The organism is Cyanobium gracile UHCC 0139 (genome assembly GCF_034931325.1).
In the GTDB taxonomy this organism is placed as follows: domain Bacteria; phylum Cyanobacteriota; class Cyanobacteriia; order PCC-6307; family Cyanobiaceae; genus Cyanobium; species Cyanobium gracile_B.
On the sequence record NZ_JAYGHX010000001.1, the window covers coordinates 164,831 to 388,354 of the forward strand.

212 protein-coding genes and 1 pseudogene (1 of these 213 running past the window's edge) are annotated in these 223,524 nt (G+C 69.7%); 91 read left to right on the top strand and 122 right to left on the bottom strand.

Annotated features, from left to right (window positions below; genetic code table 11):
* Together VB738_RS00830 and VB738_RS00835 are read left to right on the top strand one after the other, a co-directional pair.
* A protein-coding gene (locus VB738_RS00830; RefSeq protein WP_323303927.1) for a DUF3488 and transglutaminase-like domain-containing protein crosses the window boundary here: on the top strand, positions 1-703 show its 3' end. It extends 1,169 nt beyond the left edge of the window; only the last 703 of its 1,872 coding nucleotides appear in the window; the start codon falls outside the window, past its left edge; it ends in the stop codon at positions 701-703.
* A 10-nt stretch (positions 704-713) separates the two neighbouring features.
* Positions 714-1,553: a pentapeptide repeat-containing protein gene (locus VB738_RS00835; RefSeq protein WP_323303928.1), complete on the top strand. Its 840-nt coding sequence runs from the start codon at positions 714-716 to the stop codon at positions 1,551-1,553.
* 18 nt (positions 1,554-1,571) lie between these two features.
* Here the strand turns inward: VB738_RS00835 and VB738_RS00840 are convergent, their stop codons facing one another.
* From VB738_RS00840 to VB738_RS00865, 6 genes are all read right to left on the bottom strand, one after another.
* Entirely contained in the window at positions 1,572-3,863 is a 2,292-nt protein-coding gene (locus VB738_RS00840) for a hypothetical protein (protein WP_323303929.1), read from the bottom strand.
* 83 nt (positions 3,864-3,946) lie between these two features.
* Positions 3,947-4,720 carry a hypothetical protein gene (locus VB738_RS00845; RefSeq protein WP_323303930.1) on the bottom strand — a complete coding sequence of 258 codons (774 nt, stop codon included), beginning with the start codon at positions 4,718-4,720 and terminating at the stop codon, positions 3,947-3,949.
* Positions 4,717-5,427: a PilN domain-containing protein gene (locus tag VB738_RS00850; protein WP_323303931.1), complete on the bottom strand. Its 711-nt coding sequence runs from the start codon at positions 5,425-5,427 to the stop codon at positions 4,717-4,719. Before VB738_RS00850 ends, VB738_RS00845 begins: the two co-directional genes overlap by 4 nt.
* Positions 5,424-6,302 (bottom strand): hypothetical protein, encoded by an 879-nt coding sequence (locus VB738_RS00855; RefSeq protein ID WP_323303932.1) that lies wholly within the window; start codon positions 6,300-6,302, stop codon positions 5,424-5,426. The genes VB738_RS00850 and VB738_RS00855 overlap by 4 nt, the downstream gene beginning before the upstream one ends.
* 57 nt (positions 6,303-6,359) lie before the next feature.
* On the bottom strand, positions 6,360-7,547 hold the full coding sequence (locus VB738_RS00860; protein WP_323303933.1) for a quinone-dependent dihydroorotate dehydrogenase: 1,188 nt from the start codon (positions 7,545-7,547) through the stop codon (positions 6,360-6,362).
* A 10-nt stretch (positions 7,548-7,557) separates the two neighbouring features.
* The gene (locus VB738_RS00865; RefSeq protein WP_323303934.1) at positions 7,558-8,313 is read right to left on the bottom strand and encodes a ribonuclease H; all 756 of its coding nucleotides are present in this window, start codon (positions 8,311-8,313) and stop codon (positions 7,558-7,560) included.
* Positions 8,314-8,386: 73 nt separating this feature from the next.
* Here VB738_RS00865 and VB738_RS00870 point away from each other — a divergent pair, with 73 nt between their 5' ends.
* A complete protein-coding gene (locus tag VB738_RS00870; RefSeq protein ID WP_323303935.1) occupies positions 8,387-9,133 on the top strand; it encodes a DUF3747 domain-containing protein in 747 nt (248 codons plus the stop codon).
* 287 nt (positions 9,134-9,420) lie between these two features.
* On the opposite strand, the gene rplL is transcribed toward VB738_RS00870, so the two are convergent.
* The 9 genes from rplL to gloA form a co-directional block, all read right to left on the bottom strand.
* Positions 9,421-9,807, bottom strand: a complete 387-nt coding sequence (rplL, locus tag VB738_RS00875; protein ID WP_323243375.1) for a 50S ribosomal protein L7/L12 — start codon at positions 9,805-9,807, stop codon at positions 9,421-9,423.
* Between the two features lie 62 nt (positions 9,808-9,869).
* Positions 9,870-10,397 carry a 50S ribosomal protein L10 gene (rplJ, locus tag VB738_RS00880; RefSeq protein ID WP_323303936.1) on the bottom strand — a complete coding sequence of 176 codons (528 nt, stop codon included), beginning with the start codon at positions 10,395-10,397 and terminating at the stop codon, positions 9,870-9,872.
* A 259-nt stretch (positions 10,398-10,656) separates the two neighbouring features.
* Positions 10,657-11,301, bottom strand: coding sequence for a GDSL-type esterase/lipase family protein (locus tag VB738_RS00885; RefSeq protein ID WP_323303937.1), 645 nt, complete (start codon positions 11,299-11,301; stop codon positions 10,657-10,659).
* Between the two features lie 9 nt (positions 11,302-11,310).
* On the bottom strand, positions 11,311-12,018 hold the full coding sequence (rplA, locus tag VB738_RS00890) for a 50S ribosomal protein L1 (protein WP_323303938.1): 708 nt from the start codon (positions 12,016-12,018) through the stop codon (positions 11,311-11,313).
* Between the two features lie 90 nt (positions 12,019-12,108).
* On the bottom strand, positions 12,109-12,534 hold the full coding sequence (gene rplK, locus VB738_RS00895; RefSeq protein WP_323303939.1) for a 50S ribosomal protein L11: 426 nt from the start codon (positions 12,532-12,534) through the stop codon (positions 12,109-12,111).
* Between the two features lie 159 nt (positions 12,535-12,693).
* Positions 12,694-13,308 (bottom strand): transcription termination/antitermination protein NusG, encoded by a 615-nt coding sequence (gene nusG / locus VB738_RS00900; RefSeq protein ID WP_323304389.1) that lies wholly within the window; start codon positions 13,306-13,308, stop codon positions 12,694-12,696.
* Positions 13,309-13,403: 95 nt separating this feature from the next.
* Complete coding sequence (secE, locus tag VB738_RS00905; protein WP_323303940.1) at positions 13,404-13,736, bottom strand: preprotein translocase subunit SecE; 333 nt, start codon at positions 13,734-13,736, stop codon at positions 13,404-13,406.
* Positions 13,737-13,746: 10 nt separating this feature from the next.
* Positions 13,747-16,653, bottom strand: a complete 2,907-nt coding sequence (locus VB738_RS00910; RefSeq protein WP_323303941.1) for an ATP-dependent Clp protease ATP-binding subunit — start codon at positions 16,651-16,653, stop codon at positions 13,747-13,749.
* Positions 16,643-17,044, bottom strand: a complete 402-nt coding sequence (gene gloA, locus VB738_RS00915) for a lactoylglutathione lyase (protein WP_323303942.1) — start codon at positions 17,042-17,044, stop codon at positions 16,643-16,645. Before gloA ends, VB738_RS00910 begins: the two co-directional genes overlap by 11 nt.
* 102 nt (positions 17,045-17,146) lie before the next feature.
* On the opposite strand from gloA, the gene eno reads away from it, so the two are divergent.
* Positions 17,147-18,442 (top strand): phosphopyruvate hydratase, encoded by a 1,296-nt coding sequence (gene eno, locus VB738_RS00920; protein WP_323303943.1) that lies wholly within the window; start codon positions 17,147-17,149, stop codon positions 18,440-18,442.
* 22 nt (positions 18,443-18,464) lie between these two features.
* Positions 18,465-19,487, top strand: a complete 1,023-nt coding sequence (locus VB738_RS00925) for a hypothetical protein (protein ID WP_323303944.1) — start codon at positions 18,465-18,467, stop codon at positions 19,485-19,487.
* 218 nt (positions 19,488-19,705) lie between these two features.
* Here VB738_RS00925 and VB738_RS00930 read toward each other — a convergent pair whose 3' ends face one another.
* From VB738_RS00930 to VB738_RS00960, 7 genes are all read right to left on the bottom strand, one after another.
* Positions 19,706-20,626, bottom strand: a complete 921-nt coding sequence (locus VB738_RS00930; protein ID WP_323303945.1) for a mechanosensitive ion channel family protein — start codon at positions 20,624-20,626, stop codon at positions 19,706-19,708.
* 62 nt (positions 20,627-20,688) lie between these two features.
* Positions 20,689-22,386, bottom strand: coding sequence for an AarF/ABC1/UbiB kinase family protein (locus VB738_RS00935; protein ID WP_323303946.1), 1,698 nt, complete (start codon positions 22,384-22,386; stop codon positions 20,689-20,691).
* Entirely contained in the window at positions 22,386-22,727 is a 342-nt protein-coding gene (locus VB738_RS00940; RefSeq protein ID WP_323303947.1) for a hypothetical protein, read from the bottom strand. Before VB738_RS00940 ends, VB738_RS00935 begins: the two co-directional genes overlap by 1 nt.
* Positions 22,728-22,761: 34 nt before the next feature.
* Positions 22,762-23,343 carry a hypothetical protein gene (locus VB738_RS00945; protein ID WP_323303948.1) on the bottom strand — a complete coding sequence of 194 codons (582 nt, stop codon included), beginning with the start codon at positions 23,341-23,343 and terminating at the stop codon, positions 22,762-22,764.
* A gap of 122 nt (positions 23,344-23,465) precedes the next feature.
* Complete coding sequence (locus VB738_RS00950) at positions 23,466-23,888, bottom strand: hypothetical protein (RefSeq protein ID WP_323303949.1); 423 nt, start codon at positions 23,886-23,888, stop codon at positions 23,466-23,468.
* Between the two features lie 120 nt (positions 23,889-24,008).
* Positions 24,009-25,244 carry a bifunctional glutamate N-acetyltransferase/amino-acid acetyltransferase ArgJ gene (gene argJ, locus VB738_RS00955; protein ID WP_323303950.1) on the bottom strand — a complete coding sequence of 412 codons (1,236 nt, stop codon included), beginning with the start codon at positions 25,242-25,244 and terminating at the stop codon, positions 24,009-24,011.
* Positions 25,245-25,248: 4 nt separating this feature from the next.
* Positions 25,249-27,963 carry a cyclic nucleotide-binding domain-containing protein gene (locus VB738_RS00960; protein ID WP_323303951.1) on the bottom strand — a complete coding sequence of 905 codons (2,715 nt, stop codon included), beginning with the start codon at positions 27,961-27,963 and terminating at the stop codon, positions 25,249-25,251.
* Positions 27,964-28,094: 131 nt separating this feature from the next.
* Here VB738_RS00960 and coaE point away from each other — a divergent pair, with 131 nt between their 5' ends.
* Entirely contained in the window at positions 28,095-28,739 is a 645-nt protein-coding gene (gene coaE, locus VB738_RS00965) for a dephospho-CoA kinase (protein ID WP_323303952.1), read from the top strand.
* Here the strand turns inward: coaE and VB738_RS00970 are convergent.
* Entirely contained in the window at positions 28,693-29,244 is a 552-nt protein-coding gene (locus VB738_RS00970) for a Uma2 family endonuclease (RefSeq protein ID WP_323303953.1), read from the bottom strand. The genes coaE and VB738_RS00970 overlap by 47 nt on opposite strands.
* Positions 29,245-29,275: 31 nt before the next feature.
* The gene (gene gatB, locus VB738_RS00975) at positions 29,276-30,757 is read right to left on the bottom strand and encodes an Asp-tRNA(Asn)/Glu-tRNA(Gln) amidotransferase subunit GatB (protein WP_323303954.1); all 1,482 of its coding nucleotides are present in this window, start codon (positions 30,755-30,757) and stop codon (positions 29,276-29,278) included.
* 110 nt (positions 30,758-30,867) lie between these two features.
* Here gatB and VB738_RS00980 point away from each other — a divergent pair, with 110 nt between their 5' ends.
* Positions 30,868-32,016 carry an FAD-dependent oxidoreductase gene (locus tag VB738_RS00980; RefSeq protein WP_323303955.1) on the top strand — a complete coding sequence of 383 codons (1,149 nt, stop codon included), beginning with the start codon at positions 30,868-30,870 and terminating at the stop codon, positions 32,014-32,016.
* Here VB738_RS00980 and VB738_RS00985 read toward each other — a convergent pair.
* The 3 genes from VB738_RS00985 to ndk form a co-directional block, all read right to left on the bottom strand.
* A complete protein-coding gene (locus VB738_RS00985; protein ID WP_323303956.1) occupies positions 32,013-33,854 on the bottom strand; it encodes an adenylate/guanylate cyclase domain-containing protein in 1,842 nt (613 codons plus the stop codon). The genes VB738_RS00980 and VB738_RS00985 overlap by 4 nt on opposite strands.
* On the bottom strand, positions 33,854-34,513 hold the full coding sequence (locus VB738_RS00990) for a FecR family protein (RefSeq protein WP_323303957.1): 660 nt from the start codon (positions 34,511-34,513) through the stop codon (positions 33,854-33,856). Before VB738_RS00990 ends, VB738_RS00985 begins: the two co-directional genes overlap by 1 nt.
* 79 nt (positions 34,514-34,592) lie before the next feature.
* Positions 34,593-35,051 carry a nucleoside-diphosphate kinase gene (gene ndk / locus VB738_RS00995; protein ID WP_323303958.1) on the bottom strand — a complete coding sequence of 153 codons (459 nt, stop codon included), beginning with the start codon at positions 35,049-35,051 and terminating at the stop codon, positions 34,593-34,595.
* Positions 35,052-35,260: 209 nt separating this feature from the next.
* Between ndk and speA the strand changes: the two genes are divergently transcribed.
* Positions 35,261-37,270 (top strand): biosynthetic arginine decarboxylase, encoded by a 2,010-nt coding sequence (gene speA, locus VB738_RS01000; protein ID WP_323303959.1) that lies wholly within the window; start codon positions 35,261-35,263, stop codon positions 37,268-37,270.
* 2 nt (positions 37,271-37,272) lie between these two features.
* Here the strand turns inward: speA and VB738_RS01005 are convergent, their stop codons facing one another.
* The 4 genes from VB738_RS01005 to VB738_RS01020 form a co-directional block, all read right to left on the bottom strand.
* Positions 37,273-39,156: an adenylate/guanylate cyclase domain-containing protein gene (locus VB738_RS01005; protein ID WP_323303960.1), complete on the bottom strand. Its 1,884-nt coding sequence runs from the start codon at positions 39,154-39,156 to the stop codon at positions 37,273-37,275.
* The gene (locus VB738_RS01010) at positions 39,153-40,238 is read right to left on the bottom strand and encodes a hypothetical protein (RefSeq protein WP_323303961.1); all 1,086 of its coding nucleotides are present in this window, start codon (positions 40,236-40,238) and stop codon (positions 39,153-39,155) included. The genes VB738_RS01005 and VB738_RS01010 overlap by 4 nt, the downstream gene beginning before the upstream one ends.
* Positions 40,239-40,242: 4 nt before the next feature.
* The gene (locus tag VB738_RS01015; RefSeq protein ID WP_106219455.1) at positions 40,243-40,962 is read right to left on the bottom strand and encodes a FecR domain-containing protein; all 720 of its coding nucleotides are present in this window, start codon (positions 40,960-40,962) and stop codon (positions 40,243-40,245) included.
* A 75-nt stretch (positions 40,963-41,037) separates the two neighbouring features.
* The gene (locus VB738_RS01020) at positions 41,038-41,742 is read right to left on the bottom strand and encodes an SIMPL domain-containing protein (protein ID WP_323303962.1); all 705 of its coding nucleotides are present in this window, start codon (positions 41,740-41,742) and stop codon (positions 41,038-41,040) included.
* On the opposite strand from VB738_RS01020, the gene VB738_RS01025 reads away from it, so the two are divergent.
* Both VB738_RS01025 and VB738_RS01030 read left to right on the top strand, forming a co-directional pair.
* The gene (locus tag VB738_RS01025) at positions 41,741-43,312 is read left to right on the top strand and encodes a mechanosensitive ion channel family protein (RefSeq protein ID WP_323303963.1); all 1,572 of its coding nucleotides are present in this window, start codon (positions 41,741-41,743) and stop codon (positions 43,310-43,312) included. The genes VB738_RS01020 and VB738_RS01025 overlap by 2 nt on opposite strands.
* A complete protein-coding gene (locus VB738_RS01030; protein ID WP_323303964.1) occupies positions 43,312-45,264 on the top strand; it encodes a CHASE2 domain-containing protein in 1,953 nt (650 codons plus the stop codon). The genes VB738_RS01025 and VB738_RS01030 overlap by 1 nt, the downstream gene beginning before the upstream one ends.
* Here the strand turns inward: VB738_RS01030 and VB738_RS01035 are convergent.
* From VB738_RS01035 to VB738_RS01045, 3 genes are all read right to left on the bottom strand, one after another.
* Positions 45,218-45,913, bottom strand: coding sequence for a hypothetical protein (locus VB738_RS01035; protein WP_323303965.1), 696 nt, complete (start codon positions 45,911-45,913; stop codon positions 45,218-45,220). The genes VB738_RS01030 and VB738_RS01035 overlap by 47 nt on opposite strands.
* A 22-nt stretch (positions 45,914-45,935) precedes the next feature.
* Complete coding sequence (locus tag VB738_RS01040) at positions 45,936-46,295, bottom strand: DUF3307 domain-containing protein (protein ID WP_323303966.1); 360 nt, start codon at positions 46,293-46,295, stop codon at positions 45,936-45,938.
* A gap of 84 nt (positions 46,296-46,379) precedes the next feature.
* A complete protein-coding gene (locus tag VB738_RS01045) occupies positions 46,380-50,498 on the bottom strand; it encodes a CHAT domain-containing protein (protein WP_323303967.1) in 4,119 nt (1,372 codons plus the stop codon).
* Positions 50,499-50,765: 267 nt separating this feature from the next.
* Between VB738_RS01045 and VB738_RS01050 the strand changes: the two genes are divergently transcribed.
* Entirely contained in the window at positions 50,766-52,481 is a 1,716-nt protein-coding gene (locus VB738_RS01050) for a ShlB/FhaC/HecB family hemolysin secretion/activation protein (RefSeq protein WP_323303968.1), read from the top strand.
* Between the two features lie 17 nt (positions 52,482-52,498).
* Here VB738_RS01050 and alaS read toward each other — a convergent pair whose 3' ends face one another.
* From alaS to VB738_RS01065, 3 genes are all read right to left on the bottom strand, one after another.
* On the bottom strand, positions 52,499-55,180 hold the full coding sequence (alaS, locus tag VB738_RS01055) for an alanine--tRNA ligase (protein WP_323303969.1): 2,682 nt from the start codon (positions 55,178-55,180) through the stop codon (positions 52,499-52,501).
* A gap of 65 nt (positions 55,181-55,245) precedes the next feature.
* Entirely contained in the window at positions 55,246-57,099 is a 1,854-nt protein-coding gene (gene glsA, locus VB738_RS01060; RefSeq protein WP_323303970.1) for a glutaminase A, read from the bottom strand.
* Positions 57,092-58,912, bottom strand: a complete 1,821-nt coding sequence (locus tag VB738_RS01065) for an HD domain-containing phosphohydrolase (protein WP_323303971.1) — start codon at positions 58,910-58,912, stop codon at positions 57,092-57,094. The genes glsA and VB738_RS01065 overlap by 8 nt, the downstream gene beginning before the upstream one ends.
* Positions 58,913-59,152: 240 nt before the next feature.
* Between VB738_RS01065 and VB738_RS01070 the strand changes: the two genes are divergently transcribed.
* Together VB738_RS01070 and VB738_RS01075 are read left to right on the top strand one after the other, a co-directional pair.
* On the top strand, positions 59,153-59,602 hold the full coding sequence (locus tag VB738_RS01070) for a hypothetical protein (protein WP_323303972.1): 450 nt from the start codon (positions 59,153-59,155) through the stop codon (positions 59,600-59,602).
* On the top strand, positions 59,599-62,697 hold the full coding sequence (locus VB738_RS01075; protein ID WP_323303973.1) for a DEAD/DEAH box helicase: 3,099 nt from the start codon (positions 59,599-59,601) through the stop codon (positions 62,695-62,697). The genes VB738_RS01070 and VB738_RS01075 overlap by 4 nt, the downstream gene beginning before the upstream one ends.
* 22 nt (positions 62,698-62,719) lie before the next feature.
* Here VB738_RS01075 and VB738_RS01080 read toward each other — a convergent pair whose 3' ends face one another.
* Complete coding sequence (locus tag VB738_RS01080) at positions 62,720-63,871, bottom strand: acyl-CoA desaturase (protein ID WP_323303974.1); 1,152 nt, start codon at positions 63,869-63,871, stop codon at positions 62,720-62,722.
* A gap of 79 nt (positions 63,872-63,950) precedes the next feature.
* Here VB738_RS01080 and VB738_RS01085 point away from each other — a divergent pair, with 79 nt between their 5' ends.
* The 5 genes from VB738_RS01085 (at position 63,951) to VB738_RS01105 (ending at position 68,020) form a co-directional block, all read left to right on the top strand.
* Positions 63,951-64,817 (top strand): SWIM zinc finger family protein, encoded by an 867-nt coding sequence (locus tag VB738_RS01085; RefSeq protein WP_323303975.1) that lies wholly within the window; start codon positions 63,951-63,953, stop codon positions 64,815-64,817.
* Positions 64,818-64,997: 180 nt separating this feature from the next.
* Positions 64,998-65,897 (top strand): DUF1194 domain-containing protein, encoded by a 900-nt coding sequence (locus tag VB738_RS01090; RefSeq protein WP_323303976.1) that lies wholly within the window; start codon positions 64,998-65,000, stop codon positions 65,895-65,897.
* Between the two features lie 128 nt (positions 65,898-66,025).
* Positions 66,026-66,889, top strand: a complete 864-nt coding sequence (locus VB738_RS01095) for a hypothetical protein (protein WP_323303977.1) — start codon at positions 66,026-66,028, stop codon at positions 66,887-66,889.
* A 73-nt stretch (positions 66,890-66,962) separates the two neighbouring features.
* On the top strand, positions 66,963-67,421 hold the full coding sequence (locus tag VB738_RS01100) for an MEKHLA domain-containing protein (protein ID WP_323304390.1): 459 nt from the start codon (positions 66,963-66,965) through the stop codon (positions 67,419-67,421).
* 137 nt (positions 67,422-67,558) lie between these two features.
* Entirely contained in the window at positions 67,559-68,020 is a 462-nt protein-coding gene (locus VB738_RS01105) for an Hsp20/alpha crystallin family protein (RefSeq protein ID WP_323303978.1), read from the top strand.
* Positions 68,021-68,025: 5 nt separating this feature from the next.
* On the opposite strand, the gene VB738_RS01110 is transcribed toward VB738_RS01105, so the two are convergent.
* Positions 68,026-68,391 carry a PilZ domain-containing protein gene (locus tag VB738_RS01110; protein WP_323303979.1) on the bottom strand — a complete coding sequence of 122 codons (366 nt, stop codon included), beginning with the start codon at positions 68,389-68,391 and terminating at the stop codon, positions 68,026-68,028.
* A 131-nt stretch (positions 68,392-68,522) separates the two neighbouring features.
* Here VB738_RS01110 and VB738_RS01115 point away from each other — a divergent pair, with 131 nt between their 5' ends.
* On the top strand, positions 68,523-70,310 hold the full coding sequence (locus tag VB738_RS01115; protein ID WP_323303980.1) for a diflavin flavoprotein: 1,788 nt from the start codon (positions 68,523-68,525) through the stop codon (positions 70,308-70,310).
* A complete protein-coding gene (locus VB738_RS01120) occupies positions 70,310-72,127 on the top strand; it encodes a diflavin flavoprotein (protein WP_323303981.1) in 1,818 nt (605 codons plus the stop codon). The genes VB738_RS01115 and VB738_RS01120 overlap by 1 nt, the downstream gene beginning before the upstream one ends.
* Before the next feature lie 8 nt (positions 72,128-72,135).
* Here the strand turns inward: VB738_RS01120 and VB738_RS01125 are convergent, their stop codons facing one another.
* The 4 genes from VB738_RS01125 to VB738_RS01140 form a co-directional block, all read right to left on the bottom strand.
* Positions 72,136-72,324, bottom strand: a complete 189-nt coding sequence (locus VB738_RS01125; RefSeq protein WP_323303982.1) for a hypothetical protein — start codon at positions 72,322-72,324, stop codon at positions 72,136-72,138.
* Between the two features lie 131 nt (positions 72,325-72,455).
* On the bottom strand, positions 72,456-75,347 hold the full coding sequence (gene gcvP, locus VB738_RS01130; RefSeq protein ID WP_416233146.1) for an aminomethyl-transferring glycine dehydrogenase: 2,892 nt from the start codon (positions 75,345-75,347) through the stop codon (positions 72,456-72,458).
* A 95-nt stretch (positions 75,348-75,442) separates the two neighbouring features.
* A complete protein-coding gene (gene gcvH, locus VB738_RS01135) occupies positions 75,443-75,832 on the bottom strand; it encodes a glycine cleavage system protein GcvH (protein WP_323303984.1) in 390 nt (129 codons plus the stop codon).
* 27 nt (positions 75,833-75,859) lie between these two features.
* Positions 75,860-77,182, bottom strand: a complete 1,323-nt coding sequence (locus tag VB738_RS01140) for an aminotransferase class I/II-fold pyridoxal phosphate-dependent enzyme (RefSeq protein WP_323303985.1) — start codon at positions 77,180-77,182, stop codon at positions 75,860-75,862.
* A 206-nt stretch (positions 77,183-77,388) separates the two neighbouring features.
* On the opposite strand from VB738_RS01140, the gene VB738_RS01145 reads away from it, so the two are divergent.
* Complete coding sequence (locus VB738_RS01145; RefSeq protein ID WP_323304391.1) at positions 77,389-78,261, top strand: acyl-CoA desaturase; 873 nt, start codon at positions 77,389-77,391, stop codon at positions 78,259-78,261.
* A 9-nt stretch (positions 78,262-78,270) separates the two neighbouring features.
* On the opposite strand, the gene VB738_RS01150 is transcribed toward VB738_RS01145, so the two are convergent.
* On the bottom strand, positions 78,271-79,086 hold the full coding sequence (locus tag VB738_RS01150; RefSeq protein WP_323303986.1) for a hypothetical protein: 816 nt from the start codon (positions 79,084-79,086) through the stop codon (positions 78,271-78,273).
* A gap of 56 nt (positions 79,087-79,142) precedes the next feature.
* On the opposite strand from VB738_RS01150, the gene VB738_RS01155 reads away from it, so the two are divergent.
* The 4 genes from VB738_RS01155 to VB738_RS01170 all read left to right on the top strand — a co-directional run bounded on the left by VB738_RS01155 (position 79,143) and on the right by VB738_RS01170 (position 83,021).
* Positions 79,143-80,159 (top strand): acyl-CoA desaturase, encoded by a 1,017-nt coding sequence (locus VB738_RS01155; protein WP_323303987.1) that lies wholly within the window; start codon positions 79,143-79,145, stop codon positions 80,157-80,159.
* A 42-nt stretch (positions 80,160-80,201) separates the two neighbouring features.
* Entirely contained in the window at positions 80,202-80,663 is a 462-nt protein-coding gene (rplI, locus tag VB738_RS01160; protein WP_106219480.1) for a 50S ribosomal protein L9, read from the top strand.
* A 118-nt stretch (positions 80,664-80,781) separates the two neighbouring features.
* Entirely contained in the window at positions 80,782-82,191 is a 1,410-nt protein-coding gene (gene dnaB, locus VB738_RS01165; protein ID WP_323303988.1) for a replicative DNA helicase, read from the top strand.
* Between the two features lie 110 nt (positions 82,192-82,301).
* Entirely contained in the window at positions 82,302-83,021 is a 720-nt protein-coding gene (locus VB738_RS01170) for a sterol desaturase family protein (protein ID WP_323303989.1), read from the top strand.
* A 6-nt stretch (positions 83,022-83,027) separates the two neighbouring features.
* Here the strand turns inward: VB738_RS01170 and VB738_RS01175 are convergent, their stop codons facing one another.
* Positions 83,028-83,594 carry an isochorismatase family cysteine hydrolase gene (locus tag VB738_RS01175; protein WP_323303990.1) on the bottom strand — a complete coding sequence of 189 codons (567 nt, stop codon included), beginning with the start codon at positions 83,592-83,594 and terminating at the stop codon, positions 83,028-83,030.
* 90 nt (positions 83,595-83,684) lie between these two features.
* Here VB738_RS01175 and mnmG point away from each other — a divergent pair, with 90 nt between their 5' ends.
* From mnmG to VB738_RS01195, 4 genes are all read left to right on the top strand, one after another.
* Positions 83,685-85,649 (top strand): tRNA uridine-5-carboxymethylaminomethyl(34) synthesis enzyme MnmG, encoded by a 1,965-nt coding sequence (gene mnmG / locus VB738_RS01180; protein ID WP_323303991.1) that lies wholly within the window; start codon positions 83,685-83,687, stop codon positions 85,647-85,649.
* A gap of 26 nt (positions 85,650-85,675) precedes the next feature.
* Positions 85,676-86,524 carry a hypothetical protein gene (locus VB738_RS01185; protein ID WP_323303992.1) on the top strand — a complete coding sequence of 283 codons (849 nt, stop codon included), beginning with the start codon at positions 85,676-85,678 and terminating at the stop codon, positions 86,522-86,524.
* Positions 86,525-86,542: 18 nt separating this feature from the next.
* Positions 86,543-87,160: a chorismate lyase gene (locus VB738_RS01190; RefSeq protein ID WP_323303993.1), complete on the top strand. Its 618-nt coding sequence runs from the start codon at positions 86,543-86,545 to the stop codon at positions 87,158-87,160.
* A gap of 77 nt (positions 87,161-87,237) precedes the next feature.
* Entirely contained in the window at positions 87,238-87,756 is a 519-nt protein-coding gene (locus VB738_RS01195; RefSeq protein WP_323303994.1) for a hypothetical protein, read from the top strand.
* Here VB738_RS01195 and VB738_RS01200 read toward each other — a convergent pair.
* From VB738_RS01200 to VB738_RS01210, 3 genes are all read right to left on the bottom strand, one after another.
* Positions 87,677-88,198 (bottom strand): DUF1269 domain-containing protein, encoded by a 522-nt coding sequence (locus VB738_RS01200; RefSeq protein WP_323303995.1) that lies wholly within the window; start codon positions 88,196-88,198, stop codon positions 87,677-87,679. The two genes, VB738_RS01195 and VB738_RS01200, sit on opposite strands and share 80 nt — an antisense overlap.
* 68 nt (positions 88,199-88,266) lie before the next feature.
* Entirely contained in the window at positions 88,267-88,944 is a 678-nt protein-coding gene (locus tag VB738_RS01205) for an RNA helicase (RefSeq protein ID WP_323303996.1), read from the bottom strand.
* A gap of 129 nt (positions 88,945-89,073) precedes the next feature.
* Positions 89,074-89,616 carry a SprT family zinc-dependent metalloprotease gene (locus VB738_RS01210; RefSeq protein ID WP_323303997.1) on the bottom strand — a complete coding sequence of 181 codons (543 nt, stop codon included), beginning with the start codon at positions 89,614-89,616 and terminating at the stop codon, positions 89,074-89,076.
* A gap of 61 nt (positions 89,617-89,677) precedes the next feature.
* On the opposite strand from VB738_RS01210, the gene VB738_RS01215 reads away from it, so the two are divergent.
* The 8 genes from VB738_RS01215 (at position 89,678) to VB738_RS01250 (ending at position 101,941) form a co-directional block, all read left to right on the top strand.
* Positions 89,678-90,100, top strand: coding sequence for a hypothetical protein (locus VB738_RS01215; RefSeq protein WP_254946742.1), 423 nt, complete (start codon positions 89,678-89,680; stop codon positions 90,098-90,100).
* 3 nt (positions 90,101-90,103) lie between these two features.
* Positions 90,104-92,191 (top strand): NAD-dependent DNA ligase LigA, encoded by a 2,088-nt coding sequence (gene ligA / locus VB738_RS01220; RefSeq protein ID WP_323303998.1) that lies wholly within the window; start codon positions 90,104-90,106, stop codon positions 92,189-92,191.
* Positions 92,192-92,265: 74 nt separating this feature from the next.
* Positions 92,266-93,336, top strand: a complete 1,071-nt coding sequence (locus VB738_RS01225; RefSeq protein ID WP_323303999.1) for an endo-1,4-beta-xylanase — start codon at positions 92,266-92,268, stop codon at positions 93,334-93,336.
* Between the two features lie 123 nt (positions 93,337-93,459).
* Positions 93,460-94,746 (top strand): HlyD family secretion protein, encoded by a 1,287-nt coding sequence (locus VB738_RS01230; protein ID WP_323304000.1) that lies wholly within the window; start codon positions 93,460-93,462, stop codon positions 94,744-94,746.
* Positions 94,743-96,929: a glycosyltransferase gene (locus VB738_RS01235; protein ID WP_323304001.1), complete on the top strand. Its 2,187-nt coding sequence runs from the start codon at positions 94,743-94,745 to the stop codon at positions 96,927-96,929. The genes VB738_RS01230 and VB738_RS01235 overlap by 4 nt, the downstream gene beginning before the upstream one ends.
* Before the next feature lie 76 nt (positions 96,930-97,005).
* Complete coding sequence (locus VB738_RS01240; protein WP_323304002.1) at positions 97,006-97,821, top strand: peptidylprolyl isomerase; 816 nt, start codon at positions 97,006-97,008, stop codon at positions 97,819-97,821.
* Positions 97,818-100,772: a peptidase domain-containing ABC transporter gene (locus VB738_RS01245; RefSeq protein WP_323304003.1), complete on the top strand. Its 2,955-nt coding sequence runs from the start codon at positions 97,818-97,820 to the stop codon at positions 100,770-100,772. Before VB738_RS01240 ends, VB738_RS01245 begins: the two co-directional genes overlap by 4 nt.
* A complete protein-coding gene (locus VB738_RS01250) occupies positions 100,772-101,941 on the top strand; it encodes an HlyD family secretion protein (protein WP_323304004.1) in 1,170 nt (389 codons plus the stop codon). The genes VB738_RS01245 and VB738_RS01250 overlap by 1 nt, the downstream gene beginning before the upstream one ends.
* Here VB738_RS01250 and VB738_RS01255 read toward each other — a convergent pair.
* Together VB738_RS01255 and VB738_RS01260 are read right to left on the bottom strand one after the other, a co-directional pair.
* Positions 101,907-102,803, bottom strand: a complete 897-nt coding sequence (locus VB738_RS01255; protein WP_323304005.1) for a class I SAM-dependent methyltransferase — start codon at positions 102,801-102,803, stop codon at positions 101,907-101,909. The genes VB738_RS01250 and VB738_RS01255 overlap by 35 nt on opposite strands.
* Positions 102,804-102,843: 40 nt before the next feature.
* Positions 102,844-103,443 (bottom strand): annotated as a pseudogene (locus tag VB738_RS01260) (TVP38/TMEM64 family protein); the annotation flags it as partial.
* A 51-nt stretch (positions 103,444-103,494) separates the two neighbouring features.
* Here VB738_RS01260 and VB738_RS01265 point away from each other — a divergent pair.
* From VB738_RS01265 to VB738_RS01310, 10 genes are all read left to right on the top strand, one after another.
* On the top strand, positions 103,495-105,039 hold the full coding sequence (locus VB738_RS01265; RefSeq protein ID WP_323304006.1) for a jacalin-like lectin: 1,545 nt from the start codon (positions 103,495-103,497) through the stop codon (positions 105,037-105,039).
* A 27-nt stretch (positions 105,040-105,066) separates the two neighbouring features.
* On the top strand, positions 105,067-105,924 hold the full coding sequence (locus VB738_RS01270) for an NAD(P)-dependent oxidoreductase (protein ID WP_323304007.1): 858 nt from the start codon (positions 105,067-105,069) through the stop codon (positions 105,922-105,924).
* Positions 105,925-106,187: 263 nt separating this feature from the next.
* Positions 106,188-107,156, top strand: a complete 969-nt coding sequence (locus VB738_RS01275; RefSeq protein ID WP_323304008.1) for a COG2958 family protein — start codon at positions 106,188-106,190, stop codon at positions 107,154-107,156.
* Between the two features lie 159 nt (positions 107,157-107,315).
* On the top strand, positions 107,316-107,555 hold the full coding sequence (locus VB738_RS01280; RefSeq protein ID WP_323304009.1) for a DUF4160 domain-containing protein: 240 nt from the start codon (positions 107,316-107,318) through the stop codon (positions 107,553-107,555).
* The gene (locus tag VB738_RS01285; RefSeq protein WP_323304010.1) at positions 107,527-107,823 is read left to right on the top strand and encodes a DUF2442 domain-containing protein; all 297 of its coding nucleotides are present in this window, start codon (positions 107,527-107,529) and stop codon (positions 107,821-107,823) included. The genes VB738_RS01280 and VB738_RS01285 overlap by 29 nt, the downstream gene beginning before the upstream one ends.
* 145 nt (positions 107,824-107,968) lie before the next feature.
* Positions 107,969-108,613: a hypothetical protein gene (locus VB738_RS01290; protein ID WP_323304011.1), complete on the top strand. Its 645-nt coding sequence runs from the start codon at positions 107,969-107,971 to the stop codon at positions 108,611-108,613.
* A gap of 308 nt (positions 108,614-108,921) precedes the next feature.
* Positions 108,922-109,695 carry a hypothetical protein gene (locus tag VB738_RS01295; RefSeq protein ID WP_323304012.1) on the top strand — a complete coding sequence of 258 codons (774 nt, stop codon included), beginning with the start codon at positions 108,922-108,924 and terminating at the stop codon, positions 109,693-109,695.
* Positions 109,696-109,788: 93 nt separating this feature from the next.
* Positions 109,789-110,454: a hypothetical protein gene (locus VB738_RS01300; protein ID WP_323304013.1), complete on the top strand. Its 666-nt coding sequence runs from the start codon at positions 109,789-109,791 to the stop codon at positions 110,452-110,454.
* Between the two features lie 90 nt (positions 110,455-110,544).
* Positions 110,545-110,958, top strand: coding sequence for a hypothetical protein (locus VB738_RS01305; protein ID WP_323304014.1), 414 nt, complete (start codon positions 110,545-110,547; stop codon positions 110,956-110,958).
* Between the two features lie 24 nt (positions 110,959-110,982).
* On the top strand, positions 110,983-112,173 hold the full coding sequence (locus VB738_RS01310) for a hypothetical protein (protein WP_323304015.1): 1,191 nt from the start codon (positions 110,983-110,985) through the stop codon (positions 112,171-112,173).
* A gap of 33 nt (positions 112,174-112,206) precedes the next feature.
* Here VB738_RS01310 and VB738_RS01315 read toward each other — a convergent pair whose 3' ends face one another.
* Positions 112,207-115,026 (bottom strand): valine--tRNA ligase, encoded by a 2,820-nt coding sequence (locus VB738_RS01315; protein ID WP_323304016.1) that lies wholly within the window; start codon positions 115,024-115,026, stop codon positions 112,207-112,209.
* Between the two features lie 48 nt (positions 115,027-115,074).
* Positions 115,075-117,297, bottom strand: coding sequence for a PAS domain S-box protein (locus tag VB738_RS01320; RefSeq protein WP_323304017.1), 2,223 nt, complete (start codon positions 117,295-117,297; stop codon positions 115,075-115,077).
* A 120-nt stretch (positions 117,298-117,417) separates the two neighbouring features.
* On the opposite strand from VB738_RS01320, the gene VB738_RS01325 reads away from it, so the two are divergent.
* Both VB738_RS01325 and VB738_RS01330 read left to right on the top strand, forming a co-directional pair.
* Positions 117,418-118,581, top strand: coding sequence for a DUF2157 domain-containing protein (locus VB738_RS01325; protein WP_323304018.1), 1,164 nt, complete (start codon positions 117,418-117,420; stop codon positions 118,579-118,581).
* A complete protein-coding gene (locus VB738_RS01330) occupies positions 118,578-119,087 on the top strand; it encodes a hypothetical protein (RefSeq protein ID WP_323304019.1) in 510 nt (169 codons plus the stop codon). Before VB738_RS01325 ends, VB738_RS01330 begins: the two co-directional genes overlap by 4 nt.
* Here VB738_RS01330 and VB738_RS01335 read toward each other — a convergent pair.
* Positions 119,065-120,441: an anion permease gene (locus VB738_RS01335; protein ID WP_323304020.1), complete on the bottom strand. Its 1,377-nt coding sequence runs from the start codon at positions 120,439-120,441 to the stop codon at positions 119,065-119,067. The two genes, VB738_RS01330 and VB738_RS01335, sit on opposite strands and share 23 nt — an antisense overlap.
* A gap of 15 nt (positions 120,442-120,456) precedes the next feature.
* The gene (locus tag VB738_RS01340; protein ID WP_323304021.1) at positions 120,457-121,119 is read right to left on the bottom strand and encodes a DUF47 domain-containing protein; all 663 of its coding nucleotides are present in this window, start codon (positions 121,117-121,119) and stop codon (positions 120,457-120,459) included.
* A gap of 147 nt (positions 121,120-121,266) precedes the next feature.
* Between VB738_RS01340 and VB738_RS01345 the strand changes: the two genes are divergently transcribed.
* A complete protein-coding gene (locus VB738_RS01345; RefSeq protein WP_323304022.1) occupies positions 121,267-122,643 on the top strand; it encodes a 1-acyl-sn-glycerol-3-phosphate acyltransferase in 1,377 nt (458 codons plus the stop codon).
* 16 nt (positions 122,644-122,659) lie between these two features.
* Here the strand turns inward: VB738_RS01345 and VB738_RS01350 are convergent, their stop codons facing one another.
* A complete protein-coding gene (locus VB738_RS01350; protein WP_323304023.1) occupies positions 122,660-123,322 on the bottom strand; it encodes a 2OG-Fe(II) oxygenase in 663 nt (220 codons plus the stop codon).
* Between the two features lie 133 nt (positions 123,323-123,455).
* Between VB738_RS01350 and VB738_RS01355 the strand changes: the two genes are divergently transcribed.
* Complete coding sequence (locus tag VB738_RS01355) at positions 123,456-124,772, top strand: ScyD/ScyE family protein (protein ID WP_323304024.1); 1,317 nt, start codon at positions 123,456-123,458, stop codon at positions 124,770-124,772.
* Here VB738_RS01355 and VB738_RS01360 read toward each other — a convergent pair.
* Complete coding sequence (locus VB738_RS01360) at positions 124,696-125,166, bottom strand: protein phosphatase (protein ID WP_323304025.1); 471 nt, start codon at positions 125,164-125,166, stop codon at positions 124,696-124,698. The two genes, VB738_RS01355 and VB738_RS01360, sit on opposite strands and share 77 nt — an antisense overlap.
* 62 nt (positions 125,167-125,228) lie before the next feature.
* Here VB738_RS01360 and VB738_RS01365 point away from each other — a divergent pair, with 62 nt between their 5' ends.
* From VB738_RS01365 to VB738_RS01390, 6 genes are all read left to right on the top strand, one after another.
* Entirely contained in the window at positions 125,229-125,483 is a 255-nt protein-coding gene (locus tag VB738_RS01365; RefSeq protein ID WP_015110195.1) for a hypothetical protein, read from the top strand.
* A gap of 46 nt (positions 125,484-125,529) precedes the next feature.
* A complete protein-coding gene (locus VB738_RS01370) occupies positions 125,530-126,834 on the top strand; it encodes an ABC transporter substrate-binding protein (protein WP_323304026.1) in 1,305 nt (434 codons plus the stop codon).
* Positions 126,831-128,063, top strand: a complete 1,233-nt coding sequence (locus VB738_RS01375; protein WP_323304027.1) for a mechanosensitive ion channel family protein — start codon at positions 126,831-126,833, stop codon at positions 128,061-128,063. The genes VB738_RS01370 and VB738_RS01375 overlap by 4 nt, the downstream gene beginning before the upstream one ends.
* A gap of 68 nt (positions 128,064-128,131) precedes the next feature.
* On the top strand, positions 128,132-128,500 hold the full coding sequence (locus VB738_RS01380) for an AbrB family transcriptional regulator (protein ID WP_015110192.1): 369 nt from the start codon (positions 128,132-128,134) through the stop codon (positions 128,498-128,500).
* A gap of 249 nt (positions 128,501-128,749) precedes the next feature.
* On the top strand, positions 128,750-128,962 hold the full coding sequence (locus VB738_RS01385; RefSeq protein ID WP_323304028.1) for a hypothetical protein: 213 nt from the start codon (positions 128,750-128,752) through the stop codon (positions 128,960-128,962).
* 264 nt (positions 128,963-129,226) lie between these two features.
* Positions 129,227-130,063, top strand: coding sequence for a metal ABC transporter permease (locus tag VB738_RS01390; protein ID WP_323304029.1), 837 nt, complete (start codon positions 129,227-129,229; stop codon positions 130,061-130,063).
* A gap of 22 nt (positions 130,064-130,085) precedes the next feature.
* On the opposite strand, the gene VB738_RS01395 is transcribed toward VB738_RS01390, so the two are convergent.
* The 4 genes from VB738_RS01395 to VB738_RS01410 are packed head-to-tail and all read right to left on the bottom strand — an operon-like array spanning position 130,086 to position 133,101.
* Positions 130,086-130,784: a cupin domain-containing protein gene (locus VB738_RS01395; RefSeq protein ID WP_323304030.1), complete on the bottom strand. Its 699-nt coding sequence runs from the start codon at positions 130,782-130,784 to the stop codon at positions 130,086-130,088.
* 3 nt (positions 130,785-130,787) lie between these two features.
* A complete protein-coding gene (locus VB738_RS01400; RefSeq protein ID WP_323304031.1) occupies positions 130,788-131,489 on the bottom strand; it encodes an anti-sigma factor domain-containing protein in 702 nt (233 codons plus the stop codon).
* A complete protein-coding gene (locus VB738_RS01405; RefSeq protein WP_323304032.1) occupies positions 131,486-132,067 on the bottom strand; it encodes a sigma-70 family RNA polymerase sigma factor in 582 nt (193 codons plus the stop codon). Before VB738_RS01405 ends, VB738_RS01400 begins: the two co-directional genes overlap by 4 nt.
* Positions 132,064-133,101 (bottom strand): DMT family transporter, encoded by a 1,038-nt coding sequence (locus VB738_RS01410; protein ID WP_323304033.1) that lies wholly within the window; start codon positions 133,099-133,101, stop codon positions 132,064-132,066. The genes VB738_RS01405 and VB738_RS01410 overlap by 4 nt, the downstream gene beginning before the upstream one ends.
* A 74-nt stretch (positions 133,102-133,175) precedes the next feature.
* On the opposite strand from VB738_RS01410, the gene VB738_RS01415 reads away from it, so the two are divergent.
* Both VB738_RS01415 and VB738_RS01420 read left to right on the top strand, forming a co-directional pair.
* Positions 133,176-133,688: a DM13 domain-containing protein gene (locus VB738_RS01415; protein ID WP_323304034.1), complete on the top strand. Its 513-nt coding sequence runs from the start codon at positions 133,176-133,178 to the stop codon at positions 133,686-133,688.
* 137 nt (positions 133,689-133,825) lie between these two features.
* A complete protein-coding gene (locus tag VB738_RS01420; protein WP_323304035.1) occupies positions 133,826-135,127 on the top strand; it encodes a 2Fe-2S iron-sulfur cluster-binding protein in 1,302 nt (433 codons plus the stop codon).
* 8 nt (positions 135,128-135,135) lie between these two features.
* On the opposite strand, the gene VB738_RS01425 is transcribed toward VB738_RS01420, so the two are convergent.
* Positions 135,136-135,864 (bottom strand): anti-sigma factor, encoded by a 729-nt coding sequence (locus VB738_RS01425; protein ID WP_323304036.1) that lies wholly within the window; start codon positions 135,862-135,864, stop codon positions 135,136-135,138.
* Between the two features lie 275 nt (positions 135,865-136,139).
* On the opposite strand from VB738_RS01425, the gene VB738_RS01430 reads away from it, so the two are divergent.
* The 3 genes from VB738_RS01430 (at position 136,140) to VB738_RS01440 (ending at position 138,834) form a co-directional block, all read left to right on the top strand.
* Entirely contained in the window at positions 136,140-136,940 is an 801-nt protein-coding gene (locus VB738_RS01430; protein WP_323304037.1) for a hypothetical protein, read from the top strand.
* Between the two features lie 68 nt (positions 136,941-137,008).
* Positions 137,009-137,521, top strand: coding sequence for a DM13 domain-containing protein (locus VB738_RS01435; protein ID WP_323304038.1), 513 nt, complete (start codon positions 137,009-137,011; stop codon positions 137,519-137,521).
* Between the two features lie 65 nt (positions 137,522-137,586).
* Positions 137,587-138,834, top strand: a complete 1,248-nt coding sequence (locus VB738_RS01440) for a cytochrome c biogenesis protein DipZ (protein ID WP_323304039.1) — start codon at positions 137,587-137,589, stop codon at positions 138,832-138,834.
* Between the two features lie 15 nt (positions 138,835-138,849).
* Here the strand turns inward: VB738_RS01440 and VB738_RS01445 are convergent, their stop codons facing one another.
* Together VB738_RS01445 and VB738_RS01450 are read right to left on the bottom strand one after the other, a co-directional pair.
* Positions 138,850-139,560 carry a molybdopterin-dependent oxidoreductase gene (locus tag VB738_RS01445; RefSeq protein WP_323304040.1) on the bottom strand — a complete coding sequence of 237 codons (711 nt, stop codon included), beginning with the start codon at positions 139,558-139,560 and terminating at the stop codon, positions 138,850-138,852.
* Positions 139,561-139,590: 30 nt separating this feature from the next.
* Positions 139,591-140,211, bottom strand: a complete 621-nt coding sequence (locus VB738_RS01450; RefSeq protein WP_323304041.1) for a cytochrome b/b6 domain-containing protein — start codon at positions 140,209-140,211, stop codon at positions 139,591-139,593.
* A 231-nt stretch (positions 140,212-140,442) separates the two neighbouring features.
* Between VB738_RS01450 and VB738_RS01455 the strand changes: the two genes are divergently transcribed.
* The gene (locus tag VB738_RS01455) at positions 140,443-140,940 is read left to right on the top strand and encodes an HPP family protein (protein WP_323304042.1); all 498 of its coding nucleotides are present in this window, start codon (positions 140,443-140,445) and stop codon (positions 140,938-140,940) included.
* Positions 140,941-140,948: 8 nt separating this feature from the next.
* Here the strand turns inward: VB738_RS01455 and VB738_RS01460 are convergent, their stop codons facing one another.
* Positions 140,949-141,293, bottom strand: coding sequence for a metalloregulator ArsR/SmtB family transcription factor (locus tag VB738_RS01460; protein ID WP_323304043.1), 345 nt, complete (start codon positions 141,291-141,293; stop codon positions 140,949-140,951).
* A 183-nt stretch (positions 141,294-141,476) separates the two neighbouring features.
* Here VB738_RS01460 and VB738_RS01465 point away from each other — a divergent pair, with 183 nt between their 5' ends.
* The 3 genes from VB738_RS01465 to VB738_RS01475 are packed head-to-tail and all read left to right on the top strand — an operon-like array spanning position 141,477 to position 143,232.
* Positions 141,477-142,316: a sulfite exporter TauE/SafE family protein gene (locus VB738_RS01465; RefSeq protein ID WP_323304044.1), complete on the top strand. Its 840-nt coding sequence runs from the start codon at positions 141,477-141,479 to the stop codon at positions 142,314-142,316.
* Positions 142,313-142,750: a hypothetical protein gene (locus tag VB738_RS01470; RefSeq protein ID WP_323304045.1), complete on the top strand. Its 438-nt coding sequence runs from the start codon at positions 142,313-142,315 to the stop codon at positions 142,748-142,750. Before VB738_RS01465 ends, VB738_RS01470 begins: the two co-directional genes overlap by 4 nt.
* Positions 142,747-143,232, top strand: coding sequence for a GNAT family N-acetyltransferase (locus VB738_RS01475; RefSeq protein WP_323304046.1), 486 nt, complete (start codon positions 142,747-142,749; stop codon positions 143,230-143,232). Before VB738_RS01470 ends, VB738_RS01475 begins: the two co-directional genes overlap by 4 nt.
* Positions 143,233-143,234: 2 nt before the next feature.
* On the opposite strand, the gene VB738_RS01480 is transcribed toward VB738_RS01475, so the two are convergent.
* The 17 genes from VB738_RS01480 to VB738_RS01560 form a co-directional block, all read right to left on the bottom strand.
* Complete coding sequence (locus VB738_RS01480) at positions 143,235-143,711, bottom strand: hypothetical protein (protein ID WP_323304047.1); 477 nt, start codon at positions 143,709-143,711, stop codon at positions 143,235-143,237.
* Positions 143,711-143,962 (bottom strand): hypothetical protein, encoded by a 252-nt coding sequence (locus tag VB738_RS01485; protein ID WP_416233138.1) that lies wholly within the window; start codon positions 143,960-143,962, stop codon positions 143,711-143,713. Before VB738_RS01485 ends, VB738_RS01480 begins: the two co-directional genes overlap by 1 nt.
* A 91-nt stretch (positions 143,963-144,053) precedes the next feature.
* Positions 144,054-144,929 carry a bile acid:sodium symporter family protein gene (locus tag VB738_RS01490; protein ID WP_323304048.1) on the bottom strand — a complete coding sequence of 292 codons (876 nt, stop codon included), beginning with the start codon at positions 144,927-144,929 and terminating at the stop codon, positions 144,054-144,056.
* A complete protein-coding gene (locus VB738_RS01495; RefSeq protein WP_323304049.1) occupies positions 144,929-145,444 on the bottom strand; it encodes an SDR family NAD(P)-dependent oxidoreductase in 516 nt (171 codons plus the stop codon). The genes VB738_RS01490 and VB738_RS01495 overlap by 1 nt, the downstream gene beginning before the upstream one ends.
* The gene (locus VB738_RS01500) at positions 145,372-145,734 is read right to left on the bottom strand and encodes an SDR family NAD(P)-dependent oxidoreductase (protein ID WP_323304050.1); all 363 of its coding nucleotides are present in this window, start codon (positions 145,732-145,734) and stop codon (positions 145,372-145,374) included. The genes VB738_RS01495 and VB738_RS01500 overlap by 73 nt, the downstream gene beginning before the upstream one ends.
* 44 nt (positions 145,735-145,778) lie before the next feature.
* The gene (locus tag VB738_RS01505; protein ID WP_323304051.1) at positions 145,779-145,940 is read right to left on the bottom strand and encodes a hypothetical protein; all 162 of its coding nucleotides are present in this window, start codon (positions 145,938-145,940) and stop codon (positions 145,779-145,781) included.
* 41 nt (positions 145,941-145,981) lie between these two features.
* Positions 145,982-146,542, bottom strand: coding sequence for a TetR/AcrR family transcriptional regulator (locus VB738_RS01510; RefSeq protein WP_323304052.1), 561 nt, complete (start codon positions 146,540-146,542; stop codon positions 145,982-145,984).
* A gap of 59 nt (positions 146,543-146,601) precedes the next feature.
* Positions 146,602-146,976: a VOC family protein gene (locus VB738_RS01515; protein WP_323304053.1), complete on the bottom strand. Its 375-nt coding sequence runs from the start codon at positions 146,974-146,976 to the stop codon at positions 146,602-146,604.
* Between the two features lie 39 nt (positions 146,977-147,015).
* A complete protein-coding gene (locus tag VB738_RS01520; RefSeq protein ID WP_323304054.1) occupies positions 147,016-147,258 on the bottom strand; it encodes a hypothetical protein in 243 nt (80 codons plus the stop codon).
* A gap of 51 nt (positions 147,259-147,309) precedes the next feature.
* Complete coding sequence (locus VB738_RS01525; protein ID WP_323304055.1) at positions 147,310-147,723, bottom strand: hypothetical protein; 414 nt, start codon at positions 147,721-147,723, stop codon at positions 147,310-147,312.
* Positions 147,720-147,983 carry a hypothetical protein gene (locus VB738_RS01530; RefSeq protein ID WP_323304056.1) on the bottom strand — a complete coding sequence of 88 codons (264 nt, stop codon included), beginning with the start codon at positions 147,981-147,983 and terminating at the stop codon, positions 147,720-147,722. Before VB738_RS01530 ends, VB738_RS01525 begins: the two co-directional genes overlap by 4 nt.
* 18 nt (positions 147,984-148,001) lie before the next feature.
* Positions 148,002-148,514 (bottom strand): DUF4269 domain-containing protein, encoded by a 513-nt coding sequence (locus VB738_RS01535; protein ID WP_323304057.1) that lies wholly within the window; start codon positions 148,512-148,514, stop codon positions 148,002-148,004.
* A gap of 69 nt (positions 148,515-148,583) precedes the next feature.
* On the bottom strand, positions 148,584-148,796 hold the full coding sequence (locus VB738_RS01540; protein WP_323304058.1) for a hypothetical protein: 213 nt from the start codon (positions 148,794-148,796) through the stop codon (positions 148,584-148,586).
* A 120-nt stretch (positions 148,797-148,916) separates the two neighbouring features.
* Positions 148,917-149,552: an alpha/beta hydrolase gene (locus VB738_RS01545; RefSeq protein WP_323304059.1), complete on the bottom strand. Its 636-nt coding sequence runs from the start codon at positions 149,550-149,552 to the stop codon at positions 148,917-148,919.
* 192 nt (positions 149,553-149,744) lie between these two features.
* Positions 149,745-150,431, bottom strand: a complete 687-nt coding sequence (locus tag VB738_RS01550) for an SAM-dependent methyltransferase (RefSeq protein WP_323304060.1) — start codon at positions 150,429-150,431, stop codon at positions 149,745-149,747.
* Between the two features lie 87 nt (positions 150,432-150,518).
* Positions 150,519-150,911 carry a VOC family protein gene (locus tag VB738_RS01555; RefSeq protein WP_323304061.1) on the bottom strand — a complete coding sequence of 131 codons (393 nt, stop codon included), beginning with the start codon at positions 150,909-150,911 and terminating at the stop codon, positions 150,519-150,521.
* A gap of 456 nt (positions 150,912-151,367) precedes the next feature.
* Positions 151,368-152,300 (bottom strand): AraC family transcriptional regulator, encoded by a 933-nt coding sequence (locus VB738_RS01560; protein WP_323304062.1) that lies wholly within the window; start codon positions 152,298-152,300, stop codon positions 151,368-151,370.
* A 166-nt stretch (positions 152,301-152,466) separates the two neighbouring features.
* Here VB738_RS01560 and VB738_RS01565 point away from each other — a divergent pair, with 166 nt between their 5' ends.
* Positions 152,467-153,201, top strand: a complete 735-nt coding sequence (locus VB738_RS01565; RefSeq protein ID WP_323304063.1) for an SDR family oxidoreductase — start codon at positions 152,467-152,469, stop codon at positions 153,199-153,201.
* 35 nt (positions 153,202-153,236) lie between these two features.
* Here the strand turns inward: VB738_RS01565 and VB738_RS01570 are convergent, their stop codons facing one another.
* The gene (locus tag VB738_RS01570; RefSeq protein ID WP_323304064.1) at positions 153,237-153,398 is read right to left on the bottom strand and encodes a phage integrase N-terminal SAM-like domain-containing protein; all 162 of its coding nucleotides are present in this window, start codon (positions 153,396-153,398) and stop codon (positions 153,237-153,239) included.
* Positions 153,399-153,482: 84 nt separating this feature from the next.
* Positions 153,483-154,391: an MBL fold metallo-hydrolase gene (locus VB738_RS01575; RefSeq protein ID WP_323304065.1), complete on the bottom strand. Its 909-nt coding sequence runs from the start codon at positions 154,389-154,391 to the stop codon at positions 153,483-153,485.
* A gap of 35 nt (positions 154,392-154,426) precedes the next feature.
* Between VB738_RS01575 and VB738_RS01580 the strand changes: the two genes are divergently transcribed.
* Together VB738_RS01580 and VB738_RS01585 are read left to right on the top strand one after the other, a co-directional pair.
* Complete coding sequence (locus tag VB738_RS01580) at positions 154,427-155,731, top strand: diacylglycerol kinase family protein (protein WP_323304066.1); 1,305 nt, start codon at positions 154,427-154,429, stop codon at positions 155,729-155,731.
* 10 nt (positions 155,732-155,741) lie between these two features.
* Positions 155,742-157,280 carry a metallophosphoesterase gene (locus VB738_RS01585; protein WP_323304067.1) on the top strand — a complete coding sequence of 513 codons (1,539 nt, stop codon included), beginning with the start codon at positions 155,742-155,744 and terminating at the stop codon, positions 157,278-157,280.
* Positions 157,281-157,320: 40 nt separating this feature from the next.
* On the opposite strand, the gene VB738_RS01590 is transcribed toward VB738_RS01585, so the two are convergent.
* Complete coding sequence (locus VB738_RS01590; protein WP_323304068.1) at positions 157,321-157,968, bottom strand: NAD(P)H-dependent oxidoreductase; 648 nt, start codon at positions 157,966-157,968, stop codon at positions 157,321-157,323.
* Between the two features lie 144 nt (positions 157,969-158,112).
* Here VB738_RS01590 and VB738_RS01595 point away from each other — a divergent pair, with 144 nt between their 5' ends.
* The gene (locus VB738_RS01595) at positions 158,113-159,126 is read left to right on the top strand and encodes a methyltransferase (RefSeq protein WP_323304069.1); all 1,014 of its coding nucleotides are present in this window, start codon (positions 158,113-158,115) and stop codon (positions 159,124-159,126) included.
* 14 nt (positions 159,127-159,140) lie between these two features.
* Here the strand turns inward: VB738_RS01595 and VB738_RS01600 are convergent, their stop codons facing one another.
* A complete protein-coding gene (locus tag VB738_RS01600) occupies positions 159,141-159,335 on the bottom strand; it encodes a hypothetical protein (RefSeq protein WP_323304070.1) in 195 nt (64 codons plus the stop codon).
* Between the two features lie 94 nt (positions 159,336-159,429).
* On the opposite strand from VB738_RS01600, the gene moaB reads away from it, so the two are divergent.
* Positions 159,430-159,945, top strand: coding sequence for a molybdenum cofactor biosynthesis protein B (gene moaB / locus VB738_RS01605; RefSeq protein ID WP_323304071.1), 516 nt, complete (start codon positions 159,430-159,432; stop codon positions 159,943-159,945).
* Positions 159,942-161,678: a mechanosensitive ion channel family protein gene (locus VB738_RS01610; protein ID WP_323304072.1), complete on the top strand. Its 1,737-nt coding sequence runs from the start codon at positions 159,942-159,944 to the stop codon at positions 161,676-161,678. The genes moaB and VB738_RS01610 overlap by 4 nt, the downstream gene beginning before the upstream one ends.
* On the opposite strand, the gene VB738_RS01615 is transcribed toward VB738_RS01610, so the two are convergent.
* The gene (locus tag VB738_RS01615; RefSeq protein ID WP_323304073.1) at positions 161,679-162,116 is read right to left on the bottom strand and encodes a DUF6970 domain-containing protein; all 438 of its coding nucleotides are present in this window, start codon (positions 162,114-162,116) and stop codon (positions 161,679-161,681) included.
* A gap of 78 nt (positions 162,117-162,194) precedes the next feature.
* Between VB738_RS01615 and VB738_RS01620 the strand changes: the two genes are divergently transcribed.
* Entirely contained in the window at positions 162,195-162,686 is a 492-nt protein-coding gene (locus tag VB738_RS01620) for a nucleoside deaminase (protein WP_323304074.1), read from the top strand.
* 29 nt (positions 162,687-162,715) lie between these two features.
* Here VB738_RS01620 and VB738_RS01625 read toward each other — a convergent pair whose 3' ends face one another.
* From VB738_RS01625 to VB738_RS01635, 3 genes are all read right to left on the bottom strand, one after another.
* Positions 162,716-163,378, bottom strand: coding sequence for a hypothetical protein (locus tag VB738_RS01625; RefSeq protein ID WP_323304075.1), 663 nt, complete (start codon positions 163,376-163,378; stop codon positions 162,716-162,718).
* Between the two features lie 94 nt (positions 163,379-163,472).
* Positions 163,473-165,017 carry a phosphonate ABC transporter gene (locus VB738_RS01630; RefSeq protein ID WP_323304076.1) on the bottom strand — a complete coding sequence of 515 codons (1,545 nt, stop codon included), beginning with the start codon at positions 165,015-165,017 and terminating at the stop codon, positions 163,473-163,475.
* Complete coding sequence (locus VB738_RS01635; protein ID WP_323304077.1) at positions 165,014-165,784, bottom strand: ATP-binding cassette domain-containing protein; 771 nt, start codon at positions 165,782-165,784, stop codon at positions 165,014-165,016. Before VB738_RS01635 ends, VB738_RS01630 begins: the two co-directional genes overlap by 4 nt.
* Before the next feature lie 125 nt (positions 165,785-165,909).
* Between VB738_RS01635 and VB738_RS01640 the strand changes: the two genes are divergently transcribed.
* The 3 genes from VB738_RS01640 (at position 165,910) to VB738_RS01650 (ending at position 167,991) form a co-directional block, all read left to right on the top strand.
* Complete coding sequence (locus VB738_RS01640; protein ID WP_323304078.1) at positions 165,910-166,281, top strand: DoxX family protein; 372 nt, start codon at positions 165,910-165,912, stop codon at positions 166,279-166,281.
* 91 nt (positions 166,282-166,372) lie between these two features.
* Positions 166,373-167,281 carry a cation diffusion facilitator family transporter gene (locus VB738_RS01645; protein ID WP_323304079.1) on the top strand — a complete coding sequence of 303 codons (909 nt, stop codon included), beginning with the start codon at positions 166,373-166,375 and terminating at the stop codon, positions 167,279-167,281.
* Positions 167,282-167,325: 44 nt separating this feature from the next.
* Entirely contained in the window at positions 167,326-167,991 is a 666-nt protein-coding gene (locus VB738_RS01650; protein WP_323304080.1) for an SDR family oxidoreductase, read from the top strand.
* Between the two features lie 38 nt (positions 167,992-168,029).
* On the opposite strand, the gene VB738_RS01655 is transcribed toward VB738_RS01650, so the two are convergent.
* Entirely contained in the window at positions 168,030-168,608 is a 579-nt protein-coding gene (locus VB738_RS01655; protein WP_323304081.1) for a dihydrofolate reductase family protein, read from the bottom strand.
* Between the two features lie 194 nt (positions 168,609-168,802).
* Between VB738_RS01655 and VB738_RS01660 the strand changes: the two genes are divergently transcribed.
* Positions 168,803-169,144: a 4a-hydroxytetrahydrobiopterin dehydratase gene (locus VB738_RS01660; protein WP_323304082.1), complete on the top strand. Its 342-nt coding sequence runs from the start codon at positions 168,803-168,805 to the stop codon at positions 169,142-169,144.
* 107 nt (positions 169,145-169,251) lie between these two features.
* On the opposite strand, the gene VB738_RS01665 is transcribed toward VB738_RS01660, so the two are convergent.
* Positions 169,252-170,319: a ChaN family lipoprotein gene (locus VB738_RS01665; RefSeq protein ID WP_323304083.1), complete on the bottom strand. Its 1,068-nt coding sequence runs from the start codon at positions 170,317-170,319 to the stop codon at positions 169,252-169,254.
* 113 nt (positions 170,320-170,432) lie between these two features.
* Positions 170,433-171,380, bottom strand: a complete 948-nt coding sequence (locus VB738_RS01670; protein WP_323304084.1) for a putative selenate ABC transporter substrate-binding protein — start codon at positions 171,378-171,380, stop codon at positions 170,433-170,435.
* A 106-nt stretch (positions 171,381-171,486) separates the two neighbouring features.
* On the opposite strand from VB738_RS01670, the gene mnmH reads away from it, so the two are divergent.
* On the top strand, positions 171,487-172,527 hold the full coding sequence (gene mnmH, locus VB738_RS01675; RefSeq protein ID WP_323304085.1) for a tRNA 2-selenouridine(34) synthase MnmH: 1,041 nt from the start codon (positions 171,487-171,489) through the stop codon (positions 172,525-172,527).
* Here the strand turns inward: mnmH and selD are convergent.
* The 5 genes from selD to VB738_RS01700 are packed head-to-tail and all read right to left on the bottom strand — an operon-like array spanning position 172,484 to position 179,943.
* The gene (gene selD / locus VB738_RS01680) at positions 172,484-174,619 is read right to left on the bottom strand and encodes a selenide, water dikinase SelD (RefSeq protein ID WP_323304086.1); all 2,136 of its coding nucleotides are present in this window, start codon (positions 174,617-174,619) and stop codon (positions 172,484-172,486) included. The genes mnmH and selD overlap by 44 nt on opposite strands.
* Positions 174,616-176,328, bottom strand: a complete 1,713-nt coding sequence (gene sulP / locus VB738_RS01685) for a sulfate permease (protein WP_323304087.1) — start codon at positions 176,326-176,328, stop codon at positions 174,616-174,618. Before sulP ends, selD begins: the two co-directional genes overlap by 4 nt.
* A 19-nt stretch (positions 176,329-176,347) precedes the next feature.
* Positions 176,348-176,683 carry a hypothetical protein gene (locus VB738_RS01690; RefSeq protein WP_323304088.1) on the bottom strand — a complete coding sequence of 112 codons (336 nt, stop codon included), beginning with the start codon at positions 176,681-176,683 and terminating at the stop codon, positions 176,348-176,350.
* Positions 176,684-176,704: 21 nt separating this feature from the next.
* A complete protein-coding gene (locus VB738_RS01695) occupies positions 176,705-178,540 on the bottom strand; it encodes a glycoside hydrolase family protein (RefSeq protein WP_323304089.1) in 1,836 nt (611 codons plus the stop codon).
* A complete protein-coding gene (locus tag VB738_RS01700) occupies positions 178,540-179,943 on the bottom strand; it encodes a hypothetical protein (protein ID WP_323304090.1) in 1,404 nt (467 codons plus the stop codon). Before VB738_RS01700 ends, VB738_RS01695 begins: the two co-directional genes overlap by 1 nt.
* Positions 179,944-180,193: 250 nt before the next feature.
* On the opposite strand from VB738_RS01700, the gene katG reads away from it, so the two are divergent.
* Both katG and VB738_RS01710 read left to right on the top strand, forming a co-directional pair.
* Positions 180,194-182,416, top strand: coding sequence for a catalase/peroxidase HPI (gene katG / locus VB738_RS01705; RefSeq protein ID WP_323304091.1), 2,223 nt, complete (start codon positions 180,194-180,196; stop codon positions 182,414-182,416).
* A 5-nt stretch (positions 182,417-182,421) separates the two neighbouring features.
* On the top strand, positions 182,422-183,393 hold the full coding sequence (locus tag VB738_RS01710; RefSeq protein ID WP_323304092.1) for a hypothetical protein: 972 nt from the start codon (positions 182,422-182,424) through the stop codon (positions 183,391-183,393).
* Here the strand turns inward: VB738_RS01710 and VB738_RS01715 are convergent.
* From VB738_RS01715 to VB738_RS01730, 4 genes are all read right to left on the bottom strand, one after another.
* On the bottom strand, positions 183,381-183,695 hold the full coding sequence (locus VB738_RS01715; RefSeq protein ID WP_323304093.1) for a DUF1971 domain-containing protein: 315 nt from the start codon (positions 183,693-183,695) through the stop codon (positions 183,381-183,383). The two genes, VB738_RS01710 and VB738_RS01715, sit on opposite strands and share 13 nt — an antisense overlap.
* 99 nt (positions 183,696-183,794) lie before the next feature.
* Positions 183,795-185,264: a S1C family serine protease gene (locus VB738_RS01720; protein WP_323304094.1), complete on the bottom strand. Its 1,470-nt coding sequence runs from the start codon at positions 185,262-185,264 to the stop codon at positions 183,795-183,797.
* A gap of 65 nt (positions 185,265-185,329) precedes the next feature.
* Positions 185,330-186,565: an RNA polymerase sigma factor gene (locus VB738_RS01725; RefSeq protein WP_323304095.1), complete on the bottom strand. Its 1,236-nt coding sequence runs from the start codon at positions 186,563-186,565 to the stop codon at positions 185,330-185,332.
* Position 186,566: 1 nt separating this feature from the next.
* Positions 186,567-186,908, bottom strand: a complete 342-nt coding sequence (locus tag VB738_RS01730) for a YciI family protein (protein ID WP_323304096.1) — start codon at positions 186,906-186,908, stop codon at positions 186,567-186,569.
* A gap of 122 nt (positions 186,909-187,030) precedes the next feature.
* Here VB738_RS01730 and grxC point away from each other — a divergent pair, with 122 nt between their 5' ends.
* Positions 187,031-187,297, top strand: a complete 267-nt coding sequence (grxC, locus tag VB738_RS01735; RefSeq protein WP_106219572.1) for a glutaredoxin 3 — start codon at positions 187,031-187,033, stop codon at positions 187,295-187,297.
* Here grxC and VB738_RS01740 read toward each other — a convergent pair.
* Positions 187,294-187,743: a VOC family protein gene (locus VB738_RS01740; RefSeq protein WP_323304097.1), complete on the bottom strand. Its 450-nt coding sequence runs from the start codon at positions 187,741-187,743 to the stop codon at positions 187,294-187,296. The two genes, grxC and VB738_RS01740, sit on opposite strands and share 4 nt — an antisense overlap.
* Positions 187,744-187,866: 123 nt before the next feature.
* On the opposite strand from VB738_RS01740, the gene VB738_RS01745 reads away from it, so the two are divergent.
* Both VB738_RS01745 and VB738_RS01750 read left to right on the top strand, forming a co-directional pair.
* Positions 187,867-190,134 carry an FdhF/YdeP family oxidoreductase gene (locus tag VB738_RS01745; protein ID WP_323304098.1) on the top strand — a complete coding sequence of 756 codons (2,268 nt, stop codon included), beginning with the start codon at positions 187,867-187,869 and terminating at the stop codon, positions 190,132-190,134.
* Positions 190,124-192,940, top strand: a complete 2,817-nt coding sequence (locus VB738_RS01750; protein WP_323304099.1) for an MGH1-like glycoside hydrolase domain-containing protein — start codon at positions 190,124-190,126, stop codon at positions 192,938-192,940. Before VB738_RS01745 ends, VB738_RS01750 begins: the two co-directional genes overlap by 11 nt.
* Here the strand turns inward: VB738_RS01750 and VB738_RS01755 are convergent.
* The 4 genes from VB738_RS01755 to VB738_RS01770 are packed head-to-tail and all read right to left on the bottom strand — an operon-like array spanning position 192,925 to position 196,017.
* Complete coding sequence (locus VB738_RS01755) at positions 192,925-194,001, bottom strand: GTP 3',8-cyclase MoaA (protein WP_323304100.1); 1,077 nt, start codon at positions 193,999-194,001, stop codon at positions 192,925-192,927. The genes VB738_RS01750 and VB738_RS01755 overlap by 16 nt on opposite strands.
* Positions 194,002-194,011: 10 nt before the next feature.
* The gene (locus VB738_RS01760; RefSeq protein ID WP_323304101.1) at positions 194,012-194,620 is read right to left on the bottom strand and encodes a molybdenum cofactor guanylyltransferase; all 609 of its coding nucleotides are present in this window, start codon (positions 194,618-194,620) and stop codon (positions 194,012-194,014) included.
* Complete coding sequence (locus VB738_RS01765; protein WP_323304102.1) at positions 194,617-195,078, bottom strand: nitrate reductase associated protein; 462 nt, start codon at positions 195,076-195,078, stop codon at positions 194,617-194,619. The genes VB738_RS01760 and VB738_RS01765 overlap by 4 nt, the downstream gene beginning before the upstream one ends.
* 57 nt (positions 195,079-195,135) lie before the next feature.
* Complete coding sequence (locus VB738_RS01770; RefSeq protein WP_323304103.1) at positions 195,136-196,017, bottom strand: CsgG/HfaB family protein; 882 nt, start codon at positions 196,015-196,017, stop codon at positions 195,136-195,138.
* A 302-nt stretch (positions 196,018-196,319) separates the two neighbouring features.
* Here VB738_RS01770 and VB738_RS01775 point away from each other — a divergent pair, with 302 nt between their 5' ends.
* Positions 196,320-196,796 (top strand): hypothetical protein, encoded by a 477-nt coding sequence (locus VB738_RS01775; protein WP_015110109.1) that lies wholly within the window; start codon positions 196,320-196,322, stop codon positions 196,794-196,796.
* A gap of 11 nt (positions 196,797-196,807) precedes the next feature.
* Here VB738_RS01775 and VB738_RS01780 read toward each other — a convergent pair whose 3' ends face one another.
* From VB738_RS01780 to VB738_RS01805, 6 genes are all read right to left on the bottom strand, one after another.
* Positions 196,808-198,943 (bottom strand): putative bifunctional diguanylate cyclase/phosphodiesterase, encoded by a 2,136-nt coding sequence (locus VB738_RS01780; protein WP_323304104.1) that lies wholly within the window; start codon positions 198,941-198,943, stop codon positions 196,808-196,810.
* A gap of 199 nt (positions 198,944-199,142) precedes the next feature.
* Entirely contained in the window at positions 199,143-201,257 is a 2,115-nt protein-coding gene (locus tag VB738_RS01785) for a transglutaminase family protein (RefSeq protein ID WP_323304105.1), read from the bottom strand.
* A 30-nt stretch (positions 201,258-201,287) separates the two neighbouring features.
* A complete protein-coding gene (locus tag VB738_RS01790; protein WP_323304106.1) occupies positions 201,288-203,714 on the bottom strand; it encodes a glycogen/starch/alpha-glucan phosphorylase in 2,427 nt (808 codons plus the stop codon).
* Between the two features lie 104 nt (positions 203,715-203,818).
* Positions 203,819-204,718 carry a transglutaminase family protein gene (locus VB738_RS01795; protein ID WP_323304107.1) on the bottom strand — a complete coding sequence of 300 codons (900 nt, stop codon included), beginning with the start codon at positions 204,716-204,718 and terminating at the stop codon, positions 203,819-203,821.
* On the bottom strand, positions 204,703-205,680 hold the full coding sequence (locus tag VB738_RS01800; protein ID WP_323304108.1) for an alpha-E domain-containing protein: 978 nt from the start codon (positions 205,678-205,680) through the stop codon (positions 204,703-204,705). Before VB738_RS01800 ends, VB738_RS01795 begins: the two co-directional genes overlap by 16 nt.
* Positions 205,674-207,113, bottom strand: a complete 1,440-nt coding sequence (locus VB738_RS01805) for a circularly permuted type 2 ATP-grasp protein (protein ID WP_323304109.1) — start codon at positions 207,111-207,113, stop codon at positions 205,674-205,676. Before VB738_RS01805 ends, VB738_RS01800 begins: the two co-directional genes overlap by 7 nt.
* A gap of 213 nt (positions 207,114-207,326) precedes the next feature.
* On the opposite strand from VB738_RS01805, the gene VB738_RS01810 reads away from it, so the two are divergent.
* Positions 207,327-207,830, top strand: a complete 504-nt coding sequence (locus tag VB738_RS01810) for a PilZ domain-containing protein (RefSeq protein WP_323304110.1) — start codon at positions 207,327-207,329, stop codon at positions 207,828-207,830.
* A 215-nt stretch (positions 207,831-208,045) separates the two neighbouring features.
* Here the strand turns inward: VB738_RS01810 and ureC are convergent, their stop codons facing one another.
* From ureC to VB738_RS01850, 8 genes are all read right to left on the bottom strand, one after another.
* A complete protein-coding gene (gene ureC, locus VB738_RS01815; protein ID WP_323304111.1) occupies positions 208,046-209,770 on the bottom strand; it encodes an urease subunit alpha in 1,725 nt (574 codons plus the stop codon).
* A 7-nt stretch (positions 209,771-209,777) separates the two neighbouring features.
* Complete coding sequence (locus VB738_RS01820) at positions 209,778-210,095, bottom strand: urease subunit beta (protein ID WP_323304112.1); 318 nt, start codon at positions 210,093-210,095, stop codon at positions 209,778-209,780.
* A 14-nt stretch (positions 210,096-210,109) separates the two neighbouring features.
* Positions 210,110-210,412 carry an urease subunit gamma gene (locus VB738_RS01825; protein ID WP_015110097.1) on the bottom strand — a complete coding sequence of 101 codons (303 nt, stop codon included), beginning with the start codon at positions 210,410-210,412 and terminating at the stop codon, positions 210,110-210,112.
* 78 nt (positions 210,413-210,490) lie between these two features.
* Positions 210,491-212,071 (bottom strand): serine hydrolase, encoded by a 1,581-nt coding sequence (locus VB738_RS01830; RefSeq protein WP_323304113.1) that lies wholly within the window; start codon positions 212,069-212,071, stop codon positions 210,491-210,493.
* Between the two features lie 55 nt (positions 212,072-212,126).
* Positions 212,127-213,926, bottom strand: a complete 1,800-nt coding sequence (locus VB738_RS01835) for a DUF2207 domain-containing protein (protein ID WP_323304114.1) — start codon at positions 213,924-213,926, stop codon at positions 212,127-212,129.
* Positions 213,919-214,470 carry a LemA family protein gene (locus VB738_RS01840; RefSeq protein ID WP_323304115.1) on the bottom strand — a complete coding sequence of 184 codons (552 nt, stop codon included), beginning with the start codon at positions 214,468-214,470 and terminating at the stop codon, positions 213,919-213,921. The genes VB738_RS01835 and VB738_RS01840 overlap by 8 nt, the downstream gene beginning before the upstream one ends.
* Positions 214,471-214,498: 28 nt before the next feature.
* Positions 214,499-215,200, bottom strand: a complete 702-nt coding sequence (locus VB738_RS01845; protein ID WP_323304116.1) for a Coq4 family protein — start codon at positions 215,198-215,200, stop codon at positions 214,499-214,501.
* 53 nt (positions 215,201-215,253) lie between these two features.
* Complete coding sequence (locus VB738_RS01850; protein WP_323304117.1) at positions 215,254-216,168, bottom strand: urease accessory protein UreD; 915 nt, start codon at positions 216,166-216,168, stop codon at positions 215,254-215,256.
* A gap of 109 nt (positions 216,169-216,277) precedes the next feature.
* On the opposite strand from VB738_RS01850, the gene ureE reads away from it, so the two are divergent.
* Genes ureE through VB738_RS01865 form a run of 3 tightly spaced genes read left to right on the top strand, consistent with a single transcriptional unit; the run spans position 216,278 to position 218,504 of the window.
* Complete coding sequence (gene ureE, locus VB738_RS01855) at positions 216,278-216,811, top strand: urease accessory protein UreE (protein WP_323304118.1); 534 nt, start codon at positions 216,278-216,280, stop codon at positions 216,809-216,811.
* Positions 216,808-217,491 carry an urease accessory protein UreF gene (locus VB738_RS01860; RefSeq protein ID WP_323304119.1) on the top strand — a complete coding sequence of 228 codons (684 nt, stop codon included), beginning with the start codon at positions 216,808-216,810 and terminating at the stop codon, positions 217,489-217,491. Before ureE ends, VB738_RS01860 begins: the two co-directional genes overlap by 4 nt.
* A complete protein-coding gene (locus VB738_RS01865) occupies positions 217,491-218,504 on the top strand; it encodes an ABC transporter substrate-binding protein (RefSeq protein WP_323304120.1) in 1,014 nt (337 codons plus the stop codon). The genes VB738_RS01860 and VB738_RS01865 overlap by 1 nt, the downstream gene beginning before the upstream one ends.
* 24 nt (positions 218,505-218,528) lie before the next feature.
* On the opposite strand, the gene VB738_RS01870 is transcribed toward VB738_RS01865, so the two are convergent.
* Positions 218,529-219,428, bottom strand: coding sequence for an MlaD family protein (locus VB738_RS01870; protein WP_323304121.1), 900 nt, complete (start codon positions 219,426-219,428; stop codon positions 218,529-218,531).
* Between the two features lie 2 nt (positions 219,429-219,430).
* A complete protein-coding gene (locus tag VB738_RS01875; protein ID WP_323304122.1) occupies positions 219,431-220,087 on the bottom strand; it encodes a hypothetical protein in 657 nt (218 codons plus the stop codon).
* Positions 220,088-220,101: 14 nt separating this feature from the next.
* Between VB738_RS01875 and ureG the strand changes: the two genes are divergently transcribed.
* The 3 genes from ureG to VB738_RS01890 all read left to right on the top strand — a co-directional run bounded on the left by ureG (position 220,102) and on the right by VB738_RS01890 (position 223,522).
* Complete coding sequence (ureG, locus tag VB738_RS01880) at positions 220,102-220,716, top strand: urease accessory protein UreG (protein WP_323304123.1); 615 nt, start codon at positions 220,102-220,104, stop codon at positions 220,714-220,716.
* 213 nt (positions 220,717-220,929) lie between these two features.
* Positions 220,930-222,225 carry an urea ABC transporter substrate-binding protein gene (gene urtA / locus VB738_RS01885; RefSeq protein ID WP_094585309.1) on the top strand — a complete coding sequence of 432 codons (1,296 nt, stop codon included), beginning with the start codon at positions 220,930-220,932 and terminating at the stop codon, positions 222,223-222,225.
* A gap of 139 nt (positions 222,226-222,364) precedes the next feature.
* Positions 222,365-223,522, top strand: a complete 1,158-nt coding sequence (locus tag VB738_RS01890) for an urea ABC transporter permease subunit UrtB (RefSeq protein WP_323304124.1) — start codon at positions 222,365-222,367, stop codon at positions 223,520-223,522.
* Positions 223,523-223,524: the final 2 nt, after the last annotated feature.

Consider the following 223,524-nt stretch of genomic DNA (forward strand, 5'->3'; position numbering starts at 1 on the left):
GAGCGGCTACCGCGGCGGCCAGTGGGTGCAGCCGGTGGGCGGCACCGGCTACGTGGACCTGCGCCAGGCGGATGCCCACGCCTGGAGCGAGGTGTGGCTGGCCGGCGAAGGCTGGCGGCGCGTCGATCCCACCGCCTGGGCGGCGGGGGATCCCCTGGCGCGCTCAGGGGCAGCGGGCAGCGTGAGCCGGGCCGGCGGCGGACCGCTGGACTGGGTCCAGCAGCAGTGGTGGGGCCTCGACATCGCCTGGGCCCGCTGGTGGCTGGGGTACGACGGCGAGCAGCAGCAGGCCCTGGTGGAGCGGCTGCTGGGCGAGCAGCGCCACCTGCTGGGGGTGGTGGTGCTGCTGGCGGTGGCCGTCAGTCTGGTCGCCGGCCTGGGGAGCCTCGGCTGGCTGGGCCGGCGCCACCGCGGCGATCCCCTGCGCCTGGAGCTGGAGCGCACCCTGCGGGCCTTCGCCCGGCAGGGGATGGCACCGGCGGCGGGGGAAACCCTGGGCGGCTTCGCACGCCGCCTGAGCCAGCGCTGGCCGTCCCTGGCCGATCCCCTGGAGGCCTTCGTGGCGAGCTACCAGCAGCAGCGCTTCGCCAGCGCCCCCAGCCGAACGGGACGACGGCAGGCCCAGCGGCTGGGACGGGTGCTGCGCCGTTCCCTGCGGACCGGCAACCGCCCGGCGGAAGCGGTACAACGGAACCACCCCTGAACAGGCGACCATGACCACGCTCCAAGGGTCAGGCCAAGGGTCCGCCCGCCAGGCCTTGAGGGGGCTGCTGTTCAACGGCCCGGCGCTGCTGGTGCTGCTGCTGGCCGGTCCTGGGTGGGCGGGGAGTGACGCCGATCTGATGCGGCTGCTGAGTCAGCGCGACTGCCCCCGCTGCAAGCTGCAGGATGCCGACCTGGTCCACGCCGACCTGCGCGACGCGGACCTACGCAGCGCCAAACTCCAGCGCGCCAACCTGGGCCAGGCCCGGCTGGATGGGGCCAACCTCCAAGGGGCGGACCTCCGCTTCACCAGTCTTCAGGGGGCCTCTCTGCGGGGGGCGGATCTGCGCGGGGCCAATCTGGAGGGCACCGACCTGCGCCAAAGCGATCTCAGCGGCGCCCAGATCGATCCCGGCGGGCTCGCCCGCAGCCATTGGCAGGACGCCAGGGGCGTGGCCCCCACGGTGTTGAGCTACCCGGAGCTGCACAACGCCGGGGTCACCGCCGCCCTGGAGGGCCGCCATCCCCAGGCGGAGCAGCTGTTCTCCGAGGCGATCCGGCTACAGCCGGACGCGGCGATCAGCTGGGTGGCCCGGGGACTGAGCCGCACCGAACAGGGCAAGACCGACCTGGCGGCCGCGGACCTGAACTACGCCGCCGTCCTCTATGGCCAGGCCGGCGAGGAGGCCCAGGCCAAGCAGCTCACCGAGGTGGCCACCGCCCTGCTCAAACCCGGCAAGAAGGCCAACCAGGGCAGCGGGATGGGCGGCCAGATGCTCTCCGGCGCCGCCTCCTTCGCCTCGGCCGTGGCCCCGCTGGCGATGAAGTTCCTGCTGCCCCTGGCCTTCTGAATCAGGGGGCGTCCCCGATCAGGGGGTCATGGACGGCTGGGGCTCGCCGCCGAGGAAGGCACGGGAAGCGGGAGTGGAGGGCTGATAGCCATAGCCGAAGGTGCCCCCCTCGGTGTCATTGATGATCCGCGGCGTCACCATGATCACCAGCTCCCTCTTCTCGCGATTGTTCGAGGAGGCGCGGAAGAACTGGCCGATGATGGGGATGTCGCCAAGGATGGGCCATTTCGACACCAGGGCCCGATCGAAATCGGAGATCACTCCCGTGAGGATGAGGGTCTGGCCATCGCGGACGCGCACCACCCCCGTATCCAGTCGACGAATCCGCAGGATGCTGATGGGTGGGCATTGATTTCCGGCGCTGACTTCCCGCTCCACAGCGGAGATGCTTGGGGATAGGGAGAAGGTGACGAATCCGTTGTCGTCGATCTTCTGGACGCGTGCACCCAGGACAAGACCCGCCGTGGAGAGCTCGCTGATGGTGCAGCTGACCGTGGCAGATGTTCCCGTGACGTTGGAGGTGACGTTGGTGGGCACATTGATCCCCACCCTCACAACGCCTTCGTTACCCCGCTTACGGCCGATCGGAGCGTCGATGTTGTCGAAGGACGAGGAGAAGAGACTGGATCCGGCCGTGTCGCCACCACCGCCGGAGGCGCCACCAGTGGCATCATCCCTCAGGACGGAAGGATCCTCCTGAAGGATCAAGGTGGGGTTGGCCAGCACCTTGGAGTTGTCGGCAAGGATGCGTGCCTGGAAGAAATCGAAGAAGTTGTTGTTGGGGTAGAGCGGCTGTCCTGTCGCCCCCACGGCGGCGCCGGGATTGGTTTGTCCGACGAAGCCCGCAAGCGGCTGCCCAGGAAGAAGTGGCGCATCCAGGGTTCTCTGGAAGGAAGATCCACCAAGAACACCACCGAAATTGGCTGCCAGAGTGCCGTTATCGTTGACGATAAAGTTGTTGCCCCAGCGGAAGGCGAAACTGTTATTGAGATCAGTGTCATTCTGAAGGTTCACATCCAGGATCTTCACCGACAGTGCCACCTGGCGCTGGCGCAGATCGAGCTGTTTGAGGTACTGCTCGGCGATGCTCACCAGGCGTGGGGCGCCCACCAGGGTGATGGTGCCGAGGCGCGTGTCGGTGGTGGCCCGCAGGCCGATGAGGGGGCCGTTGGTGGCCCCGAAGGACTCCACCGTGGTGGTGGTGCTGGCTGTGGTGGTGGAGGCCGTGGGGCTGCCGGCGGGCGCGGCGGTGGCGGCGACGCCCTCGGACACCGCCGTGGTGATCGTGTTGGTCTTGGTGACCTGGGCCCCGAGGTTGGCCAGGTAGTCGGCGGCGGAGTTGGCGGGTACCTGGTTCAGGCGGTACACCTTGGAGAGCTGGGCGCCGAAGCTCTTGGCCAGCACATTGGGGCCGGCGAAGATCGTGTTGCCGTCACGCTTGCCCTGCAGCCCCGCCGCCAGAAGGGCGGAGTTGATCGCCCGGCCGTAGTTCTCACGGCGGAAGGAGATCGAGATGGGGCGCATGTCCGCCGGCGTGCCGGCAGGCGTCGGAGCCGGAGTGGAACCCGCCGCGGGGGAATCGCCCACGTAGACGAACCCATAACCGCCGAGCTGGCTCAGCGCCATCAGCACATCCTTCGCCGGGGCATTGCGGAGCGTCATCGTCACCGGCGGCCCGCTGACATTGACGTAGCTGGGGTTGCTGATGGTCATGGTCCCCACGGCCATGTCCCCCAGCGGCGGGGCCACCGCGCGCGGCTGGAGGGGCGGGATGAAGCCTGGCTGGGGCACCCGTCCCGGTGTGGTGACGTTGGGGGTCAGGGTCTGGAGGGTGTTCAGAGCCGGGGCATTGAACGTCAGGATCAGGCTGCGGCCGTCGGCGCTCACCACGGGCCGGCCCACGGGGAATCCGGGGGTGGGGGACACCCTCAGCTCGAAGAGGTTGCCGGAACCCTCAAAGCTGATGCTCTGCAGCCCCGCCTCGGGGAGGGAGAGCTGCACCGGGCCGCGGCGCAGGGCCATGGGCTGGGCCGTCTGCAGCCGGCCCAGCCAGACGGCTCCCTGGGTGGTCTGCTGGAGGACGGGTGAAGGGCCGGTCCCCTCGATCATCACCTCAACGGAATCCGGCAGGCGCCGGAGCTTGATGTCGAGGGTGCCGCCCGCCTGGGCGATGTCCGAGCGCCGGGGGCCAGACGCACCCCCTGCCGGGGAGGGGCCGATGGCGGCCTGCGCGCTGGACACACCCGTGCCCTGCAGGATCACCACGCCGAGAGAAGCAGAGAGAACGCGCCGCCACTGACGTTTTGCCACGTTCTGTTGATCTCCGAATCGGCTGAATGGTATCGGCGATTGTGCGAAACGGCCACTTACCGGGTCGCGGTGCATCGGCATGGTCAGCTGGATGGTGCGGGGGCGGGTGCTGGAGCTGGAGCTGGAGTCGCTGGGGGGGCGGCTTGGGCGGGTGTGCGGCTGTAGAGGCCGAGGGTGAGCTTCATGACCACGGGCCGGGGGCCGCGGGTGGCCGTGGCCCCGTCGGTGGGGCCATCGTCGGGGAGGGTGAGATTGAGATCGCTCTGCACCACCAGCACATTCAGGGCTTCCAGGCGACGCAGAAAGGCCAGCAATGAAGGGAAGGCGCCTTTGGCGGAAACCAGCAGGGTGCGCAGGGTCAGTCCCTGCAACGCCAGGGGGTCCTTCGCCGCGGCGCCTTGGGCAGGAGGTGCGGCGCCTGGGGCCCCCGGCGCAGGGGCGGGCGGCGGCGGGGCATTGGGGGCGGTGGTGGCGGCGGGGGCTGCCGCCTGGGTGGGCTCGAACAGGGTCAGCTCCACGCCCGAGGCGGCGGCCTCGCGGTCGAGCATGGCCAGGAAGGTGGACAGGTCACCGTTGCCCGTGATCAGCCGCTCGATCTTGGCCTTGCTGGCCATGGCGGTCTCGGTGCTTTCCTGGGTGGTCACCAGCTGCCCCCGCATCAGGGTCACCTGATCCCGCAGCTGCTCCAACTCCTGGAGGCGCTGACTGTCGCGCTGCAGGCTGGCCCAGAGGGGCACCAGACCCGCCAGGATCACCAGCAGCCCAAGGCCTCCCAGCACGCCTGCCGGCAGGAGCAGCCAGATCAGGCGCAGGCTGGCCACCGGAAGTCGCTTGGAGCCCTGCTGAAGGTTGGTCATGGGATGAGGCCCTCCGCCTGGAGAAGCTGAAGACGACGCACCATGCCCTCCGATCCCAGCTGCCGCATGACGCTCAGCTGACGGGCGGGAGGAAGGGTGGCGAACGGACCGGACAACTCGAAGCGAACCGTCGGGGGGGGGGCGCTCCCCGCCTGTCCGGCCGGCTGTTCGGCGGGAGGAACCCGCTCCAGCTTGACGAGCGCCACCCCCTTGCCCTGCAGCAAGGGGGAGCGGGAGAGTTCCAGCTGCAAGGCGTTGATGCGGGCGAAGGCCAGGGGATCGAGGGCCTGTCCCTTGAGGACCAGGTTCGTGCCCTCAGCCTCGGCGCTCTGGAGCTGGATCCCCTCGGGGGTGCGCAGTTGCAGGTCGGCCAGGAGGGCGGAGGAGGTGCGCAGCGTGGTGAGGCCCTCGGTCAGGCTGCGGTTGGTGGCCGCCAACTGATCGAGCTTGGCCCGGCTGGCCGCCATCTCCGCCTGGATCTGAGTCGACTCGGCTTCAAACCGGGCAAGCTGGGCTGCCTGCATCCGGACGTACTGGAAGCGGAGGAACACCAGGGCGGTGGCGCCCACGGACGCCCCAAGGACAATCGCACCGACCAGGGCACCCCGCAACAGCAGCGGCCGTCGATCGAGCAGGGCCGAAACCATGCTCTCCTGGCCGAGTTCCTTTCGCCGCTCCCGAAGCAGATCGAGGATCGGTGCGCTCATCGGGCCGACTCCACCATCGCCAGGCCCTGGAGCACCAGGGACCCGAAGGGTTCGGGGGTGAGGATCTCGGCCCGCACGCCCAGGGCGTCCTGCAGGTTGTCCTGGCTGGAGAGGGGCGCGCTGAGCAACAGCCTGAGCCGACGAATGGAGGAATCCCGTCGACGGTAGAAGGTCACGCAGCGGCTGACCTCCCTGACCAGGGCGTCATCGTCCTCGGGCAACGGCCAGTCGAAAACCGGCTCCGTGCGACGAAGGAGCAACAGCCGGGCCCCGGCCGGCAGGGGATGGATCAATACGGCCAGCTCGTCCTCCGGCGCCGCTTCCAGCAGGGAGGCAACGGCCGCCAGCCGGCAGGATTCGGCCGGAGCCAGCCGCTCGAGCTGAACGCCGGCCAGATTGAAGACATCGATCCAGTCGTCCACCAGCTTTCGAGGGGTCACGGCCATCAGCAGCCGGGGGGTGGAACCTGGCAGGGGGCGCAGATCGATCGTGGCTTCCGACAGGGGGACCGCGAGGTTCAGGGGCGGGTCGATGGTGCGCAGCGCCTGGATGGGGTCATCGGGGATGGCTTCGAAAGGCCACTCCAGGACCCGCCATTGGGCCGCCCCCTCCGGAAGGGAGGCCAGGACGACGGCATCAAGCAGGCCGTCGCGCACCAGAAGATCGCCAATCAGGTCGCCGAGGGGCTCCTTTTCCAGGGGCTGGCCATCGAGGCAGGTGAGGGGCGGCAGGGGCAGATCGATGCTCACGGCCTCCGGACCCGATCCCCTGAGCACCTGGCCCTTCAGGGAATCGTCCTGAAGTTCCAGCAGCAGCTGGCGGGGGAACAGCTGAGCGCGGATGGGCCTCAGTCGATCCTCCAGATCATCCTTCAAGCCGACCAGGCCAGAAAAAACCAAGGCTCCGATCCGATGCCTGCGAAAGTTACCGAATCAGGGACGCCAGGGCATCCCCGAACCTACAACTTCGGAAAGCGTCCGGCATCCATGGGCGTCGAGCTGGCGCGACAATCCCTCCAGAATCGACGGGACAAGTACGGGGCCTTCGTAGATCCAACCGGTGTAGATCTGGATCAGCGAGGCTCCCGCGCTGATCCGCTCCCAGGCGGTCTCGGCCGAATCGATGCCCCCCACACCGATCAGCGGCAGGGCCGGACCGGCGGTCGCCCGCAGCCGACGCAGCACCTCGACCGCCCGCCGCCGCAGGGGCCGGCCGCTCAGCCCTCCGGTCTCCTCGGCCAGGGTGCGACCCGTGGCCACCAGCCGGCGTCCGTCCAGTCCGAGCCGGTGAACCGAGGTGTTCACGGCGATCACGCCGGCCAGCCCCTCCTCATAGGCCAGCCGGGCGATGGTGTCGATGGCGTCGTCCTCCAGGTCGGGGGCGATCTTGACCAGCAGGGGCGGGCAGGCCGGCAGGCGCCGCAACCGCTCCACCAGTCGGCGGAGCTGGGCCTCCTCCTGCAGATCCCTCAGCCCCGGGGTGTTGGGGGAGCTGACGTTGACGACGGCGTAGTCGGCCAGGGGGGCCAGCAGCTCCAGGGAGGCCGCGTAATCGTCCGGGGCCATCTCGAGCGACACCGCCTTGGATTTGCCGAGGTTGATGCCCAGCACCGCGGGCCGCTGCCCGGGGGGTGGAAGCTCCTGGCGTTCCAGGGTCCGGCGCACGCCCCGGGCCCCGTCGTTGTTGAAGCCCATGCGGTTGAGCGCCGCCCGTTCCTCCGCCAGCCTGAACAGCCGCGGCCGGGGATTGCCCTGCTGGGGCTGCCAGGTGATGGTGCCCAGTTCGGCAAATCCGAAGCCGAAGCGGTGCCAGATGGCGGCTGCCACCCCGTTCTTGTCGAAACCCGCCGCCAGCCCCACGGGATTGGCGAAGCGACAGCCGAACAGGGTCTGCTCCAGCCGGGGGTCCCGCCGCTGCAGTTCCGCCCCGAGGCCCTCCAGGCTGCCGCTCACCAGCGGCCAGCGCCGCCGCAGGGCTGCCTGGCCCAGGGCCAGGAGGGTGAGGCGGCTCAGCTGCTCCGCATCGGCGCCGTCATCACGACGCAGCAGGGGCTCGACGAACCGGGCATAGAGGGCGCCGGTCCCCACCTGGCCGCCGCTGGTCGATGGCTCCTGCGGCATCCCTGTCTCCTCACTGCGGCCTCTCCAATCCTCCCGCGCCGCGCTCCAGGCGCCAGCACCCGTTGCCCAGGGGCCTGACGAGCCAGTCGCGCCAATGCCAGGGCTCCGACTTTCCTTCCAGCCCGGCCGTGGGAACTTCGAGCAGCCGGGCGAGCTCCACGGCCCGCAGGCTGTAGCCGCCCGCCGCCAGCCGGTCGGCCAGCTCCAGGCGGGTGAGCAGCTGCTGCAGGGACGCCGGGGCCGGATCGGGGGAATCCGCCACCACCGGGGCCTCGCTCGTCGCCGCCTGGGCCTCGCTCGCCAGGGCCGGGGACTGGCCGCGGGAGAAGGCGACCGCGATCGCATCGCAGCGGTCGTTGTCCGGGTCCCCGCTGTGGCCGCGCACATGGCGCAGGGCCAGCCCGGGCACCCGGGCGGCATCCAGCTGCTCCCAGAGATCACGGTTGAGCACCGCCCCGCCGGAGGCCGTGCGCCATCCCTTGCGCTTCCAGCCGGCCATCCATTTCTCGAAGCCGTCGATCAGATAGCGGCTGTCGGTGCGGAGCACCAGATCGGGATGGCGCGGCAGCTCCCGCACGGCCTCCAGCACCGCCAGGGCGGCGGTGAGCTCCATCCGGTTGTTGGTGGTGGCCGGTGCCGCCCCCCCCAGCTCCCTGACGGAGCCGTCCTCGAAGCGCAGCAAGGCGCCCCAGCCCCCCGGACCGGGGTTGCCGCTGCAGGCCCCGTCACAGGCGGCAGCCACTACCCGCACCGGTCGATCGCCCATGGAGTCGTCTTGACAGGATCGCTTGAATGGGGCCCTCTCTCCCGGAGAACGCCCGGGCCCTGGAGGTGTTCCCATGCAGCGAACCTACCTGGCCCTGGCGGGCCTGGCCCTGGCCGGAACCGGCCTGCCGATGGTCCAGCCCCGGCTGGCCATGGCGGCCGGCCTCTTCCAGAGCGTGGACGTCGACGCCGAGCGCTTCGCGGTGCTGGCCCGCCCGGTGGGCGACAACGACTGGACCCTCCTGGTGCTGGAGCAGCTGACGCCCCAGCCCGCCTGCTGGCAGACCCGCCCGGACGGCCTGGTGGATCCGACCCTGAACCGGTTCGATTACACCGGCATCTGCAACCGCTACCTCGACAGCAACGGCTATTCCCTGCGGGTCGCGGAGCAGGACATCGGCACCACCTACCGGCTGAGGGTGCAACAGGTGGGATCCCGCCTCGAGCTCCAGGCCATCTCGCCCGGCACCTCGGCCATCCTCGTGGTGGGCAGGGCCGACATCCCCCTGCGGGATCGCGACGGGTTTGTGGCCCTCAGCCTCGAACCGGGCTGGGATCTGAAACGCCGCACCTACGGGGAACGGGCCCTGAGCCACCTCTACTTCGCCAGTCCCACCCCGCTTGAGCAGCTGATCGCCAGCGCCGGCGGCGCCCCCACCTGGCGCCGGCCCCTCGGCCCCGGTCGGGCCCAACCTCCAGCCCTGTCCACCCCCGAGACGGCCGCTGGCCAGGGCGAGGACAGCATGTCGGTGGGCCGCTCCGGCCGGGCCGTCGCCCTCCAGGTGATTCCCTACAGCGGCAGCAGCGGCGAAGGGCTCTGAGCCGTGGCGAGGCCGGGGCTGTGGCCAGTTGAATCTCCGGTCCTCCCTGCTGCCATCCCCCTTTCGCCCCGTTTAACTTGATGGCGTGAGGAGTGAAGGACGCTCTTCCAGGGTCGAAACGAGGACAGACTCCCGGAATCGTTCCATCTCCAGAGCCCTGCCTTCGGCGGGGCTCTTTTTTCTGTCTGGATCGTGCCCGTCCTCGAATGGCCCATGAAAAAGCCGGCCCCGAAGGACCGGCTGAGATCAGAGGCGGTTGCCGGACCCGAAGGCCTGGCGACGACGGGTCACTTGATGGAGACCTTGCCACCCACTTCTTCGATGCTCTTCTTGAGAGCTTCGGCATCGGCCTTGGAAATGCCTTCCTTGACAGCCTTGGGAGCGGCTTCGACAAGGGCCTTGGCTTCGCCCAGACCGAGGCCGGTGGCCTCGCGGACGGCCTTGAGCACCTTGATCTTGGCGGCCGGATCGAAGCCATCGAGGATGACGTCGAATTCGGTCTGCTCCTCGACGGCCTCGGCGGCAGCGCCGGGGGCGGCGGCGGCCATGACGACGCCGGCAGAGGCGGCGGCGGACACGCCGAAGGCCTCTTCGATCTGCTTGACGAGCTCGGAAGCCTCAAGCAGGGAGAGGGTTTTCAGTTGTTCGAGAATCTGGTCGGTGGTAGCGGACATGGGGGGGAATCAGCAACAGAACGGGAGGATCGGTGGAGCCCAGGGGTTCGCGGGGTGCGAACTCAACCTTCGCCGGATTCGGCGTGCTGCTTGAGCGCCCTGGCGAGACCGGACGAAACCTCGTTGATGCCCACAGCCAGCTTGGTGGCCAGGCCATTGATCGCACCGGCGATCTGGGCCATGAGCACCTCCTTGGAGGGCAGATCCCCGATGGCCTGGATGTCGGAGGGGGACAGGAGCTTGCCTTCGAAAAGGCCTCCTTTCACATCCGACTTCTTGGTGTCCTTCTGGAAGGACTGCAGGGCCTTCACCGCACCGCCGACATCGCCCTTGACCAGGACGAAGGCGTTGGTACCGGTGAGCAGGGAATCGAGATCCGACCAGGCGCTGTCACCATCGATGGCACGGCGCATCAAGGTGTTTTTGGTCACCTTGCACACACCGTTGCTGGCCTGCAGACGGGTCCGCAGATCAGTCATCTCCTTGATGGTCAGGCCCTTGTAATCAAGGACCAGCGCCATTTCGGCTTCACCGAGGAGCCCCTTGAGCTCTTCGACGATCTGTTGCTTGTTCTCCAGCGTGCGGCCCATAGGAGGTGGATCGGATCGGGGGAACAAGCAGGGAACGCGGTCCGGACGGCCTCCCCTTGCGGGGGGCTTCGAGGCCGCTCTTCGCTCCGCTCCGATCTGAAGGACTCCATTGGAGACCCCAGCCCAGGCAAAAACCAATCGCGTGAACCTCGGCAGGGCTTACGGCAGTGAACGACCGACCGAAATCGGCAACTCTGACGACCTGCTGTCTTGGGTGGGGCGCGTGCCCTTCTGGACGAATCCAGTTCTTGAACTTACATCACGGCAGGCCCAGCTCCCGCAGCTGTGCTGTCCAGCGGGCATAACCGGCGGCATTCAGATGCACGCCATCCACCGTGTAGGCACGCCTGAGACCGTCGCCGTCCGCCATCACCGGAGTCAGATCGACGAAGTCGCGCGGGGGAGTCTGACGGGCAAGCAACGCATTGAGCTCGGCCACCCGGCGGACTCCGTCGGCACCGCAGCGGAAGCTGGCGCAGGGAATCGTGGACTGGATGATCACCCTGGCCCCCGTGCCGATCTGGAGGCCGGTCCGCAGCCACTGGATCCGGCCGGCGATCCGGCCGGGGTCATAGCCCCAGACGATGTCGTTGATGCCCACCATCACCAGGTAGGTGCCGGCGTCGGTCCGGCGGATCTGCGGCAGGCGGGCCATCAGCTGAAAGCTGGTGTCACCGCTGACGCCCTGGTTGTACACCACGCGATCGGGGAAGGCCGCCTGCCAGTCGCCCTGGGCCGTGAGGGAATCGCCGACGAAGGTGACCGGAGCGTCGCGACGGGGGGCCGGTGCCGGGGATGCCTTGGAGGTGGACGGGGGCCTGGAGAGCAGGCCCCACCCCAGCGCCAGCAGCGTGAGCGGCACCGCCACCCAGCCGCCGATCCGCACCCAGGACGAGGCAGGCACGGCGGGCGCTCAGCTCTCCTGCTTGATGTCCTGGAGAGCGGCGAAGTCGACCTGCACCGAGGGGCCCATGGTGGAGGCGACGTAAAGGCTCCTCCAGTAGCGACCCTTGGCACCGCTGGGCTTGTTGCGGTCGATGGTTTCCTGCAGGGCCTTGAGGTTCTCCAGCAGCTTGGCGGTGTCGAAGCTGGCCTTGCCGAAACGCACATGGACGATGCCGGCCCGATCGGCCCGGAACTCCAGCTTGCCGGCCTTGAACTCGCTGATGGCGCCGCCCAGATCGGTGGTGACGGTGCCGGCCTTGGGGTTCGGCATCAGGCCGCGGGGACCGAGCACCCGGCCGAGCTTCGCCACCTTCGGCATCATGTCGGGGGTGGCGATCAGCAGATCAAAGTCGATCGCGCCACCGGCGATCTGATCCACCAACTCATCGTCGCCAGCCAGGTCGGCACCGGCGGCCTTGGCTTCGGCCACCTTCTCACCCCGGGCGATCACGGCGATGCGGATGGTCTGGCCGGTGCCGTGGGGCAGGGCCACGGTGGTGCGCAGCTGCTGGTCGGTGTACTTGGGATCGATGCCCAGGCGCACATGGGCTTCGACGGTCTCGTCGAAGCGGGCGGTGGCGGTGTCCTTGACCAGCTCGAGGGCCTCGAGCGGTTCGTAGGCGCGGTCCTCGACCTTGGCGGCGAGGGCGGTGAAGCGTTTGGAGACTTTTGTCATGGCGTTAAGGGGTGCGGACGACCGTGATCGGTCTCCCCCAGAAAGGTGAAGCGGAGAGGTGAACGGGTGTGGAACGACGATCGTTGCCGATCAGTCCTTGACGGCGACGCCCATGTTGCGGGCGGTGCCTTCGATGATGCGCATGGCCGACTCGACGCTGGTGCAGTTGAGGTCGGGCAGCTTGGTCTTGGCGATCTCCTCGAGCTGGGCGCGGCTGATGGCACCCACCGCTCCCTTGGCGGAGGTGGCGGCACCCTTATCGATGCCGGCGGCCTTGGAGATCAGCACCGAAGCGGGCGGGGTCTTGGTGATGAAGGTGAAGCTGCGGTCTTCGAAGACCGAGATCTCCACCGGGATCACGTACCCGGCCTTCTCCTGGGTGCGGGCGTTGTACTCCTTGCAGAACGCCATGATGTTGACCCCGTGCTGACCGAGGGCAGGGCCCACCGGTGGTGCGGGGTTCGCTTTGCCGGCCTGGAGGGCCAGCTTGATCACAGCTACGACTTTCTTGGCCATCGGCTGGGCTAGGGGGCGAAACTCCCTTGCGGGAGTGCGGGACTGAACTCCCTCGCGGGAGGCTTGCGGATCGCCGGGGCGGTGGCCGGCCCGGCGGGATGGCGGCCCTCAAGGGGACCACCCGGGGCCGCCCTCCGCAGGGAGGCGGCCGCCGCTCGATCAGCTCTGTTTGCTGATCTGGGAGAACTCGAGTTCCACCGGGGTCTCCCTGCCGAAGATCGACAGGAGGGCCTTCAGCTTGCTGCGTTCGCCGGAAACCTCGATGACCTCGCCCTGGAAGTCCTTGAACGGACCGGCCGTGACGAGGATCTGATCCCCTTCGGTGAGGTCGACCTTGAGGACGGGCTTCTTCTCGGCGGCACGCTTGAAGATGCGGTCGACCTCCTGGCGGCTGAGGGGTCTGGGCCGGATGTGGCCGCGGGCCTTGCCGGTGGCGCGGCGCTCCTCCTGGCCCACGAAGTTGATGACGTTGGGGGTGCTGCGCACCGCCATCATCGTGTCCTCATCGAGGACCATGCGAACCAGCACGTAGCCGGGGAACACCTTCTCTTCGATCGACTGGCGGCTGCCGTCCTTCTTCAGCTTCACGCCGGGTGTCTGGGGGATCTCGATCTCCAGGATCCGGTTGCTCACCCCCAGGGTGACGGCCCGCTGCTCGAGGGTGGCCTTCACCTTCTTCTCGCAGCTGGAGGCCACCTGGACGGCGAACCAGCGGGCCACCTGGGGCTTGGCGGCTTCGGCCGCTTCGGCACTGCCCTCGGCGGCAGGGTCCATGCCCTCCACAGCGGGGTCGATGCCCCCGGCGGGGAGCTCCAGCACCTCGGGGGCGTCCGGTTCGATCTCAGGCACGGCAGACAGGGGAAGGGTCATCAACGGAAGATCTGGGTCGATCCCCAGTGATAGAAGCGGTCGATCGCGGCGATCGCCGCGGCCGAAAGGCTCACCATCAGGATCACCGCCACCGACTCGCTGAACAGCTGCTGACGGCTCGGCCAGACGACCTTGCGCAGCTCCGCGAGGGTGACCGCCACGAACCCGGTGGGCTCGCTCTCCTCGGAGGGGAAGCCGTCCGGCCCGTCGTCGGGTTCAGACGCGCCATTCCTCCGGGCCAGGGGGCCGTCGGGACTGCTCGTGGTGGTGGTGGCGGGGGGAATGGGGTCCACGGTGTGGATTCCGATGGCTGCCCTGGTGTCGGCAGACATCGACAAACGATCACCCTACCGGACGTCCTTCCCTGGTGTCCGCCAGGGGCACGAAGCGGAAGCCCGCCTCCCCGGGGCCGGCGAGCTCGAGCCGCACCCCCCTGGCCGCCGTGAAGTGATCCTCGAGCAGTTCGGTGGCCAGGGGGTTCTCGATGCGACGCCGCAGCACCCGGCGCAGGGGCCGGGCCCCGTACTCCGGCTCGTAACCCTGGGCGGCCAGGGCCACCACGACGGCCTCGTCGACCTCCAGCTCCAGATGCTGCTCCCGCAGCAGCAGGGCCAGCTCCGCCAGCTGCAGCCGCACGATGCGCTCGAGGTCGGGCCTGGCGAGGGGACGGAAACGGATCACCTCGTCGATGCGGTTGAGGAACTCGGGCCGGAACTGGCGTGAGAGGGCCTCCTCCACCGCCCGATCAAGGCTCCGGTCCCGGGCCTGCTCCCCCTCGTCGGGGCGGGGATCCCCCGGCTCGCCGGGGGAGGGGACGGCGCGGGCCCGCTCGAGGATGGCGCGGCTGGCCAGGTTGCTGGTCATGATCACCACCGTGTGGCGGAAGTCGACCGTGCGGCCCTGGGAATCGGTGAGGCGGCCGTCGTCCAGCACCTGCAGCAGCAGGTTGAAGACATCGGGGTGGGCCTTCTCCACCTCGTCGAGCAGCAGCACCGCGTAGGGGCGGCGGCGCACGGCCTCGGTGAGCTGGCCGCCCTCCTCGTAGCCCACGTAGCCGGGGGGGGCCCCTACCAGGCGGGCGACGGCGTTGCGCTCCATGAATTCGCTCATGTCGAGCCGCACCAGCGCCTCCTCCTCATCAAAGAGGGCGGCCGCCAGGGCCTTGGCCAGTTCCGTCTTGCCCACCCCCGTGGGCCCCAGGAACAGGAACGACCCCACCGGCCGGGTGGGGGCCTGCATGCCGGCGCGGGAGCGGCGGATCGAGGCCGCCACCGCCGCCACCGCCTCGGGCTGGCCGATCACCCGCTCGCCGAGGCGCTGCTCCAGCTCCAGCAGCTTCTGGCGTTCACCGGCCAGCAGCCGCTGGATGGGGATGCCGGTCGAGCGGGCCACCACATCGGCGATGTCCCCCTCCTCCACCTGCTCCCTCAGCATCGGATCGCTCTGCAGTTCCGCCTCCAGGGCCGCCCGGCGCTGCTGCACCCCGTGCAGCTGGTCGTACTGGAGCCGGGCCGCCTCCTCCAGGTCCCCGTCCCGCTCGGCCTCGGCAATGGCATGGCGCAGGTCCTCGTCCTGCTGCAGCAGCTCGCGCAGCTCGGCCAGACGCTCCCGTTCCCCCGCCCAGCGCCGCTGCAGGCGGTCGAGCTGCTCGTGGGCGAGGCGCCGCTGCTCCTGCAGCTGTACCCGCTCCTCCAGGGGCGCCGCCTCGGCGGCCAGCAGCGCCAGTTCCACCCGCCGCAGTTCCGCCTCGGCCGCCTCCACCACCTGAGGCTTGGAGGTGGCCTCCATGCGCAGGTTGGCGGCGGCCTCATCGATCAGGTCGATGGCCGAATCCGGCAGGCAGCGGTCGCTGATGTAACGGGAGGCCAGCCGGGAGGCCGCCACCAGGGCCCCATCGGTGATGGTGACGCCATGGTGGAGCTCATAGCGCTCCTTCAGGCCCCGCAGGATCTCGAGGCAGGTGGGGCCATCGGGTTCGCGGATCACCACCTGCTGGAAGCGACGCTCCAGGGCCGGGTCCTTTTCGATGCTGCGCCGGTAGTCCTCGGGGGTGGTGGCGCCGATGCAGCGCAGGTCGCCGCGGGCCAGCACCGGCTTGAGGATGCTGGCCGCATCGGCGCCGGAGCGGTCGCTGCCCACGACGGTGTGCAGTTCGTCGATGAACAGCACCACCCCGCCGGCCCTGCAGCCTTCCCCGTCCTCGCCGCGTACTCCGTCGTTGTCGCGGACCTCGGACAGCACGCTGCGCAGGCGCTCCTCGAACTGGCCGCGGAACTTGGCCCCGGCGATCAGGGCGCCCAGATCCAGGGCCACCAGCCGCAGGCCCCGCAGGGCATCGGGCACCTCACCGGCCACGATCCGCTGGGCCAGGGATTCGGCCACAGCCGTCTTGCCGACACCGGGCTCCCCGATCAGCACCGGATTGTTCTTGCTGCGCCGGGAGAGCACCTGGATCAGCCGGCGGATCTCGGTGTCGCGCCCCACCACCGGATCGAGTTCGCCGGCCCGGGCGGCGGCGGTGAGGTCGCGGCCGTAGCGGTCGAGGGCGCCGGGTTCGGGCTCCCCCTCCCGCTGCAGGGTCATGGCGGGCTCCGGCGCCGAAGGTGGCCGCGGTGGGGCGGGGGGGGCGGCCGCTCGCAGGGGGCCCGCCGGCGGCGGCGCCGGGGCCGGCCGGGCCGGGGCCGGGGTCGGCGCCGGCGAAGGGGCGGGGGCGGCCGACGCCACGCCGGCCCCGGCGGCCCCGGCGGAAGCGGCCTCGCCCGCGGCCGGCAGGGGACGCCACTGGCGCAGCAGCAGGTCCTCGCTCAGCCCCTCCTCCGCCAGCAGCGACGCCCCGATGCGGGGTTCCGCCAGCAGGGCCAGCAGCAGGTGGGGCACATCCAGCAGGCGCGATCCCCAGGCGGCGCGGCGGCGGTCGGCCTCCTCCAGGAGATCCTCGAGGGCATCGCCGATGTAGAGGGTGCCACCGCCCCCGTCCGGCTGCTCGGCGCAGAAGGTTTCAAGCCGGTCCAGCAGCCGGTCCTCGTCGAGGGGAAGGGGGTCCACCCAGGTGGCGAAGCGCCGGTTCAGCAGCAGGGTGAGCAGCAGGTGCTCCACGTCCATGGCGCCGTGGCGCCAGCGCCGGGCCTGATCCTGGGTGGCGATCAGCAGATCCCAGGCGGCGTCGCTGAAGCGGTCGGGATCGCCGGTGAGGCTGGCCGGAGCGGCCGCCGGCCCCCGGTCGTCCCGCGGGCGGGGGTCAGTGCGCATCGGTCCGGGACGACGTCTGGATCAGTTCCACCTTGTAGCCATCCGGATCCTCCACGAAGGCGAGCACCGTGGTGCCGTGCTGCTTCGGACCGGGTTCGCGCACCACACGCCCGCCCTTGGCGGTGATCGCCGCGCAGGTGGCGTAGACGTCATCGACACCGATGGCCAGATGGCCGAACCCCGTGCCGATCTCGTAGGCGCTGGTGTCCCAGTTGTGGGTGAGCTCCAGCACGGTGGTGTCCGTCTCGTCGCCGTAACCGACGAAGGCCAGGGTGTAGGCGCCGCCGGGATAGTCCTTGCGGCGCAGCAGCTTCATGCCCAGCACCTCGGTGTAGAAGCGCAGGGAGCGCTCCAGATCACCCACCCGGAGCATGGTGTGGAGGAGTCTCATCGGCGGTGCACCAGTGGGGCCATTCTGACGAGAGGGGTGGCGCAGGGAACACAGGCAGGGGCATGGGGCCCCCCATAGGATTCGCCCACCAGCACACCCCCTGTGTACGACTCCCTCGACCTCGTCATCGACTCCATCGTTGCCCGCGAAGTGCTCGACTCCCGCGGCACCCCCACGGTGGAGGCGGAGGTGTATCTGGAGGGCGGCGCCAGCGGCCGCGCCATCGTGCCCAGCGGCGCCAGCACCGGCGCCCATGAGGCCCACGAACTGCGGGACGGCGAGAAGGCCTACTTCGGCAAGGGCGTCAGCAAGGCGGTGGAGAACATCGAGGAGCGCATCGCTCCGGCCCTCTGCGGCCTGAGCGCCCTCGACCAGGGCGCCGTCGACGAGGCCATGAACGAACTCGACGGCAGCGACAACAAATCCGCCCTCGGCGCCAACGCCATCCTGGCCGTGAGCCTGGCCACGGCCCACGCCGCCGCCAAGGCCCTCGGCCTGCCCCTCTACCGCTACCTGGGCGGCCCGATGGCCACCCTGCTGCCGGTGCCGCTGATGAACGTCATCAACGGCGGCGCCCACGCCTCCAACAACCTGGACTTCCAGGAGTTCATGCTGGTGCCCCACGGCGCCGGCAGCTTCCGCGAAGCCCTGCGCATGGGCGCCGAGGTGTTCCACACCCTCAAGGGGCTGCTCAAGGATCAGGGCCTCTCCACCGCGGTGGGCGACGAGGGTGGCTTCGCCCCCGACCTGGCCGGCAACGACGCCGCCGGGGAGCTGCTGATGCAGGCGATCGAGAAGGCCGGCTACCGGCCCGGCGACCAGATCTCCCTGGCCCTCGACGTGGCCAGCACCGAGTTCTACGCCGATGGCCGGTACGCCTTCGGCGGCGGCAGCTTCACCAGCGCCGAGATGGTCGACCAGCTGGCGGCCCTGGCGGGCCGCTTCCCGATCGTCTCGATCGAGGACGGCCTGGCCGAGGACGACTGGGAGGGCTGGCGCCTGCTGACCGAGCGCCTGGGGGGCACCGTGCAGCTGGTGGGCGACGACCTGTTCGTGACCAACACCACCCGCCTGCAGCAGGGCATCGAGCAGGGGATCGCCAACTCGATCCTGATCAAGGTGAACCAGATCGGCTCGCTGACCGAAACCCTCCAGGCCATCGACATGGCCACCCGGGCCGGCTACACCAGCGTGATCAGCCACCGCAGCGGCGAGACGGAGGATGTGACCATCGCCGACCTGGCGGTGGCCACCCGGGCCGGCCAGATCAAGACCGGCTCCCTCAGCCGCAGCGACCGGGTCGCCAAGTACAACCAGCTGCTGCGCATCGAGGATGAACTGGGCAGCCAGGCGGTGTATGCCGGCGTGGAGGACCGGGGACCGCGGGGCAAGGCCTGAGCCCCCGGGGGCCGCGGCCAGCATGCTGATCCTCAGCGTTGCAGCGCCTCGCACCGGATCCTCCCGGTTCGGCCAGCTGCTGCAATCGATGCAGTCTGAATTCGTCTGCGAGCCCTTCCACCCGCAGGCCTCTATCCATTGCGCCGAGGGCCCGAGCGGCCTGCGCTTCTATGACAAGAAACCCTACATTCTGAGTGATTTCGGCAGAGAAATGGCAGCAGATCCCCTGATCAAGGGGCTCCTGCCCAGCCGGGTTCTTCGCATGCAAGCCGCACCCCGCCGCTCGGCAAGCTATCTCCATCAGATCAGTCATCGACTCAAGAAAAAGGAGAGCCTGAGGCCTGCTCGGCTTCTCTCCGTCCTTCTGGAGAAAGCCGGCGCAGCGATCGGACCGGCCTACAACCTCTTCCGTGAACCCAGAATCGCCAGACGCGTCTGTGAGCTCCTCGACGCCAGGGAAGACACCTACACGCTTGAACTCTTTCCGAACCATCTTGCACCGGAATGCCATGACGACCTCTGCAGAACCTACCCCTTCATTCTTCATCAGCGGGCCCTGATTGACAGCTATATATCATTGATCAAGACCGACTCGCGACGCTGGAACCGTGTCAATACGACCGGTTACAGCGTGAGGATATGTCCCGAATCCTTCGTGACCTACTGCCGGTCCATCTCCGACTACTACCTGCGCAGTCTCCAGGCAGGAAGCGATCCAGGGAAACCCTGCGCGGCGGCGACCCAGGCGAGCCCGCCCAGGCGTTGCGTCATCAACTACGAGGACTGGTGCGACCATCCCAATCACGAGCAGGGTGGCCGGGTTCATCAACTCCTGGAGCAGAAAGGTTTCGCTCACGTCTATCAGAAACCGGAGGCAGCCGGATCCTCCGATGCCCTGAACCGCCAGGACCAGGCCAGCGACTGGTCCGACAAGGTGACGAACGCGGCCGAGGTGATCGACGCGCTGGAGCAGCGCTCCCTACAGGGGTTGCTGGGTGCCCGTCCCCTGGACATTCCGGCCCTGGGAGTGCCGCTGCAACCCTGAGCGCATCGTCCCCAGGACCCGACCGGACCTCCGGACCGCACAGAGGCCGCCCGGCGGGAGCGCTCGCTGAACAGTCCGGCGGGGCCGTTGCCGCAGGCGGTCATGAGGGGCAACAGCTAAGGACCGGCGCTGGGGATCAAGCCAAAACCCTGATCGGGGCTACGGCCCACCCCCTCACGTGTGAAGCGGGCCCGCATCACACGTGGCTTTGCCCTGCCTCATCCCTCTGGACCCCTGACGCGTACCCGGAATTCAGGCGCCTCCACAAGGTGAACCGTGGTGGAGGCGATCTCCACGCGCTGCTCAGCCGTGAGGAACTCATCGAGGATCCTCGTGTAGAGCCGATCCTTGGTGAGACGGCGGATCTTGTAGTCCACCACGTAGCGGATGGTGAACTCCATCCAGTTGTCCGTGATCACCAGGGTGACCGCCGGATCCACCCTGGCATTCTCGACCAGGTACTTGCTCACCATCCCCTTCCAGGCCCTGATGGCCTTTTCCGTCGTCTCATTGGAGACCACCTCCTGCACCACACGCTCCAGGATCCGGCGGGCGAGACGGTGGTCGCTGCCGTATTTCACGGGGACCTTGATCTCGTCCCAGAGGAAGGGGAAATCGCCGGAATAGTTGAAGACGGGCGCCTTGAAGACGAAGCTGTTGGCGATCCGCACGATCCTGCCCGTGTAGAGATCCGACTCCACCCATTCGCCAAGCTCCATGAGGGTGGTGCGCAAGATGCCGATGTCGATGATGTCCCCTCGGATGCCGCCGAGCTGCACCCGGTCACCCGTTTCGTAGAAGCCACCGAAGGAGATGGCGATCCAGCCCGCCACGCTGGCGATCACCTCCTGCAGGGCGAAGGCGATGCCGGCACTGGCCACGCCAATGGCGACAGAAAGGCCCCCCAGGCTGTCACGGAAGACAGAGGCGACCAGGATCAGGGAACCGAAGTAGCCCAGGAAGGTGATGATCTTCCTGGCGTAGTAGCGGCTGTCAGAACCCGGCAGATAGCGGGGTAGCGACCGCTTGGCCAGACGCGAAACAATCGAGATGATCCCCACTCCCGCGATGGCCAGCCCAAGACTCCTCACGTGGGGATTGGCCAGCCATTGCCCGATCCAGCGGGACAGATCCTCCATGGATGTTCAGGCGAGAGGGCAGTGGCAGAACTGGGAGCAGGAGGCCTGACCGCAGGCTCTGCTCACTGCTTTCCGGCCGGCGTCGCCACCCCGGGCAGCTGGTCGAGGCGGCCATCGCGCCGGAGCCTGGCCTGCAGCTTCAGCCAGGAGAGGCCGACGGGCACCGCCAGCACCAGGGGCACGGCGGTGAGCGCCGGGCGGCCGCTCACCGCCAGCACCGCGGCCGCCACCGCCAGGGCGCCGAGCAGGAACGACTGGCCGGCGCTCTGCTGGGCCAGGGCCAGGCGCCGCAGCAGGCGATCGGTTTCGCCGGCGCGGATCAGCACCTGAAGATCACCCTGTTCGATGCGGGCCAGGCTCTCGTCCAGCCGCCGGGGGATCCCGAAAGCCCGGCTGCCCACCTCCGCCGCCTGTCGGGAGAGCTCGCTGAACAGTTCGTTGGGGCCGTTGCCGCTGGCGGTCATGAGGGGCAACAGGTAGGGACGGGCGATGGCGATCAGGCTAAAGCCCGGATCGAGGCTGCGGCCCACCCCCTCGAAGGTGGAGAGGGCCCGCATCACGAAGATCAGTTCGGGCGGCAGCCGGAACGGCTGGCCGTAGACGAGTTCGTAGAGGTCACCGGAGAGCTTGTCGATGACGTTGGCGCTGAAGGGTGGCGTGAGGGCTTCGGTGAGCATCACCCGCACCAGCCGCCGCACCGGCCCTTGGTCGATGCCGGCGGCGATCAGCCCGGCCTGTTGCAGCTCGTCCACCAGGGAAGCGGCATCCCGGGCCGCCGCGGCCCGGACCATCCGCCCGAGCCGGCTGCGCAGCCGCTCGGAGATCTGGCCCATCATGCCGAAGTCGTAGTAGATCAGCGCCCCGTCGCTGGCGACCGCGAGGTTGCCGGGATGGGGGTCGGCATGGAAGAAACCGAAGCGGACCAGCTGCTGCAGGTAGCTGGCCGCCCCCTTCTCGGCGATGGCCGCCGGATCGATGCCGGCGCGTACCAGGGCCTCCCGGTCGTTGATCTTGATGCCGGGGACGTAGTCGAGGCAGAGCACCCGCCGGGAGCTCAGCTCCCAGACCACCGCCGGGATGCGGATACCCGGGTCGTCGAGGAACTGCTGGCGGAACCGGGCCGCATGCTCGGCCTCGAGGCGGAAATCCAGCTCGCGCAGCAGCACCCGGCGGCACTCCTTGGCGATGCCCACCCAGTCACGGCCGGCCCCCCAGCGGGGATGGCGCTGCACCGCGGCCGCCACCTGCTGGAGCACCTCCAGATCGAGGCGGAACAGGCGCTCCAGCCCCGGCCGCTGCACCTTGAACACCACCTGGCGTCCGCTGCGCAGGCTGGCCCGGTGCACCTGGGCCAGGCTGGCCGAGCCCAGCGGCACGATCTCCAGATCGATGATCTCCGCCCGCCGCTCCCCCAGCTCCTGCTCCAGCAGGGACTCCACCACGGGGAAGGGGAAGGCCGGCACCCGGTCCTGCAGATGGGCCAGTTCCTCCACCACGTCGGCGGGGAGGACGTCGGGGCGGGCCGAGAGCAGCTGGCCGAGCTTGATGAAGGCGGAACCGAGCTCAAGGAACTGGGCCGTGAGCCAGCGGGCCCGGCGGCGCTGGCGGTCGGCCTGGCGTTCGGGGGTGCGCCCGCCCGGGTAGGTCCAGGGCCGGGCATCCCACCAGAGGCCGGCCAGCAGCTGGAGCACGAGGCGCCAGATGCGCAGCGAACGCCAGAGGCGGGACAGCAGGATCCCGGGGGTGGAGAGGGCCGCCATCAGGGCTGCCCCGGCGACCGCGGCGGACCATCGGGGGCGGCGGGCATCCGGTCGAGGCGCCGCGAGAGTTCGGCCACCTTCGCGCGCAGGGCATCGATGCGCTCCTGGGGATCCTCGGCGGCGCCGCCCCGGGACGCGGGAGCTCCGGTGTCGCGGTCGTTCTCGATCCGTTCGGCCTCCATCGCCACTTCCTCCCAGAACAGACTCAGCTCCTGCTGCACCCGGGCGGGAGCCTCCTGGGCGAGGGCCGCCAGGGTGGCGGCCACATCGGCCAGGCCGCTGCCCAGGCGGGCGGCCAGGCGGTTCATGGCCGCCTTGGCGAGGAACTGCGGCGCGCTCATGACCTGACCGGAAGAGTCACCGAACTGTGGCAGATCAGGGCTGGCTTGCGGGGGCCGGTGGGGCGCTCACCGGCGGCGGGGCGATCGGCGCAGGGCCGGCCTCCTCCCGCTCGCGGGCCGGTGGCGTGCGCGGCGGCGGCAGGGCAGGGGCGGCCGGGAGTTCGGCCTCGGGGGCTCCGGGGGCGCCCGGCTGGTCGCTCTGGGGGGACTCCCCGTCCGGTTCGAGCAGGCGCTGGCGCTCCTGGGCCTCCCGATCCTCCATCTGGCGGCGCCGCTCCTCGATCGCGGCCGCCTCCTGCTTCTGCTCCTGCTCCAGCTCGAGCAGATCGAGATCACCGCGGATCTCACGGGCGTCGCCGCCAAAGCGCTGGCGCAGGGAATCAAGCGTTGTGCCCGGAGCGGGCTGAACGTCGAAGCGCTGGCTGGCGCCCTCCTGCTCCGGGCCGCCGAGGCTCAGCAGGCGCAGGCTGACGGCGTAGCCAACCCCGAAGCAGAGCCCCACGATGGCCCACAGCCGCCAGTCCCAGGCGCGGCTGGACGTTGAACGCTCACGGGTTCCCCCGGGGGGCGCACCCCGGGGGGGTGTGGAGGGCCTGGCCGCAACCATCGACGTCATCGCGATCGCCACCATTTTGCCCAGCCATGGACTCAGCACCTCGTCGGCACCGGGCTGAACAAGGGGAGAGAGGTCATCGGTCGGCCGGGAATAACGCGGTCTGGTTGGATCCTTCTGCCGATCTAGTCGAGAAAGAAATAGGTGATGTGGATACCCTTCCCCACATACTCATGCTTGTAACCGCCTTCGTAGCTGGTGCCCCTGTAGAAGGCAGGAATCACCCCAGAAGCACCCTGCGAAGTGATGATTTTGGCATGACAGGTACGCACGCTCTCAGAGGTCTGCTTGCACGTTGTCTCATTTCTGAGAACCTCATAGACCGTGTGATCCGCAAAGGTGATCTTCTCGACGATCTGTTTCTCGCTGGTGGCCCCTGAGATCGGCGTCATCGCACAGAACTCCTTGACGCCATTGCGCTGACAGTTGGGTGAATACTGAGCGCTGGCGGGGTCTCCCAGGCCCCGAAGCAGGGGCAGAAGCAGGGGCAGAAGCAGCACCGCAGCCACCCGTGCACCCAGAGTTGTCCTCTTGACCGGTGGTGTCATGGAAGTGTCGAGGATTTGATGACGCGTTGGGCTCCATTGCTGAAAAGCCTCTGCCCACAACCGCTCTAGCGGCGTTCTCCCGCACCGACAAGCGGTGCCCGGGATCCTGACCGTGGGCACCTACGTCGTGTAGTCCGCGTTGATGTGCACGTACTGGTCCGAGAGGTCGCAGCCCCAGGCCAGGCCGCTGCCCGGGCCGTCCCCCACCAGCAACCGGATCGCCACCGTGTCGTCGGCCAGGTAGGCGCCGGCGGCGCGGGCCTTGAGGTAGGCCGACGCCGCCGGACGGTCGAAGGCCAGGGGCTGGCCCGCCGCCATCAGCTGGTGCCCCCCCAGCCACAGGGCCACGGCCTGCGGGTCGAAGGCCACCCCGGCCCGGCCGGCGGCGGCCACGATCCGGCCCCAGTTGGGGTCGCGGCCGTGGACGGCGCACTTCACCAGCGACGAGCCGGCCACGGTGCGGGCGATGGCGCGGGCGCCGGCGTCATCAGCGGCGCCCTCCACCCTCACCTCGATCAGGCAGGTGGCGCCCTCGCCGTCGCGGGCGATCGCCCGGGCCAGGTGCTGCGACACCGCCGTCAGGCCGGCCTCCAGCGCCGCAAAGTGCTCCGGGCCCAGGGGCTCACCGGCGGCAAAGGCCAGGTAGGTGTCGTTGGTGCTGGTGTCGCCATCCACCGTGATGGCGTTGAAGGAGCAATTCACCGCCCGTTTCACCATGTCCTGCCAGACATCGGCCGGCACGCCGGCATCACACGTGAGGTAGCCCAGCATCGTGGCCATGTCCGGGTGGATCATCCCCGAGCCCTTGGCCATGCCGCCGATCCGCACCCTGCGGCCGCCCAGCTGGGCCTCCAGGGCGATCTCCTTGGCCACCAGATCCGTGGTGAGGATCGCCTCGGCCGCCGCGCCGCCGCCATCGGGGGCCAGGGCGGCCACCAGGGGATCGAGGCCCGCCACGAGCACCTCCATCGGGATCGGCACGCCGATCACGCCGGTGGAGCAGATCAGCACCTCATCGGGCGCCAGGTCCAGGCGAGCGGCCAGCTCGGCGGTGGCCCGCAGGCTGTCGGCCAGGCCGCGCTCGCCGGTGCAGGCGTTGGCCTGGCCGGAGTTGGTGAGCACCGCCCTGGCGTGGCCGCCGCCGGCCGCCAGGCGCTCGGCGCAGAGGTCGACGCAGGCGGCCCGCACCAGCGAGGTGGTGAAGGTGCCAGCGCACGCGGCGCCGGGCGGGGAGAGCAGAAGGGAGAGATCCGGCCGGCCGGAGGCCTTCAGGCCGGCGGTGACGGCGGCGGCCAGGAAGCCCTCCGGAGCCGTGACGCCTCCGGGGATCGGCAGCCACGGAGAGGGAGGGGTCACGGACTCAGCGGGGCGCGTTGGTGGTGCCCAGCTTGCCGTAGGAGTTCTCGAGCCTCAGGGCGAGGATGTGCAGCAGGCCGCGGTTGAACTCGGAGGACTGCTGCAGCAACTGCTCGAACTCCGAACTCTCGAACACCAGCACCGTGGCGGGTCCGTCGATGGCCCGCACCGCGGCGCGGCGGGGATGGTCCACGAGGAAGGACACCTCTCCGATCGGTTCGCCGCTGTGGATCCGGGCCATCACCTCGAGCCCGCCGTCGCTGGCCGAGGGGCGCCGCACCTCGCAGCGGCCCTCCAGCAGGATCGCCACGGTGTCGGGAGTATCGCCGACCGAGAACAGCACCTCGCCGTTCTGCAGCTGCCGCTCCTCGCCCCAGTGCAGCATGTTGATCAAGGCCGCCGGCGACAGTCCCGCCATCAGCGGCACCTCGAGGAGCCGGCGGAGGCGCCCGCCCAGGGCGAGCCCTTCCCCGGACCGCAGCCGGTCGAGGGCCGCGCTGCTGGGCAGACCCACCCTCGGCTCCCGCCGCAGGGCCGCCGCCCGCGCCGGATCCCGCTGATCCTGCACCCAAAGGGTCCACAGGGCGGTGTCCGGATCGGGGTCCCGCCACAGTCCATCGAGCACCTCGGCCGGATCGGGGAGCGGATCGAGGGGGGCGGGGACCCCTGCGCTGGCCGGGGCCCACCGTTCCCGGTCCTGGCGCCGCAGCTGGGTGAGCACCCCTTCCGGGACATGGGGGAGCAGCCCATGGAAGCGCTCCACCAGGGGGTCTTCGGCGGCGAAGGGCTGCAGGGAGGGCGCAACGGTGACGAACAGGCTGACCAGCTCGCGGTCGATCACCGGCAGCAGCGGCCGCAGCAGGGCTTCGCCGGCGGCGGCCTGGGCCAGGGCCTGGCGGGCCGCGAGCCGATCCCGGACCTGCTGCAGCTGCTCCTCGGCCCGCTCGCGGGCGAAGCTGGAGGCGGGACCGAAGGAGGCCAGCAGCTCCGACCAGCTGGCCTCATCGAGCGCGTACTCCTGGCGGATCCGCTCCAGCCGATCGCTGTGGTCACCGTCGGCCAGGGCCGCGCTCAGGTCGCCGAGGCCGGTGGTCTCGAGCAGATCCTCGATCGCTTCAGCGGCGGCCTCCTGGCGCAGGCTGCGGATCTCCCGCTGGCGATGGTCGAGCTGCAGGATGCGGGGGTCGCTTACCGAAAGCTCGCGCACGGCAGCGTGGTGGTCCTCCTCCTTGAGGTTGAGGGACTGGCGCAGCTCCTCCAGCTGCACCAGGGAGGCGGCGCGGTCGAGCCTGCCGCTGCCGAACAGGTCGGAGAGCACCTCGCGGTAGATCCCGCGCTTGGTCTGGCTGATCTGGCTGGGCAGCACCTTGGCGAGGGTGAACACCTCCCCCGGGCTGAGCTCCGCCAGGGAGCGCCCGTCCAGCAGATCCCCCATTTCGGGAACCAGCTTCTCCAGCTGCTTGCGCAGGCTGGCGCTGGTGCTCTCGCGGGTGTAGGTGGCCTTGTCGCGGGACCAGCCCCGGTAGAGCCACATGCCGCTGACGACCAGCACCAGCGAGCGGATCAGCTGCCCGCCCCTCGGGCCGAGGAGGCCCAGCGAGGGATCGGCGAACCAGAAGAAGATGTTCACCGCCAGGAACGTCGCTGCCAGGCGGGTGCGATGGCCCGCCACGGCCGCGGCCCGCTCGGCCGGCAGCCCGGCAAGGCCGGATCGCAGCCAGCGCTCCAGAGCCCCGAACAGGGCCACCGAAAGGACACCGCCCAGCACCAGCAGAGCGGGCATCGTGAACCAGCGGGGCAGCAGGGTGTTCCAGCCGCCCAGCACCAGGGGCTGGGCGATCTGATCGATGGCGCGGGCGTCGTAGGCCCAGAGGCCGCTGCGCAGATAGTCGATGCCGCCGGGCCCCGCGGCGCGGATCAGCAGAAAGAAGGCCAGCACCAGGCCGGGATAGGAGGCCCAGGCCCAGGCCAGCCCCTTCTTGCCGCTGAAGGTCTGCCAGTAGGCCCGCTCGGAGTCGATGTCGATGCAGGGGGCCTGGCAGGCCACGCAGGCGCTCTGCAGCTTGCCCTGCTCACCGATGGTGCGGCACATCGACTGGGTGATGCGGGAGGTGGTCTCCAGGTGGGCGGGGCTGCCCAGCAGGCTGCGGGGGCCGGTGACCACGGCCTGCACCGGCGCCATCGGGCAGAAGTACTGGCACCAGGCCTTGCCGCCGTAGGCCCAGCCCACCGCCAGGGCCGCCGCCACCGTGAGCGCCAGGAACAGGCCCAGCCCAAAGGGGCTGCTGTTCACCACCAGCAGCCGCAGGCTGAGGCCGGCGATGAACAGGCTCCACTGCAGTTGCACGTGGTGCTGTCCGAGCCAGGAGTCCGCCTCGATCTTCACCACCTCGCGGCGGCCGCCCTTGCCGGGAACGGTGCGCTGCCAGTGGAGGGCGCGGAACAGCTGGGAGACGAAGGCCAGCGGGCAGATGCGGCGCCAGACCTCATGGCTGAGCGCCACCAGGATCAGCAGACCGCTGGGGACCACCAGGCCCCAGAAGATCTGGTTGCCTTCCCGGGCATGGCACTCCAGCAGGGGACCGCAGCGATCCAGGTCGAACGGCCAGGGATCGACGCCGGGAAGCAACAGGCTGACGATCAGCCCCAGCCAGCCCAGCAGCAGCGCCCAGCGGGTGAGGTGGGCCTGACGCTCGGACCAGGAGCTGAAGACTTGCATCGCGCCGGCGGGGGACGGGCCAGCCGTTAGCTTGCGGCGCACCGGCCGATCTGTCCGCCGACCGAAGGGAACGCTCACGTTCCGGCGTACCGGCGGCGACGCCCCAGCCACCGCTTCCTCCCCACCGTTCCATGGCCCAGCGCCGCATCGGCCTCACCGGCGGCATCGCCAGCGGCAAGAGCACGGTGGGGCGCCTGCTGGCCGAGCGCGGTCTGCCGGTGCTGGATGCGGATGTCTATGCCCGCGAGGCGCTGGCGCCGGGCAGCTCCGGCGCCCGGGCCGTGGCGAAGCGCTACGGCGAGCAAGTGTTGGCGGAGGGAGCGGGTGAGCCCTGTGAGCCGCTGCCGGCCCTGGACCGGGCCGCCCTCGGCCGGATCGTGTTCAGCGACGCCGCCGAGCTCCGCTGGCTGGAGCAGCTGGTGCATCCACTGGTGCGCCAGCGCTTCGCCGCCGAACTGGAGCGGCTGCGGGAGGCGCCGGTGGTGGTGCTGATGATCCCGCTGCTGTTCGAGGCGGGGCTGGACACGCTCTGCAGCGAGATCTGGCTGGTGGACTGCGACGAGGACCAGCAGCTGCAGCGCTTGATGGGGCGTGATGGGCTCAGCGCTGACGACGCCCGCGCCCGGCTGGCGGCCCAGTGGCCCCTGGCGCGCAAGCGGGCCCTGGCCACGGTGGTGCTCGACAACCGAGGCGGGCCGGAGGCGCTGGCCCCACAGGTGGAGAGTGCGCTCAGGGCCGGGGCAGCTCCCGCAGCACCGTCTCCACCGCCCGCCTGAGCGCCGCCAGGACGGCGGCATCGAGGCCGGTGCTCTGCTCACGCACCACGTGCAGGCGGGGCGTCTGCACATCGATCACCCAGTAGTGGGGAATGCCGGCCGCGCCATAGAGGCGCGCCTTGGCCTCCAGGTCGAAGGCCAGGCTGCTGTCCGCCACCTCGATCACCAGGGCGGTGTCGGCGGCGGTGGGATGGGCGTCCCAGTAGTCGTCGTTGCGGCGGGCCACCAGGGCCAGATCCGGCTCGGGCTCATCGGCCGGGCCCAGGTCGAGCGGGGCCTCCACCCGCAACTGCAGGGGCACCGGGGGAGAAGCCGCCAGGCAGGCCTGGATGGCGGCGATCAGCCGATGAACCACCGCCGTGTGGCGTGTCCCCTTGGCGATCACCTGCAGCACCTCCCCATCGATCAGTTCCAACCGCTGCTCGGGCACCGCATCGCACAGCCGGTGGAACTGATCCACCGTGAAACGCGCGTGGCGTCTGACAGCTGCGGGGGCCGAGGTCATGGCCCAACGCTAGTCAGCGCTGAGCGATCCCTCAGCCCTTCAGCTGCTCGCTGAGGATGCGGTTGGCCAGCTTGGGGTCGGCGCGGCCGCCGGTGCGCTTCATCAGCTGCCCGACGAAGAAGCCCTGCAGCTTGGTCTTGCCGCCGCGGAAAGCCTCCACCTCCTCCGGGTGGGCGGCCAGCAGCTCGGCCACGATGGCGGCGATCGCCGCCGGGTCGGAGATCATGCCCAGGCCGCGGGACTCGACGATCGCCGCCACCGAGCCGCCCGTCTCGAGCAGTTCGGGCAGCAGGTCCTTGGCGATCTTGCCGCTGATGGTGCCCGCCTCGATCAGCTGCACCATCTCGGCCAGCTGCTCGGGTTTCAGCGGCAGCTCGGCGATCGACAGCCGGTTGGCGTTCACGTGGGCGGCGATGTCGCCGGTCACCCAGTTGGCCACGGCCTTGGGGTCGCCCCCGGCCGCCACCGCCGCCTCGAAGTATTCGGCCATCGAACGCTCATCGGTGAGCACCCGGGCGTCATAGATCGAGAGGCCCAGGCTTTCGGCGTAGCGGTGGCGCTTGGCCGCCGGCAGTTCGGGCAGCTCGGCGCGCCAGCTTTCCCGCTGCGCGCGACTCACCTCGATCGGCCCCAGGTCCGGGTCCGGGAAGTAGCGGTAGTCGGAGGCCCCCTCCTTGCTGCGCATGCTCTTGGTGAGCTGCTTGGCCTCGTCCCAGAGGCGCGTTTCCTGCACCACCGGCTCACCGGCCTCATAGGCCTTGATCTGGCGGGCGATCTCGAAATCGATCGCCTTCTGGATCGCCGAGAAGGAGTTCATGTTCTTGATCTCCACCTTCACGCCGAAGGGGGCGTCCGGGCCCCGGCGCACGGAGATGTTGACGTCGCAGCGCAGGGAACCCTCCTGCATGTTGCCGTCGCTGACGCCCAGATAGCGCATGATGCGGCGGATCTCCGAGGCGTACTCGGCCGCCTCCCGGCCCGTGCGCAGATCCGGCTTGGAGACGATCTCGGCCAGGGCGACGCCAGCCCGGTTGTAGTCCACCAGCGAGTGGGTGGAGCCGGCCAGGCGGTCGCTGCCGGCGTGGACGAGCTTGCCGGCGTCCTCCTCCATGTGCAGCCGCTCGATGCCCACTTTCTTCAGGTAGGTCTCCTTGCCCTTCTCGGCCACCTCCACCTCGATCCAGCCGTCCTCGGCGATCGGCTGGTCGTACTGGGAGATCTGGTAGTTCTTGGGGAGGTCGGGATAGAAGTACTGCTTGCGGTCGAACTTGCTGTGCTCGGCCACCTGCAGATTCAGGGCCAGGGACGCCTTGACCGCGTACTCCAGCACCTTCTGATTCAGCACCGGCAGGGTGCCGGGCAGGCCGCACACCACCGGGTCGATGTGGGTGTTGGGATCGTCGCCGAAGCTGGTGGAGGCGGCGGTGAAGATCTTGCTGGCGGTGCCCAGCTGCACGTGGGTCTCCAGGCCGATCACGGCCTCCCAGGCCCCCTGTTCCTTTGCTTCAGCCATGGTCGCGAGTCCTGCCGGCGCTGTCGGCCCCCCGCGCTCGGCCGGAGGCACTGGGGGCGATCCTAGGCAGCGGCAGGTGGCCGCTTGAATGGGGGTCTTCCGAGCTGGAGATGAGCGTCCTGGCTGGCCCCCCTCCCGACGCCGAACCGGTCCTGATCCTCGGCGGTGGCCTGATGGGCCTGGCCATCGCCCACCAGCTGGCCCGTCTCGGCCGCTCCGCCACCGTGCTCAGCCGCCGCCGCAGCGAGGCGGCCGGCTTCGTGGCCGCCGGCATGCTGGCCCCCCACGCCGAGGGGCTCAGCGGGCCGATGCTGGCTCTGGGCCAGGCCAGCCTGGAGCGCATTCCGGCCTGGGTGGCCCGCATCGAGGCCGACAGCGGCCTCCCCTGCGGCCTGCGCCCCTGCGGCATCGTCGTCCCCTTCACCGGCGCCGCCGAGCGGGACGCCTACGCCACGGCCCCCTTCGGCGAGCCCCTCGACCGGGCGGGGCTGGAGCGGCAGGTGCCGGGGATCGGACCCGCCTGGCGGGCGGGGCTGCTGTTCGCCCAGGACGGGCAGATCGACAACCGCCGCCGCCTGATGCGCGCCCTGGAACGGGCCTGTGTGGCCCTGGGGGTGCGCTTCGAGGAGGGCACCGAGGTGCTGGAGCTGCTCACCGAAGGCGGCGGACGCCTGCGGGGGGTGCGGCTGCGCCGGGCCGAGGGGGGCGAGCACGCCATCGCCGCCGGCACGGCGGTGCTCGCCTGCGGCGCCTGGAGCGGCCGGCTGCTGCCCGCGCTGCCGGTGCGCCCGGTGAAGGGGCAGATGCTGTCGCTGCAGGGCCCGAGGGCCAGCCTGGAGCGGGTCGTGTTCGGACCCGGCACCTACCTGGTGCCGCGGCAGGACGGCCTGCTGGTGGTGGGCGCCACCAGCGAACCGCAGGCCGGCTTCGACGACGGCCTCACCCCCGAGGGCCAGAAGCAGCTGCAGGCCGGCATCGCCGCCCTGCTGCCGGAGGCAGCCCTGTGGCCACCGATGGAGCGCTGGTGGGGCTTCCGGCCCGGCACCCCCGACGACGCTCCGCTGCTGGGCCCCGGACCGATCGAGGGGCTCTGGCTGGCCACGGGCCACCACCGCAACGGCGTGCTGCTGGCGGCGATCACGGCGGAGCGGATCGCCGCAGCGATCACCACAGCCGGCAACGGCTACGGAGCGGGCGGGGCGGGCGACGCCCTGCTGGCGCCCTTCCACTGGAGCCGGCCGTTCCCGGCGGCGTCCTAGCCAGGCGCGGCTTCGCCTGGCCGCAGCCCCTGGAGGGCGTACACCTCCAGGGGCACGGGCCAGCCCTTGATCCGGTGGCTCCCCAGCGGCAGCACCTCCAGCTCCCCCGGCAGCAGCGCCAGCAGGTCGCCGCTGACCAGGATTGGGTGCTCGGGGAACAGGCGCGTCAGCCCCTCCAGGCGGCTGGTCACGTTGACGCTGGCCCCCACGACGGTGAACTCCAGGCGCTGGGAGGAGCCCAGGTTGCCGGCGATCACCTCGCCGAAGTGAAGCCCGATCCCATGCCGCAGCGGTGGGGTGCCCGCCGCGGCCAGCTCAAGGTTGAGGGCCTCCAGCCGCTCCTGCATCGCCAGGGCGGCCCGCACCGCTGAGCGGGCCTCTTCGGCATCCCCCCGGCTGCGGGGCACCCCGAACTCCGCCATCACCGCATCGCCGATGAACTTGTCGAGCAGGCCCTCCTGCTCCAGCACCGCCCCGGCCATGGCCTCGAAGTAGCGGTTGAGCAGGGCGAACAGCTCGGCGGGCTCCAGCACGGCACTCAGGGGCGTGAACCCCACCAGGTCGCTGAACAGCACGGCACAGCGGGCCCGGCTGCCCACCGCCTGGTTCCACAGCGGCCCGGGGCTGCGCAGGATGTCGCGCAGCAGGGTGGGGGAGACGCGCCGGCTCAGCACCTGGTGCAGATAGGCCCGCTCCCGGCTTTCCGCCAGCCCCTGGCCCACGGCCCGCACCCCGCCCCCGGCCACCGGGGCCAGCAGCAGGGCCGCCAGGGGCAGGCGCATCCATGCCCCGGCCCATGCCGCCCAGCCGGCGAGCAGGACAGCGCCCGCCAGGGCCAGCGCCAGCCGCAGGGTGCCGCCGGCGCTGGCGGGGCGCCGCAGCTGCAGCCCCGCCAGGGCGCCCCAGCCCAGCAGCAGCAGCCCGTCCCCCGCCAGGGGCAGCCGCCCCAGCCCCCGGCCCTGGAGCACGTTGGCGAGGGCCACCGCCTGGATCTCGGTGCCGGCCATGGGGCCGAAGGGCGTCTCCTGCAAGTCCCCCAGGCCCGGGGCCGTGACGCCGATCAGCACCGTGCGGCCCCGCCAGGTGGACGGCGGCGCCTCCAGCAGCTTCCAGGCCGGCACGCGGGGCATGGTGCCGGCGGGACCGGGAAAGTCGAGCCCCATCGGCGCCGGCGGCGGCGCCGCCGGGCGCACCAGGAAGGCCATCGGCCGCGGCAGGGGCGGCGGGAAATCGCCCAGCCGGGCCTGAATCCAGTCCTGGCCCGGCACCGCCTCCACCACCCCCCGGGGGGACTGGAGCAGGGTGGTGAGGCCGGGGGCACCCAGCGGGTGGATGGGCAGCCGCAGCCGGCTCTGCACCAGCCCTCCCTCCTCCTGCACGGCGTACACCGCCGCCAGGTGCACCCGCTCGCGCCAGGGGGCCAGGGTCGCGGCAAAGGCCCGATCGTCGGCGGGGCCGAAGCGGCTGGGCTGGCTGAACTCGATGTTGAACAGCACCCGCGCCGCCCCCTGCTCGAGCACATGGGCGGCCAGCCGGGCCTGCAGGGCCCGCGTCCAGGGCCAGGGCCCCATCTGCCGCCACAGGGGCGACGCCTGACGCTCGCCCGGGGCCAGCAGTTCCCCCAGCTCCAGGGAGTCGGCGTCGATGGCCAGGATCACCGGGTCGGCCGGGGCGGGGCGGGCCCCCCGCAGCTGGAAGAAGGTCTGGACGAGCTGGTCGTCGAGCAGCCGCGGCCCCTGGCCCAGGGGCGTGAGGGGCGCCCGGTCGAGGCCCGCCAGCAGGGGGGCGGCCAGGGCCAGCCACCAGAGCCGGCGCCCCAGCCCAGGCCAGGGGGGCATCAGGGGGTGAGTCCGAGTTCGCGCTCAAGCACCGGCAGTGTCTCCATCGGCGCCCCGAAACCGTTCAGCAGCTCGCTGTTGCGCCGCCGCAGCCTCGCCTCGGTGGCGTCGATCCGGCGCGGGCCCTTCCAGCCTTCGGGGGTGGCCTCCAGGCGCTGGCCGCCGGTCAGCTGGTACACGGTGCCGTCATCGGCGCGCACCTCCACCTCCCCCTCCCAGCTCAGGAACAGCACGGAATCGGCGGTGTCCTCGATGAAGACCGTGGTGCCCTGGATCGAGGCCGTGCCCACCCGGGTGCGGACCCGCAGCGGTGTGGATTCCTTCGATCCGGGAGCGATCCAGGCGATGATCCGGCCGCGCACCAGATCGAGCAGCGTCGGCTCGATCCGCAGCAGGGCGTTGCCCCCGAGCCGGAAGCTGCGGCCATCGGCCAGCAGGATCTGAAGGCGGCCGGGATTCTCGGTGCGCAGCACGGTGGACGGACGCAGCACCTGCCCCACCAGGGCCGGCCGCTCCGGCGCCGCCGGTGGCATGACATAGGCCGGCCGGGAGGGCACATCCACCACCCGGGGGACCCTGGAAGCCGCCGTGGCCCCGGCGAGGGGGCCGGCGGCGGGCAGGATCAGGGCCAGGCCGGCGATCAGGACGGTCACAGCCACCGGTATCAGCGGCCTGGGAGGCCGGAGGCTCCTGCGCAGCACCATGGCCCGGGGACCCGAGGGTTCCCAGGATGGCCGCTCAGGGCTCGACCCGCCACACCTGGTCGGCCGGCGTCCACTCGCAGAGCTCGGAGGGCTGGAACCAGAGGCCGATCTCGAAGTCCGCCGTTTCCGGCGCATCGGAGCCGTGGATGACGTTGCGGCCGATGTTCACCGCCAGGTCGCCGCGGATGGTGCCGGGTTCAGCCTCCAGGGGCTTGGTGGCGCCGATCAGCTTGCGGGCGCTGGCGATGACGCCGTCGCCCTCCCAGACCATGGCCACCACCGGCCCGCTGGTGATGAACGCCACCAGGCCGGCGAAGAAGGGGCGCTCCCGGTGCACGCCGTAATGGCTCTCGGCCAGTTCCCGGCTGGGCACCAGCTGCTTGAGGCCCACCAGCTTGAAGCCCTTGCGCTCGAAGCGGCCGAGGATCTCGCCCACCAGGCCCCGCTGCACCCCGTCGGGCTTGATGGCGAGGAAGGTGCGTTCGGTGGCCATGGGGAAGGGAGAGGTGTTCGGGCCATCGTCCGCGCTGGGGCTGCCGCTTGGCAAGCAACCCCGGCGCGACGCCGAACCTGTACGGGCTGTACAGGTTCGTGGATCAGCTCCCGCCGGTGAGCCGGAGGTCCCGCAACGTCCAGGCCAGGGCGGCCGCCACAAGGCCCCGCCTAGATTCGCTCCGACCGGCTTCCCTCCTTCCAGGCGCCATGGTGCTCGCCGACCCGTCCAGCCCGCCGGGCGCGCCCGCCGCTCCTGCCGGGCGATCCGACGCCTGGAGCGCCGCCGACGGGGCGGCCCTCTACGGGCTCGACCGCTGGGGTGAGCCCTACTTCGGGGTGGGCGCCCGGGGCCAGGTGATCGTGCAGCCCCGCGGCGACCGCGGCGGCTCGCTCGATCTGGTGGAACTGGTGCGGGAGCTGCAGGGCCGCGACCTGACCCTGCCGCTGCTGATCCGCTTCGACGACATCCTCGAGGACCGGCTCGAGCGTCTCCACGGCGCCTTCGAGCGGGCCATCGCCCAGTACGGCTACAACGGCCGCTACCAGGGGGTCTTCCCGGTGAAGTGCAACCAGCAGCGCCACGTGGTGGAGCAACTGGTGGAGAGCGGCCGCCGCTGGCACTTCGGCCTGGAGGCGGGCAGCAAGGCCGAGCTGCTGATCGCCCTGTCCCTGCTCGACGATCCCGACGCCCTGCTGATCTGCAACGGCTACAAGGATCGGCGCTACATCGAGACGGCGATCCTGGCCCGGCGCCTGGGGCGCCAGCCGGTGGTGGTGATCGAGCAGGCCGATGAGGTGGAGCGGATCATCGCCGCCAGCAGCGCCCTTGGCGGGGCCCCGTTCATCGGCATCCGCGCCAAGCTCTCGGCCCGCAGCACCGGCCGCTGGGGCAGCTCGGTGGGCGAGCGGGCCAAGTTCGGCCTCTCGATCCCCGACGTGCTCACCACGGTGGAGCGACTGCGGGAGGCGGGCCTGCTCGACGACCTGCGCCTGCTGCACTTCCACATCGGCAGCCAGATCAACGACATCGCCGTCCTCAAGGACGCCCTGCAGGAGGCCGGACAGATCTATGCCGAGCTCACCCGTCTGGGGGCGCCGATGGGCTTCCTGGATGTGGGCGGCGGCCTGGGCATCGACTACGACGGCAGCCGCACCGCCACCGCCGCCTCCACCAACTACTCGCTGCAGAACTACGCCAACGACGTCGTCGCCACGATCCGGGAGTGCTGCGAGCCCCACGACATCCGCCCTCCCACCCTGGTGAGCGAGAGCGGCCGGGCCCTGGCCAGCCACTTCAGCGTGCTGGTGTTCGACGTGCTGGGAGCCGGCGGCCACAGCGAAACGGTGCCGCCGCCGGCCGAGGGGGAGGCGCTGATCCTGCGCAACCTGCGCGACACCCACGCGCTGATCACGGCGATCGCCGCCGGAGACCTCGAGGTGGACGCCGCCGGTGAGCGGGCGGTGGTGGAGCGGCTGCAGGAGGCCTGGAACGATGCCCTCAAGTTCAAGGAGGACGCCCTCACCGCCTTCCGGCTCGGCTACCTGAGCCTGCCGGAGCGGGCCACGGCCGAGCGCCTCACCTGGGCCAGCTGCCAGGCGATCGCCCGCCAGCTCGAAGGCCTGCCCGCTGGCACCGTCATCCCCCAGGAGCTCCAGGCCCTGCCGGCGGCGCTGGCCGGCACCTACTACGGCAACCTCTCGGTGTTCCGCTCGGCGCCGGACACCTGGGCGATCGACCAGCTGTTCCCGGTGCTGCCGATCCACCGGCTCGACGAGCGCCCCACCCGGCTGGGCAGCTTCGCCGACCTCACCTGCGATTCCGACGGCAAGATCGCCCGCTTCATCGACCGGGGACAGGTCAAGCCGTTGCTGGAACTCCACGGCCTGCGGCCCGGCGAGCCCTACTGGATCGGGCTGTTCCTGGGCGGCGCCTACCAGGAGGTGATGGGCAACCTGCACAACCTGTTCGGCAGCACCAACGCGGTGCACATCCGGCTGGCGGCCGGCGGCGGCTACCGGGTCGACCACGTGGTGCGGGGCAACACCAACGCCGAGGTGCTCGAGGCGATGGAGCACGACCCCGACCTGCTGCTGGAGCGGCTGCGGCTGGCCAGCGAGCAGGCGATCGGCCGCGGCGACCTGGCCATCAGCGATGCCCGCCGCCTGATGGCCCACCTGAAGGCCAGCCTGGAGCAGACGACGTACCTGGAGGCCTGAACTTACCTGGAGGCCTGATCCGCCAGGGCGACGGTGAAGATCTCCACCTCCCCGAGGCTCTTCACCACCTGGGGGCCCAAGGAGCGGGCCGCCAGACCGGGGTCGGCCGCGATCAGGCTGGCGGTGTGGGCGTCACACACCACCGCCGCGTCCACATTCCGGGTGGCCGATTCGAGCCGGGCCGACAGGTTCACCGTGTCGCCGATCACGGTGAACTCCATCCGCCTGGGGCTGCCGATCTGGCCCACCATCACCTGGCCGCTGGCCAGGCCGATGCCGTTGTCGAGGGTGGCGATGCCCCGCCGCGCCCAGTCCTCGTTGAGGCCCGCCAGGGCCGCCCGCATGGCCAGGGCGCAGCGCACCGCCTGGCTGGCCTCCTCGGCCACACCCCGACTCACCGGTGAGCCGAAGACCGCCATCACCGCATCGCCGATGAACTTGTCGACGGTGCCGCCATGGGCCATCACCACCTCCACCATGGCGCCGAGGTACTCGTTGAGCTGGCGCACGTGCAGCTCGCTCTGGCCCTCGCCGCTGCGCTGCTTGGTGAGCACCGTGAAGCCCTTGATGTCGGTCATCAGCACGGTCACCTCCAGCAGGCGGCCCCGCAGGATGCCCTGGGCCGATTCCGGGTCGGAGAGGATCTCCGCCACCACCCCGGGCGCCACGTAGCGCTCGAAGGTGCGGCGCAGCCGCCGCCGCTCCTGCCCCTCCCGGAGGTAGGCGTCACCCCCGTAGAGCAGGCCCAGCAGGATGAGGCCCGAGGAGGGTGCCAGCAGCGGCAGCCAGCGGTGGGCCTGCTGCAGCGCCACGACGACAAGCCCCCCCTGGAGGACCAGTACCAGAACCACCAGGGCGAGCCGCCAGCGCAGGTCGCTCCAGCGGCGGGCCGCCGCCAGGACGAGCAGCAGCGGCAGCAGGGCCAGCAGGGCCCGTCCCGGCGCACGCCGGGGCCAGGGCTGCAGCCCGTCCCCCTGCAGCGAGTTGGCGGTGGCGGTGGCCAGCACCTCCAGCCCCGACAGGGTGCCGAAGGGGGTGGGGTAGCCATCGGTCCCCTGGGCCACCACCGGGCCGAGCAGCACCAGCGCCCCCATCACGTCCTTGCGCAGGGGATGGGTCTTCCAGCGCTCGGGGTCGAGCACCTCCCAGGCCGGGAGGCGGCGGAAGCTCCCCTCCGGGCCATAGAAGTTGAGGGCGCTGTGGCGGTCCTCCTGGCGACTGCGCTGGCCCCCCAGCCGCAGCAGGGTGGAGGAGAGGGCGCGGTAGCCCTCGGCACCACGGGCGGGGAGCACGCCGCCGGCATAGGCCTCGGGGTGGCGGCTCGCCTCGCTGGAGGTGGCGGAGAGGATGTTGGTGAGCCCCAGGGCCCCGGTGCCGCCGATGGCCGCCAGGAAACGCTCCGGCCGCACGAAGGTGAGGGCTCCGGCCCCCTGGGTGTCGCTGGATTCGAGCATCTCCGCCGCCAGGGCGACCCGGCCGGGGTAGCGCCGCAGCCGCAGCTCCAGGGCATCGTCATCGGCCGGCCCCTTGCCGCTGGGCCCCTCGAAGACCACATTCACCGCCACAGCCCTGGCGCCGGCCTGCAGCAGCTTCTCCGCCACCATCCCGTAGGTGGCCCGGGGCCAGGGCAGGCTGCCGACGCCCTTGGCCCATTCCGGGATCCTGCCTTCCTCCTCGAACCAGTCCCCCTGCTGCAGGGTGGCGTCATCGACCGTGACCAGCACCACCTTCGGCGGTGGTCGGCGGGGGCCGCGCAGGAGCAGCAGCTGCTGCTCCACGCCCCGCTCCCAGACCCGCATCCGGGGCCCCGGCCAGCCGGCGCTGACCCCCACCCAGGCCAGCACGGCCACCACCAGGACCCTGAAGGTGCGGCGTCGCGCCGTCATCGCGGCAGCGGGCTCCAGAGGGTGCAGATGGCGACGGCCCGGCCGGAGCGCTCCAGGCGCACGCAGTCGATGGCCTGGGCCTTCGGACGGTTGATCAGGATCTGGGTGTGGAAGGGGGAACCCATCCAGCGCGACACGATCACCTCCGGGTTCCAGGCGGCGGCCGGCATCGGACAGGCGATCACCTCACTGGTGGGCATCAGCGGGCCTGAGGCGGCCATGCGGTTCTGGAACTCCCCCCAGCGGGAACGGTCGTGGTCGCAGTCACGGCTGACCAGCAACCCCTCCAGCACCGGCGCCAGGTAGGCGGCGTTCCGGGCCGCCAGGTCCGCCGGCAGGGATTGCAGGGCGGGGCGGCCGGCCTGGGCCCGGTAGCGGTTGATGGTCTCCACCAGGGGGTCACGGCTGAGCGACGGCCTGGGCGGGGCGGCGCTCACCCCGGGGAAACGGCGCTGCACGAAGGCCTCCAGCGCCGCCATGCCCGGCAAGGGGGCCGTGAACCCCTCGAAGAGAGGTCCCCGCAGGATGGCGGCGTAGTCGTCCGCCGTCAGCGGTCGCTGCCCGAGCAGGGCCCCCTGGCTGGAGAGCCGCACCCGGGTGCCCCCCGCCACGAGGATCGGCGCCCCAGGCAGGGGCCGTCCATTGGCGAGGGGCTGGAGCTCCACCGAGCCCTCCAGCACCGTGATCTCCTGCTCGCCGCCGTCGAGAAGGGTGATCACGTAGTTGGTCCCCCGGGTGCTGAGTCGGGAGGAGCGGGTGCAGCCGTTCTGCTGGCCGGACACCAGGATCTGGCCGCTGCTGAGCAGGAAGCAGGTGCTGCCGAGGCGCAGCTGGGTGAAGCGGTTGAGGCGGCCGGCGGCACCACCGGCAAAGCCCAGCTGGCCGCGGCTCTTCTGGGTGCGGACCAGCTCGGGGGTGAACGCCCGCTCCTGCACCTGGGCCTGGCGGCGTTCGATGTACAGCTCCCGACCATCAAGGATCTCCTGCACGACCGCCGATCCCGCAGGGCTGGCCTCGCTGCCGCTGGGCCAGACCAGGGCCGCCGCCAGGGCCGTCAACAGAAGCCGGTGGGGTCGGATCACCGGCTCAGAAGAAGCGCGGCAGGCCGAAGGGCAGCGACGGCGGACTGATCGGCACCGGCAGGTTGACCCCCGGCACCCGGGAGCGGATGTAGCTCTCCAGGGAGCCGTAGGCGGGCAGCGGCACCCTGAAACCCTGGAACAGGGGGCCGCCCAGGATGCTGTTGTAGTCGGTGACGCTCAGCCCCAGGATCGCCAGCACCACCCCGGCGGGGGAGAGGCGCAACTTCTGGCCCGCTTCCACGGTGGTGGCCGGCTTGCCGGTGGGCTCGCCATCGGCAAGGGGTTCCACCTCCACCGACCCCTCCAGCACGGAGATCTCCGCCTCCCCCGACTCATTGACGTCGAGGAGGTAGTTGGTGCCCCGCACGCTGAGGCGGGCGGAGCGGGTGCAGCCGCTCTGCTTGCCCGACACCAGGATCTGGCCCTTCTCGATCAGGAAGCAGCCCTGGCCCAGCTTGAGCAGGGCGAAGCGGTTGAGGCGGCCGGCGGCGCCGCTGTCGAAGCGGATCTGGCCCCGGCTGTTCTGGGTGCTGACCTTCTGGGGGGCGACGGCCTTCTGCTTCACCTTGGCCGTCTTGCCGTCGATGAACAGCTCGTTGCCATCGAGGATCTCCTGCACCACGGCGCTTTCGGAGGCCCGCACGGGCAGGGGACCAAGGGCCGGACCGACCAGGAGCACCAGGATCGGCACCATCGAGAGGCTCGGCAGGTGGCGGCGGCGCATGGGCTCAGGGCTCCGGTGCGGATGGCCCATTCTGCTCAACCGGGCCGGAAACGCATCGACGCCGCCGGAATCGTCTCAGCGGGCGCAGAACCGCACCATCAGCCCGAGGCGGTTTCTGGGCTGGGCCAGTTCGGCCGGATCGAAGGGCGGCGCCGCTTCAGCGGCGGCCGCGCGCATCATCACCGGGCGGAAATCGTTGCCCTCCAGCTGCACCTCCAAGGGGGCCAGCCGGCTGAGGCCCACGGCTGCGGCCACCTCGCGGGCCTGGTCAAGGGCGTCCTGGTAGGCCGCCCGCAGCAGCTGGCGCCGCACCGCCGCGTCCTGGGCGCGATCGGCCTCGGTCCCCACCGGCGCCAGCCGCACCCCGGGGAGCGCCCCCACCTCCCGGATCAGGGGCTGCAGCCGCTGGGGCAGCAGCCGCCCACTCACCTGCAGGTTGGCGGTCACCGCCGCCGGCCGGCGGCGATCAGCCCCGCGCTGCCAGGTGCTCGGCGAGGTGACCCGCAGCTCCTCCACCTGGAGCTGCTGCAGGGCCTGACGCACCGCCGCCAGTCGCTCCTGCAGGCTTTGGAGGGCCCCGTCGGCCGTGGGGGCCTCCGCCTCCAGGGTTAAGGAGAAGGACAGCCGTCGCGTGGGCCGTTCCTGCTCGGCGCTGCCCCTGGCCTCCAGCAGGGTGCCCTCACAGCGCAGCTGCACCTGGGCGATGGCGGCAACGGGCCCGCTGCCAAGCGCCGCCAGGCCCAACAGGACAGCAAGGGGACGCAGGACGATCGGGCGCATGGCAGGGGAAACGGCTGGGGCCAGCCTGCTCGCCCACGGGGCCGAACGCCAGGATCGGCGGCAGGATGGGGCGATCGAAGCGCGCGCCTTGGCCCTGCTGCAGATCTGGATCGGCGCCCTGGCCGCCACGGCCGGGCTGCTGGTGCTGGCCCGCCTCTGCCGCCACCGGGCCCTTCCGTCCGTGCCGCTGCGGCTGCCGCTGCTGGCCATCGCCGCCTGGGCCCTGCTGAGTTCGCTGCCGCTGCAGGGACTGCCCCCGACCTACCGGGTGTGGGTGCTGCTCACCGATGACCTGCTGCTCACCTACGCCGCCATCCTCCTGGCGCTGTGGGCGACGCTGCAGGTGCCCGCCCACCTGGGGCTGTGGCGCCCGCCCCCGCAGTTGCTGCTGCAGCTGCTCACCCTTGGCAGCGGCGCCCTGGCCACGGTGGTGCTGGTGCGCCAGTCGGCGCGGCTGGATCTGGTGGGTCTGGTGACCACCTCCGCCGTGCTCACCGCCGTGATCGGCCTGGCCGCCCAGGAGTCCCTCAAGGACCTGTTCGCGGGCCTGGAGCTGCAGCTGGGGGACGACTTCACCGAAGGCGACTTCCTGGAGCTGGAGCAGGGGGTGCGCGGGGTGGTGGTGCAGGTGAGCTGGCGGGACACCATGCTCCGCAACATGGACGGTCAGCTGGTGGTCGTCCCCAACAGCCTCGTCACCGAGGGGGTGCTGCGCAACCTGGGCCGCTCCGGGGCCGTCAGCAACCGCTTCAGCGTCGGCCTTGACTACGACCTGCCGCCCGCCCAGGCCAGGGCCCTGCTGGAGAAGGTGGTGCTGCAGCATCCCCGGGTGCTGCGGGAGCCCTCCCCCCGCATCCGCGTCAAGGAGTTCCAGGACAGCGCCATCGCCTACGAGCTCCAGGTGTGGCAGCGGGAGCTGGGGGACGGCGCCATCGGCGACCTGCGCAGCGACCTGCTCGAGCAGATCTGGTACGCCCTGGCCCGGGAAGGCCAGAGCATCCCCTTCCCGGTGCGGGAGCTGCAGCCGCGCCGCTCCCGGGAGCGGCTGCAGCTCCCCGCCCGGCCCTCCCCCCAGCTGTGCTGCCAGACCCTCGGCAGCGCGGGCATCTTCACCGACCTGAGCGCCGAGCAGCTCGAGACCCTGGTGGACGGCAGCCATCTGGTGGCCTATGGCCCCGGCGAGGCGGTGGTGCAGGAGGGGGCCGAAGGGCGCTCGATGTTCCACGTGCTGCGGGGGACCGTGGAAATCCTCAAGGAGCTGGAGCCCGGCCACACCGTGGCCGTACGCCGGCTGGGGCCGGGGGAGGTGTTCGGCGAAATGACGCTCTTCCTCGACGCCCCGCGCAGCGCCACGGTGCGGGCCACAGAGGAATGCCTGCTGCTGGAGGTGGATCGCGACAGCATCAGTGGCCTGCTGGAGGAGAATCCCGACCTGCTGGAGCGCTTCGCCGCCATGGTCCAGGAGCGCCAGGCGGAACTGAGAAGCCTCGACCGCGAACAGCACACGGAACGCTCCAATGCGTTGCTGGACACCATGAAGCGGCTCTTCTTCGCCTTCAAGGGCAGCTGATGAATCGCGGAACCCCGCCCGGCTCCAAGGCGACGCGATGGCTGGCGCGGCTGAGGGCGCTCCATCTGGCCGATGGCCTGCGCTCGCTCGTCCCCTACGCCGCCGCCGGCCTGCTGCTGCTGGCGCTGCAGCGCAGCCCCGTCAACGAAACCCTCAACCTGCTGCTCTACGACCTGATCACCAGCCTCCGTCCCGCTCCGCCCGGCACGGACAAGCCGATCACGATCATCGGCATCGACGAATCGGACCTCGCCGCCTACGGCTTTCCCATCGACGACCGGGTGCTGTGCGAGGCGATCGACCGGCTGATCGCCGGAGGGGCGGTGGCGATCGGCCTCGACATCTACCGCGACCAGGGGGTAGGCCCCGACCAGGCCTGCCTGCGCGAAAGGTTCCGCACCGATCCACGCCTCGTCTCGATCTTCAACGTGGCCGAGGCCATCGGCCCGGTGCCGGGCACCCCGGCCGATCGGCGCGGGTTCAACGATCTGGTGCTCGATGCGGACGGGGTGATCCGCCGCGATCTGGTGCATGTGGCGGGGCAGGACGAAGCCACCGTCTCCCTGCCCCTGCGCCTGCTGGAGGTGGGCAAGGGCCAGCGCAGCCTGCGGCAGCGGCTCGAGAAGGGGAGTGAACCGGGACCCTGGCTGGAGCCGGCGTCGGGGGGCTACGACCAGCTCGATGCCGCCGGCTTCCAGCAGATGCTGTCGTTCCACCGGATCGGCAGCTTCCACCTCTGGAACCTCCAGGATGTGCTCGGCCGCCGGCTGATCCCCGCCGACCAGATCCGCGGCCACATCGTGCTGATCGGCAGCACGGCGCCGAGCCTGCGGGACCTGTTCCCGGTGCCCCACACCCGCTCCGCCCTCGGGGCGAAGCAGTTGCTGGTGCCTGGGGTGGAGATCCACGCCCACCGCCTGGCCGGCCTGATGGATCGAACTGTGGCCGGCGACCCGCGGCGGCTGCGCACGCTGCCCGGCTGGATGGAGCGGCTCGCCGAAATGGTGGCGGTGGCGCTGGGGGTCGCGCTGGGGGAAGCCTTCGTGCTCTTGCGCCGCAGCGTGATCGTGGTGGGGCTCGTGGCGGTGCTGATGGTCGGTGGCGCGGTGCTGCTTCTCTACAACTTCGTCTGGGTCGGGCTGAGCCTGCCCCTCACCGGTCTGATCGCCATGGCCGGTGCGGCCTGGGTGCGCCGGGGCGCCTCCAGCCAGAAGCAGCGCCAGCAGATCGAGCGGCTGCTGGGCCAGACCACCTCCCCGGCCGTGGCGCGCCAGCTCTGGAACCAGCGCGATGGGCTGCTCAGCGACGGACGCTTCGAGGGGCGACAGCTGCCGGTCACGGTGCTGATGTCGGACACCTGCCAGTTCACCAGCGTCTCGGAGCAGCTCACCCCCGGGCAGCTGCTCGACTGGCTGAACCGGGGCATGGCCCTGTTCGTGCCCGCGATCACGCGGCGGGGCGGGATGGTCAACAAGTTCACCGGCGACGGTCTGCTGGCGGTCTTCGGGGCCCCTCTGAGCAGCGGCGAGGAGGCCGATGCCAAGGCCGCCATCGACGCCGCCCTGGCCATCCAGCGCGCCGTCGCCAGCCTCAACGAGGAGCTCCAGAAGGAGGGGCTGCCGGCGATGGGGCTGCGCATCGGCGTCCATTCCGGGGCCGTTCTGGCTGGATCGATGGGCAGCAGCGAACGGCTGGAGTACGCCGTGATCGGTGATGCCGTGAACTGCGCCGCCCGATTGGAGAGCCTCGACAAGGAACGTCAGACGAATCTCTGCCGGGTGCTGGTGTCCTCCAGCACGGTCGATCTGCTGCCCAAGGGCCTGCCCCTGGAGTGGCTCGACTGGGGGGCGATCAACGTCAAGGGGCGCACCGAACCCCTGCGCATCTGGGAGCTCCGGGGTGGCCTCAGACGGGACAGCGCACTGGAATCCGCTCGGGCCACTGGGCCGTGATCAGATCCGACAGTCCGAAAGCGGTGCCGACCTCCTCGCGGGGCACGCTGGAGCCACAGGAGCGATGGAGCTTCGCCAGGGACGCCTGCACGGCCCCATCCTCCTTGGAGGCATCGGACACCAGCAGGCTGAGGGCCGGCGGTGATTCGGCGGCCACGAAGTTGAGCGGATCGGCGGAGGTGGCGGTCGCCGCGGCCCCAGGGCAGAGGTAACTCGACTCCCACATCGTCGGCACCTTCACCGAGGGCAGGCTGATCAGGGTGATGCCGGGGCCGGAAGCCGGCAGCACCCGGCGCTGGCCGGAGGCCATCGAACCGTCGGCGGTGCCGCGGCCGCTCAGCGGGCGGAAGGTGATCTCCAGCGGACTGGGGGAGGCGCTGGGGCCTTCCAGCAGGCCCAGAAAGCGGTCCTTGCCGGGGGCGAAGACGCTGCTGGCCGGCACCAGGTGGGCCAGCAGGCGGCTGGAACAGTCACCGCGGGTGCCTCCGCCGACCCGGCGCCCCGGGAAGCTCTTGCGCAGATCGCTCTGGGCCTGCGCCTGGAGCGGCTCCAGTGCCACCAATGGGGCCAGGGCCAGGAGCCCGGCCGCCAGGGCCATGCCAGCGGTCCATCGCTTCATGACCACTTTCAGCGAGAACACGGTCTTCATGATCACAGATGACGTCAACGATTCATGACAACCAGAAACCTGGCGATGCCTGACGGATCGCCAGCCAGGCCCAGAGGAGCTTGGTGATGATGTGTAACGCCTGATCAAACGACAGGCTCCAAAGACGCCGGCATTTGCCGAAGTCAATCAACAGATGCACGCCCCACTCTGCCACACCCAAAAGAGGGGACTGGGTGATCACTCCCACCAGACATCCATGGATGGCGGCATGGGAGGTGAGCCACCAACCCCAGCCGAGGGTCACACCGCAGCCAGGGCATTTCTCCCGGGCCATGCGATCGCTCTGGAGTCCAAAATCCCCGACGAAATGGGCCATCGCCAGCATCAGAAAGACGTTGAGGACAGCAGGAAGATCAGGCACTGAATCAAAAACCGGGATGACCGGAGGGGCTTGTCAGGGGAGGCAGGGTGAAGGACCCGGGTCACGGCAGCCGTTGGCCTTGGCTCACCATGGAGTCCCGATCAATTGAACCCCGGCCCAGAAGTAGGGATGGATCACGCCTGCCGCAATCCGACGCCGCTGGGATGGACTCAGCGCCGTGAGAAGGGGAACGCCATCGGATCCAATGACCTTATCGCCTTCCAGCCGCACCTTGCCAGTGGCCATGGCCTGGCGCGTGGCCCGCAGGGCTTCGGCTTTCTGCATCCCCTGGTCGAGATAGCGATAGAGCTGCAGAAAATAGGCGGAGGTGGCGACATCATCGACGTACCAGAGCGTGCCGATGGCACTGCGGGATCCCGCCTGCAGGGCCAGGCCGGCGAATCCGAGCTCGCTGTCGCTGTCACCCAGGGCCGTGCGGCAGGCGCTGAGCACGAACAGTTCCAGCGGGCTGCCGCTGCGCTGCTGGCGAAGGCGGGCGAACTCCTGCAGGCTCACCGAGCCGGTGCCGGTGTAGATGCGGGCCTGGGAGGGGCCACCGGGCATGAATTCGGCATGGGTGGCCACGTGCAGGCGCTCGTAGCGCGGGTCAGCCGCCCGGCTCAGCAGCACCTCCGGGGAAAAGCTCCTGTTCAGGAAACGGTCGACTCCCACCCCTTCCGGGATGCCGGCCAGTTCCTCGGGCACCAGGGGCAGGGGGCTGAGTGCCTCGAACTCTGAGGCGCCCGCCGCCAGCACCCGCCCGCGGGTCTGGCGCGGAGGACCGAAGGAGGTGAGGTTGAGGGACGGGGTGATCGAGAAGCCGTAGCGATCTCCGAAATAGCTGGTGCCGTCGTGGAGCGCCGCGAAGGGAAGACCCTGGAGGCCCCGGTCGGCGACGATCACCAGGGTGGTGATGCCCTTGGCCCGGAGTTCGGCGGCGATGGGCTCGATCACGGCCCGGTGGATCTGCCGGGACGGTGCGTCAGGGTTGTCCACCTGGAGGGGCTCCAGGCGGGCCAGCTGTCGGTAGAGCGCCCGCAGCTGGTCCCCGAACCGTTCCCTCGAGAGCTCGACGCGCTTGCCGACGGGGGCCCCCCTGCGGCTGAGCAGGATCAGATCGAGGAACGAGTTGGCCGGCTTCGACCCGGCGGTGGCGGCCTCGGGTTCCTGGCCTGCGGCTGGTTTCGGATCCTGGCCGGACGCCTGCTTCTCTTCGGTGAAGGACACCATCAGCACGGCCGGATTGAAGCGATCGTCCTCCCTGTCCCCCTTCTGGGAGGCCTTGCTGAGCAGCTGCTGCAGTTCCTCAAGACGCAGGGTGCCGCCGGAGTCCCCCGCCATTCCCACGTCCCCCAGGGTGCGGCGCACGTCCTCGGTGCGCTGCTGATCGCCGTCGGTGATCGCCGCGGCCACCAGGGCCGGGGCCAGGGTGGTGGTGGTGGCCGTGAGGGGGCCGGGCACCGGCACCGGCCCGCCGGGGAGACTGAAATCGGCCTCCGAGAGGTTCACCGCCAGGGCTTCGGAACCCACCCCGCTTCGACTGCTGCTGAGGGTGGAGCCGAAGGGGGTCGTCTGGGTCGAAGGGAAGAGGCGATAACCGAGATCGGGCACGAGGAACGACGGGCTCGACGGGGAGAGCGGTGAAGGGACGTCCGGGGCCGTGACCGACCGGGCGGAAGCCGGGGTGAGCGGCGAAATGGGGGGGACGGGCGGGGTGGGGGTGACGGGGGTGACCGGGGGGCGGGGGGTGATCGGGGGATCGGGCGGTGCGGGGGGTGGCGGCGGCGTCGCCGCCAGATTGCCGCCGAAGCTGACCGGCAGCAGCGGATCGCCGGTCATGACGATGCCCCCGAGGGTGAAGCCGGTTGCCAGGGAAATCTGTCCGGGGTCGAAGGCGCCGGTGAGGCTGCGGGCCCGGATCAGGTCGAAGGGGGTGATGACCCCCACGACCGGCGGCGACACCACTTCCAGCGCCCCGCCGAGCAGGGTGTCACCGAAGACGGAGAGCTGGTCGGCGGTGGAGAGATCGAACAGGAGCCGGCTGTTGGGCTCCAGCGTGAGGGTGCGGGCGCGAAGCTGCAGCGATCCGACCGGATCGAGCGATGCCACCGGTGCCCCCGGCAGCAGGGCGGTTCCGTTGCTGAACGTCCCCAGGCCGCTGCCCACCTCGATCAGGCCGGATCCCTGGATGGTTCCTTCATTCCGAAAGGTGGCGCCATTGATGCGCAGGCGCGACGAACCGTTGCCCTGCAGGTCGATCGAGGCACCGGGCGCGACGGCCGCGCTCTGCAGGTCGAGGCTGGAGCCGGGGGCGATCACGATCGATCCGGCGTTGTCGAGGACCGCCAGCCGATTGGCCCCCGTCAGCTGAAGCTGGGCCCCGCTCTGCACGGCCAGATTCGGGCCATCGACTGTGGCCTGGTTGAGCGCGAGGGTCGCCCCCGTGGCGACATTGATCCGGGTGGTCTTGACGGGGGTGGAATCGGTGACCGTGCCGCGGTCAATGCCGCTGCTCCGGGCCGAAGGACCGATCTGCAGCAGCGCCGTCGAGAAGGCCGTGACATTGCGGCCGGGCCCTTGGAAGTAACGCCTGGAGACATCCAGAACGGCCCCCCTGGAATCATTCAGGAGTGACAGTTGGATGGCGCCAAAACTTGTGGGGCTCCAGAAGAATTCTCCGGTGCGAACGGTGCCCGAACGAAGCATGAACGGCTCGAAGGCTCCCGTCAGCTCGATGTTGCCGTCGATCCGCGATGCCCCCTGGAGGATCCGCAGGGTTCCGGTGTTGATGTCCACCGCGCCCTTCTGCCAGCTGATGGCTCCCACGGGGAGGGAGGGATCGGCCCCTTTCTGATACCAGAGATTGACATCCAGCCTCCCGGTCGCGGAGGTGTTCGAGAAGGCTGCGGGATCCGCGCCAGGAACATGGATCAGAATGTTGCCATCGGCACGCAACTCCAGGGTGGCGTTCGCCCCGGCCGTCTTCTCGACCGGGGCCAGAAGGGAGATGGTCCCCGACTGGGTCCCGGCGGGATCGGTCGTGTCCACGATCACCGTCTGGCCGCCGTTGAGGGCGGTGTTGATCAGCCCCACATCGATCGGCGACGCGGAGCCCGGCAGTCCGCCACCGGAACCGCCGGGAGGGGAGCCGCCGCCGGATCCGGTGGGAACGATGTCGATGTCGCGGGGGTCGATCAGCCAGGTGCCGCCCCGCCCCCGCGCCGCCGACAGATCCGGGGCGGTGGAGAGCGCCAGGCTGCTGGCCGAGGTTTCGACGAAGCCGCCATCGCCGCCCTGGGGACCGCCCCTGGCGCTGATGACGCCCTGGACATCGGCCCGCTGCTTGCCCAGAATCTCAATCCTCCCGCCCGGGCCCGTGCCGTTGGCATCGGCCCGCAGGCTGGAGCCAGCCATGGCGACCCGTTCCCCGGACAGCCGGATGCTGCCGCCGGCCGGACCGGACACCTCCACCGTGCTGTCCTGAAGCGAGACCCCCTGCCCCTGCAGGGCCACGGTCCCCCCGGGCGCCTGCAGCCGGGCTCCCCCCAGCAGCACATGGCCACCCTGGGCATCCAGCAGCAGGCCGCCATCGACGGTGAGCAGGCCGCCGTCGATGGCCAGATCCCCCTGGGCGGAAAGACCCAGCTGAGCCAGGGTGGCCGGATCGGTTCCGAGGCCGGCCGCACCCAGGGCCGGGGGCCCCGCCAGGGAGGCGGCCCCGGCGGCCGTGGTGCCGAGCACGTCGAAGCGCCCCTCGCCCACCCGCAGGCTGGTGGCGGTCGTCAGGTTGAGTTGCTGGACATGGCTGAACGTGCCCGCTCCACTGAGCCGGATGCCCCCCGGGGAGAGCCAGACCAGATTGGCCCGTTCGCTCAGGGTGACGGCCTTGTCGATGAAGCTGCCCAGGGGGTGGGTGACCCCCACCATCACGTTGCGGTGCCCAGCCACATCCAACGTGACGCCCGTGATGCCGCCGCGGGTGTCGAAGGCGGAGAAACGGTGATAGAGGTTGGCCCCGGCGGACGTGCCCCCCCGGACCGCACAGGCACCGCTGAAGCAGCTGCCGCCGAGTTGGCCATTCACCACACTGCCGAGTCCGAGGATCCCACCCGTGGCGGTGATTTCACCGGCGGCGGCCGGGGAGGCCAGCAGACCCAGCACAACCGTGAGCCCCAGCGGCGCAAGCCGCCGCCGCCGTTGCATCAGCCATGGGGGACAAAAAGAGCGAAACCCACCCAACTCGCCGATGAGAAAGTAGTCGTTGTTACTCAAAATTGGACCCACTCTCCGCCGTGGCGGGTAAGTTCCCTAGGCGTCGATGGCCGAACCACTTGCAGGGTCACTTGCGGAGTCATCATTCACGCCTCGGGGCGCGTCAGGTGTTGCGTCAGCTGTTATTTAGCCTGATCTCACCGATCCATCAGCAAGCTACCAGCCTGTCTTTCTGAGCGGGAACTCGGCCCACCCTGAATGCTCCTCCTTCTCGCCCAGCTGGTGGCCCCGCCGCTGCAGGATGGCCCGATCCGCCTTCCGGGCCCGCCCCGCCAGCTCGAGCGGCCCGCTCCCGCCGAGACCCAGCCGGCCCCTCCGGTCGACCTTCGCCCCCTGGGGACCCCCGCCCCCCAGCCCGGCGGCGGCACTGGTCCCGCCGCCCCGGAACCGGCCCCCCAGCCCCCCACCCCCCAGGCACCGGCCGCCCTGCCGGAGATCCGCGGGCTGACGCTCTACAGCCCCGAGCAGGTGGGCACGATCCTGGCCGAATGCAGCCGCATCGCCGCCCCCAGCGAGCGGCTCAAGGCCTGCGCGGTGGCCCTGAGCACCCGGCTCGTCTTCGACGGGTACGTCAGCAGCCGGGTCTATGTGGTGAGCGACCCGGCGCCGGGCTATCTCGATGTGGTGGAGGGGCGTGTGGTCGGCATCCAGGTGTCCGGCAGCGATGCCTGGCTGAACCGACGCGTCGAGAGGTTGTTGCGCCCCCTGCGGGGCCAGATCCTGCGCCTGTCGACGGTGGAGCTTCAGTTGCAGTTGCTCAAGCGGCAGCCGGGCATCGAGAGCGTGCGGGGGACGCTGGCGCGGCTGGGCAGCGATCCCTCCGAAGGGGTGTTCCGCGTCGCCGTGGAGCCCTCGGCGGAGCCCTGGCAGGGGGATCTGGCGCTGCGCAACGACGGCACCAGCGGTTCGGGGGAGTTCCGCGCCGTGGCCACACTGCTGAAGCCGAGCCTGCTGCGGCGCGGGGACACCCTGCTGGTCTACGGCGAGCTCGATGCCACCGACACCCCCGAACTGGGCGCGGCCATCGCCTCCCTCAGCTACACCTACCCCCTGGGCGACAGCGTCAGCCTCACCGGGGGCCTCGGCTTCAGCCGCCGCAACCTGGTGGAACTGCCGGCCCCCGCCGACGGGTTCTCCACCAGCCAGTACCAGGCCCTGGCCCAGTTCGAGTGGGTGTTTCGCGAATCCCTCAGCCAGCGCTGGAGCCTCTTCGCCGGCTACAGCAACAGCCGCAGCAACATCTACGAGCAGGGCAGCGCCCTGCCGGCCTCCGTGCCCGCCAGCATCCGCGCCCCCGCCGGCGGTTATCTGCGCCTCGGGGTCAACGGAGCCGGCGGCGGACGCCACAGCAGCTGGAGCGGCAGCGCCTACCTGCTGCAGGGGGTCGCCGCGGCGACCCCGACCGTCCAGCGCCAGGAACTGGCCGAAGCGGGCATCGCCGCGGGCCGGGCCACCGCCATCGGCGGCCTCCTCTCCGGCTCCTGGACGGTCTCGCCCCGCTGGCAGGTCAACCTGCGCACCGCCGCCCAGCTGGCCTTCGCCCCGCTGACCTCGTCGATGCAGTTCACCCTCGGCTCCGATGTGGGGCTGCGCGGGCTGCCCGGCCAGCTGATCAGCGGCGACAGCGGCTGGCTGGCCAGCACCGAAGCGGTCTGGACCTTCTGGGACAGCAAGACCAGCGCCCTCCAGCTCGTCCCCTTCATCGGGGCCGGCGGCATCCGCACCAGCTTCAGCGGTGGCACCTTCGGCGACACGGTGGGCTCCGGCGGGCTGCTGCTGCGCTGGCTGGCCAGCAACCACTGGTCGGTGGAGCTGGGCTGGGCCGTGCCCTTCTCCACCACCGACAACCTGGGCCCCTGGAACGACTGGCTGCTGGGCCAGGGGCTCTACACCCGGGTGAACTACCGCTTCTGAGCCTGAGCCAGCGAGCGTCAGCCCCCAGCCAGCTGGACCGCCAGCTGACGGCGGGCCTCCGCCAGGGCCCCATCGAGGGCGGCGCCGTCCCGTCCCCCCGCCTGGGCCAGCTGGGGCCGGCCACCGCCGCCGCCGCCGCAGAGCCGGGCGATGCCGCCGATGAACGCCCCCGCCTTGGCTCCGGCGGCCACCACCGTGCCGCCAAAGGCCGCCACCAGGATCACCTTGCCCAGCTCCGCCGGGTCCGGCAGGCCGCCGAGCACCACGGCCGCCCCCTCCCCGAGCTGCTGCTGCAGGCGCTGGGCCGCCTCCTGGAGGCCGGCGCCATCGACACCATCGAGGCGCTCCACCAGCAGTCGATGGGAGCCGAGGGCTTCGGCCCGCTCCGCCAGGGCGCTGGCCTTGGCCGCCGCCAGGGCCCCCCGCGTCGCCGCCAGCTCCTTGAGGGTCGCCCGCAGCTCCTCGGCCTGAAGGGCCACCCGCTCGAGGATCTCGCCGGGCTGGGCCTTGAAGCGGTCGGCCAGCTCGCGCACCACCCGGTCGCGCTCCCGCAGATAGGGGAGCAGGGCGGGCCCCGCCACCGCCTCGATGCGGCGGATGCCCGCCGCCACCCCCGTCTCGGCGACGATCCGGAACAGGCCGATCTCGGCGGTGTTGGCCACGTGGGTGCCGCCGCAGAGCTCCATGGAGACGCCGGGCACGTCCACCACCCGCACCACCTCGCCGTACTTCTCACCGAACATGGCCACGGCGCCGGCGGCACGGGCCCGTTCCAGGGCCATCTCGGCCACCTCCAGGGGGTGGGCCTCGGCGATCCAGCCGTTGACCAGGTCCTCGATCTGCTCCAGCTCGTCCGGGGTCAGGGCCCGGGGGCAGTGGAAGTCGAAGCGCAGCCGGTCGAAGTCCACCAGGGAACCCGCCTGGGAGACGCCGTCATCCACGACCTGCTTCAGGGCCGCCTGCAGCAGGTGGGTGGCGGTGTGGTGGGCCTGGGCGCGGCGGCGGCAGCTGCGATCCACCCGGGCCTGCACCACGTCGCCCACCGCCAGACGGCCGCGCTCGATCCGGCCGCTGTGCACGAACACGCTGCGGTTGCGACTCACCGCCTCGATGGCCACGATCAGGCCCGCCCCGACCCCGCCGGCCCCTTCCCCGGCCAGCAGCATGCCCCGGTCGCCCACCTGGCCGCCCGATTCGCCGTAGAAGGGGGTGCTGTCGAGCACGATCTGAACCGCATCGCCGGCGGCGGCGGCGGTGGCCGGTTCTCCGTTCACCACCAGGGCCAGCACGCAGGCCGCCTGGTCGAGGGCCTCGTAACCGCGGAAGTCGGTGGGCTCAAGGGCGCCGGCCACCTGCTCGATCGCCCCCTGCAGGGTGAGGTCGATGCTCACAGCCGCCGCCTTGGCCCGCTGCCGCTGGCGCTCCATCGCCGCCTCGAAGCCATCCAGATCCACCGTCAGGCCGTGCTCCTCGGCGATTTCCTGGGTGAGTTCCAGGGGAAAGCCGTAGGTGTCGTAGAGCTCGAAGGCCGCATCGCCGCCGATGCGCTCCGGCCGGGCCGCGAGCACCTCGGCCAGCAGCTTCTCGCCGCGCTCCAGGGTGTCGAGGAAGCGGGCCTCCTCGCGCACCAGCTCGGCCAGAATCACCGTGCGGCGCTCCGGCAGCTGGGGATGGGCCGCGGCCATCAGCTCGATCGCCGCCTCCCCCATGGCCGCCAGGAAGGGGCGATCGATGCCCAGCAACCGGCCATGGCGCACCACCCGACGCAGCAGGCGGCGCAGCACGTAGCCCCGGCCCAGGTTGGAGGCGGTGACGCCGTCGGCGATCAGCTGGGTGATGGCCCGGCTGTGGTCGCCAATCACCTTGAGGGAGGTCTGGGCGCGGCTGTCGAGGGCGCGGTAATCAACTCCCGCCAGGGCGGCGGCGGCTTCCACCAGCGGATAGATCAGATCGGTCTCGTAGTTGTTCGGCACCTGCTGCAGGATCTGGGCCATGCGCTCCAGACCCATGCCGGTGTCGATGCTGCGCCGGGCCAGGGGCGTGAGGGTGCCGGCCGCGTCGCGGTTGTACTGCATGAACACCAGGTTGTAGAACTCGATGAAACGGCTGTCGTCCTCCAGGTCGATGCCGTCGTCACCCCGTTCCGGGTGGAAGTCGTAGTAGATCTCCGAGCAGGGGCCGCAGGGACCGGTGGGGCCGGAGGCCCAGAAATTGTCGGCCTCGTCCATGCGGATGATCCGCTTCGGATCCACCCCCACGGCGTCACGCCAGAGGGCGGCCGCCTCGTCGTCCTCCCGGAAGACGCTGACCACCAGATGGGCGGGGTCGAGGCCGAACACTTCGGTGGTGAGCTCCCAGGCCCAGGCGATCGCCTCCTCCTTGAAGTAATCGCCGAAGGAGAAGTTGCCCAGCATCTCGAAGAAGGTGTGGTGCCGGGCTGTGCGGCCCACGTTCTCGATGTCGTTGGTGCGGATGCACTTCTGGCTGCTGGTGGCCCGGGGCGCCGGTGGTGGGGCCTGGCCGAGGAACACCGGCTTGAACGGCAGCATGCCGGCGATGGTGAGCAGCACCGTGGGGTCGTCGGGCACCAGGGAGGCGCTGGCCATCCGCCGGTGCCCCCGCGCCTCGTAGAACGCCAGGAAGGCCTCCCGGATCTCGGCTCCGCTGCGGGGCCTGGGGCGGGTGGGATCGGCAGCCATCACGACAACGCAGGGAGAGGTCCTGGGACAGGCATGATCGCCCAGCGCGGGGGCCCGGCGGGAGCTCAGTAGTGCTCCATCAGCGTGAGCTGGACGCTCGTCTGGCTGAGCTTGGCGCCGATGTCGCAGGTGAGCGCCTTCAACAGGGCGATCACCACGTCGGGATGGCTGGCGCTGAGCTCCTCGAAGGCGTCGCGGTGCAGCACCCAGCACGCGCCGGGCTGGGTGGCGGTGATGTCGGCGGTGCGGGGCGTCTGGGCCACGAAGCCGATCTCGCCGAAGCAGAGCCCCGGACCGAAGGTGGCCAGGCGGGTGGAATGGCTGAGCCCGTCGCCGGTCCTGATGTCGAGGGCGATGTCGAAGGAGCCGGAACGCACCAGGAACAGCTCGTCGCCGGGATCCCCCCGGCGGATCACGACATCCCCGGCGGCGAAGGACCGCCTGACCATGCGATCCACCAGGATCCGCCGATGCTCCTCGCTCAGGGCGGCCAGGACACCCTGCTCCGTCAGGCCATCTGCGGCGCCGTTCTCCGCATCGACCACCGGGGCGTACCAGCTCAGCAACAGGTTCTCGGCCGCCTCGAGGGCCGAATCCAGGTGCGCGTAGGCATCGATCCGATCGCTGATGGTCCAGTCGGATCTGGTCACCAGGGGCAGCCGGCCGGCCCGCGACAGCAGAATCTCCACCCCCTGATCCTCCAGGGCACAGAGCTGGCGATCCAGCAGCCCCGAGGACTCCATCGGGCACTCGGTCACGTGGGCCAGATCGAGGATGAGCACGCGCACGTCGCCGCTGAGCCGCACCAGCTCGGCGGCCAGCTGCTCGATGCCGCCGAAATCGAGCACCCCCTGCACATGGATGATGCGCACCTCATCACGATGGGGCGCCAGGATCTCCAGCTCCCGCTCGCTGCGCCAGCGGCGCGATTTCCGCTGGGAGCCGTGATACGACCGCCGGATGGTGGCATCGGCCTGGAAATACTGGTTGAACAGGCTCAGTCCCACCCCCGCCGAGAGCTGGCGGCAGACCGCCACCCCCCGCACGCTGTTGCCGAAGTTGTCGAGGGGCGGTGAATAGGTGGCGATGCCGAGCCGTCCCGGGATCACCGCCAGGACCCCGCCGGCGACCCCGCTCTTGGCGGGGATGCCGACGTCATGGAGCCACTGGCCGGCGAAGTCGTACATGCCGCACGTGCCCATCAGCGCCAGCACCCGCACGGTGATGTCGTGGGAGAGGGGCTGGCCGCCGGTGAAGGGATTGCGGCCCTGGCAGGCCAGGGTCGCGGCCATGACAGCCAGGTCACGGCAGGTGACGCCGATGGCGCACTGGCGGAAGTAGAGATCGAGGGCCGGCTCCGGATCCGACTCGATGATGTTGAAGTTGCGCAGCAGGTGGCCGATGGCGCGGTTGCGGTGGCCCGTCTCCTTTTCCGAGCGATAGACGGCCTCATGGATGGACAGGCGCCGGCCGGCCAGCTCGGCGAAGTAGTCCAGCAGCAGATCGACGGCGCCACTGGGGTCGGCGTCGCAGATCTGGGCGGAGGCCGCGATCGCCCCGGCGTTGATCATCGGGTTGCGGGGCTTGCCCGAATCCGGATCCAGGCTGATGGCGTTGAAGGCTTCCCCGGACGGCTCCACGTCGATCTTGCTGGCCATGAAGTCGAAGGAGAGCGTCTTCAGGGCCAGGGCATAGATGAAGGGCTTGGAGATCGACTGGATCGTGAACTCCTTCCTGGTGTCGCCGATCTCGTAGATCCGCCCGCCCGAGGTGGCGATGACGATGCCGAAGTCGTCGGGACAGGCCTTGGCCAGCTCGGGGATGTAGTCGGCCACCCGCCCCTCCCGGACCCCGGAGAAGGAGGCGTGCAGCTCGCCGAGCAGCTCCTGGATGACGTTGGCGTGGGGTTGGTCAGGCATTGGGCCCCAGCAGGGCGTCCAGATCGACCGCATCGATCTGGTCGGCAGCCATGAAGCGCTGCGCGTAGGTGCGGTACACCCCGGATCGCAGGAAGAGGTCGAACAGGTCCGCATCGATGCGGCCCCGATCCCGCAGAGCGGCCAGGATCGCCAGGGACTGGGACAGGGGCATGCCTCGTTTGTAGGGCCGATCGGCGGCGGTGAGGGCCTCGAAGATGTCGGCGATGGCCAGAATCCGGGCCGGGATCGACAACTGCTCCGCCCCCAGCCCCCGAGGGTAGCCGCGGCCGTCGAGGGTTTCGTGGTGCCCCCCCGCGATCTCCGCGACGCGGGCCAGGGAGGGGGGGAAGGCCATGCTCTCCAGCATCACGATCGTGTGGATCATGTGCTCGCGGATCTTGTAGATCTCCTCGGGGGTGAGGGTGCCCCTGGCCACCGTGAGGTTGTAGAGCTCGCCGCGGTTGTACAACAGCTCCGGCACCGCCAGGTTGAACCCCCAGCGGGCCTCCGGCACCTGCTCGGGCGGCCGGGGGATGCGGTGGTGGGGGGCGTCGCTGAGCAGGGATTCGCGGACGGGCAGGGGCGGCGGCGGCCCGCCGTACCGGGTCTGCTCCTCCCAGCCCAGGCCGATCCGGTCGTCGAAATGGCGCCACCAGGTGCGCTCCGCCAGCCGCCGGAGCTGGGCGAGATCCTCCGGATCGGTGCCTTCACTGCCGAGGTTGCAGCGGGCCACGCAGGCGAAATCGTTCTGCAGCTCCTGCTCCAGCCGGGCGTAGTCCTGCTGGAGGGCGTCCGGATCACCGCCGGCCAGCAGACCCTCGAGCATGGCGATGCGTCCATCCCGGAGCAGCACCTCGAAGCGGGTGCGGATCTCGTGGAGCCGGTTGACGGGGGCGTCGAGCTTGGTGGCCTTCTCCACCACCGCCTCGGGGGTCACGATCTTGCCGCAGTCGTGCAGCCAGGCCGCGGTGCGGAACTCCCGGCGCTCCGCGTCTCCCTTGAAACGGAAGGGGGCCAGCGGCCCCTCCTGGGTGGCCTCGGCCGCTTCCGCCAGCAGCAGCGCCAGCTCCGGCACCCGGGAACAGTGGCGGCCGGTGTGGGAACTGCGGGCATCGATCGCTCCTGCCAGCAGGGCGATCATCGAATCGATCTGCCGCTGCTGCCCCTCCAGGGCCTGGGTGCGCTCGACGCACACGGCCGCCAGGGCCGCCAGGGCCTCGATCAGCTGCTGATCCCCGGCGTCGTAAGGGCGCACCAGCGAGGGGGCCGTTTCAGGAGTGAGCAGCGAGGAGGGCTCCCGCTTCCTGTTGATCAGCTGCATCACCCCCACCACATCCCCGGCCATGGTCCGCAGCGGCACCACCAGCATCGAGACGGCCCGATAGCCCATGCGGCGGTCCAGTTCGGCGTCGAAGCGGTAGGGACGGTCCGCGGGAATCGCGTAGACATCGGGCAGGTTGAGCGGCTCGCCGTGGAGGGCCGTCCAGCCCACCAGCCGCTCGGGGGTGATCGGGAAGCGCACATCCAGCAGGCTGGCGTCGATGCCGGCGTCGCCCGCGGCCAGGGAGCTGTTCTGGAAGGCGGTGAACCAGAGCCGCTTCTCCCCCTTCTCCTCCTCCACCAGGTAGATGCTGCCGGCGTCGCTGAGGGTGAGATCCCTGGAGCTGGAAAGGATCTGCCGCAGCAGGGCCGGCAGGTTGACCGCTCCGCTGATGGCGGTGGCGATCTGGAGCATCTCCGGCAGCGCGCGCCGTGCCTGGTGGGCATCGGAGGCGTGCGGTGGCGGATGGGCGGCGCTCAAGGGGGTGGCCAACCGTGGTGGGGGTCCGTTTCCTGCCCGGAGGCCGTGAAACGGGACTGGGGGAAGGGAAACACCGGAAGGCCGTCACCGCAACAGCGGCCTCCGACCATGACGAAGCAATTGGGGCGGATCGTCGTTCTGACGGGCGAGGCTGTGCGTTGGAAAGCCGCTCTGCGCGCTGACACGCTGCACTGGCCTCTGTCACTGAATAATGTAAGCCTGCCGGTGGCCAGGCATGATCGGGCCATCGCCATGGCCTTGCCGTTGACCCAGGCGTCCGACGATTCCCGTGCCCGTCTGCGGCTGCAGTCCCTGTCGTGGGCGCTGCTGGGCGGACTCGCCGCTGCCCTGATCGGACTGCCGGCCGGCCTGGAGAGTGGGCTGCGGTCCGGGGGCTGCGGCTTTTTCTACGGCCTGCTGGCCTTCCACCTCCAGCGGGTCGATCCGGATGACGATCACCTGGCCGCCGGTCTGGTGGGGGCGGTCTGCGGCATCCGCAGCCTCGGAGGGCCCGTGGCGACCACCTCCCTGGCCCTGCCGGTCCCGGCGATCCATTCCCTTCTGCACCAGCCCCTGGCCAGAGAGGCGGTCAGCGGGATTCTCGAGCTGCTGCGCGGCTGGCTGCCGCTCTGGCTGCCCCTGATCGGCAGCGCCCTGGTGCTGCAGGCCGCCCAGCGCCTCCTGCCGGCCCTGCGGCCATGAGCCTGCTGCATGCCACCTGGCTGTTTCCGCCGGAAGGGGCCGGGGGCCGGCTGCTGCTCTGGGCCGACACCTGGAGGGTCGCAACTCCGGTGGCGCCGCTGCGCACCGTTGCCGACCATCCCCTCTCCCTCAGCGTCGACGATCTGGGCGCCTGGCTGGATGACCATGGCCTCTGGTCGGAGGCCTTCCGGCCGGCGGAGGCCCAGCTGACCCTGCCGAGCCGCAGCCAGGGGGCCCGGGGCCGCCGCAAGGCGGCCAGCGAGGGCCTGGCGGCCTGGAGCGGTCTGCCGCTGCAGGCGGGCGAACCGATCCCCAAGGAGGTGCAGTGGTGGCCCTGGCGGGTGGAGGGCCTGGCCCTCGATCCTGCGGGGGCGGGCGAATGGCTCGCCGGCCTGCCCCTCTCCGGCGACGATCCAGGACTGGCTGACGATCTGCGCTGGTGGAGCCATCTGGAGCGCTGGGCCCTGAGCCTGATCGCCCGCGGTCGCTGGCTGCCCCAGGTGGAGGAGGACCGGGCCCGCTGGCTGCCCCTGCTCAACCGGGAGGGGGACAGGCGACGGCTCGAGGAACTGGCCATCCGGTTGCCCCAGGTGGCCACCTGCGCCATGGCCCCCGGGGCGCCGGGGGAGGGGGGGCTGGCCTGCCGTCGACCCGGCAGCGGCCGGCTGCGGGTGGCCAGCCTGCTGGAGGCACTGCTCGACGGCCAGCTGCGCGCCGGCTTCCGCCCCCCCGCCGAGGGGCTCGATCCCCTGCTGGGGGCCTGGCAGAAGGCCCTCGGCCCCGGCCCCGGCCGGCTCGAACTGGACGAGGAGGAGCGGGAGCGGCTGGCGGTGGCCACCCACCACTGGCGCGAAGCGGTGGCAGGACGGGTCGCCCCGGCCCGGGCCTGTCTGGAACTGTTCACCCCCGAGGAGGGCGAGGAGCTCTGGGAGCTGCGCTTCTCCCTGCAGGCGGAGGCCGATCCCAGCCTGCGGATGCCGGCACGAACGGTCTGGAATGCAGGCGACGGCAGGCTCCAGCTGGGTGAAGTGGACGTGGCCGAACCGGGCCAGCTGCTGCTGGAGGGCCTGGGCCGGGCCCTGCAGGTCTTCGAACCGATCGGGCGGGGCCTTGATGCGGCGGCCCCGGAAACCATGCAGCTCACCCCGGCCGAGGCCTTCGTGCTGGTGCGCACCGCCGCCGCCCAGCTGCGCGACGTGGGGGTGGGTGTGGTGCTGCCCGCCAGCCTCAGCGGGGGCCTGGCCAGCCGGCTGGGGCTCGCGATCGAGGCGGAGCTGCCGGAGCGCTCCCGTGGCTTCTCCCTGGGGGAAAGCCTGCAGTGGTCGTGGGAGCTGATGATCGGCGGGGTCACGCTGACCCTGAAGGACCTGGAGCGCCTCTCCTCCAAGCGCAGTCCGCTGGTGCAGCACAAGGGGGCCTGGATCGAGCTGCGGCCCAGCGATCTGAGGAACGCCGAGCGCTTCTGCGCCGCCGATCCCAACCTCAGCCTCGACGATGCCCTGCGGCTGACGGCCAGTGACGGCGACACCCTGATGCGGCTGCCGGTGCATCGCTTCATTCCCGGGCCCCGGCTGAGCGCCGTCCTGGAGCAATACCACCAGCAGAAGGCCCCCGATCCCCTGCCGGCTCCGGAAGGCTTCGCCGGCCAGCTGCGGCCCTACCAGGAGCGGGGCCTGGGCTGGCTGGCCTTCCTGCACCGCTTCGACCAGGGGGCCTGTCTGGCCGACGACATGGGCCTGGGCAAGACCGTCCAGCTGCTGGCTTTCCTGCAGCACCTCAAGGTGGAGCAGGAACTGAAGCGCCCCGTCCTGCTGGTGGCCCCCACCTCGGTGCTCACCAACTGGAAGCGAGAGGCGGCGGGGTTCACGCCGGATCTGGAGGTGCGCGAGCACTACGGTCCCCGCCGGCCCTCCACCCCCGACAAGCTGGCCAAGGCCCTGGAAGGGGTGGATCTGGTCCTCACCAGCTATGGGCTGCTGCAGCGCGACAGCGAACTGCTGGAGAGCATCGACTGGCAGGGCGTGGTGATCGACGAAGCCCAGGCGATCAAGAACCCGGCGGCCAAGCAGAGCCAGGCGGCCCGCGACCTGGGCCGTCCCGGCAAGCAGGGCCGCTTCCGCATCGCCCTCACCGGCACCCCGGTCGAGAACCGGGTGAGCGAACTCTGGGCCCTGATGGACTTCCTCAATCCGCGGGTGCTGGGGGAGGAGGGCTTCTTCCGCCAGCGCTACCGGCTACCGATCGAACGCTACGGCGACATGAGTTCCCTGCGGGATCTCAAGGCCCGGGTGGGACCCTTCATCCTGCGGCGCCTCAAGACCGACCGCTCGATCATCTCCGACCTGCCGGAGAAGGTGGAGCTGCGCGAATGGGTGGGCCTGTCGGCGGAGCAGACGAAGCTCTACCGCAAAACCGTGGACGAGAGCCTCGAGGCCATCGCCCGCGCTCCCCTCGGCCAGCGTCACGGCCAGGTGCTGGCCCTGCTCACCCGGCTCAAGCAGATCTGCAACCACCCGGCCCTGGCCCTCAAGGAGAGCGCGGTGGACAACGGCTTCGCCGGCCGCAGCGGCAAGCTGCTGCGGCTGGAGGAGATCCTCGAGGAGGTGATCGAGGCGGGCGACCGGGCCCTGCTGTTCACCCAGTTCGCCGAATGGGGCCACCTGCTCAAGGTCTACCTGGAGCAGCGCTGGCGCCAGGACGTGCCCTTCCTGCACGGCGGCAGCAGCAAGACCGACCGCCAGGCGATGGTGGACCGCTTCCAGGAGGATCCCCGCGGCCCCCAGCTGTTCCTGCTCTCGCTCAAGGCCGGGGGGGTGGGTCTCAACCTGACCAGGGCCAGCCATGTGTTCCACATCGACCGCTGGTGGAACCCCGCCGTGGAGAACCAGGCCACCGACCGGGCCTACCGGATCGGCCAGACCAACCGCGTGCTGGTGCACAAGTTCATCACCAGCGGCTCGGTGGAGGAGAAGATCGACCGGATGATCGAGGAGAAATCCAGGCTCGCCGCCGACATCGTCGGCAGCGGTGAGGAATGGCTCGGTGGCCTGGAGGTGGGCCAGCTGCGGGACCTGGTGGCCCTCGAGGAGAGCTGAGCGATCGGCGCGGCGTGGGGCCTCAGCGGCGGGCGAGGGTCACGTCGCCGGGCTGGGGGAGCTCCGTCGTCTTCCCCATCACCGGCAGCAGCAGGGGCAGGGCGGCGACCGAGGGAGGCTGGCCCATGCGGCGCAGCCAGCGGTAGTGGGAAGCCACGCCAGCCAGGAAGGACGGGTGGGTGCGGAAGGGAACCTGGCAGTCGCGGCAGGTCTGCTCGACGATGGCGGAGATCTGGGGGTAGTGGATGTGGCAGATCTGGGGGAACAGGTGATGTTCCACCTGGTAGTTCAGGCCCCCCAGCAACCAGCTCAGCAGGCCGTTGGAGCGGCTGAAGTCCACGGTGGTGGCCAGCTGATGGTCGGCCCAGGGCCCCATGGCCCGGCTGGCGGGGTCGGCCATGGGGAAGTCGGCCTCCTCCACGCAGTGGGCGAGCTGGAACACCACGCTCAGGACGATGCCCTGCACCATCGCCGTCACCACGTAGCAGGCGATCACCGCGCCAGCGGGATGGAATTGCAGGGGCACGACGAACGCCAGGGAGAAGAAGATCGCCTTGCCGGCCAGGAACACCACCCAGTCGGCGGGGCCCAGGCGCGGCAGGGAGCGGTCACCGCGGCCGCGGCCGGCCAGATCGGCGAAGTCGTCGAAGAACTGCCACTTGATGGGCAGCATCCCGTACAGCGGCCAGAGGTACAGGTGCTGCCAGCGGTGCCACCAGCGGTGGGGCTGGTGGGGGGAGAGCCGACCGATCAGCCCGAGGTTGATGTCGTCATCGTGGCCGGCGATGTTGGTGAAGGTGTGATGCAGCCCGTTGTGTTTGTGGGCCCAGATCAGGGAACTGCCGCCGAGCAGATCGAGGGTCATGGCGGCGGCCCGGTTGATCCAGCGGTGGCGGGAGTAAGCACCGTGGCCGCCGTCGTGCTGGATGTTGAAGCCGATGGCAGCGATCGCCAGGCCAAGAACGGCCGAGAGGGCGATGGCCCCCGGGGCATTGTCGACCCGGAAGACCAGCAGCCAGTAGGTGAGGGCGAACCAGGTCAGGATCACGGCCGATTTGGTCACCATGGCCGGCACATCACGCCGTTCCTGCCCGGTGGCCTCGAAGTAGTCCTGAACCCTTGCCCTCAGAAGACTGTGAAAACCTTCGCCGGCGCCGAACGTGATGCGATTCAAGGACTCCACGCCCTGCGTCGGGACAACCTAGGCCAGTGGGCCCGGCGGGCGTCAGGATGGGCGGCGTGAGGCCGGCGGCATGACCAGCTCCTTCCCCGGCGCCTCCGGCGCCATCACCACCCAGCTGGGCCAGCAGGGCCTGGGGCAGCAGCCCTGGTGGGTGGAACAGTGGATGGAGCTGATCCATTCCTACCGGTTCAAGAAGCGCCTGGAGCGTGCCTGGACCTATGCCCGCGAGGGGAACGTCGTCTCGATCCGCTTCGAGGGCCGGCGGGTTCACGCGCGGGTGCAGGGCACCGACCCGGATCCCTACAAGGTGAAGCTCTGGCTCGACGTGCTCAACGACGAGGACTGGGGCTACGTGCTGGAAGCCCTGAGCCAGAAGGCCCGCTGGTCGGCCCAGCTGCTGGCGGGGATCATGCCCGCCGACATCGAGAGGGCCTTCGCCGCCAGCGGCAAGCGGCTGTTCCCCTTCAAGTTGCAGGAGGTGCGCAGCGAGTGCAGCTGTCCCGACAAGGCCAACCCCTGCAAACACATCAGCGCCGTCTACTACCTGATGGGGGACCGCTTCAGCGAGGACCCCTTCGTTCTCTTCCAGCTGCGGGGCCGCACCCGCAGCCAGCTGCTGGGCGACCTGGCCAAGCGCCGCCGCGAGGGGGTGGCCGCCCCGCTGGAGCACGCCCCCCATCCGACCCATCCCGCCATCGTCGACCCGGCCCGCTGGTGGCGCTACGACGCTCCCCTCGACCCCGATCTGGTGGTGATCACCCCGGCGATGGAGGGGGAATCGGGCCTCGATGGCGCCGGACCCCTGCCCCTGGCGGAGGAGCCCCGCTTCCCGGAGGCCAACCGGCTCTTCCTTGAACGACTCAAGGCCCACGGGACGGCCATGGCCCAGCAGGCGATGGTGCGGGCGATGGCCACCGGCAACGACACCGATGCCTGAGGGACCGAGGGGGCCGGTTTAAGGCATTGTTAAGTTCATGGGGATGGGGTGAATGCCTTATCACCTCCTGCTAAGTTTTCGGGCGTTGGTCGCTCACCTCCTCGGAGGCCCTGTGCACTGCCTGTGTTCAGGCAGGTTCCTTCCCCCGGAACACCACACTGTCCCCCCAACCCTTCCACCATGAGAACCACTCTCAAGCCCCTGCTCCGAGGAGGAGCGGCCGCTGCGGCGATCGCCATCGGCCTCTTCGGCACCTCCCAGCCGGCCCACGCCGTCACCGACGTCTTCCAGGAACTGTTCCTGTCGCTGGACGCCTCCGGCAGCATCGACAACAACGAATTCACGCTCTACAGAAACGGCTACGTCAACGCGTTCAAGGACGCCGCCGTCCAGGCGAGCATCGCCGAAACCTTCGCCTTTGGACGTGGCGGCCTTGCCATTGCCGTTGGCCAGTGGGCCACAACTGCTGCCCCGACCCTCGCGATCGACTGGAAGCACATCACGGACCTCACCACGGACGGTGTCAATGGCGGCACCTCCCTGAACAGCTTCATCACCGCCCTTGAGGGCATGGGCCGTCAGGGCGGCATTGGCACAGCGACCTGCATTGATTGCGGCATGTTCGCCGCCATCACGGCGATCGATACCAACGCCTTCACCACCACCCGTGCTAACGGTCGGGTGATCGACATCTCCACCGATGGGGTGGGGAACCGCGACCTGGATACCTGCCCCACCCAGGGCAACTACGCTCAGTGCGCCAAGGATCAACGGGCCAGTGCCGAGGCCAAGAACATCATCATCAATGGTCTGGGGGTCGGTGAGAGCGCCAGCGGCTTCCTGACGGCCAATGTGGCGACTGGCCCCAACGGAGGCACCAAAGCTGGCTTCGTCGAGACCGCTAGCGACTTCGACGACTTCCAAGCCGCCATCACCACCAAGCTGGTCCGCGAAGTGGGACCCAGTCCCGAGGATTCGGTGCCCGGCCCCGTGCCCGTACTGGGCGCCGCCGCCGCCTTCGGGTTCTCCCGCAAGCTGCGCCGCCGCATCCACAACACCGCCAACCTGCATCAGGGCTGATTCGCCGTCGCCGGCCGATCTCCCTCCAGCCCGGCCTTGCGCCGGGCTTTTTCATGGCTGGTCCTGGCCATCCTGACGCCCATCGAACAACCTGACTCCAGCCAAGCCTGATGTCCGAGCCGCCGCCCATGACCCCCCAGAGCGACCCCCAGCCCCCGGCCGATCGCGGTCCGGAAGCCCACGACCGGCCCAGCTCCGAGAACTACCCCGAAGAGGTCGCCATGGCCCTCCAATGGGGGGCCATCCTCCTGTTCGTCCTGTTCCTGGTGGGGCTGGCCGCCGCCGCCTGGCCCGTGAAGCTGATTGATCCCCTCTGGCTCCAGGCCGTGGGCGACAAGCTGCTCGCATCGGGGGCCATCGCCATGGTGGGCGCGGTGCTGATGCTGCTCGCCAGGCTCATCGATCCCCACGCGACGACAATCGAGGGGCGGGTGGTGCTGCTGCGGCGCCTCAGCTTCTGGGTCGCCTTCGGCTTCCTGCTGCTGGTTCCCGTGCAGATCTACAGCGGCATCAGCCTGCTGCGCCAGTTCAGGGCCAACGACAACCGGGAGCTGAACGCCTACATCGCCACCACCCGGGCCATCGAGGCCGCCCGCTCCTATGACGACATCCTCCGGGCCATGCGGCTGCTGCCCGGCCAGGCCCCGAACCTTCCCCCCTCCATCGACCTGCCCCTGGACGCCGTCAAGACCCGGCTCAGCAACGACCTCAATCCCTTCATCAAGCGCTACCAGAACAGCGCCGATGCCCTGGGCATGAAGCGGCTCAACGACTGGTTCGTCCAGCTGGCCAGAAACGTGCTCGCCGCCGTGCTGCTCTTCTGCAGTTTCGCCGCGATCGGCAAGCGCTTCGCCGCCCAGCCCACCCTGCTCCAGAACGTGCTCTCCGGCCGGTTGCTCTCCTCCTTCGCAAGCCGGCGGCATCAGGCGCCGCCGGAACTGGACGCGGCCATGCGGATGATGATGCCCGACGATCACGAGTCCCGCCGCTGAGGCCCGAGCCATCCCTCCGCCGGAACCACCCCCCTGGCTGAGCCAGGAGGCCATCGCCACCGCCGGGCACCTGATCGAGGGCCACCGGCTGGCCTTCGGCCGCCCCCTCCTCGCCGGCATTTCGGGAGACCGTTCACCGCTGCAGGCGGCGCAGGAACTGTTCGTGGCCACCACCGTCGTGCTCGCCCACGACGGTGGCGCCGATCCACGGCTGATCTACGCCAATCGGGCCGCCCTGGTGCTGTGGCGCCGCTCCTGGGGCGCCATGGTAGGCCTGCCCTCACGGCTCACGGCGGAGCCGGCCGAACGGCAGAGCCGGGCCCTCGCCCTGGAGCGGGCCCGCCAGGTCGAGGCCCTCGAGGGCTACGGCGGCATCCGCATCGACAGCGGCGGACGCCGCTTCCGGATCGAGAACGCCCGGCTGTGGACCCTGCGGGATTCCGGCGGCGTGCCCTGCGGCCAGACGGCCGCCTTCGGCCGCTGGTGGTGGCTGGAGCCACCCCGTTCCGGTTCTCCGCCCCCGCTGGCGTAGGGGCCGAACCCTGGCGGGGGGACCGAACCTGGGCCGTCGGTTCTCCCCCTCGAAGTCCACAGGCATGGCGGGCACATTGATCAGGCGGGTGGTTCCTCACCCGACCACACCCCACGCTCCCATCGGAAGCACCAACCATGCGCACGCTTCATCCCTCCCCCTTCGATCTGTTCGACCGGCTGGAGCAACAGCTGCAGACGGCCGAGCGTGTTCCCGCCGCCGAGATCCACGAAACCGAGGACAGTTACACCATTGCCCTCGAGCTCCCCGGCGTCGACCGCGCCTCCATCGACGTCAAGGCCACGGACCGGTCCCTGATCATCAGTGCCGAGCGCCGCTGCCAGCCGTCGGCCACCCCCACCGCGGCCGCCACCGCCACCACCCCTGAGGGCGGCAATGGCGAGACCACGGCCGCAGAAGGCCGGCGCCGCGCCCCGCTGCTGAGCGAGTTCCGCTACGGCACCTGGAGCCGCAGCTTCCGCTTCCCCGGGGGCATCCAGCGGGACGCCCTTGAAGCCCATTACCGCGATGGACTGCTGACGGTGACGGCGCCCAAGGCCCAGTCCCTGACGACGGTCAGCGTGAAGGTGGCCGACTGAGGCCCTCAGGCCTCAAGGCGCTGGGCGGAATCAAGGGAGAGGCCGATCACCGAGATGTAGCTGGTGGCTTCGATCCACCGGATCGTGCCCCTCAGGTCGTAGGTCTCTCCCTCCCCATAACCCACCACCACGTTGCAGGGCTGGCCGACGGCGTGCTTGTGGCCAGCCTCGATGGCGATCTTCAGTCCATCGGCGCTCAGGTCCAGCACCTCAGCGAACACCCCTTCGGTGGGTTGCATCGATTCGAGATGGAGCCGGGCCGTGGCCAGGCCGGTCGGAGGTTTGTAACGATGGGAACGCGAGGCCTCCTCAAGGCGCTTCTCCAGCCGTCGAAAGGCCTCCCGAAACCGTTCCAGGTCTCCGGTGGCCACCTATCCCCTCGACCGCGGAATGTTCCTGACCATTTTTCCAGGGTTCTGCGGGATACCCGCGCTTGGTCTAACAGACCGAAAAGCCTGCTGCCCTGCCTACAGTCTCACGTCTGCGGAAGGAGTCTGACCCCATGAGCAGCAGCACCGCCAGCGCCCCGACCACGCTGCCGTCCCCGGCGGAGGCCGCGGCCTCCCGGCTCAGCCTGCAGTGCGAGCCGATCGCCGCCGACACCACGGCGATCCGTTCCCTCGACTGGGACCGCAGTCGCTTCGACATTGAGTTCGGCCTGCGCAACGGCACCACCTACAACGCCTTCCTGGTGCGCGGCGAGCGCACGGCCCTGGTCGACACCAGCCACGCCAAGTTCCGCGACACCTGGATCCCCCTTCTGGAGGGTCTGATCGAACCCACGGCGATTGATCACCTGATCGTCTCCCACACCGAACCGGACCACTCCGGCCTGATCGGTGATCTGATCGACCGCCACCCGGACATCGAGATCGTCGGCTCCAAGGTGGCGATCCAGTTCCTCCAGGACCAGGTGCACCGGCCCTTCCGCAGCCGGGCGGTCAAGAGCGGCGACGAACTCGACCTGGGCGTCCATCCCGACAGCGGCGTGGGCCATCGCTTCAGCTTCCTCAGTGCCCCCAACCTGCACTGGCCCGACACGATCTTCTCCTTCGACCACGGCACCGGCATCCTCTACACCTGTGATGCCTTCGGCCTCCACTACTGCTCCGACGACCTGTTCGATGTCGACCCCGGCGCCATCGCGCCGGACTTCCGCTTCTACTACGACTGTCTGATGGCGCCCAACGCCCGCAGCGTGCTGCAGGCGCTCAAGCGCATGGACGGGCTGCCGGAGATCAACACGATCGCCGTGGGCCACGGACCCCTGCTGCGGGAGCACCTGCCGCTCTGGGTGGGCGACTACCGCGACTGGAGCGGCCAGCGCAGTGCCGGCGAGGCTTATGCGGCCATCTGTTACCTCAGCCAGTACGGCTTCTGCGACCGGCTCAGCCAGGCCATCGCCCGCGGCGTCGGCAAGGCCTCCGGCCAGGTGCAGCTCGTCGACCTGCGCGCCACTGATCCCCAGGAGCTTGCCGCCCTGATCGGTGAGGCCAGCGCCGTGGTGGTTCCCACCTGGCCCGCCTCCCCCGACGCCGACCTGCAGACGGCCATCGGCACCCTGCTGGCCGCCCTCCATCCCAAGCAGTGGGTGGGCTGCTACGACGCCTTCGGCGGCAACGACGAACCGATCGACACCCTGGTCGGCCAGCTGCGCAACCTGGGTCAGAAATGGGCGTTCGAGCCCCTGCGCATCCGCCAGGTTCCCGGCGGCGCCGACTACCAGCGCTGCGAGGAGGCCGGCACCGACCTGGGCCAGCTGCTCACCAAGGAGAAGACCATCGCCGCTATGAAGGCCCTCGACGGTGACCTGGACAAGGCCCTGGGACGCCTCAGCGGCGGCCTCTACATCGTCACGGCCCGGCAGGACGACGAGGCCGGCAGCCGCAGCGGCGCCATGGTGGCCAGCTGGGTGAGCCAGGCGAGTTTCGATCCGCCGGGACTCACGGTGGCGGTCGCCAAGGACCGGGCCATCGAGGCCCTGATGCAGGTGGACGACCGCTTCGTGCTCAACGTCCTGCGGGAGGACAACCACCAGCCCCTGCTGCGCCACTTCCTGCGCCGCTTCCCACCGGGGGCCGACCGCTTCGCCGGCGTGAATGTGCTCGAGGGCGTGGCCGCCGGCGGTCCCGTCCTGGGGGATGCCCTGGCCTACCTGGGCTGCCGGGTGACCCAGCGCATGGAAGGCCCTGACCACTGGATCATCTATGCGGTGGTGGAGGAGGGCAACGTGGCCGACACCACCGCCGCCACGGCCGTGCATCACCGCAAGGTGGGCAACCACTACTGATGACCACCACCCCATCCGCGTCCGATCGGCGCGTCATCACCCTGCCGGTCGAACCCGGCCTGCTCTGCCTGCGCGGCCTCAGCCCCAGGCGCCTGCGTTTCGAAGTCGAATACGGCCTCGAGCGGGGCACCACCGCCAACAGCTTCCTCTTCCAGCAGGGCGCCTCCGGTGGCGCCCCGGTGCTGGTGCACCCGCCGGGAGCCTCCTTCGCCGCCCCCTTCCTGGAACAGCTGGCCCTGCTGGTGCCGGCCGACGCGCCCCTCAAGGTGGTCGTGAGCCACGTCAACCCCAACCGGGTCGCCCTGCTGAAGCAGCTCGCGACGGGCTGGCCGGCCACGGTGCTGGTCGCCTCCAATCCAGGCGCCCAGGTGCTCGCCGAACTCTGGGAGCAGCAGCGGCCCGGGCCGGGGGGGGAGGGTGCCGCCCCCACCGACGCCGTGCCCCTGCCGACGATCGAGGTGGTCAAGCAGGAGACGAGCCGCACCCTCGCCGACGGCCATGTCCTCACCCTGCTGCCCACCCCCACCCCCCGCTGGCCCGGCGGCCTGATCGCCTTCGAGGCCACCACGGGGCTGCTGATGAGCGGCAAGTTCTTCGCTGCCCACCTCTGCACCGAGGACTTCGCCGAGGCGAACCGCACCAGCACCGAGGAGGACCGCCGGTACTACTACGACTGCCTGATGGCGCCGATGGCCCGCCAGGTGGAGACGGTGGTCGACCGTCTCGACGAACTGCCGATCCGCACGATCGCGCCGGGCCACGGCCCCGCCATCGCCCAGAGCTGGCGCAGCCTGCTGGCCGACTACCGCCGCTGGGGGGAGAGCCAGGAGCGGGCCAGCCTGTCGGTGGCCCTGCTGTACGCGAGCGCCTACGGCAACACCGCCGCCATCGCCGACGCCCTCTCCCAGGGGGTGGCGCGCAGTGGCGTGCGTGTCGAGAGCATCAACTGCGAATTCGCGCCTTCCGAGCAGCTGCTGGAGGCGATCCACTCCTGCGACGCCCTGCTGATCGGCTCACCCACCCTCGGGGGCCATGCCCCCACGCCAATCGTCTCGGCCCTCGGCACCGTGCTGGCCGAGGGCGACCGGGCCAAGCCGGTGGGGGTGTTCGGCAGCTTCGGCTGGAGCGGCGAAGCCATCGATCTGCTTGAAGCCAAGCTCCGCGACGGCGGCTTCCAGTTCGCCTTCGATCCGATCCGGGTGAAGTTCAGCCCGGATCTGGCCACCCTGCGGACCCTGGAGGAAACCGGCACCGCCCTGGGCCGCCGCCTGCGTCAACAGCATCGCCAGGCCCAGCGGCGCAGCACCGGCGGTGGTCTCACCGAAAGCCGCACCAACCCGGCGATCCAGGCCCTCGGCCGGGTGGTGGGGTCCCTGTGCGTGGTACTGGCCCGCAAGGGAGACGGCCCCGAGGCCATCGGTGGGGCGATGGTGGCCAGTTGGGTGAGCCAGGCCAGCTTCAGCCCACCCGGCTTCACCGTGGCCGTGGCCAAGGACCGGGCGATCGAGAGCCTGCTGCACGTGGGCGACGCCTTCTCCCTCAACGTGCTGGCGTCCGGCCGCGAAAGCGGCCCGATGAAGCGGTTCCTGCAGCCCTTCACCCCCGGGGCCGATCGCCTGGCGGGACTGGACCTGGACACCAGTCCCAGCGGCCAGCCCCTGCTGCCGGAGGCCCTGGCCTGGCTGGAGGCCCGGGTGAGCCAGCGGATGGAATGCGGCGACCACTGGCTGCTGTATGCCGAGGCCCTCAGCGGCGACCTGCTGGATCCGGCCGCCACGACGGCCGTGCACCAGCGCCGCAGCGGCGCCGCCTACTGAGTGCAGGCCTAGGCCGCGTGCGGCGGCGTGGGCGAGCCGCCACCGCCGGCCTGGAAGGGAAGCACGAGGGTGGCCCAGTGGTCGGGTCGTTCGGGACGGCGGCGCCGGGCCCGGCGCACCCCGAAGGGCACCCGCACCACGTTGGTGCCCTCCTCCCGCTGGCTGGCCTCGGGCAGATCCGGGGAAAGGATTCCCATGCCCGGCTCACCGCCTGAACTGTCGTTGCCGTTCATGAACCCCATGACAATGAAAGGCGGTTGCCATCGCCGTGTGGGGATGGCACAGCAATGATGCGCCATCCCGGGGAGAAAAGGTACCGCCGGAACACTCAGGCGGCCAGTTCGGGGATTGCCACTTCCTCGACGCTCGGGCAGGTGCAGACGAGGTTCCGATCCCCGAAGGCGTTGTCGATGCGGGCGACGGCGGGCCAGAACTTGGCCTGCCGCTGGCTCTCCCCGGCGGGGAAGGCCGCCTCGCTGCGGCTGTAGGCGCGATCCCAGTGGTCGGCGGTGACGGCCGCCAGGGTGTGGGGCGCCTGTTTGAGCGGGTTGTCGAGGGGGTCGGCGGCGCCGGTCTCGATGGCCCAGGCCTCGCGGCGGATCCCTTCCATGGCCGCGCAGAAGCGGTCGATCTCCGGCAGCGACTCGCTCTCGGTGGGCTCCACCATCACCGTGCCGGCCACGGGCCAACTGACGGTGGGGGCATGGAAGCCGTAGTCCATCAGCCGCTTGGCCAGATCATCCACCTCCAGGCCGCAGCTGCGCTTGAGGGGCCGCAGGTCGAGGATGCACTCGTGGGCCACCCGCCCGCCCCGACCCCGGTAGAGCACCGGGAAGTGGGGCTCAAGGCGCTCGGCGATCAGGTTGGCCGCCAGCAGGGCCACCTGGCTGGCGGTGCGCAGGCCCGAGCCCCCCATCATGCGGATGTACATCCAGCTGATCGGCAGGATGCCGGCACTGCCCAGGGGCGCCGCCGACACCGGGCCGATGGCCTGACCTGCCGCCCCCCCGGCGCTCGCGGCGGCCAGGGGGTGGGAGGGCAGGAACGGCACCAGGTGGGCCGCCACGCCGATCGGCCCCACCCCGGGGCCGCCACCGCCATGGGGGATGCAGAAGGTCTTGTGGAGGTTGAGGTGGCAGACGTCGGCGCCGTAGAGACCGGGTTTGCAGAGGCCCACCTGGGCGTTGAGGTTGGCGCCGTCCAGGTACACCTGGCCGCCGTGGTCATGCACCACCTGGCAGATGCGGCGGATGCCGGTCTCGAACACCCCATGGGTGGAGGGGTAGGTGACCATCAGGGCCGCCAGGTCGGCGGCGTGGGTGGCGGCCTTGGCCTCCAGATCGGCGATGTCGATGTTGCCCTGGGCGTCGCAGGCCACCGCCACCACCCGCATGCCCGCCATCACGGCGCTGGCCGGATTGGTGCCGTGGGCGCTGGTGGGGATCAGGCACACCTGGCGGTGGCCCTCGCCCCGGCTGCGGTGCCAGGCCCGGATCACCATCAGGCCGGCGTACTCGCCCTGGGAACCGGCATTCGGCTGCAGGGACACCCCCGCAAAGCCGGTGATCGCCCCCAGCCAGGCCTCCAGGTCGGCCACCAGGGCGGCGTAGCCGGCGGTCTGGTCGGCGGGGGCGAAGGGATGGATCTGGGCGAAGGCCGGCCAGCTCACCGGTGCCAGTTCGGCCGCGGCATTGAGCTTCATGGTGCAGCTGCCCAGGGGGATCATCCCGTGCACGAGGGACAGGTCCTTGCTCACCAGGCGCTGGATGTAGCGCAGCAGTTCCGTCTCGCTGCGATAGCGGTGGAACACCTCCTGGCGCAGCCAGGGGCGCTGGCGCAGGGGCACGCCGTCAAGCAGTTCCGCCAGGGGGCGGGCCTCCAGGGTGGACAGGCCAGCCCGCAGGGCCGCCTGGGCCGCTGCGGCGGCGGCGGCATCCGGCGCCAGGGCGGTGAGCAGGGCGGCCAGCTCCTCCGGCGTGGAGAGTTCATCGAGGCTGATGGCCAGGGCGGCTTCGCCGTCGTCGCCCCGGACCCCGCAGCGGAGGTTGAAGCCAGCGGCCACGGCCCGCTGGCGCAGGGCGGGGGCCGCGGCGGTGCGCACCACCACGGTGTCGAAGGCGGGCCCCGGATCGGCCGGCAGGCCAAGGGCGTCCAGCGCGAGCACCAGGCCGTGGCGCAGGACAGGCAGGCGACGGGCGATGGCCTCGAGGCCATCGGGACCGTGGTGGACGGCATAGAAGCTCGCCATCACGGCGAGCAGCACCTGGGCGGTGCAGATGTTGCTGGTGGCCTTGTCCCGCCGGATGTGCTGCTCCCGGGTCTGGAGGGCCAGCCGCAGCGCCGGGTTCCCCTCCGCATCCTTCGACTGCCCCACCAGGCGGCCGGGGATCTGGCGCTTGAAGTCCTCCCGGGTGGCGAAGAAGGCGGCGTGGGGCCCCCCGAACCCCATCGGCACGCCGTAGCGCTGCAGGCTGCCGACGGCGATGTCGGCACCCAGCGAACCCACCGGAGCCAGGAGCGCCTGGGCCAGGGGATCCACGGCCACCGTGGAGATCACGGCGCCGGAGCGGGCCGCCGCCAGCAGTGGCGAGGGATCCCAGAGCCGCCCCTCGACGCCGGGCAGCTGCAGCAGCAGGCCGAAGACGTCCTCGCCCAGGGCCCCCTCCGGGCTGTTGGTGGCGGCTTCGGCGTCGAAGGTCTCGATGACGATCCCCAGGGGCTCGGCCCGGGTGTGGAGCACGGCGAGGGTCTGGGGCAGGACGGCCCGGTCGACCAGGAAGCGGCGGGCGCTGTGGCGGGTCGTGACCGCCGCCGCCATCGCCATCGCCTCGGCGGCGGCGGTGGCCTCATCCAGCAGGGAGGCGTTGGCGATCGGCAGCCCCGTCAGCTCGCTGACCAGGGTCTGGAAATTGAGCAGGGCCTCCAGCCGCCCCTGGGCGATCTCCGCCTGGTAGGGGGTGTAAGCGGTGTACCAGCAGGGGTTTTCCAGCACATGGCGTTGGATCAGGGCCGGCGTCGCCGTGCCGTGGTAGCCGAGGCCGATGAGACTGCGCAGCACCTGGTTGCGGGAGGCCAGAGCCCCGAGTTCCTTCAGAGCCTGGGCCTCCGGGCAGGGGAGCGGCAGGCCGATCTCGGCCTCGTCCGGCGTCAGCAGGATGTCGGCGGGAACGACCTCGGCCGCCAGCTGATCAAGGGAACCGAGGCCGAGTTCCGCCAGCATCCGCTGCTGATCCTCGGGATCCGGACCCAGATGCCGGACCAGGAAGGAGGCGGACACAGGCGTTCGGGATGGAGGTGGCGGGATCCTAAGGACAATCAGCCCGCCTGCACCTTGGCTCCGTAGGTGGCGGCATCCATCAGGTCGTCGAGCTCGCCCGGGGCCCCGAGTCGCACCAGCAGCAGCCAACCCTCGCCGTAGGGATCGTTCTGGAGCTCCTCGGGGCTGGCCAGGACCGCCTCGTTGCGAGCCTCCACCGTGCCGCTCACGGGGGCCATCAGATCCTCCACCGCCTTCACCGATTCGACGCTGCCGAAGCTCGTGCCCCGCGCCAGGGCGGCCCCCACCGCCGGCAACTCGACGAAGACGATGTCCCCCAGCTGATCGACGGCGAAGGAACTGATGCCGAGCCGCACCAGGTCACCCTCCGGACGCACGTATTCGTGGCTCTCGGAGTAGCGGCAGTCGTCGGGGAAGGTGTGCGCCAAGGCCGGTGCGATGCGGAGAAGCGGCCCTCAGTCTGACCGAGCGGCGCAGACCGGAGCCGCCCCGATGTCACCAAGAGACGCCAGGGCGGCCAGAGCACGCTCGAGGGCCAGGGCCACGTGACCGTGGTGGGTGCCGCCCTGGGCATAGAGCACCCAGGGCTCCCGCAGCGGCGCGTCGGCGGAGAACTCGCTGGTGCTGCCGTCGATGAAGGTCCCGCCCGCCATCACCAGATCGCTGGCGTAGCCGGGCATCGGGGCCGGGACCGGATCCAGGTAGGCCCCCACCGGGGAGCAGCGCTGGAACGCCCGGCAGACGGCGATCAGCCGGTCGGGGTCGCCGAGCCGCACCGCCTGGATCACGTCGCTGCGCTCGGCCCCGGCGGAGGGGTTCACCGGGTAGCCCAGGCCGGCGAACACCTCGGCCACCAGATCGGCGCCGATCAGGGCCTCCGCCACCATCTGGGGGGCCAGGAACAGCCCCTGGAACAGCAGGCGGTACTGGTCGAAGCCGGTGCCGCCCTCGCTGCCGATGCCCGGGGCGGTGAGCCGGCAGCAGGCCATCTCCACCAGCTCCCGCCGGCCGGCCACGTAGCCGCCTGTTGGGGCGATGGTGCCGCCGAGGTTCTTGATCAGGGAGCCGGCGATCAGGTCGGCCCCCACGGCGGTGGGTTCCAGGTCCTGCACCAGTTCCCCGTAGCAGTTGTCGACGAAGCAGACGCACTCCGGCCGCAGCGCCCTGACCCGCTCGCAGAGGCGCCCGATCGTGGCCACCGAGAGCGAGGGGCGCCAGCTGTAGCCGCAACTGCGCTGGATCAGCACCATCCGCGTCTCAGGCGCCAGCGCATCCTCCAGGCCCGCCTCGTCCACCAGGCCGTCGGCCGTCAGGGGCAGCTCGTCGTAGGTGATGCCGAACTCGGCCAGGGACCCCTGGCCCGAGCCCCGCAGCCCGATCACCTCCTCGAGGGTGTCGTAGGGGCGGCCGGTGATCGCCAGCAGCCGGTCCCCGGGGCGCAGCACGCCGAACAGGGCGGCGGTGATGGCGTGGGTGCCGCTGACGAACTGGAGCCGCACGGCGGCGGCTTCGGCCTGCAGCACTCTCGCGAAGACCCGGTCCAGCACCTCCCGGCCCAGGTCGCCGTGGCCGTAGCCGCTGACCGAGGCGAAGTGATGCACGCCGAGGCGTTCGGCGGCGAAGGCGTCCAGCACCCGCGCCAGCCGGGGCCGGACGGCGGCGGTGCGGGCGGCGGCCACCGGGGCCAGCCGCTCGAGGGCGGCGGCGATGGTGTCGGCCGGGTCCGCCGTGTCAGTGGGGCCGGTGGGGCCGGTGGGGCCGGGACAGACCTGCTCCAAAGCCCTGGGGCCAGCAGGGGTCACTCTGCCATCGCTGCCGTGGGTCAGGATGGGAGGCCGAGCCCCAGACCACCCCCGCCCTTCCACCGGAGAACCGCTTGGTCGCACGATCCGAAGCCTCCCGATCAGGCCAGAGCGCCCGGACCGTGCGCGTGCCCCTGCAGGACGCCAGCCATTCCCGCAAGAAGGCCCAGCTGCTGGCGGCCATGGAGCGGCCCCGGCCGCCCCTGCCGGCGAACCAGCGCAAGTTCAAGACCGGCACCACCGGCTTTATGCTGGCCATCCACGTGGGGGCGGTCTTCGCCCTGTTGCCGCGCTTCTGGAGCCTCCAGGGGGTGATCGTGCTGGCGGTCCTCTACTGGGCCACGGTGCTGGGGGTGACCCTCGGGCTGCACCGGCTGGTGGCGCATCGGGGCTTCGAGGCGCCCCGCTGGGTGGAGCGGCTGCTGGTGCTGATGGGCACCCTGGCCTGCCAGAGCGGACCGATCGAATGGGTGGGCCTGCACCGGCACCACCACCTCTTCTCCGACCAGCCCAACGACCACCACGACGCCGCCCGCGGCCTCTGGTGGGCCCACAGCGAGTGGATGCTGCACAAGATCCCGGCCCTCACCGAGATCCACCGCTTCACCGGCGACATGGAGAAGGATCCCTTCTACCGCTGGCTGGACCGCTGGTTCCTGCTGCTGCAGTTGCCCCTGGGCGCCGCCCTCTACTGGTACGGCAACTGGGCGGGCGTCCATGGCGGCGGCCTGGGGCTGGTGCTCTGGGGCATCCCCCTGCGTCTGGTGCTCGTGTATCACGTCACCTGGCTGGTGAACTCCGCCACCCACGCCTTCGGCTACCGCAACTTCGACTGCCCCGATCGCTCCCGCAACTGCTGGTGGGTGGCCCTGCTCACCTTCGGCGAGGGCTGGCACAACAACCACCACGCCTACCCCCACTCGGCCCGCCACGGGCTGCGCTGGTTCGAGTTCGACATCACCTGGCAGCACATCCGCGCCCTGCGGGCCCTGGGCCTGGCCAGGAAGGTGCGCATCGCCCCGATCTTCGGCCGCCGCGCCGACGCGGCCGCCTGAATCCCTGAATCAGAGCTCGACCGGCTCCGCCGTCGCCGGAATCGCCGTGCCGATCTCGCGGCGGATGGCGGCCGCCAGATCGTCCGGGGCCTGGACGGCGCCGTCCCCCTGAAGTCGGCGGGCCCGCTGCCGCAGCAGCTCCAGGAAGCGGTCCGGGCCCAGCTCCTCCTCCCCCGCCGCCCCAAGGGCCGCCAGGGTGCGGCGCAGCTCGGGCAGCTCGGCGTCCAGTTCCACCGCCGTGTAGTCGCGCTGGCCGGCGATCACCTCGGCGAAGCGCTCCCGGCGCTGACGCTTGGCCACCGGATAGGCCGCCATCAGCCGGTCGCGGCAGTCCCGCCAGGGGCGGCCGGCGGTGAGCAGCTGGGCCAGGGCGGCGCTGAGCCCGGCGGCCTCCGCCTCCCCGATACGGAGGTCGAAGCTGGCCGGCGGCTGGCGGAAGCCCACGAACACCTCGAGCAGGGCCCCGGGCCCCAGCACCCGCTGCTGCTCGTCGCGCACCGGCAGGGCCGAACTGCAGAGGGCCTCCATGAGTTCGGGGTGGGCCGCCAGCAGGGTGCGCGCCGCCAGCGGCTCCAGCCGGCCCCCGGGGGCCTGGGCATCGAGCCACAGGTTGACGCCCCCCAGGGCCAGGAACACCTCCGGACCGGGGGAGGCCAGCTTGCCGTTGCGCAGCATCGAGAGCTGGGAGTTGTGCACCCGGCCCAGATCGAGGGCCTCGGCCAGCATCGGCAGAACCCGGTGAGACCAGCCGTTGCGCTCGTGCCAGACGCGGATCAGGTGGGCGAAGGCGACGCGACCAGATACGAGTTCGTCTCGATACCCCACTCGATCAGGATTCGTATTGCTACCATTGTAATCACTCAACAGGAGCCCGGTCCTTCATGGCCGTCACCCCCCTCTCCCGCCCCGGCATCCAGCCAGGTGCCCCAGCCGGCAACCGCCGCGATGCCGGCACCAAGGCCCGCCACACCCGCCGCCCCGCCACGATCAACCAGGGGGCCGACGCCCTGGTCCGGGCGCGGGCCCTGCACGACCCGCGCCGCGGCGAACCCCGAGGCGTCTCCCCCAAGGGCACCCGCTGGGGCACGATCGGCTTCATGGTCCTGATCCACGTCCTGGCGGTGGTGGCCCTGCTGCCCCGCTTCTGGAGCGTGGAGGCCGTGGCCGCCCTGCTGGTGATGTACTGGGTCACCGCCTGCCTGGGCGTCACGATCGGCTACCACCGGCTGCTGAGCCACCGCTCCTTCCGTGTTCCCCAGTGGCTGGAGCGCTTCTTCGCCACCTGCGGCGCCCTCAGCTGCCAGCACGGCCCCATCGACTGGGTCGGCCTGCACCGCCACCACCACAAGTTTTCCGATACGGAAGCGGATCACCACGACAGCAACAAGGGCTTCTGGTGGTCCCACATGGCCTGGATGTTCGAGGAGATTCCGGCGATGGCCGCCGTGCCCCGGCTCACGGGTGACCTGGCCACCGACCCCTACTACCGCTGGCTGAACAAGGGCTTCCTGCTGCTCCAGGTGCCCCTGGGCCTGCTGCTCTTCTGGATCGGCACCGTCACCGGTGCCGGCGGCTGGGCCCTGGTCCTGTGGGGCATCCCCCTGCGCCTGGTGATCGTCTATCAGTGCACCTGGCTGGTGAATTCGGCCACCCACATGTGGGGCGAGGCCGTCCACGACAGCGGCGACAAGTCGAAGAACAACCCCTGGGTGGCCGCCCTGACCTTCGGTGAGGGCTGGCACAACAACCACCACGCCTACCCCCATTCCGCCCGCCACGGCTTCGGCCCCCGCCAGTTCGACCTCACCTGGCAGCACATCCGCCTGATGCGCGCCCTGGGCCTGGCCACCCGGGTCCGCCTGCCCCGGGCGGCGGCCCCCACCGGCTCCATGTCGTAGGCTGGCCGATCGGATTTCAGATGGCTCAGCCGGGGCGTTGTCATGGTCAAGAAGCGTGTGCAGGTGGTCCTGAGCGAGGACATCCTTTCCCTGGGCAAAGACGGGGATCTGGTGGATGTCGCGCCCGGCTACGCCCGTAACTACCTCCTGCCCACCGGCAAGGCCCTGGCCGTCACGGCCGCGGTGCTGCGTCAGGTGGAGCACCGCCGGGCCAAGGAGGCGGAACGCCAGGCGGCCCTGAAGGCCGAGGCGATCGCCTTCCGCACCGCCCTCGACACCATCGGCCGCTTCACCGTCAAGAAGCAGACCGGCGGCGATGACGTCCTGTTCGGCACCGTCACCAACGGCGATGTGGCCGAAGCCATCGAGGCGGCCACCAAGAAGGAGGTCGACCGCCGCGTCATCACCGTCCCCGAGATCCATCGCACCGGTTCCTACAAAGTGCAGGTCAAGCTGCACCCCGAGGTCGTCGCCGACGTCAATCTGGAAGTGGTCAGCTACTGATCGGCCAACCGCGAACCGATCGTTTCCGCTCCAGGCGCCAGAGTGATCGTTCTCACCGGCGCCCGATCCCGACCGATCCGGCCATCTGTTCCGTGAGTCGCGTTCTGGAGTCCCGTCCATGGTGAGCGTGCCCCTGGCTGGTTCCGACCCATCCCGGCCCGATGGTCCGAGGTCGTCGGGCCGGCGCGACGAGCAGGCCGGCTTCGAGGCCCTGCCCGATTCGGTCCCGCCCCAGAACCTGGAGGCGGAGGAATCCGTCCTGGGCGGCATCCTCCTCGATCCCGATGCCATCGGCCGGGTCGCGGATGTGCTGCGCCCCGAGGCCTTCTATCTCGGTGCCCACCGCGAGATCTACCGCACCGCCCTGATGCTGCACAGCCAGGGCAAGCCCACCGACCTCACGGCCATGGCCGCCTGGCTCGCCGACACCGGCCAGCTGGAGAAGGTGGGCGGCAGCTCCCGGCTGGTGGAGCTGGTGGAGCGCACCCTCTCCACCGCCTCCATCGACCAGGTGGCCCGCCTGGTGATGGACAAGCACCTGCGGCGCCAGCTGATCCGCTCCGCCAACGAGGTGATCCGGCTCGGCTTCGACCAGAGCCTGCCCATGGAGCAGGTGCTCGATGAGGCTGAGCAGAAGATCTTCGCCATCAGCCAGGAGAAGCCCACCGCCGGCCTCACCCCCACCGCGGAGATCCTCACCAGCACCTTCAACGAGATCGAGAGCCGCTCCCTCGGCACCGCCGTCGCCGGCATCCCGGTCAACTTCTACGACCTGGACGCCATCACCCAGGGCCTGCAGCGCAGCGACCTGATCATCGTCGCCGGACGGCCCGCCATGGGCAAGACCTCGATCGTGCTCAACATCGCCAAGAACGTCGCCCAGCTGCACCAGCTGCCGGTGTGCGTGTTCAGCCTGGAGATGAGCAAGGAACAGCTCACCTACCGCCTGCTCTCGATGGAGGTGGGCATCGAAAGTGGCCGCCTGCGCACCGGCCGTCTGCAGCAGGAAGAATGGCCCCTGCTCGGCCAGGGCATCAACAGCCTCGGCCAGCTGCCCCTGTTCATCGACGACAAGCCCAATTCCGGCGTGCTCGAGATGCGCTCCCTCTGCCGGCGCCTGATGGCCGAAACCGGCAAGGAGCTGGGCCTGATCGTGATCGATTACCTGCAGCTGATGGAGGGAAGCACCCCCGACAACCGCGTCCAGGAACTCTCCCGCATCACCCGGGGCCTCAAGGGCATGGCCCGCGAACTGCACGTGCCCGTGATCGCCCTGTCCCAGCTCAGCCGCGGTGTCGAGTCCCGCACCAACAAACGCCCCATGCTCAGCGACCTGCGGGAATCGGGCTCGATCGAGCAGGACGCCGATCTGGTGCTGATGATCTACCGCGACGAGTACTACAACCCCGAAACCGCCGACCGCGGTATCACCGAAGTCATCGTCACCAAGCACCGCAACGGACCCGTCGGCACCGTGAAATTGCTGTTCGAACCGCAGTTCACCCGCTTCCGCAATCTGGCTGCATAGATTCCGCTGCATTGCGGCGCTGCATAGGGATATCCGCCGTATCCCTCCAGCGCAAGGCCTCCTAGGGTTGAGGGGGATGATCTGGTGGAGATGATCGAGTGGAGATATCTGTGCAGCATCATTCCTTCTGGTTTTATGTTATTGTCTTCTTCGCCATCATCCTGGCGCGCTATCTCGCCATGGCCGGTTTTGCCCACTGGCTTCTGTATCAGCGCCAGGAGGCCAGGGTCTCCGTCCTCAATGACATCCAGCTGTCCGTCATCTCCGCCGCCATCTTCTCCCTGGCCACCGCCCTGCTGATGACGTTGCAGGAGCAGGGCCTGACCCGTCTGCACAGCCAGATCCATGCCGAGAGCTGGTGGACCCTGCCCCTCAGCTACGTGGCCGTACTGGTACTGCAGGATGCCTACTTCTACGCCACCCACCGGCTGTTCCACCAGCCAAAACTGTTCCCCTGGTTTCACCGTGGCCACCACCGATCACGACAGCCCACACCCTGGACCTCCTTCGCCTTCGACCCCCTCGAAGCCGTTGTTCAGGCCCTGTTCCTGATCGGCATCGTGATGCTGATTCCCCTGCATTTCGCCACCCTGCTGGCGGTGCTCACCACGATGACGGTGTGGGCCGTGGTCAATCACCTGGGCCTGGAGGTGCTGCCGCTGAGCTTTCCCCACCACTGGCTGGGGCGTTGGCTGATCGGCCCAGCTCACCATTCCCTGCACCACCGGCGCCACGGCCAGCACTTCGGGCTCTATTTCACCTTCTGGGATCGGGTCTTCGGCACCGAGGATCCCGCCTACGCCGCCTCGCTGCAGCCACCGGTGCCCTGAGCGCGATCAGGCCAGATCGGCGGCCAGCACCACGGCGGCCAGGCGGGAGAGCTGCCCGATGGATTGATCGTGCTCCTGCGGGCTCGCCGCGGCGCAGGCGTCCTCCACCAGCACCACCCGGAAGTCCCGGTCATGGGCCTCCCGGACTGCCGCCTGCAGGGCCCAGGCGGTGCCGACACCCCCCAGCAGCAGCCGCTCGATCCCCGCAGCCCGCAGCAGCGTCGCCAGGGCGGTGCCGTGGAAGGGGCTCAGCCGGTGCTTCACCAGCACCGGGTCGCCAGGCTGCACCGCCAGATCGGCGTGGAATTCCGTGCCCCACTGGCCCAGCCGCAGGCCCCCCAGCTCCCGGGCCCGGCCCAGGAACGGGGCGTGGGCGGGCAGCTCCGGATAGCCGGCTCGGAAGGCCACCTTCACCAGGAGCGTGGGCCAGCCCCGGGCGCGGGCCCGCTCCAGCGCCTGGTTGGCCGCCGTCAGCACCCCGCGCCGCTGCACTTCGGCGGCGTACGTGGACATCGCCCCGTCGGGGTGGATCAGGTCGTTGATCAGATCGATCAGCACCAGGGCGGTACGCATGGGGGGTGCCTCGGGCGCAGGGCCCCATCATCGGCCGCCCGACCGTGTCCCCCAGCCCCACCGGCCCCGACAACGCCATACATTCAAAGGATGGCCCTGAGCGCAGACCCCACCGAACGCTTCGACCTGATCGTGGTCGGCGGCGGCCATGCCGGCTGCGAGGCGGCCCTCACCGCCGCCCGGCTCGGAGTGTCCACGGCCCTGTTCACACTCAACCTCGACCGCATCGCCTGGCAGCCCTGCAACCCGGCCGTGGGCGGCCCGGCCAAGAGCCAGCTGGTCCATGAGGTGGATGCCCTCGGTGGGGTGATCGGCCGGCTGGCGGATGCCACCGCCCTGCAGAAACGGCTGCTCAACGCCAGCCGCGGCCCGGCGGTGTGGGCGCTGCGGGCCCAGACCGACAAACGCCTCTACGCCCGCCAGATGCTGCAACTGCTGCAGCACACCCCCAACCTGGCCCTGCGCGAAGCGATGGTGACCGGTCTGGAGCTGGAGGGCGATCCCACCGGAGCCACCGATCCATCCGGCCCGCCGGCCCGGGTGATCGGGGTGCGCACCTACTTCGGCAGCGTCTACGGCGCCGGGGCCGTGATCCTCACCACCGGCACCTTCCTGGGGGGCCGCATCTGGGTGGGCAACCGCTCGATGGCAGCGGGCCGGGCGGGCGAGCAGCCCGCCGAAGGCCTCACCGAAGCCCTGCAGGCGCTGGGGTTCCGCACCGACCGGCTCAAGACCGGCACCCCCGCCCGCGTCGACCGGCGCAGCGTGGCCCTCGACCAACTGGAGGAGCAGCCCAGCGACGCCGCCGACCGCTTCTTCAGCTTCGATCCCACCGCCCGGGTGAGCGGCGAGCAGATGGCCTGCCACATCACCCGCACCACGGCGCCCACCCACCAGCTGATCCGCGACAACCTGCACCTGACGCCGATCTACGGCGGCTTCATCGACAGCAAGGGGCCCCGCTACTGCCCCTCGATCGAGGACAAGATCGTCCGCTTCGCCGATAAGGACAGCCACCAGATCTTCCTGGAGCCGGAGGGGCGCGACACGCCCGAGCTGTACGTCCAGGGTTTCTCCACCGGCCTGCCCGAGTCCCTGCAGCTGGCCCTGCTGCGGACGCTTCCTGGTCTGGAGGCCTGCGTGATGCTGCGCCCCGCCTACGCCGTCGACTACGACATCCTGCCGGCCACCCAGCTGCAGCCCTCCCTGGAGACCAAACGGGTACGGGGCCTGTTCTCGGCGGGCCAGCTCAACGGCACCACCGGCTACGAGGAGGCCGCCGCCCAGGGGCTGGTGGCCGGCCTGAACGCCGCCCGGCTGCTGGGGGGCCAGGACCCGGTGCATTTCCCCCGGGAGGGGAGCTACATCGGCACCCTGGTGGACGACCTGGTCACCCAGGACCTCAAGGAGCCCTATCGGGTGCTGACCAGCCGCAGCGAGTACCGCCTGGTGCTGCGCGGCGACAACGCCGACCGGCGGCTCACGCCCCTCGGCCGCCGGCTGGGCCTGATCGACGAACGGCGCTGGCGCCTGTTCGAGCAGAAGCAGGCCGCCATCGACGCCGAGAAACAGCGGCTGGAAACGGTGCGGCTCAAGGCCTCCGATCCCGCCGCCGCCGCCGTGGCCGACGCCACCGGCGGCGGCATCAACGGCTCGATCACCCTGGCCGATCTGCTCCGCCGGCCGGGCCTGCACAGCGAGGATCTGGTGCGGCTGGGTCTGGCCGATCCGGATCTGCCGATCGACGTGCGCGACGGCGCCGAGATCGACATCAAGTACAGCGGCTATCTGGCCCGCCAGGAACAGCAGATCGCGCGGGTGCGGCGCCAACACGAGCGGGCCATCCCCGCCGGTGTCGACTACGCCGCCATCGGCACCCTTTCGGCGGAGGCCCGCGAGAAGCTGGCGGCCATCCAGCCCCACAGCCTGGGCCAGGCCTCCAGGATTCCCGGCGTCAGCCCCGCCGATGTCAACGCCCTGTTGCTCTGGCTGGAACTGCAGCGGCGCCGGGAGCAGTCGGGCCCTCGTCAGACCGTGGAAGCATCGTTACAGTGACGCACGCCTGACGCCGAGGACTGCAGATGAGCCCCTCCCCTCGGCGTCCCCTGCGCGGCATCCCCACCTCCCGCGCCTACTGGGAGCTGAAGGCCGAGCAGATGATGAACCGGGTCTTCGACCCGGAGGCCACCATCGATCTCGACGTGGCCTCCCAGGCCGATGTTCCCCCGCCCCTGCCCCTGGCCCCGCCGGTGCGGCGGCTGCGGGGTCGGCCCGCCACCCCGGCCCCGGCCCCATCGCGGGCCGACCGCAACACCCTGCTGCTCACGGCCATGGGCGGGGTCTGCATGGTCAGCGTCGCCAGTTCGGTGCTGTACCTCACCCACTCCAGCCGCATGCAGCAGGCCCTCAGCCAGGAACGCAGCCTGCTTCTGGTGGAGCGGCTGCGCAGCCTCGGCCCGGCCAACCCGGCCCCGCTCGGAGCTGGTGTCGGAGCCAGCCTGGCCGGCGGCCCGTCCGTCCTGCCGCTCGCCGGCGACCAGCTGCCGCCGCCCCCGGAGGAACCCTGGATCGAGCAGCTCTCCCAGCTGCCCCAGCCGGAGGGCTCGAGGGCCCCTGTGCTGCGGGTGCCGGTGAGCCCGAAACTGGCCGCCGCCGCGCCCCCCGCCACCGGTAGCGGTGGTGGTGGCAACGGCTACGGCGAACGCAGCGCCACCCCAGCCAGCGGGCCCGTGCCCGAACTGGTGGGGGTGGTGGGGTCGGCGGGACGGCCGGCGTCGGCGATCTTCCAGATGGGGGGCAGCTCCACCAGCGTCAGCGTCGGCGAGGCGATCGGCTCCAGCGGCTGGCGGCTTCGCTCCGCCGACGGCGACACCGCCATGATCGAACGGGGTGGTGAGGTGCGGCGCATCTCGATCAGCAACGGCTACTGATCTGCCCCCCGGCCCGCCATGAACCAAGTCACCGGCGGCCTGCTGCCGTCCCCCACGAGCCTGTGGCAGGCCAGTGCCGCCGAGCGACCGCAGCCGCCGGTCGGCGGCGAGCTTGAGCTCAGCGGCCCCTGGACGCTGCTGCTGCTCGGGGACGGCAGCCCGACACGCCATCTGCAGCTGCTCACCGGCCATCCCGTGGAGGTGGAGCTGATCGCCATGGCCTCCGAAGCGGCGGTCTCCGCCGGGGCGCCGACGGAGGTGGCCCAGCTGGCCGAGCCCCTGCTGCGGCGCCAGGTGTGGCTCACCTGCGGGCCCCAGACCCTGGGCTGGGCCGAGAGCTGGTGGAACCAGGCCGAAGCGGAGGCCCATCTGCAGGATCGCCGGCTGCCGATCTGGCGCAGCCTCTCGGCGGGACGGGCGGAGCTGTACCGCGAGGTGGATGGCCTCGGCCAGGTGCAGGAGCCCTGGCTGGCGGAGCGTTTCGGCTGCGAGGGCCCCTTCTGGAGCCGGCATTACCGCTTCTTTCGCCACGGGCGGGCGCTCACCGTGATCCGGGAGGTGTTCTCCCCGGCGCTGGAGCGCTGGCTGGGACCGGCCCAGGCGGGATCTGATCGTAAAGACTCATCAATTCAGTAACGCCGTGTGGCGGTTTGCTGTTGACGAATTGACGCTCCAGGCTCCCTGGCCAGGATTCGGTCATTCGAAACCGGACCATGGCCACCCGCCACAGCGCCCAGACCCCGCCGGGGGGGGACTGGCTCACCCTCACCGAACTGGGCCGCCGCTACGGCGTTTCCGCCGTCCACACCGGAAAGCTGCTGGTGGCCTCCGGGCTGCGCCGCAGCAGCGGCGAACCGACCGCCGAAGCCCTGGCGGCCGGCCTGGCCATGCGTCCCCAGCCGGGCCATCACCACTCCAGCCTCTGGCTCCACCAGGGCTGTGCCCCCCATCTTGAGCGGCTGGGGCTGGTGCCCCAGGCCCAGCGCACCATGGTGAGCCTGTGGGCCGATCTGCTCAGCGCGCTCCAGAACGGCTCCCCGTCGATCAGCATCTCCGCCGAGGAGATGGCCGTGGATGTTCCCCGCGACCTGGTGAAGCCGGTCAACAGGGAACTGCGTCAGCGAGGCTGCAGCTTCCGGGTCAACCCGAAGCTCAGGACAGCCGCAGGGCCTGGGCCTGCTTGCTCGCCTGCTCGAGCATCTGACGCAGCCGGTCCTCGTCGGTATGGCTGAGGTTGGTGCGCAGCAGCTTGGCGTGGGGCGCATGAACCCGCAGCCGCTCGATCAGCCGGTCGGGGGTGGCGTCGCGCAGCAGCAGGCAGAGGGCTGCACTGCCGGGGGGAAGGGTCTGGCCGACCTCCCGCATGAAGTTGTCGTTGATGCCCAGATCCGAGAGGGAGCCTGAAGCGGCCCCCAGACCGGCACCGACGGCGGCCCCGAGCAGGGGATTGAGGAACAGCAGGCCGACGAGGGTGCCCCAGAAGCCACCCCCGAGGGCACCGGCCTTGGTGAGGTTGAGCGACTGGTGCAGGCGCACCTTGCCGTCCGGCTCGGCCTCGACGACGACCGCATCCTCGAGGGCGATCAGTTCCTCCTTCTGGATCTCCACCAGCTGACGCCGCACCTGGTCGGCCTCTTCAACGGACGGAAACCCAACCACCACCAGGCTGCTCATGGCCGACATCCCTTCAGGTACGACGTCAGTCCTAACCCACGACCTGCCGACATGGAGGTGTCGGCGGCTCAGGCACGACGGCGGCTGGAGCGGGGCAGCGGCCGGCCGGAGGGCGCAGGGGGGAAAGCCGTGTCCGGCTCGTCGGAACCTTCGGGGCGCTGCCAGCGGGGCAGGGTGAAGCTGTCGTCATCGGGCCAGTCATCGTCGGCGATGGGGGGACGGGACGGCGGAGCAGGGCGGCCGCGCCGGGACACCGCCTCGAGCATCGGTCGTCGGGACCGGAGGGGAGCCGGTGGCGGCTCCGGGGCCCCGGGGGCGCCGCGGTCGCTCTCCTGCCAGGGTTCCCTCCAGTCGTCGCTGTCGTCGAGCAGCCAGTCGAGGCGGCCCTCCACCCAGCGGCCGAGGTCGTCGATACGGGGCCGCAGCGGAGGGCGACGCTCGCCCCCCCGCCCGGCGGGACGGCCACCGGGCCGGGACCCCGCCACCCCCTCGACGAACTGGCGACCGGCCGTCACCCAGCGATCCACGCGCTGATCGAGGGGATCGCCGCCGCCACGGGGCCGCCGGGGCCCTTCACGCTCCCGTCCATCGCGCGGCTGCAGGTCGCGATCACGCCATTCCCGTTCTCGGGGGTCACGATCACGGGATTCGCGTTCTGGGGGTTCGCGTTCTGGGGGTTCGCGGTCGGTGGGATCGCGGTCCCAGGGATCCCGTTCGCGGCCGTCGCCCTGATCCATCGGATGCATCAGGCCAATTTAGCGGCGCCGGCCGGACAGCCAGTGCTCCCGCCCCATCCCCACCAGGGCAATGGTGAAACCGCCCCATTCCAGGGTCCACAGAAACGTCGCCATCGGCCCCAACACCTGCGCCAGAACCTAGGCGGTGTTGGGCTCGAACACCAGCAGGCAGCTCGCATCCCAGCGTCCACCATGAAGACGCTCACAGCAGTGGCGGCAGGCCAGACCCTGCCGGCGGCGCTGGTAGGGCGTGCGGCTGTCGCAGCGCGGGCAGCGGGCGATCCAGCGGCTGGCCGCCACCGGCAGGGGATAGCGGTGCCGCAGGCTCACCTGAAAGTCGTCCTGGGCCCGGTTGATCTGCTCCATCCGGGTTCGGAAGCGGGGGCCATGGACCTCCTGCTCCGCCAGCACCCGATCCACCCAGGCGTGGATCATCTCGTGGCAAAGGGTGCCCAGGGTGGCCTGCCGCGGCAGCGGCTCCAGCAGGGGGCGGGAGAGGACGATCTCGCAGAGGTCACGCCCGTCGGCCAGACGTCCCCGCCGGTAGAGCCCGGCGGTGCGGGTGAGGCGGCCGTCGCTCCAGCGGACGTCCACCAGGGGCCGGTTCTCCCGGGTGAGCTGGCCGTCGAAGTGCTCGCGGTTGAGCCGGTGGAACAGGGGCAGCAGCGGTTCCAGGGGCATCGGCCCATTCTGGTGGGGTCGTCCGTCAGACTCTGGAACGCTGCGAACGGATGGGATCACCATGGACTGGGGACTGGCCCGCGACATCGGCACCAAGCTCCTGCTCGCGGGGGCCGGGGGTCTGCTGCTCTATTGGACCGTCTCGGCGGTGCGGCTGGTGCTCAGCGCCCGGGGTATCAATCCGCTGATCAAGCAGTTCTTCACCCAGGTGGCCTCCGGCCAGGTGGACGGCGCCTACCTGCTCACCACCCGCAACTACCGCTCCCACGTCAACCGCCAGCAGTTCATCCGCTTCCTGGCCGGGCTGCAGCTCAACAAATACCGCAACCTCAAGTCCGGCCGGCCCCGGCTGCAGGAGGGCCAGGTGATCCTCACGGTGAAGCTCAAGAGCGACGGCAAGGAGGAGCTGCCCCTCGATTTCACCTTCGTGAAGGTGGAGGAGACCTGGCGGGTGGATCGCATCACCAAGCTGGCGGCCGCCTGAGCCGTGGCCCAAGCCCGGGCGGAGGAACTGCGACGGCTGCTCAACCGCGCCGCCCACGCCTACTACGTGCTCGATGCTCCCGTGATGGAGGACCCGGTCTATGACCGGCTCTACCGGGAGCTCGTGGCGCTGGAGGAGGCCGATCCGGCGCTGATCCGGCCCGACAGCCCCACCCGCCGGGTGGGCGGTGCGCCGGCCGAGGGGTTCACCAGCGTGGCCCACCGGATCCCCCTGCTGAGCCTCGACAACGCCTTCTCCCACGACGACCTCGACGTCTGGTACACCCGGCTGCTGCGGGTGCTCGACCGGGAACCGCCGGCCGGGTCGCCCGCTCCGGCCCTGCCGTTGGTGGGCGAACTCAAGATCGACGGCAACGCCCTGGCCCTCAGCTACGAGCAGGGGGTTCTGGTGCGGGCCGCCACCCGGGGGGACGGGGAGCGGGGCGAGGAGATCACCGCCAACGTGCGCACGATCCGCAGCGTGCCCCTGCGGCTCGACTTGGCGCAGCCCCCGGCCTGGGTGGAGGTGCGCGGTGAGGCCTTCATCCCCGAGTCCACCTTCGCCGCCATCAACGCCGAGCGCGCCGAACGGGGCGAGGCCCCCTTCGCCAACCCGCGCAACGCCTGTGCGGGCACCCTGCGGCAGCTGGATCCAAAGGTGGTGGCCTCCCGCGGGCTGTCGTTCTTCGCCTACACGCTGCACCTGCCCGAGGGCTGGCAGGCCGGGCCCCGCAGCCAGTGGCAGGCCCTGGCCTGGCTCCAGGCGGCCGGGTTCCGCGTCAATCCCCATTGCGCCCTCTGCCCCGATCTGGCGGCGGTGAAGGCCTTCTGCGACCGCTGGGAGCAGGAGCGCCGCGGCCTGCCCTACGCCACCGATGGGGTGGTGGTGAAACTCGACGACCTGCGCCTGCAGGAGGAGGCGGGCTTCACCCAGAAGGCGCCCCGCTGGGCCATCGCCCTCAAGTACGCCGCCGAGGAGGCCCCCAGCCGCCTGCTGCGTCTCACCTGCCAGGTGGGCCGCACGGGCGTGGTCACGCCGGTGGCGGAGTTCGAGCCGGTGCCCCTGGCCGGCACCACCGTGAGCCGCGCCACCCTCCACAACGCCGATCGCCTGGCGGAGCTGGATCTCTGCGCCGGCGACACGATCGTGGTGCGCAAGGCCGGCGAGATCATCCCCGAGGTGGTGCGGGTGCTGGTGGAGCTGCGCCCGGAGGGGGCCAGGCGGCTGGAGCTGCCGCCCTCCTGCCCGGAGTGCGGTTCGGCGCTGGTGCGGGAGGAGGGGGAGGCCGCCACCCGCTGCGTCAACAACGGCTGCCCCGCCATCCTGCGGGGCTCCCTGCGCCACTGGGTGAGCAAGGGGGCCCTTGATGTGGACGGCCTGGGCATCAAGCTGATCGAGCAGCTGGTCGATCGGGGCCTGGTGGCCTCGATCCCCGACCTCTACGGGCTCGATGCCGCCCTGCTGGCCAGCCTGGAGCGGATGGGGGAAACCTCCGCCACCAAGCTGGTGGCCGCCCTGGAGGCCTCGAAGCAACAGCCCTGGCACCGCCAGCTCTACGGCCTCGGCATCCACCACGTGGGGGAGGTGAATGCCAAGGCCCTGGCCCGGGCCTTCCCCAGCGCCGCCGAGCTGGAGGCCGCCGCCCTGGGCGGCGAAGCAAACGAAGCCGACGAGGGCCCCGATCCGCTCACGGCGGTCTTTGGCATCGGCCCCGAGATCGCCCAGTCCCTGCGGCAGTGGTTCGCCACGCCGGCCAACCGGTTGTTGCTGGAGCAACTGGGTAAGTTGGGCTTCTCCCTGGCCGCCGTGGCGGAGCCGGATGGCAGCGGCGATGGGGGGCCGCCGGCGGCGACGCCCCTGGCGGGACTCACCTTCGTGCTCACCGGCACCCTTCCCTCCCTGAGCCGCTCCGCGGCCCAGGCCCTGATCGAGGCGGCCGGGGGGAAGGTGAGCGGTTCGGTGAGCCGGAAGACCAGCTACGTGGTAGCCGGCGAGGAAGCCGGCGGCAAGCTCAGCAAGGCCCAGGACCTGGGGGTGAGCGTGCTGGACGAGGACGGCCTGCGGGCGTTGCTGGCGGCGGATCCGGCCTGAGCCTCCCGTTGTTGTCGTTTGGATGACGGCGCCGGGACGGCCGGCCAGAGTGATGGGGCACCCCTCCCCGGTCCATGCGCCGTCGGCAACTGATCCTGATCGCCGTGGTGGCCGTCCTGGGCTGGAGCGTGGCGCGGGCCCTGCCCCCGGGAGCGGCACCGACCCTGCAGGGGCTGGCGGCGGCGCGCGGGCTGCGCTGGGGCACCGCCGTCACCAATGACCAGCTGCGGGATCCGGGCCTGCGCCGCCTGGTGAGCGAGCAGAGCGGCCTGATCGTGCCCGAATCGGAGCTGAAGTGGGATGGGGTGGAGGCCACGCCCGGGAGCTTCGATTTCAGTGCGCCGGACCGGCTGCTGGGCTTCGCCCGCGAGCAGGGCCTGGCGATGCGGGGCCACACCCTGGTGTGGCACGAACAGCTGCCGGCCTGGGTGAAGGCCCTGCCGCCGGCGGAGCTGGATCGGGCCATGGCGACCTACATCCGCACCGTGGTGGGTCACTACCGCGGCCAGCTGCCGTCGTGGGACGTGGTGAACGAACCGATCGCGGACGACGGCACGGGCCTGCGCCGCAACCTCTGGCTGGAGCGGCTGGGCCCCGACTACATCGCCCGGGCGCTGACCCTGGCGCACCAGGCCGATCCGAAGGCGGCCCTGGTGATCAACGAGTACGGGCTGGAGGGCGATGACCCCAAGACGCTGCGCAAACGGCAGGCCTTCCTGAAGCTCCTTCGGCAGTTGCGGGAGCAGGGCGTCCCGCTGAACGCCGTGGGCCTGCAGGCCCATCTCTACGCCAACGGCAGCGGACCGACCACCTTCCGCACCCTGCCGGCTTTCCTGCGGGAGCTGGCCGCCCTGGACCTGGACATCCTCGTGACCGAGCTGGACGTCAACGACCGGGAACTGCCGGCGGCCATCCCGGAGCGGGATCGGGCCGTGGCGGCGGTGTACGGGGACTTCCTGGCGGCGGTCCTGCCGGAACCGCGGCTGAAACTGATCACCACCTGGGGATTGAGTGATCGCACCACCTGGCTGAATGGGTTCATGCCCCGGGCGGATGGCCTGCCGCAGCGGCCCCTGCCCTTCGATGCAGACAACCGACCCAAACCAGCGACCGCCACGATTCAGGCGGCCCTCGACAAGCGCTGAAGGGCTCAGATGGGCGGCCCCAGGAGAGCTGGATGATGACAGATTCACGACCCGTCGATAGGTCTTACCCCGGCAAAAAAATCCGGAACTGTTAGAATGGAATCCTCTTCATCCAATGTCGGGATGCCCCCATCCGCCGTGGGCGCCAGTGAGCCTGAATCCGCCGGGTCAGCCGGCCAGATCCTGGATGTCGCCGCCCCTGACATCGCCGCGACGGATGACGACGACGCGATCCCCAGCTCGCGCAGGGCCGATCTCACCATCCTGCTGATTTCGGCGGGCCTGCTGATCACGGCCCTGGCGATCGTGATCAACTTCTTCACCGCCCGCTCCCGCGACGCGGTCATCAATGCCACCCCGATCGTGCTGAGGAGTCCGGTCACCGGCACCCTGGAGAGCCTCAACGTCGGAACGGGCGTGGAGGTCCGCCCCGGCCAGACCCTGGCGATCATCGTCAACCCCAGGGCCTCCCGGGATACCCTCTCGGCCCTCGAGACCGAGCTGGAGACGGCCCGGGGCCGGCTGCAGGAACTGCGCACCCGCAGCGATCTGCGCCGGAAACTCGTCGAGCGGCTCAGCCAGGACGCCCGCCAGCAGCGCAACCTGGAGGTGGCCCGCGACCAGGGCGACCGTGACAGCCTCGGTTTCGCCCTCGATCGCGCCCGCAAGGAACTGGCCTTCGCCCAAAGGGAGACCAAGCGCCAGGAGGAGCTGTTCCAGGCCGGTGCCGTGGCCGCCAACGTGGTCGACCGGGCCCGCACCACCGAGCTGCAGCGGGCCCGGGAGGTGCGGGGCCTGGAAGCCCAGCTGGCCGGCCAGGCGGCGGTGCTGGAGGCCTCCCGCAACGAACTGACCCTGCGCAACAACCGCAGCAACTCCGATCCGGTGGTGCGGCTGCAGGAGGCCACCATCGCCCTGGAGAACGCCGAAGGGGATGTGCGCACCCAGGCGTTCCAGGTGAGCGGTCTGGAGCAGCAGGTGGCCGTGGCCCGGAAGGAATGGCAAGAGCGCAGCAGCGCCCGCCTGGTCAGTCCCCGCAAGGCGGTGATCTGGCAGCTGGGGGCCCAGCGGGGCGACTCCGTCGATGCGATGCAGTCGCTGATCCAGATGATCGACTGCAGCCAGCGCTGGCTCACCACCACGGTGGCGGAGAACGACCTCAACCGGATCCGCCTGGGCAGCAAGGCCAGGATCGAGCTGGTGGGCAACCGGGACAAGCTGCGCGGTGAGGTGGTGGGGATCCGCTCCGGCATCGGCCGCACCCAGCTGGGCGAGGAGGCCCCCACGCCGGTGCCGATCAACCTGGCCCGGGAAAGCGAGGTGAAGATCCGCATCCTCAATGACTTTCCGGCGCCGCCGGGGGAGTTCTGCTACGTGGGGTTCACGGCGAAGGTCAGCTTCCAGCGATGAAGTTCCTGCATGCGTTCTCGGATTCCCAGGGCCGCTCGCGGATCTCGCCCTGGGTCTGGATGGTGCTGCTGCTTTCGGCGGGGTGCCTGGTGCTGGCGGTGCTGCTGGCCAACCTGCAGGTGTCCGTGGTGGCGGTCGGGCTGCTCAATCCGCTGAGTTTCCGGGTGCTGCCCGAGCTCTGGCAGGTGCGGGATGTGTGGGTCGACGTGCTGCTGCCCCTGGCCCTGGCCATGGGGATCTGCCTGGGGGTGAACCTGCTGCCCCGTCGTCCCTCAAGCTATCTGCTGGTGAACGTGCTGCTGTCGTTGTTCACGATCCGCTACTTCATCTGGCGCGCCACCACCATCAACACGGTCCACCCGGTCAGCCTGTTCTTCAGCCTCGTCTTCTTCCTCTGCGAGGTCACCTACCTGCTGACATCGGCGCTGCAGTTCTACCCCTCCCTCCGATACAGGCCCCAGCAACGGCGACGCCAGGCGGACCAACTGCTGGCCTGGGCAAAGGAACAGCAGCCCAGTGTGGACCTGTGGATTCCCACCTACAACGAATCCGAGCGCCTGATCCGGCGTTGCGTCATGGCCTGCCGCAACATCCAGTACGCCAACAAGACCATCTACGTCCTGGATGATGGCCACCGCCCCGCCATTGCCGCCCTGGCTGCCGAGCTGGGCGTGCAGTACCTGAGCCGGCCCGACAATCTGCACCGCAAGGCCGGCAATCTCAACTACGCCCTGGCCCATTCGAAAGGCGAACTGATCGCCGTCTTCGATTGCGATTTCATCCCCTTCAGCCGCTTCCTGGACCGCACGGTGGGTTTCTTCCAGGATCCCAAGGTTGCTCTGGTGCAGACGCCGCAGCACTACTTCAACTCCGATTTCCATAATCGCAACCTCGGGCTGGATGTGCTGGTGCCGGACGACATGGACTATTTCTTCCATTACGTCCAGGTGATCCGCGATCCGTTCAATGCCGTGGTCTGCTGCGGCACCTCCTACCTGGCCCGGCGATCGGCCCTGGAGGCCATCGGCGGCTATGTCACCCACTGCATCGTCGAAGACAGCCAGACCGGCACCCGCCTGCTCACCCGCGGCTGGCGCATGATCTACCTCGATGAGGTGCTGAGCCTGGGCGAAGTGCCCCGCACCTTCCGCGATTACCTCGAGCAGCGGCTGCGCTGGATGCAGGGCAACGTGCAGATCTTCACCTCCCCGAAGCAACTGCCGATCTGGAAGACGCTGGATTTCTGGCAGAAGGTCTTTTATCTGAACCTCCTGCTCAGCCTGCTGACGCCCCTGTTTCGCGCCGTCTACATCATTTTTCCGCTGTTGTCGATGCTGATCGGCTTCACCCTGATCGCCGCTCCGCCGGTGGAGTATCTGGCCTACGGCCTGCCGTTCGTGATCATGCTCTACTTCCTGCCCTCCTGGCAGACCAACGGCCACTACTTCCACTTCTGGACGGAAGTCTATGAAGCGCTGTTCTGCTTTCCGGCCCTGAGGCGGCTGTCGCAGATTCTGTTCCGGCCGTTCCGATCCGTGGGCAGCCTGGTGACCAACAAGGACGTCACCAGCCAGAAACAGACCCTGGATCTGCGTTTCGCCTGGCCCTTCCTCACCTACCTGTTCCTGTTCGTGGGTGTGCTGGTGCTGAACTACGGCCTGCCCCTGCTGGACATCCGCTGGTCCCGATCGGTCTTCGAGGGGGAAGGCCTGATGGTGGGCTGGAACCTCTACAACGGCCTGCTGATGTTCATCTGTCTGCTGGCCTGCATCGACAAGCCGGTGCGCCGCCAGGCCGACCGCTTCCCCCTGGAACTGGCGGCCTGCCTGGAGCTGGGGGGCAAGGAGTACTGGGGCACCACCAACGACGTGTCCGAGCAGGGGGCGAGCCTGGTGCTCAACACCGCCGCCCCCACGGGCACGGAGACGGAGGGGCTGCTGCGGGTGCCCCAGTACAAGCTGGAGCTGCCGGTGCGTCTGATGCGCTCCGGCCGCCGGCGCCAGCTGCCGCTGCTGGGGCTCAGCTTCCAGATGCCGGCCCAGGAAACGGAGGCCGCATTGATTCAGCTGATCTACGGCGAGAATGCCTGGTTCCAGAAAGTGACGCGGGTGGGCAGCATCGAAGCCCTGTTCCTGCTCCTGGGCAGTGTGGTGCGCGCCGAGCCGATCGTGCGGCGCTCCTGACCCCCGATCCGTCGAACCGCGTCGGTTCCACCTGCCGATACATCTTGATTCGGCGGTTCAGCCCCAGAATGGCCGGATGTCAGCCGATCCCGTGGCCGTCGCCCTCTCCTTGGACCACGACATCAGCCTCGATCCGCCCGCGCGTCCCTCCGGACCGCCGCCGGTGGTGCAGGTGGAGCCGCTGCCCGAGATCCCCGGGGAGCTGCGCCGCCAGCTGGCCCGCCACCAGCTGCTGATTCCCCTGCTGCGCCAGTCGGTGATCGCCACGGCGGTGGCCGCGGTGACCCTGACGGAGGAGGAACGCCAGAAGGCCCAGCAGGAGTGGGGGGCCAGCCACGGCCTCCGCTCCGCCGACGACCTGCGGGCCCACCGGCAGCGCCATGAGTTGTCGGAGGCCGACGTGCTCTGGCAGGCGGAGCTGCCGGCCAGGATCGAGCGCCACTGCCAGGAACATTTCCTGCACCGGGCCGAGCAGCGTTACCTGGCCCGCAAGAACCAGCTCGATCAGGTGATCTACAGCCTGCTGCGGGTGGAGGACGGGGCCCTGGCCCGGGAGCTCTACCTGCGCATCGCCGAGGGGGAAGCCGATTTCGCCGAACTGGCGGCCACCTACGCCAAGGGGCCCGAGCGCTCCACCCGGGGGGTGGTGGGTCCGGTGCCCCTGCTGCAGGCCCATCCCTCCCTGGCCGAACTGCTGCGCACCAGCCGCCCGGGGCAGCTGCACCCGCCCCTGCGCATCGACCGCTGGTGGCTGGTGGTGCGGCTGGAGACACTGCGCTCCGCCAGTTTCGACGACGCCATGCAGAAACGGATGGCGCGGGAGCTGTTCGAGGAGTGGGTGGATCAGGAGGTGGCCCTGCGGCTGCGTCCTGGGCAGGGGCAGGGGCGATGACCTCCACCGTTCCCGGACGCACCGACTGGCTCACCCTGCCGCCCTTCAACGGCCTCTCCGCCGCCGGCCGGGAGCGGCTGCTCGCGGAGGGCCGGCCGTGCCGTTTCCGCGTCGGTGAGGACCTGAGCAACGCCGGCAGCATCGGCGACCGGGTGCTGGTGATCCTCGAGGGGGAGGCCCGCCTGCTGGCGGAACGGGACGGCCGGCCCTTCACCCTGGAGCGGCTTGGACCCGGTGCCGTGGTGGGGCTGGTGTCGCTGCTGCGGGCCGAGGGGATCGAGCCGGTGAGTGCCGCCTCCGACCTGCTGGCGACGGCGATCCCGGACACGGTGATGCTCGAGCTGCTGCTGGCCGAGGAGGGCCTGCGCCAGTGGTGCGGCCGCCACCTGTGGACGGCGGAGCTGCACCAGCTGCTGCAGCAGCGGGCGGGGGCCGCCGCGGGCCGCTTCGAGCCGTCCCTGTGGCGGGAGAAGCTCGAAGGGCTGCGCCAGCGGGCGCGGGCGGTGGCTCCGGAGGATGGGACCGTCGCCCTGCGGGACGGCGAGGAACTGCTGCTGGCCAGCGCCAATGTTCCCGACCTGGCGATCGGCGCGGTGCTTGACCCGACAGGGCCCCTGCCCCAGCCCCGTCCCCCCCTGCCGCTGCGCCTGGTGGCCCTCGACCCCGCCCCCGCGCTGGCCCCGGAGGCGGACCCGCCGCAGAAGCCGATCGGCGAAGGCGCTGGCGCGCCCGTCGCAGCGATCGCCGCTGAAGCCGGTGGCCAGGCCCAGCCCAGCAGCCTCGATCTGGGCCAGGACCGCAGTGACCGGGGCCTCACCCTGGTGCGGGGCAACGGTCCGCTGGAGGAGACCCTGGCCTGCTTCCAGATGCTCGGCAAGCTGCTGGAGCTGCCCTACCGCCGTGACGCGGTGGACAAGATCCTGCGGGACAAGATGCGCCGCGGCCAGCCGCCGGATCTGCAGCTCTGCGGCCAGATCGCCGCCATGCTCGGCCTGCTGGTCACCGGCGCCAAGGTGCCGGCGGCCTCCGCCACCCGGCTGATCACCCCGTGCCTGGTGCCGTGGAAGGAGGGCTTCGCCATCGCCACCGCCAGCAACGCCGCCGGCCTGCGGCTGGCCTCACCGGCGGAGGGCTGGGTGCAGCTGAGCCCCGCCCAGATCGCCGAGCAGTACCCGGAGGGGCTGGAGCTGCTGCTGCTGGAGCGCAGCATCGACACCCCGGAGCAGACCTTCGGTCCGGGCTGGTTCTGGCCGGCCCTGAAGCGCTACCGGGGCATGTTGCTCCAGGTGCTGCTGGCCTCGTTCGTGGTCCAGCTGTTCAGCCTGGCCAACCCCCTGCTGATCCAGGTGATCATCGACAAGGTGATCTCCCAGCGCAGCCTCGACACGCTGCAGATCCTGGGCATGGCCCTGGTGGTGGTCACCCTGATGGAGGGGGTGATCGGCTCGCTGCGCACCTTCCTGTTCACCGACACCACCAACCGCATCGACCTGCGCCTCGGCGCCGAGGTGATCGACCACCTGCTGCGGCTGCCGCTCGGCTACTTCGACAAGCGCCCTGTCGGCGAACTGGGCACCCGCATCGCCGAGCTGGAGAAGATCCGCAACTTCCTCACGGGCCAGGCCCTGATCACCCTGCTGGATGCGGCCTTCTCGGTGATCTACATCATCGTGATGGCGATCTACAGCTGGCTCCTCACCATCATCGCCCTGGCGGTGCTGCCGATCCAGGTGGGGCTCACCCTGCTGGGGGCGCCCCTGTTCCGGCGCCAGTACCGCCAGGCTGCCGAGGAGAACGCCCGCACCCAGAGCCACCTGGTGGAGGTGCTCACCGGCATCCAGACGGTGAAGGCCCAGAACGTGGAGATGGTGAGCCGCTGGAAGTGGCAGGAGCTCTACGCCAAGTACATCTCCCGCACCTTCGAGAAGACGATCACCGGCACCTTCCTCAACGAGACCAGCTCGGTGCTCCAGAAGCTCTCCCAGCTGCTGGTGCTCTGGGTGGGGGCCACCCTGGTGCTCAAGGGGGAACTCACCCTGGGCCAGCTGATCGCCTTCCGGATCATCAGCGGCTACGTCACCCAGCCCCTGCTGCGGCTCTCCTCGATCTGGCAGAACATCCAGGAGCTGCGGGTGTCATTCGAGCGCCTCGCCGATGTGGTCGACACGCCGGAGGAATCGAGCGAAGCCGACCGCGGCCACATCCCCCTGCCGCCGGTGAAGGGCGACGTGGTGTTCGAGAACCTCAGCTTCCGCTTCAACCCCGGCGGACCGGAGGTGCTCAGCAACGTCAGTCTCCACGTCCCCCCGGGCACCTTCACCGGGGTCGTGGGCCAGAGCGGCAGCGGCAAGAGCACCCTGATGAAGCTGCTGCCGCGGCTCTATGCCCCCACCAAGGGCCGCATCCTCGTCGACGGCTACGACATCGACAAGGTGGAGCTCTACTCCCTGCGGCGCCAGATCGGCATCGTGCCCCAGGATCCCCTGCTCTTCTCCGGCACCATCAGCGAGAACATCGCCCTCACCAACCCGGAGGCCCCCAGCGATGCCATCGTCGAGGCCGCCAGGATCGCCGGCGCCCACGACTTCATCATGGAGCTCTCCGCCGGTTACAGCACCCCCCTGGGGGAGCGGGGCGCCTCCCTCTCCGGCGGCCAGCGCCAGCGCATCGCCATCGCCCGCACCCTGCTGAGCCAGCCCCAGCTGCTGGTGATGGACGAGGCCACCAGCGCCCTCGACTACGACACCGAGCGCCAGGTGTGCGACAACCTGCGCGAGGCGATGAGCCAGAGCACCGTGTTCTTCATCACCCACCGCCTGTCCACCATCCGCCGCGCCGACCTGATCGTGATGATGCACCAGGGCGCCATCGTCGAGACCGGCACCCATGACGAACTGATGGCCCTGAAGGGCCGCTATTTCGCGCTGTATCGCCAGCAGGAGGCGGGCTGATGGCACGTCCTCCCCTGCCCACCCCGGCCGGCCTGCTGCGCCGCGCCCAGAACGGCCTCGAGCGCAGCATCCACACCGACAGCGACGACGTGGTGCTGCAGCAGTCCCGCTTCTGGGCCCGCTCGATCACCTGGACCCTGATGGGGGTCACCCTGTTCGGCCTCGGCTGGCTGGCCTTCGCCCAGACCGAGGAGATCGTCACCGCCCCGGGCAAGCTCGAACCCCTGGGGGTGGTCAAGGACATCCAGATGCCGGTCGGCGGCGTGGTGGACGAGGTGTTGGTGAAGGAGGGTGAGCGGGTGGAGAAGGGCCAGGTGCTGCTGCGCCTCGACACCGAGGCCACCCTCGACCGCCAGCGCAGCCTGCTGCAGACGATCCGGTACAAGCAGCAGCAGCTGCGGCTCAAGCAGGTGGAGCTCGACCGCTACCTGCAGTTCAACGACACCGAACAACGGGTGCTGCGCCAGAGCCTCACCCTGGAGAAGGACGTGCTCGGCCGGCTCGAGACCCTCAACAAGGAGGGCGCCACCGCCGAACTCCAGTACCTCTCCCAGCGCAACAAGGTGCAGGAGGTGCAGGGCAAGCTGGAGGAAACCCAGGTCGACCGGCTGCGCCAGCAGGCGATCCTGCAGCAGGGCGTCCGCGAGATCCAGAGCGAGCTGGCCGATCTGCGCAGCAAGCTGACCGAGCTCAACGTCAACATCCGCTACCAGGAGATCCGGGCCCCCGAGTCGGGGGTGGTGTTCGAGCTCAAGTCCCGCTCCCGCGGCTTCGTCGCCCAGACCAGCGAACCGGTGATGAAGGTGGTGCCCTTCGACAAGCTGGAGGCGCGGGTGGAGGTGCCCAGCCGGGAGATCGGCTTCGTTTCGGTGGGCAAGGCCGCCGACATCAGCATCGACTCCTTCCCCGCCACCGATTTCGGTGTGCTGCAGGGCACGGTGCGGCGCATCGGCTCCGATGCCCTGCCCCCCGATCAGATGGACAACTTCTACCGCTTTCCGGTGGACATCCGGCTCAACTCCCAGCAGCTGAAGCTCAAGAGCGGCAAGGTGCTGCCGCTGCAGGTGGGCATGTCGCTGACCGCCAACGTCAAGCTGCGGAAGGTCACCTACCTGCAGCTGCTGCTCAGCGACTTCAAGGACAAGGCTGACGCTCTGCGGCAGATCTGAGCCGCTCCATGGCGAGGTAGTGGTCGGGGATGATCCGCGGCCGCAACCCCACCAGGGGCTCCAGCCACGGCAGCAGCAGCCCGTCGAGGCCCCGATTCACCAACCACCCGGCCACCCGGAAGGCGCGGCGCCAGCGGGCCGAAGGGGCGATCAGGTGCAGGGCCCGGGCGTGCACGGGGCCGTCGATGCAGACCAGCGAGGACGGGTCCATCCCGGCCCGCGCCATGGCCACCGCGAAGCTGCGGCGGCTGTGGAAGCTGATGTGCTGGCCGTTGCCGAAGGCGTAGTACCACCAGTCGGGTCCGGGGATCTCGCCCTCCCGGCGCATCAGGGTGGAGAAGACGAACAGGGGCGTGGCGCCCACCTCGTCGCGCAGAAAGCCGGGAGTGCAGGGCACATGCTCGATCACCTCGAAGGCGGTCTTGCAGCCGATGGCCACATCGCCGGGAGGGCCGCAGAAGGGGCGGATCAGCTCCATGGCGGCGTAGGCGTCGGTGCCGTGGAAATCGAAGCCGTGGTCGCGCAGCAGCCGCGGCAGCATGCCCAGGCCGGTGCCCAGGTCGCAGCCCGGCTCGCTGGCACCGAAGCGGCCCAGCCGGCCGATCACCAGCAGCAGCCGCAGCAGCCGCGCGGCGTGCAGGTTGCGGTCGACGTAACCGGTGTCGCCGTAGAAGGACTCCTCGTAGGCCACGTCCAGCCAGGTGGGATCGGCCAGGAACAGGAAGTCGCAGTCAGCGCAGTGGGCGAGCTCAGCCGCCACCCGGGCCTTGCTCACCCGCACCCGCCGCACCATGTTGAGGTGCTGGCCGCCGCAGTTGGGGCAGGCGCCGGCGCTGGGGTGGGGGGGAGTCTCGGCCGTCACCATCGCTGGCCTGCGTCGCAACGAGGGAGGCTACCCCGCGTTCCTCCAGGGCCAGGCGCACCTGGCGGCCCACCAGCAGCACCACCGCCACGGTGGCCGCCACGCCAAGCAGCCGCAGGGCCCAGGTGACGCCATCGGCCGGACCGGCCAGCAGGGCCGAGAAGCGCCGCGCATCGCCGGCCGCCGCCCCGAGGGCGCAGAACAGCACGGTGCCGGGGAGGATGCCGATCAGGCCGATCGAATAGTCGCGCAGGCTCACCTCGCTGAGGCCGTAGGCGAGGTTGAGCAGGCTGAAGGGGAAGGCGGGCGACAGGCGGGTGAGCAGCACCAACACCAGACCCTGGCGGCACACCGCCCGCTCCACCGCCAGCAGCCGCGGCGCCCCGGCCAGGCGGCGGCGGGCCCAGCCCCGCCAGCGGCCGCGCCCCAGCAGGAACACCGCCTGGGCCCCCAGGCAGGCCCCGGTGAACACCAGCACGCTGCCCGCCACGGGGCCGTAGAGCACCCCGGCCAGCATCGAGGCCCAGACCCCCGGCAGCAGCAGGGTGACCCACAGGGCGTAGAGGGGCACGAAGGCCACCGCCCCCAGCGGCGAACGCAGCCAGGCCAGCAGGTGATCCGACAGCCAGAGCGGGTCCATGGGGCCACCGTATCGACCCTGCCTAGGCTTGGGTCTGCTGACTGCGTCGCCATGGCTGACCCGTCGGAGCTGGCGCAGCAGGTCGCCCGGGGGGCCCTGTTCCGGGGGCGCCACAGCGTCGCCGACTCCGGCGAACCCCTCGAGGCGGCCGTGGGCGGCACGGTGCTGGCAGCGGGCGGCGGCAGCACGGTGGGCTGGCAGCTCTGCCGCAGCAGCGAAGAGCTGGTGCGATCGCTGCACAACGACACCTCCCTGGGGGTCGGCCTGGGACCCCTGAGCCTGCTGGGGGCCAAGCGGTCGTTCCGCGACTCCCTGAAGACCACCGCCTTCAGCCTGTCGCTGGTGGTGTGGGCCCGGCAGGTGAGCGTGGCGCTGGAGGCGGGCCAGACCCGGCCGCTGGAGGGGGTGGCGGTGCCGGCCGGCGCTGCGGAGCTCGAGGCCTTCGTGGCCCTGCACGGCGATGGCTTCGTGGCGGCGGCGGAGGTGGGCGGCGAGTGCCATGGGGTGTTCACCTTCTACGCCCAGTCGCGGGAGCAGGCGCGGCTGGTGGAGCGGCGGATCGGGGCCGAGCTGGGCCTCGGCGGCCTGAGCCTGAACCCCGCCCTGGTGGAGACGGTGACGTCGGTCGCCCGCAGCGCCGCGGTGAACCTCGGCTTCCGCATGCAGGTGATCGGCACCCGGGCCCAGCCGCCGGCGGACGCCGCCTCCCTGATCCCCTTCGCCCACGACTTCGCCCGGCTGCCGCTGGATCAGCCGGCCCTGATCGGGGTGCGGACCCGGGGCTACGAGACGGTGCCGGCCATCGGCGCCGCCTTCGAGGCGGTGGCCGCCAACCGGCGGCTGTTCAGCGGCGACTCCTCCGGCGCCGGCCTGCTGGAGAAGCGCGAGCAGGTGGTGGGGCTGATCCGCCAGATGGACTGGGTGGCGGAAACGTACCGGCTCTACGGCGTGGCGCCGGACCCGGCACTGGCCGTGCGGCGCGCCGCCGCCGCCGCCGATCGCCGGGCGATCGACGCCTGCCGGGCCGCCTACCGGGATGCGGCCGCCACCCCTTTGGAGGCCCCGGCGCTGCAGGCCCTGGCGGCGGGCAGCCCCGAACTGAACGTGACCCTGGCCGAGGAGCTGCCGATGGGGGGCAACGGCGGCGCCCCCTTCGCCTTCCCCGGGCGGGCCGACGTGATCCGCCGGCGGCAGCGGCTGGTGGAGGTGGGTCTGCGCACCGGCTCGCGGGTGGATCAGATCCGGCTGCGCTATGCCGGCGAGGGCGATCCCCTGGAGCCGGAGGTCCATGGCGGCGGCGGCGGTGGCGACCGGGGCAGCCTGCAGCTGGCGGAGGGGGTGACGATCCGCCGCATCGAGGGCCTCAGCGGCAGCCGGGTGGATCGGCTGTTCCTCAGCAGCAGCGACGGCCAGCGCATCGGCGGCGGCGGCGATGCCGGCGACCGCCCGGTCGACTGGACGGTGCCGGAGGACTGTGTGGTGCTGGGCTTCAGCGGCCGCAGCGGCCGCGAACTCGATGCCCTGCGGGCCGTGGTGGGCCGCTTCGGGCCGCTGATCTGGCAGCCGCTGGAGGAGAACGAGGAGAGGTCCGGGTAGGTTGACGGCCGCCGCAGGGCCGCGCCGATGGAGATCTGCCTGCTGGGAACCGGCCTGCTGGGGGCGGCCATCGGCGAACGGCTGCTGGGCAGCGGCTACCGGCTCACGGTGTGGAACCGCCACCTGGAGCGCTGCGGGCCGCTGCTGGCCCTGGGGGCGTCGGTGGCGGCCACGCCGGCCGAGGCCGTGGCCGCCGCCGCGCTGGTGATCACGGTGCTGAGCGACGGCCCCACCACCCACTCGGTGCTGCTGGAGCAGGCCGGCACGGCGCTGGCGGGCCGGCTGGTGCTGCAGGTGGCCACGATCGCCCCCGAGGAGAGCCAGGCCCTGGCCGCCGCGCTGGCGGAGCGGGGCGCCGAGCTGCTGGAGGCGCCGGTGCTGGGCAGCCGACCGGAGGCCCTGGCCGGCACGCTGCAGCTGATGGTGGGCGGCGAGGCCGCGGCCCTGGAGCGGGCCCGACCGGTACTGGGTGCGCTGGGCGGTGAACCGCGGCTGCTGGGCCCGGTGGGGGCGGCGCTCACCACCAAGCTGGCCCTGAATCAGCTGATCGCCAGCCTCACCCACAGCTTCAGCCTCAGCCTGCACCTGGTGCAGCGGGCCGGGGTGGACGTGGAGGCCTTCATGGCGATCCTGCGCGCCAGCGCCCTGTACGCCCCCACCTTCGACAAGAAGCTGGCCAAGGAACTGGCCGACGATTACGCCAACCCCAACTTCCCCACCGCCCACCTGCGCAAGGACCTGCTGCTGTTCCTTCAGACCGCCTGTGGGATGGGGCTGCAGACCGAGGGCCTTGATGGGCTGGCGGCGTTGCTGGAGCGCGCCACTGCAGCAGGGCTGGATGATCTCGACTACAGCGCCCTGCACAGGCTCACGGCGGGGAGGTAGCGGATCAATCCACGATGACTCGGCTTTCCAGCAGCACCCAAACCGGACGCATGGATCAGAATGAACAAGTGGTTCACGGGTCCGAGAACCACTTGTTCATGGCGGACAACGAGACATGAAACACGTTGCCCTGCTGAGATGGTCATCCGAGGCCCATCTGTAAGCTCAGGATGGTTCACGGAATGTAGGGGCGCCTTGGCTGCGCTTCTCGGAAATCATCCAATAACCGTTCGATCTATCCTGAGTAAATCTCTCAAAACCTCATGGCAGCCTACTCATTCCTGGATCTAGCCGAGGAGTTGCTGAAGTCGGCTGAAAGCCCGCTGACATACCAAGAAATATGGCAAGCAGCCAAAGAGGCTGGATTGACAGAGAAGATTTCTTCAAAGGGAAAAACTCCTTGGCAGACTCTTGGTGCTCAACTTTATGTCGAGGTCAGAGATAACGAGGTATCAAGGTTTATCAAAGTTGGCAAGAGACCTGCACGGTTTTTCCTGAAAAGTAGAGAGGGTGCTCTTCCAATAGATGCCGTTGAACGGCTGGATAAGCAGCAGTCAGGCAAGAAGGAAAAGCCAGCCGGATTTCACGAGCGGGATCTCCATCCAGTGTTGACGTACTTTGTATACTCTAATCCGGGGTTCAACAGAGGACGCTCAATCTTTTCAAAGACCATCTATCACGAGAAGTCGCTCAAGTCGGGATACAACGAATGGGTCCACCCAGACATGGTCGGCTTCTACCTGCCATTGGACGACTGGAGGCCCGATGTGATTGAGTTTAATCGACTTTCGGACAACAACTCCCTGCGGTTATTCTCGTTTGAGATCAAGAAGAGTCTAACCAAGGCAAACTATCGAGAGTCGTTTTTTCAAGCCCTCTCAAATTCATCTTGGGCTCACGAGGGGTATCTTGTGGCGGCCGACATCAAGCAAGATGATGAGCTGATGTCAGAGCTTGGGCGACTGACGTCTTCATTTGGAATTGGAATCATTCAGCTAGACTTGGAGGATATTGATAGCTCCATCATTTTGTTTCCTTCTCGCGCAAAGACCCTGCTTGACTGGGAGACCATCAATAAACTGAGTGAGCAGAATTCAGACTTTGAAAAGTTTATCCAAGATGTGAGAATCGATTTTGAGTCAAAAAGAATTCATCGTTCCGAGTTTGATGAGGTACTCAAGGATATTCGTAAGTACATTCATGAGAAGCTGAAGATCGAACAAGTCGCTTGAGCGGTCGCTGACGCGCCGCTCAGCTCTAGCTTTGGAAAGATGCGAACGCCATTCCGAATCAGGCGAGATGCTAAGCGTGCCCAAGGTATGGAACCGAGCTCCTAAGGCCCTCCTGCTAGGGCGGCGGGGCTATCCTGCACTGCACGTTCGCGGGCCCAATTGTCACCAACCGTCTTCCGGGATGGCGAATTTCGGTTTTTCTTCTTCTCACGCGAGGAAAGCCGACGTCACATCCATGTGAGCCATCCAGATGGCGAGGCGAAGTTCTGGCTGAAGCCGACCATTGAACTCGCTCGCAACATTGGGCTAAGCTCTTCAAAGATTAAAGACGCAGAACGCCTAATCGAATCCCACCAACAGGAGATCACCGATGCCTGGAACAACCACTTTGGGAGCTGAGGTCACGAATGTCTCTGGCCACTGCGTCTGGATGCTTATTGACGATGAAGAGCTAGCTCTGCCATATTCCGAGTTTCCATGGCTCAAGGCGGCCACGATTCAGCAAATCCTTAACGTTGTGCGCCCGTCGGCAGACCATCTCTACTGGCCAGATTTAGATGTTGACTTGTCTGTTGAGTCTATCCGCCATCCTGAGAGGTTTCCGTTGAGGGCGAAGAGCACTTTCCAACCACGCCATTCACCTGATCCGCCGCCGGAAACTCTCTGATGCCATGGAGCAGATGGTGGCCCTACTCTCTGCGGCGAGTTGATGGCAAGCGGTGGACCGTCGAATGAGTGATGCGATGAAGTGGTTTCGAATACTCGTTGGAGGAGAGCACGTCAAGATGGATGTCGCGAATGAGTGTCGCTATATGGGTTTCTTCTTGACTCAATTTGTCAAAGCGGCAACCTCCGACTTCGCTCGCGCCACAGTAATTGAGGCAGTTCGCGCGGACCCAAGACTCGATGGTCTGATAATGAACGACGACGATGATCCTCCCCGGTTCTTTGTCAATGAGATTGACGAGGTCTCCGAACTCGATGTCCCAGAGGGTGAGCTCGGATTTGTGCTCTTTGATGATGAAAACCAATCTCCCAACAGCGCGTTCAGTCCACCGCCTTATCTTGTGATTCGGAAAGGCGTCGCCTTCTGGGTGGAAAACAGACGACTTAGCGATTGGACAGCAACGCCACAGGCCTTCAACGAGGGCTGCTTTCGCAATGCTTGTCTCTACGACATCCATGGGGATCTCTGGCAGATCGTCCGTGCTGAGTTGACGATACAACCATCGTTCATAAATACGATTTTGCCCTGGAGACATTTACCCGTGCGAATCGAGATCCGTCCACGCGCAAGGCCTGACATTGCGGATATCGTGGCCGAGGTTGCCGCGATTCTCGAGTCCGTAAATTCGTTCACGGAGAACTTGAATCATAAACCGGCAGATATTCTTAGGTATCTCAGAAGCGCTACTCAGCCATCAGAACTCATTCAATACGCCGAGAAATACCCTTGAATCGTGGCGGCCATCAACCGTTTGCAGCGGACGGCGCCAGATGAGTGATGCTCGCACACTTAAAGAAGCGCTTGCTGTTGTGTCCCACTAGGAGTGGTTTCCCACCAGGTTGTTCATGCATACAGCTAAGCGAGCCGCTGCTGAGGGGAACGCCAGCCCAGGGCCGAGTGCCCTGGCAACATCAGGAGCGTCCTCTTTCCCGGCAGAGGAGGATGGGGGTCATCACAGCAGGCGCTGTGAGATGAACGGCGTCCCGAAGAAACAGTCTCTGGATTCATTCGCGCCACTCAAGACCAGTCATCGACACCATGGAACTCTTCAACCGATTCTCCGCAGTCATTGAACAGACTGATTTCTGTGGAGGCATCCCCAGAGAACTTCTTTTGCGTGAGGGGGACAGGCTATCGACGTACTACGCACCTTTCGATTTCATCAATATGGAGGCAAGACTAATCATCTGCGGAATCACACCAGGATTCAAGCAAGCGATGCTGGCATTGAACGAAGCGAAGGCTCAGCTGGCTGCTGGAGCGACCCCGATGGTGGCATTGCGAGAAGCAAAGAACACAGCCAGCTTCGGAGGACCGATGCGCAAGAATCTCGTCCGCATGCTGGACTTCATTGGAATTCCCAAGACTCTTGGAATTCCTTCAGCGTCAAGTCTCTTTGGCGAAGCAAAGATGTTTGTCCATTACACATCTGCGCTGAGATACCCTGTCTTTCTGGCAGGCCAAAATTACAACGGCACCCCAGAGATGACCACTCATCCTGACCTGAGGTGGCAACTCCATGAGCATCTTTCCGAAGAGGTCGCCAGGCTCGAGCAGGCCCTTATCGTGCCTTTGGGACCTAAGGTCGAAGCAGCCTTGGATTACCTCGTCCAGAAGGGAGTCGTCAACCCCGATCGAATACTGGCAGGACTGCCTCATCCTTCTGGAGCCAACAATGAGAGGATTGCATTTTTTCTTGATCAGAAGCATCCATCAGAGTTATCGTCCAAGACCAACCCAGATAAGCTATTGAAAGCTCGCCAAAGCCTTCTCAGCAAAGTCGCCGCACTTGGCACCAACATCCAATCTTGAACTGAAGCCAGCCTCCCTGACATCGATCTAGAGCTTTTCGCAGACGCCCAACCATCACTTTTACCCCAGATTCAACTGAGACTCGAACGCCCCATGGCCAGCACCCTATTGATCAACAAGCTTGAGTTGCTTCAGTTCTACGATGATCCCACTGATGTCGAACAAGGCATGAACGCGGCGGCAGTCAATGCTGTCGCTGGCGAAGAGCTAGGCCTTGCTTTGCTGATTGATTACTTCAGATCGGTGGAAGTCGATGCCTACATCATGCCCGGACCATGCTCCACTGGAAAAAGAAGCGGCTATCGACTTGACGGATGGATCAGCACTCCCGAAACCGTCTTTCAAGTCGAAGTCAAAAACTGGTCGGCTCACTCGCTAGGCGGGAAAAGGCTACCGGTCGACGCCAGTCCAGAGGAATCTTCCCGCCATCGGATTGTCGTATGGAATGACTACTGGACGGGCGAGACCTTTAGGGAAGAATCGGCCGCCAAGGTGCTGGAACCGATGCTGGCACCGCAGGGCGACAAGCGGATTACTCCCCTCATCGCCTTCTGGGACCCTATGCACCCGCGAGGGTTGCCCGAACCGTTGTTTCATGTGCCTCTCGTTGATTCCGTCTTCCCTGAGGTGACGGTCTTTTCCATGTCCTCATACCTGCGGGGGTTGAAGTGCGCAAATCTTCAGTTACCGCTGCCCAAGACCCTTGCGAGACTCACGATCCTGAATCGCATCTTCAGCGATCCATTGCCTTGGCTCTAATCTGGGGCATCGGCTGGGCAGACGCGCTGGTTCATTCCCGCGTGGCTCAACCTACCCTTGATCACACAGCCTCCCCGGAGGGTCGACACCATGAAGGATCACAGCGCGCTCACCTTGGAGTGGGTTTGCGGCGAGGGCATCGCAGCCGCATTCGCGGCGAGGGTCGGTAGCGACGGCGGCACGGTGACGGGCACGACAGCCTTCGTCCCCGAACCCGAAGAAGCGGATCTCTATAGCGACGCCCAGTTCGACCCACTCGTCGTCGTTGGGGTCGTCCTCGCGGCAGGGTTGGTGATGCGTTATCTCAGAGAGCTGATCCTGGACTTGAAGGGCAGGGAGATTGCGGTGATCGACCTCACCGGGGAGGCGCCACAGGTCCGCATCGTTCCGGTCGGGAAGGCTTCCCTGGTGCTCGTGAAGGCGGCCGACGGTTCCGTGACGAAGTTTGCGCCATCGGAGATCGACAAGATCGAGCAGAGTCTCGCCGGATTGCTCGGGAGATAGACGTTGGCGACCCGGAATCGCTATGTGCCCGTGACGATGGTGGTGGATGTGGGCGAAGCCTGGACACCGCCCCATACCTATGCACTGACCGGCCCCAAGGACTGGCGTCCGCCCCTCTCACGGGCGATCTTCCACGAAACGGTCCATTACTGGCAGTTCGTCGGCCATGCCCACCTGATTCAGCTGGTGGCGGAAGACTGGGCGCGCCTGAAGCCGTTCCAGGCGACCGGCCAGCTCCTGCCCCAGGGGCCCTTGCGACGCGCTTTCACACAGCCTGTGGAGAGCGCTGGATTCAGCACGCAGGACCTGATGGAAGCCCATGCCCGCTTCTGGGACGTCCAGGCTCTCGGCCCGCCACTGCTGATCGAACTGGAGCTGGAGGCTCCCCATCGCGACGTCAGCCCGACCCTGACCCGCGTCCAGTACGAGCGGCTGATGTCAGACGGGAAGATCTGGCACCACCGGGACGCGCAGGGGCAGGGCGTCGGTTATTCGAGCCTGAGCTTCGATCTCGCCATGCGCCTGGCGGCCGGGCGTTATGCGCTGCCGTACCTGCGGCTGCGGGAGCAGACGAACGACCTGATCGCGGCCGCCCTGTTCCCGCTCTGCGCCCATTTCGCCCTGCACAGCGCGTCGCCGCCGACCTTCTATGTCGCCCTTGTGGAGCGTCTTGTGCCGCAGATAGATCTGCCGGCAGGACGGCCGATCGAGCACGCCTGGCGCTCTCTGTACATGGATGTGTTGAGGGAGGCCCAACGTCTTCACATCGATCGGTACGGCCACGAAATCCAAACCGGGCAGGCCACCATCCACACCAGCCCGCTCTTCCACGAGCACGTGGGCAACACGATGGCCCACACGATGCTGTCTCTGGCCTGCGACCACCTTGCGGCGCATCGTCCGCTGGAGTTTCTCGTTGGCCCCCAGGCGATGCCGACGGGGATGCGAGCCCTCTGGACCATGGATTTCCTGCTTGGATGCTGCGGCATGGCGGCGAGCCGGATGCCGGATCTGCTGGCCTTCCTGGCCCCGCCGGTCATCCGTTTCTCTGATGGGGAGCCATGGACGCTGGGGGCGCTCTTCGATGCGTTCCCGTTCGCGTCGGCCGCACCGTCGACCGCGGAGAACCCGCCACCCCGTGCACAGGTCGCCCAGGCCCTGCTGGCGCTGGATGAAACGTGGGACGACCTGCAGCTGAAGGTGCTGGGAGCCTGAGCTCCCAGCCGCAGCGCCCCTCGATCAGCCCCCTCAGCCCAGGTCCGCCAGCCGTTGCCGCGCCAGCGCCGCCTGGGCCTCCGCTTCAGCCAGGTTGGCCCGGCACTCGGCCACCACCTCCGGCGGCGCCTTGCCGGCGAAGTTGGGGTTGGCGAGGCGGCCGGCCAGCCCGCTGATCTCCTTGGTGGCCTTGGCGATGTCCTTCTCCAGGCGGGCCCGCAGGGCATCGAGGTCGACCAGGCCCTCCAGGGGCAGCAGCACCTGCAGCTCGCCGCTCACCGCGGCCAGGGCCCGGGCCGCGGGGCGCTCTGCCGCCGCCGCCAGATCCAGCACGGTCACGCTCTCCGCCTTGGTGAGGGTGGTGATGTCGGGGCTGCCCTCCAGCAGCACCGCCGCCAGCTCCTGGCGGCCGGTGATGAACAACACCGGCGCCCCCTGGTTGGGCTTGAGCCCCGCCACGGCCCGCAGGTTGCGCACCACCCGGATCGCCTCGATCAGTGCCGCGAAGGAGGCCTCCAGCTCATCATCAAGGGCCGCCGGATCCTGGACGGGCCAGGGCTGCAGGGCCAGGAAGGTGCCCTCGGAGGCGCCGGTGAGCCCATGCCAGAGCTCCTCGCTCAGGTGGGGCATCAGCGGGTGCAGCAACACCAGCAGCTCCGCCAGCACCTTGGCCAGCACCTGCTGGGCGACGCGCTGGTCGGCCAGCACCTCGGCGGCGAGGGGCTCCCCTTCGGCGGTGGGACGCGGGTTGAGGCGCCGCTTGAGCAGTTCGATCGTCCAGTCGCACACCTCGTTCCAGGCGAACTCGTAGAGCCCCTTGGCGGCTTCCCCCAGGCCGTAGCTGCCGTAACGCTCGGCCGTCTCCCGCTTCACCCGCTCCAGTCGCGACAGGATCCAGCGGTCGGCGAGCTGCAGGTGCGCCGGGTCCGGGGCCCCCAGGCTGGCGGGCGTCTCGCCGCCCAGGTTCATCAGGGCGAAGCGGGTGGCGTTCCAGAGCTTGTTGGCGAAGTTGCGCGCCGCCTCCACCGTGGCGGAGCTGCCGTCACTGCGGTCGTAGTCAAGGCGGATGTCCTGGCCAGCGCCGGCCACCTCCCTCACCAGGGCGAAGCGCAGGGCATCGGCGCCGTAGCGCTCGATCAGCGGCAGCGGGTCGATGCCGTTGCCGGCGCTCTTGCTCATCTTGCGGTTGTTCTCGTCCCGCACCAGGCCGTGGATCATCACGTCGGCGAAGGGCATCCAGGCCTTGCCGGCGCCGAGGGGCTGCATGGCGCCGGCCAGCATCGTCATGCGGGCCACCCAGAAGAAGATGATGTCGAAGCCCGTCACCAGCACGCTGGTGGGGTACCAGCGGGCCAGATCGGCGGCCTCCGTCTCGGGCCAGCCCAGGGTGGAGAAGGGCCACAGGCCGCTGGAGAACCAGGTGTCGAGCACGTCCGGGTCCTGCTCCAGCTGCAGCGCCCGGCCGGCGGCCCGGGACGCCTCACCGAACTGGGCCTCCGCCTTGGCGGCGGCCTCCGCGGCATCACGGGCCACCACGTAGGGCGTGGCCTCGGTGATCACGCCGCCCGTTTCACTCACCACGAACCAGGCGGGGATGCGGTGGCCCCACCACAACTGGCGGCTGATGCACCAGTCGCGGATGTCGGTGAGCCAGTCGCGGTAGACCTTCTCCCAGCGCTCGGGTACGAAGCGGGGGGCGCCGCCATCGAGGGCCTCGCGGCAGCGGGCCGCCAGGGGTTCGGCACGGGCGAACCACTGGGTGGAGAGCAGCGGCTCCACCGGCACCTTGCCGCGATCGGAGAAGGGCACGCTGTGGCGGTGGGGCTCCACCTTCACCAGGAACCCCTCCGCCTCCATCGCCGCCACCACCGCCTGGCGGGCCTCGAAGCGATCCAGGCCGGCGAAGCGGCCGGCGGCCGCGTTCATGCTGCCGTCCTTGGCCATCACCGTGATCAGGGGCAGGCCGTGGCGGCTGCCGATGGCGAAGTCGTTGGGGTCGTGGGCGGGGGTCACCTTGACGCAGCCCGTGCCGAAGGCCGGGTCCACGTGCTCATCCGCCACGATCGGGATCTGGCGTCCCACCAGAGGCAGGGTGATCGTCTGGCCCACCAGGGCGGCGTAGCGGGGGTCGGTGGGGTGCACGGCCACGCCGGTGTCGCCCAGCAGGGTTTCGGGGCGGGTGGTGGCCACCACCAGGTGGTCGGTGCCGTCGGCGGCGGGACCGCCTGAGAGCGGATAGCGGAAGTGCCAGAGGTGGCCGTCGAGCTCCTTCATCTCCACCTCCAGATCGCTCACCGCCGATCCCGAGGCCGGGCACCAGTTGACCAGGTATTCGCCGCGGTAGATCAGCCCCTGCTCGTGCAGCCGCACGAAGGCCTCCACCACCGCCGCGCTCAGGCCCGGATCGAGGGTGAAGCGCTCACGGCGCCAATCCACCGAATAGCCCAGCCGGCGCAGCTGGCCCACGATCGTGCCGCCGCTCTCCCCCTTCCAGGCCCAGGCCCGCTCCAGGAAGGCGTCGCGGCCCAGATCCTCCTTGCTGCCGCCCTCCGCCTTGATCTGCTTCTCCAGCAGGGTCTGCACCGCGATCGAGGCGTGGTCGGTGCCCGGCAGACACAGCACGTTCTTCCCCTGCAGACGCTGGAAGCGCACGATCGTGTCGATCAGGGCCGTCTCGAAGCCGTGGCCCATGTGCAGGCTGCCGGTCACGTTCGGCGGCGGGATGACGATGCTGAACGGTTCCCCGGGCGCCGTGGGGTCGGGGTGGAAGGCGCCGGCCGCCTCCCAGGCCGCCTGCCAGCGCGCCTCGGTGGCGGCCGGGTCGTAGGTCTTGGGCAGGGGCTCGGCGGACACGGGGGGGCTGGGGCAGTGGGCCCATGGTCGCAAAAGGGGGGCCGGCGCTCAGCACCCCGGCTCCGGCTCCAGCTCCACCCGGTTGCGCCCCCGTTCCTTGGCCCGGTACAGCACCTGATCCAGCCGTTGGAACCAGGCTTCGGCCGACTCCCAGGGCCGTCGCTGCACCACCCCGGAGCTGATCGTCACCCGTCCCACGACCGCGAAGGGCTCGGCCTCCACCCGCCGCCGCAGCCGCTCCGCCATCTGACGGGCCTGCTCGGCCGTGCAGTGGGGCATCAGCACCAGGAACTCCTCGCCGCCCCAGCGGCCGACGCCGTCGCAGCTCCGCAACTGGGCTTCCACCCGTCGCCCCAGCTCCACCAGCACCTGGTCGCCGGCCAGGTGGCCGAAGTGGTCGTTGACGTCCTTGAAGTGGTCGATGTCGAAGAGCACCAGGGACAGGTCAGCGCCGTAGCGATCGGCACGGTCGATCTCCCGGCGCACCCGCTCATCCAGTTCCCGCCGGTTCCAGAGCCCGGTGAGGCCATCGGTGGTGGCCAGCAACACCAGCTTTCGGTTGGCGGCCAGCAACGCCTGGTTGGCCGCCTCGGCCTCGGCCCGGGCCTGCTGGAGTTCGAGCGCCGTGCGCTTGCGTTCCGTGATGTCGCGGCTGACCCCCAGCAGCTCCAGGAAGGTCCCCTGCTCGTCCAGCACCGGCAGGGCGATCACGTCCATCCAGACAGTGGAGCCGTCGCGGCAGTAATACTCCAGCTCGCCGCGGAACGACTGGGGCGCTCGGCCGGCCTGCAGGTCCTCGAGCAGCTGGGTGAAGTAGCCAAGGGAGATCGCCAGGGACTCGGGCGGATGGATCTGCTCGATCGGCTGGACCATCGCCTCCTCCGGCGTCAGGCCCCTGAGGCTCTCCACGGCCTGACTCACCGAGGTGATCGCGCCGTCGGGCGCCATGGTCCAGATCACATCCCTGGCGTTCTCGGCCAGCAGCCGATGGCGCTCCTCGATCAGGCGCCGTTCCCGCTCGGCGGCCACCTCCGCATCCATCGTGCGGAAGATCGCGACGGCACCCTCGACCTGCCCGTCGCAGCGGCGATAGGGACTGCCATGGATCTCGAGCCAGTGCAGCGTCCCATCCCTGGCGCGCGCCTGCTGCCGGGTGAACACCGCCTGCCCGTTCTGCGACAGACATCCGTTGGCACCACCCTGGACGTCCTCTCCGCGGTGGCTGAGCACATCGCTGCCAAGCTGCCCGATCCAATCCGCGGGGTCCCAGCCCAGGGCGACCGTGAGGGAGGGAGACACCCAGCCAACACGACCCTCGTCATCGAGGAGCAGCACCACCTCGCCCGAGTTTTCAGCCAGTAGGCGGTAGTGCTGTTCCGAAGCCATCAACAGCTCCGCGGCTCGGTAGCGCTCGGTGACGTCACGCCAGGACATGCTGAGGGCATCACCCACCTTCACCACACGGACGTCGAAGTGCCCCGTCACCCCATCGGGATGGTGGGCATCGCAGACGTCGTCGAGCACCAGGGGCAGGCCGGTTTCGATCACCGCACGGCACGGCCCCAGCCATCCCGTGGCGGGAGCGGCAGGCAACAGCGAAAGGAGCGAAGCGCCCTGCATGTCCAGCTGCGTTCGCTGGCGGTCGGTGCAAGCGGCGGCATTGGCATCCAGACACTGGAAATCGACAATCCGTCCTTCCCCATCGCGCACCGGCTCCAGCAGCAGATGGGGATCGAGCAAGGCCTCGAGGATGGCCGCCAGCCGGGCTCCGTCGCTGGCCAGGGCATCGCGGGCCTCTGCCAGCGCCTGGTTGGCCTCGCTCAACTGCCGGCGCTGGAGCGTCAACGCCTCTTCCTGCCTTTTGCGCTCACTGATGTCCCATACCGTCGAGATGAAGTGCACGGGTCGGCCCTGGTCATCACGCACCAGGCTGGAAGACACCACCGCATGGACGATGGCGCCATCCCGATGCCGGTAGCGCTTCTCAAACACGGCACAGGAATCACCACCCTTGAGGGCCTGGTGGATGTAGCTGGGGCTGAGTTCCCGATCGTCAGCGAGGGCCAGGTCGTTGACGGACATCCGTTCCAGCTCGGTCTTGCCGTAGCCGAAGATCTCGCTCATCCGCCCGTTCACCTCCAGCAACCTGCCCTCGGGACTCACCAGGCACATGCCGGTGTTGGCGGAGGCGAAGGCTCTCTGGAATGTCGCCTCGCCGGCCAGCGACTCCTGTTGTGGCCGGTTAGGCCTTGGCGCACCGGTGACCGACATCGACCCAGGGCAACCGTTCCCCCATCCTGGGCAGCCATGGGTCCGCTGCATCGCCGCTTCGGGAAAGGTTCATGCCGTTGACCCACCTCGAGCGCGACTCGGCTTCCGTACCCTGATCCCATGGCGGAGGGCTGGGAATCACGGCTGGAGCGCTGGCGGCAGGCGGGCCTGATCGACCCAGCCGGCGCCGAGGCCATCCGTGCCTGGGAACGGACCCAGCCCAGCCCCCAGCGGCTGCGGGTGCCGGTGCTGGTGGCGGTCGCCCTGGGGGGCGTGCTGGTGGCCGCCGGCTTGCTGCTGTTCGTCTCCACCCACTGGCAGGCCCTGGCGCCGGGGCAACGCTTCGCCCTGCTTCTGGCTTCGGTGGTGGGGCTGCACGGGGGCGCCGCTGCGGTGGAGGAGCGCTTCCCGCCCCTGGCGGTGAGCCTGCACGGCGTGGGCACGGTGACGCTGGGGGCGGGCCTGTTCCTGGCCGGCCAGCTGTTCCACCTCGAGGCCCACTGGCCCCTGGGGCTGCTGCTCTGGGCCATCGGCGCGGGTCTGGGCTGGGCCCTGCTGCGCCAGTGGCCCCAACTGGCGCTGCTGGCCCTGCTGGGGCCGGCCTGGCTGGTCGGTGAATGGCAGCGGGCGGTCGACGCCGCCACCGAGGGACTGCAGCGGGGATCCGGGGATCCGACGGCCGCGCTGGCACCGGCGGCGGGCCTGCTGCTGCTCAGCCTCTGTTATCTGGCGGCGCCGGCGGGGGCGGGCGCCGCCCCGGCGCCGCGGCGGGTGCTGCTCTGGCTCGGCGGGCTGGGCCTGCTGCCAACGGGCCTGCTCTGGCAGCTGTTCAGCCACGGGGGCCCCGCCACCGCCCCCCTGCCGCTGCCCCTGGCGGCCGTCGGCTGGGCCGTCGCCCTCGGGGCACCGTTGCTGCTGGCCCTGCGCCTGCGGGGGCGGCGCGCCTGGCCCCTGGCGGTGGCGATCGGCTGGCTGCTCCCCGGGGTGGCGCTGGCCTGGAGCAGCCACCAGGACGCCGGCGTGTTCACCTATCTGTGGTGGGCGGTCGGCGGCCTGCTGCTGGTGGCCTGGGGCGTGATGGAGGGCCGCGCGGAGCGGGTCAACCTCGGCGCCGCCCTGATCGCCGTCGACGTGCTGGCCTTCTACGTGTCCCAGGTGATGGACAGCCTGGGGCGCTCCGCCAGCCTGATCGGCCTGGGGGTGCTGTTCCTCGGCGGCGGCTGGGGCCTGGAGCTGCTGCGCCGCCGGCTCGTGGCCCGGGCCATCGGCAGGGGGACCCCATGATCCCCGCGCCGGCGCGGGGCCTCCTGGTGGCCCTGCTGCAGGGCGGACTGCTGCTGAGCCTGGGGGGCCAGCTGCTGCTGGATCGGGCCACCCGGCCCCGGGGCTGGATCCTGAGCGAGCCGGTGGATCCCTACCTGCCGATCCGGGGGCGCTATGTGAACCTGGCCCTGCTGGTGCCAGCCCCCGAGCTGCCGGCCGGCCAGTCCAGGCCCTGGTCGGGGGAGCGGCTGGTGCTGCACAGCGAGGCCGCCCGGGTGCGGGCCATGCTGGCCGGACCCGCCACCCCCCGCTCCCGCAGCCTGCCGGCGACGCCGCAGGGCGAACGCTGGCGCCTGGGGCCATCGGTGGCCTACTTCATTCCGCCCGGGGTGGTCGATCCCTCCCGCCGCCCGGCCGGCGAGCAGCTGTGGGTGGAGGTGACCCTGCCGGGGCAGGGTCCGCCCCGGCCGATCCGGCTGGGGGTGCAGCGGGGCGACGGGCCGATCACCCCCCTGGAGCTGCGCTGAGGTTGGCGCCGGCCGTGTTCATCGCCGCCGAAACCGGCGACGGCGCACCAGCCCGATCATCCGAATCACCCGGCTCCTGGTGGTCCTCAGCGGCAGGAAGGCCTCGGCGATGCTGATGCACCCGGTCGGAGATGGCGAACGGACGGAGCGTCGTGTGAAGCCTGTGGGGATCGGACGACGCTGCAGAGGCTGTCACTCCGTGCGCAGCAAGGCGGGGAGCCACCACAGCAAGCTGGGGGAGGCGGGCCCCATTGACGCGCTCGATCGCCGCTGGCCTGAGCCCCTGATCGAGCGGGCGGAACACCTCCTGCCCGAAGACGTTCTGCACCACGAACAACAGGACGAAGCCGATCACCGCCGCGATCAGGGGCGTGGTGACCCAGCCGGAGGCGATCCCCACCAGCACCCCCCAGCGGATCTGCCGCACGCCCCGGAGGCCCTGGAGCAGCCCGATGCCGAGCACCGAGCCGATCACGGCCTGCGATCCCGAGACCGGCAGCAGGGGAATCGTCGGCAACCCCCAGCTCGCCAGCAGGCTCTCCAGCGCCGTGGAGGAGAAGATGAACAACACCAGCGAATGGGAGACCACCACCACGAAGGCGGCCAGGGGTGAGAGGGCCAGAAGGCTGTCACCCACCGTCATCATGACGCGGCGCGAATAGGTGTAGACGCCAACGGCCACAGCGATGCCGCCGAGCAGAAACAATTGCTCCACCGAGGTCACATTGAACCGCCCCAGGGTCAGGTCACGGAAAGGCGAGGCTTCCACGAAGAAGCCCATCACGTTGCCGATGCCGTTGGCGCCGATGGCGTACGAGCCGAAGATGCCCGCCAGGATCAGGCCGCTGCGGGTGTTGCGATCGAGCGAGAGCAGATGGGGCTTGGTGAGCCGGATCCACTGCACCAGCAGCGTATAGAGCAGCATCGCAAAGATCGCCCCGAGCACCGGCGAGATCACCCAAGTGGCCACGATCCGCCGCAGCGTGCCTAGGTCGGTGGGGGAGCCGCTGAACAGATTCCAGCCGAGGATCGAGCCCACCACCGCCTGGCTGGTGGAGGCCGGCAGCCCCACCTTGCTCATCCAGGCCACCGTGAGCGCGGCCGCCAGGGCGGCGGTGAAGGCCCCCGGCAGAGCGTTGATCGCTCCCAGCTGTCCGAGCCCCTCTGCCGCGCCGGTGCCGCTGGTGACCGCACCGATGATCACGAACACGCTGCAAAGGAAGGCGGCGGTGGAGAAGCGGATCATCCGCGTGGCCACGGCGGTGCCGAAGGCATTGGAGGCGTCGTTGGCGCCCATCGACCAGCCGAGGAACAGGCCGCTGGAGAGAAAGATCAGGGTGACGATCAAGGCCATGGTCGAAGCTCCGGCTCAGAGCGAGCGCTTGATCGCGAAGATCGAGAGGCTGTCGCCGATGTTCTCCGCCTTGTCCGCGAGGGCGTCGATCATCGCCGCGGCCTCACGCAGTTGCGTGCGCTGCTCGAAGCTGAGATCGGCGGCAAAGATCCTGCGCTTGATCCGCCAAGCGAGCTTGTCGGTTTCATCCTCGAACACCCGCACCTCGTTGATGTGGTCGCGCACCGCCGCCGGCATGCGGAAAAAGGTGCGAGCCGCCACCACCACGGCCTGCACACTGCGGATCGCCATGTTGGTGAGATCCGCGAAATCCTGACCAAACTCCGGCATTCGCCGCGGCTGGACGATCATCAACTCCTGGTAATTGTCACCCATCTCATCGAGCAGCTCAAACAGGCTGCCGAGCAGTCGCAGCACGTCACCACGGGCATCGGGCAGCAGCATCTCGGTGTAGAGCATGGTCACGATCGTGCGGCGCAGTTCACTGCAGCGCCTTTTGATCTCGATGATCTGATTCAGCTTCTCCAGGCAGATGTCCGTGTCTTCATCGTTGGAGAGATAGGCCTTGATCCCCATCTCCACAAGGATGATGCCTTCTGAGATCTGGTCGAGGAATTGATCGATCAGGCCCTCGAGAAATCTGGTTTTTCCGAACAGGGGAGGGGTTTCGTTGGACACCTGCCTCGCTCACGGACCCGTCTGAGCACGGTAACGGGGGCTGCTCCGCTTCAGAACGCGTCCTCAGAATGTTCGCAACCCCTGCAGCCGGCACCCTCCGATCCGATCGCGCGGCGCAGCAGCGATCACCCCGCCTAGCCTCCGCCGATGGCCACCGCCCCGCCGCTGGAGTTCCTGCCCCCCCGCCTGGATGGTCGGGTGCTGGCGCTGGGCCGGATCGTGCTGCCGCTGTGGCTGCGCTGGCGCTGCCGGATCACGGCGGTGGAGGTGGAGGGCATGGCCACGCTGGTGGAGGCGATGCGCTCCTTCCAGGCCGGGGAGAGCCGGCTGCTGCTCGCCTTCCGGCACCCGAGCCTCGACGATCCCCTGAGCATGGCCCGGCTGCTCTGGGTGGAGCTGGCCCGGGCGGGCCGACGGCAGGGCCAGCGCTTCGATCCGGCGCCCACCGGCCAGTTCCTGTTCGACCGCGGCATCCCCCTCTGGGCCGGGCCGGCGATGGGGTGGATCTTCACCCACCTGGGGGGCGCCTCGATCCAACGCAGCAAGCTCGATCTGCCCGCCCTGCGCACGGCCCGGCGGCTGCTGCTGGAGGGGCCCCATCCCTTCGCCCTGGCGCCGGAGGGGGCCACCAACGGCCACAACGAACGCCTCAGCCCCCTGGAGCCCGGCACCGCCCAGCTCGCCTTCTGGACGGCCGCCGACCTGGCGGCCGCCGGTCGCCGCGAGCGGATGGATCTGCTGCCGATCGGCCTGCAGTACAGCTTCATCGCGCCGGTCTGGGGGGCGATCGAGGCGCTGCTCTGCCGCCTGGAGGAGGGGGCCGGCCTGGCCCCCGATCCCGGCCACGACCTCGACCCCTCCCGGCTGCACGGGCGGCTCGTGCACCTCGGGGAGCGGATGCTCGAGCAGATGGAGGCCTTCTACCGCGACAAGGTGCACCTGGCCGTACCGGAGGCGTGCGATCCCGCCTCGGACACCGCGGAGCCGGAGCCCGCCTTCGGACCCCGACTGCAGCGGCTGATGGATCTGGCCCTGCGGCGGGTGGAGCAGTCCTTCGGGATGCAGCCCTGCGGCAGCCTCACCGACCGCTGCCGGCGCCTGGAGCAGGCCGGCTGGGATCGGCTCTACCCCGCCCTGCCCCCCGGCAACGAGCCCTCCAGCCCCCTGGCCGGGGCCCTGGCCGACCGGCTGGCGGAGGAGACCGAGGCCCAGCTGTGGCACATGCGCGTGGTGGAGTCCTTTGTCGCGGTGAGCGGCAGCTATGTGCGGGAGCGGCCGAGCCAGGAGCGTTTCGCCGACACCCTGCTGCTGCTCTGGGACACCCAGTGCCGGATCCGGGGCCGCACCGCGAACCAGCGCCCCCGGCTGGGCCTGCGGAAGGTGCGGATCAGCATCGACCGACCGATCGTGGTGGATGGGCACCTCGCCGACTACCGCCGGGATCGGCGCCGGGCGGTGCAGGCCCTCACCGAGGAGCTGCAGCGGCGGCTGGAGGGGCTGATCGTGCCGTCGCCCCTGGACTGACCGCTGGCATGGGGCCTCAGCCGGCGGCGAGACGCGCCACGTAGGCGTCCAGCGTGCCGGCATTGATCCAGCCGGTGGCGATGGTCTTGGTGTGGGTCTGGCTGACGCGGCCCCGGTGCAGGTGGGAGAGGCCGGCGGGGAAGATCGCCAGCTTGCCCTTGACGGCCTCCTCGTGGTGGTCCTGCCAGTGGAATTCGGTGCCGCCCTCCGGCACCGTGTTGAGGTAGAGGATCCAGGCCAGCACGCGCCGGATCGGCTCGGTGGCCTCGTCGCTGGTGTTCCAGTCGCAGTGCCAGCTGTAGAACCCTTCCCCCGGCGCGTAACGCTGCAGGTTGAAGATCGGGTTGACGAACAGGGAGCGCTCCGGACAGCAGGAGAGGAACAGGGGCCGCTCGGCCAGGTAGCGCTTCAGGCCGACGGAGACGCCGCGCATGATCACGTCCGCCAAGCCCTGGGCCTCCGGATCGGAGCGGTCGATCCACACCAGGCTGATGTCGGTGGAGACCTTGCCGGGGGCGTCCGGCGCCTCCGCCGACCCGGCCGCGCCGGGGTGGCCTTCGCTGTCGAAGCTGAAGGCGACGCCGCGGCGCTGCAGGTCGCTGCGGCGGTCGAAGAAGGCCATCGCCGCATCGGCCAGGGCCAGATAGCCAGGATCCTCGAAGCTGCCGATCAGCCGCATCCGCGCCCGGGTCCTCTCGGATGTGGACCCTAGAACGGAGGCCCGCCGTCCATGGCAGGTGTCGAGGGCGTCTTGACGGGACCAGCAGGATCGGCAGAGTGCCACCTGACGCCTCCTTCAGACCAACCTGCCGATGTCGCCATCGCCGCGGACCGCCGCCTCCCGCCAACGCCCGCTCCGGCCAGGCCAGGGGCTTCTGGGCCTGGCCCTGGGGACCTGGGCCGGGGTCAGCCTGCTGGCGGCGGGCGCCCCCGCCGACGCCGCCCCGTACCGGGCCCGGACCCTGGTGACGGGGCTGGAGAATCCGCGCGGCCTGACGATCGCCCCGAACGGCAACCTGGTGCTCAGCGAGGCGGGCCGGGGCGGCAGCGGCCCCTGCATCCTCGCCGGCAGCGGCAACACCCTTTGCTACGGCACCACCGGGGCCGTGGGTCAGTTCGACCGCTCCACCAACGTCTATTCCAGGGCCCTCTCCAACCTGCCGTCCCTGGCGGTCCAGTCCTCCCCCCTGTTCCCTGAGGGGACGGGCCTGGCGGACCTCGCGTTCGACGGCTCCGGCCAGCTGTTCGGGGTCTTCGGCTTCGGTGCCAACCCCAACCTGATTCCCGCCGCCGGCAGCCCCCTCTTCGGAAAGACGGTCGCCATCGACCTGGGCGCCGGCAGCCTGACGCCCCTGGCCGACATCGCCGCGTTCGAAGCGGCCCAGAACCCCGACGGCAAGGATCTCAACAGCAATCCCTTCGCCCTGGTGGTGCACGGGGACGACACCTACGTCACCGATTCCGGCGGCAACAGCCTGGTGAAGGCGGACGCTGCCAACCAGGTCTCACTGGTGAACGTGTTCCCGGAGGAGCTCGTCAGCACCTCCCACCTGCCGTTCCCCTTCCCCTTCCCCGAAGTCCCGGCCCAGGCCGTGCCCACCGGCCTGACCATCGGCCCCGACGGGGCGCTCTACATCACCCAGCTCTCCGGCTTTCCCTTCGCCCCCGGGAGCGCCGACGTGTTCCGCTACGACTTCACCAACCCGGTGACGAAATTTGCCAGCGGCTTCAGCAACCTCATCGACATCGCCGCCGGTCCGGATGATGCGCTCTACCTGCTCCAGTACAGCGATGACTTTTTTGGCCCCCCGTCGGGCAGCATCCTGAGGCTGGGCCTCGATGGCAGCGTCCGGACGATCTTCGATGACCTGGTCAGCCCCACCGGGCTGGCCGTCGGCCGCGACGGCACGATCTACGTGGCCAACGATGGTGACGGGGTGAACGGCCAGCTACTCGCCCTCACCCCCGTGCCGACCCCCGGCCCCCTGCCCCTGCTCGGTGTCGGCGTCGCCTTCGCCCAGGCCCGGCGGCTGCGGCGCCGTTGTGGAGGCCTCAGCGCCGCCAGGGCACGGCGACCAGCGCCTCCAGCGACTGCCAGCGGAGGCGATCGTCCGTCACCAGGGGGCTGAGGCCCACGGCCTCAAGGGCGGCGGCCACCCGCTCCGCAGCGATGGCCTGCGGGGCGCCGGGCACGGGCCCGGCCTCCAAGGCCAGCAGCAGCACCTGCTGCTCGGCCGGATCCGCCATCACCCGCAGGTTGAGGTCGGGAAGCTCCCGCTCGAAGAACAGCCGCCGCATGCGGGCCGTGAGCGTCGGACCCAGGGCGGCCGCAAAGGCCTCCAGGGCGAGGGTGTCGCCGGAGCAGCCGCAGCTCAGGGCCAGCCAGATCAGCAGCTTGGCCCAGCTCTCGGCCGTCCACAGGGGCGGGAAGCTCTGCCGGTGCTGGCGCACCAGCTCGGCGATGGCGAAGTCGAACAGGGTGCCCTGCAGGGAGGCCACCGATGGCAGGGGTTCCTGATCCATCCGGCCATCCTGGCGGCCAGGCGGCAAACTGCAGGGGCAACGACCGTCCCTGGAGACGCCCGATGGCCCTCGATCTGAACGATCCTGAGCTCGAGTTCGCCGATCTCGTCACCGCCTACCAGAGCTGGGTGATGGCCGTGATCAACGACGAGAAGCTGGGGGGCGACAAGGTCCTCACCGATGACATCGCCGACGACGCCCTGAACGCGATGCGCTTCCTGCCGGACGTGGTGACCAGCGCCATCGAAACCACCCTGGCCCGCGTCTACGACGTGGATCCCGACGAACTTGCCGAACTGCTCTACCCCGAGGACTGAGGGGCGCTCTGGGGGCGGCCGCGGACAACGCCCCTAACCTCCCCATGTGATTCCCATCTTCCACCGCTCCCCAACCCCGCCTGGCCAGGGCCGGTGGCGGGCCGCCATCGGGGTGATCGCGGCGGGCCTGGCCCTCCCGCTGATGGCCAGCATGGGGGGCTGCCAGGGCAGGCGCCTGCAGCCGATGCTGCGCCCCCTTGAGGGCACCCTTTACATCGCGGTGGGGGTCAGCCAGGACGCCCTGGACACCGAGCTGCAGAAGGAGATCAGGATGCGCACGACCCTGCTCCAGACGACCTTCCGCACCCTCCAGCCCAGGGTGCGGCTGCAGGTGGAGGTCTTCCCGGAGGAGAACCTGCGCAACGAACTCCTCGTCCGCAACCGCACCGGCCTGAGCCCCGATCTGCTGCTGGTGAACGAATCCACCGCCCAGGAGCTGGCCCGCGAGCGACTCATCACTACCGTCTCCTTTCCGGCCGTGGTGCTGGACCAGCTCGATGCGGGTTCGGTCGTACGCGTACGGCGCAGGGACGGCACCCTGACGGGCATCCCCATGGAGCTCCAGCCCCAGGTGGCCTGTTTCGATCGGCGCCGCGTCAGGCAGAGCCCCACCAGCCTCGAGGAGCTGCTGGCCTTCAGCGCCAAGGGGATGGAGGTGGGGCTGTCCCTCGATGCGGTCAACCTGGCCTGGACCCTGGGCCCCCTCGGGGCGATCGACGCCTTCAGCGACCTGCTGGCCGGAAAGCCGGCGACCCCGAAGACCCGGCAGGGCCTGCAGGGCTGGCTGGAGTGGCTGCGCATGGCCGACCAGCAGCAGCACGTCACCGTGTACCCCACCGAGACGGAACTGCTCAAGGAGCTGATGGCCGGTGCCCTCGACTGGATTCCCTGCCGCAGCATCAACATCACCCGGCTGCGCTCGCGCCTGGGCGACAACCTCGGTGTCGCCCCCCTGCCGTCGGGGCCGTTCGGTGAAGCCAGCCCGGTCACCCGGGAGCGGGTGATCGCCTTCGGCGTCAACTCCAGTCCGGACCAGCGCCGACTGGCCCTGGCCCTGGCCCGGTTCGCCATCAGTCCCCTGCACCAGCGGGACATGATCCTGCGCAACCAGTACGTGCTGCCGGTGAACCGGGAGGTGGCGCCACCGGTGCGCAGTTCCTCGATTGTGGCGGCCATGGTGGAGGGCCGGCAGCAGTCGATGGATCGCGCCACGATCCGCCTCGAAGCGAGCACCAAGAGCCAGCGGGAGGGGTGGCAGGCCCTGCTCACCCGCTACCTGTTCGATGACCTGAGCCAGCCGGAGGCCCTCGCGGCTCTGGTGGAGCTCCTCAGTGGCGGAAGGGTCCGATGAATGTGCTGCTGCTGGAGATCGCCGGCTGGTTCGGCTACCTGCAGCGCCTGGAGGTGCGCGTGCAGGTGCTGCTGCTGCTGCTGGTGTTCCTCGGCCAGGGAGCGCTGTGCCGCCGTCTGGGGCCCCGCTTTCCCCTGGCCGGCCGGAGCGCGGTGGTGATCACCGGCCTGCTCAGCCTGCTGTCTCTGGCCCTGGCCCTGGCCGGCCAACCCTTCGGCCTGGTGCTGCTCGGACTGCTCCTCTACCTGGGCTGGCTGGGTCTGGGGGGGGTGCGACTGGTGCTGGGGCGTTTCATCCACCACCAGCAGATGCAGGTGCTGGAGACCCGCCTGATCCGCCCGGCTTACCTCCTGGTCGCCGTGCTTCTGGTGATCCGGGTGTTCGACAACCCCCAGGATCTGGCCCTCATCCCCATCGGCGAATGGTTCGGTTCCGAGGTGACCCTGGGCAGCTTTCTGCTGGCGGTGCTGATCGTTTACGTGCTGGCCATGGGCACCGGGCCGCCGGCCCAGGGTGTGGCCTGGCTGGTGCAGCGCAGCGTGGGCATCAGCAACGGCAGCCGCCGGGCCCTGGCCCTGATGATCCGCTATGCGGCGGTGGCCGTCGGCATCGTCTGGGCCCTCGATCACGTGGGCTTCAACCGGACCGCGATCCTGGCGGTGGCGGGAGGCCTTTCGGTGGGCCTGGGTTTCGGCATCAAGGAAGTCTTCTCGAACTTCGTCAGCGGTCTCTGGCTGTTGTTCGAGGGGTCGGTGCGGCCTGGGGAGGTGCTCTTCATCGACGGCGATCCCTGCGAAGTGCGCAGCCTCGGCCTGCGGGCAGCGGTGCTCTGGCGTGACCGGGACAACGCCGAACTGGTGATTCCCAACCAGACCTTCTTCACCAACACCACCGTGACCTACACGGGCACCGACACCCTGCGGCGCAGCCAGGTGCTGGTGAGTGCGGCCTACCACCACGATCCCGACGACGTGATCGCCCTGCTGGAGGCCACGGCCCGCGGCCAGAGCCGGATTCTGACCAGTCCGGCACCGAAGGGCCTGCTGCTCCGTTACGGCGATTCCTCCATCGACTATGCCCTGCGTTTCTGGATCGCCAACCCGATGGATAACGTCTCCATCTGCAGCGAAGTGCAGGCCGCCATCTGGCGGGCCTTCCGGGACCGACAGATCGAGATCCCCTTCCCGCAGCAGGTGCAGTATCGGGTCGAGGGTCCACCCAAAAGCTGAACCTGGCTCCACTGGCGATCGCAGGCCCGAGTTGTACAATCACGAGCAATACCAACCGCCATTGCATCATGCTCAAAGGTGCCGATCTGCTCGCCAAGGTGAAAGAGCTGGGCGATGCTTCGAAGTCCGATCTGGTGCGTAGCTGCGGCTACGTGAGCACCAAGAAGGACGGCAACGAGCGCCTGAACTTCACGGCCTTCTACGAGGCGCTTCTCGATGCCAAGGGGATCAACCTCGGCGACGGCGTCGGCAAGGCGGCCACCAAGGCCGGACGCAAGCTCGGCTATACCGCCAAGGTCCAGTTCAATGGCAATCTGCTGGTGGGCAAGGCCTACACCGCGATGCTGGGCCTGGAGCCGGGCGATGAATTCGAGATCAAGCTCGGTCGCAAGGCGATCCGACTGGTGCCCGTGGGCGGCTCCGACGACGATGAGTGAGACGACGGCGCGTGAAGCTATGTACCGCTCACCGCTGTAGCCATCGCCTCCGATCTAGAACAAACGTGCGGGCCCGGGGAGATTGATCAACTCGCCAACGCTTCGCAAAGTAGCCCCCCTCGGGTCATGCTCGAGGGGGGCTACGCGTTTGCGGGGGTGACCCCGTGCTTTGGAATGCACACGGTGGGGTGAATCGTCAACCAATACGCAACCTTCTGTTACTTTGAGGGCTGATGCGTGGTCCGATCCATGCCTTACCCCCCATCCCATCCGGCAGCAGCCCTGCATCCCGGCAGTTTCGTGGCGCTGAGCAGCCGCCAGGGCGGCACCTACCAGGTGATCAGCATCGACGAGGAGACCGACAGCTGCTGGGTGCGGCGCTGGCCCCTCACCCGCCACGGATCCCCCGCTTTCTCCGTCGCCCTGCCGGATCTGCGTCCCCTGCATCGCCCCAGCCACTGAGTCCTTCCCCTTTGCCCTGCACCGGAGCACACCCATGATCCCGATGGGTTTCGTCATCACCTCACGGCTGTTCTGCCGTGCCGGCCGCCTGACCCTGCTGGCGGCCTCCCTGGCCCTGGTCGTCGAGGCGCTGGACCTGGTGCTGGCCCACCCACTCTCCTGAGGCCCCGGCCCACCCACGCTCCTGAGGCTCTGGCCCGTCCGCCCTGGGTACCCTGAGCCGATGGCAGCGACGGACCGGGGACACCGCCCATGAGCGAGGGCATGGCTGGGGCATCGACCCTGGTGGAGCTGCTGCAGCTTCCCTTCATGCAGCGGGCTCTGCTCGGCGGACTTCTCAGCGGCGCCCTCGGCGGCGTGCTGGGCAGCTTCGCCGTACTGCGGCAGCTCTCCTTCTTCAGCGACGCCCTGGGCCATTCCGCCCTGCTCGGCATCACCCTGGGCCTGCTGCTGGGCATCGATCCCACCCTGGTGCTGATCCCCTTCGCGGTGGTGTTCGCCCTGATGACGAACCAGCTCGTGCAGCGCAGCAAGCTGCCGGCCGATGCCCTGCTGAACATCGTCTACTCCTCCTCGCTCGCCCTGGCCGTGGTGGCCCTCAGCCTCCTGCGCGTCTACAAGGGCGGCATTCAGCAGCTCCTGTTCGGTGACATCCTGGGCGTCACCTGGCTCGACCTGGCCCTGATCGGGGCCCTGCTCGTCGTCACCACCGGCTACCTGACCCTCACCCGGCGCGACCAGGTGCTGCTCACCCTCGATGAACCCCTGGCCCGCTCCCGGGGGGTGGCCGTCTCCCTGCACCGGCTGCTGTTCCTGGTCCTGTTGGCCGTGGTGGTGGCCATCTCCGTCAAGGCGGTGGGGGTGCTGCTGATCAGTGCCTTCGTGGTCATCCCCGCCTGTGCCTCGCGGCTGGTGAGCCGGCGCTTCGGCACCTACGTGGTCCTCTCCGCCGGACTGGGGGCCAGCGGCGCCGTGCTCGGCCTGCTGGCGTCGGCCGCCTTCGCGCTGCCCTCCGGCCCCTGTGTCGTGATCGCCCAGCTGGTGGCCTTCCTGGTGGCCCTGGCGGTGGCTCCGCTGCGGGGCCGGGCGGCGACCTCCTGAGCGGCGATCCGCCGGGCGCCGATCAGGGGGTCGGGGGGGCCAGGACCCGGTCGAGGTGGCCCGTCTTGACCCAGATCAGACAACCGCGGCTGCTGAAGGGCGCATGGCGGCTGCCGGCCGGGTTGCGCAGCCAGGTGCCGGCCGGGTAGGCCCCCTGCTCGTCCTCGAAGACCCCCTCGAGCACGAAGATCTCCTCACCGCCCGGGTGGGCGTGGAGGGGGAAGCGGGTTCCGGGCTCCCAGCGCACCAGGGCCACCTGTTCGGTGCCGAAGCCGTGCAGGGGCAGCACCGTCAGGCCGGGAACCAGGCCGGGCACGAAGGTGGAGCGGCCGGTGTCGATCACCACCCGCGTCTGGTCGGCCGGATCCATCTGGCGCAGCTTCACCAGGATCGTGCAGCCGCCCTCACTGAAGGGGGCATGGGCGGAGCCGACCGGGTTGCGGACGTAGGTGCCGGGGCCGTAGTCGCCCTGCTCATCCGAGAAGACCCCCTCGAGCACCAGGAACTCCTCGCCACCGTCGTGCCCATGGGGGGAGAAACGGCTGCCGGGGGCGTAGCGGACGATCGAGGTGGCCCGGGCGACCTCGCCGCCGTCGCGCTCCAACGGGCGCCGCTCCACCCCGGGCAGAGGTGAGGGATACCAGGGCAGGGAGCCGCTGTCAACGACGACCCGCAGGCCCGGATCGGCATGGAGCTGGGTGGGGAGGGGGGCGGGGGCCATCGTTCAGAGGGAGCTGGTGAGCAGCACCGGGCCCCTGGGCGCCGGGCCGTTGGGGTCGCCTTCGACGCTGACGCTGACGGCGCTGGCCTGGCTGGTGGGGGAGAGGGGGATGGGCATGGCCACCTGGCCGCGGGCATTGGGCACAAAGTGGACGCAACCGACGGTCTTGCCGTCCACGGTGGCCCAGAGGCGGTAGGTGCGCTGCGGCGGCAGGGGGGGCAGGTGGCTGAGGGTGAGCAGGTTGTGCGTGCGGTTGCCGGTGACCAGCACCTCACCGACCGCCTGCTGGCCGGGCTGCACGGCCTGCAGCGGCATCACACGCGGATCGGCGAGCGGTGCCGGGGACAGCTGCCGCTGCAACCCCGCCAGTTGCTGACGGGTCTGGTGCAGCTCACCGGCAAGCACCAGCAGGCCTGCCGCCAGCAGGGAGGGCACCAGCCAGAGGCGCCAGGGCCTCCGCTGGGGCCGGGGCTCCAGCAGACGCCGGCGCAGGGCGGGAGGCGGCACCGCCGTGGCCGGCAGCGCCAGGGGCAGCAGTTCCAGGGTGGTGCTGAACTGCCTGAGGCGGCCGCGCAGTTCTGGACGCTCCTTCAGCAGGACGGACAGCTGCTCGCGCTCCTCCTCATCCAGATCCCCTAGGGCATGGCCGGCCAGAAGGGCGTCGATGCCGGAGGGGCCGGGTGTGGTCGTGGCGTGGGTGTTCATGGGTTGGCGGGCGAATCGTGGAGCAGGGCCCGCAGGCGGATCAGGCCCTGGCGGGCGCGGGTCTTGACGGTGCCGAGGGGCAGCTCCAGCAGCGCGCCGATCGCCGACTGGCTCAGACCTTCGTAGTAGGCCATCTCGAGCACCTGCCGCTGGTTGGCGGGGATGGCCGCGAGGGCGGCGCGGACTCTCTCCGCCAGATCCTCGGCCTCGGCACTTTCGTGGGGCGTGGACACAGCCGCAGGGAACAGGTGCTCCGACCAGCGTTGCATCAGCTGCCAGCGGTTGGCGCGCTGGTTGATGCGATTGATCGCCATCGAGCGCGTCATCAGCAGCAGGTAGGCCAGCACAGGTCCCCGGGCAGGGTCGTACCCCCCCTGCTGCCGGTAGCGAAGGAAGACGTCGTGGGCGAGGTCTTCCGCCTCGTGGCTTGAGCGGCAGAGCCGCAGGGCCAGGCGGTAGACCGGTCCGCCACAGCTGTCGTAGACCTCCTCCAGGTCGTCGTCAGCGCCGAGACGCTCGCCGAGGTGGCCCCGCAGCCGCGGACGGCGTGGGGGAGCATCGGCGTCAGAGGAATTCAAAACCAAGGTGGCATCCGGTTGGGGTCCCGTTCCCCAGGTACCGGTGAAGGCCCCGATCGGATGGGTCCTCGCCAGCGACTGGCGAGGACCCCGGTCAGCACCAGGGCCGAGCCGGCCAGGACCGGGCCGCTCAGGGGCTCCCCCAGCAGCACGGCGGCGCTGAAAACCGCCACCACCAGGGCCAGGGAACCCCAGAGGGAGACAACCGCCACGCTGCAGCTGCGGTAGGCCCGGCGCAGCGCCAGTTCCCGGCCCAGGGAGAGGGACAGGGCATAGACGCCGATCACGCCCACCACCCACCAGAGGCGCAGCAGGAAGAAATGATGCGGTCCGAACAGCACCAGGGCGATGACCCCGAACACCAGCGCGGACAGCAGGGTGGGCACCCCGATCCCTACCGCCGCCGGCCACCCCCGGGCGGCAATGCTGCGGCCGCTGACGGCCGAACCGGCAAAGGCCAGCACCCCCACCAGGGCCCAGGCGATGCCGGCGGCTTGATCCATCCGGCCGGCATCGACGGCCATGGCGCCCTGGGGCAGCAGCAAACCGGCGCCGATCAGCAGCAGGCTGAGCCAGAAGCCGGCAGGCAGGGCCTCCCCCAGCCGCCAGCGGGCCAGCAGGGCCGAGACGGGCAACACCAGGGCGAACAGCAGGGTCTGGCTGATCACCGAGAGGGATTCCAGCGCGAAGTAATAGGCGACAGGCCCGAGGAACAGCCCCAGGCCGGCATTGAGGGCCAGCAGACGCTGATCCGCCGGACCCAGCACCTTCAGATCAGCCACCAGCGTGCGCCGCCCGGGCAGCAGGGCCGCCAGACCCACCGTGAGCTGGGCCAGGAAGAACACGTTGCAGAAGCTGATCGGGTTCTCGCCCCGCACCAGATGCCCCTGACCGAAGTCCTGAAGACCCTTCAAGACGGTGGCATCCAGCCCCCGCAGCAGCACATAGAGCCCCAGCGGCAGCAGCGCCCGGCCCCGTGACGGCACTGGCGGCGGCGAGGGCGGCAGCTGGGGCAATCCGATGGGGGGCCTCATCGGTAAACAGCCAAGGCAGGGGCCGAAACGCACCATCGCACGGCTCTTCGCTCCTCACACCCCGTTCCTTCAGCATGTCCCCCCTCAACGGTTCCCTGCTGCGCCGCAGCCTCGTCACCGTGGTCGCCGCCTCGGCCCTGTCCACCATGGCCCTGCACGCCGAACCCCTCAGCCGGCCGTTCAGCGACCGGAGCACCCCCGCCATCACCGCCCAGATGCAACCCAAGGGCATGGCGATGACCCAGGGCAGCTTCCGCAAGGCCGAGGCTCCCGTCAGCGGTGGCTTCTCCATCCATGAAAAAGACGGCAAGACGGTGCTCACCCTCAGCGGCGACTTCAAGACCAACGACATGGCCCCCGACCTCAAGGTGATCTTCAGCCCTTCGGCCACACCCCTGGCCGCCACCAAGGCCCCCGGCTTCCCCCTCAAGCCCGGCAGCTACACGGTGCTGGCGAAGCTCCAGTCCAGCAAGGGCGCCCAGAGCTACGTCATCCCCGCCTCGATCGATCTGAAGGCCCAGAAATCGGTGCTGATCTGGTGCCAGAAGTTCAACGCCACCATGGCCTGGGCTCCCCTCAAGCCCTGAGCCACGCCGCAGCCGCTGCCACAGGCCGCCGACCGGCGGCCACCTCCCCACCCGCGAAGGTCACTGCGATGCCGAAGCCGACCGTCCTGCCCGGGCGTCCACAGCCGCGGCAGCTTCTCGAATGTCTTCTGGCCGGGATGGCCGCCGGCACAATCGTCAGCTTCTCCGCCGTCTCGATCGCCCAGGCGTTCGTTGGCCCCAGAGGGGAGGCCAGGCCCGCACCTGGCCTCAACGGCACCCTGGCGGGTGCGGGGCTCGGTGCCCTCGCCGCGCTGGCCCTGAGCCGCCCACGCCACCGGTCAGCGACGGCCCCTGCCCAGGGGGATGAAACCAGCGACAGCAAGGGTCGGGGAGGGTGGGCGCACTGGCGCCCCTTCCGGGTGGCGCGCAAAGTGAAGGAAAGCGAGGAGATCACCTCCTTCCATCTCGAGCCCCTTGACGCCCAACCCCTGCCTGACTTCAAGCCGGGCCAGTTCCTGACCCTCCGTCTGGAGATTCCCGGGGCAGGCGCTCCGGTCATCCGGACCTATTCACTCTCCGACTATCCCCGGCCAACGGCGGGCTCCCACCACGCCTACCGGCTGTCCATCAAGCGGGAACCCGCCCCGACAGGCCAGCAGGTGCCACCGGGGGTGGCCTCCAACTTCCTGCATGACCACATCCAGGAGGGGTCGATCCTCGAGGTCAGGCCCCCCAACGGCAGTTTCGTGCTCGATCCCAGCCCCACCGGCCCGGTGGTGCTGCTCAGCAACGGAGTCGGCATCACGCCGATGATGGCGATGTTGAAGGCGGTTGCCGTCCACAACCCCGCTCGCAAGATCTGGTTCATCCATGGCGCCAGGGATGGGCGCGTCCATGCCTTCCGCCAGGAGGTGGCGATGACGGCCCAGGGGATGGAGGGCCTGACGCTCCATTACGCCTACAGCAGGCCGCAACCAGAGGATCAGGGACATTTCCACAGCCAGGGCTACGTGGATGTCCCCCTGATCCGCTCCCTCGTCCAGGAAGCAGCCGACTACTTCCTCTGCGGTTCCCCAGCCTTCATGGCCTCGATCCGTGCCGGATTGAAGGCGGAAGGTGTTCCGGAGGAACGCGTCAGATTCGAGATGTTCAGCCAACCCCCGCGAGCTGCGGCGACAACGCCACCGGGCGAAGCCGACGCTGCCCTGCCTGGGTCGCTGGCGGCCACGGTGACCTTCGCCCGCTCAGGCCGAACGGTGGAATGGCAAGGGGATCACGACAACCTGCTGGCCTTCGCCGAAGCCCATGGACTGCGTCCCGACCACAGCTGCCGGGCGGGAATCTGCGGCACCTGCGAATGCAGGCTGCTGGAGGGTGAGGTGGTCGATTCGGAACCACCGACCGCGTCTGTGGCTCCCGGTTCGGTGCTGATCTGCATCTCCCGGCCCGGATCCGCCAAGGTCAGCCTGGATCTGTAGGGCCGGATTCAGATGCTGCTGGAGAGCACCGTCGGCCCCTTCGGCTCCGTTCCCATGGGATCCGTTTCCACGCTCACACTCACACTGGTGGCCTGGCTGGTGGGCTGGGGGGGGATCAACATCGCCACATGACCCTGGGCTGTCGGCACGAAGGCCACACAACCAACCTTCTTGCCGCCGACGTTGGCCCACAAGCGGTAGGTGTGATGGGGAGGTAACGGCGGCAGATCATTGAGCATCAGCACGTTGTTGGTCGGGTTGCCCGTCACCATCACTTCGCCCGATCCCGGCATGCCGGGAGCGAGGGCCTCCAGAGTCATGCGGCGGCTCACGGGGGCAACGGCAGCCGTTGCAGGCTGGAGTTGACGCTGGATCTGGGCCAGTTGCTGGCGGGTCTGGTGGAGCTCGATGCCCAGCCCCAGCAGGGCCGTCCCCAGCAGGGTGGGCCACAGCCAGCCCGGAACGGAGGGGCGTTCGGGGGCCTGCTGGCGCCGCGGGGTGCCCTGGCCGCTGATCAGCCTCCGGCGCAACCGCTCCGGCGGTGCCGCAGTTTGGGGCAGGGCCAGGGGCAGCAGTTCGAGCGTGGTGCGGAATTCACTCAGACGCTGCTCCAGCTCCGGCTGCTGGCGCAGCAAGCGCGCCAGCTGCTCCCGTTCCGCCTCATCCAGATCGCCCAGGGCATGGCCCGCCATCAGGGCGTCGAAGCTGCCATCCGCAGGCACATCGTCGGGATTCATGGGTCGCTCGACCGGCAGGACCATGGATTGGGCATGTTTGCACTCCGCTCAGGGCCCCTGCAGGGTGATTCCAGCAGGTCTACCAGCGAGAGGCCTGAATGGATCGGCTTCGGGCGCCCTGCGCCGTTCCGCTCCTAGCCTCGGGAGCCCCCGGAGCCGGGTCCCTGACGTTCCTGCCCTCCTTCCTCCGCCACCGCCACCGATCGCCCCGGCAGACGCTGGGACATCAACGCAGCCCCTGGCTCAGCCTTCGGCGCCAGCCGGTGTCGATGGCGATGCGCATGCCCTGGCCGGTGTTCTTCATGGCCATGGCCGGGATCTACCTGGTGGAGGTGCTGATCTTCGCCCTGGCTTTTCAGCTGGATCATCGCCATCTGGAAGGCGACGGGGCGATGGGGATACCGGTCAGTGTGGTCTTCGCCCTGCAGAACCTGTTCAGCGCCAGTTTCCAGTCCGTCGAGGTCACGTCGCCCTACAGCCTGGGTCTGGCGGGAGGGCAGAGAATCGTCGGCCTGTTGACCAACGCCATGGTCACGGGCCTGTTCTTTCTGCGCTTCACCCAGGTGGATGCGCCGCTGCGCTTCAGTCGCCACCTGTGCCTGAGCTCCTGGCCCGATGGCCATCTGAGCTGCCGCTTCGTGACCCGGGATCCCAGCTACTGGCTGAAGGTGTCCTACGCGATGGTCCTGTTCCTGGATGAGGAGGTCGAACCGGGGGTGTGGCAACGGCGCGTCCATCCCCTGGCGCTGCTGAACACGTCCACGCCCCAGCTGCATGTCACCGCCGTGCTGAGCCATCGCCTGACCCCGGCCAGTCCCCTGGTGCAGCTTGGGCTTGCGGCGATCACGGCGGCCGGTGGAGCCCTGATGGTGCTGGTGGAGGGAACCGACGAGGTGACAGGGTCGCCCCTGTTGCAGGTGCATCACTACCGGATCGCCGACATTCTCGAAGGGCAGCGGTTCACGGATCTGGTGTCCATCGACGGCAGCGGCCGGCGTTCGGTCGACCTCGACGCCCTGGACCGCACCCAGCCGCTGCGGGAGTCAGCCCAATCCAATCCGGAGCTTCACCGGTAGAGACGGCATGGAGGGTTCGTGCGGCCTGCCGCCACGGCTTCTTCCTCCTCCCATGCGTCGTCGTCCCCATGTCCCGTTCCTTCAACGCTTTCGTCCGCAACGGTGCGGTGGCCGTGCTCACCGCCTCGGCCCTCAGCGGCCTCAGCGTGCACGCCGAACCCCTCAGCCGGCCGTTCAGCGACCGGAGCACCCCCGCCATCACCGCCCAGATGCAACCCAAGGGCATGGCGATGACCCAGGGCAGCTTCCGCAAGGCCGAGGCTCCCGTCAGCGGTGGCTTCTCCATCCATGAAAAAGACGGCAAGACGGTGCTCACCCTCAGCGGCGACTTCAAGACCAACGACATGGCCCCCGACCTCAAGGTGATCTTCAGCCCTTCGGCCACACCCCTGGCCGCCACCAAGGCCCCCGGCTTCCCCCTCAAGCCCGGCAGCTACACGGTGCTGGCGAAGCTCCAGTCCAGCAAGGGCGCCCAGAGCTACGTCATCCCCGCCTCGATCGATCTGAAGGCCCAGAAATCGGTGCTGATCTGGTGCCAGAAGTTCAACGCCACCATGGCCTGGGCTCCCCTCAAGCCCTGAGCCACGACGCGTCAGCCCCCTGACCGCTGGAACGCCGAACCGATGCGGTGTTCACCCTCCCCACCATGGTCCTGCCCCTTCTGGCCTATCTCGCCGGCCTGCTGACCATCCTCAGCCCCTGCATCCTGCCGGTGCTGCCCTTCCTGTTCACCCGGGTGGGGCATTCCTTCCGGCGCAGCGCCCTGCCCCTTCTGGCCGGCATGGCACTGACCTTCGCCGCCACGGGAAGCCTGGCGGCCCTGGGCGGCGGCTGGGTGGTGCAGGCCCACCGGTGGGGGCGCATGGCAGCCCTGGCCGCGCTGGGCCTGTTCGGTCTCGCGTTGCTGTGGCCGGCCCTGGCGGACGTGCTCAGCCAGCCGCTCGTGCAGCTGGGCGCGGGGCTGTCCCGGCGCTCCGATCGGGCCCAGCAGCGGGGCGAGACCGTCGGCGCCTCGGCCCTGCTGGGGGTGGCGGTGGGGCTGCTGTGGGCTCCGTGCGCTGGGCCGATCCTGGGGCTGATCCTCACCGGAGCGGCTCTTCGGGGTGGCAGCCCCGACACCGCCTTGCTGCTGCTGGCCTACGGCCTGGGTGCTGCCACCTCCCTGGCGGTGGCCCTGCTGGCCGGCGGTCGACTGGCGGTGGCCCTGAAGTTCACACGCGGGGCCGGCCTCTGGATGCGGCGCGGGCTGGGGGCCGCCGCACTGGCGGCGGTGGGGGTGAGCGCCCTGGGTCTGGAGCAGGCCTCCTTCGCCGGCTGGACCCTGGCCGACACCAACCGGCTCGAGCAGGCCCTGCTCACCCGGATCCCGGCCGCTGATCCCGGCGTGGCGAGCGCTCCGGCCATCAGCCGCCTGCCGGTGCAGGGCACGCTGCCGCCCTTTCCGAAGCGGGCCACCTGGCTGAATTCCCCACCCCTCAGCCGCGACCAGCTCTGGGGGAAGGTGGTGCTGGTGGACATCTGGACCTACTCCTGCATCAACTGCCTGCGCACCCTGCCCCACCTGCGGGCCTGGGCCAGCAAGTACAAGGACCATGGCCTGGTGGTGATCGGCGTTCACACGCCGGAGTTCGCCTTTGAGCGTGACCTCGGCAACGTACGCGCCGCCGTCCGCCGCTTGGGCCTGACCTATCCGGTGGTGATCGACAACGACTTCGCCATCTGGAAGTCCTTCCGGAACACCTACTGGCCGTCCTTTTATTTCATCGATGGCCAGGGCCGCATCCGGCATACGCATTTCGGCGAAGGCGCCTACGACACCTCCGAACGCACGATCCAGGAGCTGCTGCGCGAAGCCGGCCAGAAGGACGTACCCACCGGACTGGTGCGGCCCTGATGGCCGGGTTCGCCCTCAGAGCCCGGCGAACCACTCATAGCCCCTGTCCTCCCAGGTGCCGAGCCGTTCGCCCAGGCCGGTCATCAGTTCGAGGCCGGTGACCCACTTGCTCTGCTTGTAGCCGAGCTTGATGGGGCTGGCGAGGCGCACCGGAGCGCCGTTGGCCACCGGCAGCGGCGCTCCGTTCATGTGGGTGGCAAGCAGCGTCTGGGGGTGCAGCGCGGAGGCCAGATCCCAGGTTTCAAAGTACTGATCCGCCGAACGGATCGCCAGATAGGCCCCCAGGGGTGAGGGGCCGGCCAGGGCCAGCACATCGGCCAGCCGCGGTCCCGACCAGGCGACGATCGCCGCCCAGCCCTCGACGCAGACATGGCGGATGATGCACTCCTGCTGGGGCAACGCCGCCAGGGCCGCCAGATCCAGCTGCAGCGGACGGCTCACCACCCCGTTCACGGCCAGCCGGTAGCGGCCGGGCGCGAACTCGGGCGTGCCGTTGAAGCTGTTGATCAGCAGGGCAGCGGGCTCCACCTGGCTGCGGCGGAACTCGGGCAACCTGCCCTTCCCCTGCAGCAGCGCCTCGATCCGTTCGTTCAGTGGCTGGGTGGCCTCCCCCACTGTCTCGCTCCAGCCGTTGAGGGCACAGCCACCGAGCAGCAGGGAGGAACCGCCGCCGAGCAGCAGGCCCAGGGACCGGCGGCGACTCAGGGATTCAGGGGGATCGGCCATCTCAGGGAGGCAACGTTCGGGTCGGCGGCATCAGAGGAGCATCCGCCGCAGCAGCCGCAGGCCGCCCACCCGCCAGGAGAGCCCCACGTGGGCCACCAGCAGCAGGGCGATGGCGGGGATGGTGGCCAGGTGACAGACCCGCAGCGTCTGCCAGCTGGAGTGGCCGGCCGGCTCGGCGACGGCGAACAGCGACACCAGCCACCACAGCTGGGCCGGCTTGTACATGGCCAGGCCTGTGATCAGGCTCAAGGCCAGCACGACCAGCATCAGGGTGTAGGTGATCCGGTGGCTGGCCAGGCGCCGTCGGGGGGGACTGGCGCTGCGGCGCAGGGTGCCCAGATCGCCACCGTCGGCCAGGCGCCGGTGGCGCCGATGCAGCAGCAGGGCGATCCAGAGACCGAGGTTGGCGGCGTACAGACCCATGACGCCGAAGTGCCAGTCGCGGCCGCCGGCCAGCCAGCCGCCGAGGGTGAGCCACTCGGGCACGGTCGCCCCCTCCCGGCCGCCGAAGACCGGATTGGCGTTGTAGATCTCGAGGCCGCTGGCGGCCAGCAGCAGCAGCACCAGCAGGTTGAGACCGTGGAAGGCCCTGGTCCAGAGGGGGTGGGGGCCGGGGCGAACGGGGCCGGGGGCGTCAGAGAGCGGGATCACCAACCGGCGCAGACAGGACCGCCGTCAGTCTGCCCAGTCATCCTGGTACCCGCCGTCACACGATCCGGCGGCAGAAGTCGCCACAATGGCCCCGTCAACCCTCAGCGGTTGCCTCCCATGACTCTCAGGGCCGGCCCATCGGCTCCCGAAAGCCAGCACCATCGCGCTGCCGGCTCCAGCGCCCGTGGGACGAGGACATGGTCGCTGGCGCGACTCCTGGCGTCCGTTCACATGGAGCGGGAACGCGGCAGGGCCTACCAGCCGCGTTTCACCCGCGACCACCTGGCCTTCTCCTGGCTGGGAGCGTTGCTGTCCCTGGCCCTGCTCGGTGGCCTCAGCGCCTGGAGCGGGTACCTGTTGATGGCGGCCCCGCTGGGGGCGTCTTCGGTGCTGCTGTTCGGCCACCCCCGAAGCCCCCTGGCCCAGCCCCGCAACATCATTCTGGGCAACGGGCTGGGGGGTCTGATCGCGATGCTGGTGGTGAGCTGCGGCTGGTCCGGTGCCTGGGGGGTGGCCCTGGCTGTGGGGCTGACCATCGTGGTGGGGCAGCAGGGTCGCTGCCTGCACCCCCCCGCCGGCGGGGTCGCCTTTCTCGGGGTGTTCCTGAAGGCATCGGCTGGGTTCGTGCTGTTTCCCGTGCTTTCCGGTTCGGTGCTGCTGGTGTTGCTGGCCTGTCTGTTCAGCCGGGGGGTCAGGGGAGCCTCCGCCTACCCGGCGCACTGGCTCTGATCCTGGAGTCAGGCGATCTGGAGCTGGTCGAGCTGTTGCTGCAGTCGCTGCTTCATGCGCTTCTGAACCAGGTCGCAGAGCTCCTCCACCAGCTCGGCGTCGGCCCGGTAGATGAGGCGGACCCCGTCGCGCTCGCAACTCACGAGGCCGGCCCGCTGCAGCTGGGAGAGCTGGCGGCTGATGTGGGACTGGCTGAACCCGGTGGCCTCGATCAGGGAGGCGACATCACAGGGACCCTGACGCAGATGGCAGAGGAGCTGGAGCCGGGCCGGTTCGCTCAGCAGCCGGAAGAACTGGCTGAACTCCTCCAGCAGCTCTGGACTGGGAATCGAACCGGGACCGACAACGCCCATGGCAACCGACTATGACGCTAGCGACATTATGCAGCGCCGTTCCCGCCAATGGGGTGCAGACGGCAGCAGCTTTTCACTCTTTTGCCGTTGTATGCGTGTATGGTCATAGTCAGCAGTCCGTGCCGCCTCGATGTCCCCCGTTCCCGCCTCGTCAAGCCATGCCGCATGGGCCCGGCGGGGGGGATGGTCTTGAGCGTCGCCCTGCTGGGTCTGATGGCCGCCGGCGGTGCCCTGATCGGTTTCCTGCTGGCGGTGCTCGGCGCCGGCGGCTCGATCCTGCTGCTGCCCCTGCTGATCAGCGGCGCCGGACTGCCCACCCGTGAGGCGGTGCCCCTCTCGCTCCTAGCGGTGACCCTGCTGGCGGTGGCCAACGCCGGCCCCTACCTGCGGCGACACCAGGTGGCGCCCCGGCCCGCCCTGGTCCTGGGGGTGCCGGCCCTGGCGGGCAGCTGGATCGGCGGCACCCTCGTCAAGCAGGGGCTGATCCCCGAGCCGGTGCAGCTGGCCGTGTTCGCCGCTGCCGCCCTGGTGGCCGCCTGGCTGCTCTCGCGGCGGCAACGCGGCCCCGGCGGCGACAGGCACTCCAGCCAGCCCCGGCGGCCCGGCGGGACCCTGGCCCTGGCGGGCCAGGGGGTGGTGGTGGGCCTGCTCACCGGCATCGCCGGCGTGGGCGGCGGCTTCGCCATCGTCCCCGCCCTGGTGCTGCTGGCCGGTCTGCCGATGTCCCTGGCCAGCGGCACCAGCCTGGTGCTGATCGCCACCAACAGCCTGGTGGCCCTCGGGGCCCTCGGGCACTGGCCGGCGGCCGGCCTGCCCCTGCTGGCGCCCCTGATCGCCGGCGGCCTGGTGGGCGCCATCGGCGGCCAGGCCCTGGCCCCCCACCTCTCCGATCGGCGCCTGCGCCAGGGCTTCGCCGCCCTGCTGGTCGGATCGGCCCTGCTCACGGGCGCCGAAGCCCTCCAGCGCCAGCGCAGCCTCAGCGCCGCCGGTCCACCCACCCACACCGTCCCGCACCAGAAATGAGCCAACTCCTGTTCCAGTTCCGCCTGCAGAGCCGCCACGGCGCCGCCGGCGACAGCCTCAGCGTCGACGTCCGCAACGGCGAGCAGGAGCCGTGGCAGCCGCTGGAGCCCAGCCTGCAGACCCCCGGCTTCCGGCTGTTCCTGCTGTCGCTGCTGCTCTGCCAGCACCACTACCTCGTGGCCAACGCCGTCGAGCGGCATCTGCCCCTGGCCGCGGTGGATGGGGTGCTCAGCGTGACGGCCTCCGCCGACTGGATGATCGAGGCGGTGGACGGCACCTTCCAGGTGCGGCTGGAGGCGCCCGATGGGGCGCCGACACCCCAGCTGGATGAAGCCAGCCGGGCCTTTCTGGAGCGGCGCATGAAGGTCTGCCCGGTGTCGCGGAATCTGCCCGGTACGGTGACCAAAGCGATCGTGGTGCAAGCGGCGGGATGATCCGGGCGTTTGAACCGGCCGACTGGCCGGCGGTGTGGGCGGTGCTGGAGCCGGTGTTCCGGGCCGGCGAGACCTTCCCCCACGACCCGGCCATCGACAGCGACGCCGCCCGTCAGGCCTGGGTGGGGTCCGTCGCCGCCACCTTCGTGGCCACCGAGGCGGACGGCGCCATCCTGGGCACCTACTACCTGCGGCCCAACCAGCCGTGCCTGGGCGCCCACGTGGCCAACGCCGGCTACGTGGTGGCCGAGGCCGCCCGGGGCCGGGGGCTGGGCCATGCCCTCTGCCGCCACTCCCAGGAGGAGGCCCGGCGGCGGGGCTTCACGGCGATGCAGTTCAACCTGGTGGTGAGCACCAACACCGCCGGGGTGGCCGCCTGGAGCCGCAACGGCTTCCGCACCGTCGGCCGGCTCCCCGGGGCCTTCCGCCATCCCCGGCTGGGGGAGGTGGAGGCCCTGGTGATGTTCAAGACACTGGCCTGAGCTCAGGGGGACGGGTGCTCCTGGCAGGGCATCCAGAGGGAGCCCATGGCATGGGCCCCTTCGCAGCCCAGTTCCTTCGCCTTCTTCAGGGCCTCCTCCCGGCTGGGGTAGGCATAGAGGTTGGGCTGGCCCTGGCTGTGGTCGTGGCTGTGGCTGTTGTGGTGGTGCACCTGGCCGCTCGGGCTCCCCATGCGGTAGGGGCCCATCCCTTCCATGCCCACCCACCAGACACCCATCACGTTCACCCCGGCGATCAGGATGCCCATGCCCACCACGGAGGCGTTGATCACGCCCATGGCCACCGCTCCGAGGCTCAGCACCCCCATCGGCACGACACCGATGCTGATCACCCCCATGGGCACGATGCCGATCGAAATGATGCCCAGGGGGGCGATGCCGATGGCCAGGATCTTCGGGCGGCCACCGCAGGCCGAGGCGCCGCCGGTGGGAGGGGTCTCCGGCGCGACCGGGTCAGGCATCAGTGGGAGCCGTGGCCGGACGACCCGCCCTTGGTTTCGCCATGGCTGGAACAGGGCATCCACTGGTTGCCCATCTTGTGGGCCCCGGTGCAGTTGAAATGCTTGGCGGCGGCCTCGGCTTCCGCCTTGGTGGCGAACACCGCCTTCTGGGCGCCCTGGCCCGGCTGCTGAGCCAGGGCAGGGGCGCCTCCCAGGGCGGCCAGCAGGCCGGCGGCGGCCAGGGGGACGAAGGGAGGCCGGTGACGAGCCACGGCGATTCCAGAAACGACAATCATTCTGGCAGGGACGGCCTCAGGGGCTGTGGCCGCCGGTCGCCCAGGGATTGTCGCCGCTGGGGTGCCATCACGCCGGGAGGACCGCAGGGATCAGGCGACGGCCGCAGAGGACCGCGCCGAAGCCGAACACGTACATCAGCAGGCTGTAGACCGCCGCCGGCACCGCCATGTCGGGGTTGTTCAGCAAGCCGGCGGTGATGGCGATCGCCAGGGTTCCGTTCTGAATCCCCACTTCGATCGCGATGCACACCTGCTGGGCCACGGGCAGGCGGAACAGCCTGCCGGCCAGGAAGCCCGCCAGCATGGCCAGCAGGTTGAGCAGGGCGATCGCCAGTCCCATCTGGGCCAGAAAGCCTGGCAGCTTGGGGGCCTCGCGGATGAACAGCAGCAGGATGATCAGCGCCAGCAGGCCCCCGGCCAGGCGGCCCATCTGCTTCTCAAGCCGCCGGGCCGGCCCGGGGAAGCGATGGCGGATGGCCATGCCGATGGCCGTCGGCAGCAGGGTGATCAGCACGATCTGCAGCATGGTGGTGCCGATCGGCAGGGCGATCGCGGCCCCCTCGCCCAGGAAATGCTGGAGGGCCAGGTTGGTGAACAGCGGAATCGTGACCACGGTGATGAGGCTGCTCACGGCCGTCAGCGTCACCGACAGGGCCACATCCCCCCGGGCCAGGTAGGTCATCAGGTTGGAGGACGGCCCGCCCGGGCAGACGGCCACGACCACCAGACCCACCGCCATCACGGGCTCCATCGGCACCACCAGGGCGATCAACGCCCCCAGCAGCGGCAGCACCAGGGTCTGGCAGACCGTGCCCACCGCGACCGCCCTGGGGTAGCGCGTGATGCGCCGGAAGTCCTCGGGCACCAGGCTGAGGCCCATGCCCAGCATGACGATGGCCAGCGCCACAGGCAGCAGGACGGCGGTGAAGACGCTGCTCTGCATCAGTGGATGGCCATGCCCCGCATCACCGTGCCCATGATGCTCACCCGCGCCCAGCGCGGCAGGGGCACCAGCGACCAGCTCAGCAGCCTGGAGAGCGCCCCCGGCAGCACGGTGGTCTGCCGCCCCAGGGCCGCCAGGATCGGCTGGGCAAGCGCCTCGGGCTCGCTGGCCGCCCCCAGCCGCATCCCGGCCCTGGCGGCGAAGCCGCTGTGGGTGGGACCCGGGGCGGCGGCCAGCACATCGACCCCGTCCGCCCGGAGTTCCACCTGCAGGGCTTCGGCGAGGCTCTGCACGTAGGCCTTGGTGGCGGCGTAATGGGCCGCGTAGGGCATGCCCTGGAAGGCGGCGATCGAGCTGAGCAGCACCAGGCCGCCCCGGCCCCGTTCCCGGAAGCGGCGGCCGAAGTGGTGGCAGGCCTGCAGCACCGCCCGGCCGTTGACCATCAGCATCTCGGTTTCGCTGCTGATGTCGGCGTCAAGGAAGGGGCCGGCGCTGCCGAAGCCGGCGGAGGCCACCAGCAATCCCACATCCAGTGGATCGGTGACCCGGCGGATCGCCGCCAGCTGGTCGTCCAGGGCCAGGTCCAGGCGATGACCTGCACCTGCACGCCCTGGCTGGCGATGAGGCTGGCCGCCAGGGCTTCGAGCCGGGGCCGATCCCGGGCCACGAGCACCAGATTCAGCCCGGCGTCGGCCAGAGCGAGGGCCAGGGCGCGGCCGATGCCGGAGGAGGCTCCGGTGACGACGGCCCAGGGTCCGTAGCGTTGCAGGAAACGGAACTGGTGGCGGGTCGGGGCGGATGGCATCGCGGCTTCGGGGATGGGGGAGGGGGAACGGATGAGGGGGGAACTCAGCGCGGGAAGCAGGCCGCGAAGCGGGCCAGAAGGCGGCGGTCGCCGCTGATCCTGAGGCGGCGGCGCAGCACCTGCTCCAGGGAGCGGGGCGCTGGCGTCGGGAGGGGCCCGCGCTCGCGGGCAGCCGCGAGGGCGGGGTGGTCGGGACTCTTAGCCATGATGGTCGTCATGCCATAGGACAAAAAAGAGAGGGGCCGTCTCAGGCCCCAGGCGAGGAGGCCGCCGCCAGCAGCCGCCGGGCCAGGTCGGGGTCGTCCACCAGGCGGGCCAGCACCACCGCCCCCACCATGGCCGAGGCAAGATGCAGGGCTCCATCACTGGGCTCCGGCGCCGGCTGGCGCGGATGCAGCTTGCGCTCGATCGCCGCCAGCAGCCCGCGGGCGGCAGTCGCGAACGCGGAGCGCACGGGAGCGGGCTGGCGGGCCCCCTCCGCGCCGAGGGCCGCGATCACGCAGCCCCGCTCGGGGTGGGCGAGGTGCTCGGGGGAGAGGTAGAGGGCGAGGCTCTGCTCCAGCGACAGCGAGGGCGAGAGGGGGCCGGCGGCACTGGCGGCGGCCGCCGTGCCGATGGCCTCAGCCACCAGGGCGTCCCGACTGGGGAAATGGGCATAGAAGGCTCCATGGGTGAGGCCGGCCCGGCGCATCAGGGCGGGAATGCCGATGCCCGCCAGGCCGTGGCGGCGCAACTCCTCGGCGGCGGCCTCAAGGATGCGGGCGCGAACGGCCTGCTTGTGGCTTCCCGGGTATCGCATGACGGTCATCATGCCATCAGAGACCGGGTGGCGGCCAGGGCTGTCCTCCGGAAAGGGTGGACAGGCGCTCAGCAGGGGCTGCAGATGTCGATCAGGCAGCCGTTCGGATCGACGGTCAGGAAGCGGCGCTGGCCGTAGAACTCGTTCCTGGGCTCCTGCAGGATCGAAAGCCCCAGGGACAGGGCCTTGGCGTACACAGCATCGACGTCAGGGACCACGAAGGTGAGGTACAGGCCGGCAGGCGCCTGCTGAAAGGGCGGCGGAACCAGCTCACTGGATCGGGCGATGAGGCCAAGCTCAAGCGCCGGATGGGTGGGGGAACGCAGTTGGACGTACCAGTCGCTGTCGTCGTTCACCTTGAACTCAAGGAGCGAGACATAGAAATCGCGACTCTCGCCCAGCCGGTCGGAGCAGAGGTTGGTCAACAGTCGCGTGAAGGTCATGGAAGCCTTCGTCCTCGGCATGGAGCGCAGTCTGAAGCCTCACACGCAGGTGGAATCCAGCGCGCTCGAGAGCGCGTCTAGAAAGCGACCGCCCCAGAGACAGCCCATCCCGCCTGATGCAGTGATCGCCAGGGCGGCGGCAAGCGTCTCCAGTCTGCTGAGCTGGAAGGGATGACCAGCGGCGAAGGGCACCGAAGCGATCAGCACACCCATGGCAGCGCCGACAGCAAAGCGCGGCGCCACGGCGGAACGTGTCGTGCTGAGGTGTTGTTCAGGCGGCATCACACTCCTCAAGGCATAGCTGGGCAGACTTTCGGCAGGGTCGGGGCAACCTCAGGCGCCTGGTTGAACCCCCTTCCCATCCATCAGCAGGCGCTCGAAGGCCTCGTGATCCATCGGATCCAGCAGGGCCTGGTGTCGCCATCGTTCCATCAAGCCGCTCCAACTTGGCTGGGCCACCAGATCCGCGAACAGGACATAGGGCAATGAGCCCTTGATCCTGTTGAGCGATCGGCAAATGACTTGAACGCCTAGGTGGTCACTGCCAGGGGATCGGTGGTCGAGCTCTGCGAAGAGCGGGTGCTGTTGATGACCATCACCAAAAAAGAGTTGGACTCCCGACAGTTGGCAGGTCCCATGATTGGCAGAAAGGAGCTTCAGCAGCCCTGACTTAGGAAGACCCCAGCGCTTGGCCCTGGCCTCCGCCCACCAGAGATGAACCTCCTGAACCTCGAACGGGGAGCTCATGATTTGAACTGGCTGACAAGGCGTCTGACAGCCGGTTTGGAAGCGCCATAACTGACGATGGCCACATCAAGATCAGCATGCCAATAGAGATTCAGGGCTCGCTGGAGGCCATCCAGAATCCAGTCGGCTTGATTGCCAAAGGCCCCGCCACCGAGAAGCGTGAGAAACACGCGGTTGCTGCCGTGCTGGGCCGAGTCCAGGATGGCCGTGCAGATCGTTGCTTCAAACGACGTGACTCCGCCGCTCCATCCCCATCGCATCGTCAGGCGTCGGTTTCATTACATCCCAGATAGGGCCAACAACTCACGGTCGTCGCAATGCTCAAGTCCCAGGATTGCCGCATAAGACTCACCGGACAATCCAAGAGCTTTGGCAAACGCAGGTTCGGTCTTCAAGCCCGAACATTTCAATTCCGTCACGGCCGACTTCAGGCCAGGAGACAAGACGAGCAACCGCTGTTCAACCCGAAAATGCCGTACGCCCCACTGTTTGGCTGTCGGAATGGGTTGACAGAAGATATCAACATCCCATCCAAGTGCATGGAACTGAACAACAATGGATGCGTGCTCTTGAAAGATGCTGTGTCGAACTTGAAAGCCATCTTGCGATTCATATTGACGCGATGTGAATTCTGCAAACCGGTCAAGATCGTCACAAGAGCAGGCAATGTCGATATCGCTACTGGAAACATCAATTTCAAGCGGCAGCGTTCCGATCACTATTGGGTCGAATGAACACAGGTTGGCAAGCAGGCCAAGCCTCTCAATGGCTTGCTCGTAAGGGATTCGCATGTGGAATCGAAGTCAGGTGGGATAACGATCAAGCTCACCGAACGCAAATAGACTTTTCCACTCAAGAAGTCACTGTGGCACGTTTCGGCGCAGCGGCTGATGAGACTCACGAAGCCTCTCACGGGCATGAATGAATTGACTGATCCCTTCAACAAGTTCAGGCACAACTGGAAGCGTTGGGTCGGAGTAGGAAGCCTTTTGCTGTTCAGGGTCTAATGAAGCAGCCTTTAAGACGTGATTCATCCCTTCAATCATCCTGAGCTCCGCATCAGGCTTGGCCATTCTCAGGGCTTCCGCCTCGCTGACTGGCACTTGGATATCCGTGGTTCCTTGAACAATGAGAGCAGGTATCGTGAGGCGCCTGATCTCCTGGGCAGGGGTGTAACGGAACCACGAAATGAGCTAAGGCTGGACGCTCGCTCTGAAGAGCATATGTAATTCCAGTGGAACGGAGATCACAGGGTTACCTTGCTCTAGAGCAACAAGAATCTGCTCACTCTGCAGCCACAATGGATCAGGCAATCTCGATTGTAGCTGTTTTCGTAGTATTTTTGATGCCGCTTGGGCGGGTCCGGCGATGGAGACAAACGCATCTGCTTCCACTTTGCTGGTCGCCAGCATTCCGATCAGAGAACCTTCACTGTGACCAATGACGGTGACGCTTGAGAAACGAGGATCGAGCTGGAGTCGTTGAATCCAGAGTGCTGCATCATCAGCATAAGTATCAAAACGCAAATCAACTTCTTCAGGCCCTGCAGCTGAACTTTCTCCAATACCACGCTTGTCATAGCGTATCGAGGCAATGCCGTGATCGGCTAATCCTTCAGCCAGTTGCTTGAGGCTGTTGTTCTCGCCAGCCAGAGGCCCGTTCCCATTGCGATCAGTCGGACCTGAACCCGCAATGATCAGCACCACAGGCGTTGGCAGATGAGAGGTTGGAAAAATTTGTGTGCCGTAGAGAGTTCCTGTGAAAGTCATCAGGTGAACTCCGGCAGACTTTGAGGGGTTTGTCATTGTGCCTCCATCATCAGAAATCAAGGCAGAGCCAGCAGCCAGCGATGAAACCTACGGAATGACGAGAGCCGAGGGACAAAAAGTGAAGTGCGTTGAATTGATTCCAAACATACTCAGATCTGGAAAGACAAAAGCGACTAACGCTCAAGGTCATCGGCTGACAGTGGCCTTACGCAAGGATCAAGCACCGTTATAGCCTTGCGCTGAATCTTGATGCTAGCCATCAGCGCGTTGAATCCGCAGCATTTCACATGCGCCTCTCTGAAACTCGTAGTTCACCCGCTGAATCGATACGTTGTGTCCAGCTGTACGCAGCATCTCGACACTCCCTTCCAGATAGGGCGAACGTGCACCGCCCAAGGCAAGCAGTGGAAACACCCTGACTTCTTTGGCAACGCGGCATAGCTCCAGCAGTGAGGCATGGTGAAACTCTTCGTCCAGCTGTTGGCTATACAGGAAGAGAAGATGCGAGCAGAGGGCTAAGTCAAAGTCGCCGGTAGGAAATGGCAGAGAAGGTAGAGCCGCATTCACATACCTACCCTCCATGAGGCCGGCAGGATAGTCAGCCAAGAACGCATTCATGGCGGCCATGCGGACCTTGCCAAGCTCATCGACCGATGTGATGGCTTCCCAAACGAACTCCTTCTGGTTCTGCCTCGTCTGATCAATCACTTGCTCATAGGTAGCGGTAATACGAGCTTCAATATCGGCGTTGCTGAACGCATAGAGTGGATCGCAGGAAACAACCCTGGCTCCTCTTCTTGTTGCTTCTGCATTGAAGCCAGCAGGTCCGTCCCCACAGCCAAGGATTCGGCCTGCCATCTCGGCCTCGGCCAGCAAGAACATGGCTGTGTATTCCTCGAAAGAACGACCCCAAGGAACAACCTTATCAAGCGTGAACATGATGCCGTTCGCGAATGGCTAACGTTCGAGCGAAGCAGGTGGCCTGCCGTTGGTGCTCAGTTTGACCGAGGGATTAGGCAGCACCGTTCACCCGGCAACAGGAGTGCAAAGTTCGATGAGCGTACCGTCTGGCGCACGGACATAGGAGACGGTCTGGCCCCACGGCTTGGCCACGGGTGCAGCCAGCTCCTTGGCTCCATGCTTGATGGCGGATTGGTGGGCGTCCTGCACATCTTCGGTGACGAGAGCGATCTCCATACCCAGGGGTTGCTGGGACTCGCTGGCATGCACGTGACCGGCTGGAAAGTTCATTGCACCCAGTGCATGGGAGGCGAAGGCGAGGGTGGTTTCTCCTGTCTTGAGCTCGCCGTAGTCACCTGAGTCGTGAAGGAACTTCCGCTCAAGGCCGAAGGCCCGCTCGAAGAACTGGAGCGAGTCCGCAACGCGGGGGACGTAGACGATGGTGTAGCCGAGTTTCATGGTGGGAACACGTGCTGTTGAGAGCGTGGCTCGTGTTTTGTGGTCTCAGCGCCGCAGGCTCAAAAGGCATTGCTGGTACGACCTAATCTGCTGCGATGAGAGCAGAGAGTTGCTCGCCGTGGCGACGGATGCTGCCAGCCCAGCGTGGATCGACATGGTGGTAATCAGGGGCGATTTGGTGGTAGAAGCTTGGCATGGGCGTTGAGAGGCCCAACGCCTTAAATCAGCAGCGACAGACGAACTTCAACTCAAATCCAGTACCTTTTCACCGTCCGCTACATTGGAATTGCTCGGCGGCGATCGCGTTCCTCCAACTTCAATCTAAATCACAAGAAGGCGTTGCTGATCTGACAGATGAGTTTCGTAGGGGAGGTTTGAGAACCACCCCTACTGCAAGATAGCCCATCTGCGAATAAGTTCTACATTCAGCAATACCCATAAGGATACAGGTTATGTTCATGGTGTCCGTAGATGTTCAATATCTTGAATCGGCGGCGCACCGAACAACCGAGCATACTCGCGACTGAATTGTGACGGACTCTCATACCCTACTTGATAGGCAGCAGTGGAAGCATTAGAGTTTTCAGCAAGCATCAGACGGCGCGCTTCGAGGAGTCTCAAGTGTTTTTGATATTGCAGCGGACTCATGGATGTCACGGCTTTAAAGTGATGATAAAACGAGGAAGCAGACATCCCGGCTTGTCCTGCTAAATCCTCGATACGCAATGGCTGTGTGAATTCAGCCTTGAGCTGTTTTATCACCTCAGCAATCCGCTGCATAGTGCTACCCGATGTGGCAATTTGGCGAACTGCTGCGCCTTGGTCACTCATTAAAAGGCGGTAATAGAGTTCGCGAATGATTAGCGGTGCCAGGACGGGAATATCCTGTGGTGTATCCAGAAGTTTCGTCAGCCTGAGAGCGCAATCGAGCAGCGGTATATCAATCGTACTGACAAATAAGCCTCTCACAGCATTTTCTTGCTGACGTTGAACCGCACTGGCTTGAATTATCAGATCACAGAGTTGATAGGGATCTAACATCAGCTTAAATCCCAGATAAGGCTTATCAGAAGTTGCCTCTACAACAAATGCGGTTAGCGGCAGATCAACTGATACAACCAGGTATTGCGCCGCACCATACCGATAGATGTCCTCATTCAGAAACAGTTCTTTTTTACCTTGAACCAGAATTGCAAAGATCGGGTCACAAACACCGCGTAGTGCAGTGGACACTGAAGATTCTCGCTGAAATTCCAATTGAGCGATCGCGGTTTGATGAAACCCATTTCCCTTGCCATCGGTATGACTAGTGATCAGGTCTGCCAACTCCTGGCACTGCTTTGTGATCTCAGCTTGATGGCTAACTGAGCGAATGATTTGAGGTGTCATGGGATTTTACCGACTCATGGAATCACCTTCCACTCAGCATTATAGACGACCAACAGAATCCCAGCTTGGAGGATTAGGCAAGAATCCGGGAGGTCTATGTATTGAGCTATCTTGCCTTTGCTCTTACTGTGAGTCAATACAAACTCATCAGCCAGGAAAAGCAACTATGTTGAACGTTGAAAAGAAAGTTGTCGTCATTACCGGAGCCAGCAGTGGAATTGGCGAAGCAACTGCTCGATTGCTGTCACAAAATGGCGCAAACGTTGTTCTAGGAGCGCGACGGACAGAGAAGCTCGGCAAGATTGTCGAGGATATTCGTTGTCAGGGCAACACAGCAGAATTTAGAGCGGTGGATGTCACCAATCGTGAGGATGTGAAAGCGTTCATTCACTTTGCCAAAGATAGGTTTGGTCGTGTTGATGTGATTTTTAACAACGCAGGCGTGATGCCGCTATCACGGCTTGATGCCCTGAAAGTTGAGGAATGGGACACCATGATCAATGTCAACATTCACGGCGTATTAAATGGCATTGCAGCGGGACTGCCGATCATGGAAGCGCAAGGCGGTGGACAGTTTATCAATACTGCGTCGATCGCCGCTCATTGGGTCGGACCTACTGCTGCCGTTTATTGCGCCACAAAATACGCAGTTTGGGCAATCTCCGATGGGCTGCGTCAGGAGTCAAAGAATATCCGTGTCACGCTTATCTCCCCTGGCGTGGTCGAAACTGAACTTGGCTCCGATATCACGGACAATGCCAGCAAGGGTTTTTTACAGGAACTTCGCAAGACGGCACTCACATCAGATGCGATCGCCAGAGCTGTCATCTATGCGATTGCTCAACCAGCGGATGTAGATGTCAATGAAATTATTGTACGCCCGACCGCCAGCGCATTCTAAAGCATTGCCCATTCATCCTCATGGCAAGGCACAGTTCAACTTACAGACAAAATGAAAATCGAAGCGGATAACGCCTGGTTCTGCGTGGCGGCACTCACCCTGCCCACTGTGGCCAGAGGCGACAGGAAGGCATGGATCTCCTCCTCGCCCATGTCGCTTGGATGCCGCATCCTGTGAACGCGCAGAAAGCGCTTCACCCCATGGGCATCAGTTCCTCCCGGTAACGATCCATCGGCCTCGGGCCGGGAGTCGGAGCCATGGGAGCGGGGTCGGAGCCGCCTTCAGGGTTCCCCGCCCGGCTCCTCCACCAGCCGCGCCAGGGTCGCCTCCAGCTCGCGCCGCCATTCGCCGGGGGCGAAGCGGTGCCAGCGGCCGTGGCCGGGCAGCAGCCAGCGCACGTCGAGATCCAGCAGCCGCTCCACCGAGCGCACCTGCTCCCACCAGTCCCACCAGCAGTAGCGGCGGGACGCCACCACCCCGGGGGGATCCTCGCCCCACCAGAGGTGGTCGCCGCTGAACAGCACCTGGCCGGCGAACAGCACCGCCACCGAGCCGGCGGTGTGGCCCGGCACCGGCAGCACCAGCAGGTCGTCGTCGAGCGTGATGGCTTCGGTGCCCTCGAAGCGGTGCTCCGCCTCCGGGGCGGCGTCGGCATCGGCGGTGTGGATCCAGCGTTCGGCGCCGAAGTGCCGGGCCCAGGTGTCGTGGTCGGCCACGTCGTCGCGGTGGCTGAGCAGGATCCGCTGCAGGCCCCCCAGGGCCCCGATCCGGCGGGCGAGGGCGCCGCTCCAGCGCGGGGAATCGATCAGCACATTGTTGGGCCGGCCATCGGCGTGGCGCCGGGTGATCAGCCAGCTGCTGGCCCCGAAGCTCTTGCGCGACGCCCAGCCGCCGTAATGCACCGCCCCCGCCGGCAGGCTGCACACCGGGGCCGGGAAGCCGTCGGCCGGGCTCCGGGCCAGCAACTCCCTGCTGGTGCCGATCGCCGCCACCGGGCAGGCCTGCAGCGCCATCAGGGCCGCGCGGGTCTCGCCCTCGCCCTGCGGCTGGGCCCACACGTGCGACGTGCGGCCGGTGGGGGCGAAGTGGGCCGGATCGAACTGCCAGCAGGTGCCGCAGTCGATGCAGGTCCGGTCCACATAGAACGGCCCGGGGGTGTTGGCGGCCAGGCGCTGCTCGGGACGGGCCATGGGAAGGTGGCGGCGACGCCCCTAGCCTGATCCCCATGGCCCATGCCCTGGCGCTGCTGGCAAGTGCGTCGCGCCGCGAGGCGCTGCTCGACTGGCTCGACCGGCAGTCGCTGGCGGTCAATGGTTTCCCCCTGCTCACCAGCGCCGAACTGGCGGAGCGGCTCGGCAACGACCCACGCACCGCCCAGCTGCGGGTCACACCGCTGGCGGCCCTCGCCGAGGGGGGTGACATCCAGGTCGCCGCCAAGGTGCTCGCCCGTGAGGTGGACCTGGTGGTGGCCTTCCTGGATCCGGAGCTGCCGGCGGGCACCCCTCCCGACGCCGGGCTGCTGATCCGCGCCTGCGAACTGGCTGGCGTGCCCCTGGCCCTGAACGCCGCCACCGCCGAGCTGGCCCTGCGCGGCCTGTCCCACGGCCGCTCGGCCTACCTCGTGTTCAATCCCGTCGCCGGCCAGGGGGATGCCAACGCCGATCTGGCCCTGATCCGCTCGATCCTCGAGCCCCAGCTCCTGGTGACCGTGCTGCTCACCCGGGCCGGCACCGACCCGGGCGACCAGTGCCGGGAACTGGTCGCCCTGCTCCAGGCCCGACCGGCCGACGAAGCCGACAACGCCATGATCGTGGCCTGCGGCGGCGACGGCACCGTCTCGGCCGTGGCGGGGGCGGTGGCGGGCACCGGCATTCCCCTCGGCGTCCTTCCCCGCGGCACCGCCAACGCCTTCGCCTCAGCGCTGTTCATTCCCACCGATCTGGTGGCCGCCTGCGAAACGATCCTGGCCGGCCACACCCACGTGGTGGATGCTGCCCGCTGCAACGACGTGCCGATGACCCTGCTGGCCGGGGTCGGCTTCGAGGCCGGGATGGTGGATCGGGCCACCCGCGAGCTCAAGACAATGCTCGGCCCGCTCGCCTACGTGCTCGCCGGCGCCCAGCAGCTGGCGTCCCAGCAGCCGTTCCGGGCCCGGGTCGACATCGACGGCACCGTCACCGACGTGCAGGCCGCCGCCATCACCGTGGCCAACGTGGCCCCCGCCACCTCCGTACTGGCCCAGGGCTTCGGGCGGGTGATCCCCGATGACGGTCTGCTGGAGGTCACCATCGCCTCCCCCGCCACCCGCCTGCAGGGCCTCAACGCCCTCGCCTCCCTGCTCACCTCCGCCGTGGTGCAGTCGCCCGCCAACCATCCGGACCTCCTGTGTCTGCGGGCCAGCCGCATCACGATCACCACCGACCCCCCCCAGCGCCTCGTGATCGACGGCGAGATGCTCGAGGCCGACCCCGTCACCTTCACCTGCCTGCCCGGCGCCCTGACGGTGTTCGCCCCGTTGCCCCCACCGTGAACGGGCCCCCATGAACCTGGCCACCGAGGCGGGCGTCGCCACCAAGATCAGCCGCATGGCCGACCGGGTGCGCTGGGGCCATCCCGCCCTCGCCCGCCACGGCATCGACCCCTGCCGCCTGGCGATCGCGGGCGATCCGGGCAGCCCCGAGGCCTTCTCCTTCCTCGTGCTGGGTGACAGCGGCACCGGGCTGCATCGCCGCGACACCCCCCAGCGGCGGGTGGCGGAGCAGCTGCTCGCCCATGGCGCCGATGCCCGCTTCCTGCTCCACACCGGCGATGTCGTCTACCCGGTGGGCTCCAGCGAGCAGTACCCCGACAACTTCATCCGTCCCTACCGGGAATGGATCGTGGGCGGCGAGGAGTGGGACCGGCTGCGCTACGACCGGCTCGTCTTCCGGGTGCCGTTCCTGCCGGTGCTCGGGAACCACGACTACTACGACCTGCCTCTGCCGCTGGGGCTGCTGGCCGGCCTGACGGCGCCGCCGCGGCGACTGCTGCGCCCCTGGATCCAGCTGGATGTGGGCTGGCATGGCTCCTTCGTGGGCCAGGCCTGGGCCCGTGCCTTCCTCGATGGCCTCGCCGCCGTGCCCGAGACCGGGCTGGAGGAGCACCTCGCCCGCACCCGCACCGCCACGGTCGACGGGGCCCGCTGCCTGCTCTACCGCCCCGGTACCTTCACCCGCCTGCCCCATCGCCACTACACCTTCCGCTGGGCCGGCGTCGATGTGTTCGCCCTCGACTCCAACACCTTCAACCAGCCCCTGCCGGCCTCCGCCGACGACGGGGAGCTGCGCCGGCGCCGCCAGCAACTCGACGCCGAGCGGGCCACCCTGCTGCTCTCCCTCGGTCCCCCGGGCGGCGACGAGGACGCCCGCGACGACCGGGCCGCCAAGGCCGAGCAGCTCGACGAGCAGATCCGGGACATCGACAAGCAGCTCGAGAGCGGGCCGCCGGCGGTTGACCAGGAGCAGCTCGACTGGTTCGCCGACGCCCTGATCGCCTCCTGGCGCAACCCGGAGGTGCGGGGCCGGCTGCTGGTGCTGCACCATCCCCCCGTCGTCACCGAGGTCAGCAAATGGGACCAGGGCCAGACCCTGGCGGTGCGCGCCCGGCTGCGCGGGGCCCTCGATCGGGTGGCCAGTGCCCTCGGGCCACGGCCAGCCGGGCGGCCCCTGATCGATCTGGCCTTCAGCGGCCATGCCCACTGCCTGGAGTATCTCCAGACCGCCGACACCGGCCATGGCGATGCCCACATTCCGTGGCTGATCTGCGGCGGGAGCGGCTACAGCCTGCGCCGCCAACGGCCGGAAGGGCCGCTGCTGCAGGAGGCCCCCCCCGACGCCGCCAGGGTGGTGGCCCGCTCGCAGCTGTTCCTCGGCCGCAGTGGCCGGGGTTCCTCCCTGCGCCGCTCCTACTCCGCCCTGCGGGTCGATGTGGCGGCCGGCAGCCCCCTGAGACTCACGCTGACGCCGCTGGTGGCGGAGAAGGCCGAGGGCCGCTGGCGGCACCGGACCCTCGATCCGATCCTGCTGCCACCGCCAGCCTGATCCCGTGCGGGGTGGGGGCGGCCAGGGTTGGCGCAGCGGATCAGCGGTGTTCGATCACCGCATCGAGCGGGTAGCGGACCTTGGCCAGGTCGGCGTACTTGTCGGCCGGATCGCGATAGCCGGCGGCACACACCACGGCACTGCGGTAGGGGGTCGCCTCCAGGCCCAGCAGGCGGTCGTAGTCGGGTGGCGAGAAGCCTTCGATCGGGCAGGTGTCCACCTGCAGCAGGGCGGCGGCGGTCATGAAGTTGCCCAGGGCGATGTACACCTGGTTGCTGGCCCAGGTGGCGATGGCGGCGCTGCGGGGGCCGTCGACCAGGTCCTTCTGCATCAGCTGCCGGTAGCCCTCCAGCTGCTCCGCCGCCAAGCCGCGAGCAGCACTCGTGGCCTCGATCAGCCGCGTGAGATCGGCCAGTTCGATCGTTCGCCGCGCCAGGAACACCACCAGGTGGGAGGCCTCGGTGATCTGGGACTGGTTCCAGGAATGGGGCCGCAGTTCGGCGCGAAGGGCCGGATCCTCGATCACCAGGAACCTCCAGGGCTGCAGGCCGTAGGAGGAGGGGGTGAGCACCAGCGCCTGCTCCAGCGCCGCCCAGGTGTCCGCAGGGATGGTGCGGCCCGGGTCGAACTGCTTGGTGGCGTAGCGCCAATGCAGGGCGTCAATCAGCTCGGAGGAGCTCAGAGTCATGGCTGGGGAGCGCGGTGACGGGGGGTCTCGCCCGGAACCTAAGGGGTCAGCGCACGGGACGTCTGTGTCGGTGCCCCGGTCACCGGCCGTGACCACTCCTGGTGCAGGGACAGGTGTAGACCGGCAGCGCCCATCCCCGCTCCCATGGACCCCAGCGCGGACCTCACCAGCCGGTTCCTGCAGCTCGCCTGCGGCAACTGGATCACCCAGATGCTGCACGTGGCCGCCGAACTGGCGATCGCCGACCATCTGGCGGCCGCCGGCCCCGACGGCCTGACGGCCGAGGAGCTCGCCGGCCGCTGCGCTGCCGATGGCGAGTCCCTGTTCCGGCTGCTGCGGGGCCTGGCCAGCCTGGGCCTGTTCGCCGAGACCGGCCCGCGCCGCTTCGTGCTCACCCCCCTGGCGGAGCTGCTGCGCAGCGACCATCCCGGCTCCCAGCGCCAGTTCATGCGCATGCTCGGCGGCGAGCACTACGACGCCTGGGCCGACCTGCTCCACAGCGTCCGCAGCGGCGAGAGCGCCTTCCGCCACCACTTCGGCGAACCCGTCTTCGCCTGGTACGGCCACAACCCCGAACGCGGCGCCATCTTCGACGGCGCCATGACCGACTTCTCCCGCGTCGAGACCGAGGCCCTGCTGGCCACCTGGGACTTCAGTGCCTCCAGCCACTTGATCGACGTGGGCGGCGGCCGCGGTGCACTGCTGCAGGCGCTGCTGCGCCACCACGGCCACCTACGCGGCACGCTCTTCGACCAGCCGGCGGTGGTGGCGCCGGTGGCGGTGCCGCCGGAGCTGGAGGGACGCTTCACCATCGCCGCTGGCGACTTCTTCGCCGGCGTGCCGGCCGGCGGCGACACCTACCTGCTCAAGCACATCCTCCACGACTGGGGCAATGAGGCCTGCCTGACGATCCTTGGTCACATCCGCGCCGGCCTGGCCCCTGGCGGGCGGCTGCTGATCCTCGAGCAGGTGATCCCCCCCGGCAACGATCCGGCCCCGGGCAAGCTGCTCGATCTCAACATGCTGGTGATGACCGAGGGCGGCCGGGAACGCACCCCCGCGGCCTACACCCAGCTGCTGGAGCGTGCCGGCCTGCGCCTGGTGGCCATTCACCCGACCCCGTCACCGGTCGCGGTGGTGGAGGCGGCGGCAGCCTGAAGGGACCCACCACCTCACACCAGCAGCCCGATCACCAGGGCGATGGCCCCGCCGATGGGACCAAAGAAGAAGAAGCTGCCCATCGCCGCGGCCAGCTCGCGGTCATGGCGGGTGTAGAGCTGCAGGACCAGCAGATAGCTGAGGCCGGTGCTGAGCAGAAAGCCCGCCAGGCCGAAGAGCAGCCCCCGCCCCAGCCGTTTCCAGGTCATCCCCGGGCTCTCCGCTTGGCCTGCGTTCCTCGACAGGCAGTGTGCCAGAGGCGCTCCCCGCCCTAGCGTCTGGGCCAGCCCAGCCCCAGGATCCGTGAGCCTTTCCATCGCCCTGCTCACGGTCTCCGACAGCCGCACCCTCGCCGACGACCCCTCGGGCGACGCCCTGCAGCAGCGTCTGGAGGCGTCCGGCCACCGGCTGGTGGAGCGCACCCTGGTGCCCGACGACCGCTACCGCATCCGCGCCGAGCTGAGCCGCTGGATCGCCGATCCCGCCGTGCAGGTGGTGATCAGCTCCGGCGGCACCGGCCTCACCGGCCGCGACGGCACCCCCGAGGCGGTGGTCCCCCTGCTGGACAAGACCATCGAGGGCTTCGGTGAGCTGTTCCGGGTGCTCTCCTTCGAGACGATCGGCACCAGCACCCTGCAGAGCCGCACCCTGGCCGGGGTGGCCAACGGCACGGTGGTGTTCGTGCTGCCCGGCTCCCTCGATGCGGTGTCCACCGCCTGGGACCGGCTGATCCGCACCCAGCTCGACGCCACCACCCGCCCCTGCAACCTGGTGCAGCTGCTGCCGCGGCTCACCGAACCCGCCGATCAGGCGCCGTGAGGGCACGCCCCTGGTGGCTGGGAGCCTTCGCCCTGCTGATGGCTCTGGGCCTTTCCCTGCTCCTGGCCCCGGCCCTGTCGGCGGACGCCTCGGGCTCCAGCGGAGCCGCCCCCCCTCAGGCTGCGGCCGCCCCGGGCGACCACAGCGGCGTGGTGGCGGCAGGCAGTTTCGAGCTGGCCAAGGTCCGCATCCTTGGCGTCCCCGCCCTCACCGTCGCCTCCCCGGTGGTGGGCAACCAGGACGACGCGCCCAACGCCCAGCGCCGCGCCGAGGTGATCGAAGGCAACCTGCGCCTGCTCTACGACCCCCAGCAGCTCTGCAGCGAGAGCGAACAGATCGCCGAGTGGGTCCTGCTGCAGGTGCTGGGGGGAAACGAAGGGGCCTGTGAACAGCCGCCGCTCCAGACGGTCACAGGCAGCGCCCCCGACCAGTTGGTGGTCGAACGCCGCCAGCTGCCAGGTGGGGATGTGGTTCTCGAGGCCCGGGTGCCGGAACGCTCCGAACCCCTGCCGCTGCTCACGATCACCCGCGCCGACGCCAGCCTCAACGGCACCAGCGCCTGGTCCCTGGGGGAACGCTGGCAGCGGCGCTTGCAGAGCCGCCTGCGCCATGCCCGCCGGGTGATGCAGCCGGCCGACCTGCGCCGCCGCTGGCGATTCACCTTCGCCCTGGAACTGGCGCTGGCCCTGCTCACCGCCGGCACCCTCTGGCTCTGGCGCCAGAACCGCCATCGCCGCGCCAGGCTCCTGGGCCGCCGCCGCCCCACACCGGATCGGGCCCTCGAACAACGCCTGCAGCTCCACCAGGCGTTCGGGCTGCTGCTGCTGCTGGCGGTGCTGCTGGAGCTGATGGTCATGCTGGCCCTGGGGGTGATGGCCGTCCCGGGCAAGGTGCCCCTGGGCCTGCAACTGCTGCTTCAGCCGGTTCACTCCTTCCTCAAGGTGCTGATCGTCGGGCTGCTCGCCCTGCTGGTGCGCTCCCTGGCCACGTTTCTGCTGCACCAGTGGGCCGACAGCGCCAGGGTGCCGGTGGAGGAGCAGGCGCGGCGGGAGCAGCGGCACCGCAGCCTGCTGCGGGTGAGCCACCGCCTCATCGATCTGGCCTGCGTGATCGTGGCCAGCGGCTGGATCCTGATCGACATTCCCGGCATCCGGGCCGCCTCCTCCTCCCTGCTGCTGGCCGGCGGCGCCCTGCTGGGGGGCCTGGCCCTGGTGTTCCAGGGGCTGCTGCGCGATTTCGCCGCCGGCCTCGCCGTGCTGATCGAGGATCGCTACGCCATCGGCGACTGGGTCGAGATCGGCGGCCTCGAGGGCGACGTGGTGGATGTGGGGGTGCTGAGCACCCAGTTGCGCTGTCTCGACCAGCGGGTGGCCGTGATCCAGAACAGCGCCTTCGACCGGGTGGTGAACCACACCAAGCTCCGCTCCGGCGAGGTGGTGAAGCTGCTGGTGTCCCACCGCTGCACCGACATCGACCACGCCCTGGCGGTGGTGGACGAAGAGCTCGCCCTCTTCCACACCGACACCACCTGGGGACCGCGGCTGCTGGCAGCGCCGCTGCTGCGGGGCGTCAGTACCACCGGACCATTGGGCATCACCGTGAGTGCCCTGCTCACCACCGTGGCCGGCGAACAGTGGGCCTGCTCCCGCGAGCTGCAGCGGCGCCTGGTGGCCCGATTCCAGCAGGAGAACATCCCCCTGGCCGATGGTCTCGAGCTGGCCGCCAGGGGCTGATCAGGGTGGGGCCGAACCCCGTGGGTCGCGCCACAGCAGCAGGCCCTGGCGGCGCTGCGCAAAGAAATCGGCGGCCCGGCCGTCCCCGCGGCCGGTGAGCCCCCCATCCGGGGCGCCCATCACCCTGCCTTCGGCATCGAAGAGCACGCTGGTCTGGTCGCAGCACTGGGGCGGCAGGTAGTAGACGACCTGGCCCCGGTAGCGATAGCGCCACACCGACTGGGGCGGATTGCCCGGCGGCTGGGCCTTCAGCTGGCCGATCAGCCGCTGCAGCCACGGCGGGGCGGGAAGCGTCGACGGCAGCGGCGCTGCGGGGGAGGCGAGGGCCGTGGGGGCGATCACCGTCAGGGCAGTCACCATCAAGGTGGCGGCGGCCAGGGCGGTTGCGGCCAGGCCCGCCCCCCGCAAGGGCCCGCGCCGGTCGGCAGTGCTTGCCATCGGCGGCCCCTGGCGTGATCTCAAAAGGGAGGCTGCCACGGACGGCGCGGGTACGGTGGGGCCTGCGCAGGAAGGTTCATGGCTGCAGCGACGCCGGACCACGAGACCTTCATCCGCCAGGCGATTCAGCTGTCACGAAAAGCCGCCATCGAGTACGGCACCGGCGGGGCGTTCGGGGCCGTGATCGTCAGGGATGGCGTGGTCATCTCCCAGGGGATGAACCGTGTCGTGGCCAGCCACGATCCCACCTGGCACGGCGAGATGGAGGCTATCCGGCTGGCCTGCATCACCCTGCAGAGCTTCAAGCTGCCCGGCTGCATCCTCTACACCTCCGCCGAGCCCTGTCCGATGTGCATGGCCACCTGCTACTGGGCCGGCATCGAGGAGGTGTATTACGCCGCCACGGTGGAGGACGCCCTGGAATACGGGGATTTCGACGATCGACCGATCTACGAGCAGCTGGCCCTGCCCAAGGAGCAGCGCTCCATTCGCCTGACGCAGATCCTGAGGGAGGAGGCGGTGGAGGTCTGGAAGGAGTACCAGGCCAAGTCTGACCGGGTTCGCTACTGAGACCCCCGCGGCTCAGAGGGGAAGGGGGCTCAGGTGCTGGTGGCGGGCAGGGCCCGGAACAGCAGCAGCAGCACCCCCAGGCTCGCCAGGATCGCCGTCAGCGTGAGCCGCTGGCCGCGCCGGCTGCCGGTGCCCTCCAGCCAGGGCCGGCACAACCGGCTCACCCAGGGCACCAGCCACCAGCCGGTGAGGGCCACGCTGCAGACATTGGCCAGCAGCAGGCCGCTGGGACCATCCAGCGGCAGGGCCCGGAGCAGCACCCGCAGCACCTCCACGGTGGGGTAGAGCACCAGCAGCACCAGCAGGTTCACCTTCCAGACGGGCACCCGGCGGCGCACCGCTTCCACCAGCCAGCGGGCATAGCCGTCCCAGTCGCCGTCCCCCGCGTAGCGGTAGCCGCCGCGCTCGGCCGGGTTGAGCAGGTTCCGCCGCTCCGGGCTGTCCATCCAGACCAGGAATTCGGCCAGGCTGGCGAACGTGAGCGCCGATTCGTAGAGCAGCTCGCCGTTGTCGGCCTGGCCCAGGGACGTGGGCAGGCTTTCCTCGACGAAGCCCGGGTAGCCACGGGCCGCGGTCCGCAGCCGTTCCTCCAGCTCCAGGAAGCCGGTTCGGGCCGCCGGCGCGACGCGATGCAGGAACCGGTAGTGGAAGGGTGGGCCGGGGGTGTCGGGACTGGATCGCGTCGGAGGCATCGCGCCGGCACCGGGGTCGGCTCACCTTGGGTCATCCTCCGGAGGAGTGCCACGCAGGGTCCTGGTTCAACCCGTCGCTGACGGCGGCGACCCCTCAGGCCGCCTGCAACCAGCGGCGGCGCGCCCGGTCACTGAGGTCCTCGCCGACCAGGGTGAGCAGGGCGTAGACCGCCACCAGCGCCAGCAGCTGGTCCCAGGCGAAGGAACTCAGGCTTTCCAGCAGCTGGCTGCCCAGCCCGGTCGCCCCCACCAGGCCCACCACCACCGACTCCCGCAGGATCACATCGGCCCGGTAGGCGCCATAGGCCAGGTAGGGCCGCGCCAGGGCGCTGAAACGGCCGTACAGCAGGGCCAGCCGTGGCCCACTGCCGCCGCAGGCCAGGGCCTCCTCGGCGGCCGGGTCGGTGGCGTCGGCGCTTTCCAGCAGCAGCCGGCCCAGCACCCCCAGGTTGTGGAACCCCAGGGCCAGGGCGGCGGTGACCACCCCCGGCTGCAGCACGAACAGCAGCAGCAGGGCCGTCAGCGGCGGCGGCCACAGGCGCCCCAGGGCCCACAGCAGCCGCAGCCCCTGCCGGGCCCAGCCCACCGGCGCCACCACCAGCAGCAGCAGCGGCGCCAGCCCCACCGCGAGGCTGGCCGCCAGGGCGGTGAGCAGCAGGGTGCCCCCCACAAGCCGGGGCCAGGGCAGGGCCCAGGTGGCGGCCCAGTCGCCGCCGCCCAGGCCGGGCAGGGGCTGCCAGCTGAGCAGGGCCGCCGGATCCACCCCCAGGGCCCGGCCCACCACGACGCAGAGGGGCAGCAGGGCCGCCAGGGCCAGCAGCATCTCGCGGCTGCGCTCGCCCACCCCCCGCCGGGCCAGCACGAACCGGCCGGGCACCAACCAGCGCCGCCGCAGCAGGCTGATGCCCGCCTCCAGGGCCAGCATCACCGCCAGCAGCAGCCACAGGCCGCTCCAGAGCTCATGGAACTGCAGCGACTGCAGCGTCAGCTTGAGGTCGGTGCCCAGACCCCCGAGGCCGAACACCCCCAGCAAGGTGGCGCTGCGCAGGGCACACTCCAGCCGGTAGCCGCCGTAGCTGAGCACCCCCGGCAGCAGGGCCGGACCCAGGGCCGTGAGCAGGGCTGCCGGCGCCGGGGCGCCCGCCGCCCGCAGGGCCTCAAGGCCGGTGGTGGGCAGGGCATCGAGCAGGTCGGACAGCACCCGGGCCACCAGGGCACCGAACGGCAGGGCGATCGCCAGCACCGCCACCGCCGGCTGCAGCCCCACCAGCTGGAGCAGCAGCAAGCCCCAGATCAGCTCGTGGATCGCCCGGGGCAGGGCCAGCAGGCGGCGGATGAGCTCGGCCGGCAGGGCACTGCCCGTCAGGGTGCGCCACACGGTGCGGGAGCTACACGCCCCCAGCAGCAGTCCGAGCACCAGGCTGCCGGCCCAGCCCAGCAGGGCCATGCCGGCCGTCACCCAGAGCCCCTTCAGCAGCGACGCGAGCACCACCGGATCCAGCGAGGGCGTCACCGCCGCCAGCGCGAAGTTGCCGATCAGCTCCCAGCCACCCCCGTGCAGCAGCGGCGGCAGCAGGACGGCCAGGGGCACCAGCACCAGGGCCGGCAGCAGCATCAGCAGGGGCGGCGCCGGTTTCAAGGGCCCACGCCGGGCGGGGCACCCCCGTAGAGGTCCGCCAGCAGGGCCTCGCTGAGCTGCCCCACCGGCCCGTCAAACAGCACCCGGCCGTCCTTGAGACCGACGGCCCGATCGAAGCCGTCAAGCAGGTCGGGGCGGTGCAGGCTCAGCAGCAGGGCCCGGGGGGCCTCGGCCTGGGCCAGCAACAGGGCCAGCAGCTCGCCGGCCAGGCGCGGATCGAGGCTGGCCAGCGGCTCATCGGCCAGCAGCAGGGTGGGCTCCTGGCGCAACAGCCGGGCCATCGCCACCCGCTGGCGCTGCCCCCCGGAGAGGGCCGTCACCGGTTGCTCCAGCAGGGCTGGATCCAGATCCATCGCCCGCAGGGCCGCCGCGCAGGCATCGGTATCCAGCGGCAGCAGCAGGTTGAGCAGGGCCCGGGGCCAGCCCCAGCGGGCCAGGCGGGCGGCGTTGAGGTTCTGCTGGACGGTCAGCTCCTCGATCAGGCGCAGGTCCTGCCAGAGGGTGCCGATGCGGGCCTGCTGGCGCCGCCGTCCGCGGCGGGAGCGGGCGGGGGCCTGCCCCTCCCACAGCACCGTGCCCGCCGCCGGCGCCAGCAGGCCGTTGGCCACCGCCAGCAGGGTGCTCTTGCCGGCGCCGCTGGCCCCCAGCAACGCCACCCTCTCTCCGGGGGCCAGGCGCAGGTCGACGTCCTCCAGCCGGGGCCGCCCGCGGCCGGCCACACGGATGCCCTGCAGCGCGAGCACGGCGGTGGCAGGGCCGGCGGCCATGGGGGGCGAACAGCGTGAACGTCGGGTCCAGATTGCCAGCCATCCGGCCCGGGCCCCTGGCCCGTCAGGCCGAAGGGAGCCCCAGCAGAATCAACCCCACCCCCGTCCTGCACCCGCGGCCACCGATGACCTCCTCCAGCGGATCCAGACCCTCGTTCCTCGATGGCCTCGCCCGGGTGCTGTTGTGCCTGGTGTTCCTGCACGCCGTGATCGGCAAGCTGACCGGCTTCGGCGCCGTGGCCGGGATGATCGCCGGCCGGGGCATCCCCCTGGCGCCGGTGCTGCTGGCGGCGGCCGTGGGCCTGATGGCCGTGGGGTCGGTGCTGGTGATCAGCGGCATCCGGGCGCGGCTCGGGGCGATCCTGCTGCTGCTGTTCCTGGTGCCCACCACCCTGCTGTTCCACAGCGATGTGGCCGACCCCCAGGAACGGATCGCGCTGCTGAAGAACCTCTCGATCATGGGGGGCCTGCTGCTGGTGGCCGACCGCCGCCCCTGAACGGGCCAAACCGCGACCCCACGCGGCGCCGTGGCCAGGCTGGGCCAGCATGGCCGGGCGGCCTCCTGCCCCTGCCGACCGGTCCGATCCCATGGTCTTCGCGTCCCCCCGCTCCTACATCCTTCTGTCGGTGGCGGCGGCGGTGGCCACCATCGTTCTGAAGACCGCAGCCTGGCGCTACACCGGCTCGGTGGGCATGCTCTCGGATGCGATGGAATCCGGGGTGAACCTGGTGGCGGCCCTGGGGGCCTTCTGGGCCCTGAGCCTTGCCGCCAAGCCCGCCGACCGCACCCACCACTACGGCCACTTCAAGGCGGAGTACTTCTCCAGCGGCCTGGAGAGCGTGCTGATCGTGCTGGCGGCCGTGGCCATCATCCACTCCGCCGTGGGGCGCCTGCAGCACCCGGAACCCTTGGAGCAACTGGGGCTGGGCATGGCCCTGTCCCTGGTGGCCACCCTGCTCAACGGTGTGGTGGCCTGGGTGCTGCTGCGGGCCTCCCGCCACTTCCACTCCATCACCCTGCGGGCCGATGCCCACCACCTGTTCACCGACGTCTGGACCTCCTGCGGCGTGCTGCTCGGCATCGGCCTGGTGAAGCTCACCGGACTGACGATCCTCGACCCGCTGATCGCCATCGCCGTGGCGCTCAACATCACCCTCACGGGCTGGAATCTGCTGCGGGAGACGGCCACCGGCCTGCTCGATCGCTCGCTGCCCATCGACGAACAGGAGAAGCTGGAGGCGCTGCTGGCCTCCCATGCCACGGAGGAGATCCGCTTCCATGCGCTGCGCACCCGGGTGGCCGGTTCACGCCGCTTCGTCGCCCTGCACGTGCTGGTGCCGGGCCGCTGGACCGTCCAGGCCGGCCACGACCTCTGCGAGCGGCTGGAGCAGGAGATCGCCGTCGCCCTGCCCCGCAGTGATGTGCTGACCCACCTCGAACCGATCGAGGACCCCAGGGCCTGGGATGACCAGGGGTTCCGCTGGGAGGAGGGCTGAGCCCCATACGATCCAGCCAACCGTCGCACCGCCACCCCGTCCCCATGGCCACGACCCTGATCACCGGCACCAACCGCGGCATCGGCCTGGAGTACTGCCGCCAGCTCCAGGCCAGGGGCGACACGGTGGTAGCGGTCTGCCGCACCCCGTCGCCGGAACTGGAGGGGCTGGGGGTGCGCATCGAGGCGGGGATCGACCTCACCGACGAGGCCGCCATCGCCGCCCTCGTGGCACGGCTCGGCGACCTGAGCCTCGATGCCCTGGTCCTCAACGCCGGGATCCTGGAGTCCACCAGCCTGGGGGCCCTCGATGCGGAGAGCCTGCGGCGCCAGTTCGAGGTGAACGCCATCGCCCCCCTGCAGCTCACGCGGGCCCTGCTGGGCCATCTGGCCGCGGGCGCCAAGGTGATCCTGATGACGAGCCGCATGGGCTCGATCGATGACAACGGCTCCGGCGGCTCCTACGGCTACCGGATGTCGAAGGTGGCGCTCAACATGGCCGGCCGGTCGCTGGCCATCGACCTGCACCCCCGCGGCATCGCCGTGGCCCTGCTCCACCCCGGCCTGGTGAGCACCCGCATGACGGGCTTCAGTGCGCAGGGCATCACGCCCGAGGAGTCGGTACGCGGCCTGTTGGCCCGCATCGACGCCCTGACCCTGGAGACGAGCGGCACGTTCTGGCACGCCAACGGCCAGGTGCTGCCCTGGTAGAGGGCCCGTCGACGCGGGAACAGACCACCGAAGACTGATCAGGTCCCAACCGGCATCGCCTCAGCCTGGCGCGGCACGTCGTAGTGGAGTTCAGCGAACGCCTCACCGAGGGCCTGCACCGATGTGAGCCTGAGGGGCGGGAAGGCGATGAGCCTGGGAAGGAGAGGCCGTCCCTGCCCCAGCGTCACGGAGGCCACCTGAATGATCAGCTCATCCAGCAAGCCGGCATCGATGAACTGGCCCGCCAACTCGCCCCCACCGGCGATCCAGATGTTCTTCCCTTTCGCAGCGGCGACCATCTGCCGATGCACAGGGGCGACCGCACCCTCGACGAAGCACAGATCCGCGTTCCGCACGGAGGTCAGCTTGCGGCTCGTGAAAATCCACGTGGGTTGTTCAAAGCGCCAGGGCTTTTCCTCCGATGTTCCAGCTTTGATATAATGATCCACCAGCCACTGATAGGTGGCTGAACCCATCGCAATCGCCCCAACCTCAGCGAGAAATTCATCATAGCCAGGGCCTTCAGCTTCACCGAATTGAAGCAGCCAGTCCAGGGAATGATTGGTGGTTGCGATGAAACCATCCAGGCTTGATGCGGCGTAATACTGGGTTTTCACTGTGCTGATGAACTGCGCTGTCGGACGCACTTGGCTTGCAAGCAATGTGTCCCACACGACTGGCTGCGGCCTGGCGCAGCTTCTGATGTGCCGTCGATCTGCGCCATGGATGCGTCCTCTGTCCTTCAGGGAAACCTCCCAAGCCAACCCCATTGTCGATAGCCTGATGCCAGGAAAATGGAAGACATTGCATCATGAACTTACGGGACGAAACGTGCATCCCCGCCCAAGGTGTTGGCCCCACGCTGACCAGCAACGAGATCAACGGCTTCCTGGGCGAGCTGCCTGGGTGGGAGCTGGTCGATGGAGACCATCTGCACAAGGTCTGGACGTTCCAGGATTTCGGCTCTGCACTCCACTGGGTGCGCCATGCCGGAGCCATCTGTGAGGAGCAGGGGCACCATGCCGATTTCCAGCTGGGATGGGGATACGCCGCAGCCACCACCTACACCCACGATCCGGAGGGACTGACCCGCTCCGATGTGGTGCTGGCGGCGAAATTCGATGCCATCACCGATGGTGACGCTCACGCCTGAAGGCCAGACCTTCCCCCACGCCCATCGCCCTCCACCGATCACCGCCAGCCGCGATCACCAGATCCCCCACCTGTTGCTGCCGCCCTGGTACGGACGGAGGCGGGATCTCAGAGGCCCGGCAGGGCCAGCTGCAGCCTCAGCAGCCGCCCATCCCGCCGAAGGGTGAGGCCCAGGGGCCGGCCCACGGGGTGCGCGGCCAGCCACTCGATCACCTGGCGGGCACTGCTCACCGGCTGGCCGTCGATCGCCGTGATGCCATCGCCGACCCGCAGCCCGGAGCGCTCCGCCAGCGAGCCGGGAGCCACCTGCTGGATCTCCACCCGGCCGCCGTGGGTTTCCAGATACACCCCCAGCCGCAGGCCCGCCGGCGGCGGGGACACGACGCCGTACACCGCCGTCGCCAGGCCAGGCTGCAGCGGCGCGCAGCCGAGGCTGGCCTCCCAGGGCAGCAACCAGTCCACTTCCTTCAGGCCCAGGGCCTGCAGCTGATGGGGCACGCCGTGGCCTCCGGCCAGGTGGCCGTTGCCGATCAGGGCCACGACCGGGGCCCCAGGGCGCCGGCGGCGCTGGTCGGCGATGGCCTCGGCCATGGCCCGGTCCCACAGCAACTGGCTCTCCACGAAGCGGCCGAAGGAGGGGTCCTCCTGCCCCGGCACCCCCTGGCCGCTGCTGGGAACGAAGGGATGGTGCTGCCAGAGCCGGTGCAGCAGGGCCCGGTAGGCCGCGCTGGCCGGCGCCGCAGGCCCCACCCCCTCCCGCTCGCTGACGGGCACCGCCGCGAAGCCCTCGGCCCGCACCCGCCGCACCAGCCGGCGCTCCACGTTCAGGGCCACGAGCGGCAGCCGCCGGTCGCGGGCGAAGCGCAGGATCGGCAGGTAGAGATCGACGTCGTACCCCCAGATGGCCGGCCAGTCGAGGGCGTCAAGGAAGGCGCGCTCCTCAAGGCTCCCCGCCACCCAGCGGTCGAGCACCGGCTGCAGCCGGCGCGGCACCATCTCCAGAGCGAGGCTCAGGTCGGGGCTGCGCGCCTGCAGCGCCTGGAGGGTGGCCAGCTGCCAGCGGTGATGGGAGGCGCTGTCATGGCGTTCCCCCAGCAGCACCACCGGACGACGGGCCAGGCGATCGAGCAGGTCACTCGCCGACACGGTCCGGGGACCGTTGGCGGTGGGCTTCACCCAGGCTCCCGCGGGTACACAGGCGCCGGCCGCAGGCCCAGCCGCCCCCAGCAGGGCGACCAGGGCCAGCCCGGCGGCCCTGGGGCCACGGCGGTGCCGGCGGCCGAAGGGGATCAGCGGATCTTGCCGATCTGGCGGCCCACCTTCTCGATGGGGCTGTAGGCCGCCGCATTGGCGGGGATGAAACGCTGGGCGCCGAACAACGCCAGGACCTCCTTCTGCCTGGGATTGGTGGGGCGCCAGCTGAGGATCGCCGACCTCATCCTGGCGGTGAAGCCCTTGCCGAAGCGCTTGTCGAGATCGGGCTGGGCAATCCAGTGGTAGTTGGGATAGCCGGGGGTTTTCCAGATCGGCACCACCTTGGCGCGGTTGACCTTGCCCTCACTGAGGCTGCTGCGCCAGACCTCTTCACTGACCGCGCCGGCCTGGTAGGCGCCGCTCTGCACCAGGGCGATCGTGGCGTCATGGCTGCTGCTGAAGCCGGGGGCACCGCCGGCGAAGTCGCTCAGCTTGACCCCGGCCTGATTCAGATAGAACTGGGGCATCAGGCGGCCGGAGGTGGAACTCTCCGAGCCGAAGGTGAAGCGCTTGCCCTTCAGCTCCGCCAGCCCCTTGACGTTGCTGATCGGCTTGAGGCCGCTGCTGGTGTTGGCGATGAAGACGCTCTGGAACGACGCGTCGATGTCGCGCTGGGCGATCACCACGGCGCCGGGCTTCTGCAGGCGCGCCTGCACCCCCGTGAGACTGCCGAACCAGACCAGATCCAGGCCACCGGTGCGGAAGGCGGTGACGGCGGCGGCATAGTCGACCACCGGCACGTAGACCACCTTCACCCCCAGCTGACGGCTGAGTTCATTGGCCACCAGCGGGTAGAGCCGGTTGAGCGTCTCGGGCTTCTGGTCGGGGATGGCGCCGATGCGCAGCACCTTCTGGCTCTGCTGGGCCGCCGCCGGAGCCAACAGGCCGGGAAGGGGGGCGGCGGGGGGCGCCATCAGCGGCAGCAACGCCAGCGACACCCCCATCAGGGCGGCGGTGGCGGTGGAGCGGATCCGGAAGACCATCGGGTTTGGGCAGGGGAGTAGGCCGTTGCTCCACTATGGCCATCAGCTGGGTGCCGGCCCAAGGCCTTCGTCATCACCAGGCGCCCCCGTCCCTGCCGCGAGCCCCATGGCGCCCTGCCTTGCCGTTGATGCGTTCCTGGCAGCAGGCGGCGCGCTGCTCGACGTGCGCACGCCGGCGGAATTCCGCCAGGGCCACATCCCCGGGGCCGCCAATCTGCCCCTGTTCAGCGATGGCGAGCGGGTCGAGGTGGGCACCCTCTACAAGCAGCAGGGCCGCCAGGCCGCGGTGCGGCGGGGTCTGGCCCTGGTGGGGCCGCGGATGGAGGCCCTGGCCACCGAACTGGTGGCCTGGAGCGAACGCTCGGCCGGGGCGCCCCTGCGGCTGCACTGCTGGCGCGGCGGCATGCGCTCGGCCAGCGTCGCCTGGCTGGCCCAGCAGCTGGAGCTGCCGGTGCTGCTGCTGGAGGGGGGCTACAAGAGCTACCGGCGCTGGGTGCTGGAGCTGTTCGAGCGGCCCTGGCCCCTGCGGCTGCTGGGGGGCCGCACCGGCAGCGGCAAGACCGAACTGCTGCTCGCCCTGCGGGAGCGGGGGACCGCAGTGGTGGATCTGGAGGGGCTGGCTCACCACCGCGGCAGCAGCTTCGGCGGGCTGGGACTGCCGGAGCAGCCCAGCGTCGAGCACTACGAGAACGAGCTGGCCGCCGCCCTGGCCCCCCTGGCCGGGGCGGATCAGATCTGGCTGGAGGCGGAGAGCGCCATGGTGGGTCGCTGCCGCATTCCCGCCGGTCTGTGGCGCCAGATGAAGGCCGCGCCTGTGCTGGCGGTGGAGCGGCCCCTGCAGGAGCGGGTGGCCCACCTGGTGGCGATCTACGGCGCCCAGGATCCCCTCGCCCTGGCGGAGGCCACCCGGCGGATCGCCCGGCGGCTGGGGCCCCAGCGCACCGCCCTGGCCCTCGAAGCGATCGAGCGGGGCGACTGGGCCACTGCCTGCCGGCAGATGCTTGATTACTACGACCGCTGCTACGACCACGACCTGGACGGCCATGCCATCACCCCCGTGCATCTGGGGGGCCTGGCGGCGCCGGAGGCGGCCCGCGAGCTGATCAGCCGGGGGCTGGTGACGCTGCATCAGCCGCCCCGCGGCTGACCACCCGCCCGATCACCGCCGCCGCACCGAAGCCTGCGGCCCGCAGGGCCGCCAGGGCCGCGGCTGCCTGGGCCGCCGGCAGCGCCGCCAGCAGCGGTCCGCAGGTCTGGGGGTCGATCAGCAGCCCCGCCAGGGCGGTCCGCCCCGCGCCGCACCCGCCCACCAGCCGCACCGGACCCTCGAGCAGGGCCAGGGCGGCGGCGTTGGCGGGGGCCAGGGTGCTGGCATAACCCCGCTCCAGAAGCTCCAGGGCGCCGCCATAGGCGGGGATGGCCGCGGCCTCAAGTTCCACCGCCACCCCTGCGCCGCTGGCGTCGAGCATCTCGCCGAGGTGGCCCAGCAGGCCGAAGCCGGTGATGTCGGTGCAGGCGCGGCAGCCGTGGGTGGCCAGCAGCGGCACCAGGGGCGCCTGGCTGTGCTGCATCCCCTCCAGCAGGGCCTCCATCCAGGCGGGTGCGGCGGCGCCGGCCATGGCCGCGGCGAACAGCACGCCGCTGCCCAGGGGCCGGCTGAGCAGCAGGGCATCGCCGGGTCGCAGCGGCCCCTTGCCCCAGTGGGTCGCCGGCGCCACCCGGCCGTTGACGGTCAGGGCCAGGGCCAGCCCCGCCCCGTCGCGTCCCTCCAGGGTGTGGCCACCCACCAGGGCGGCGCCGAGGGGATCGAGCACCGAGCGCACCCCGGCCAGGGTCTGCAGCAGCAGCTCCTCCTGGATGGCGGCGGCCGCCTCCGGCACTGTCACCAGGACCTGGGCGCTCTCCAGCGTCGCGCCGCTGGCCCAGAGGTCGCTGCAGGCATGCAGGGTGGTGAGCCGCCCGTTCAGCCAGGGGTCGTCCACCAGGGCCGGGAAGCCATCGACGCTCTGCAGCCGCAGGTCGCCGTCGGCGCCGCGGCCCACCACGGCCGCGTCCTCCACCGGCCGCGGTGGTCCCTCGGGGTCGAGCCTGGCCAGGGCCGCCGCCAGGGGGGCCGCCCCCAGCTTGGCGGCGCAGCCGCGGCAGGCCATGGCGGCCCCGGCCATCGGCTGGAGTGCGGCGAAGCGCGCCATGAAGGCCCGATCGATGCGCTGCTTCCACCGCCAGATCCACGCCGATGGCCCCAGGGCCACGGGCCCGTAGAACGCCAGGGCCCGGGGGCCAGCGGGGTGCCAGCCGCCGTCACCCAGCAGCTGCAGGGCCCGCGCCTGGGGCCGCCAGGGCCGCAGCGGCCGGGCGGGTTCGGCAAGGCTGCGGCGCAGGTTCTCCGCCAGCACCGGCGCCGAGCGCACCGCCCACACCCCCGAGGGGGGCCGGGGATCGGCGGCGATCAGGCCGCAGTCGCCGCTGGCGAACAGCTCCGGATGGCCGATCACCGCCAGGCTGGGGTGGGTCAGCACCCGGCCGCTGCCGGGGTCCACCGGCAGGCCGGCGGCCGCCAGCCAGGCGGGGGCGCGGCTGCCGGTGCAGGCCAGATCGGCCGGGGCCCCGGCCGGCGCCCGGCGCTGGATCGGGATCGCGGCCTGGGCCACCAGCCGTTCACCGGCCCGGTTCGCCGCCGCCGAGCCCAGGTGCAGAGACTCCCCCTGGAGCAGCAGTTCGCAGGCCATCCCCCGGGCCCGGAAGGCCAGGGCCAGCTCCACGGCGGCGGCCCCACCGCCGCGGATCACCAGGGGCTCGCCGGCATGGCGCCGCTCCGCCCAGGCCAGGAAGGGCTCCAGCGGCTTGACGGCCATCGCCTCCCCCGCCGACCATCCCGCGGTGGCGGTGACCGCGCCCAGATCGAGGCTGAGCCGATCGAAGCGCAAGGACGGACGGCCCGCCAGCTGCAGCTCCCGGGCCATTGGGTCGAGCCCGGTGATCTCCGCCTGCACGAACACGACCCCGGCCAGGGTGCAGAGGCGGCGCAGGTCGATGGCGGCGGCCTGCAGGGGCTCCAGCCCCGCCACCACGGCGGGCAGCAGGCCCGAGTAGAGGGCGGTGCTGTGGCGGCTCACCAGACAGAGGCGGGTGCGCGGCGGCCGGGTCCGGGGGCGCATCAGCCAGCGCCGCAGCACCAGCACATGGCTGTGGCCGCCCCCCGCCAGGAGCAGCAGGTGGTGCTCGGCAGCGGCGTTCATGGGCTGGGCACCGGCGCCGCGGCGGTCCGGGCCTGAAAGGCTGCAATCGCCGTGGGCAGGGTGGGGAAGAACAGGCGCGGCCCGATCCGTTCCACCAGACCAGCCCGCTCCAGCTGGGCGTAGAGATCCTGTTTCACCCGCACCAGGCCGAAGGTGATGCCCCGGGCGGTCAGCTCCCGCTGCAGCTCCTCGAGCACGTCGGCCGCCGTGATGTCGATCTCCACGATCGCCTCGGCGTTGAGCACGAACCAGGCCACCGGCTGGGACTCGGCGGCGATCGTCGCCAGCACCCGCTGGCGGAAGTGCTCAGCGTTGGCAAAACACAGCGGGGCATCGAACCGGAACAGCACCAGGCCCGGGATGGTGCGCGCCCCCTCCCAATCGCGCACGTCGTGCAGGCCCGCCAGCCGGGGCACGATCCCCATGACAGCGTCGTGGGGACGCACCAGGCGGGCGAACAGATCGATCACCGACAGCCCCACCGCCAGCGCCACGCCGGTGAGCAGGTCGGTGAGCAGCACCCCCACCAGGGTGATCAGGGCCAGCCGGAATTCGCTGGGGCGGAAGCGTTGGAGCCGCAGGAACTCGGGGATATCGATCAGGCGCAGGGCGGCATAGATGACGATCGCCCCCAGGGCCGCCGTGGGGAACAGGGCCAGCACCGGCCGCAGCCACAGCAGCACCGCCAGCACCATCGCCAGGGCCACCAGGGAGAACAGCTGGGAGCGGCTGCCGAGGGAATCGCCGATGGCGGTGCGGCTGCCGCTGCTGCTCACCGGAAAGCCCTGCATCAGCCCATTGCCCAGGTTGAGGCTGCCGAGGGCCAGCAGTTCCTGGTTGGCGTCGATGCGGTAGCCGCCGCGGGCGGCGAAGGCCCGGGCCGTGAGCACGTTGTCGGAGTAGCCCACCAGGGCGATGCCCACCGCCGCCGTGAGCAGGGTTCGGAGCTGGGCGCCCGACACCGGCGGCGGCAGCGCCGGCACCGGCAGACCGGCCGGGATGGCGCCGATGACCACCACCCCCCGCTGGTCCAGGTGGCCTGCCGCCACCACCGCCATCGCCAGAAGCACCGCCAGCAGGGGGGCCGGGGCCCGGGGGAAGCGCCGCTGCACCAGCAGCAGAAACACCAGGACCCCCAGAGCCAGCAGCAGGGTGGGCCGGTGGATCTCCCCCAGCCGGCCCAGCAGCTCCAGCAGCTGGCCGGGGAGTGCGGCCGCCTGCAGCTTCAGGCCGCTGACCCGGCCCAGCTGGCCGCCGATCATGATCAGGGCCACGCCCCCCAGGTAACCCACCAGGATCGGCCGGGAGAGCAGGTCGGCCAGGAACCCCAGCCGGGCCCAGGCGCCGGCGCAGCAGACCAGCCCCACCAGCAGGGCCAGCAGGCTGCAGAAGCCCGCGTAGACGAGCGGATCCCCCGCCACCAGCGGCCCGACCGCCGCGGCCGTCATCACGGCGGTGGTGGACTCCGGCCCCACCGACAGCTGGGGGGACGAGCCCAGCAGGGCATAGAGAAGCAGGGGGGGCAGGATCGCCCAGAGCCCCGCCACCGGCGCCAGGCCGGCCACCTCGGCATAGGCCATGCACTGGGGCACCAGATAGGCCGCCACGGTGATGCCCGCCAGCAGGTCGGGGCGCAGCCAGCTGCGTTGGTAGCCCAGCAGCCGAGCGAGACCCGGCAGCAGCACGGCCAGACCTTGGCGCGGCTCCATCAGCGTCCCCCGCCGGTGCTCATTGGCGGCGTGGCGGCAGCACCTGGCTGGGGCACAGCGAGCTGTCCTCCTCGACGCCCTTCATGCCGGCGAGCACCCCCTCGAGATCGTCCTTGGTGGAGGGGTCGCCGCCGATCACGGCGAGCTGCTCCTTGGCCAGCTTGGCGCGGGTGGCGGTCGAGATGTAGCCGTCCTTTTCGAGATTGCAGAGGGCGCTCATGTATCCGGAGCCCACCCCCACCATCACCATGAACTCCTCCCGCGGGCTGAGCTCCCCGCTCTGCTGCTGGGCTTCAGCAAGCCGAGGCGTGGCGTCGAGGAGCGCCAGGAGCATCAAGGCGAAGGAAGTGGGCATGCCGGTGCCGTGGCGTTGCCGTCAGGGTAGGGGTGGTGCCCGGTTCAGATCATCCCCGGCGATGACGGTGGTGCTGAACAGGAAGCGGCTATCGGCCCGGTAGCGGGGATCCTGCTTGACGAGACGCATGAACTCGCGGTGGCCGTCCCGTGTGCGCCCCACTAGGCAGCCGGCGCTGGCCGTGTCGATGTCGTTGCGGGGCAGGTCGTAGCCCCAGTGCTGGTTGATGCCGAACAGTCCGGTGTCCTCCAGGTCGCCGGGACGCTGGAAATCCTTGTTGGCATCGCGGTGGACCGTCACCGGGGCAGCCTGAACCAGGGCCTCGTGGGGATCGCTGTTGCCGTGCACACCGACCTGCCAGGCGCGGTACTGGCCGAACCGGATCCGGGCGGCGCCGCGGTCGTTCATCGGCTTGTGGGTGTAGTGGCTGCCGGGTTCGGTCGTGGCCTCCCAGCGGCCGAGGATCTTCGGCCTGGCCTCCTCGAAGGCGATCACCAGACGCAGGTCGTTGAACTGGTTGGGGGAATCGTCATTGAGCGTGCCATCGGGATTCATGCCCTCCACGTAAACGATGTTCCGCTCCCCGGGCCCCGCGGAGACCTGGAAGCCCTTGCGGCGCATGTACTGGATGGTCCGGGCGGCCAGGTCGCCTGCGCTGAGGTCAAGGGCCGGCTGGGGAAGCTCCTCGAGGGATGTTTCGATCAGCAGCTTTGCGGTGGTGGCGCCGAGCACGTTCTCCTCGCCACTGTTCATCCGCTTCTGGAAGCTGCGCAGGGCGGCGGTGGAGAGGGGGCCGAAGGCGCCGGTGGGGGGCTCCAGGAGCTGGAGCGCGATCAGCCGCTGCTGGATCTGGGTGGCCAGGGCGGGATGGTCGGGGATTTCGCCGTGCTCGATGACCAGGCCCTGCCGGAGCACGTCCTGAAGCCTCAGCTCGCTCTTGGACGCTGGGCCGCGGGGGGCGGGGGCTGGGGTGGCGACGCCACGCAGCGTTTCAGCCAGACGACGGGCGTCCGGGGCGCTGTTGACCTCACGCTCGGCCCGGCGGATGGCCTCGGCCGGATCGACGCCCATCCAGACCAGCCCCTCCGCCCGCCGCCGGCGTCCCAGGCCGACAACGACGCCGGGATCCCGCGGGTTGCGATAGAGCATCAGGGCGGCGGGCACGGCCGCCCAGTCGCGATCCCGCAGCGTCGCCGAGATCGTGTCGAAGCCCTCGCTGCCGTAGAAGTCGGCCCCGAGGTTGTAGGCGAAGCTGCAGAGCGCCGCTCGCTGGCGGTCGTCCATCTCCGCCCAGAAGGGAATCCGTGCCGCCTGCCGCTTCCAGAAATGCTGGTGGACGATGTGGTCATGGAGCGCATCGGCCTCGGCCTGGGTGAGGCGATCCCCCAGGCGGACTCTGGAGCCGTCCTCGTAGAACGTGTTGCCCCAGCCGATCGTGATCGGTTCACCGCCGGTGCGGGGGTCGGGGTAGGCCTCCAGCCGGCAGCCCTCGTAGTGGCGGGTCAGCGTCGCCACCTCGGGCGGCAGCCGCCCTGAGGCCGGCTTCGATGCCGGGGCGGGCGACGGTGAAGCCGCGGGGTTGGCGGTGGCCGGCGCGGCGACCTCCCGCCACCAGGCGTCGTCGGGGATCTGGAACCGCGCCGGGTTCAGATAGCGCAGCGCCCCCTTCGGCAGGGCCGCGCCGGCACCGGGGTAGGTGTACGGCCCGGCCAGGCGCACCACCGCCAGGATCCCCTCTCCATCGGGGCGGATCCAGTCGATCCCCAGCTGGCTGCCGGCCGGCACGTAGGAGTCGGCGGCGGCGGCGGTGGTATCGGGGCTCAGGCCCGCATCTTCGAGGGCGGTGATGAACGGCATCAGAGGGCTCCCGAGCGCTGGATCCTCTGCAGTGGGGTCGGCTCTTCAGCCGCGAAGAAGTCCGGGAGGAGGCCACTCAGGAAGGTGACGAAGTCAAGGGGCAGCGATTTGACGATGGCGTGAACGATGCCGCGGCTCTTGGAGAGCCACTGCTTCACCTCCGGCTGCTCTAGCTCGGCCTGGATCGGGTCGGTGTTGCCCAGTTTGAAGCGGGTGACCATGCGTTGCAGGCTGTAGTGCCAGTACATCTGCCTGTCAGCGGCGCTGCGGTCCCTCAATTCGATGGCCTGGGACAGGCTCTCCTCGGCCTCGCGCCAGTGCCGGCCGGGGTGGCCAGCGGATCCACCCAGTCGTTCACTGCCGCAGCCCAGCTGCAGATGGACAAAGCCGCGGTGCGCCAGATAGCGGTGCAGGAAGGCGTCCTCCTCGGCGTCGGGACCCTTCGGCTGCCTGGCGGCGGCGATCAGGGCATCGAATCCGGCCAGCAGGCCCTCCTGGAGGCTGAGGCGGGTCTCGATCTCGGCGGCCGGCAGGGCGGCGGCATCGCTGCCGCTGACGGGATGGCTGTCATGGGCCTTCTGGAGCCGCTCGAACACCTTGTTGCGGAGGTTCAGCGGCGCCTGCATCACATGGGCCTTGAGGGCTTCGTTCTGGGATTCCGTGAGCGGCTGCAGCGAGGGATCAAGCAGCGGGCTGAGCAGAAACTGGATGTCCGATTCCTGCCGGTCATTGTTCTGAAGTTCCTGGATGCTGCCGCGATTGACGCGCAGCTCCGCCTGCGTCTCCTGCAGCTGCCGGTTGATGCGTTTGGCCGCTTCATCGAACAGGCTGATGCCGGCGAAGCCCCCGATCAGGGACAGGGCCAGGATCTTCATCACGGTGCTCACGGCCGTACCGAGACTGGCCCGCTGGTTCAGCAGGCTCTCGAACAGATCCGCCTCACCGCTCTGGGGAACGAGATTGAAGATGATGATGCCGCCACCGATGCCGACGATGATGTCGGCCAGCGTCCCGAGGTCGTAGGTCGTGCGAACCGGTCGGGCCGCCTTGGCGTCAGGGATGTCCTGGCCCTCGGCCGGGGCGGACACCCAGTGGGGGACGATGAAGCCCCGGTGGCGGCTGACGCTGTAGATGAAGCCGCCGAGGGCACCCCCGACCAGCACGGAGAAATAGATGACGTACCGCAGGATGTACTGGTCCCGCTCATCCAGCGTGATGATCCCGGCGGGATTGACGGCCGGAAGCGCCGCCAGGACAGCGGCCTGCACCGAGGCTCCGGCGATCACCGGAAGCGTGGCCAGGAGCAGCAGCAGGCCCGCCCGGCCCCAGGCCCCAGGACGCGGCCAGCCCCCGAATCGCCGCCGGCCGAATGGGCGTGGGGATTCCGGCCATGGAAACGGCACAGGCTGAAGATGACGACCCTTTGTGAAGTCTTGGCTTGGCATTATTGCCCGTCCATTGACTTCCCAGGTTCGTAACATAAGTTGAGGGGAACCGGACAATCCTCCCCGGCCGGAAGCAGCCGACGCCGCTGTCCCTGCGGTTGACCCTGCGATTCTCGCCGCGGTGGCCGCCGCCTGGCTGGCGTCGTGACATGCGGGCTGACCGGCCGGAATTCCATTCCTACATTCAGCGCAGACGCTGCAGCCGCCGATGGAAGGACTGTCCCCGCCGTCCGGTGCCGACACCGGCGGGAAATGCCCCTTCCTGCACGGCACCCTCCGGGGCAGCACCGCCGGGGCCCGCTCCAACCGGGACTGGTGGCCGCGGCAGCTGAATCTGGCGGTGCTGCATCAGCACGCGCCCCAGGCCGATCCGATGGGCGACGGCTTCGACTACGCCGCGGCGTTCCGCACGATCGACCTGGAGGCCCTGCGGCAGGACCTGTTCGCCCTGATGACCACCTCCCAGGACTGGTGGCCGGCCGACTACGGCCACTACGGGCCGTTCTTCGTGCGCATGGCCTGGCACAGCGCCGGCACCTACCGCATCCACGACGGCCGTGGCGGCGCCGGCGCCGGCACCCAGCGCTTCGCCCCGCTCAACAGCTGGCCCGACAACGGCAACCTCGACAAGGCGCGGCGGCTGCTCTGGCCGATCAAGCAGAAATACGGCAGCGCCCTCTCCTGGGCTGACCTGATCATCTTCGCGGGCAACTGCGCCATCGAATCGATGGGCCTGCCCACCCTGGGCTTCGCCGGGGGCCGCGAGGACGTCTGGGAGCCGCCGATCGACATCGACTGGGGCCCGGAGACCGAATGGTTGGGGGACAGGCGCTACAGCGGCGACCGCGAGCTGGAGGACCCGCTCGGGGCCGTGCAGATGGGTCTGATCTACGTGAACCCGGAGGGGCCCAACGGCGAGCCCGATCCCCTCGCCGCCGCCCGGGACATCCGCGAGACCTTCGCCCGCATGGCGATGGACGACGAGGAGACCGTCGCCCTGATCGCCGGGGGCCACACCTTCGGCAAGTGCCACGGCGCCGGCGATCCGGATCTGGTGGGGCCGGAACCCGAGGCCGCCAGCCTCCAGGAGCAGGGCCTGGGCTGGCGCAACCGCTTCGGCAGCGGCAAGGGGGACGACACGATCACCAGCGGCCTGGAGGGCGCCTGGACCGCCAACCCCATCCAGTGGGACGGCGGCTACTTCGACAACCTGTTCGGCTACGAGTGGGCGCTGGAGAAGAGTCCGGCCGGGGCCTGGCAGTGGCGGCCCACCGATCCGGCGGCGGCGGACACCGTGCCCGATGCCCACGACCCGTCGAAGCGCCACGCGCCGATGATGGCCACCACCGATCTGTCCCTGCGGGTCGATCCGGCCTACCTGGAGATCTCCAAGCGCTTCCACGAGCAACCCGAGCAGCTGGGGGAGGCCTTCCGCCGCGCCTGGTTCAAGCTCGTGCACCGGGACATGGGGCCCCGCTCCCGCTACCTGGGCAGCCTGGTGCCGGAGGAGGTGATGCTCTGGCAGGACCCGATTCCGCCCGTCGACCATCCCCTGGTGGACGCTGACGACATCGCCGCCCTCAAGGGGCGGATCCTGGAGGCGGGGCTGCCCATCTCCCAGCTGGTGGCCACCGCCTGGGCCGCGGCCGCCAGCTTCCGCGGCTCCGACAAGCGCGGCGGCGCCAACGGCGGCCGGCTGGCGCTGGCCCCCCAGAAGGACTGGGAGGTGAACCAGCCCGCCAAACTGGCCCGGGCCCTGGAGGCCTTTGAGGCGATCCGCCATGAGTTCAACGGCTCCCGCCACGACGGCAAGCGCATCTCCCTGGCCGATCTGATCGTGCTGGGCGGCTGCGCCGCGGTGGAGGAGGCGGCCCGGCGGGGCGGCCACGCGCTGACGGTGCCCTTCACCCCCGGGCGCATGGATGCCTCCCAGGAGCAGACGGACGCGGCCTCCTTCGCCGTGCTGGAGCCGAAGGCCGACGGCTTCCGCAACTACCTGCGGCCGGGCCTGCCGGCCTCCGCCGAGGAGCTGCTGATCGATCGGGCCCAGCTGCTCACCCTCACCGCCCCGGAGATGACGGCGCTGGTGGGGGGCCTGCGGGTGCTCGATGCGAACCACGGCAAATCACGGCATGGCGTCTTCACCCACCGCCCCGAGACCCTCAGCAACGACTTCTTCGTGAACCTGCTGGACATGGGCACCACCTGGACAGCGACCTCCGAGGCCCAGGACAGCTTCGAGGGCCGCGACCGCCACACCGGCGACCTGCGCTGGACCGCCACCCGCGTCGATCTGATCTTCGGCTCCAACGCCCAGCTGCGGGCGATCGCCGAGGTGTACGCCTCCGCCGACGCCGGTAAGCGCTTCGTGGCCGCCTTCGTGGCGGCCTGGAGCAAGGTCATGGACCTGGACCGCTTCGAGCTGGCCTGAACGCCATGAACCCCCTCCTCGCCGCACAACCGCCTCCGGAACGCCGCGAGGCCATCGGCCGGGCCGGCCTCGCCAGCCTGCTGGCGATCGCGTCCATGGACGGGCCGCCCAGCCCCATCGCCCTGCGCACGATCACGGCCATCCGCGACCACCTGATCCGGCTGCCCATTCGGCTCGAGGAGCTCGAGCCGCTTACGCCGGAGCAGCTGGCGGCGGCGGTGCCGGAGCCCGAGTGGCGCGAGCGGATCCTGCGGGGCATGACCGTGCTGGCCCTGCTGGAGGACGAACCCGGCGAGATCCGGCTGGCCCGGCTCGAGGCCACGGCCCGGGCGCTGGCGATCGACGACGCCCCGGTGCGGGCGTTCCGCCACGTGCTGGAGCACCAGTTCAACCTGGTGCGCCTCGACATCATGCGGCGGGGATTCCAGCGGGGGGCCGCCGCGGCCTACCTGCACGACGAGGGCCCTGCCGGCGCCCTGCAGATCGCCCGCTCGATCCTGAAGCGGGAGGATCCCGCCCTGGCCCGCCGTTACCGGGCCCTGGCGGACTTGCCCCACGGCAGCCTCGGCCGGGCCTACCTGGCCTTCATCGATGCCAACGGCTTCAGCGTTCCCGGCGAGCTGGGCGGGCCGCCCCCCCCGGTGGTGCGCCACGACTGCTGCCACGTGCTCGGCGGCTACGGCACCAGCCCCAGCGAGGAATGCGGTGTGCTCGGCTTCCAGGCCGGCTTCGGCCGCAACGACCCCTTCTTCACGATCCTGTTCGCCCTGGCCCAGTTCCAGCTGGGCATCGGCTCCACTCCCGTCACGGCGGCCGAAACCGGCCAGGCGGATCCGGAGGTGATCTTCCGCGGCCTGGAGCACGGCCTCGGCGTCACCCGGGACCTGATCAGCGACTGGGATCCCTGGGACGACTTCCCGTTGCCCCTGGAGGAGGTGCGCCGTCAGTACGGCATCCGCCCGCGTCAGGCGGTCTGAGGCGCCGACGGGAGCGGCGGCTCAGACCGGTGGAACTCCACGTAGAACCGCACCCCGGGGCCGGGTTCAGCCTGGTGCCGCTGGGTGGGTGCCACGATGCCGGGCCGTTCGGGCGTCAACACCACCAGCTCTTCGTCGGGCTCCAGAAACCGGAACGGCAGCGAGCCCTCCAGCACCACGACCCGGGCCCACACCCCCGCTTTGGTGCTGTGCTGCGCCCGCAGACCCGCCGGCACGGTCTCGGCGTCAAAGGTGGGTGTGCGTTTGTAGGGCGTCAGGCCGGTGGGCAGATCAGCGTGCATGGGTCTCTGCCTGTGGCCCCAGGAACGCTCGCACGGCCGGATCGTCCGCCAGGTCGATGGCGCGCCGGCAGGCCTGCTGCTGATCGACACAGCGGCTGCTCAGGGGAGGTTGATGGAATCAACCATCACCTGCCGTTCCGTGATGTCCAGGTTGCGCTCCAGCTGGGTGAGGAGCCCAAGCGCATAGGCAGGGTCCCTGGATGAACTGGTAATCGCCAACATGATCGAGGCCTTTTTTCGGCAGCCATCCCAGACATAGGTGGTGATGCTGCCGTTCCTGATCGTGGCCTCCTTGCCCTCGCCCTGGCAGTACGAATTGAGGTCCGCAATGTCACGACCGTTGATCTTCTGCGCATGCCTGGAGATTCTTATTTCCACACCGTTAGCGAGATAACTCTTGTTGAAAGCCCCTGGATCGGGGGCCGCGATCCTACGCACGTAGACGCGGTCTCCCTCGCCCACCGTTTCCTGATCGCTACGGCTCCAGTTGGTGGGAACCAACATGTCGTAGCCAGCGAAGGAAAAGGAGGTGAAGCTCGTCTTCGTTCGCAGCGGATCAGCCTTGCCCAGGGGGCCCGCCAGGATCTGACGATCGGCCCGCCGGTAAAGCTCCACCATCAGCGGCTGATCCGGACCTCGGGAGGCGATGGTTTCGCAGAACTGCGGCACGGAGTTCTCCGGCTTGACCGCCACGTTCTGGAGTGAGGTGATCAGATCCCCGGGCTCCACCCCGGAAAGGTTCGCCGGCGAACCCGCCTTCACGCTCGCCACCAGCAATCCGGTGATGGCTCCACGGTAGGAGCCGTCGATGCCGATGCCCAGGGAATCATCCTTCCCCTGGCGCAGGGATGGCAGCAGATTGGCCACCAGCCGGGAGGAAATCGCCAGGGGCTGTTTATAGTCCCTGGCACCGGCGAAATGGATACCCACCACCTTGCCGTTGGGCCGCACAACGGGCCCGCCAGAGTTGCCGGGCTGGGAGTCGGCGGAATGCTCAAAGGCTTCCGTCAGGACGGCCGAAGGAAGATTCACCGTGCTCTTCAGAGTGCTCACCGCACCCGGCTTGAGGGTGTAGGTTTCAGTTCCCCTGGGGAAACCAGCCAGGAAAAGTGAGTCCCCTTCCTTGATCGGCTGGCGAACGTCCAGTTCGAAGAAAGGAAGATCCCGACCCTCGATCTTCAGCAAGGCCACGTCGTTGCATTGCGACGCCCCGACCAGGGACGCACTGCGAGGTGTGGGATCTCCATTCAGAAAGACTTTGAGATTGGGGGCGTTCATCGCCACGTGATAATTGGTGAGGATCAGCCCATCACCTGACACCAGAAAGCCACTGCCGGAGCCCCCACCGGTCCCGATCTTGATCTCGCCGTTCTCCGCCGCTTCGGCCCTGGGGCCCTCAGCCAGGATCCGAACCGTCGCCGCCTTCACTTCGTCGATGTTGTCGACGGCCCGGGAGCAACCGCCGGCAAACGTCAGGGCCGGCAGAAGGAGCAACACACCCAAGCGGCTGCCTCGGCGGTGCACGGCCCGTTGACTCCGATCACGCGTTCGGTCCGTCCAACGCCGCATCGTCCGTCCTTCGAGGGGAGTGACCCTGACAATTCAGCCTGGCTTCAGGTTTCAGCTGCGTCAAGTCAGGCGCTTTCGGCCCCTGCCCGTAGCCGCAGAAACGCACGCACGGCCGGATCGTCCGCCAGGTCGATGGCACGCCGGTAGGCCTGCCGGGCCGCGTCGGCCTGGCCGCTCCGCTGCAGCAGGTCGGCCCGCAGCGCCCACCAGGGCTGGTGGTCCCCCAGGGCCGGCTCGGCGGTGGCCAGCGCCTCCAGCTCGCCCAGGGCAGCGGCGGGGCCGGCCAGCTCGGCCAGCACGGCCATTCGGCCCACCCGTCCCCCCGCACTCGGGGCCAGGGCCAGCAGGGCGTCGTAGAGCCCCAGCAGGGCCGGCCAGTCGACCATCCCGCTGACGGCCCGGTGGGCATGGAGCGACTGGATCGCCGCCTCCAGCTGGAAGCGCCCGGGCCGGCCCGCCCGGGAGGCCTGGGTCAGGGCCGCCTCGGCTTCGGCGATCAGGGCACGGTCCCATAGGTCCGGCTCCTGCTCCAGCAGCGGCACGTAGCTGCCGTCGGCGGCCCGCCGGGCCCCGTGGCGCGCCTCGCAGTGCAGCAGCAGGGCCAGCAGGCCGCGGGCCTCCGGCTCCTCGGGCAGCAGGTCGGCGCACAGCCGCGCCAGCAGCACCGCCTCCTGGGTCAGCCCCCGGTCGCGGCCGGCCTCGCCGCGGCCATCCCAGCCGCTGGTGTAGGCCGCGTAGATCGCCTGCAGCACCGCCGCCGAGCGCGCCGGCAGCGCCTCGGCGGGCGGCAGCACGAAGGGGATGCCGGCATCGCGGATCTTGGCCTTGGCCCGCACCAGCCGCTGGCCCATGGTGGCCGGCGCCACCAGGAAGGCTGCTGCGATGCGGCCGGCGTTGAGCCCCAGGACGGTCTGGAGCATCAGCGGCGCCTGGATCCCCGGATCGATCGCCGGGTGAGCGCAGAGAAACAGCAGCCGCAGCCGCTCGTCGGGAATCTCCATGGCGTTCTCAGGAGTTTCGGGATCCGTGCCGGGGGCCACGGCGTCCAGTTCCGGCAGCAGCATCTCCAGGGTCCGGTCGCGGCGGGCCCGGTCGATCAGACGCCGTCGGGCCACCACCAGCAGCCAGGCCTCGGGCGCACGGGGCACCCCCTCGACGGGCCAGCGCCGCAGGGCGGCGAGGAAGGCATCGCCCAGGGCGTCCTCCGCCGCCGCCACATCGCCGCAGCGGGCGGTGAGCCAGGCCACCAGCTTGCCGAAGGACTGCCGTGCCGCCAGCTCCGCCGCCCGCCGCCCCTCCATCTCAGGGGGCGGCCATGGCGAGCACCGGCCGCACCTCCACGGCGCAGCGCTCCGCCGCCGGGCAGCGGGCGGCCCAGGTGAGGGCGGCGTCGAGGTCGGGCACATCGATCAGGAAGAAGCCGCCCAGCTGCTCCTTGCTGTCGGGGAAGGGCCCGTCCTGCACCTGCCGCTCGCCGTGGCGCAGGCGCACGGTGGTGGCGGTGTGGGGGGACTGCAGGGCCTCGCCGCCGGCCATGTGGCCGGCCTCGGCCAGGGCCTGGGAGTAGGCGGCGTAGGCCGGCATCAGGCCGGGACGGTCGGCGAAGTCCTGCTCGCTTTCGAAGATCAGAACGGCGTACTGCATGGTGGGCACTCGAAAGGTTGGTGGGGGACACACTCCCGAAAGGCGTGCGTCATCTCCATGACGGACGGCAGGCCGCCATTTCGACAGAATCAACCCGTTCCGCCCCACCCCGTGTGCCCTCCATGCCCAAGGTCGAGATCTACACCTGGCGCTTCTGCCCGTTCTGCATCCGGGCCAAGCAGCTGCTGGACCGCAAGGGTGTGGCCTACGAGGAGTACGTGATCGACGGCGACGAGGACGCCCGTGACGCGATGGTGGCCCGGGGCCGCGACGGCCGGCGCTCGGTGCCCCAGGTCTTCATCGACGACGCCCATGTGGGCGGCTGCGACGACCTCTACGCCCTCGAGCGCCAGGGCCGGCTGGATGCGCTGCTGGCGGTCGCCAGCTAAGCGGCGCTGTCGCCCTTCCATTCCGCCAGCTCCACGGTGATGCCCTCCGGACCCCGGAGAAACACCAGCTTGCGGTGGTGGAACTCCATCACCGCGTTGCGGAGCTCCACACCCCCGGCCTGCAGCCGGGCCACCGTGGCCTCCAGGTCGTCGACGGCGAAGCAGATGTGGTTGAACCCCACCCGGGCCAGGTTGTCCATGGCCGGCTCGGGCAGGGGCTCCGGGTGGCGGTAGTGCAGCAGCTGCACCTCCAGCCGCGGCGTGCCGCCGGCCAGCACAAGGGTCACGTGGTCGGCCTCGATGCCCTCCACCCCCATGTAGTCGGAAAACTGGGGCCCGCTGATCAGCACGGCCTTGTCCTCAACGAAGCCCAGCAGGCCGAAGAAGCGCCGGGCCGCCGCCAGGTCCCGCACGACGACGGTGACGTGGTCGAAATGCCGGATCATGGACGCTGCCTCGCTCCAACGCTCCCCCCACTCTCGCTGGGCCCGGCACCTTCCGGAGGTAGCCGCAGGCCCCCCACCAGGGGTGACCAGCGGCCAGAGTGAGGGTCACCTACGGCCGGCCCGATGAGCGACAACGCCAGCCCCGCCGATGCCGCCACGCCCGGCCAGGGCGGCGGCTGGCCCCTGATCGACGGCTGGGCCAAGGCCACCCTCAGCCCCCGGGGGCCGAAGCTCTGGCAGACCCTCAACCACAAGAGCGCCTGCCTCTCCTGCGCCTGGGGCACCGGCGGCCAGCACGGCGGCTTCGTCGACGAGCTGGGGGAGCCGCTGCAGCGCTGCCTCAAGAGCGTCGAGGCGATCATGGCCGAGCTGCAGCCGGCGGTGAGCGAGGGGGTGTTCGGCACCCGCAGCCTGGCGGACCTCCAGCAGCTCTCCTCGATGGAGGCCGACCGCCTCGGCCGCCTCAGCCACCCCCTGCTGCTGCGCGAGGGCCGCAGCCACTACGAGCGCATCAGCTGGGACGACGTGTTCGCCATCGCCGAGGCCGCCTTCCGGCGCCCGCCGGAGCGGGTGGCCTCCTACAGCTCGGGCCGCTCCTCCAACGAGGCCGCCTACCTGCTGCAGCTGCTGCTGCGGGCCATGGGCTCCAACAACCTGGCCGATTGCTCCGACCTCTGCCACGCCCCCTCCACCGTGGGGCTCAATGCCGTCTTCGGCTCCGGCACCTCGATGGTGAGCCTGGAGAGCCTGCAGCAGGCCGACTGCGTGGTGCTGGTGGGCTCCAACGCCCCGGCCAACCACCCGCGGCTGATGAACGAGCTGATCAAGCTGCGCCAGCGGGGCGGCACGGTGATCGTCATCAACCCGGTGATCGAGGTGGGGCTGCTGAAGTTCGGCTCCCCCGCCTTCCCGATCCGCTCGATGCTGGCGGGCTCGGAGATCGCCTCGCTGTTCCTGCAGCCCGTGCCGGGCAGCGACACGGCCGTGTTCCTGGGGCTGCAGAAAGCCCTGCTGGAGGCCGGCGCCGTGAAGCGCGATTTCCTGGCCGCCCATGCCGAGGGCTGGGAAGCGCTGCTGGAGCAGCTGGAGGCCACCTCCTGGGAGGCGATCACCGGCGCCTGCGGCCTCAGCCGCCAGGAGCTGGAGCACAGCGCCGCCGTGATCGCCGCGGCCCGGGGCGTGGTGTTCGCCTGGGCGATGGGGATCACCCACCACGCCAACGGCATCGACAACGTGCAGGCGATCGCCAACACCGCCCTGCTCAGCGGCAACGTGGGCCGGCCCGGCGCCGGCACCATGCCGATCCGGGGGCACTCCAACGTGCAGGGCTTCGGCTCGATGGGGGTCACCGTCAAGCTGCGGGCGGAGATGCAGCAGGCCCTCGAGCAACTGCTGGGCCGGCCCCTGAGCCGGGTGCCCGGCTACGACACCCGCGCCCTGATCGAGGCCGCTGATGCCGGCCGGGTCGACAGCCTGCTGTGCCTGGGGGGCAACCTCTGGGGCGCCAACCCCGACAGCGGCGAGGCGAAGCGCGCCCTCGGCCGCATCGACACGATCCTGTACCTGGCCACCAAGCCCAACCAGGGCCACTTCCACGGCCTGGCGGCCCGCCAGACCCTGGTGCTGCCGGTGTTCAACCGCTTCGAGACGCCGCACCGCACCACCACCGAATCGGGCAACAACTACGTGCGCCTCAACGAGCCGGGCGCCACCCACCTGCGCAGCGCCGACCTGATCAGCGAGGTGGCCTTCCTGGCCGAACTGGCCCGGCGGCTGATGGGCAGCGATCCGATCGACTGGGGGCGGCTGCAGGATCCGTCCTACGTGCGGGAACTGATCGGCCGCACCGTGCCCGGCTACGGCCCGATCGCCCGCATCGATGCCACCCGGCAGGAATTCAGCGTCGAGGGGCGCCTGTTCGACACCCCGGCCTTCCCCACCCCCAGCGGCCGGGCCCGGGTGGCGCCCACCCCCATGCCCGAACTCACGCTGCCGGAGGCGGAGCACTTCGGTGGCCTCGGGCCCGGGGAAACCGGCCTGGTGCTGGCCCTGATCACGGCCCGCAGCTACGGCCAGCACAACACCGTCGTCTACCAGGCCGGCGACAGCTACCGGGGCATGCCCCATCGCCACACGATCCTGATGAACCGGGCCGACCTGCGCCGCTGCGGCCTGGCGGCCCACCAGCGGGTGACGGTGCAGGGGGAGGCGGGCGCCCTGGAGGGCGTGGAGATCATCCCGGGCGAGATCCGCGAGGGGGCGGCGCTGATGTTCTACCCGGAGGTGAACGCGATCATGAAGGCCGTGATCGACCCCCGCTGCGGCACCCCGGCCTTCAAGCGGGTGCCGGTGCTGGTGCGGGGTCCGGTGGCCGTCGGCCATGGCGGCTGAATCCCCGGAGGGGGAGGCGGCGGCGGCGGAGCGGGAGCGGCTCGCCGCCGACGATCGCCGCGAAGCCCGCTGGCGCCGCTGGGGTCCCTACCTGAGCGACCGCCAGTGGGGCACGGTGCGGGAGGACTACAGCGCCGACGGCAACGCCTGGGAGCATTTCCCGTTCGAGCAGGCCCGCTCCCGCGCCTACCGCTGGGGGGAGGACGGCCTGCTGGGCGTCTGCGACAACCACCAGCGCCTCTGCTTCGCCCTCGCCCTCTGGAACGGCCGCGACCCCTTCCTCAAGGAACGGCTGTTCGGGCTCAGCGGCCCCCAGGGCAACCATGGCGAAGACGTCAAGGAGATCTACTTCCACCGCGACAGCACCCCCAGCCACAGCTGGATGACGGCGCTCTACCGCTACCCCCACGGGCGCTTCCCCTACGAGGAGCTGGTGGGGGAGAACGGCCGCCGCGGCCGTGACGACCCCGAATACGAACTGCTCGACACCGGCATCTTCGCCGGCGACCGCTTCTGCGACGTCCAGGTGGATTACGCCAAGGGGGCCCCGGACGACCTCCTGATCCGCCTGCGCGTCACCAACCGCGGGCCCGATCCCCACACCCTGCACCTGCTGCCCACCCTCTGGTTCCGCAACACCTGGAGCTGGGGCGGTGACGAACCGCGCCCTTCGATCCGGCCCGTTCCGCCGGAGCCGCAGGCCCAGGACGCCCCGACGGCTTCCGGGCCCTCCCGCCCCGTGCCGTGGCGGACCCTCGCCGCGACCCACCCCGCGATGGGCGCCTTCTGGTTCCACGCCGAGCAGCTGGCCGCCGCTCCCGAAGGGTCGGAGGGCGGCCAGCCGGAACTGCTGGTCACCGACAACGAGACCAACGCCCGGCGGCTGTTCGGGGCCGCGAATGCCGGCCCCTACGTGAAGGACGGCATCAACGACCGGGTGGTGGCGGGCGCGCGGGACGCGGTGAATCCCGAGGGCATCGGCACCAAGGCCTCGCTGCACTACGTCCTGCCCCTGGCGGCGGGGGAAACCAGGGAGGTGAGGCTGCGGCTGGTGGATCGCCGGCTCACGGAGGATCCCCTCGGCGCCGGTTTCGAGGCCATCTGCCAGAGGCGGCAGCGGGAGGCCGACGCCTTCTACGCAGGCCTGCACCCGGCCGGGCTGCCCCCGGAGCGACGCGAGCTGCAGCGCCAGGCCTTCGCCGGCCTGCTCTGGAGCAAGCAGACCTACCTCTTTGTGATCCGGGACTGGCTGGCGGGGGATCCGGCCACCCCGCCGCCACCGGCCCGCCGCCACGGTCGCAACCACCTGTGGCAGCACCTCCATGCCGACGACGTGCTGTCCATGCCCGATGGCTGGGAGTACCCCTGGTTCGCCGCCTGGGATCTGGCCTTCCACTGCGTGCCGCTGGCCCTGGTGGATCCCGGCTTCGCCAAGCACCAGCTCGACCTGCTGACCCGGGAGTGGTACATGCACCCCAACGGCCAGCTGCCCGCCTACGAGTGGGCCTTCGGCGACGTCAACCCGCCGGTGCACGCCTGGGCCACCTGGCAGGTGTACAGCCTGGAGAAGCGGGCCACCGGCAGGGGCGACCGGCCGTTCCTGGAGCGGGTGTTCCAGAAGCTGCTGCTGAACTTCACCTGGTGGGTGAACCGCAAGGACGCGGAGGGCAACAACATCTTCCAGGGCGGTTTCCTCGGCCTCGACAACATCGGGGTGTTCGATCGCAGCGCCCCCCTGCCCACCGGGGGCTTCATCGAGCAGGCCGATGGCACCAGCTGGATGGGGATGTTCTGCCTCAACATGCTCAGCATCTCCCTGGAGCTGGCAGAGGAGAATCCCGTCTACGAGGACATGGCGACGAAGTTCTTCGAGCACTTCCTTTACATCGCCGCGGCCATGAATGCCTCCGGAAGCGACGGCGGCCACCACCTCTGGGACGACGGGGACGGCTTCTTCCATGACGTGCTCCATCTGCCCGACGGGCAGCGGCTGCCTCTGAAAATCCGCTCGATGGTGGGGCTGATTCCCCTGTTCGCCATCGCCATCCTCGAACCGGAGGTGCTTGAGCGGCTGCCGGCCTTCCGGGCGCGGCTCGAGTGGTTCATCCAGCACCGGCCCGATCTCAAGGTGAACGTGGCCTGCATGGAGACCAGGGGGCAGAAGGCCCGCCGCCTGCTCGCCCTCACCTACCTCAGCCCCAACCGCTTCGTGGCGGAGGACCGCTTCCGGCGCATCCTGAAGCGCCTCTTCGATCCGGCCGAGTTCCTCGGCGACCACGGCATCCGCTCCCTCTCCCGCCACCATGCCGACCACCCCTACGTGTTCCGCTTCGAAGGCCGGGAGCACCGGGTGGGCTACGAGCCGGCGGAATCGCGCTCCGGCCTGTTCGGCGGCAACTCCAACTGGCGCGGCCCGGTCTGGTTCCCGGTCAACCATCTGCTGATCGAGGCCCTGCAGCAGTTCCACCGCTACGCCGGCGACGGCTTCCGGGTGGAATGCCCCACCGGCTCCGGCCAATGGCTCAGCCTGCAGCAGGCCGCCGGCCTGATCAGCGAGCGGCTCGTCGGCCTGTTCCTGCCCCGCCCCGGCGAGCCGCCACCGGCCTACGGCGCCACCGCCGCCTTCCTCACCGATGCCGACGGACAGCGCCTGCACCTGTTCCACGAGTACTTCCACGGCGATGACGGCACCGGCCTGGGCGCCAGTCACCAGACGGGCTGGACCGGCCTGGTGGCCCAGCTGATCCAGGACCATGGCCTGCACACGGCCGGGGAGACATCGGACGCCGATCAGCCCCCCAGGTAGGCCATCTCCGCCGGCACCGGCCGCTGGTCGACCGCTTCCTGCCGCTCCTCGCTGTAGCGGTCGCGGCGCTGCAGCCACAGGTGGCGCAACGCCTGCTCCAGAGCGGCGGCATCGGCGCCGGGCCGCAGCCAGGGCTTGAGGTCGGTGCCGGCGGCGGCGAACAGGCAGCTGTAGGCCACCCCGTCGGCGGTGATCCGCAGCCGGTTGCAGTCGCCGCAGAAGGGCGCCGTGATCGAGGCCACCACCGCCAGGTGGGCACCGCCATCGGCACCGGCACCAGCCGCGGCGCGGTCGCGGTAGCGCCAGCGGCCGGCGGTGCCGTGGGGGGCCCGTCCCACCGGCTCCAGCGGCCAGACCGCCCCGATGCGGGCCACCATCTCGGCCGCCGGCAGCACCTGCTCCGGCGCCCAGCCGTTGCGGTTGCCCACGTCCATGAACTCGATCAGGCGCAGCTCCAGCCCCTGCTCCCGGGCCAGCTCCGCCAGGGGCAGCAGCTGGTCGGCATTGCCGGTGCGGGTGATCACCGCGTTCAGCTTCACGGCACCGAGGGCCGGATCGAAGCCCGCCTCCCTGGCGTGCCGGATCGCCGCCAGCACCTTCGCCAGCACGGCCTCGCCGGCGGCCGCGCCCCCAAGGCCGGCCATGCGCGCCACGCTGGCCCCGTCGGTGCCATCGAGGCTGAGGGTGATCCGGTCGAGCCCCGCCGCCTTCAGCTGCCGGGCCCGCTCGGCGCCCAGCAGCACCCCGTTGCTGGTGAGGGCGATCTCCCGCAGGGCACCGCGGGGATCGGCGGGGTCACGCCGCCGCAGCGGCTGCAGGGCGGCGATCAGCTCCTCCAGCCGCCGGTGCAGCAGGGGCTCACCGCCGGTGAGGCGCAGGGTGTGCACCCCCAGGCCCACGGTCGCCTCCACCAGAGCCACCCGCTCCGCCAGGGTCAGCAGGTCGGGCGGGTCCTCGAGATCCGGGCAGCAGTAGGGGCAGGCCAGGTTGCAGCGGGCCGTCAACGACAGCCGCAGCACCCCCAGGGGCCGGCCATGCAGATCCAGGGGACGCTCCGCCATGGCAGGAAAGCTAGGGCCACAGGCCGGTGGCGTCGTCGGGTCTGTTGGCGTTACGCAGCCCCGCGGCCGGCAGGAGCACCGGCACCACCGCTTCGGCCGCCAGCCAGTCCTGCAGGCGCCGGCCCCCCGCCGCCGTGAAGGCCTGCAGCCGGCGGTGGAGGCCGGGATGGGCCGGGTAGACCCCCAGCAGCGGCTGCAGCCGCCGGCCGTCATGGGCCAGATGGATGGCGGCGGGACCCGTGGCGGCCGGGGCGGCGGCGGCCCCCACCAGGGCCTCGAGGGTGGCGACCTCCAGCCAGGGCATGTCCACGGGGCAGAGCAGCAGGCCCTGGCCGGGGTGGTGCGCCATCAGCCGGTCGAGGGCCAGCAGCGGCCCCTCCCGGGGTGGCGGCTCCTCCAGGACCGTGATCGGCTGGCCCAGCCCGTCCCGCAGGGGCCGCGCCAGGGCGTGGTGGCTCCGGTGGTGACTGAGCAGGGTGATCGGCAGCGGCAGCGCCGCCAGTCGCCCGAGGCTGAACTCCAGCCAGGTCCTCCCCGCGGGATGGGGCAGCAGGGCCTTGTCCGTGCCCATGCGGCGGCTGGCGCCGCCGCTGAGCAGGCAGGCCCGCAGGCCGTTCATGCCAGCAAGCCGAATTCCGCCAGGGCCCGCGGCAGGTTGCGGTGCTCGTGGCCCGGATGGCAGAGCTTCACCAGGGCGAAGCGTTGCAGCTCATCGAGCTCCCCCCAGGCGTGGGGGGCCAGGGTCAGCCCCAGCTGGCGGCAGGAGGCGAGCAGAACCTCCGGGGGGGCCTGATCCTGCTGCCAGGGGGCGCCGCAGGCGGGCTGCAGCCGGCCGGCGACGCCGGCGGCCATGGCGGCCGTGCGTCGCTCGAGCCAGTGGTCCAGGGCCGCCAGGGCCTCGGGATCATCGGGCCAGTCGAGCAGCCGCTGCCGTTCTCCCTCGTCGAGGTCGCTCCAGTGCACCAGCTTCAGCTTGACCCCCATCAGGTCGAGCTTGCGCCGCACGGCCATGGGGATGCAACGCAGATGATCGACGAAGTCGGCCTCGAAGCCGAAACAGTGATCGTGGCGGCCCATGGAGCCGGACCCTTGGGGGACCCACACCCTAGAAAGCCGTGGGGCGGGCCCCGGAGCTCAGTCCAGCTGCAGCACGCCCCTGGTGCGCTGGCGGCGCTGCTGATCCTGCTGCTCGAAGCGCACCAGGCAGTCCCCCTGGGGCACCAGCACGCAACTCACGTACTCGGAGGCGTCGATCAGGGCGGCCCGGATCGCCTTGCCGGCCGGGGTCCGCTGGGCCTGGGACTGGTTGCTGCCGAAATTGAGTGTGCCGGCCGCTCCGGTCAGGGCCTGGCCGGTGCGACCCATGTTGGGTGCCATCCAGAGGGCCAGGCCGGCCGCTGGCAGCAGGCTCACGCCGCTGGAGCTGGCGCTGGCCGTGTTGCTGGCCCGACCTTCCACGGTGCGCGACCCGATCACCTCGCCGGTGCTGCTGTCCACGACGCGGATGTCGATCGCCACATAGTCCTTGGTTTCCACATCCTGGTTGCGCTTGCCGAAGCCGAGCAGACCGAAGCTGCTGCCCGATTGCTTCTGCTCCACGTTGGTTTCGTAGGAGGTGACCGTGCCAAGCACGATGTAACGCGCACCGCGCATCTGTCCCTTGCTGGCGGCATCCGGACCTCGCTTGACGATCCCCAGCTCTGCCAGTTCCTGCTCGGAGAGCACGTCCTTCAGCTGCCGCCGCTCCACCACCTGCAGCGTGCCGGTGCCCTGGAGCTCATTGGCCAGGGCGGCCGCCAGATCATCGGCCACGGGCCCCTGCCACCACCACGTGGGCTGGGTCACGGTGTTCTTGAAGGCGGGCACTGACACGGTGGGACGGGCCACCGCCTGGCGGCTCTGGGCCAGCGCAGTGAGCGGAAGGCCGGCGAGGACGGTGCCGAAGGCGAGATGGCGGGCGACGACTCTGACGACAGGGGCCGGGGTCAGTCTCCGCACGATCAACGATGGGGCCATGGCGCTCCGTCCTGAACCTGGCCCATCGGGGCCGCTCATTGCGGCCGCCATTCAAGCAAGTTCCGGAAACGGTTGGGGCCTCCGCCCCGGTGGGGTGGCAGGCACTCCGGCGCTGGAACTGGTCCAGGCCCCACGGGCTTTCGTAGCCGATCTCACCGTGGGACCCCGCCAGGATTAGGTTCACTGAAGAGACCGCAGAGGCTTCTCACGAAGTCGCTCCCATGACCGCCACCGTCCCGTCGAGAGACGAGCTGCAGGATCACCGGCCCTCCGGGGCCAGCCAGGGTCCTAGGCCCGCTCCGATGTTCGAGCTGATCCCCTACGAGAAGTTCCGCGACACCCCATCGGTGCGGTTCTTCGACATCACCGTACCCAGCTCCAACAAGCGGGATTTGGTGGTCCACTCCGGTCCGGCGGTGAGCCCGCCTGACTGCCAGGAGACCGGCAGCTGGCAGTTCTATCTCCACCCTCACCAGGAGGACAACCTGCTCGCCATGCACGGCGGCCGCACCTTCTTCCTGGTCAACCTCGGCTGGAACTACCCGTATCACATCGTCCGCCTCGACTGCGGCGGCGACATCCTGCGCATTCCCCCCGGCACCTTCCACCGCTCCGTCTCCGATCCCGACGGTTCCCTGGTGCTCAACCAGGCCGTACGTGAAGAGGGCGCCAGCGTGGTGCGCGAGTTCCGCGTCTACAACAGCCACCGCATCCCCCGGTTGTTCGCTGTGACCTCCAAGACCGCCCCGCTGCCCAAGCTCCACGGGGTGAGCTGGTAAGGGGGTGGCCCTCAGGCCGCCGCTGCACCGGCCAGCAGGGCGCCGAAGGACTCGGCGGGCATCGGCCGGCCCAGCAGGTGACCCTGGAACTGATCGCAGCCGAGGCTCCGCAGCATCCCCAGCTGTTCGGCCGTCTCCACCCCTTCGGCCAGGGTCATCAGGCCCAGCTCCTTCGCCATCACGATGGTGGCCTTGACGATGGCCAGGTCGGCGTCGTCATTGCCCAGGCGTTCCACGAAGAAGCGGTCGATCTTGAGTTTGTCCAGGGGCAGCGCGTGGAGCATGGCCAGGGAGGAGTACCCCGTGCCGAAGTCATCGATCGCCAGGCTGAACCCGCTCTCGGCGAGCTGGCGCAGCTGCTCACCCGCACGCTCGGGATCGTTCAGCAGGGCCGTTTCGGTGATCTCCAGCTCAAGGTTCTCCGGGACGAGGTCGTAGGCGCTCAGCGCCCCGGCCAGCAGCTCGGAGAGGGAGGGATGCTCGGCCCCCAGCTGGAGCGGCGAGATGTTGATCGCCAGCTTTCCGGGCCGCAGCCCCTGGCGATGCCACGCCTGCAGCTGCCGGCAGGCCTCCTCGATCACCCAGAGACCGATGGTGTGGATCTGGCCGGTCTTCTCGGCCAGCGGGATGAAGACGTTGGGGGACACCATCCGGCCGTTCTGATCACGCCAGCGCAGCAGGGCCTCAGCCCCGGCGATCCGGCTGCCGCCCCGATCGATCTGGGGCTGGTAGAAGAGCCGCAGCTGCTCCCGATCGATCGCCCGGCCCAGGCTGAGCTCCAGCTCGAGGCGCTCGCGCAGCTGCAGACTGATCTCCGGGGTGTAGAAGCGCAGCTGGTTCTTGCCGTGCTGCTTGGCCTCCATCAGGGCCGTGTTGGCGCAGCGCAGCAGGGTGTCCGGATCGGAGCCGTGGTCGGGGGCCAGGGCCACCCCGAGGGAGGCGCTGGGCTGGACTGCCAGTCCGGTGCCCATGCCGGGGGTGTTGCCGAGGGTGCGCCGGATCTGCTCCGCCCACTGCAGGGCCTCAAGCGGGTCGGCCATGGCCATGGGCCGCAGCAGGATGAATTCGTCGCTGCCCACCCGGGCCAGCCAGTCGTCGGGCCGCATCAGGTGCCTCAGGCAGCTGCCGCTGGCCTGGAGCACCTGGTTGCCGATTTCATGGCCCAGGCTGTTGTTGATCGACTGGAAGTTGTCGAGATCGAGGTTGATCAGGGCGATGCCGCGCTCCTTGCCGGCCGTGCCCAGCAGGCGGGCCAGCTGGCGGACGGTGGCGGCCTTGTTAGGCAGCCGGGTGAGGGGATCGACGAAGGCGATGCGCTCGAGCCGCTGCTGGATCTCGTGCTGTTCACTGATGTCCTGGACGGTGCCGACCGTGGTGAGGGGCTGACCGTCGTCGCCGAGGGTGGTGCGCCCCCGCTCCAGCACCACCTTGAGCAGGCCGTCGCCGAGCAGCAGCCGATGCTCGATCCGGTAGGGCCGGCCGGTGCGGAAGGACTCCCGGAAGGTGGCATCGACCAGGGTGCGGTCCTCGGGGTGCACCGTCCCCAGAAAGTACGCGTAGGAAGGGGCCGTCCGCTCCGGGGCGGTGTTGAAGATGCTGTAGGTCTCGTTCGACCAGAGCAGTTCTCCGGTGCGGTGGTTCAGCTCCCAGCTGCCCACATGGGTGAGCCGCTCAGCCTCCTGCAGCAGGGAGCCCAGCCGGGTGCTCTCCCGCAGGGCGGTGTCCAGTTCGGTGCGGTCACGATGGCTGACCAGGGCCACCAGCCGGCCACAGAGGTCGAGCACCTGATAGCTCACGGACACATCCCGACAGGCGCCGGATCGGGCCCGGTGGCGCGTGGCGAAACTGCCCCTGGGCTGCTGCCGCATCGCCCGCAGTTGATCGCGCATCAGATCGTCGGCCAGCTCCTCATCCGCCTGGATGGCGGCCGGATTCAGGGTGAGGAAATGCTCCCGGGCGTAGCCGAGCCGCTCATGGGCCGAACGGTTGCAGTCGATGAAATGGCCACTGGCCAGATCAAGGACAACAAGATCATCGCTGCCCAGATCGGCGGCAAAACGCAGTGCATCGCCGACGCTGTCGACGCAAGGAATCAGCCCCTGTTCCGCCGGGGTGCTGAACCAGAAGGATTGCACTGACGGTTCCATTCACGAGAGATCTTAGGCAGCGTTTTCATTGCTGACCAGGATGGGGAAGAAAACCCCCTGCCGGACTGAAGCGTGGCGGGGCGACGGCCTTATTCCTGAAGATTACACTGGAGAAATGGGAATCCCAGGGCCTCAAAAGTGAGGGAAAGAGAAGAATTCAGGGTGCCCTGATCGCTCTGCCACACTTGGTTTTCGGCGCTTACCTGCCGCGGCCAGCGGCTCCTTCGATCCTCAGGTCGATGGTGAGATCCGTCGGGCGCTGGCGTCCCCGCCAGGGGGGAGCCCCGGGCAACGGCCCGGCCAGCGGCTCCGCAACGGGATCGAACCGGTGTCCGTCCGGGTGCAGGTGGAAGACCTGATCGCCAGCGGGGGAGCGCACCAGGAGCTCAAGGGGCATGTGGGGCTCGATCGCCGGATGCAGGCACGGGTAGAGCCGCTGGAAGCGGAAGCGGACCGCCAGCGGTGGGCCGGCCCCGTCAGCATCGCGCTCCAGCGGCAGGGGCCGGCCGTTGATGAACAGCCCGCAGTCGCGGCGGAACGCTGCATTGGCCACCACCTCGAAACGCCGCAGGGAGCCGTCGATGAAGCGGCTGGTGAACCCTCCCTGCACCGGGGTGTCGCAGATCAGGGGCCAGGGCTCGGGGACCGGCCGCAGTTCGAGGGTTGGCACGGTCCCGGCGCCGCCGTGTTCCGCCTGCCAGCGCAGCAGGGGCGGGAAACGCCACTCCCAGATGGCCCGGAACGGCGCCGGATCCAGGGGCAGGTCATCGGCCGCCAGGTCGGCCAGGATGGCCTCCAGGTCGGCCCACAGCTGGCTCGGCAGCAGCTGGCGGTCGTGCAGGGCCGAACCCCAGTCGTGCAACCGGTCGGGCCGGTGGCGGGGCTCCAGCAGGTGGGCCGCCAGGGCGCTCCACAGCAGGGCGATGGTGCTGCTCCACGCCATGCGGGGCAGGCTCTCCAGCGCCCGGAACTCCACCAGGCCCAGGCAGCCGGCCGGGGCTCCGGGGTTCCAAAACTTGTCGAAGCTGATCTCGCTGCGGTGGTTGTTGCCGCTGCGGTCGGCGTGGAGATGGCGCAGCGTCTCGCCGATCAGGCCCCGGACGTCGCCGAAGGGTTCGGCCGAGGGCTGGCCCTCCGCCTGCTCGATGGCGCGGTAGGCCAGCTCCAGGTCGAAGCATTCGCCGATCGCCTCATCCGGCCGGGGTGACTGGGAAGCCGGGCCCACCCCGGGGCCGCAGAACAGGTAGGCGAGTGCCGGATGTCGCTGCCAGTAGCGCAGGATCCCCGTCAGCCAGGCCGGCCGTGAGAAGAAAGGATGGTGGGCCAGGTCGGGGCCTCCCCAGAGCAGATGGTTGCCGCCGCCGGTCCCCTCCTGGCGGCCGTCACCCAGGTCCTTCCAGCTGCGCAGCCCCAGCCGCTCGCCGACCTCCTCCAGCCGCTGCAGCCACTGGTGGTACTGCCGCCAGCTGTGGCAGACGGGCAGGTTGATCTCCAGCACGCCGGGGTCGGCCGTCAGGCCCAGCACCTGCCAGCGCTCACCGGCATCGAGGGGCAGCACGCCGCTCAGCCGCGGCGCCGCCAGACCGCCGAGGCTGTCGGCCACCGCCTGCAGCAGCAGGCGCAGGGGTTCCCGCTCCAGGGGGGGCAGGAACAGCTCCCAGCCGTCGGGGTCCACCTCCAGGGTGAGCACCTGACGGGGCACGTCCTCCGGCAGGTGCTCCAGGGGCAGGCGCAGGCCGGCGGGACCGGGGGCGCCGGTGAGCAGCCTCAGGTCCTCCGCCAGGGGCCAGGGCGCCACCGCCCAGGCCACCGCCGCCGCCGGGTCGTCCGCCTCGGGCGGCGCCACGCTCAGGGGGGCGGCCCAGACCCGGCGCTCGGGTTCAAACGGGTCCCGCAGCGCCACGGGCTGGAGCGCGAGGCCCAGCCGGGCGCCCAGCTGCTCCAGCCAGGCCGGGGCGGCCTCGGCCGTCAGCGGTGCTCCCTCCAGGCCGGGCTGGCAGAGGCCGGGCCAGCGCACCGGCGCCGTGCCGTCGTCGCCCAGAAACAGGCGCAGGGCCCAGCGGGGATTGACCTCACCGTCGTAGCGCTTGCCGGGGCAGTAGAGGAGGGTGCTGCCGGGCCAGACCCGCTGCTGCAGGTCCCGGGCCATGGCCCGGGCGATCGGGAGCTTCGTGGGGCCATCGGCGGTGACACTCCACTCCGGCCCCTCCGGCTCGAGGGGCACCAGGGTGGGCTCACCGCCGAGGGTGAGCTGGATGCCGGCGGCCCTCAGGCGGGACTCGGCCGCCTCGGCCACCCTGTCCATCCAGCTCATGCGGGCCAGCTCATGCGGGTTGCGGGAGGCTCATGGGGACGGGCTGGGAATCACGCTGCAGGCATTGACAGGAACCGGGGCCACCTTCCAGATGCGATCGGCATACTCCTGGATGGACCGGTCGCTGCTGAAGAAGCCGCAGCGGGCCGTATTCAGCACGGACATCATGCTCCACCGTCCCGCATCGCACCAGGCGCTGTCGACCTCGTTCTGGGCGCGGCGGTAGTCGCCCAGGTCGGCCATCACCCGGAAGGGGTCGCTGCTGCAGAGGTTGGCCAGCAGCGGATGGAACAGGTCGCGGTCGCCTTCACTGAAGTGGCCCGAACCGATCAGGTCGATGGCCTCCTTGGCCAGGGCGTCGTTCTCCAGCCAGGGCATCGGGTGGTACCCGTTGCGGTTGATGGCGGCCAGCTGCTCGGCGGTGTGGCCGAACAGGAAGAAGTTGTCGTCACCGACCCGCTCCCGGATCTCGATGTTGGCCCCGTCGAGGGTGCCGATCGTGAGGGCGCCGTTGAGGGACATCTTCATGTTGCCCGTGCCGGAGGCCTCCATACCGGCGGTGGAGATCTGTTCGGACAGGTCCACCGCCGGGTAGATCTTCTGGCCCAGCTTGACGCTGAAGTTGGGCAGGAAGATCACCCGCAGGCGTCCGTCCATGGCGGGGTCGATGTTGATGATCTCCGCCATCCCCACGATCAGGCGGATGATCAGCTTGGCCATGGCGTAGCCGGGGGCCGCCTTGCCGCCGAAGATCACCGTGCGCGGCGGCAGGTCCTCCCCGGCCCGCAGGCGCAGGTAGCGCTCCACCACCTGCAGCGCCGCCATGTGCTGGCGCTTGTACTCGTGGATGCGCTTCACCTGCACGTCGAACAGGGAGGAGGGATCGACCAGAACGCCGGTGTCCTGGCGGATCGTGGCGGCCAGCCGCTCCTTGGCCTGCTCCCGCACCCCCTGCCAGCGCTCGAGGAAGCCGGCATCGGTGGCCAGGGGCTCCAGCTTGCGCAGCTGGTCGAGGTGGCGGCACCAGTCGGTGCCGATGGCGTCGTTGAGCAGGGCGGCCAGGGGCGGGTTGGCGACCGCCAGCCAGCGCCGCGGCGTGACGCCGTTGGTGATGTTGGTGAAGCGATCCGGCCACACCCGGGCGAAATCGGCGAACAGGTTTTCCTTGAGCAGGCGGCTGTGCAGTTCCGCCACGCCGTTGACCGTGTGGCTGCCGACCACCGCCAGATGGGCCATGCGCACCTTGCGGTGCGGACCCTCCTCGATCAGGGACAGCCGCTCCAGCAGCTCCGGCTGGCCGGGGAAGCGGATGCGCAGGGTGCGCAGGAAGCGGGCATTGATCTCGAAGATGATCTGCAGCTGGCGCGGCAGCAGCTGCTGGAACAGCTCCAGTCCCCAGGCCTCCAGGGCCTCGGGCAGCAGGGTGTGGTTCGTGTAGCTGATCGTGGCGGTGGTGATGCTCCAGGCGGTGTCCCAGTCGACGCCGTGGACATCAATCAGCAGCCGCATCAGTTCCGCCACGGCGATCGCCGGATGGGTGTCGTTGAGCTGCACCGCGAACTTGCGGTGGAACTCCGTGACCGGAATCCCCTGGCTGCCGAGGATGCGGAACATGTCCTGCAGGGAGCAGGAGACGAAGAAGATCTGCTGGCTGAGCCGCAGGCGCTTGCCCTGCTCCAGCTCGTCATTCGGATAGAGCACCTTGGAGAGGGTCTCCGACTGCACCTTGTGGAGCACGGCCCGGGTGTAGTCGCCGGCATTGAAGGAGGCGAAGTCGAAGGCGTCGGGCGCCTGGGCCGACCACAGCCGCAGGGTGTTGGCGGTGTGGACGCCGTAGCCCAGGATCGGGGTGTCGTAGGCGACGCCGATCACGGTCTGGCCGCCGATCAGCACCGGATAGCTCCATTCCGGCCGGATCACCTCCCAGGGATTGCCGCGGGCCAGCCAGGGATCGGTGCTCTCCATCTGGCCGTTGGGGCCGATCTGCTGGCGGAAGATGCCGAACTCGTAGCGGATGCCGTAGCCGATGGCCGGCAGCTCGAGGGTGGCCATCGACTCCTGGAAACAGGCCGCCAGCCGGCCCAGGCCACCGTTGCCCAGGCCCGGCTCCGGCTCCTCCGCCAGCATCTCCTCGAGGGTGAGGCCGAGGGCCTCGCAGGCGGCCGCGGCCTCCTCCCGCAGCCCGAGGCTCACCAGGTTGTTCTCCAGGTGGGGCCCCAGCAGGAACTCCGCCGACATGTAGGTGGCGGTGCGGACGTGCTGGCTGGTGTAGGTGTCGGCGGTGTCGACCCAGCTGGTCAGCAGGATGTCCCTCACCGCCAGCGACAGGCAGACGTAGTGGTCGTGGATGGTGGCCAGGGAGGCGGACTTGGCCTGGCTGGAGAACAGATGGCGCCGCATCGCCTCCAGGAGGGCCTGGCCCTTGGGCGGGCACGGGGCGGGTGTGGGGCTGGCCATGGGGACGGGCGGCAGTCGGCGGAGTGGACCAGTCCTGGCCTGGGGAGTACGCCCACCGCTGATGCATCGGCTACCAGCGGGCGCACCTTAAGAGTGGCTTCGCTTCAGCCGTGCAGCACCTCATGCCAGGCGGAGCCCATCGGCGTGGGCTCCAGAAGCTCCGCCTCGATGGTCCATTCCAGCTCGCTGTCCACCCCCGTCGGGCCCGAGAAGCTGCCGTTCACCGCCGCGGTGAGGGTGGGCTTCGAGGAGGTGGCCAGGGTGATGTAACGGTCGTCGACGCTGCCCATGCCGCTGGGGTCAAACCCCCGCCAGCCGGCGCCAGGCAGGTAGACCTCCGCCCAGGCATGCAGGTCGTACTGCTTCGGCTGCGGTTCCACCAGGTGGTAGCCGCTCACGAACCGGGAGGGCAGGCCGACGCAGCGGCAGGTCTCGACCATCAGCATCGCCAGGTCGCGGCAGGAGCCGACCCGCTCCTTGAGGGTGCGCCCCGCCGGCCAGGCCGGCCCCACGTGCCGCTGGGTGTACTTGACCCGGTCCTTGATGATCTCCACCAGCTGCTCCAAGAACATCAGTCCCCGCTGGTCGCTGCCCATCAGCGCCTCCTGGGCCAGGTCCACCGCGGCGGGGTCGTGCTGGCCGTTGGGGAGCCAGCCCTCCAGCGAGCCCAGCAGATCGCCGTTCAGGTGGCCCACCGGATAGGGCAGCAGCGGCTCCTGGTCCTCCAGGCAGCTGGCCAGGGCCGGGGGCTGCTGGGTCTCCACATCGCTGATCGCCTGCACCCGGAAGTGCTCGGTACTGCCCGTGAAGCGGGCCCGCAGGATCTCATCGCCGCTGGCGGCCAGCAGCGGATAGAAGCGGGACGGCTCCGGCGTGACCGCCAGGTGGAAGTGCAGCAGCCGTTGGAAGCCGTGGCCCCGGGGTTTCAGGCAGAACCGGTGCGGACCCAGGAAGACCGGAGCGCTGTAGCGGTAGTCGAAGGTGTGGGTTATGCGGGCTCGCATGCCGCCTCCTGACTGGCGGAGCCGGCGGGGGCGATGAAGTAGCGCGCTTCGATCAACGCATGCAGGCGATTGAGATCCGACTGGAAGTTGTCGATGGCTTCATGGAGCCCGGTGGCCACCAGTTCGTCGATCCTGGTGAAGCTCCAGTGGGCCAGGGTGAGCCCGATCAGGCACTCCAGATCATCGGCGGGGCGGGGAACGGAGCTGCCGCGGATGATCCGCAGGGTCTCGTTGATCCGCTCCAGGCAGTAGCGCACTGAGCGGGGGAAGATCGGATCGAGCAGCAGGAACGCCGCCACGGCCTTGGGTTCGATGGCCTGCTGGCTCGACTGGCGGAACATCTGGTAAGCCCCCGCCGAGCGCAGCAGAGAGATCCACTGCAGTTCGTCGAGCACCCCGCCCACCTCCTCGGGGGACGGCAGCAGCAGGAAGTACTTGACATCTAGGATCCGGGTGGTCTTGTCGGCCCGCTCCAGCAGCCGCCCGAGACGGCTGAACTGCCAGGAGAGGTCGCGGCTGAGGGTGGCGTCGGTGATGCCGTAGAAGAGCTGGCAGGCACGGCGGATCTCCCGCAGCTGTTCCTGTGGCGGCTGCTGCCAGAAGGCCTCCTCCTGCAGCGTCCAGTAGATGTCGTTGATCTGCTCCCACATCTCCGTGGTCATCACCTCACGGATCTGGCGGGCGTTCTCCCGGGCGTTGCCGATGCAGTTGAGAACGCTGCTGGGGTTCTCGGCCTCGCGCACCAGGAAATGGATCACGGCCTCGGGCGTGACCACGGGGCAAAGCTCATCGAAGAGCTTGCGGTCGCCGCTGGCGTCGATCAGGGGCAGCCAGGGCTCGGCGCTGCCGGGGGGGCAGTCGAGGGCCATGGCCTCGCTCACCTCCACGAACCGGGAAATGTTCTCGGCCCGCTCGACGTTGCGGTTGATCCAGTAGAGGGAGTCGGCGACGCGGCTCAGCATGGGGCTTCATCCACGATCCAGGTGTCCTTGCAGCCGCCGCCCTGGGAGGAGTTGACCACCAGGGACCCGCGCCGCAGCGCCACGCGGGTGAGGCCGCCGGGACTCACCCAGGCCTCCTTGCCGCGCAGCACGTAGGGCCGCAGATCCACGTGGCAGGGGTAGAGCTCCCCTTCGCTCAGGGAGGGGACGGTGGAGAGCTCCAGGGTCGGCTGGGCGATGTAGTTGCGGGGGTTGGCCTGGATCTTCACGGCGAACTCGTCGATCTCCGCCTGGCTGGCATGGGGGCCGATCAGCATGCCGTAGCCGCCGGCCTCCGCCACCGCCTTCACCACCAGCTCCCCGAGGTGGGCCAGCACGTAGGCCTGATCGTCGGGGCGGGAGCAGATGTAGGTGGGGACGTTCTCGATGATGGGCTCCTCGCCCAGGTAGTAGCGGATCATCTCGCCCACGTAGGCGTAGATGAGCTTGTCATCGGCCACGCCGGTGCCCGGGGCATTGGCGATCGCCACCCGGCCCGCCGCGTAGGCGCCCATCAGCCCCCGCACGCCCAGCAGCGAATCGCTGCGGAACACGGCCGGGTCGAGGAAGTCGTCGTCGATGCGGCGGTAGATCACATCGACCGCCTCGAGGCCGGCGGTGCTGCGCATCCAGACCCGATCCCCCTCGCACACCAGATCGCGCCCCTCCACCAGCTGGATGCCCATCTGCTGGGCCAGATAGCTGTGCTCGAAGTAGGCGCTGTTGAACACGCCGGGGGTGAGCAGCACCACCTTGGGGGTGTCGGTCCAGGGGGCCAGCTCCCGCAGGGTCTGCAGCAGGTGGGAGGGGTAGTCGTCGATGGGCTGCACGGTGCGGCCGGCGAACAGGCTCGGGAACATGCGCTTCATCACGCGCCGGTTTTCGAGGAAGTACGCCACCCCGGAAGGGCAGCGCAGGTTGTCCTCCAGCACCCGCCAGGTGCCGTCGCCGTCGCGCACCAGATCCAGGCCGGAGATGTGGCACCAGCGGCCGAGGGGTGGTTGGAAACCCTGCATCTGGGGCCGCCAGCCCTGGGAGCTTTCGACGTCGGCCCTGGGCACCACCCCGTCAGCCAGGATCTTCTGGTCGCCGTAGACATCGGCCAGGAAGCGGTCGATCGCCTCCAGCCGCTGGAACAGGCCCCGCTCCAGCCGCTCCCAGTCGCGGGCCCCGATCAGGCGCGGGAGAGGATCGAAGGGGAGGATCCGCTCGACGCCCTTGCTGTCGGAATCGTTGAGCCGGAAGGTGGCGCCGAGCCGCTTGAGCAGCATGCCGGCGGCGGCGTGGTTGCGGTTGAGCTGGTCCAGCCCCATCTGACCCAGGGACGACAGCAGGGGCGTCAGGGTCGCCCTGGGCTGGTCGGTGGAGGTGAAGTACTCGTCGTACCCCTGGTTCGGTTTGTACTGACTGAACATTCCACACCCTGCCGCGCGGTTGGATCCTGCAGTGCCGCCGGGGTGGCCACCCGTTGCCGTTGCTACGAAACACAGGGTGGCCTGGGCCCCTGCGGGGGGGCCGCCACTGGGCGACCCTGGCTAGCGCTGCAACAGGAATAGCGTTTTCATAAGCAACGGCCCCTGCGGGATGCGCAGGGTTCAGGATGAACTCAGCGCCAGGGGGGGAGGGCCATGCTGACCAGCCAGAGTGGATCCCAGGCCTCCAAGACCCCCCGCCCCACGGGCGCCCTGCTGCACGAGCGGGAAAGAACCGCAACCCGTCGTGAGAAGCGCGCCTTCGCCCGCCATTCCATTGAGAGTTGCCGCACCATCGCCGTCCGGCGCCTCGATAGCGAGGGCCAGCCCTGCGGGCGCTGGTTCCTCGCCGACATCGCTGACGTGGCCGAGGGCGGGATGTGCCTGATCGCCAATGAGGACCAGGCCCTGGAGTTGGGGCAGTGGCTCCTGCTGGATGTGCGTTCCCATCCCGGCTTCGGGCAGCTGCGCCTGCGGGCCCGGCTGCGCTGGCTCACCCGGGCCCATTTCGCCCTCAGCTTCGGCGTGGCCTTCGCCACCCCCCTCCAGGAGGTGCCGGTCCTTTCGATGGAGCGGCGCGGCACCCGCCGCGATCCCAACCAGGAGGAGTGGGCGCTCGAGGAGGAACGGATGGCCAGCGCGGCGGCGCAGACTCCTTAGTTCGCGCAACCCATCCGTGAGCCGCGCCGGGCCGCCGTCTCCCCCTGGCCTCGCCCACCAAGGCCTTCACCGCCACGGCCAACGGCCAGGCGCTCCAGCTGGTGTGTCAGAACGCGCTGGGACCCAACCGCAACGCCAAACCCGTGCGTGCCACCGACAAGGGGCTCTGCCTCGACAAGGCCGGCGCGACCGGCGCCGGTCGAGTTGCGGCTGCCCTACAGCAGGAAGTAGCGCTGGGCCATCGGCAGCACCTGCGCCGGTTCGCAGGTGAGCAGCTCGCCGTCGGCGAAGACCTCGTAGGTCTGGGGGTCCACCTCCACCTTGGGCAGGGCCGTGTTGTTGCGCATCTGGGCCTTGCCGATGCCCCGGGTCTGGACCACCGGCACGCAGGTCCGCTTCAGGCCGAGGCTGTGGGGCAGATCGTCCTCGAGGCAGGCCTGGCTGACGAAGTTCAGGCAGCTGGCCGCCACCGATCCGCCGTAGGCGGCGAACATCGGCCGGCCGTGGACGGGGCCCGGCGTGGGGATCGAGGCGTTGGCATCGCCCATCTGGGCCCAGACGATCGAGCCCCCCTTGATCACCAGCTCCGGCTTGACGCCGAAGAAGCCCGGCTTCCACAGCACCAGGTCGGCCAGCTTGCCCACCTCCACCGAGCCGATCTGGCTGTCGAGGCCATGGGCGATGGCGGGATTGATCGTGAGCTTGGCGATGTAGCGCTTGAGGCGGGTGTTGTCGTTGCGGCCGCCACCAGGACCGGTGGCGTCCTCGGGGAGGAACCCGCGCTGCACCTTCATCTTGTGGGCCGTCTGGAACGTGCGGGTGATCACCTCACCGACACGGCCCATGGCCTGGGAATCGCTGGCGATGATGCTGAAGGCGCCCAGGTCGTGGAGGATGTCCTCGGCGGCGATCGTCTCGCGGCGGATGCGTGATTCGGCGAAGGCCACGTCCTCCGGGATGCGGGGATCGAGGTGGTGGCACACCATCAGCATGTCGAGGTGCTCCTCGAGGGTGTTGACGGTGTAGGGCTTGGTGGGGTTGGTGGAGCTGGGCAGCACGTTGGGCTCGCCGCAGATCCGGATGATGTCGGGGGCGTGGCCCCCGCCGGCCCCCTCGGTGTGGAAGGTGTGGATCGTGCGGCCGCCGATGGCCCGGATCGTGTCCTCCACGAAGCCGGCCTCGTTGAGGGTGTCGGAGTGGATGCAGACCTGCACGTCGTACTTGTCGGCCACCGTCAGGCAGCAGTCGATCGCCGCCGGGGTGGTGCCCCAGTCCTCGTGCAGCTTCAGGCCGCAGGCACCGGCGCGGATCTGCTCCTCGATCGCCGCCGGGGTGCTGGCGTTGCCCTTGCCGTAGAAGCCCAGGTTGATCGGCAGCCCCTCGGCGGCCTGGAGCATGCGGGCCAGGTGGAAGGCGCCGGGGGTGCAGGTGGTGGCGTTGGTGCCGGTGGCCGGGCCGGTGCCGCCGCCCAGCAGGGTGGTGACCCCGGAGGCGAGGGCGGTTTCGATCTGCTGGGGGCAGATGAAGTGGATGTGGGTATCGATCGCCCCGGCGGTGACGATGTGCCCCTCCCCGGCGATGGCTTCGGTGCCGGGCCCGACCACGATCGTCACCCCATCGGTGATGTCGGGGTTGCCCGCCTTGCCGATGGCGCAGATGCGGCCGTCCTTCAGGCCGATGTCGGCCTTGACGATGCCCCACCAGTCGAGGATCAGGGCATTGGTGATCACCGTGTCGACGGCCCCTTCGGAGCGGGGGGTCTGGGCCTGGCCCATGCCGTCGCGGATCACCTTGCCGCCCCCGAACTTCACCTCATCGCCGTAGGTGGTGCAGTCGCTCTCCACCTCCAGGATCAGTTCGGTGTCGGCCAGCCGCAGCCGGTCGCCGGTGGTGGGGCCGTAGGTCTCGGCGTAGGCGCGGCGGTCGATGCGATAGGGCATGGGAGTGTCAGTCGAGGGGGCCGTTGACCAGACCGTTGAAGCCGAACACGCGGCGGTCGCCGACGTAGGGCACCAGATGCACGTCCCGCTGGTCGCCGGGCTCGAAGCGGATGGCGGTGCCGGCGGGGATGTCGAGCCGCAGGCCGCGGGCCGCCTCACGGTCGAACTCGAGGGCGCCGTTGGCCTCGTGGAAGTGGAAGTGGGAGCCCACCTGTACGGGCCGGTCGCCCCGGTTCGCCACCGACAGGGTGGTGACGGGACGGCCGACGTTGAGCTCGATCGTGCCGGGCTCGGGGATCAGTTCGCCGGGGATCAGGGGGGCCATGGCGGGGTGGGGGGTCAGCGGATCGGTTCGTGGAGGGTGACGAGCTTGGTGCCATCGGGAAACATCGCCTCGATCTGCACCTCGGGGATCAGCTCGGGCACCCCCTCCATCACCTGATCCCGGCTCAGCCAGGTGGTGCCCTCCCGCATCAGCTCCGCCACGCTGCGGCCGTCGCGGGCGCCTTCGATCACCTGGAAGCTGAGCCAGGCCACCGCCTCGGGATGGTTGAGCTTCAGGCCCCGGCCGAGTCGCCGCTCCGCCAGCAGGGCGGCGGTGACGATCAACAGCTTGTCTTTCTCCTGGGGGGTGAGGTTCATGCAGGCTGCGCGGGCCGCCCCCACTTTCGCAGCGCTCCGGCACCGGGTCAGGTTCAGAAGGAACGTTCGGAGCCCCGATCAGCGCCGCTGGAGCACGCCTTGGCCGTTGAGGTTGAGGTTGTCGATCCGCACCGCCGTGGCCCGGCCGTCGGAGCCGACCGTGAAGCTGACGGCGCTGGGACCGTAGGCGTTCTCGCCGGCGGGCTGGTAGCGGAAGGTGTCGCCGCTCACCGGGGTGAGGGGGAAGGAGGTGAGGCGGGGCCCCAGCTGCAGCTCGAGCCCGTCCCCGCGGCGCACCACCGCGGCCTGGCCCACGTAGGGATTGGCGTAGCTGCCGGTGTAGGCGGCGGCGGGGCGGGCCGGCAGCGGCCGGGCCGGGGTGACCACGGCGGGGTAGTCCTGCTGCTCCATGCCCCGGAACAGGGGGCGCAGAGTGGCGAGGTAGTCGCGCTGCACCGCTCCGGTGGTGGCCAGGTCGAGGAAGCTGAGGCTGAGGGCCTCCGGCACCCCCAGGGGCTGGCTGTTGGAGAGCACGATGATGCCCAGGGATTCCGCCGGCAGCAGGTAGACGGCCGTGGCGGCGCCGAGATCGAAGGCGCCCGAGTGGCCCAGCTGCACCGTGCCCCGGTCGGTGGTGCTCACGTTCCAGCCCAGGCCATAGAAGCCGGCACGGTCGATGGCCGGATCGCGGGGCGGCTGGCTGACGATCTGGGGCCGGTGGGTCTCGGCCAGGGCGGCGGCGTCCACCACCGCACGGCCATCGAGGCGACCGCCGGCCAGCTGCAGCCGCAGCCACTGGCCCAGGTCCCGCACGCTGGAGCTCACCCCGCCGGCGGGGGCCTGGGCATCGGCATCCCGCTGGTAACGCGCCACCCAGCGGCCCGCCTCCGGCACGTGCAGGGAGGCGCGGTTGGCGGCGCCCGCGAAATCTGCGTGGCGGGAGCTGGTATGGGTCATGCCCAGGGGCCCGTAGAGCCGATCAAGGGAGAGCTGCTCCCAGGGGCGCCCGACGGCGTTGGCGGCGGCCACGGCGCCAGCGGTGAAGCCGAAGTTGGTGTAGGCGTAGTCGGCACGGAAGCGGTTGCCGGTGGGCAGCAGCCGCAGCCGCTCCAGGATCGTGGCCCGATCGAAGCCCAGGTCCTCGAGGTGATCGCCAGCGTGGTCGGGCAGGCCGCTGCGGTGGGAGAGGAGGTCGCGGATGGTCACCAAGGGGGCGATGGCCGGCGAACCGATCCGGGCCTGGGGGAGGGTGCGCAGCACCGGGTCGTCCCAGCCCACGCGCCCGTCGCCCACCAGGCCGGCCACCACCGTGGCGGCGATCGGCTTCGAGAGCGACGCCAGCTGGAAGACGGTGTCGGCATCCACCGCGCCTGGCTCGCCCACCCGCCGCAGGCCGTAGCCCTTGAGGAACACCACCCGGTCGGCGTGCACCACCACGATCGCCAGGCCCGGAACACCGGTGCGGCCGAGCATCTCCGTGGCCAGGGCTTCGAGCCTGGGCAGAGCGGCCGCCAGGCTTTCCGCCGTCACCTGGCGCGGCGGGGGCGGGGGCCCCGAGGCCCCGTCGGCACTGCGGACCTCACCCGGGGGCTGGAGCGCCAGGGCCAGGCCCAGAACCAGGGCAGCCGCCCCGGGGCGGCGCAGGACGCTTGGGGCCACGGCAACGCCGGCAACTCGGTGAAAGCTAGGCCTGGCGCTGCCCCCGCCCCGGTGGTCAGAAGCCGCCGCCGCCGCCACCGCCATCCCCGCCGCCGGAGCTGCCCCCGCCGGAACTGCCGCTGGAGCTGCTGGAGCTGCTCGGTGACGACTGCATGGCGCCGGTGGTGGTGCTGAAGCAGTCCTCGAGGCTGGTGCCGAAATCCGTCAGATCGAAGTCACCGCTGCCGACGTACCAGCTGGGGGCCACTTCGAGGATCCCCTGGAACGCCGCTGTCCACTGCCGGGTCAGGCCCGCCACCATCGCGTAGGGCAGGAAGCGCTCGAACAGCTCCGGCGTCAGCACCAGCCGCTCCAGCCGCGGCGCCTCCACCCGGCGCAGGAACTCCTGGAAGCCGAGGGTCTGGCGCAGCACCGCCGTGCCCCTGGTGGTGCGGCTGGGCATGATCCAGGCGAACACGCCCACCAGCACCACCGTCAGCGCCAGGGAAACGAGGATCAGCCAGGGGTGCGCCGCCCCCTGCAGCATGACGATGTCATGGGGCAGCAGCGCCGAGGCGAGCACGAAGACACCGGCGGCCAGTCCCAGGCCGCCGAAGAAGGTGAGGGCCCGCACGGTTCCGGGCCAGCGCCGGAAGAACTTCTGAGCCAGCACCGCCTGCATCACCAGCCGCTCGAAGCCGGGCACATGGACGTAGAAGTGGTCGCGGAGCTGATCGGTGCTGACCGTCGCCCCCGGCTCCACCGAGGCGAACAGCGTCTCGAGCAGGTAGGCCTCATGGGGCAGCAGCGCCGACCGTTGGGCCGGCGCGCCCAACAGGGTGAACACGTAGCGCTTGCCCAGGTTCAGGAAGAGGAGCTTCTTCTGGTCCTGTTCGATGCGCAGCTGGCCCTTCACCGCCAGCGCCACCAGGGTGGCCGACAGGGCGGATCCGCTCACCTGCTCCGCCACCAGGCTGCCCAGCACCGCCGGCGGCAGACCCTCGGGGGGTTCGTAGGTCACCGGCACCGGGCCCACCGCCGGATCCCTCCCGATGCGCCACCAAAGCGGGCCCAGCACGGCAGTGCACAGCAGGGGCAACAGCAGGGTCAGCCGCCCCTGCCACCAGTCGACCAGCTGCTCCAGGGCCGAGGGCGGCGGCACCAGCCCCTTGGCGAAGCCCACCGCCAGGGTGAAGCCCTCGCCGGGCTCCAGCCGCCGCGTGGTGCTGCTGGCCACCGTGTCGGCGCCGATCGTCAGGGTGGCGTTCTGCTCCCGGGCGCCGCGGGGCCCGGTGTAGACCGAAGCATGGAGTCCGGACACACCCGGGGGCAGTTGCACCGCGGCGGAGGCCCGCTCGATCGGCACCTCCCAGGCGTTGCCGGTGACGTTCCAGTTGAACTCGTCGTGGTCCGGATAGAAGCGCAGGCCCCGCTTCAGCCGGTAGGTGATCACGGCCGTGCGGCTGGCGTTCTCGGCGCCCGGGATCCAGATCTTCAGTTTCAGGTCGGCACCGGGGTGGCTGCTCTCGTAGCGGAAGGGCCGGCCCTCGGGGTCGGTGACCGCCAGCACCCGCAGCCCGAGGGATTCGAGCCCACCGGGCCGCCGGGCCAGCAGGGGGATCTGGCGCACCAGGCCGTTCCAGGAGCCATCGAAGCGGGCGGTGAGGGTTTCGCGCACCTGGACAGCTCCCGTGGGCTCCACCACGGCCTGCATCTGGAAATCGGTGAGCGTGAGCTGGCGTTCGGTGGCGCTGGACGCAGCTCCGGCCCCCCAGGGGGCCAGGAGCAGCAGCGTCAGGGCCAGGCCGAGCAGCCCCCCCAGCCCCCAGCGCCAGCGGCGCCGCAGCCACCGGGCGGCCGCCAGGCCCTCAGCCATCGAAACGGACGGCGGGAACCGCCGCTTCGGCCGGGTTCTCCAGCTCGAAGTAGGTGCGCGAACGGAACCCGAAGCCGCCGGCCACCAGGTTGGAGGGGAACTGCACGATCGCCGTGTTGAGATCCCGGACCACGGCGTTGTAGTAGCGGCGGGCGCTCTGGAGGGTTTCCTCGATCTGGCTGAGGTTGGACTGCAGGGTCTGGAAGCTCTCCACCGCCCGCAGGGCCGGGTAGGCCTCCGCCAGGGCGAACAGCTGGCCGAGCGACGCCCCCAGGACCTGCTCCGCCTGCTGCTGCTCCCGGGGCCCCCGGGCGGCCACGGCGGCATTGCGGGCTTCGATCACGCTCCGGAAGCTCTCCTTTTCATGGCTGGCATAGCCCCGCACCGTCTCCACCAGGTTGGGGATCAGGTCATGGCGTCGCTTCAGCTGCACGTCGATGTCGGCCCAGGCGTTGTCCGCCAGCACCTGCAGCTGGGCCAGGCGGTTGTAGATCAGGATCAACCCGACGGCGGCGCCCGCCACCAGGATCAGCAGCAGCGGCATGGGCCCCGGGGTTGGGTGGATTCCGAGCCTAGGGGGACCCCACGTTTCCGCAGGCGTTCGCTCCGTAGGGGGCGTCGTCGGCCGGCAGGGTCACCCCCAGCCGCTGCCGCCACGCCGCCACCGGCAGCTCCCAGCCCTCCTCCCAGCGGACCGTGGCGAAGGGATGGGCGGTGAAGCCGATCGTGGTGCCGTGGCTGATCGACCGGCTGAGGCTTTCGTAGCCGTCAAGCCTGAAACGGAACCCGGCGATCTGGGCCGCGTGGGTGAGGCTCACATAGGCGGGGAAGCCGATCTGGGTGGCGGTGATGGCCAGCACGCCGTTCTCCCCCACGGGCGTCGTGCCGAAACCGCTGACCACATGGTGAATGTCGTGGGTGGTGGCGATCCGCTGGGTGAGCCAGCGGCCCTCCGTGTCGACGGGGCGGGGGCGGAAGAATTCGGGGTCGTAGTTGAAGCGGCGGATCAGGGCGGCGTAGGTGTGGCCCAGGCTCCCCTCCGGCAGTGCCTCGAGCCGCTCCAGGTCCGGCTGCAGGGGCGGATAGCGCTCGTCCATCATCGCTGCCCCGCCCGGCAGGGCCCGGAAGCGGGCGATGCAGGCCTCCATCTGGGGGGTGTCCAGGAAGCTGTCCACCAGATCGGCGATCCGGCCCAGGTCCCCCTGGCTGCGGCCCACGGCGATGAGATGGCGCGCCTGGCCAAGGGCCTGCAGGGAGAGCTGGAAGCGATGCATCGGGGGGCTGCGCCTGGAGCGAACCTAGGCCCGCTGCTCCATCGGGCCGGTGGTCACCAGCTGCGGGCCGGGACCGGCAGCGGCGGTTCCTGGTCCAGGGGCTGCTCCTGGAACGGCCAGACCCGCGGCAGCACCGGAGCCGCCAGGCCCCGTTCGGCCCGGATCCGGGCCCAGATGCGCGTGAACCAGAAGCGGGCCGCCTGGGTGGAGCGGCCCCGGTAGCGGGCCACCAGCCCCCGCTCCAGCCGGCCGCAGGCCATCGCCCCCTCCAGCCCATGCCGCTCGGCGCGGCAGGCCTCCAGCAGGGACTCGCCCACCGGCCCGGGGGCGGCCCACACGAGGCTGGCGAACACCGGCTGCCCCCCCAGGCCGTGGGGGCTCTCCAGGCTGGCGCCACCGAGCTCGAGCCGGTCCACCAGCTCCCAGCTCCCTTCCCTCCGGATCTCCAGCAACGAGCGCCAACGGCCGGATCCGAGTGTCTCGCCGTCGGCGCTGCGCCCCAGCCGCACCACCTCCGCCCCCAGCCAGCTGGCCCCTTCGGCCAGCTCCACCCGGCAGGTCTGCTGGAACAGGCCATCCCGGAAGACCACCAGTTCCTGGGGCAGCCACTCCAGATCGGCCCCCGCGGCGAGACGGAAGTCGAGGGTCTGGTGGGTCCAGCTGCCGGCGGGGACCCGCCGGGAACGGCCCACGGTTCCATAGACCTTCTGGGCCGCCACGCTGGTGATCAGGGCCCGGCTGCCGGCGCCCAGCTCGGCGTCGATGGCCAGCTCATCCCCCCCCACCAGGCCGCCGCCGGTGTGCAGCAGGGGTAGTTCGCAGCGGCCATCGGCGGCGGCGAAGGCCCGCTGGATCTTCAGCGGCGCCGTCGCTCCCCCCTGATGCCGGGTGGCACCGTCCACGCCGCCGGTGATCTCGAAACGAAGCCGGGCCTGGGCTCTCCAGGGGGCGGGAGCGGTGAGCTGCATGGCGGTGATCGTGGGGCCCCGGGGGCCTGGTTTTGGTAGCGCCCGACACAGGGCGGCCGGCCAACGGCTGGCCAGGGTGGACGCCCCACCCCGCCCGCTGGCCCGCTCGATGCCCGGCCCCACTGTTTCTGATGTCGCCGCTCCCGACGCTGGGCCCCTGGTGCTGGTGAGGCACCTCCGTCACGGGGAGGCGCCGGCGCCGGATCCGCCGCTGCGGTTGCCGCTGCGGGCCGACGAGCGCACGAGCCTGCGGGGCCATCGCCGCAGCGCCTGTGGGCGGGACCTGCTGCTGCAGCTGCCCCGCGGCGCTGCCCTGGAGCCCGGCGACCGGCTGGCACCGGAGGCCGGTGGGCCCCTGGTGGTGGTGGAGGCCGCCGAGGAGCCGCTGCTGGTGGTGCGGGCCGCCGATCCCCTGGCCCTGCTGCAGGCGGCTTATCACCTGGGCAACCGCCATGTGGCCATGGAGCTGCACCGCGACGAGCTGCGCCTGGGGGTCGACAGCGTGCTCGAGGATCTGCTGCGGCACCGGGGTCTGACCGTGGAGCGCATGAGCGGGCCGTTTCTGCCCGAACCCGGGGCCTACGAAGGGTCCGGCCACGCCCACCAGCACGCCCAAGGCCACCATGGCCATTCCCACCCATGAGCCTCGCCCGGCTGCGGCTGTTCCAGCTCGTCAGTCCCGCCCTGCCGGTGGGGGCGTTCAGCTATTCCGAGGGACTGGAAGTGCTCGTCCAGGCGGGTGAGCTGGGCGATGCCGAGGGCGTGGCCCACTGGCTGGAGGCGGAACTGGCCCGGGGGGCCCTGGCCATCGAGGCGGCCAGCCTGGGCCGACTGATGCAGGCGCTCACCCGATGGCGTGAGTTCCCGGAGGGGCCGGCCCGTCAGGAGGTGCTGGAGCTGGACGGCTGGCTGCTGGCCCAGCGGGAGGCGGCCGAGGTGCGGGCCCAGCAGCGCCAGATGGGCCGCTCCCTGCTGCAGCTGCTGGCCGACCTGGCCCTGCCCCTGCCCGGGGATGGGACGCAGCGGCTGGCCTGGCCAGGGGCCTGGGCCTGGGCCGGGGTGGCCCTGGCCATCGCGCCCCAGGAGCTGGTTGAGGCCTACCTCTACGGCTGGATCGCCACCCAGCTCAGCGCCGCCGTGCGGCTCGTGCCCCTGGGCCCCACCGAGGCCCAGCGCCTGCAGCTGGCCCTGGCGCCAACGATCGCCGCCCGGGCCGCGGAGCTGGTGGCGACCGATCCCGAGGACCTCTGGAACGGGGGGGTGGGGGCGGGGCTGGCCCAGCTGGGCCATGGTGAGCTCTATTCCCGGTTGTTCCGCAGCTGATGGCCACGACCGCTGGGGCCAGCCGGCGGCAGGTGCTGCGCCTGCTGGGCGGGGCCGCCGCCGCCGCCACCCTGCTGGCCGCCGGATGCAACGCCCGCCGCCGGCCGCCGGGCCCGCCGCGGCTGGGCCTCATCCAGTACGTACGGGGGGCCGGCCCCGATGCCGCCCGCCGCGGGTTCGTGCAGGCCCTGGCCAGGGGCGGATTCCGGGCGCCGGCCGGCGTGATCCTGCTGGAGCGCTTCGCCGCCGGCAGCATGGCCACCTGCCGCGCCCAGGTGAAGGAGCTGCTGGAGGGTGGGGTCGACATGCTCGTGGCCATCGGCACCCCGCCCCTGGCGGCGATCCTGGCCATCGCCCCGGCCCGGGTGCCGGTGGTGTTCACCTACTGCTCCAACCCCTGGGGCGCCGGGGCCGGCACCAGCTACACCCGCCACCGGCCCAACGTGGTGGGCACGGTCAGCACCAACCCCCTGGCCGAGCAGCTCGATCTCGCCCGCCGGATCACACCCGGCCTGGCCAGTGTGGGGCTCGTCTTCAATCCCTCCGAGGCCAACGCCAGCTTCGAAGCGGAGCTGCTGCGCCGGGAGGCGGCCCAGCGCTCCCTTGCGGTCGTGGTCGAGCCGGTGGCAGGGCCGGCGGAGGTGGCCCGGGCCACCGATGCCCTGGCCGCCCACCGGGTGGCGGCCCTGGTGCGGGTGGGCGACTACGCCACGAGCGTGGGCTTCCCCGCCCTGGCGGCGGGCGGCCTGCGCCATCGCCTGCCGGTCTATTCCGTCGACCCCTCCGACATCGCCACGCCGGGGTGCCTGGCGGTGGTGGGCTGGGATCCGGAGGCCGACGGGGCCCAGGCCGGGACACTGGCGGTGCAGGTGCTGCGCGGCCGCTCCCCCGCCACGATGGCCTTCGAGCCGGTGACCCGGAAGCTGCTGCTGCTGAATCGCCGCACGGCCCGGGCCATCGGGGTGACGTTCCCGCCGCCGCTGCTGGGCCAGGCCGACCGGGTGGAGGGGTGACGCCGCCGGCAGCCATCCCGGCGATCAGCGGCCGCGCTCACCGCGGGGCTCCCCGGTCCGCTCGATCAGTTCGATCACCCAGCTCTCGTTGAGCGTCTTCACCAGGCGGTTGGTGGCGGTGGCCATGGTGGAAAGCTCGCGCAGGGTCTGGAGCAGCAGCGGGCGCGTCTGGGTTTCGGTGCTCTCCAGCCGCCGGATCAGGGCGGACAGGTCGGCGGCGGTACCGTCGGCGCGGTCCTCCAGGCGCTCGGCCAGGGCGCGGGTGGCCCCCAGGGTGCGGTTGAGCTCGCTGCTGCTGCGCCGGGTGTCGGCCTCCAGGCGCGTCGCCAGGCGGCGGCTGGCGACCAGGGTGCGATCGAGCTCGTCGAGGCTGCGGGGCAGGCGGGTCTCCGCCAGGCTCAGGCCGCTGCTGACGGCCCGCTGCAGGGGGATGCGGCTGCTGGCCACCTCGGCGAGCAGGTCGTCGATGTCGGGGCGGCTGGTGAACACGAGCGTCTCGCCGTCACCGATCGGGGGCTGGCCGATCGCCGCCGGATCGGGCGTGATGGCGATGTAGCGGTCGCCCAGGAGCCCCAGCTGGGCCAGTTCCGCCCGGCTGCGGCGCCCCACCATGGAGCGGTAGGGATCCCGCAGCTCCAGTTCCACCAGCACCTGGGCGTCGGGCTGCAGCACGATCCGGCGCACCTGGCCGACGGCGAATCCCGAGATCCGCACCGCCATGCCGGTCTGTAGGCCGGCGGCGTCGAGGGTGCGGAACTGCAGGCGGACGCTGGGCGCGAGCCAGTTGCCGGCTCGGGCGATCCCCAGCACGAACACCCCGAGCAGGGCCACCGCTCCCGCCAGGAAGACCAGGCTCTGGGGGCCGGGGCGCCGCGGCGGGGCGGGGCCGGACTCCGGGACGGTTGCTGGGGAGTCGGCGGGCACGGTCAGGGACCTCCCATGCGCAGAGGGTCGACGACGATCGTCCAGACCACATCGAGGCAGACCATCACCCCGATGCCCAGCCGCAACGACCGGGCCATGCCGGAGGCCATCCCCACGGCGCCGGAAGGGCAGCACCGGGCCTGGTGCAGGCAGATGGCGGCGCAGATCCCGCCATAGACGCCCGCCCTGGCCAGGGCGGCGGCGAAGCGGGCCGGTTCCAGCTGGCCGATCAGGAAGCCCACCTCCCCCACCCCATCCCCCTGGTTGAGCATGAGGCTGGCGGTGATGATCACCGCCGCCATGAAATAGAGCAGCAGCACGACGCTCAGCAGGCCGCTGGCCAGCAGGTCGGGCCCCCAGGAACGGGGGGGGCGACGGTCGCCCAGCAGCAGCGGGCCATCCCGGAGCAGCAGCAGCAGGCTGACCAGCAGCGGGGCCAGGAACAGCAGGGCCCGCACCGCCAGCAGTTCGATCGTGACCCTCGAGAGCTGCTGCAGGGGGCTGCGCAGCAGCTCGATGAAGCCCAGGCAGACCACAACCCCCGTGCCCACGACGGTGGCGACGAGACGGGCATCCAGGCGCTCGAAGCGGCGGATCAGCGTCGGGATCGGTCCGTCACTCACCGCAGCCATTGGCGCTGGCGTCAGGATGGCACCCATCCTGGATCGGGGCGATGGGCAGCAAGCTGAGGGTCGGCGTGGCGGGGCCGGTGGGATCGGGCAAGACGGCCCTGGTCGACGCCCTCTGCCGCCGGCTGCGGGAGCGGCTGCAGCTGGCGGTGGTCACCAACGACATCTACACCCAGGAGGACGCCCAGTTCCTCACCCGCGCCGGCTCCCTGGCCCCCGAGCGGATCCGGGGTGTGGAGACCGGCGGCTGCCCCCACACCGCCATCCGGGAGGACTGCTCGATCAACCGGGCGGCGGTGCAGGAGCTGGAGGAGGCCTTCCCCGACCTGGACCTGGTGCTGGTGGAGAGCGGTGGCGACAACCTGGCGGCCAGCTTCAGCCCGGAGCTGGTGGATCTGTGCATCTACGTGATCGACGTGGCCGCCGGCGACAAGATCCCCCGCAAGGGAGGCCCCGGCATCACCCGCTCCGACCTGCTGGTGATCAACAAGATCGACCTGGCCCCGATGGTCGGCGCCAGCCTGGCCGTGATGGAGCGCGACACCGAACGCATGCGCGGCGGCCGCCCCTGGTGCTTCACGAATCTGCGCAGCGGCGAGGGCCTCGATCGGGTTGAGAGCTTCCTGCTGCGTCAGATGCCCGAACCGGCGGTCGCCTGAGCGATCCAGCCTGCTGGTATTCGCCTTTCAGCCGTTGTTCAGCAAATCCGTAGGTAATACAACAGATCGACAGGCCTGCGGCGTTCAAATCCTCACTCCCGCGGGCCCTGGGCGGCTTTCTGTCTCATTGGATACCGGGGGTAACCACGTCCTTCCTTACCTTTCCCTTTGCCGTCGGTTACGGCGACTACAATTCATCTTGAACAGGCTTCAATGTCTCTGCATCTTTCAAGGCGACTGGCAGCTGCAATCGCCGCAACTGCCGTGAGCGTAACCCTCGTCTCCTGCGGGGGCGAGTCCGGGTCCGGCGGCAATTTTGATGGCGAAGTGAAGGTCGGTATCCTTCACTCCCTCAGTGGGACTATGGCCATCTCCGAAACGACTTTGAAAGAAGTCGAGGAGATGGCGATCAAGGAAATCAATGATGCCGGCGGCGTCAAGGTCGGCGGTAAGTCCTACAAGATCGTCGCCGTCTCCGAGGATGGCGCCTCCGACTGGCCCACCTTCGCCGAGAAGGCCCAGAAACTGATCGACTCCGACAAGGTCGCCGTCGTCTTCGGTGGCTGGACCTCCGCCAGCCGCAAAGCGATGCTGCCGGTCTTCGAGTCGAAGAACCACATGCTCTTCTACCCGATTCAGTACGAGGGTCAGGAGTGCTCCCGGAACATCTTCTACACCGGCGCCGTTCCGAACCAGCAGGCTGAGCCCGCAGTTCAGTGGCTGATGGACAAGTTCAGCGACAAGCTGGGTAAGAAGGTCTATCTGGTCGGCTCCGACTACGTGTATCCGCGCACGGCCAACACGATCATCAAAGAGCAGATGAAGGCCCTCGGCGGTGAGACCGTCGGCGAGGACTACATCCCCCTCGGCAACACCGAGGTGGCCCCGATCATCGCCAAGATCAAGAAGGCCTTCCCCGATGGCGGGATCATCATCAACACCCTGAACGGTGACTCCAACGTCGCCCTGTTCAAGCAGTTCAAGGCCTCGGGCATCGATCCGGCCAAGTACCCGATCATGTCCTTCTCCATCGCCGAGGAGGAGATCCGCCAGATCGGTCCTGAGTACACCACCGGCACCTACGCCGCGTGGAACTTCTTCATGAGCCTGGACACCCCGGCCTCCAAGAAGTTCACCGCCGACTTCCAGGCGATGTACGGCGCCGACCGCGTCACGGGTGACCCGGCGGAATCCGCCTACAACATGGTCTACCTCTGGAAGAACGCCGTTGAGAAGGCGGGCACCTTCGAAGACCTCGACAAGGTCCGCAAGGACATGATCGGGATCACCTTCGCCGCTCCCCAGGGCGAGATCAAGATGTTCCCCAACCACCACACCTCCGAGCGGGTGCTCATCGGCGAGGCGGAGCCCACCGGCCAGTTCAAGATCCTCTACGACAGCGTCAAGGCCATCCCGCCGCTGCCCTGGAACCAGTTCGTTCCCGAGACCAAGGGCTTCACCTGCGACTGGACCCAGGATCGTCCTGACGCCGGCAAGTTCAAGATGTGATCACGGAGCGATCCGTGAATCCATGAAAGACGGGTGGTTCCTCCGGGAACCGCCCCTTTCCGGTCCGCCACACCACCACGTTCGACCCGATCCAGCGTCGCCCACGCAACGCTGGATCTAACGTTCAACATTCATTCCGTTGGAACTTTTCTTTTCTCAGATACTCGATGGCCTGAGCATCGGGTCAGTCCTGCTGCTTGCAGCCACGGGTCTGGCGATCGTTTTCGGGTTGATGGGCGTCATCAATCTCGCCCATGGCGAATTCATGATGTTGGGGGCCTATGTCACCTATGTGGTGCAGTCGGCCTTCAAGCCCATGGGTGGTGTGATCTTCGAGCTCTATTTTCCGGTCTCCCTGGTACTCGCGTTCATCGTGACGGGGCTCATCGGGGTGCTGCTGGAGAGAACGTTGATCCGGCAGCTCTATGGCCGACCACTCGAAACCCTGCTGGCGACCTGGGGCGTCAGCCTGATTCTCATTCAGCTGATCCGCAGTGTGTCCACCGCCATGATGCTGGGCATCATTGTTGGTGTCGCCGTTGGATTCGGTCTGTCCAAGCTACTCGGAGCCAAGTTCTCCGAGAAGCCGTTCTTCACCTATCTCAACGGACTGGGCTGGGCGATCGCCATCGGCATCGGTCTGATCGCCGTCAACCTGTTCGACCAGATCCGTCCACTCGCCAAAGCCTGGTTCGGCCCGCGGAACATTGATGTGACCGCCCCCAAATGGCTGCAGGGAAGCTGGGGGATGATCGGAACCATTGAACTGCCCGGCCTGCGCATCTTCATCATTCTGCTGTCGGCCCTGTTGCTTCTGGCCACCTACTGGTTCCTCAACAAGAGCGTCTGGGGCCTGCGCATCCGCTCGGTGACCCAGAACCGCCAGATGAGCAACTGCCTCGGCATTCCCACCGATCGCGTCGACAGCATCACCTTCGGCATCGGTTCCGGCCTGGCCGGCGTCGCCGGCTGTGCCATCACCCTGCTCGGTTCGGTGGGTCCGAACCTCGGCGCGGCCTACATCGTCTCCTGCTTCATGGTGATCGTCCTCGGTGGGGTGGGCAACCTGCTCGGCACCGTGCTGGCCTCCCTGCTGCTGGGAATCATCCAGTCGGTCATTGGTTCGGGCACACTGCTCACCATCTTCCCGAATCTGCCGGAGGCAGCCAAAGGGGTGATCGAGTTCTTCGCCACCACGAGCATGTCGCTGGTGCTGGTGTTCATCTTCATCATCGTCTTCCTCCAGTTCCGCCCCAACGGCATGTTCCCCCAGAAGGGTCGGTCGGTCGATGCCTGACC

Excerpts from the sequence above, each read along its gene's own strand:
- VB738_RS00835 (WP_323303928.1), top strand. The coding sequence starts at position 714 with ATGACCACGCTCCAAGGGTCAGGCCAAGGGTCCGCCCGCCAGGCCTTG.
- VB738_RS00845 (WP_323303930.1), bottom strand. The coding sequence starts at position 4,720 with ATGACCAACCTTCAGCAGGGCTCCAAGCGACTTCCGGTGGCCAGCCTG.
- VB738_RS00850 (WP_323303931.1), bottom strand. The coding sequence starts at position 5,427 with ATGAGCGCACCGATCCTCGATCTGCTTCGGGAGCGGCGAAAGGAACTC.
- VB738_RS00860 (WP_323303933.1), bottom strand. The coding sequence starts at position 7,547 with ATGCCGCAGGAGCCATCGACCAGCGGCGGCCAGGTGGGGACCGGCGCC.
- VB738_RS00865 (WP_323303934.1), bottom strand. The coding sequence starts at position 8,313 with ATGGGCGATCGACCGGTGCGGGTAGTGGCTGCCGCCTGTGACGGGGCC.
- VB738_RS00870 (WP_323303935.1), top strand. The coding sequence starts at position 8,387 with ATGCAGCGAACCTACCTGGCCCTGGCGGGCCTGGCCCTGGCCGGAACC.
- rplL (WP_323243375.1), bottom strand. The coding sequence starts at position 9,807 with ATGTCCGCTACCACCGACCAGATTCTCGAACAACTGAAAACCCTCTCC.
- rplJ (WP_323303936.1), bottom strand. The coding sequence starts at position 10,397 with ATGGGCCGCACGCTGGAGAACAAGCAACAGATCGTCGAAGAGCTCAAG.
- rplA (WP_323303938.1), bottom strand. The coding sequence starts at position 12,018 with ATGACAAAAGTCTCCAAACGCTTCACCGCCCTCGCCGCCAAGGTCGAG.
- rplK (WP_323303939.1), bottom strand. The coding sequence starts at position 12,534 with ATGGCCAAGAAAGTCGTAGCTGTGATCAAGCTGGCCCTCCAGGCCGGC.
- nusG (WP_323304389.1), bottom strand. The coding sequence starts at position 13,308 with ATGGACCCTGCCGCCGAGGGCAGTGCCGAAGCGGCCGAAGCCGCCAAG.
- secE (WP_323303940.1), bottom strand. The coding sequence starts at position 13,736 with ATGTCTGCCGACACCAGGGCAGCCATCGGAATCCACACCGTGGACCCC.
- VB738_RS00910 (WP_323303941.1), bottom strand. The coding sequence starts at position 16,653 with ATGCGCACTGACCCCCGCCCGCGGGACGACCGGGGGCCGGCGGCCGCT.
- gloA (WP_323303942.1), bottom strand. The coding sequence starts at position 17,044 with ATGAGACTCCTCCACACCATGCTCCGGGTGGGTGATCTGGAGCGCTCC.
- VB738_RS00925 (WP_323303944.1), top strand. The coding sequence starts at position 18,465 with ATGCTGATCCTCAGCGTTGCAGCGCCTCGCACCGGATCCTCCCGGTTC.
- VB738_RS00930 (WP_323303945.1), bottom strand. The coding sequence starts at position 20,626 with ATGGAGGATCTGTCCCGCTGGATCGGGCAATGGCTGGCCAATCCCCAC.
- VB738_RS00935 (WP_323303946.1), bottom strand. The coding sequence starts at position 22,386 with ATGGCGGCCCTCTCCACCCCCGGGATCCTGCTGTCCCGCCTCTGGCGT.
- VB738_RS00940 (WP_323303947.1), bottom strand. The coding sequence starts at position 22,727 with ATGAGCGCGCCGCAGTTCCTCGCCAAGGCGGCCATGAACCGCCTGGCC.
- VB738_RS00945 (WP_323303948.1), bottom strand. The coding sequence starts at position 23,343 with ATGACGTCGATGGTTGCGGCCAGGCCCTCCACACCCCCCCGGGGTGCG.
- VB738_RS00950 (WP_323303949.1), bottom strand. The coding sequence starts at position 23,888 with ATGACACCACCGGTCAAGAGGACAACTCTGGGTGCACGGGTGGCTGCG.
- VB738_RS00960 (WP_323303951.1), bottom strand. The coding sequence starts at position 27,963 with ATGCAAGTCTTCAGCTCCTGGTCCGAGCGTCAGGCCCACCTCACCCGC.
- coaE (WP_323303952.1), top strand. The coding sequence starts at position 28,095 with ATGGCCCAGCGCCGCATCGGCCTCACCGGCGGCATCGCCAGCGGCAAG.
- VB738_RS00970 (WP_323303953.1), bottom strand. The coding sequence starts at position 29,244 with ATGACCTCGGCCCCCGCAGCTGTCAGACGCCACGCGCGTTTCACGGTG.
- gatB (WP_323303954.1), bottom strand. The coding sequence starts at position 30,757 with ATGGCTGAAGCAAAGGAACAGGGGGCCTGGGAGGCCGTGATCGGCCTG.
- VB738_RS00980 (WP_323303955.1), top strand. The coding sequence starts at position 30,868 with ATGAGCGTCCTGGCTGGCCCCCCTCCCGACGCCGAACCGGTCCTGATC.
- VB738_RS00985 (WP_323303956.1), bottom strand. The coding sequence starts at position 33,854 with ATGCCCCCCTGGCCTGGGCTGGGGCGCCGGCTCTGGTGGCTGGCCCTG.
- ndk (WP_323303958.1), bottom strand. The coding sequence starts at position 35,051 with ATGGCCACCGAACGCACCTTCCTCGCCATCAAGCCCGACGGGGTGCAG.
- speA (WP_323303959.1), top strand. The coding sequence starts at position 35,261 with ATGGTGCTCGCCGACCCGTCCAGCCCGCCGGGCGCGCCCGCCGCTCCT.
- VB738_RS01005 (WP_323303960.1), bottom strand. The coding sequence starts at position 39,156 with ATGACGGCGCGACGCCGCACCTTCAGGGTCCTGGTGGTGGCCGTGCTG.
- VB738_RS01015 (WP_106219455.1), bottom strand. The coding sequence starts at position 40,962 with ATGCGCCGCCGCCACCTGCCGAGCCTCTCGATGGTGCCGATCCTGGTG.
- VB738_RS01025 (WP_323303963.1), top strand. The coding sequence starts at position 41,741 with ATGGCAGGGGAAACGGCTGGGGCCAGCCTGCTCGCCCACGGGGCCGAA.
- VB738_RS01020 (WP_323303962.1), bottom strand. The coding sequence starts at position 41,742 with ATGCGCCCGATCGTCCTGCGTCCCCTTGCTGTCCTGTTGGGCCTGGCG.
- VB738_RS01030 (WP_323303964.1), top strand. The coding sequence starts at position 43,312 with ATGAATCGCGGAACCCCGCCCGGCTCCAAGGCGACGCGATGGCTGGCG.
- VB738_RS01035 (WP_323303965.1), bottom strand. The coding sequence starts at position 45,913 with ATGAAGACCGTGTTCTCGCTGAAAGTGGTCATGAAGCGATGGACCGCT.
- VB738_RS01045 (WP_323303967.1), bottom strand. The coding sequence starts at position 50,498 with ATGCAACGGCGGCGGCGGCTTGCGCCGCTGGGGCTCACGGTTGTGCTG.
- VB738_RS01050 (WP_323303968.1), top strand. The coding sequence starts at position 50,766 with ATGCTCCTCCTTCTCGCCCAGCTGGTGGCCCCGCCGCTGCAGGATGGC.
- alaS (WP_323303969.1), bottom strand. The coding sequence starts at position 55,180 with ATGGCTGCCGATCCCACCCGCCCCAGGCCCCGCAGCGGAGCCGAGATC.
- glsA (WP_323303970.1), bottom strand. The coding sequence starts at position 57,099 with ATGCCTGACCAACCCCACGCCAACGTCATCCAGGAGCTGCTCGGCGAG.
- VB738_RS01070 (WP_323303972.1), top strand. The coding sequence starts at position 59,153 with ATGGCCTTGCCGTTGACCCAGGCGTCCGACGATTCCCGTGCCCGTCTG.
- VB738_RS01075 (WP_323303973.1), top strand. The coding sequence starts at position 59,599 with ATGAGCCTGCTGCATGCCACCTGGCTGTTTCCGCCGGAAGGGGCCGGG.
- VB738_RS01085 (WP_323303975.1), top strand. The coding sequence starts at position 63,951 with ATGACCAGCTCCTTCCCCGGCGCCTCCGGCGCCATCACCACCCAGCTG.
- VB738_RS01090 (WP_323303976.1), top strand. The coding sequence starts at position 64,998 with ATGAGAACCACTCTCAAGCCCCTGCTCCGAGGAGGAGCGGCCGCTGCG.
- VB738_RS01095 (WP_323303977.1), top strand. The coding sequence starts at position 66,026 with ATGACCCCCCAGAGCGACCCCCAGCCCCCGGCCGATCGCGGTCCGGAA.
- VB738_RS01105 (WP_323303978.1), top strand. The coding sequence starts at position 67,559 with ATGCGCACGCTTCATCCCTCCCCCTTCGATCTGTTCGACCGGCTGGAG.
- VB738_RS01115 (WP_323303980.1), top strand. The coding sequence starts at position 68,523 with ATGAGCAGCAGCACCGCCAGCGCCCCGACCACGCTGCCGTCCCCGGCG.
- VB738_RS01120 (WP_323303981.1), top strand. The coding sequence starts at position 70,310 with ATGACCACCACCCCATCCGCGTCCGATCGGCGCGTCATCACCCTGCCG.
- VB738_RS01125 (WP_323303982.1), bottom strand. The coding sequence starts at position 72,324 with ATGGGAATCCTTTCCCCGGATCTGCCCGAGGCCAGCCAGCGGGAGGAG.
- gcvP (WP_416233146.1), bottom strand. The coding sequence starts at position 75,347 with ATGCTGGCGGAACTCGGCCTCGGTTCCCTTGATCAGCTGGCGGCCGAG.
- VB738_RS01145 (WP_323304391.1), top strand. The coding sequence starts at position 77,389 with ATGGAGCGGCCCCGGCCGCCCCTGCCGGCGAACCAGCGCAAGTTCAAG.
- VB738_RS01155 (WP_323303987.1), top strand. The coding sequence starts at position 79,143 with ATGGCCGTCACCCCCCTCTCCCGCCCCGGCATCCAGCCAGGTGCCCCA.
- rplI (WP_106219480.1), top strand. The coding sequence starts at position 80,202 with ATGGTCAAGAAGCGTGTGCAGGTGGTCCTGAGCGAGGACATCCTTTCC.
- dnaB (WP_323303988.1), top strand. The coding sequence starts at position 80,782 with ATGGTGAGCGTGCCCCTGGCTGGTTCCGACCCATCCCGGCCCGATGGT.
- VB738_RS01175 (WP_323303990.1), bottom strand. The coding sequence starts at position 83,594 with ATGCGTACCGCCCTGGTGCTGATCGATCTGATCAACGACCTGATCCAC.
- mnmG (WP_323303991.1), top strand. The coding sequence starts at position 83,685 with ATGGCCCTGAGCGCAGACCCCACCGAACGCTTCGACCTGATCGTGGTC.
- VB738_RS01185 (WP_323303992.1), top strand. The coding sequence starts at position 85,676 with ATGAGCCCCTCCCCTCGGCGTCCCCTGCGCGGCATCCCCACCTCCCGC.
- VB738_RS01190 (WP_323303993.1), top strand. The coding sequence starts at position 86,543 with ATGAACCAAGTCACCGGCGGCCTGCTGCCGTCCCCCACGAGCCTGTGG.
- VB738_RS01195 (WP_323303994.1), top strand. The coding sequence starts at position 87,238 with ATGGCCACCCGCCACAGCGCCCAGACCCCGCCGGGGGGGGACTGGCTC.
- VB738_RS01200 (WP_323303995.1), bottom strand. The coding sequence starts at position 88,198 with ATGAGCAGCCTGGTGGTGGTTGGGTTTCCGTCCGTTGAAGAGGCCGAC.
- VB738_RS01205 (WP_323303996.1), bottom strand. The coding sequence starts at position 88,944 with ATGCATCCGATGGATCAGGGCGACGGCCGCGAACGGGATCCCTGGGAC.
- VB738_RS01210 (WP_323303997.1), bottom strand. The coding sequence starts at position 89,616 with ATGCCCCTGGAACCGCTGCTGCCCCTGTTCCACCGGCTCAACCGCGAG.
- VB738_RS01215 (WP_254946742.1), top strand. The coding sequence starts at position 89,678 with ATGGACTGGGGACTGGCCCGCGACATCGGCACCAAGCTCCTGCTCGCG.
- VB738_RS01225 (WP_323303999.1), top strand. The coding sequence starts at position 92,266 with ATGCGCCGTCGGCAACTGATCCTGATCGCCGTGGTGGCCGTCCTGGGC.
- VB738_RS01230 (WP_323304000.1), top strand. The coding sequence starts at position 93,460 with ATGCCCCCATCCGCCGTGGGCGCCAGTGAGCCTGAATCCGCCGGGTCA.
- VB738_RS01235 (WP_323304001.1), top strand. The coding sequence starts at position 94,743 with ATGAAGTTCCTGCATGCGTTCTCGGATTCCCAGGGCCGCTCGCGGATC.
- VB738_RS01240 (WP_323304002.1), top strand. The coding sequence starts at position 97,006 with ATGTCAGCCGATCCCGTGGCCGTCGCCCTCTCCTTGGACCACGACATC.
- VB738_RS01245 (WP_323304003.1), top strand. The coding sequence starts at position 97,818 with ATGACCTCCACCGTTCCCGGACGCACCGACTGGCTCACCCTGCCGCCC.
- VB738_RS01250 (WP_323304004.1), top strand. The coding sequence starts at position 100,772 with ATGGCACGTCCTCCCCTGCCCACCCCGGCCGGCCTGCTGCGCCGCGCC.
- VB738_RS01265 (WP_323304006.1), top strand. The coding sequence starts at position 103,495 with ATGGCTGACCCGTCGGAGCTGGCGCAGCAGGTCGCCCGGGGGGCCCTG.
- VB738_RS01270 (WP_323304007.1), top strand. The coding sequence starts at position 105,067 with ATGGAGATCTGCCTGCTGGGAACCGGCCTGCTGGGGGCGGCCATCGGC.
- VB738_RS01275 (WP_323304008.1), top strand. The coding sequence starts at position 106,188 with ATGGCAGCCTACTCATTCCTGGATCTAGCCGAGGAGTTGCTGAAGTCG.
- VB738_RS01285 (WP_323304010.1), top strand. The coding sequence starts at position 107,527 with ATGCCTGGAACAACCACTTTGGGAGCTGAGGTCACGAATGTCTCTGGC.
- VB738_RS01290 (WP_323304011.1), top strand. The coding sequence starts at position 107,969 with ATGGGTTTCTTCTTGACTCAATTTGTCAAAGCGGCAACCTCCGACTTC.
- VB738_RS01295 (WP_323304012.1), top strand. The coding sequence starts at position 108,922 with ATGGAACTCTTCAACCGATTCTCCGCAGTCATTGAACAGACTGATTTC.
- VB738_RS01300 (WP_323304013.1), top strand. The coding sequence starts at position 109,789 with ATGGCCAGCACCCTATTGATCAACAAGCTTGAGTTGCTTCAGTTCTAC.
- VB738_RS01305 (WP_323304014.1), top strand. The coding sequence starts at position 110,545 with ATGAAGGATCACAGCGCGCTCACCTTGGAGTGGGTTTGCGGCGAGGGC.
- VB738_RS01320 (WP_323304017.1), bottom strand. The coding sequence starts at position 117,297 with ATGTCGGTCACCGGTGCGCCAAGGCCTAACCGGCCACAACAGGAGTCG.
- VB738_RS01325 (WP_323304018.1), top strand. The coding sequence starts at position 117,418 with ATGGCGGAGGGCTGGGAATCACGGCTGGAGCGCTGGCGGCAGGCGGGC.
- VB738_RS01330 (WP_323304019.1), top strand. The coding sequence starts at position 118,578 with ATGATCCCCGCGCCGGCGCGGGGCCTCCTGGTGGCCCTGCTGCAGGGC.
- VB738_RS01335 (WP_323304020.1), bottom strand. The coding sequence starts at position 120,441 with ATGGCCTTGATCGTCACCCTGATCTTTCTCTCCAGCGGCCTGTTCCTC.
- VB738_RS01345 (WP_323304022.1), top strand. The coding sequence starts at position 121,267 with ATGGCCACCGCCCCGCCGCTGGAGTTCCTGCCCCCCCGCCTGGATGGT.
- VB738_RS01350 (WP_323304023.1), bottom strand. The coding sequence starts at position 123,322 with ATGCGGCTGATCGGCAGCTTCGAGGATCCTGGCTATCTGGCCCTGGCC.
- VB738_RS01355 (WP_323304024.1), top strand. The coding sequence starts at position 123,456 with ATGTCGCCATCGCCGCGGACCGCCGCCTCCCGCCAACGCCCGCTCCGG.
- VB738_RS01360 (WP_323304025.1), bottom strand. The coding sequence starts at position 125,166 with ATGGATCAGGAACCCCTGCCATCGGTGGCCTCCCTGCAGGGCACCCTG.
- VB738_RS01365 (WP_015110195.1), top strand. The coding sequence starts at position 125,229 with ATGGCCCTCGATCTGAACGATCCTGAGCTCGAGTTCGCCGATCTCGTC.
- VB738_RS01375 (WP_323304027.1), top strand. The coding sequence starts at position 126,831 with ATGAATGTGCTGCTGCTGGAGATCGCCGGCTGGTTCGGCTACCTGCAG.
- VB738_RS01380 (WP_015110192.1), top strand. The coding sequence starts at position 128,132 with ATGCTCAAAGGTGCCGATCTGCTCGCCAAGGTGAAAGAGCTGGGCGAT.
- VB738_RS01385 (WP_323304028.1), top strand. The coding sequence starts at position 128,750 with ATGCCTTACCCCCCATCCCATCCGGCAGCAGCCCTGCATCCCGGCAGT.
- VB738_RS01390 (WP_323304029.1), top strand. The coding sequence starts at position 129,227 with ATGGCTGGGGCATCGACCCTGGTGGAGCTGCTGCAGCTTCCCTTCATG.
- VB738_RS01395 (WP_323304030.1), bottom strand. The coding sequence starts at position 130,784 with ATGGCCCCCGCCCCCCTCCCCACCCAGCTCCATGCCGATCCGGGCCTG.
- VB738_RS01400 (WP_323304031.1), bottom strand. The coding sequence starts at position 131,489 with ATGAACACCCACGCCACGACCACACCCGGCCCCTCCGGCATCGACGCC.
- VB738_RS01410 (WP_323304033.1), bottom strand. The coding sequence starts at position 133,101 with ATGAGGCCCCCCATCGGATTGCCCCAGCTGCCGCCCTCGCCGCCGCCA.
- VB738_RS01415 (WP_323304034.1), top strand. The coding sequence starts at position 133,176 with ATGTCCCCCCTCAACGGTTCCCTGCTGCGCCGCAGCCTCGTCACCGTG.
- VB738_RS01420 (WP_323304035.1), top strand. The coding sequence starts at position 133,826 with ATGGCCGCCGGCACAATCGTCAGCTTCTCCGCCGTCTCGATCGCCCAG.
- VB738_RS01425 (WP_323304036.1), bottom strand. The coding sequence starts at position 135,864 with ATGAATCCCGACGATGTGCCTGCGGATGGCAGCTTCGACGCCCTGATG.
- VB738_RS01430 (WP_323304037.1), top strand. The coding sequence starts at position 136,140 with ATGCGCATGCCCTGGCCGGTGTTCTTCATGGCCATGGCCGGGATCTAC.
- VB738_RS01435 (WP_323304038.1), top strand. The coding sequence starts at position 137,009 with ATGTCCCGTTCCTTCAACGCTTTCGTCCGCAACGGTGCGGTGGCCGTG.
- VB738_RS01440 (WP_323304039.1), top strand. The coding sequence starts at position 137,587 with ATGGTCCTGCCCCTTCTGGCCTATCTCGCCGGCCTGCTGACCATCCTC.
- VB738_RS01445 (WP_323304040.1), bottom strand. The coding sequence starts at position 139,560 with ATGGCCGATCCCCCTGAATCCCTGAGTCGCCGCCGGTCCCTGGGCCTG.
- VB738_RS01455 (WP_323304042.1), top strand. The coding sequence starts at position 140,443 with ATGGAGCGGGAACGCGGCAGGGCCTACCAGCCGCGTTTCACCCGCGAC.
- VB738_RS01460 (WP_323304043.1), bottom strand. The coding sequence starts at position 141,293 with ATGGGCGTTGTCGGTCCCGGTTCGATTCCCAGTCCAGAGCTGCTGGAG.
- VB738_RS01465 (WP_323304044.1), top strand. The coding sequence starts at position 141,477 with ATGGTCTTGAGCGTCGCCCTGCTGGGTCTGATGGCCGCCGGCGGTGCC.
- VB738_RS01470 (WP_323304045.1), top strand. The coding sequence starts at position 142,313 with ATGAGCCAACTCCTGTTCCAGTTCCGCCTGCAGAGCCGCCACGGCGCC.
- VB738_RS01475 (WP_323304046.1), top strand. The coding sequence starts at position 142,747 with ATGATCCGGGCGTTTGAACCGGCCGACTGGCCGGCGGTGTGGGCGGTG.
- VB738_RS01480 (WP_323304047.1), bottom strand. The coding sequence starts at position 143,711 with ATGCCTGACCCGGTCGCGCCGGAGACCCCTCCCACCGGCGGCGCCTCG.
- VB738_RS01490 (WP_323304048.1), bottom strand. The coding sequence starts at position 144,929 with ATGCAGAGCAGCGTCTTCACCGCCGTCCTGCTGCCTGTGGCGCTGGCC.
- VB738_RS01500 (WP_323304050.1), bottom strand. The coding sequence starts at position 145,734 with ATGCCATCCGCCCCGACCCGCCACCAGTTCCGTTTCCTGCAACGCTAC.
- VB738_RS01505 (WP_323304051.1), bottom strand. The coding sequence starts at position 145,940 with ATGGCTAAGAGTCCCGACCACCCCGCCCTCGCGGCTGCCCGCGAGCGC.
- VB738_RS01510 (WP_323304052.1), bottom strand. The coding sequence starts at position 146,542 with ATGACCGTCATGCGATACCCGGGAAGCCACAAGCAGGCCGTTCGCGCC.
- VB738_RS01515 (WP_323304053.1), bottom strand. The coding sequence starts at position 146,976 with ATGACCTTCACGCGACTGTTGACCAACCTCTGCTCCGACCGGCTGGGC.
- VB738_RS01520 (WP_323304054.1), bottom strand. The coding sequence starts at position 147,258 with ATGCCGCCTGAACAACACCTCAGCACGACACGTTCCGCCGTGGCGCCG.
- VB738_RS01525 (WP_323304055.1), bottom strand. The coding sequence starts at position 147,723 with ATGAGCTCCCCGTTCGAGGTTCAGGAGGTTCATCTCTGGTGGGCGGAG.
- VB738_RS01530 (WP_323304056.1), bottom strand. The coding sequence starts at position 147,983 with ATGCGATGGGGATGGAGCGGCGGAGTCACGTCGTTTGAAGCAACGATC.
- VB738_RS01535 (WP_323304057.1), bottom strand. The coding sequence starts at position 148,514 with ATGCGAATCCCTTACGAGCAAGCCATTGAGAGGCTTGGCCTGCTTGCC.
- VB738_RS01540 (WP_323304058.1), bottom strand. The coding sequence starts at position 148,796 with ATGGCCAAGCCTGATGCGGAGCTCAGGATGATTGAAGGGATGAATCAC.
- VB738_RS01550 (WP_323304060.1), bottom strand. The coding sequence starts at position 150,431 with ATGTTCACGCTTGATAAGGTTGTTCCTTGGGGTCGTTCTTTCGAGGAA.
- VB738_RS01555 (WP_323304061.1), bottom strand. The coding sequence starts at position 150,911 with ATGAAACTCGGCTACACCATCGTCTACGTCCCCCGCGTTGCGGACTCG.
- VB738_RS01560 (WP_323304062.1), bottom strand. The coding sequence starts at position 152,300 with ATGACACCTCAAATCATTCGCTCAGTTAGCCATCAAGCTGAGATCACA.
- VB738_RS01565 (WP_323304063.1), top strand. The coding sequence starts at position 152,467 with ATGTTGAACGTTGAAAAGAAAGTTGTCGTCATTACCGGAGCCAGCAGT.
- VB738_RS01575 (WP_323304065.1), bottom strand. The coding sequence starts at position 154,391 with ATGGCCCGTCCCGAGCAGCGCCTGGCCGCCAACACCCCCGGGCCGTTC.
- VB738_RS01580 (WP_323304066.1), top strand. The coding sequence starts at position 154,427 with ATGGCCCATGCCCTGGCGCTGCTGGCAAGTGCGTCGCGCCGCGAGGCG.
- VB738_RS01585 (WP_323304067.1), top strand. The coding sequence starts at position 155,742 with ATGAACCTGGCCACCGAGGCGGGCGTCGCCACCAAGATCAGCCGCATG.
- VB738_RS01590 (WP_323304068.1), bottom strand. The coding sequence starts at position 157,968 with ATGACTCTGAGCTCCTCCGAGCTGATTGACGCCCTGCATTGGCGCTAC.
- VB738_RS01595 (WP_323304069.1), top strand. The coding sequence starts at position 158,113 with ATGGACCCCAGCGCGGACCTCACCAGCCGGTTCCTGCAGCTCGCCTGC.
- VB738_RS01600 (WP_323304070.1), bottom strand. The coding sequence starts at position 159,335 with ATGACCTGGAAACGGCTGGGGCGGGGGCTGCTCTTCGGCCTGGCGGGC.
- VB738_RS01615 (WP_323304073.1), bottom strand. The coding sequence starts at position 162,116 with ATGGCAAGCACTGCCGACCGGCGCGGGCCCTTGCGGGGGGCGGGCCTG.
- VB738_RS01620 (WP_323304074.1), top strand. The coding sequence starts at position 162,195 with ATGGCTGCAGCGACGCCGGACCACGAGACCTTCATCCGCCAGGCGATT.
- VB738_RS01625 (WP_323304075.1), bottom strand. The coding sequence starts at position 163,378 with ATGCCTCCGACGCGATCCAGTCCCGACACCCCCGGCCCACCCTTCCAC.
- VB738_RS01635 (WP_323304077.1), bottom strand. The coding sequence starts at position 165,784 with ATGGCCGCCGGCCCTGCCACCGCCGTGCTCGCGCTGCAGGGCATCCGT.
- VB738_RS01640 (WP_323304078.1), top strand. The coding sequence starts at position 165,910 with ATGACCTCCTCCAGCGGATCCAGACCCTCGTTCCTCGATGGCCTCGCC.
- VB738_RS01645 (WP_323304079.1), top strand. The coding sequence starts at position 166,373 with ATGGTCTTCGCGTCCCCCCGCTCCTACATCCTTCTGTCGGTGGCGGCG.
- VB738_RS01650 (WP_323304080.1), top strand. The coding sequence starts at position 167,326 with ATGGCCACGACCCTGATCACCGGCACCAACCGCGGCATCGGCCTGGAG.
- VB738_RS01660 (WP_323304082.1), top strand. The coding sequence starts at position 168,803 with ATGAACTTACGGGACGAAACGTGCATCCCCGCCCAAGGTGTTGGCCCC.
- VB738_RS01670 (WP_323304084.1), bottom strand. The coding sequence starts at position 171,380 with ATGGTCTTCCGGATCCGCTCCACCGCCACCGCCGCCCTGATGGGGGTG.
- mnmH (WP_323304085.1), top strand. The coding sequence starts at position 171,487 with ATGGCGCCCTGCCTTGCCGTTGATGCGTTCCTGGCAGCAGGCGGCGCG.
- selD (WP_323304086.1), bottom strand. The coding sequence starts at position 174,619 with ATGAACGCCGCTGCCGAGCACCACCTGCTGCTCCTGGCGGGGGGCGGC.
- sulP (WP_323304087.1), bottom strand. The coding sequence starts at position 176,328 with ATGGAGCCGCGCCAAGGTCTGGCCGTGCTGCTGCCGGGTCTCGCTCGG.
- VB738_RS01690 (WP_323304088.1), bottom strand. The coding sequence starts at position 176,683 with ATGCCCACTTCCTTCGCCTTGATGCTCCTGGCGCTCCTCGACGCCACG.
- VB738_RS01695 (WP_323304089.1), bottom strand. The coding sequence starts at position 178,540 with ATGCCGTTCATCACCGCCCTCGAAGATGCGGGCCTGAGCCCCGATACC.
- katG (WP_323304091.1), top strand. The coding sequence starts at position 180,194 with ATGGAAGGACTGTCCCCGCCGTCCGGTGCCGACACCGGCGGGAAATGC.
- VB738_RS01710 (WP_323304092.1), top strand. The coding sequence starts at position 182,422 with ATGAACCCCCTCCTCGCCGCACAACCGCCTCCGGAACGCCGCGAGGCC.
- VB738_RS01715 (WP_323304093.1), bottom strand. The coding sequence starts at position 183,695 with ATGCACGCTGATCTGCCCACCGGCCTGACGCCCTACAAACGCACACCC.
- VB738_RS01720 (WP_323304094.1), bottom strand. The coding sequence starts at position 185,264 with ATGCGGCGTTGGACGGACCGAACGCGTGATCGGAGTCAACGGGCCGTG.
- VB738_RS01725 (WP_323304095.1), bottom strand. The coding sequence starts at position 186,565 with ATGGAGGGGCGGCGGGCGGCGGAGCTGGCGGCACGGCAGTCCTTCGGC.
- VB738_RS01730 (WP_323304096.1), bottom strand. The coding sequence starts at position 186,908 with ATGCAGTACGCCGTTCTGATCTTCGAAAGCGAGCAGGACTTCGCCGAC.
- grxC (WP_106219572.1), top strand. The coding sequence starts at position 187,031 with ATGCCCAAGGTCGAGATCTACACCTGGCGCTTCTGCCCGTTCTGCATC.
- VB738_RS01740 (WP_323304097.1), bottom strand. The coding sequence starts at position 187,743 with ATGATCCGGCATTTCGACCACGTCACCGTCGTCGTGCGGGACCTGGCG.
- VB738_RS01745 (WP_323304098.1), top strand. The coding sequence starts at position 187,867 with ATGAGCGACAACGCCAGCCCCGCCGATGCCGCCACGCCCGGCCAGGGC.
- VB738_RS01750 (WP_323304099.1), top strand. The coding sequence starts at position 190,124 with ATGGCGGCTGAATCCCCGGAGGGGGAGGCGGCGGCGGCGGAGCGGGAG.
- VB738_RS01755 (WP_323304100.1), bottom strand. The coding sequence starts at position 194,001 with ATGGCGGAGCGTCCCCTGGATCTGCATGGCCGGCCCCTGGGGGTGCTG.
- VB738_RS01760 (WP_323304101.1), bottom strand. The coding sequence starts at position 194,620 with ATGAACGGCCTGCGGGCCTGCCTGCTCAGCGGCGGCGCCAGCCGCCGC.
- VB738_RS01765 (WP_323304102.1), bottom strand. The coding sequence starts at position 195,078 with ATGGGCCGCCACGATCACTGTTTCGGCTTCGAGGCCGACTTCGTCGAT.
- VB738_RS01770 (WP_323304103.1), bottom strand. The coding sequence starts at position 196,017 with ATGGCCCCATCGTTGATCGTGCGGAGACTGACCCCGGCCCCTGTCGTC.
- VB738_RS01775 (WP_015110109.1), top strand. The coding sequence starts at position 196,320 with ATGTTCGAGCTGATCCCCTACGAGAAGTTCCGCGACACCCCATCGGTG.
- VB738_RS01780 (WP_323304104.1), bottom strand. The coding sequence starts at position 198,943 with ATGGAACCGTCAGTGCAATCCTTCTGGTTCAGCACCCCGGCGGAACAG.
- VB738_RS01785 (WP_323304105.1), bottom strand. The coding sequence starts at position 201,257 with ATGAGCTGGATGGACAGGGTGGCCGAGGCGGCCGAGTCCCGCCTGAGG.
- VB738_RS01790 (WP_323304106.1), bottom strand. The coding sequence starts at position 203,714 with ATGGCCAGCCCCACACCCGCCCCGTGCCCGCCCAAGGGCCAGGCCCTC.
- VB738_RS01795 (WP_323304107.1), bottom strand. The coding sequence starts at position 204,718 with ATGCGAGCCCGCATAACCCACACCTTCGACTACCGCTACAGCGCTCCG.
- VB738_RS01800 (WP_323304108.1), bottom strand. The coding sequence starts at position 205,680 with ATGCTGAGCCGCGTCGCCGACTCCCTCTACTGGATCAACCGCAACGTC.
- VB738_RS01805 (WP_323304109.1), bottom strand. The coding sequence starts at position 207,113 with ATGTTCAGTCAGTACAAACCGAACCAGGGGTACGACGAGTACTTCACC.
- VB738_RS01810 (WP_323304110.1), top strand. The coding sequence starts at position 207,327 with ATGCTGACCAGCCAGAGTGGATCCCAGGCCTCCAAGACCCCCCGCCCC.
- ureC (WP_323304111.1), bottom strand. The coding sequence starts at position 209,770 with ATGCCCTATCGCATCGACCGCCGCGCCTACGCCGAGACCTACGGCCCC.
- VB738_RS01820 (WP_323304112.1), bottom strand. The coding sequence starts at position 210,095 with ATGGCCCCCCTGATCCCCGGCGAACTGATCCCCGAGCCCGGCACGATC.
- VB738_RS01825 (WP_015110097.1), bottom strand. The coding sequence starts at position 210,412 with ATGAACCTCACCCCCCAGGAGAAAGACAAGCTGTTGATCGTCACCGCC.
- VB738_RS01835 (WP_323304114.1), bottom strand. The coding sequence starts at position 213,926 with ATGGCTGAGGGCCTGGCGGCCGCCCGGTGGCTGCGGCGCCGCTGGCGC.
- VB738_RS01840 (WP_323304115.1), bottom strand. The coding sequence starts at position 214,470 with ATGCCGCTGCTGCTGATCCTGGTGGCGGGCGCCGCCGTCGGGTTGATC.
- VB738_RS01845 (WP_323304116.1), bottom strand. The coding sequence starts at position 215,200 with ATGCATCGCTTCCAGCTCTCCCTGCAGGCCCTTGGCCAGGCGCGCCAT.
- VB738_RS01850 (WP_323304117.1), bottom strand. The coding sequence starts at position 216,168 with ATGCAGCTCACCGCTCCCGCCCCCTGGAGAGCCCAGGCCCGGCTTCGT.
- ureE (WP_323304118.1), top strand. The coding sequence starts at position 216,278 with ATGCCCGGCCCCACTGTTTCTGATGTCGCCGCTCCCGACGCTGGGCCC.
- VB738_RS01860 (WP_323304119.1), top strand. The coding sequence starts at position 216,808 with ATGAGCCTCGCCCGGCTGCGGCTGTTCCAGCTCGTCAGTCCCGCCCTG.
- VB738_RS01865 (WP_323304120.1), top strand. The coding sequence starts at position 217,491 with ATGGCCACGACCGCTGGGGCCAGCCGGCGGCAGGTGCTGCGCCTGCTG.
- VB738_RS01875 (WP_323304122.1), bottom strand. The coding sequence starts at position 220,087 with ATGGGTGCCATCCTGACGCCAGCGCCAATGGCTGCGGTGAGTGACGGA.
- ureG (WP_323304123.1), top strand. The coding sequence starts at position 220,102 with ATGGGCAGCAAGCTGAGGGTCGGCGTGGCGGGGCCGGTGGGATCGGGC.
- urtA (WP_094585309.1), top strand. The coding sequence starts at position 220,930 with ATGTCTCTGCATCTTTCAAGGCGACTGGCAGCTGCAATCGCCGCAACT.